Origin of the sequence: Blastomonas sp. RAC04, assembly GCF_001713435.1 — a bacterium.
Taxonomy (GTDB): domain Bacteria; phylum Pseudomonadota; class Alphaproteobacteria; order Sphingomonadales; family Sphingomonadaceae; genus Blastomonas; species Blastomonas fulva.
In genome coordinates this window covers 3,598,428-3,826,148 of record NZ_CP016460.1, presented here as the reverse complement: position 1 = coordinate 3,826,148, position 227,721 = coordinate 3,598,428, and the positions used below count along the sequence as shown (strand labels likewise).

General features: G+C 63.4%; 206 protein-coding genes, 3 tRNA genes and 2 pseudogenes (2 of these 211 running past the window's edge). 98 read left to right on the top strand and 113 right to left on the bottom strand.

Translation table 11 applies throughout. The features are described from left to right. The 3 genes from BSY18_RS18745 to BSY18_RS18735 all read right to left on the bottom strand — a co-directional run. Positions 1 to 1,054, bottom strand: the 5' portion of a protein-coding gene (locus tag BSY18_RS18745; RefSeq protein ID WP_069051513.1) for an acyl-CoA dehydrogenase family protein. 101 nt of this gene lie to the left of the window's left edge; the window shows 1,054 of its 1,155 coding nt (coding positions 1-1,054); the start codon lies at positions 1,052 to 1,054; its stop codon lies beyond the left edge, outside the window. Positions 1,055 to 1,151: 97 nt separating this feature from the next. Further along, positions 1,152 to 2,060 carry an SDR family NAD(P)-dependent oxidoreductase gene (locus BSY18_RS18740; RefSeq protein WP_083231678.1) on the bottom strand — a complete coding sequence of 303 codons (909 nt, stop codon included), beginning with the start codon at positions 2,058 to 2,060 and terminating at the stop codon, positions 1,152 to 1,154. Between the two features lie 26 nt (positions 2,061 to 2,086). Further along, on the bottom strand, positions 2,087 to 3,067 hold the full coding sequence (locus BSY18_RS18735; RefSeq protein WP_069051511.1) for an NAD(P)H-dependent flavin oxidoreductase: 981 nt from the start codon (positions 3,065 to 3,067) through the stop codon (positions 2,087 to 2,089). Positions 3,068 to 3,371: 304 nt separating this feature from the next. On the opposite strand from BSY18_RS18735, the gene BSY18_RS18730 reads away from it, so the two are divergent. Continuing rightward, a complete protein-coding gene (locus BSY18_RS18730) occupies positions 3,372 to 4,367 on the top strand; it encodes a phytanoyl-CoA dioxygenase family protein (RefSeq protein WP_171900279.1) in 996 nt (331 codons plus the stop codon). Between the two features lie 63 nt (positions 4,368 to 4,430). Further along, positions 4,431 to 5,777: an aromatic ring-hydroxylating oxygenase subunit alpha gene (locus BSY18_RS18725; protein ID WP_069051510.1), complete on the top strand. Its 1,347-nt coding sequence runs from the start codon at positions 4,431 to 4,433 to the stop codon at positions 5,775 to 5,777. A 54-nt stretch (positions 5,778 to 5,831) separates the two neighbouring features. On the opposite strand, the gene BSY18_RS18720 is transcribed toward BSY18_RS18725, so the two are convergent. From BSY18_RS18720 to mutY, 8 genes are all read right to left on the bottom strand, one after another. Then, a complete protein-coding gene (locus BSY18_RS18720; RefSeq protein ID WP_069051509.1) occupies positions 5,832 to 6,869 on the bottom strand; it encodes an aldo/keto reductase in 1,038 nt (345 codons plus the stop codon). Positions 6,870 to 6,880: 11 nt separating this feature from the next. Beyond that, entirely contained in the window at positions 6,881 to 7,675 is a 795-nt protein-coding gene (locus BSY18_RS18715) for an enoyl-CoA hydratase/isomerase family protein (protein ID WP_054133575.1), read from the bottom strand. 115 nt (positions 7,676 to 7,790) lie between these two features. Further along, the gene (locus BSY18_RS18710) at positions 7,791 to 9,077 is read right to left on the bottom strand and encodes an FAS1-like dehydratase domain-containing protein (protein WP_069051508.1); all 1,287 of its coding nucleotides are present in this window, start codon (positions 9,075 to 9,077) and stop codon (positions 7,791 to 7,793) included. Positions 9,078 to 9,342: 265 nt separating this feature from the next. Beyond that, positions 9,343 to 9,537, bottom strand: coding sequence for a hypothetical protein (locus tag BSY18_RS18705; RefSeq protein WP_069051507.1), 195 nt, complete (start codon positions 9,535 to 9,537; stop codon positions 9,343 to 9,345). Between the two features lie 290 nt (positions 9,538 to 9,827). Next, positions 9,828 to 9,901: transfer RNA gene (locus BSY18_RS18700), tRNA-Gly, on the bottom strand. Positions 9,902 to 10,006: 105 nt separating this feature from the next. Then, entirely contained in the window at positions 10,007 to 10,891 is an 885-nt protein-coding gene (gene nudC / locus BSY18_RS18695; RefSeq protein WP_069051506.1) for an NAD(+) diphosphatase, read from the bottom strand. 23 nt (positions 10,892 to 10,914) lie between these two features. Further along, positions 10,915 to 12,213, bottom strand: a complete 1,299-nt coding sequence (locus tag BSY18_RS18690; protein WP_069051505.1) for a serine hydrolase domain-containing protein — start codon at positions 12,211 to 12,213, stop codon at positions 10,915 to 10,917. Between the two features lie 45 nt (positions 12,214 to 12,258). Further along, a complete protein-coding gene (mutY, locus tag BSY18_RS18685) occupies positions 12,259 to 13,362 on the bottom strand; it encodes an A/G-specific adenine glycosylase (protein WP_069051504.1) in 1,104 nt (367 codons plus the stop codon). Positions 13,363 to 13,376: 14 nt separating this feature from the next. On the opposite strand from mutY, the gene BSY18_RS18680 reads away from it, so the two are divergent. From BSY18_RS18680 to BSY18_RS18640, 10 genes are all read left to right on the top strand, one after another. Then, entirely contained in the window at positions 13,377 to 14,066 is a 690-nt protein-coding gene (locus BSY18_RS18680; RefSeq protein ID WP_069051503.1) for a DUF721 domain-containing protein, read from the top strand. Further along, positions 14,066 to 14,782 (top strand): thioredoxin domain-containing protein, encoded by a 717-nt coding sequence (locus tag BSY18_RS18675; RefSeq protein WP_054133586.1) that lies wholly within the window; start codon positions 14,066 to 14,068, stop codon positions 14,780 to 14,782. Before BSY18_RS18680 ends, BSY18_RS18675 begins: the two co-directional genes overlap by 1 nt. 60 nt (positions 14,783 to 14,842) lie before the next feature. Further along, positions 14,843 to 15,589, top strand: coding sequence for a thioredoxin domain-containing protein (locus BSY18_RS18670; protein ID WP_069051502.1), 747 nt, complete (start codon positions 14,843 to 14,845; stop codon positions 15,587 to 15,589). A 103-nt stretch (positions 15,590 to 15,692) separates the two neighbouring features. Beyond that, positions 15,693 to 19,136 (top strand): chromosome segregation protein SMC, encoded by a 3,444-nt coding sequence (gene smc, locus BSY18_RS18665; RefSeq protein ID WP_069051501.1) that lies wholly within the window; start codon positions 15,693 to 15,695, stop codon positions 19,134 to 19,136. A 15-nt stretch (positions 19,137 to 19,151) separates the two neighbouring features. Then, positions 19,152 to 19,310 carry a hypothetical protein gene (locus BSY18_RS21485; RefSeq protein WP_156317921.1) on the top strand — a complete coding sequence of 53 codons (159 nt, stop codon included), beginning with the start codon at positions 19,152 to 19,154 and terminating at the stop codon, positions 19,308 to 19,310. Positions 19,311 to 19,460: 150 nt separating this feature from the next. Then, positions 19,461 to 19,922: a hypothetical protein gene (locus BSY18_RS18660; protein ID WP_150126334.1), complete on the top strand. Its 462-nt coding sequence runs from the start codon at positions 19,461 to 19,463 to the stop codon at positions 19,920 to 19,922. After that, positions 19,919 to 22,213 carry an adenylate/guanylate cyclase domain-containing protein gene (locus BSY18_RS18655; RefSeq protein WP_236823412.1) on the top strand — a complete coding sequence of 765 codons (2,295 nt, stop codon included), beginning with the start codon at positions 19,919 to 19,921 and terminating at the stop codon, positions 22,211 to 22,213. The genes BSY18_RS18660 and BSY18_RS18655 overlap by 4 nt, the downstream gene beginning before the upstream one ends. A gap of 68 nt (positions 22,214 to 22,281) precedes the next feature. After that, positions 22,282 to 22,635 (top strand): hypothetical protein, encoded by a 354-nt coding sequence (locus BSY18_RS18650; protein WP_069051499.1) that lies wholly within the window; start codon positions 22,282 to 22,284, stop codon positions 22,633 to 22,635. Between the two features lie 135 nt (positions 22,636 to 22,770). Further along, positions 22,771 to 23,430, top strand: a complete 660-nt coding sequence (locus BSY18_RS18645) for a hypothetical protein (RefSeq protein WP_171900278.1) — start codon at positions 22,771 to 22,773, stop codon at positions 23,428 to 23,430. A 200-nt stretch (positions 23,431 to 23,630) separates the two neighbouring features. Next, entirely contained in the window at positions 23,631 to 25,775 is a 2,145-nt protein-coding gene (locus tag BSY18_RS18640; RefSeq protein WP_236823411.1) for an AsmA family protein, read from the top strand. Positions 25,776 to 25,840: 65 nt separating this feature from the next. On the opposite strand, the gene katG is transcribed toward BSY18_RS18640, so the two are convergent. From katG to uvrB, 4 genes are all read right to left on the bottom strand, one after another. Continuing rightward, a complete protein-coding gene (katG, locus tag BSY18_RS18635) occupies positions 25,841 to 28,084 on the bottom strand; it encodes a catalase/peroxidase HPI (RefSeq protein ID WP_069051497.1) in 2,244 nt (747 codons plus the stop codon). 151 nt (positions 28,085 to 28,235) lie between these two features. Continuing rightward, positions 28,236 to 28,556 (bottom strand): HigA family addiction module antitoxin, encoded by a 321-nt coding sequence (locus tag BSY18_RS18630; RefSeq protein ID WP_069051496.1) that lies wholly within the window; start codon positions 28,554 to 28,556, stop codon positions 28,236 to 28,238. Next, the gene (locus BSY18_RS18625) at positions 28,525 to 28,812 is read right to left on the bottom strand and encodes a type II toxin-antitoxin system RelE/ParE family toxin (RefSeq protein WP_069051495.1); all 288 of its coding nucleotides are present in this window, start codon (positions 28,810 to 28,812) and stop codon (positions 28,525 to 28,527) included. The genes BSY18_RS18630 and BSY18_RS18625 overlap by 32 nt, the downstream gene beginning before the upstream one ends. Positions 28,813 to 28,977: 165 nt before the next feature. Continuing rightward, positions 28,978 to 31,158: an excinuclease ABC subunit UvrB gene (gene uvrB, locus BSY18_RS18620; RefSeq protein ID WP_069051494.1), complete on the bottom strand. Its 2,181-nt coding sequence runs from the start codon at positions 31,156 to 31,158 to the stop codon at positions 28,978 to 28,980. A gap of 156 nt (positions 31,159 to 31,314) precedes the next feature. Between uvrB and BSY18_RS18615 the strand changes: the two genes are divergently transcribed. The 5 genes from BSY18_RS18615 to BSY18_RS18595 all read left to right on the top strand — a co-directional run bounded on the left by BSY18_RS18615 (position 31,315) and on the right by BSY18_RS18595 (position 35,434). After that, entirely contained in the window at positions 31,315 to 31,881 is a 567-nt protein-coding gene (locus BSY18_RS18615; protein ID WP_054133595.1) for a DUF3617 domain-containing protein, read from the top strand. A 101-nt stretch (positions 31,882 to 31,982) separates the two neighbouring features. Next, a complete protein-coding gene (locus BSY18_RS18610) occupies positions 31,983 to 33,089 on the top strand; it encodes a serine hydrolase domain-containing protein (protein ID WP_069051493.1) in 1,107 nt (368 codons plus the stop codon). Positions 33,090 to 33,140: 51 nt separating this feature from the next. Beyond that, positions 33,141 to 33,536, top strand: a complete 396-nt coding sequence (locus BSY18_RS18605) for a VOC family protein (RefSeq protein WP_069051492.1) — start codon at positions 33,141 to 33,143, stop codon at positions 33,534 to 33,536. Between the two features lie 205 nt (positions 33,537 to 33,741). Next, on the top strand, positions 33,742 to 35,097 hold the full coding sequence (locus tag BSY18_RS18600) for an amidohydrolase (RefSeq protein WP_069051491.1): 1,356 nt from the start codon (positions 33,742 to 33,744) through the stop codon (positions 35,095 to 35,097). A gap of 10 nt (positions 35,098 to 35,107) precedes the next feature. Further along, positions 35,108 to 35,434, top strand: a complete 327-nt coding sequence (locus BSY18_RS18595; protein WP_171900277.1) for an HNH endonuclease — start codon at positions 35,108 to 35,110, stop codon at positions 35,432 to 35,434. 52 nt (positions 35,435 to 35,486) lie between these two features. Here the strand turns inward: BSY18_RS18595 and BSY18_RS21590 are convergent, their stop codons facing one another. The 19 genes from BSY18_RS21590 to BSY18_RS18505 form a co-directional block, all read right to left on the bottom strand. Beyond that, positions 35,487 to 35,612 carry a hypothetical protein gene (locus tag BSY18_RS21590; RefSeq protein ID WP_255352527.1) on the bottom strand — a complete coding sequence of 42 codons (126 nt, stop codon included), beginning with the start codon at positions 35,610 to 35,612 and terminating at the stop codon, positions 35,487 to 35,489. Then, the gene (locus BSY18_RS18590) at positions 35,613 to 36,344 is read right to left on the bottom strand and encodes a hypothetical protein (RefSeq protein ID WP_069051490.1); all 732 of its coding nucleotides are present in this window, start codon (positions 36,342 to 36,344) and stop codon (positions 35,613 to 35,615) included. It abuts the gene before it with no gap. Positions 36,345 to 36,461: 117 nt separating this feature from the next. Further along, entirely contained in the window at positions 36,462 to 37,577 is a 1,116-nt protein-coding gene (pufC, locus tag BSY18_RS18585) for a photosynthetic reaction center cytochrome PufC (RefSeq protein WP_054133600.1), read from the bottom strand. A gap of 5 nt (positions 37,578 to 37,582) precedes the next feature. Continuing rightward, entirely contained in the window at positions 37,583 to 38,635 is a 1,053-nt protein-coding gene (gene pufM / locus BSY18_RS18580; RefSeq protein ID WP_054133601.1) for a photosynthetic reaction center subunit M, read from the bottom strand. 15 nt (positions 38,636 to 38,650) lie between these two features. Continuing rightward, entirely contained in the window at positions 38,651 to 39,475 is an 825-nt protein-coding gene (gene pufL / locus BSY18_RS18575; RefSeq protein ID WP_054133602.1) for a photosynthetic reaction center subunit L, read from the bottom strand. Between the two features lie 179 nt (positions 39,476 to 39,654). Beyond that, entirely contained in the window at positions 39,655 to 39,840 is a 186-nt protein-coding gene (pufA, locus tag BSY18_RS18570) for a light-harvesting antenna LH1, alpha subunit (protein ID WP_054133603.1), read from the bottom strand. A 15-nt stretch (positions 39,841 to 39,855) separates the two neighbouring features. Next, positions 39,856 to 40,068, bottom strand: coding sequence for a light-harvesting antenna LH1, beta subunit (gene pufB, locus BSY18_RS18565; protein ID WP_023839307.1), 213 nt, complete (start codon positions 40,066 to 40,068; stop codon positions 39,856 to 39,858). A gap of 128 nt (positions 40,069 to 40,196) precedes the next feature. Beyond that, on the bottom strand, positions 40,197 to 41,651 hold the full coding sequence (bchZ, locus tag BSY18_RS18560) for a chlorophyllide a reductase subunit Z (RefSeq protein ID WP_054133604.1): 1,455 nt from the start codon (positions 41,649 to 41,651) through the stop codon (positions 40,197 to 40,199). Then, positions 41,648 to 43,180, bottom strand: a complete 1,533-nt coding sequence (gene bchY / locus BSY18_RS18555; protein ID WP_069051489.1) for a chlorophyllide a reductase subunit Y — start codon at positions 43,178 to 43,180, stop codon at positions 41,648 to 41,650. The genes bchZ and bchY overlap by 4 nt, the downstream gene beginning before the upstream one ends. Continuing rightward, positions 43,177 to 44,175, bottom strand: a complete 999-nt coding sequence (locus tag BSY18_RS18550) for a chlorophyllide a reductase iron protein subunit X (RefSeq protein WP_054133606.1) — start codon at positions 44,173 to 44,175, stop codon at positions 43,177 to 43,179. The genes bchY and BSY18_RS18550 overlap by 4 nt, the downstream gene beginning before the upstream one ends. Beyond that, the gene (gene bchC, locus BSY18_RS18545) at positions 44,172 to 45,107 is read right to left on the bottom strand and encodes a chlorophyll synthesis pathway protein BchC (RefSeq protein WP_054133607.1); all 936 of its coding nucleotides are present in this window, start codon (positions 45,105 to 45,107) and stop codon (positions 44,172 to 44,174) included. Before bchC ends, BSY18_RS18550 begins: the two co-directional genes overlap by 4 nt. A gap of 167 nt (positions 45,108 to 45,274) precedes the next feature. Continuing rightward, on the bottom strand, positions 45,275 to 46,384 hold the full coding sequence (locus BSY18_RS18540; protein WP_069051488.1) for a methyltransferase: 1,110 nt from the start codon (positions 46,382 to 46,384) through the stop codon (positions 45,275 to 45,277). Positions 46,385 to 46,389: 5 nt separating this feature from the next. Beyond that, positions 46,390 to 47,289 carry an alpha/beta fold hydrolase BchO gene (bchO, locus tag BSY18_RS18535; RefSeq protein WP_069051487.1) on the bottom strand — a complete coding sequence of 300 codons (900 nt, stop codon included), beginning with the start codon at positions 47,287 to 47,289 and terminating at the stop codon, positions 46,390 to 46,392. Further along, entirely contained in the window at positions 47,286 to 49,064 is a 1,779-nt protein-coding gene (locus tag BSY18_RS18530; RefSeq protein ID WP_069051486.1) for a magnesium chelatase subunit D, read from the bottom strand. The genes bchO and BSY18_RS18530 overlap by 4 nt, the downstream gene beginning before the upstream one ends. After that, a complete protein-coding gene (gene bchI, locus BSY18_RS18525; RefSeq protein ID WP_069051485.1) occupies positions 49,061 to 50,068 on the bottom strand; it encodes a magnesium chelatase ATPase subunit I in 1,008 nt (335 codons plus the stop codon). Before bchI ends, BSY18_RS18530 begins: the two co-directional genes overlap by 4 nt. 61 nt (positions 50,069 to 50,129) lie before the next feature. Next, a complete protein-coding gene (locus BSY18_RS18520) occupies positions 50,130 to 51,416 on the bottom strand; it encodes an acyl-CoA dehydrogenase family protein (protein ID WP_069051484.1) in 1,287 nt (428 codons plus the stop codon). A 43-nt stretch (positions 51,417 to 51,459) separates the two neighbouring features. Beyond that, a complete protein-coding gene (gene creD, locus BSY18_RS18515; RefSeq protein ID WP_069051483.1) occupies positions 51,460 to 52,818 on the bottom strand; it encodes a cell envelope integrity protein CreD in 1,359 nt (452 codons plus the stop codon). Positions 52,819 to 53,187: 369 nt separating this feature from the next. After that, positions 53,188 to 54,501 (bottom strand): M20/M25/M40 family metallo-hydrolase, encoded by a 1,314-nt coding sequence (locus BSY18_RS18510; protein ID WP_069051482.1) that lies wholly within the window; start codon positions 54,499 to 54,501, stop codon positions 53,188 to 53,190. Between the two features lie 12 nt (positions 54,502 to 54,513). Further along, on the bottom strand, positions 54,514 to 55,089 hold the full coding sequence (locus BSY18_RS18505) for a PH domain-containing protein (RefSeq protein WP_069051481.1): 576 nt from the start codon (positions 55,087 to 55,089) through the stop codon (positions 54,514 to 54,516). A 228-nt stretch (positions 55,090 to 55,317) separates the two neighbouring features. Between BSY18_RS18505 and BSY18_RS18500 the strand changes: the two genes are divergently transcribed. Both BSY18_RS18500 and BSY18_RS18495 read left to right on the top strand, forming a co-directional pair. Next, the gene (locus BSY18_RS18500) at positions 55,318 to 57,384 is read left to right on the top strand and encodes a TonB-dependent receptor plug domain-containing protein (RefSeq protein ID WP_150126331.1); all 2,067 of its coding nucleotides are present in this window, start codon (positions 55,318 to 55,320) and stop codon (positions 57,382 to 57,384) included. Between the two features lie 137 nt (positions 57,385 to 57,521). Continuing rightward, positions 57,522 to 58,301, top strand: a complete 780-nt coding sequence (locus tag BSY18_RS18495) for an outer membrane protein assembly factor BamD (RefSeq protein ID WP_069051479.1) — start codon at positions 57,522 to 57,524, stop codon at positions 58,299 to 58,301. Positions 58,302 to 58,361: 60 nt separating this feature from the next. Here the strand turns inward: BSY18_RS18495 and argF are convergent, their stop codons facing one another. Further along, positions 58,362 to 59,288, bottom strand: coding sequence for an ornithine carbamoyltransferase (argF, locus tag BSY18_RS18490; RefSeq protein WP_069051478.1), 927 nt, complete (start codon positions 59,286 to 59,288; stop codon positions 58,362 to 58,364). Between the two features lie 177 nt (positions 59,289 to 59,465). Then, on the bottom strand, positions 59,466 to 60,665 hold the full coding sequence (locus BSY18_RS18485) for an aspartate aminotransferase family protein (RefSeq protein WP_054133619.1): 1,200 nt from the start codon (positions 60,663 to 60,665) through the stop codon (positions 59,466 to 59,468). A 223-nt stretch (positions 60,666 to 60,888) separates the two neighbouring features. Between BSY18_RS18485 and BSY18_RS18480 the strand changes: the two genes are divergently transcribed. After that, a tRNA-Arg gene (locus BSY18_RS18480) sits at positions 60,889 to 60,965 on the top strand. Between the two features lie 62 nt (positions 60,966 to 61,027). Here the strand turns inward: BSY18_RS18480 and BSY18_RS18475 are convergent. Continuing rightward, positions 61,028 to 62,479 (bottom strand): spinster family MFS transporter, encoded by a 1,452-nt coding sequence (locus BSY18_RS18475; protein ID WP_083231565.1) that lies wholly within the window; start codon positions 62,477 to 62,479, stop codon positions 61,028 to 61,030. Positions 62,480 to 62,605: 126 nt separating this feature from the next. Here BSY18_RS18475 and BSY18_RS18470 point away from each other — a divergent pair, with 126 nt between their 5' ends. From BSY18_RS18470 to BSY18_RS18430, 9 genes are all read left to right on the top strand, one after another. Next, the gene (locus BSY18_RS18470; protein ID WP_069052030.1) at positions 62,606 to 63,823 is read left to right on the top strand and encodes a CaiB/BaiF CoA transferase family protein; all 1,218 of its coding nucleotides are present in this window, start codon (positions 62,606 to 62,608) and stop codon (positions 63,821 to 63,823) included. 116 nt (positions 63,824 to 63,939) lie between these two features. After that, on the top strand, positions 63,940 to 66,612 hold the full coding sequence (locus tag BSY18_RS18465) for a TonB-dependent receptor plug domain-containing protein (RefSeq protein ID WP_083231563.1): 2,673 nt from the start codon (positions 63,940 to 63,942) through the stop codon (positions 66,610 to 66,612). Continuing rightward, the gene (locus BSY18_RS18460; RefSeq protein ID WP_069051475.1) at positions 66,612 to 67,550 is read left to right on the top strand and encodes an alpha/beta fold hydrolase; all 939 of its coding nucleotides are present in this window, start codon (positions 66,612 to 66,614) and stop codon (positions 67,548 to 67,550) included. Before BSY18_RS18465 ends, BSY18_RS18460 begins: the two co-directional genes overlap by 1 nt. Beyond that, positions 67,547 to 68,560 (top strand): NADPH:quinone oxidoreductase family protein, encoded by a 1,014-nt coding sequence (locus tag BSY18_RS18455; protein ID WP_069051474.1) that lies wholly within the window; start codon positions 67,547 to 67,549, stop codon positions 68,558 to 68,560. Before BSY18_RS18460 ends, BSY18_RS18455 begins: the two co-directional genes overlap by 4 nt. Further along, positions 68,553 to 69,698, top strand: coding sequence for a 2-hydroxyacyl-CoA dehydratase subunit D (locus tag BSY18_RS18450; protein ID WP_069051473.1), 1,146 nt, complete (start codon positions 68,553 to 68,555; stop codon positions 69,696 to 69,698). Before BSY18_RS18455 ends, BSY18_RS18450 begins: the two co-directional genes overlap by 8 nt. Next, on the top strand, positions 69,695 to 70,975 hold the full coding sequence (locus BSY18_RS18445; RefSeq protein WP_083231561.1) for a 2-hydroxyacyl-CoA dehydratase family protein: 1,281 nt from the start codon (positions 69,695 to 69,697) through the stop codon (positions 70,973 to 70,975). Before BSY18_RS18450 ends, BSY18_RS18445 begins: the two co-directional genes overlap by 4 nt. Continuing rightward, entirely contained in the window at positions 70,972 to 71,478 is a 507-nt protein-coding gene (locus BSY18_RS18440; RefSeq protein WP_054133636.1) for a MarR family winged helix-turn-helix transcriptional regulator, read from the top strand. The genes BSY18_RS18445 and BSY18_RS18440 overlap by 4 nt, the downstream gene beginning before the upstream one ends. A 9-nt stretch (positions 71,479 to 71,487) precedes the next feature. Next, the gene (locus tag BSY18_RS18435; RefSeq protein WP_069051472.1) at positions 71,488 to 72,453 is read left to right on the top strand and encodes a ketopantoate reductase family protein; all 966 of its coding nucleotides are present in this window, start codon (positions 71,488 to 71,490) and stop codon (positions 72,451 to 72,453) included. Continuing rightward, complete coding sequence (locus tag BSY18_RS18430) at positions 72,453 to 73,676, top strand: cytochrome P450 (protein WP_069051471.1); 1,224 nt, start codon at positions 72,453 to 72,455, stop codon at positions 73,674 to 73,676. The genes BSY18_RS18435 and BSY18_RS18430 overlap by 1 nt, the downstream gene beginning before the upstream one ends. Before the next feature lie 210 nt (positions 73,677 to 73,886). Here BSY18_RS18430 and BSY18_RS18425 read toward each other — a convergent pair whose 3' ends face one another. From BSY18_RS18425 to BSY18_RS18415, 3 genes are read right to left on the bottom strand one after another with little or no spacing between them, the layout of a single operon-like run. Beyond that, complete coding sequence (locus BSY18_RS18425) at positions 73,887 to 74,474, bottom strand: hypothetical protein (RefSeq protein WP_083231559.1); 588 nt, start codon at positions 74,472 to 74,474, stop codon at positions 73,887 to 73,889. Next, positions 74,471 to 75,862 carry a sensor histidine kinase gene (locus BSY18_RS18420; RefSeq protein WP_069051470.1) on the bottom strand — a complete coding sequence of 464 codons (1,392 nt, stop codon included), beginning with the start codon at positions 75,860 to 75,862 and terminating at the stop codon, positions 74,471 to 74,473. The genes BSY18_RS18425 and BSY18_RS18420 overlap by 4 nt, the downstream gene beginning before the upstream one ends. Beyond that, on the bottom strand, positions 75,859 to 76,539 hold the full coding sequence (locus tag BSY18_RS18415; protein ID WP_069051469.1) for a response regulator transcription factor: 681 nt from the start codon (positions 76,537 to 76,539) through the stop codon (positions 75,859 to 75,861). The genes BSY18_RS18420 and BSY18_RS18415 overlap by 4 nt, the downstream gene beginning before the upstream one ends. Positions 76,540 to 76,935: 396 nt before the next feature. Here BSY18_RS18415 and BSY18_RS18410 point away from each other — a divergent pair, with 396 nt between their 5' ends. Next, positions 76,936 to 77,826, top strand: coding sequence for an SH3 domain-containing protein (locus BSY18_RS18410; RefSeq protein WP_069051468.1), 891 nt, complete (start codon positions 76,936 to 76,938; stop codon positions 77,824 to 77,826). Between the two features lie 125 nt (positions 77,827 to 77,951). On the opposite strand, the gene pobA is transcribed toward BSY18_RS18410, so the two are convergent. Genes pobA through BSY18_RS18375 form a run of 7 tightly spaced genes read right to left on the bottom strand, consistent with a single transcriptional unit; the run spans position 77,952 to position 84,459 of the window. Continuing rightward, positions 77,952 to 79,130 (bottom strand): 4-hydroxybenzoate 3-monooxygenase, encoded by a 1,179-nt coding sequence (pobA, locus tag BSY18_RS18405; RefSeq protein ID WP_069051467.1) that lies wholly within the window; start codon positions 79,128 to 79,130, stop codon positions 77,952 to 77,954. Further along, entirely contained in the window at positions 79,127 to 80,068 is a 942-nt protein-coding gene (locus tag BSY18_RS18400; RefSeq protein WP_069051466.1) for a Gfo/Idh/MocA family oxidoreductase, read from the bottom strand. The genes pobA and BSY18_RS18400 overlap by 4 nt, the downstream gene beginning before the upstream one ends. Continuing rightward, positions 80,065 to 80,907 carry a class III extradiol dioxygenase subunit beta gene (locus BSY18_RS18395; RefSeq protein ID WP_069051465.1) on the bottom strand — a complete coding sequence of 281 codons (843 nt, stop codon included), beginning with the start codon at positions 80,905 to 80,907 and terminating at the stop codon, positions 80,065 to 80,067. Before BSY18_RS18395 ends, BSY18_RS18400 begins: the two co-directional genes overlap by 4 nt. Next, positions 80,907 to 81,317, bottom strand: a complete 411-nt coding sequence (ligA, locus tag BSY18_RS18390; RefSeq protein ID WP_069051464.1) for a protocatechuate 4,5-dioxygenase subunit alpha — start codon at positions 81,315 to 81,317, stop codon at positions 80,907 to 80,909. Before ligA ends, BSY18_RS18395 begins: the two co-directional genes overlap by 1 nt. Beyond that, on the bottom strand, positions 81,314 to 82,339 hold the full coding sequence (locus tag BSY18_RS18385) for an amidohydrolase family protein (protein WP_069051463.1): 1,026 nt from the start codon (positions 82,337 to 82,339) through the stop codon (positions 81,314 to 81,316). The genes ligA and BSY18_RS18385 overlap by 4 nt, the downstream gene beginning before the upstream one ends. Continuing rightward, entirely contained in the window at positions 82,336 to 83,199 is an 864-nt protein-coding gene (locus BSY18_RS18380; RefSeq protein ID WP_069051462.1) for an NAD(P)-dependent oxidoreductase, read from the bottom strand. Before BSY18_RS18380 ends, BSY18_RS18385 begins: the two co-directional genes overlap by 4 nt. A 54-nt stretch (positions 83,200 to 83,253) precedes the next feature. Then, positions 83,254 to 84,459 carry a LysR family transcriptional regulator gene (locus BSY18_RS18375; RefSeq protein WP_069051461.1) on the bottom strand — a complete coding sequence of 402 codons (1,206 nt, stop codon included), beginning with the start codon at positions 84,457 to 84,459 and terminating at the stop codon, positions 83,254 to 83,256. A gap of 99 nt (positions 84,460 to 84,558) precedes the next feature. On the opposite strand from BSY18_RS18375, the gene BSY18_RS18370 reads away from it, so the two are divergent. The 3 genes from BSY18_RS18370 to BSY18_RS18360 all read left to right on the top strand — a co-directional run bounded on the left by BSY18_RS18370 (position 84,559) and on the right by BSY18_RS18360 (position 87,454). Further along, positions 84,559 to 85,230: a 4-carboxy-4-hydroxy-2-oxoadipate aldolase/oxaloacetate decarboxylase gene (locus BSY18_RS18370; RefSeq protein WP_069051460.1), complete on the top strand. Its 672-nt coding sequence runs from the start codon at positions 84,559 to 84,561 to the stop codon at positions 85,228 to 85,230. Between the two features lie 162 nt (positions 85,231 to 85,392). Further along, the gene (locus BSY18_RS18365; protein ID WP_069051459.1) at positions 85,393 to 86,427 is read left to right on the top strand and encodes a 4-oxalomesaconate tautomerase; all 1,035 of its coding nucleotides are present in this window, start codon (positions 85,393 to 85,395) and stop codon (positions 86,425 to 86,427) included. Positions 86,428 to 86,566: 139 nt separating this feature from the next. Beyond that, positions 86,567 to 87,454, top strand: coding sequence for an amidohydrolase family protein (locus BSY18_RS18360; protein ID WP_069051458.1), 888 nt, complete (start codon positions 86,567 to 86,569; stop codon positions 87,452 to 87,454). 7 nt (positions 87,455 to 87,461) lie between these two features. Here the strand turns inward: BSY18_RS18360 and BSY18_RS18355 are convergent, their stop codons facing one another. Together BSY18_RS18355 and BSY18_RS18350 are read right to left on the bottom strand one after the other, a co-directional pair. Continuing rightward, positions 87,462 to 88,424, bottom strand: coding sequence for an MBL fold metallo-hydrolase (locus tag BSY18_RS18355; RefSeq protein ID WP_069051457.1), 963 nt, complete (start codon positions 88,422 to 88,424; stop codon positions 87,462 to 87,464). Next, positions 88,424 to 90,739, bottom strand: a complete 2,316-nt coding sequence (locus tag BSY18_RS18350) for a TonB-dependent receptor (protein ID WP_236823410.1) — start codon at positions 90,737 to 90,739, stop codon at positions 88,424 to 88,426. The genes BSY18_RS18355 and BSY18_RS18350 overlap by 1 nt, the downstream gene beginning before the upstream one ends. Positions 90,740 to 90,873: 134 nt before the next feature. Here BSY18_RS18350 and BSY18_RS18345 point away from each other — a divergent pair, with 134 nt between their 5' ends. From BSY18_RS18345 to BSY18_RS18285, 13 genes are all read left to right on the top strand, one after another. Next, positions 90,874 to 91,779, top strand: coding sequence for a LysR family transcriptional regulator (locus BSY18_RS18345; RefSeq protein WP_054133773.1), 906 nt, complete (start codon positions 90,874 to 90,876; stop codon positions 91,777 to 91,779). A gap of 136 nt (positions 91,780 to 91,915) precedes the next feature. After that, entirely contained in the window at positions 91,916 to 93,034 is a 1,119-nt protein-coding gene (locus BSY18_RS18340) for an FAD-dependent oxidoreductase (RefSeq protein ID WP_069051456.1), read from the top strand. A gap of 40 nt (positions 93,035 to 93,074) precedes the next feature. After that, positions 93,075 to 93,977 (top strand): VOC family protein, encoded by a 903-nt coding sequence (locus tag BSY18_RS18335; protein ID WP_054133771.1) that lies wholly within the window; start codon positions 93,075 to 93,077, stop codon positions 93,975 to 93,977. Between the two features lie 3 nt (positions 93,978 to 93,980). Further along, positions 93,981 to 95,150 carry an alpha/beta hydrolase family protein gene (locus tag BSY18_RS18330; RefSeq protein ID WP_069051455.1) on the top strand — a complete coding sequence of 390 codons (1,170 nt, stop codon included), beginning with the start codon at positions 93,981 to 93,983 and terminating at the stop codon, positions 95,148 to 95,150. Next, positions 95,147 to 95,467: a DUF2218 domain-containing protein gene (locus BSY18_RS18325; protein ID WP_069051454.1), complete on the top strand. Its 321-nt coding sequence runs from the start codon at positions 95,147 to 95,149 to the stop codon at positions 95,465 to 95,467. The genes BSY18_RS18330 and BSY18_RS18325 overlap by 4 nt, the downstream gene beginning before the upstream one ends. Next, positions 95,464 to 95,913 carry a hypothetical protein gene (locus tag BSY18_RS18320; RefSeq protein WP_069051453.1) on the top strand — a complete coding sequence of 150 codons (450 nt, stop codon included), beginning with the start codon at positions 95,464 to 95,466 and terminating at the stop codon, positions 95,911 to 95,913. Before BSY18_RS18325 ends, BSY18_RS18320 begins: the two co-directional genes overlap by 4 nt. 4 nt (positions 95,914 to 95,917) lie before the next feature. Then, positions 95,918 to 96,697: a cyclase family protein gene (locus tag BSY18_RS18315; RefSeq protein ID WP_054133767.1), complete on the top strand. Its 780-nt coding sequence runs from the start codon at positions 95,918 to 95,920 to the stop codon at positions 96,695 to 96,697. A gap of 2 nt (positions 96,698 to 96,699) precedes the next feature. Then, the gene (locus BSY18_RS18310) at positions 96,700 to 97,467 is read left to right on the top strand and encodes an SDR family NAD(P)-dependent oxidoreductase (RefSeq protein ID WP_069051452.1); all 768 of its coding nucleotides are present in this window, start codon (positions 96,700 to 96,702) and stop codon (positions 97,465 to 97,467) included. After that, on the top strand, positions 97,457 to 98,389 hold the full coding sequence (locus tag BSY18_RS18305) for an NAD-dependent epimerase/dehydratase family protein (RefSeq protein ID WP_069051451.1): 933 nt from the start codon (positions 97,457 to 97,459) through the stop codon (positions 98,387 to 98,389). Before BSY18_RS18310 ends, BSY18_RS18305 begins: the two co-directional genes overlap by 11 nt. 19 nt (positions 98,390 to 98,408) lie before the next feature. Continuing rightward, the gene (locus BSY18_RS18300) at positions 98,409 to 99,374 is read left to right on the top strand and encodes a fumarylacetoacetate hydrolase family protein (RefSeq protein ID WP_069051450.1); all 966 of its coding nucleotides are present in this window, start codon (positions 98,409 to 98,411) and stop codon (positions 99,372 to 99,374) included. Then, a complete protein-coding gene (locus BSY18_RS18295; protein ID WP_069051449.1) occupies positions 99,371 to 99,868 on the top strand; it encodes a cupin domain-containing protein in 498 nt (165 codons plus the stop codon). The genes BSY18_RS18300 and BSY18_RS18295 overlap by 4 nt, the downstream gene beginning before the upstream one ends. Continuing rightward, positions 99,855 to 100,601: an alpha/beta fold hydrolase gene (locus tag BSY18_RS18290; RefSeq protein ID WP_069051448.1), complete on the top strand. Its 747-nt coding sequence runs from the start codon at positions 99,855 to 99,857 to the stop codon at positions 100,599 to 100,601. The genes BSY18_RS18295 and BSY18_RS18290 overlap by 14 nt, the downstream gene beginning before the upstream one ends. Next, positions 100,598 to 100,969: a nuclear transport factor 2 family protein gene (locus BSY18_RS18285; protein ID WP_069051447.1), complete on the top strand. Its 372-nt coding sequence runs from the start codon at positions 100,598 to 100,600 to the stop codon at positions 100,967 to 100,969. The genes BSY18_RS18290 and BSY18_RS18285 overlap by 4 nt, the downstream gene beginning before the upstream one ends. 7 nt (positions 100,970 to 100,976) lie before the next feature. Here BSY18_RS18285 and BSY18_RS18280 read toward each other — a convergent pair whose 3' ends face one another. After that, a complete protein-coding gene (locus BSY18_RS18280) occupies positions 100,977 to 102,086 on the bottom strand; it encodes an aromatic ring-hydroxylating oxygenase subunit alpha (RefSeq protein WP_069051446.1) in 1,110 nt (369 codons plus the stop codon). A gap of 128 nt (positions 102,087 to 102,214) precedes the next feature. Between BSY18_RS18280 and BSY18_RS18275 the strand changes: the two genes are divergently transcribed. After that, positions 102,215 to 102,904, top strand: coding sequence for a GntR family transcriptional regulator (locus BSY18_RS18275; protein WP_054133759.1), 690 nt, complete (start codon positions 102,215 to 102,217; stop codon positions 102,902 to 102,904). Between the two features lie 29 nt (positions 102,905 to 102,933). On the opposite strand, the gene BSY18_RS18270 is transcribed toward BSY18_RS18275, so the two are convergent. The 10 genes from BSY18_RS18270 to BSY18_RS18225 are packed head-to-tail and all read right to left on the bottom strand — an operon-like array spanning position 102,934 to position 117,887. Beyond that, positions 102,934 to 104,433, bottom strand: coding sequence for an aldehyde dehydrogenase family protein (locus BSY18_RS18270; RefSeq protein ID WP_069051445.1), 1,500 nt, complete (start codon positions 104,431 to 104,433; stop codon positions 102,934 to 102,936). 14 nt (positions 104,434 to 104,447) lie between these two features. Next, complete coding sequence (locus BSY18_RS18265; protein ID WP_069051444.1) at positions 104,448 to 104,849, bottom strand: nuclear transport factor 2 family protein; 402 nt, start codon at positions 104,847 to 104,849, stop codon at positions 104,448 to 104,450. Further along, positions 104,846 to 106,504 carry a GMC family oxidoreductase gene (locus tag BSY18_RS18260; protein ID WP_069051443.1) on the bottom strand — a complete coding sequence of 553 codons (1,659 nt, stop codon included), beginning with the start codon at positions 106,502 to 106,504 and terminating at the stop codon, positions 104,846 to 104,848. The genes BSY18_RS18265 and BSY18_RS18260 overlap by 4 nt, the downstream gene beginning before the upstream one ends. Beyond that, complete coding sequence (locus BSY18_RS18255; RefSeq protein WP_069051442.1) at positions 106,501 to 108,132, bottom strand: GMC family oxidoreductase; 1,632 nt, start codon at positions 108,130 to 108,132, stop codon at positions 106,501 to 106,503. The genes BSY18_RS18260 and BSY18_RS18255 overlap by 4 nt, the downstream gene beginning before the upstream one ends. Continuing rightward, positions 108,129 to 109,187 carry an amidohydrolase family protein gene (locus tag BSY18_RS18250; RefSeq protein WP_069051441.1) on the bottom strand — a complete coding sequence of 353 codons (1,059 nt, stop codon included), beginning with the start codon at positions 109,185 to 109,187 and terminating at the stop codon, positions 108,129 to 108,131. The genes BSY18_RS18255 and BSY18_RS18250 overlap by 4 nt, the downstream gene beginning before the upstream one ends. A gap of 13 nt (positions 109,188 to 109,200) precedes the next feature. Continuing rightward, positions 109,201 to 110,646: an NAD-dependent succinate-semialdehyde dehydrogenase gene (locus tag BSY18_RS18245; RefSeq protein ID WP_069051440.1), complete on the bottom strand. Its 1,446-nt coding sequence runs from the start codon at positions 110,644 to 110,646 to the stop codon at positions 109,201 to 109,203. Positions 110,647 to 110,677: 31 nt separating this feature from the next. Next, complete coding sequence (locus BSY18_RS18240) at positions 110,678 to 112,144, bottom strand: carotenoid oxygenase family protein (protein WP_236823409.1); 1,467 nt, start codon at positions 112,142 to 112,144, stop codon at positions 110,678 to 110,680. Then, entirely contained in the window at positions 112,141 to 113,571 is a 1,431-nt protein-coding gene (locus BSY18_RS21480; RefSeq protein WP_236823408.1) for a spinster family MFS transporter, read from the bottom strand. The genes BSY18_RS18240 and BSY18_RS21480 overlap by 4 nt, the downstream gene beginning before the upstream one ends. Then, on the bottom strand, positions 113,568 to 114,983 hold the full coding sequence (locus BSY18_RS18230) for a spinster family MFS transporter (protein WP_083231556.1): 1,416 nt from the start codon (positions 114,981 to 114,983) through the stop codon (positions 113,568 to 113,570). Before BSY18_RS18230 ends, BSY18_RS21480 begins: the two co-directional genes overlap by 4 nt. 54 nt (positions 114,984 to 115,037) lie before the next feature. Further along, on the bottom strand, positions 115,038 to 117,887 hold the full coding sequence (locus BSY18_RS18225) for a TonB-dependent receptor domain-containing protein (RefSeq protein WP_069051439.1): 2,850 nt from the start codon (positions 117,885 to 117,887) through the stop codon (positions 115,038 to 115,040). Positions 117,888 to 118,295: 408 nt separating this feature from the next. On the opposite strand from BSY18_RS18225, the gene BSY18_RS18220 reads away from it, so the two are divergent. The 3 genes from BSY18_RS18220 to BSY18_RS18210 all read left to right on the top strand — a co-directional run bounded on the left by BSY18_RS18220 (position 118,296) and on the right by BSY18_RS18210 (position 120,455). Continuing rightward, a complete protein-coding gene (locus BSY18_RS18220) occupies positions 118,296 to 118,808 on the top strand; it encodes a MarR family winged helix-turn-helix transcriptional regulator (RefSeq protein ID WP_069051438.1) in 513 nt (170 codons plus the stop codon). Between the two features lie 74 nt (positions 118,809 to 118,882). Continuing rightward, complete coding sequence (locus BSY18_RS18215; protein WP_069051437.1) at positions 118,883 to 119,437, top strand: nuclear transport factor 2 family protein; 555 nt, start codon at positions 118,883 to 118,885, stop codon at positions 119,435 to 119,437. 148 nt (positions 119,438 to 119,585) lie between these two features. Beyond that, positions 119,586 to 120,455: an alpha/beta hydrolase gene (locus BSY18_RS18210; protein ID WP_171900276.1), complete on the top strand. Its 870-nt coding sequence runs from the start codon at positions 119,586 to 119,588 to the stop codon at positions 120,453 to 120,455. Here BSY18_RS18210 and BSY18_RS18205 read toward each other — a convergent pair. Beyond that, positions 120,440 to 120,937, bottom strand: coding sequence for a DUF3237 domain-containing protein (locus BSY18_RS18205; protein ID WP_171900275.1), 498 nt, complete (start codon positions 120,935 to 120,937; stop codon positions 120,440 to 120,442). The genes BSY18_RS18210 and BSY18_RS18205 overlap by 16 nt on opposite strands. A 107-nt stretch (positions 120,938 to 121,044) precedes the next feature. Here BSY18_RS18205 and BSY18_RS18200 point away from each other — a divergent pair, with 107 nt between their 5' ends. From BSY18_RS18200 to BSY18_RS18190, 3 genes are read left to right on the top strand one after another with little or no spacing between them, the layout of a single operon-like run. After that, positions 121,045 to 122,730, top strand: a complete 1,686-nt coding sequence (locus BSY18_RS18200; protein WP_069051434.1) for a CocE/NonD family hydrolase — start codon at positions 121,045 to 121,047, stop codon at positions 122,728 to 122,730. Further along, positions 122,727 to 123,539 carry a nuclear transport factor 2 family protein gene (locus BSY18_RS18195; RefSeq protein WP_069051433.1) on the top strand — a complete coding sequence of 271 codons (813 nt, stop codon included), beginning with the start codon at positions 122,727 to 122,729 and terminating at the stop codon, positions 123,537 to 123,539. The genes BSY18_RS18200 and BSY18_RS18195 overlap by 4 nt, the downstream gene beginning before the upstream one ends. A 10-nt stretch (positions 123,540 to 123,549) precedes the next feature. Beyond that, complete coding sequence (locus BSY18_RS18190; protein ID WP_069051432.1) at positions 123,550 to 124,035, top strand: DUF3237 family protein; 486 nt, start codon at positions 123,550 to 123,552, stop codon at positions 124,033 to 124,035. Here BSY18_RS18190 and BSY18_RS18185 read toward each other — a convergent pair. Further along, positions 124,022 to 125,668, bottom strand: a complete 1,647-nt coding sequence (locus BSY18_RS18185) for an FAD-dependent oxidoreductase (protein WP_069051431.1) — start codon at positions 125,666 to 125,668, stop codon at positions 124,022 to 124,024. The two genes, BSY18_RS18190 and BSY18_RS18185, sit on opposite strands and share 14 nt — an antisense overlap. 52 nt (positions 125,669 to 125,720) lie before the next feature. Then, on the bottom strand, positions 125,721 to 126,206 hold the full coding sequence (locus tag BSY18_RS18180; RefSeq protein WP_069051430.1) for a MarR family winged helix-turn-helix transcriptional regulator: 486 nt from the start codon (positions 126,204 to 126,206) through the stop codon (positions 125,721 to 125,723). A gap of 242 nt (positions 126,207 to 126,448) precedes the next feature. On the opposite strand from BSY18_RS18180, the gene BSY18_RS18175 reads away from it, so the two are divergent. Next, the gene (locus BSY18_RS18175) at positions 126,449 to 127,897 is read left to right on the top strand and encodes a carotenoid oxygenase family protein (RefSeq protein WP_069051429.1); all 1,449 of its coding nucleotides are present in this window, start codon (positions 126,449 to 126,451) and stop codon (positions 127,895 to 127,897) included. A 57-nt stretch (positions 127,898 to 127,954) separates the two neighbouring features. On the opposite strand, the gene BSY18_RS18170 is transcribed toward BSY18_RS18175, so the two are convergent. Then, positions 127,955 to 129,298: an MFS transporter gene (locus BSY18_RS18170; RefSeq protein WP_069051428.1), complete on the bottom strand. Its 1,344-nt coding sequence runs from the start codon at positions 129,296 to 129,298 to the stop codon at positions 127,955 to 127,957. A 161-nt stretch (positions 129,299 to 129,459) separates the two neighbouring features. On the opposite strand from BSY18_RS18170, the gene BSY18_RS18165 reads away from it, so the two are divergent. Next, positions 129,460 to 131,079 (top strand): FAD-dependent oxidoreductase, encoded by a 1,620-nt coding sequence (locus BSY18_RS18165; RefSeq protein ID WP_069051427.1) that lies wholly within the window; start codon positions 129,460 to 129,462, stop codon positions 131,077 to 131,079. Here the strand turns inward: BSY18_RS18165 and BSY18_RS18160 are convergent. The 3 genes from BSY18_RS18160 to mdlC are packed head-to-tail and all read right to left on the bottom strand — an operon-like array spanning position 131,076 to position 134,501. Next, on the bottom strand, positions 131,076 to 131,576 hold the full coding sequence (locus BSY18_RS18160; RefSeq protein WP_236823407.1) for an aromatic-ring-hydroxylating dioxygenase subunit beta: 501 nt from the start codon (positions 131,574 to 131,576) through the stop codon (positions 131,076 to 131,078). The genes BSY18_RS18165 and BSY18_RS18160 overlap by 4 nt on opposite strands. Beyond that, positions 131,573 to 132,919 (bottom strand): aromatic ring-hydroxylating oxygenase subunit alpha, encoded by a 1,347-nt coding sequence (locus BSY18_RS18155; RefSeq protein WP_069051426.1) that lies wholly within the window; start codon positions 132,917 to 132,919, stop codon positions 131,573 to 131,575. Before BSY18_RS18155 ends, BSY18_RS18160 begins: the two co-directional genes overlap by 4 nt. Positions 132,920 to 132,944: 25 nt before the next feature. Beyond that, a complete protein-coding gene (gene mdlC / locus BSY18_RS18150; protein WP_069051425.1) occupies positions 132,945 to 134,501 on the bottom strand; it encodes a benzoylformate decarboxylase in 1,557 nt (518 codons plus the stop codon). Between the two features lie 90 nt (positions 134,502 to 134,591). On the opposite strand from mdlC, the gene BSY18_RS18145 reads away from it, so the two are divergent. Beyond that, the gene (locus BSY18_RS18145; protein WP_069051424.1) at positions 134,592 to 135,497 is read left to right on the top strand and encodes a LysR family transcriptional regulator; all 906 of its coding nucleotides are present in this window, start codon (positions 134,592 to 134,594) and stop codon (positions 135,495 to 135,497) included. A 68-nt stretch (positions 135,498 to 135,565) separates the two neighbouring features. Next, the gene (locus tag BSY18_RS18140) at positions 135,566 to 136,486 is read left to right on the top strand and encodes a ketopantoate reductase family protein (RefSeq protein ID WP_069051423.1); all 921 of its coding nucleotides are present in this window, start codon (positions 135,566 to 135,568) and stop codon (positions 136,484 to 136,486) included. Positions 136,487 to 136,550: 64 nt separating this feature from the next. Here BSY18_RS18140 and BSY18_RS18135 read toward each other — a convergent pair whose 3' ends face one another. Next, complete coding sequence (locus tag BSY18_RS18135) at positions 136,551 to 137,006, bottom strand: MarR family winged helix-turn-helix transcriptional regulator (protein WP_069051422.1); 456 nt, start codon at positions 137,004 to 137,006, stop codon at positions 136,551 to 136,553. 122 nt (positions 137,007 to 137,128) lie between these two features. Between BSY18_RS18135 and BSY18_RS18130 the strand changes: the two genes are divergently transcribed. From BSY18_RS18130 to BSY18_RS18115, 4 genes are all read left to right on the top strand, one after another. Continuing rightward, positions 137,129 to 138,538, top strand: coding sequence for an aldehyde dehydrogenase (locus BSY18_RS18130; protein WP_069051421.1), 1,410 nt, complete (start codon positions 137,129 to 137,131; stop codon positions 138,536 to 138,538). 66 nt (positions 138,539 to 138,604) lie between these two features. Continuing rightward, positions 138,605 to 139,465 (top strand): p-hydroxycinnamoyl CoA hydratase/lyase, encoded by an 861-nt coding sequence (locus tag BSY18_RS18125; protein ID WP_069051420.1) that lies wholly within the window; start codon positions 138,605 to 138,607, stop codon positions 139,463 to 139,465. A 33-nt stretch (positions 139,466 to 139,498) separates the two neighbouring features. After that, the gene (locus tag BSY18_RS18120) at positions 139,499 to 141,649 is read left to right on the top strand and encodes an acetate--CoA ligase family protein (protein ID WP_069051419.1); all 2,151 of its coding nucleotides are present in this window, start codon (positions 139,499 to 139,501) and stop codon (positions 141,647 to 141,649) included. Between the two features lie 40 nt (positions 141,650 to 141,689). Then, a complete protein-coding gene (locus BSY18_RS18115; RefSeq protein ID WP_069051418.1) occupies positions 141,690 to 142,994 on the top strand; it encodes an MFS transporter in 1,305 nt (434 codons plus the stop codon). 218 nt (positions 142,995 to 143,212) lie between these two features. Here the strand turns inward: BSY18_RS18115 and BSY18_RS18110 are convergent, their stop codons facing one another. Further along, positions 143,213 to 144,115: an SDR family oxidoreductase gene (locus BSY18_RS18110; RefSeq protein WP_069051417.1), complete on the bottom strand. Its 903-nt coding sequence runs from the start codon at positions 144,113 to 144,115 to the stop codon at positions 143,213 to 143,215. Between the two features lie 93 nt (positions 144,116 to 144,208). Between BSY18_RS18110 and BSY18_RS18105 the strand changes: the two genes are divergently transcribed. Next, positions 144,209 to 145,072 (top strand): helix-turn-helix transcriptional regulator, encoded by an 864-nt coding sequence (locus BSY18_RS18105; protein ID WP_069051416.1) that lies wholly within the window; start codon positions 144,209 to 144,211, stop codon positions 145,070 to 145,072. A gap of 80 nt (positions 145,073 to 145,152) precedes the next feature. On the opposite strand, the gene BSY18_RS18100 is transcribed toward BSY18_RS18105, so the two are convergent. Then, the gene (locus tag BSY18_RS18100) at positions 145,153 to 146,055 is read right to left on the bottom strand and encodes a LysR family transcriptional regulator (RefSeq protein ID WP_054133727.1); all 903 of its coding nucleotides are present in this window, start codon (positions 146,053 to 146,055) and stop codon (positions 145,153 to 145,155) included. 100 nt (positions 146,056 to 146,155) lie between these two features. Between BSY18_RS18100 and BSY18_RS18095 the strand changes: the two genes are divergently transcribed. Next, positions 146,156 to 147,271, top strand: a complete 1,116-nt coding sequence (locus BSY18_RS18095) for an aldo/keto reductase (RefSeq protein ID WP_069051415.1) — start codon at positions 146,156 to 146,158, stop codon at positions 147,269 to 147,271. Between the two features lie 152 nt (positions 147,272 to 147,423). On the opposite strand, the gene BSY18_RS18090 is transcribed toward BSY18_RS18095, so the two are convergent. Beyond that, on the bottom strand, positions 147,424 to 148,149 hold the full coding sequence (locus tag BSY18_RS18090; RefSeq protein ID WP_069051414.1) for an SDR family oxidoreductase: 726 nt from the start codon (positions 148,147 to 148,149) through the stop codon (positions 147,424 to 147,426). Between the two features lie 137 nt (positions 148,150 to 148,286). On the opposite strand from BSY18_RS18090, the gene BSY18_RS18085 reads away from it, so the two are divergent. Then, positions 148,287 to 149,162 (top strand): AraC family transcriptional regulator, encoded by an 876-nt coding sequence (locus tag BSY18_RS18085; protein ID WP_335617673.1) that lies wholly within the window; start codon positions 148,287 to 148,289, stop codon positions 149,160 to 149,162. Between the two features lie 7 nt (positions 149,163 to 149,169). Here the strand turns inward: BSY18_RS18085 and BSY18_RS18080 are convergent, their stop codons facing one another. Together BSY18_RS18080 and BSY18_RS18075 are read right to left on the bottom strand one after the other, a co-directional pair. Next, complete coding sequence (locus BSY18_RS18080) at positions 149,170 to 150,147, bottom strand: alpha/beta hydrolase family protein (RefSeq protein ID WP_069051412.1); 978 nt, start codon at positions 150,145 to 150,147, stop codon at positions 149,170 to 149,172. Positions 150,148 to 150,294: 147 nt separating this feature from the next. Further along, positions 150,295 to 150,936, bottom strand: a complete 642-nt coding sequence (locus tag BSY18_RS18075) for an NAD(P)H-dependent oxidoreductase (RefSeq protein ID WP_069051411.1) — start codon at positions 150,934 to 150,936, stop codon at positions 150,295 to 150,297. A gap of 142 nt (positions 150,937 to 151,078) precedes the next feature. Here BSY18_RS18075 and BSY18_RS18070 point away from each other — a divergent pair, with 142 nt between their 5' ends. Beyond that, entirely contained in the window at positions 151,079 to 151,945 is an 867-nt protein-coding gene (locus tag BSY18_RS18070) for a LysR family transcriptional regulator (protein ID WP_216094709.1), read from the top strand. Between the two features lie 170 nt (positions 151,946 to 152,115). Continuing rightward, positions 152,116 to 152,424: a hypothetical protein gene (locus BSY18_RS18065; RefSeq protein ID WP_069051409.1), complete on the top strand. Its 309-nt coding sequence runs from the start codon at positions 152,116 to 152,118 to the stop codon at positions 152,422 to 152,424. 283 nt (positions 152,425 to 152,707) lie between these two features. Here the strand turns inward: BSY18_RS18065 and BSY18_RS18060 are convergent, their stop codons facing one another. Both BSY18_RS18060 and BSY18_RS18055 read right to left on the bottom strand, forming a co-directional pair. Next, positions 152,708 to 154,063 (bottom strand): sensor histidine kinase, encoded by a 1,356-nt coding sequence (locus tag BSY18_RS18060; protein ID WP_069051408.1) that lies wholly within the window; start codon positions 154,061 to 154,063, stop codon positions 152,708 to 152,710. Further along, a complete protein-coding gene (locus BSY18_RS18055; protein WP_216094708.1) occupies positions 154,060 to 154,725 on the bottom strand; it encodes a response regulator transcription factor in 666 nt (221 codons plus the stop codon). The genes BSY18_RS18060 and BSY18_RS18055 overlap by 4 nt, the downstream gene beginning before the upstream one ends. Positions 154,726 to 155,101: 376 nt before the next feature. Here BSY18_RS18055 and BSY18_RS18050 point away from each other — a divergent pair, with 376 nt between their 5' ends. The 4 genes from BSY18_RS18050 to BSY18_RS18035 all read left to right on the top strand — a co-directional run bounded on the left by BSY18_RS18050 (position 155,102) and on the right by BSY18_RS18035 (position 158,508). Further along, positions 155,102 to 155,311, top strand: a complete 210-nt coding sequence (locus tag BSY18_RS18050) for a ParD-like family protein (protein ID WP_054133787.1) — start codon at positions 155,102 to 155,104, stop codon at positions 155,309 to 155,311. 1 nt (position 155,312) lies between these two features. Next, on the top strand, positions 155,313 to 156,080 hold the full coding sequence (map, locus tag BSY18_RS18045) for a type I methionyl aminopeptidase (RefSeq protein WP_069051407.1): 768 nt from the start codon (positions 155,313 to 155,315) through the stop codon (positions 156,078 to 156,080). Positions 156,081 to 156,419: 339 nt separating this feature from the next. Next, positions 156,420 to 157,415: a CPBP family intramembrane glutamic endopeptidase gene (locus tag BSY18_RS18040; protein WP_216094707.1), complete on the top strand. Its 996-nt coding sequence runs from the start codon at positions 156,420 to 156,422 to the stop codon at positions 157,413 to 157,415. Between the two features lie 85 nt (positions 157,416 to 157,500). Beyond that, entirely contained in the window at positions 157,501 to 158,508 is a 1,008-nt protein-coding gene (locus tag BSY18_RS18035) for an alpha/beta hydrolase (protein ID WP_236823406.1), read from the top strand. Positions 158,509 to 158,767: 259 nt separating this feature from the next. Here the strand turns inward: BSY18_RS18035 and BSY18_RS18030 are convergent, their stop codons facing one another. Then, a complete protein-coding gene (locus BSY18_RS18030; protein ID WP_197275723.1) occupies positions 158,768 to 159,220 on the bottom strand; it encodes a RidA family protein in 453 nt (150 codons plus the stop codon). A 184-nt stretch (positions 159,221 to 159,404) separates the two neighbouring features. Here BSY18_RS18030 and BSY18_RS18025 point away from each other — a divergent pair, with 184 nt between their 5' ends. After that, positions 159,405 to 160,307, top strand: a complete 903-nt coding sequence (locus tag BSY18_RS18025) for a LysR family transcriptional regulator (RefSeq protein WP_117352102.1) — start codon at positions 159,405 to 159,407, stop codon at positions 160,305 to 160,307. Between the two features lie 42 nt (positions 160,308 to 160,349). On the opposite strand, the gene BSY18_RS18020 is transcribed toward BSY18_RS18025, so the two are convergent. Next, positions 160,350 to 160,553: a hypothetical protein gene (locus BSY18_RS18020; protein ID WP_069051406.1), complete on the bottom strand. Its 204-nt coding sequence runs from the start codon at positions 160,551 to 160,553 to the stop codon at positions 160,350 to 160,352. Between the two features lie 335 nt (positions 160,554 to 160,888). On the opposite strand from BSY18_RS18020, the gene BSY18_RS18015 reads away from it, so the two are divergent. Continuing rightward, a complete protein-coding gene (locus BSY18_RS18015) occupies positions 160,889 to 161,299 on the top strand; it encodes a hypothetical protein (RefSeq protein WP_069051405.1) in 411 nt (136 codons plus the stop codon). Between the two features lie 33 nt (positions 161,300 to 161,332). On the opposite strand, the gene BSY18_RS18010 is transcribed toward BSY18_RS18015, so the two are convergent. Beyond that, positions 161,333 to 162,160 carry an NmrA family NAD(P)-binding protein gene (locus BSY18_RS18010; protein ID WP_069052017.1) on the bottom strand — a complete coding sequence of 276 codons (828 nt, stop codon included), beginning with the start codon at positions 162,158 to 162,160 and terminating at the stop codon, positions 161,333 to 161,335. After that, positions 162,153 to 162,608: a nuclear transport factor 2 family protein gene (locus tag BSY18_RS18005; RefSeq protein WP_231683730.1), complete on the bottom strand. Its 456-nt coding sequence runs from the start codon at positions 162,606 to 162,608 to the stop codon at positions 162,153 to 162,155. Before BSY18_RS18005 ends, BSY18_RS18010 begins: the two co-directional genes overlap by 8 nt. Positions 162,609 to 162,665: 57 nt before the next feature. Here BSY18_RS18005 and BSY18_RS18000 point away from each other — a divergent pair, with 57 nt between their 5' ends. Next, positions 162,666 to 163,286: a TetR/AcrR family transcriptional regulator gene (locus BSY18_RS18000; protein ID WP_069051404.1), complete on the top strand. Its 621-nt coding sequence runs from the start codon at positions 162,666 to 162,668 to the stop codon at positions 163,284 to 163,286. 93 nt (positions 163,287 to 163,379) lie between these two features. Here BSY18_RS18000 and BSY18_RS17995 read toward each other — a convergent pair whose 3' ends face one another. Both BSY18_RS17995 and BSY18_RS17990 read right to left on the bottom strand, forming a co-directional pair. Next, positions 163,380 to 166,997 (bottom strand): ABC transporter permease/M1 family aminopeptidase, encoded by a 3,618-nt coding sequence (locus BSY18_RS17995; RefSeq protein WP_069051403.1) that lies wholly within the window; start codon positions 166,995 to 166,997, stop codon positions 163,380 to 163,382. 11 nt (positions 166,998 to 167,008) lie between these two features. After that, positions 167,009 to 167,860, bottom strand: coding sequence for an ABC transporter ATP-binding protein (locus tag BSY18_RS17990; protein WP_236823405.1), 852 nt, complete (start codon positions 167,858 to 167,860; stop codon positions 167,009 to 167,011). A 79-nt stretch (positions 167,861 to 167,939) separates the two neighbouring features. On the opposite strand from BSY18_RS17990, the gene BSY18_RS21090 reads away from it, so the two are divergent. Both BSY18_RS21090 and BSY18_RS17985 read left to right on the top strand, forming a co-directional pair. Further along, positions 167,940 to 168,176, top strand: a complete 237-nt coding sequence (locus BSY18_RS21090; RefSeq protein WP_150126329.1) for a hypothetical protein — start codon at positions 167,940 to 167,942, stop codon at positions 168,174 to 168,176. A 221-nt stretch (positions 168,177 to 168,397) separates the two neighbouring features. Beyond that, complete coding sequence (locus BSY18_RS17985; protein WP_069051402.1) at positions 168,398 to 169,933, top strand: M20/M25/M40 family metallo-hydrolase; 1,536 nt, start codon at positions 168,398 to 168,400, stop codon at positions 169,931 to 169,933. Positions 169,934 to 170,026: 93 nt separating this feature from the next. On the opposite strand, the gene BSY18_RS17980 is transcribed toward BSY18_RS17985, so the two are convergent. From BSY18_RS17980 to BSY18_RS17965, 4 genes are all read right to left on the bottom strand, one after another. Beyond that, the gene (locus BSY18_RS17980) at positions 170,027 to 171,025 is read right to left on the bottom strand and encodes a dipeptidase (RefSeq protein ID WP_069051401.1); all 999 of its coding nucleotides are present in this window, start codon (positions 171,023 to 171,025) and stop codon (positions 170,027 to 170,029) included. 178 nt (positions 171,026 to 171,203) lie between these two features. Beyond that, a complete protein-coding gene (locus BSY18_RS17975; RefSeq protein ID WP_083231552.1) occupies positions 171,204 to 173,534 on the bottom strand; it encodes a TonB-dependent receptor in 2,331 nt (776 codons plus the stop codon). A 467-nt stretch (positions 173,535 to 174,001) separates the two neighbouring features. After that, positions 174,002 to 175,438, bottom strand: a complete 1,437-nt coding sequence (locus BSY18_RS17970; protein ID WP_171900274.1) for an amidohydrolase family protein — start codon at positions 175,436 to 175,438, stop codon at positions 174,002 to 174,004. 101 nt (positions 175,439 to 175,539) lie between these two features. After that, a complete protein-coding gene (locus BSY18_RS17965; protein WP_236823404.1) occupies positions 175,540 to 177,456 on the bottom strand; it encodes a DUF885 domain-containing protein in 1,917 nt (638 codons plus the stop codon). A 584-nt stretch (positions 177,457 to 178,040) separates the two neighbouring features. Between BSY18_RS17965 and BSY18_RS17960 the strand changes: the two genes are divergently transcribed. From BSY18_RS17960 to ald, 3 genes are all read left to right on the top strand, one after another. Further along, on the top strand, positions 178,041 to 178,823 hold the full coding sequence (locus BSY18_RS17960) for a phytanoyl-CoA dioxygenase family protein (RefSeq protein ID WP_054133710.1): 783 nt from the start codon (positions 178,041 to 178,043) through the stop codon (positions 178,821 to 178,823). An 83-nt stretch (positions 178,824 to 178,906) separates the two neighbouring features. Continuing rightward, positions 178,907 to 180,229 (top strand): serine hydroxymethyltransferase, encoded by a 1,323-nt coding sequence (glyA, locus tag BSY18_RS17955; protein WP_069051398.1) that lies wholly within the window; start codon positions 178,907 to 178,909, stop codon positions 180,227 to 180,229. Between the two features lie 162 nt (positions 180,230 to 180,391). Beyond that, positions 180,392 to 181,516: an alanine dehydrogenase gene (gene ald / locus BSY18_RS17950; RefSeq protein ID WP_069051397.1), complete on the top strand. Its 1,125-nt coding sequence runs from the start codon at positions 180,392 to 180,394 to the stop codon at positions 181,514 to 181,516. 82 nt (positions 181,517 to 181,598) lie between these two features. Here the strand turns inward: ald and BSY18_RS17945 are convergent, their stop codons facing one another. The 6 genes and pseudogenes from BSY18_RS17945 to BSY18_RS17920 form a co-directional block, all read right to left on the bottom strand. Next, entirely contained in the window at positions 181,599 to 182,558 is a 960-nt protein-coding gene (locus BSY18_RS17945; protein ID WP_054133707.1) for a LysR substrate-binding domain-containing protein, read from the bottom strand. A 376-nt stretch (positions 182,559 to 182,934) separates the two neighbouring features. Further along, positions 182,935 to 184,140 carry a dipeptidase gene (locus BSY18_RS17940; RefSeq protein WP_150126327.1) on the bottom strand — a complete coding sequence of 402 codons (1,206 nt, stop codon included), beginning with the start codon at positions 184,138 to 184,140 and terminating at the stop codon, positions 182,935 to 182,937. A 465-nt stretch (positions 184,141 to 184,605) separates the two neighbouring features. Then, positions 184,606 to 185,070: a GlcG/HbpS family heme-binding protein gene (locus BSY18_RS17935; protein WP_171900273.1), complete on the bottom strand. Its 465-nt coding sequence runs from the start codon at positions 185,068 to 185,070 to the stop codon at positions 184,606 to 184,608. 90 nt (positions 185,071 to 185,160) lie between these two features. Continuing rightward, positions 185,161 to 185,916 (bottom strand): annotated as a pseudogene (locus BSY18_RS17930) (SDR family NAD(P)-dependent oxidoreductase). 118 nt (positions 185,917 to 186,034) lie between these two features. Beyond that, the gene (gene alr, locus BSY18_RS17925) at positions 186,035 to 187,150 is read right to left on the bottom strand and encodes an alanine racemase (protein ID WP_069051395.1); all 1,116 of its coding nucleotides are present in this window, start codon (positions 187,148 to 187,150) and stop codon (positions 186,035 to 186,037) included. A gap of 98 nt (positions 187,151 to 187,248) precedes the next feature. Then, positions 187,249 to 189,390, bottom strand: coding sequence for a PQQ-dependent dehydrogenase, methanol/ethanol family (locus BSY18_RS17920; RefSeq protein ID WP_069051394.1), 2,142 nt, complete (start codon positions 189,388 to 189,390; stop codon positions 187,249 to 187,251). Here BSY18_RS17920 and BSY18_RS21475 point away from each other — a divergent pair. After that, positions 189,296 to 190,240, top strand: a complete 945-nt coding sequence (locus BSY18_RS21475; protein WP_236823402.1) for a DUF4269 domain-containing protein — start codon at positions 189,296 to 189,298, stop codon at positions 190,238 to 190,240. The genes BSY18_RS17920 and BSY18_RS21475 overlap by 95 nt on opposite strands. Positions 190,241 to 190,636: 396 nt before the next feature. Here the strand turns inward: BSY18_RS21475 and BSY18_RS17910 are convergent. Then, positions 190,637 to 190,711, bottom strand: a tRNA-Gly gene (locus BSY18_RS17910). A gap of 239 nt (positions 190,712 to 190,950) precedes the next feature. Here BSY18_RS17910 and BSY18_RS17905 point away from each other — a divergent pair. Beyond that, positions 190,951 to 191,859 carry a tetratricopeptide repeat protein gene (locus tag BSY18_RS17905; protein WP_069051392.1) on the top strand — a complete coding sequence of 303 codons (909 nt, stop codon included), beginning with the start codon at positions 190,951 to 190,953 and terminating at the stop codon, positions 191,857 to 191,859. Further along, positions 191,856 to 192,491 (top strand): LON peptidase substrate-binding domain-containing protein, encoded by a 636-nt coding sequence (locus BSY18_RS17900; RefSeq protein WP_236823401.1) that lies wholly within the window; start codon positions 191,856 to 191,858, stop codon positions 192,489 to 192,491. Before BSY18_RS17905 ends, BSY18_RS17900 begins: the two co-directional genes overlap by 4 nt. Before the next feature lie 144 nt (positions 192,492 to 192,635). On the opposite strand, the gene rpoN is transcribed toward BSY18_RS17900, so the two are convergent. The 6 genes from rpoN to BSY18_RS17870 all read right to left on the bottom strand — a co-directional run bounded on the left by rpoN (position 192,636) and on the right by BSY18_RS17870 (position 198,056). After that, positions 192,636 to 194,180 (bottom strand): RNA polymerase factor sigma-54, encoded by a 1,545-nt coding sequence (gene rpoN, locus BSY18_RS17895; protein ID WP_069051391.1) that lies wholly within the window; start codon positions 194,178 to 194,180, stop codon positions 192,636 to 192,638. Positions 194,181 to 194,214: 34 nt separating this feature from the next. Next, a complete protein-coding gene (lptB, locus tag BSY18_RS17890; RefSeq protein ID WP_054133699.1) occupies positions 194,215 to 194,997 on the bottom strand; it encodes an LPS export ABC transporter ATP-binding protein in 783 nt (260 codons plus the stop codon). A 309-nt stretch (positions 194,998 to 195,306) separates the two neighbouring features. Then, positions 195,307 to 195,852 (bottom strand): LptA/OstA family protein, encoded by a 546-nt coding sequence (locus BSY18_RS17885; protein WP_054135445.1) that lies wholly within the window; start codon positions 195,850 to 195,852, stop codon positions 195,307 to 195,309. A 65-nt stretch (positions 195,853 to 195,917) separates the two neighbouring features. Next, the gene (lptC, locus tag BSY18_RS17880) at positions 195,918 to 196,559 is read right to left on the bottom strand and encodes an LPS export ABC transporter periplasmic protein LptC (RefSeq protein WP_054135444.1); all 642 of its coding nucleotides are present in this window, start codon (positions 196,557 to 196,559) and stop codon (positions 195,918 to 195,920) included. Between the two features lie 67 nt (positions 196,560 to 196,626). Further along, positions 196,627 to 197,244, bottom strand: coding sequence for a ribonuclease D (locus tag BSY18_RS17875; RefSeq protein ID WP_054135443.1), 618 nt, complete (start codon positions 197,242 to 197,244; stop codon positions 196,627 to 196,629). Next, entirely contained in the window at positions 197,241 to 198,056 is an 816-nt protein-coding gene (locus tag BSY18_RS17870; RefSeq protein ID WP_054135449.1) for a TerC family protein, read from the bottom strand. The genes BSY18_RS17875 and BSY18_RS17870 overlap by 4 nt, the downstream gene beginning before the upstream one ends. A 482-nt stretch (positions 198,057 to 198,538) precedes the next feature. Here BSY18_RS17870 and BSY18_RS21585 point away from each other — a divergent pair, with 482 nt between their 5' ends. After that, positions 198,539 to 199,303 (top strand): cold-shock protein, encoded by a 765-nt coding sequence (locus BSY18_RS21585; RefSeq protein ID WP_069051390.1) that lies wholly within the window; start codon positions 198,539 to 198,541, stop codon positions 199,301 to 199,303. A 125-nt stretch (positions 199,304 to 199,428) separates the two neighbouring features. Here the strand turns inward: BSY18_RS21585 and BSY18_RS17860 are convergent, their stop codons facing one another. Next, entirely contained in the window at positions 199,429 to 199,926 is a 498-nt protein-coding gene (locus BSY18_RS17860) for a PadR family transcriptional regulator (RefSeq protein ID WP_054135441.1), read from the bottom strand. Between the two features lie 103 nt (positions 199,927 to 200,029). On the opposite strand from BSY18_RS17860, the gene BSY18_RS17855 reads away from it, so the two are divergent. The 3 genes from BSY18_RS17855 to BSY18_RS17845 all read left to right on the top strand — a co-directional run bounded on the left by BSY18_RS17855 (position 200,030) and on the right by BSY18_RS17845 (position 203,226). After that, positions 200,030 to 201,157, top strand: a complete 1,128-nt coding sequence (locus BSY18_RS17855; protein WP_069051389.1) for a S41 family peptidase — start codon at positions 200,030 to 200,032, stop codon at positions 201,155 to 201,157. Positions 201,158 to 201,289: 132 nt separating this feature from the next. Next, the gene (locus BSY18_RS17850; protein ID WP_150126326.1) at positions 201,290 to 202,474 is read left to right on the top strand and encodes an acyl-CoA dehydrogenase family protein; all 1,185 of its coding nucleotides are present in this window, start codon (positions 201,290 to 201,292) and stop codon (positions 202,472 to 202,474) included. Beyond that, complete coding sequence (locus BSY18_RS17845) at positions 202,471 to 203,226, top strand: SDR family NAD(P)-dependent oxidoreductase (protein WP_069051388.1); 756 nt, start codon at positions 202,471 to 202,473, stop codon at positions 203,224 to 203,226. Before BSY18_RS17850 ends, BSY18_RS17845 begins: the two co-directional genes overlap by 4 nt. Before the next feature lie 10 nt (positions 203,227 to 203,236). On the opposite strand, the gene BSY18_RS17840 is transcribed toward BSY18_RS17845, so the two are convergent. Continuing rightward, positions 203,237 to 203,620, bottom strand: coding sequence for a VOC family protein (locus BSY18_RS17840; RefSeq protein WP_069051387.1), 384 nt, complete (start codon positions 203,618 to 203,620; stop codon positions 203,237 to 203,239). 121 nt (positions 203,621 to 203,741) lie between these two features. On the opposite strand from BSY18_RS17840, the gene ung reads away from it, so the two are divergent. Then, positions 203,742 to 204,449 (top strand): uracil-DNA glycosylase, encoded by a 708-nt coding sequence (gene ung / locus BSY18_RS17835; RefSeq protein ID WP_069051386.1) that lies wholly within the window; start codon positions 203,742 to 203,744, stop codon positions 204,447 to 204,449. Positions 204,450 to 204,460: 11 nt separating this feature from the next. Here the strand turns inward: ung and BSY18_RS17830 are convergent, their stop codons facing one another. Continuing rightward, entirely contained in the window at positions 204,461 to 205,816 is a 1,356-nt protein-coding gene (locus tag BSY18_RS17830) for an MFS transporter (protein ID WP_069051385.1), read from the bottom strand. 180 nt (positions 205,817 to 205,996) lie between these two features. Between BSY18_RS17830 and BSY18_RS17825 the strand changes: the two genes are divergently transcribed. The 3 genes from BSY18_RS17825 to BSY18_RS17815 are packed head-to-tail and all read left to right on the top strand — an operon-like array spanning position 205,997 to position 210,487. Beyond that, on the top strand, positions 205,997 to 208,477 hold the full coding sequence (locus BSY18_RS17825; RefSeq protein ID WP_069051384.1) for a TonB-dependent receptor: 2,481 nt from the start codon (positions 205,997 to 205,999) through the stop codon (positions 208,475 to 208,477). An 8-nt stretch (positions 208,478 to 208,485) separates the two neighbouring features. After that, positions 208,486 to 209,622 (top strand): glycoside hydrolase family 68 protein, encoded by a 1,137-nt coding sequence (locus tag BSY18_RS17820; protein ID WP_069051383.1) that lies wholly within the window; start codon positions 208,486 to 208,488, stop codon positions 209,620 to 209,622. Further along, positions 209,612 to 210,487, top strand: a complete 876-nt coding sequence (locus BSY18_RS17815; protein ID WP_069051382.1) for an ROK family protein — start codon at positions 209,612 to 209,614, stop codon at positions 210,485 to 210,487. Before BSY18_RS17820 ends, BSY18_RS17815 begins: the two co-directional genes overlap by 11 nt. A 6-nt stretch (positions 210,488 to 210,493) precedes the next feature. Here BSY18_RS17815 and yghU read toward each other — a convergent pair whose 3' ends face one another. From yghU to BSY18_RS17775, 8 genes are all read right to left on the bottom strand, one after another. Continuing rightward, positions 210,494 to 211,381 (bottom strand): glutathione-dependent disulfide-bond oxidoreductase, encoded by an 888-nt coding sequence (gene yghU, locus BSY18_RS17810; RefSeq protein WP_069051381.1) that lies wholly within the window; start codon positions 211,379 to 211,381, stop codon positions 210,494 to 210,496. Positions 211,382 to 211,535: 154 nt separating this feature from the next. Then, positions 211,536 to 211,757 (bottom strand): hypothetical protein, encoded by a 222-nt coding sequence (locus tag BSY18_RS17805; RefSeq protein WP_054135431.1) that lies wholly within the window; start codon positions 211,755 to 211,757, stop codon positions 211,536 to 211,538. Positions 211,758 to 212,062: 305 nt separating this feature from the next. Further along, on the bottom strand, positions 212,063 to 212,515 hold the full coding sequence (locus tag BSY18_RS17800) for an SRPBCC domain-containing protein (RefSeq protein ID WP_069051380.1): 453 nt from the start codon (positions 212,513 to 212,515) through the stop codon (positions 212,063 to 212,065). Positions 212,516 to 212,540: 25 nt separating this feature from the next. Next, positions 212,541 to 213,194, bottom strand: a complete 654-nt coding sequence (locus BSY18_RS17795; RefSeq protein WP_216094738.1) for a glutathione S-transferase family protein — start codon at positions 213,192 to 213,194, stop codon at positions 212,541 to 212,543. Between the two features lie 2 nt (positions 213,195 to 213,196). After that, a complete protein-coding gene (locus BSY18_RS17790) occupies positions 213,197 to 213,988 on the bottom strand; it encodes a VOC family protein (RefSeq protein ID WP_069051378.1) in 792 nt (263 codons plus the stop codon). 12 nt (positions 213,989 to 214,000) lie between these two features. Then, complete coding sequence (locus BSY18_RS17785; RefSeq protein ID WP_069051377.1) at positions 214,001 to 214,384, bottom strand: DUF1428 domain-containing protein; 384 nt, start codon at positions 214,382 to 214,384, stop codon at positions 214,001 to 214,003. After that, positions 214,381 to 215,070: a glutathione S-transferase family protein gene (locus BSY18_RS17780; protein WP_069051376.1), complete on the bottom strand. Its 690-nt coding sequence runs from the start codon at positions 215,068 to 215,070 to the stop codon at positions 214,381 to 214,383. The genes BSY18_RS17785 and BSY18_RS17780 overlap by 4 nt, the downstream gene beginning before the upstream one ends. A gap of 2 nt (positions 215,071 to 215,072) precedes the next feature. After that, a complete protein-coding gene (locus BSY18_RS17775; protein ID WP_069051375.1) occupies positions 215,073 to 215,558 on the bottom strand; it encodes a VOC family protein in 486 nt (161 codons plus the stop codon). A 123-nt stretch (positions 215,559 to 215,681) separates the two neighbouring features. On the opposite strand from BSY18_RS17775, the gene BSY18_RS17770 reads away from it, so the two are divergent. Both BSY18_RS17770 and BSY18_RS17765 read left to right on the top strand, forming a co-directional pair. Then, positions 215,682 to 216,350: a winged helix-turn-helix transcriptional regulator gene (locus tag BSY18_RS17770; RefSeq protein WP_236823399.1), complete on the top strand. Its 669-nt coding sequence runs from the start codon at positions 215,682 to 215,684 to the stop codon at positions 216,348 to 216,350. Between the two features lie 75 nt (positions 216,351 to 216,425). Next, positions 216,426 to 217,445 (top strand): annotated as a pseudogene (locus BSY18_RS17765) (YifB family Mg chelatase-like AAA ATPase); the annotation flags it as partial. Positions 217,446 to 217,730: 285 nt separating this feature from the next. On the opposite strand, the gene BSY18_RS17760 reads toward BSY18_RS17765, so the two are convergent. Then, entirely contained in the window at positions 217,731 to 218,621 is an 891-nt protein-coding gene (locus tag BSY18_RS17760; protein WP_083231547.1) for a hypothetical protein, read from the bottom strand. A gap of 389 nt (positions 218,622 to 219,010) precedes the next feature. Here BSY18_RS17760 and BSY18_RS17755 point away from each other — a divergent pair, with 389 nt between their 5' ends. After that, the gene (locus BSY18_RS17755; RefSeq protein WP_069051373.1) at positions 219,011 to 220,042 is read left to right on the top strand and encodes a PIN domain-containing protein; all 1,032 of its coding nucleotides are present in this window, start codon (positions 219,011 to 219,013) and stop codon (positions 220,040 to 220,042) included. Between the two features lie 152 nt (positions 220,043 to 220,194). Here the strand turns inward: BSY18_RS17755 and BSY18_RS17750 are convergent, their stop codons facing one another. After that, entirely contained in the window at positions 220,195 to 221,670 is a 1,476-nt protein-coding gene (locus BSY18_RS17750) for a hypothetical protein (RefSeq protein WP_171900272.1), read from the bottom strand. Here BSY18_RS17750 and BSY18_RS17745 point away from each other — a divergent pair. The 3 genes from BSY18_RS17745 to BSY18_RS17735 all read left to right on the top strand — a co-directional run bounded on the left by BSY18_RS17745 (position 221,642) and on the right by BSY18_RS17735 (position 224,597). Beyond that, positions 221,642 to 223,147 (top strand): hypothetical protein, encoded by a 1,506-nt coding sequence (locus BSY18_RS17745; RefSeq protein ID WP_150126324.1) that lies wholly within the window; start codon positions 221,642 to 221,644, stop codon positions 223,145 to 223,147. The two genes, BSY18_RS17750 and BSY18_RS17745, sit on opposite strands and share 29 nt — an antisense overlap. Positions 223,148 to 223,152: 5 nt before the next feature. Next, positions 223,153 to 223,872, top strand: coding sequence for a hypothetical protein (locus BSY18_RS17740; protein WP_150126323.1), 720 nt, complete (start codon positions 223,153 to 223,155; stop codon positions 223,870 to 223,872). Between the two features lie 404 nt (positions 223,873 to 224,276). Further along, entirely contained in the window at positions 224,277 to 224,597 is a 321-nt protein-coding gene (locus BSY18_RS17735; RefSeq protein ID WP_069051369.1) for a hypothetical protein, read from the top strand. Between the two features lie 110 nt (positions 224,598 to 224,707). On the opposite strand, the gene BSY18_RS17730 is transcribed toward BSY18_RS17735, so the two are convergent. Next, entirely contained in the window at positions 224,708 to 225,244 is a 537-nt protein-coding gene (locus BSY18_RS17730) for a recombinase family protein (RefSeq protein WP_069051368.1), read from the bottom strand. Between the two features lie 627 nt (positions 225,245 to 225,871). Further along, positions 225,872 to 226,138, bottom strand: a complete 267-nt coding sequence (locus BSY18_RS21670; RefSeq protein WP_442856563.1) for a DUF6626 family protein — start codon at positions 226,136 to 226,138, stop codon at positions 225,872 to 225,874. A 122-nt stretch (positions 226,139 to 226,260) separates the two neighbouring features. Here BSY18_RS21670 and BSY18_RS21085 point away from each other — a divergent pair, with 122 nt between their 5' ends. The 3 genes from BSY18_RS21085 to BSY18_RS17720 all read left to right on the top strand — a co-directional run. Then, the gene (locus BSY18_RS21085) at positions 226,261 to 226,731 is read left to right on the top strand and encodes a hypothetical protein (RefSeq protein WP_150126322.1); all 471 of its coding nucleotides are present in this window, start codon (positions 226,261 to 226,263) and stop codon (positions 226,729 to 226,731) included. 335 nt (positions 226,732 to 227,066) lie between these two features. Continuing rightward, positions 227,067 to 227,525 (top strand): hypothetical protein, encoded by a 459-nt coding sequence (locus tag BSY18_RS17725; protein ID WP_069051367.1) that lies wholly within the window; start codon positions 227,067 to 227,069, stop codon positions 227,523 to 227,525. A 1-nt stretch (position 227,526) separates the two neighbouring features. After that, a protein-coding gene (locus tag BSY18_RS17720) for a DUF3768 domain-containing protein (protein WP_069051366.1) crosses the window boundary here: on the top strand, positions 227,527 to 227,721 show its 5' portion. 141 nt of this gene lie beyond the right edge of the window; only the first 195 of its 336 coding nucleotides appear in the window; its start codon is at positions 227,527 to 227,529; its stop codon lies beyond the right edge, outside the window.

Here is a 227,721-nt window from a genome sequence, read left to right as displayed (position 1 = left end):
AATAGCGCTCGGCCTCATATTCGGCGAGATAGCCGGCCCCGCCATAGATCTGCACCACGCGGTCGACCACGCGCCCGCACATTTCGGTGGCAAACACCTTGGCCGCGGCGGCCTTGCGCAGCACGTTCTCGCCTGCGTCGGCCCTGCGGGCTGCATCCTCGAGCATGCATTGCGCGGCGTAGATCTCGATCTCGCTTTCCGCGAGCATCTGCTGGATCAGCTGGAAATTGGCGATCGGCTCGCCAAACGCCTTGCGTTCATTGGCATAGCGCAGCGCGCTGTCGAGCGCGCGCCGGGCATAGCCTGCGGCGGCTGCGCCGACCGAGAGCCGTCCGTTGTCGAGGCTGCGCATGGCAATCGCAAAGCCCTTGCCTTCCTCCTCGCCAAGCAGCGCGTCTGCAGGCAGCTTTACGTCCTGCAGGATGATATCGGCAATATGGCTTCCCGCCTGGCCCATTTTCTTGTCGGACTTGCCGACCGAGACCCCTGGCGTATCCATCGGCACGATAAAGGCGGAGACATGCGCGTTCTTGGGCAAGGCCTCCTTGCTGGTCCGCGCCATCACCAGCGCGACTTTGGCAAACGGGGCGTTGGTGATGTAGCGCTTGGCGCCGTTCAGCACCCAGCCGTTGCCGGATCGGGTCGCCGTCGTCTGCATGGCGGCCGAGTCCGATCCCGAGCCGGGCTCTGTCAAACCAAAGGATGCGATTTCGCCCGCTGCCAGCCGGGGCAGCCACTCTGTCTTCTGCGCATCGGTACCGCCATTCTTGAACGCCGAGCAGATCATGCCGATGTTGATCGAGGTGATCGACCGATAGCAGGGCATGGCATAGCTCAGCTCCCGGATCGTCCGGATATACTGCTCGATGTTCATATCCGCCCCGCCGTATTCCTCCGGCATGGTCAGGCCGAACAGCCCCATGTCGCGCATTTCATCGATGATCGCCACCGGGATAAGATCGGTTTCGAGAATCTCCTTCTCCGCCGGGATCAGCCGTTCGCGCACATAGCGCTGCAACTGATCGATAAACTGTTCGAAGACATCGGTATCCATGGTCGCTGTTCCTGGCATGCTGGCAAATGGAGGCAAAACTGTCGCGGATCGCGCAAACGGGCGAAGACAAGGTTAATCGCCCCAGTCGACATGCTGCTCAAATCGGATCGTAGGGAAACACATGCGCCGAGACCTCGTCGGCCCGGGCAAAGCTTGGCTGGAACGCCGGGATCAGTTCGTCTGCAATTGTCTCGGGCGTCCAGCCTTCTGCCTTGGTCATCGAGCGCACCGGACGCGGCTTGCTGAACAGCACGATCTCGTTCTTGCGCACCGAGAAAATCTGGTTGGTTACTTGGGCCGAGGCATCGGACGCCAGATACACCACCAGCGGCGCGATCTTGTCTGCGCTCATCGACTTGAACTTTTCGACCCGCGCCTTCTGCTCGGGCGTTTCGGCGGGGATCGACGCGATCATCCGGCTCCACGCGAACGGCGCGATGCAGTTGGAGCGGACGCCGGCGCGCGCCATGTCGAGCGCGATCGACTGCGACAGGCCCACGATGCCCAGCTTGGCGGCGGAGTAGTTGGCCTGGCCGATGTTTCCCACCAGACCGCTGGTCGAGGTGAAATGGATGAAGCTGCCTGATTGCTGGTCGCGAAAATAGGGCGTGGCGGCCTTGGAGACGTTGAAGCTGCCGTTGAGATGCACGTCGATGACCGCGCGCCAGTCCTCGTGGCTCATCTTGTGCCAGATGGTGTCGCGCAGGATACCCGCATTGTTGACGACGGCATCGATCCGCCCGAACTGGCGGACGGCATCCTCGATGATCGTCGTGGCCCCTGCCGGGTCGGCAACGCTGGCAAGGTTCGCGTAGGCCCGTCCGCCGGCTGCGATGATGTCATCCACGGTCTGCTGCGCGGGGGCAGCATCGCCCCCTTCCCCGCCACCGCTGACGCCGGGATCATTGACCACGACCGCAGCGCCGTGTGCCGCGCACAGCAGCGCAATCTCGCGCCCGACACCGCGTCCGCCGCCGGTCACCGCAACGACCTTTCCCTCGAGCATCGCCATATTCACATCCTTTCAGCAATTCAGTCGGTGAGCATGGCCTGGAAACGCTGCCGCATGATCGCTTCGGCATCCGCGACAATCCGCGTGATCAGCTCGGCACAGGTCGGAATATCGTGGATCAACCCCTGCACCATGCCTGCCGACCAGATGCCGTGGTCGGTATCGCCGCTCGCCAGTCCTTCACGACCGCGAACACCCTTGACCAGATCGGCAACCGCCTCGAACGGCTTGCCCTCGCGCTCGGCGGCGACGACCTGCTGCGAAACCTCGTTGCGCGCGACGCGCGCGGTGTTGCGATAGGTGCGGAAGATCAGATCGGTGCCACGCTCGTCGGTGGTAACCATCGCATCCTTGAAGCTCTGATGGATCGGCGCCTCGACCGTCGCGGTAAACCGCGTGCCCATGTTGATGCCCTCTGCCCCCAAAGCCAGCGCTGCCGCCAGCCCGCGTCCGTCGCCAAAGCCGCCGCTCGCCAGCAGCGGGATTTTCACCTTGTCGGCTGCCACCGGGATCAGGATCAATCCGGGAATGTCGTCTTCCCCGGGGTGCCCTGCACATTCGAAGCCGTCGATCGAGATGATATCGACCCCGGCGCGCTCTGCCGACAAGGCGTGACGCACGGCAGTGCATTTGTGGAGGATGCGAATGCCATGCGGCTGCATCATTTCCCACAGTTCGCGCACCGCAGGCGTGCCGGCTGTCTCGACAATCTTGACGCCGCTGTCGATGATGGCCTGCGCATAGGCGCGGTAATCGGGCGGGTTGATCGTCGGGAAAACGGTCAGGTTCACCCCGAAAGGCTTGTCGGTCATGCCGCGACAGCGTTCGATTTCCTCGGCCAGCGCCTGCGGCGTCGGCTGGGTGAGCCCGGTCAGGATGCCAAGCCCGCTGGCGTTGGACACCGCGCTCGCCATCTCGGCTATACCCACCCATTGCATCCCGCCCTGCACGATGGGATGCTCGATTCCGAGCATGTCGGTCACTCTCGTTTTCAGCGGCAAGGCTCTCTCCATGTCTTCATTGATCGATTGACCGCCACCGTGGTGCGACCAACCATTTTTTGATCCAGTGGCCATCCCCTCTGGACTCATTAGCCGGGGGAATTATATAACTAGGTAACAGCATTCAACCCCAGTTTTGGAATTTGTCCAATGGCTGGGTACAAAAGGAAACCGACGCTCCGTCGCGAAACGCAAGCGGGTAACAGCATGGCCGAGCGCAACCCAAGGGACAAGTTGCGTAACGATACCATGGGCCCGAAAGCGCAACACGGCTTGGCGGACAGGAAGATGGAGGATGAGTGATATGGCCAGCCAGGCAGTGCAGCACGCCGCAGAAGCATTCCCGCAGACGCAGGAACTCAAGACGCACAACCATCTGATCGATGACAAGGCGGCGCTCGATGCTGCCTGGGAGCAGGACGGATACTGGTTTTTCCGCGATGTCCTCGACAAGGCGGCGGTAGCGCGGCTGCGCCAGTCGTGGATTGATGAGCTGGAGCGCAACCGCGTGATCGACCCGGTCGGCAGCTCAGCGACCGACAAGAGCGTCGCCTACAACGGTGGCAGCCTCGAGACCTTTCCGTTTCGCATGGAGCCGATCGCGGCCAAGCGGCCCTGGGTGCAGTTTGTTGCCGAACAACCGATCAATGCCTTCTTCACACGGCTGTTCAAGGATGACCCGTTCTGGGTGCCCGTCGTCGAATACCGGGCAACACCGCCGCAGCAGGACCGGACCAAATCGCGAATCGATGCGATCCACCAGGACGGCCCGTTCAGCCCTGGCATTCCGTTTCGCATCTGCTGGATTCCGCTGGCCGAGATTGACGCCGATATCGGCGGCCTGATGCTGGCCGAGGGCATGGCGGCAGACCGGGTGAGCTATCACCCCAAGGTCGAAGGCGGATCCAACGGCGCGATCCCGCTTGATGCAATCCCTGCCGACCGCTGGCGCCGCACCACCTATCAGGCAGGCGATGTGCTGCTGATGAACCTGTGGACCCCGCACACGGGCCTGGCCAACCGGTCCGACCGGTTCCGCCTGTCGATGGATCATCGCGTCATGGCCAAGGGCGACAAATGCCCGCTGGTCGGCATTATCGAGGACATCAGCGAGAGCCACGTCGTCATCCGCAACGCGCAAGGCGAGCATCGGCTGACGATCGATCCGGAGACCTATGTCCGCAATACCGTGGGGCAGAAGCTCAACGGCACCGCGATCACCGATTTCCACACCATCGGCCGCGAAGTGATCATAGCCTATGACGGCGACCGCGCGTCGGTGGTCCGCCCGCCGCATTGATCGCTCACCCGGCCAAGACGTGAAGCGTTCGTTGCAGGACGCAAACAATATCAGGAGAGCCCGATGAACATTCACTCGCCCCAGGGCATGAAGAGCTGGACTGGCAAAGAAGCCATCATTCCGGCGAGCAACTATATCGATCCCGAATTTGCCCGGCGTGAGGCGGACGGTCTTTGGAAGAGGGTCTGGCAGATGGCCTGCCGCGAGGAGGAAATCCCCAAGGTCGGCGATTTCTATACCTATGAGATCGTCGATCAGTCGATCATCGTCATTCGCACCGGCGAAGACGAAATCAAGGCGTTCCACAACGTCTGCCCCCATCGCGGGCGGACATTGACCGAAGGCTGCGGCCATGCCGCGCGGCTGTTCTGCCGCTATCACGGCTGGAACTGGAAGATCGACGGCACCGACCCGCGCGTGGTGGACCGTCACGAATGGGCCGCAGAAGACCTGACCGACGACGACCTCAGCCTGATGCCGGTCAAGGTCGGGCGCTGGAGCGGCTGGGTCTATATCAACATGGCCCCTGACAGCTGCACGCTCGATGAGCATCTCGCCCCCGCCAAGGCGTTTCTCGATCCGTTCGACATCGGCGGCATGAACTATCACTGGCGCAAATCGACGATCCTGGACTGCAACTGGAAGGTCGCGCTGGAGGCGTTCAACGAGGGCTATCACGTCCAGACGACACACAGCCAGATGCTGCGCTATATGGATGACTGGACGCAAAGCTACGCGCACGGCCGCCACGCGCATTTCGGCTATTGGGAAGCCATGCCGATGGGGTCGCGTTCAGCGCGACTGACCGGCGGCCAGCCAACCGAGGACATCCGCCCCGGCATCCGCGACTATATGGAAGACATGGCCGCGACGCTCAACGCAGGATCATCGGTGCAGACCGTCCATGCCGCGCGCCGGGTGGAGCAGGAAGTGCCGCCGGGTACGCCGCACCTGGAAGTGCTGATGAAATTCGGCCAGTTCATCTATGAGCATGCGCTCTCGCTCGGCCTGAAATGGCCCGACATCACCCCGCAGCAGATGCAAGAGGCCGGGATCGACTGGCACCTCTTCCCCAACCAGATCATGCTGATGGGAGCCACCGGCCTGCTCGGCTATCGCGCGCGGCCCTATGGCAATGACCCCGACAAGTGCATTTTCGATGTCTATTCGCTCCAGCGCTATCCTGAAGGGCAAGCCCCCAAGGTGGAGCACGAATGGAGCCAGGACCATAAGGACAAGGATTTCTGGGGCCTGATCCTGACCCAGGATTTTGCCAATGTCGCCGAAATCCAGAAAGGCATGAAGTCGATCGGCTTCAAGGGTGCCCGGCCCAACCCCAAGCAGGAGGTGGCAGTGCTCAACTTCCACCGGTCGCTGGAGGACTTCCTGGATGAAGGTTACGCGGCTTGAGCCAATGAATGCGTGCTGTGCGGGGGCGAGCGTCGCAGACGCTTGCCCCGTCGCTCATTCGTACCTACGAAAAGGCGATTTGAAGCGTTCCCTGCCGTATCGATACTGCATCGCCACAGGGTAATGCAGCGATACCTGGCTGGCCCGGTCAAGGCTTTCGATCTCCGCTTCGGTCAGCGTCCAGCCTGTCGCGGCCAGATTATCGAGCAACTGCTCGTCGGTGCGCGCACCCAGCAACACCGAGGTAACGCCGCTGCGTGCCCTCAGCCAGTTGAGTGCGACCTGGCTGTGCGTCGCACCATTGCCGCGTTCCTCAACTATTGCATCGACTGCGGCCAGCACATTGCGGCACCGCTGATTGTCATAGGCTGTCAGCGCGCCCATCAACTCCAGCCGGGTGTTGCCGCTCGCCTGGCCGCGGAACTTGCCAGAGAGAAAACCCTGCGCCAGCGGGCTCCAGATGATTGCGCCAACGCCCATGTCGATACCGCAGGGCAGCAATTCCTCTTCCGCCGTCCGGGCGACCAGCGAATATTCGATCTGCTGGCCGATATAAGCGTTTAGCCGGTCGCGTTCGGAAATGCCCAGCGCCCTGGCCAGTTGCCAGGCGGCAAAGTTCGAACACCCGATGTAGCGGACCTTGCCCGAGCGCACGAGGTCATCAAGCGCGCGCAGCGTCTCGTCCTGCGGCGTCAGACCGTCAAAGCTGTGGACCTGATACAGATCGATCCAGTCGGTGCCTAGGCGGCGCAGCGATGCGTCACACGCATCGATCAGGTGACGGCGCGACAGGCCGATGTCATGCACGCCCTTGCCCATACGGTTGAAGGCCTTGGTCGCCACGCAGACCCATTTGCGTTTCTTGCCCAGCGCCTCACCCAGGATTTCCTCAGACCGGCCGGCTCCATAGACATCGGCGGTGTCGAAGAAATTGATGCCATGATCGATGCACAGATCAACCTGGCGCGCAGCATCTGCACCCCTGGTCGATCCGGTCGCGCCAAAGCGGCCCTCACCATCGGAAAAGGTCATGCAGCCAAAGCCAAACACCGAAAGTTCGAGCCCGCTTTTGCCGAGAAACCGCTTTTCCATACCATTGGCTCCTATTGTTTGCGCTTGGCGCCCGCCACCGCGGCCTTGGTTGCGGCCAGTTGCCGCTTGAAATCGTCGCTGCCCAGCAGCAGCGCCTGATTGGCGAGGTTGGCCTGCCACTCCGCCTCCATCGAGGTTTCCAGCCCGCGCTGCAGCCCCTGCTTGATGCTGGTATAAGCCATCGCTGGAATCTGGCCGAGCTCTCGGGCAAACGCCATGCCACGTTCGGCGAGCAGATCGGCGGCAATCACCTCGCCAACCATGCCGATGCGCAGTGCCTCATCGGCAAGCACCGGCCGCCCGAGCAGGCAGATGTCCATCGCCCTGCCAAGACCGACCAGCCGGGGCAGCAGGAACAATCCTCCCAGCGGCGGCATGATGCCAAGCTTCACCCAGCTTTCCTGAAAGCGGGCGGTATCTGCCGCGATGCGGAAATCACAGGCCAGCGCCAGTTCGCACCCCACGGTCACTGCCGCGCCCTGCACGAGCGCCAGCGTCGGCTTGGGGCAGCGATAGATCGCGCGCGCAGCGCCCTGAAAGCGCGAATACACGGTGTCGCGGATGTGCTGCGCCGACATGCCCGTCAGCCGGTCGAGAAAACCGAAATCCGCTCCGACCGAAAAATGGCGTCCCTCGGCCATCAGCACGATGGCGCGGACATCCGCATCATCGCCGAGCGCGGCAAAGGCGTCGCGGATTTCCTCGAGCATTTCAGGCGACGAGGCATTGCCGATATCGGCGCGCGCGACGATCACCTGTGCAAGGCCGGTGTCATGCATTTCAATACGAATATGATCGAGTGCCATGCCGATTATCCACCTGATCCCATAAGCGAAAAGGGGGAGGATGCCGGCGTAAACGCCAATATCCTCCCCGCATCGAAGTGTTCGTCAGGCTGCGGTGCTCATTGCAGCCCTAGGATCAATCGCCGCCAAGTTCGCGGTGTCGAGCCATCATCTTGACAGCCTTTTCAGCCAGCGCCTCGGGCACCGGCGGATACAGCGGCAACGGACGCGCCTTGCTGGGCAAGGCAATCGTCGCGGTCGACTTGATGGTTTCCTCGCCACGCTGGTTGGTGAAGCGGACCACGACGTCGACCAGTTCGTTGCCATATTCGGTGCGCTTGCCGACGACTTCGCCGGTGACGAACTGCACATCGCCCATGTAGTTGAACTTGCGGATCTCATCGTGCACCTTGGTGATGATCGCGTCGTCACCGGCCCAGTCGTTGAGATAGCTCCACAGATAGTTTTCGCGCATTACCCCATAATCATAGGCCATCGGGTTGCCGATCGCCTGCGCCCACACCGGATCCCAGTGCAGCCGCTGCGCCACGTCGGGTACGCCATATTCGTTCTTCACATAGAACGGCGCAATGCGCTTGCGGTTCTTGTGCGCGCGGCGGCCGACGGTGGGGGCATAGGGCACGAAGCCGTAGCCGCCCGCGTGGAAGCACACCACGTCGGTCACGGTCAGCGGACCCTTGGCCTGACGACCCAGCGGCGAGCCGATCGCCACCTCTTCCGCCCAGCGCTTGGCCGGTCCCTGGACCTGCTCGGCGGCATAGACTTCTTCGATCGCCGCGAACTCTTCGTCGGTCCACACCTTGGGTTCAATGGCGGAGTATTTGCCCTTTTTCGCCGCGGTCTTGCGTTCGGTCAGCACGCTGAGCACGCGATAGACCGACACGACATCGCCGCGCTGGTTCATGTTGACGTGGCGGCGCACGTTGATCACCGACCGGCCCGCGAATTCGGACTGCTTGACCTCGCAGCTTTCCTCGCCCGAGAAGGTGTAGATGGTGTCGCCGGGATACGCCGCGCGGTAGAATTCCCAGTCGGCGCCCGACACGAACACGTGAATTCCGCGAAACAGGCTCTTCTTGAGAGCGCGGATTTCGTCAGGCGTGGGGTCGCCGAGCAACGGCTTGCCGACCTGGCCGATCATCATGCCCGGAGCGATGGCATCGCCCCAGCGGGTGCGCCTGGCGTAATTGGGATCGGTGAACAGCGGGTTGTCGTCGCCGCAGCCGTACGACCAGTTGCGGATCGAATCATGGCTCAGCGTTTGCACGTACTGCGCCATCTTGCCGGGCTCTTCGAAGCCGATCAGCTGCTTCTGCCGTTCGATATCTTCGTCTCTGATTTCGTAGGATACGGCTTTTTGCCATTCCTCACTCTGCTTGATGTCGTCAGCCTTCGTGGCCATGCGATCTCTCCTGTCCTAATCGTCTAACTAGGTGATATCTATAACCCGGTTGATATGCAAGGCTTGGAAGTCATCCAACATAGCATCAGCCTCCAATTTGCGACGCCACCACACCTGTCGATCCCCGGCAGATAGAGTTGGCGCCCCCGGAATTCCGTGGCTGGGCAGGCTTATTTGCATGAAACCATTCGGTTCGCTGGCGCGCCGACGATCCGCCGCGAGACCACGCATCCTATCCAACTCCTTCCAGAGAGCCGGAAATTGCTCAAATCTGGAGGAAGATGGCGGGCAGACCAGCAAGCCTGACCTTCTCCAGCCATTCGGCAGCCACCAAGTTGGCGGAGTCGGACGCCGCAATGCGGTCGGCGATTTTGTGCAGCCTGGCCTGGTCGCCCGGATCGATGCCGTCTGCGATCAGGCGTCGGGCCTCAAGGAGGCCTGCCTCGCGTCTGCCCGGCAATATGACGGTAGTTCATCCGCCAGTATTCCGTCCCGGTCAGACAGTTTGCAATCGATGGCTTGGGCTTCGCGTGCGCGAGTGTTGCAATTGCAAGCCCCGGTTATCTGGCACTTCCGGTCATTGCGATGGACCTTTCGCCGGCAAGTTATGCCGCAGGTCCATCAAAAACCCCACCAGATGGACAATGTGCAGGGCAACATTACGCTCGAACCGCTGGGAAGGCATATCACAAAAAAAGCGCTGAAAAACGGCAGCTTACGCTACGTTTTCGGACCTCGTGCGAGAGGCCCTGGAGCGGGTAGAGGGAATCGAACCCTCATAGCCAGCTTGGAAGGCTGGAGCTTTACCACTAAGCTATACCCGCGCGCATGGGTCGCGTGTGCGATGCGAGGGCGCTCATGCCACTTGCTACCGGGAGCGTCAATATCTGGTTTGACTGCAAAACGACAGTCGGAGCCAGAGCCGGTGTCTACTGCGCGTCCAGCCAGTGCTTGAGCAGGTCATGCGCGATGGCGAATGGGGGCGGCGCGATGAAGGGGGCGGTCTCGTCGCCTGCCATCGCGGCGCGGACCTCGGCGGCGCTGAACCAGCCCGCCTCCTCGATCTCGGTGGTGTCGAGCGTGAGTTCGTCGCTCAGCGCCTCGCTGGTGCAGGCGATCATCAGCGAGGACGGGAACGGCCAGGGCTGGCTGGCGACATAGCGCACGTTGCGCACGCGGATTCCCGCTTCTTCGAACAGCTCACGTGCGACCGCTTCCTCGATGCCCTCGCCCGGCTCGACAAAGCCTGCCAGCGCGGAAAAGCGGCGCGCGGGAAAGCGCGGCTGGCGGCCGAGCAGGACCTTGCCCTGATATTCGGACAGCATGATCGTGACCGGATCGACACGCGGAAAATGCTCCGCGCCGCAGCCCGAACAGGTCCGCGACCAGCCGCCCTTGGACATCGTGCTGGCGGCCCCGCACAGCGAGCAGAAGCGGTGGCGTGCGTGCCAGTCGACCAGGGTGCGCGCGCCGCCGTACAACGCGAGCTCGTCGGCGGGCAGGCTGGCGAGCATCTGCCAGACGCGCGGGTTGTAGTGCAGGCTCGAGCCGGGCTCGCTGCGCTTCAATTCGGCGAAATGCGCCTTGTCGTCCATCAGCCCCAGGAAGATCAGCTCGCTGTCGGGCGCGGCATCGGCAAGGCTGTGCCAGACCAGCCGCCCCTCGACGCTGACCTCGGGCTCGAGCCCATTGAGCGAGAGCAGCTTCGCCTTCCAGTTCATGTAGCCGGCGAGCCGGTCGGGATCGACGCGGACCTGATCGGCACGGTCGATCCGCCCCCCGGTCAGCGCCGGAGCAATCAGCGACAAGGACATAGCGCTTCCCCCGTTGCGGCCGATCAGCCCATGGCCTGCAGCTGGTCGTAGATCATCTTGGGGAATTCGCGCTGGAACGGATAGCTTTCGGCCGGCATGTACTGGGTAAAGCCCGATGCGCGGATGCCGCGGACATGGTCAACAAACGCCACCGTTCCGGCTGCACCGCCCCAGCCATAGGTCCCTGCAGGGCCCTTGGCATTGCCCAGGCCCACGCGTCCGCCCGCGCCGAAGCCCTGGTCTTCCACCCAGGTGCCCTTGGTGACCGCGGTGTTGGGAAGCAGGTTGGACATGCCGAGCAATGCGGTCTGCTCGGACATGATCCGCGTGCCGCCCAGCTGGCCCTTGCCGACCAGCATGCCGAGGAACCGGTCGTAATCGCGCGCGCTGCTGACCAGTCCGGCGCCGCCGAACGGGAAGGCTGGCGGCGTGGTAAAGATGCTGTCCTGCGCCGGATCGATCGGGATCAGCGCGCCTGCAAACGGCGCGTAATTGGTGCTCAGCCGCGGAACTTCGCTCTGCGGAACGGTCCAGTAGCTGCTGGTCATGCCCAGCGGATCGAACATAGCCTTTTGCAGGAAGGCGCCCAGTTCCATGCCGCTGGCGACCTGGATGACATAGCCTAGAAGGTCGAGCCCGATCGAATAGCTCCAGATCGTGCCCGGCTCGGCGACCAGCGGCAGCGAGGCGACACGGCGCGCGAACTCGTCAATCGGCGGGGTCGGCGCGGGCATCGGGAAACCGGGAATCGGGGTCTTGCTGACCGCGGCGGGATTGATGCCGAGCTTGTTGTATTCTTCGAGCAGCGGGCCCTTGGTGACGATGTTGTAGCCCAGGCCAGCGGTGTGCGTCATCAGGTGGCGCGGGGTGATCATCGTCTTGGCGGGCACTGCATCCAGGCTCTTGGCGGGATCGGTCAGCACCTTCATGTTCGCAAATTCGGGGATGAAGTCCGCGATCGGCTGGTCGAGCTTGAGCTTGCCCTGGTCAACCAGGATCATCGCGGCCATGCCCGCGATCGGCTTGGTCATCGAATAGACGCGCCACAGCGAATTGGCATCGACCGGGGTGGGGATGTCCAGAGCCAGATTGCCCGCGCCGATCAATGCGGCTTCCTGCGCGCCGAAGCCCAGCGACACCAGCATGCCGGCGACCTTCTTGGACGCGACATAGTCTTCCACCTGCGCGCGGATCAGCGCGAAATCGCCGGTCGCCATCGCCCGGGCATAGCCCGGCATCGCCGCGAACAGGCCAAGCAGTCCGGCGAATCCCAGCACATGGCGGCGGCTCAAGTTCGGCATCTGGTTCAATACCTTCGACATAGTCTGCTCCTGTTCGTCTTTGCCCCGCCTTTGGCGGACGCGGCTTTATCGATGCTGAATGGCGATATGCGCGGCCTTGGCGAACAGCGTCGGCAACCCCGCCTCCTCAATCCGCTCGACGGGCCACCAGCACGCACCATTCAGGTTTTCAAAGGCAACCTTATCGATTTGGGGCCCGCGATAAAGCGCCAATGACAGGTCGAGCGAAAAATGTGTGAAGACGTGCGCGACCGCGGCATCGAGCTGCGTCCACTGGCCCGCAAGCGGCGGCGCGCGATTGCCGTTACGGCTTGCAGACCAGCCGTCGTCGGGCAGCGCGCGCATGCCGCCGAGCATCCCCTTGTCGGCGCGCTGGACCAGCAGGACATGGCCCTGCTGCTCGATCCACCAGGCGGTGCCGGTGCGCGCGGGCTTTGCCTTTTTGGGCGGCTTGACCGGCAATGATTCGGCAATCCCCTGCGCCCGCGCCTCGCACCAGCCGGCGACCGGGCACAGCAGGCACGAGGGGTTGCGCGGGGTGCAGATCGTGGCGCCCAGGTCCATCATGGCCTGCGCAAAATCCCCGGGCCGCGCGGCGGGCAGCATCTGCTCGACTTTTGCACGGATTGTGGATTTTGCGGCGGGCAACGGGGTGTGGATCGCAAACAGCCGCGCGGTGACCCGCTCGACATTGGCGTCGACCACCGCCGATGGCCGGTCGAAGGCGATCGCCGCGACGGCAGCGGCGGTATAGTCGCCGATGCCGGGAAGCGCGCGCAATCCCGGTTCGGTGTCGGGAAAACGCCCGCCATAATCAGCCGCCACCGCGCGCGCGCAGGCGATCAGGTTGCGCGCACGGGCATAATAGCCCAGCCCCGCCCAGGCCGCGAGCACGTCTTCGGCCGGAGCCGCCGCCAGCGCCTCGACCGTTGGCCAGCGTCCGATGAAGGCGTTGAAATAGCTGGTGACCGCAGCGACCGTGGTCTGCTGCAGCATCACCTCGGACAGCCAGACACGATACGGATCGGGCCGCACCCCGGCTGCGCGCTGCTGCGGCGAAATGCGCCAGGCGAGCGTACGGGCGTGCGCATCGTAATGATCGAGCAAGGCAGCCGCGATTCGCGGAGCCTCGCGCTCATCCACAATTTTCTCGCGACACTCGACGGGCATGGCCCGGCTATGCCATGGTCGGCTGCGATATGGAACGCGATAAGCCCCAAACTGCAAAGCCTCCTGCCAAGCCGTCTGCATCGGCGCGCAAGAAGGCAGCGACGGCGCCTGCCCGCCCGGCGCGCGCGCGCGGCGGCGAGGCGCGCGGCATTGCCGACCTGATCCCGGCGATCGGCGAGACCAGCTTTCGCCGCTTCGGTTTCGTGCAGAGCTCGCTGGTCAGCCGCTGGGCCGAGATTGCAGGGCCGCGTTATGCCGCGATGGCCAGCCCCGAATCGATTGCCTTTCCGCGCGGCCAGAAGGCGCAGGGCACGCTCAACCTGGTGGTCACCAGTGCGACCGCGATCTTCATGCAGCATGCCGAGCCCGAGATCATTGCGCGGGTGAACCGCTTCTTCGGCTATGAGGCGGTGGCGCGGGTGCGATACCGCCATGGCGCGCTCAGCCGCCCGCTGCGGCCCGAGCCGCGCCCCGCAGCGCCGCCGTCGCTCAAGCCGATGGCTATCGCGCCGGCCGATGGCCTCAAGCCGATCGGCGACCCGGAACTGCAGACCGTTCTCGAATCGCTCGCACGCTCGATGGCCGACAAGGAGGCACGCGAGGCTGCGGCTGAGGCCGCGCGTGCAGCCCCGGTTAAGCTGAAAAGCGACAATCTCAAACCCGTGCGCCTGTTTGCGCCGCCACCATCTGACGAGGTCCATTGATGAAAGCGCCCCTGCGCCCCCTGATCGCCCTGACCGCATTTGCCCTGACCGCCGCTTCGGCCGCGCTGCTGCCCGTGGCAGGGACCGCGCAAAGCGCCGCCACCGCCTGGACCGACAAGGTCAGCCAGTCGGATGTCGGCGGCCATGTCCGCGGCAACACCGCCGCGCCGCAGAAGATCATCGAATACATGAGCTATACCTGCCCGCATTGCGCGGCATTCGAGCAGGAATCGAACCCTGCGCTGGCCGACGGGTTCATCGCTACCGGCAAGACCAGCCTTGAAGTGCGCAACTTCATCCGAGACCCTGTCGACCTGACAGTCGCGCTGCTGGCGCGCTGCGGCGAGCCGCGCAGCTTCTTCCGGCGGCACAAGGGCCTGCTCGCCAGCCAGAAGACCTGGCTGGGCAAGGCGGGCAGCATGGGCCGCGAGGGCCAGGCGGCATGGTATCAAGGCGATACCAACGCGCGGCTGCAGCGGATCGCCAGCGATCTTGGCCTGTACGACGAGCTGCGCCGCCACGCGCCGCTCGCCACCGATGCGCAGATCAATGCGTGCCTGGCCAACAAGACCGAACAGAACAAGGTGCTGGCGATGACCAAGTTCGCCACCGACACGGTCAAGGTGCAGGGCACCCCCAGCTTCACGCTGGGCGGCAAGCTGCTGGCCAATGTGTACGACTGGAAAAGTCTGGAACCGCTGCTGGCCAGCCGCTAAAGCGCCATCACACGAGGTTATCCGACATGCGCGGATCTGAATGACAAGGACCAAGCCCTTATGAAGCGTATTGCCAGCCTGATTGCCCTGCCCCTGATGCTGTCGCTCGCCGCGTGCGGTGGCGAGGCGGACACCACCGCCGAAGGTGCCGCCAGCAAGGAGCCGATCGCGGCGATCCCCGCACCCGCCGGCAAGAACTGGTCCGAGACCGTCACCAAGACGGCGGACGGCTATTTCGTGCTGGGCAACCCCGAAGCTCCGATCAAGCTGGTCGAATATGCCTCGCTCACCTGCAGCCATTGCGCCGATTTCGCCGAAACCGCCTTCGCCACCATCCGCGACAAATATGTCGCCAGCGGCCGGGTGAGCTTCGAACTGCGCAACTTCGTGCGCGAACCGCTCGATCTCACCGCATCGATGCTGACCCGCTGCGGCCCGCAGGAAAGCTATTTCGCGCTGACCGAGCAGGTGCTGGCCAACCAGGCCGACATCTTCACCAAGGCGCAGGCGATGGGCCAGCAACGCTTCGACCAGGTGCTCGCGCTCCCCGACAACCAGCGTTATGTCGCGCTGGCCGAGGGCACGGGGCTCACCGACTTCTTCGCGCAGCGCGGCATCTCGCGCGATCAGTCGAACCAGTGCCTGACCGATATCGACGCAGCGCGCGCGCTGGCCGACGCCACAGGCAAGGCAACCCGCGAGGACAAGATCCAGGGCACGCCGACCTTCTTCCTCAACGGACGCCAGGTGGAGTTCACCGGCTGGCCGGCGCTGGAAACCGAAATCCAGGCGATGGGAGCACGTTAAGCTGAACCAGGGGGGGCTGATCGAGACAGGTGACGACCGGGCGGAAACGCCCGGCGCGCCGATCAGCGCCCCCGCCTTCAATACCCCTGCCTTCACCGCGCCGATGCGGTTCAAGCGATTGAAGCTCAGCGGGTTCAAGAGCTTCGTCGAACCTGCCGAACTGCGCATCGAACCCGGGCTCACCGGCATCGTCGGCCCCAATGGTTGCGGCAAATCCAATCTGCTCGAGGCGATCCGCTGGGTGATGGGCGAAAGCTCGGCCAAGTCGATGCGCGGCGGCGGGATGGAAGACGTGATCTTCGCCGGCACCGCGACCCGCCCCTCCCGCAATTTCGCCGAAGTCTCGCTGCTTACCGAGGTCAGCCAGCCGGTGTTGGCGGCGGTCTCGGTCGAGGATGGCGAGCTGGAAGTCGTCCGGCGGATCGAGCGCGGCGCAGGCAGCGCCTATCGCGCCAATGGCCGCGATGTGCGCGCCAAGGATGTCGCCCTCCTCTTCGCCGATGCCGCAACCGGCGCGCACAGCCCGGCTTTGGTCAGCCAGGGGCGGATCGCCGCGGTCATCTCCGCGCGGCCTTCCGAACGCCGCCAGATGCTTGAGGAAGCCGCCGGAATCGCAGGCCTTCACGTCCGCCGCAAGGATGCCGAGCAGAAACTGCGTGCAACCGAGGCGAACCTCGAGCGGCTGCTGCAGGTGCTGGGCGATATGGAAGCGCGCGCGGCGACGCTGACCAAGCAGGCGCGCGCCGCCGAGCGCTATCGCGCGCTCAGCCGCGAGATCGCGCTCGCCGAAGCGCGCGCGCTGTTCGCCCGCTGGCGTGCCGCAGCAGACGCGGCGAAGCAGGCGCGCGACGAGGCAGGGGCTGCAGAAGCACGGGTGGTCGCAGCGCAGACCGCTCAGGATGAAGCACAGACCCGCCAGCGCACGACGATCGAAGCGGTGGCAACCGCGCGGATGGCGCTGCAGACCGCGCGCGAGGCGAGCCAGTCGCTCGCGCATCGGGTCGCCAGCCTGACCGCCGAGCGCGACGCCGCAGCGCAGCGCCTGGCCGATCTCGACCGCCAGCAGGCGCGGATCGCCGAGGACAGTGCGCGCGAAGACCGATTGACGCACGATGCCACCGCGGCGCTGGAGCGGCTCGAGGCGCAAAACACGCGGGTGCAGTCCGATCTTGCCGCCGAAGACGCGCGCGGCCCGGCGCTGACCCAGGCGCAGGATGGCGCCGAGCGCGCGGTCCGCGAGGCGGAAGTCGCGCTGGCCGAAGCACGCGCCGAGCTTGCCCGCGCCGATGCCGATATCAAGGTCGCCGATGCCGCGCTTGCCACCGCACGCACGCGCGAGGTCCGCGCGCGCGACGAGCTCGAGCGGACCCGCGCCCAGCTGGGTGGTCTGGGCGATGCCGCCGCGCTGGCACGGTTGCGCGACGAGGCGCTGGCCGACTGCGCCCGCACCTCGGCCGATCGCGAGGCGGCATCCAGAATGCTGGCCGAGGCGCAATCCGGGCGCGATGCGCTGGTGGCAGCGCGCGATGCCGCGCAGTCCGATCTTGCCACGCTGCGCGCCGAGACCAACGCAATGGCGCGCGAGATCGAGGCGCTGACGCGCGATCTGGCCAGGCGCTCCGGCAAAGGCGATCGCGCGCTCGATCAGGTTCAGGCGGACAAAGGCTTTGAGAAAGCACTGGCGGCAGCGCTAGGAGAGGATTTGGGTGCGGTGATCGGCGCGGCGCAGGGTGACGGCCATTTCTGGACCGGAAGCGCCAGCGAGCCCGTTACAATCACGGCGTCGGAGGCTACCGTCCGGCTGGCTGATCATGTCCGCGCGCCCGATGCGCTGCGCGCCCGGCTGGCGATGATCCTGGTCGCCGACACCGATGACGGCCAGGCGCTCGCCCCCGGGATGCGGCTGGTCACCCGTGATGGCCGGATGCGGCGCTGGGACGGTTTCATGTCTTCGGGCGATGGCGCGGGCGCGGCGGAAAGGCTCGAACGCCGCACCCGGCTGACCGAGCTCGAAGCCGCCCGGCCCGCGCTTGCGGCGCGGCTGGACGCTGCCGACGCCATGCTTGGCGAGAGCCAGCAGCGGCTGGCCGAGGTGCAGGCGCGGATCGCTGCGGGGACCGCCGCGCTCAATGCCGCCGAAGTCGCAGAACGCCAGGCGCTGCGTGACCGCGACCAGGCCGAACACGCGCTGACCCGTGATGGCGAGCGCCGCGACGATCTGGCCGAGCGCATCGAGCGGCTGGCGCAGGATACCGCCGCTGCAGAGGCGGAGCGCGCAGCAGCACAGGCAGCACGCGCGTCGCTTCCCGATGGCGGGGCCCAGCGCGAGCAGGTCACCCTGCTTGCCGAACGCACCCAGGCCGCGCAGAACGCGCTGCGCTCGGCGCATGCCGCGCTCGCCGCGCAAGGACAGGCGCTGGCTGCGCTGCGCGAACGCCGCGCGACGGTCCGCGCGGAGATCAAGGGCTGGCAGGGCCGCTCGGGCGAGGCGGCGCAACGATTGCGCGACATGCAGCTGCGTGCCGCGGAACTGGCAGGCGAACGCGAGGCGATCGCCGACAAGCCCGCAGCGCTGACCGCGCAGATCGCCGCGCTCGAGCAATCGGTGAAGGACGCGCGCTCAGCCCAGGCGCAGGCCGAAAGCGATGCAGCCAAGGCAGAAGCGACGCTGGTGCAAGCCGAGCGGATCGCCGCGGCGGCCTCAGAAACCCTGGCACTTGCCCGCGAGGAGCGCGCAGGGGCCAGCGCGCGCGCCGAGCATCAGGACCAGCGGCGGATCGAGCTTGCCCAGGGCTGCGGCGAGCGCTTCCAGTGCCCGCCCCCGGTGCTGCCCGAGCGCTTCGGCTTCGACCCCGAGGGCATCGCCGGAGCCGATAGCGAAGCCGCCGAGCACGAGCGGCTGACCCAGGCGCGCGAACGGCTGGGCGCGGTCAACCTGATCGCCGCCGACGAACTCGCCACGCTGGAAACCGAAATGGCGACGATCCGCGCGGAGCATGACGAGCTGGTCGAGGCGATCGGGCGGCTGCGCGGATCGATCGGCGCGCTCAACCGCGAAGGGCGCCAGCGCCTGCTGGCGGCATTCGCCGCCGTGGACGGCCATTTCCGCGATCTGTTTGCGCGGCTGTTCAACGGCGGCAAGGCGCATCTCGAAATGATCGACAGCGATGATCCGCTCGAGGCGGGGCTAGAGATCATGGCGCAGCCGCCCGGCAAGCGCCTGTCCTCGCTCACATTGCTCTCGGGCGGCGAACAGGCGCTGACCGCGGTTGCGCTGATCTTCGGCCTGTTCCTTACCAACCCCGCACCAATCTGCGTGCTCGACGAGGTCGACGCGCCGCTCGACGACGCCAATATCGATCGCTTCTGCGACCTGCTCGACCACATGGCCCGAGTCACCGACACCCGCTACCTCATCGTCACCCACAACGCCGTCACGATGAGCCGCATGCACCGCCTGTTCGGGGTGACAATGGTCGAGCAGGGGGTCAGCCGCCTCGTGTCAGTAGATCTTGGCGGCGCGGTTGATCTGCTCGCGGCGGAGTAGCTTGACGCAAGGGGTTTGATTGAAATCCCAGACGATCGTTTTGTCTATGGCGAAGATCGTATCGTATCCTTCGGTGAACTGGATGGTCGCGCTGTCGCTATCGTCTGGACGGGGCCCGGCTGGCAGAGCCGGATCAATGCCGAACTGCGCAAGGCGTTGAAACTCGACGGCTGAACATCGACCCGGTGTTCGGCTGGACAAAATTTCAGCCACGTGTCCGCTGTCACAGCCTATTGTCCCAAATATGGCAAATGGTCTGTTAACCGCGCTTGACTTGCGCCGTTACCGATAGGACCACAGGCAGCGGGGACGATCGACTGCGACATGACACTTGCCCAAACTGCACCTGACACGCTTTCCGACATGCGCGCGGCCAACCTGCATCTGCAGGCGACGATCGATGGCCTGCGCCAGTCGCTCGAGGCGGCAGCGGTCGAGGCCGACCGGCGCGTCACCCGCGTCCAGTCCGAAGAGGCCGCGCGGATCGCGGACCTGACCGTCACGATCCAGCAGATGCGCGATCAGATGGAGATGCAGCAACAGGCGCATGACCGCGCGCTGCAGGCAGACCGCGCGGGTGCGCAGGCCGAAATCGCCCAGCTCAGGGGCAGCATCGATGCCCTTCGGCTGACGCTGGACGGCGAACGCGCCGTATTCGATCAGGCGCGGATGACGATGGAAGCCGAACATGCCCGCGAGCGACTGGCCCTGCAGCAGCAGGTCCAGGCGCTGCGCGAAAGATTGGACGAACACGTGGTCGCACACATGGGACAGACCGCCGCATGACACCCCCCATAGCCGACACCCTTGCCCGCCCGATGACCGAAGACCAGCGCGCCGCGGCCTTGCGCCGCACCGAGGTGCTGCTCGAGGTCACCCGCAAATGCGCGACGATGACGCAGATCGATGGCGTGCTCGCCATGCTCGTCGAACTCACCTCGCGCGAGCTCAATTGCGATCGCGGCACATTGTTCCTCAACGATCCCAAGACCGGCGAGCTCTATTCGCGTTTTGCGCAAGGAAGCCAGAGCCAGGAAATCCGCATCCTCAACACATCGGGCATCGCGGGCGAGGTCTTCCAGACCGGGCAATCGCTGATGGTCAAGGACGCCTATGCCGATCCGCGCTTCAACAGCACGGTCGACCAGCGCACCGGCTACAGGACGCGCAACATCGTGTGCGTTCCCGTCCGCACTCCGCTGGGCCAGATCATCGGGGTGATGCAGAACATCAACAAGCACGAGGGCGACTTCACCGCCGAGGACGTCTCGCTGCTCGAGGAGATGACCAGCCAGGCGACGGTGTTCCTGCAGAGCCTGCAATCGATCGAGGAGATCGAGCAGGTCCGCGCCAAGGAGCTCGCGTTTCTCTCGATGATTTCCGAGATCAGCTCGGAAGTCGATCTCACCCGGCTGCTGCAGCGCGTGGTCGCCGAAACGGTGCGGATGTTCGAGGCTGAACGTGCGACTATCTTCATCCACGACAAGGCCACCGATACCTTGTTCTCGATGTTTTCAGCCGGCGGCAAGGTCAACGAGATCCGTTTCCCGTCGAGCGCGGGGATCGCAGGTACGGTGTTCACCAGCGGGCAGAGCCTCAACATCCCGCACGCTTATGCCGATCTGCGCTTCAACCCCAGCTTCGATCGGCAGACCGGCTTCTTCACCCGCTGCATCCTGTGCGTGCCGATCATCAACAAGCAGGGCGAGGTCATCGGGGTCACTCAGGTGCTCAACAAGAAGACCGGCGCGTTCACCGACAAGGACGAGCAGCAGCTCAAGACCTTCACCGGGCAGATCGCGATCGCGCTCGAGAACTCCAAGCTGTTCGACGACGTCCAGCGAATGAAGCTCTACAACGAGTCGGTGCTGCAAAGCATGTCCAACGGGGTGATCACGCTCGATCCGCTGGGCAAGGTGATCACCTGCAACCAGGCGATCGAGCGGATCTGGGCGTGCAAGGCGGCAGAGGTCCAGGGCCAGCTGCTGTCCGATCTGCTCGGCGAGACCGGTGGCTGGATCATCGAGCGGATCGAGAAGGTGAAGGAGGAGCGCATCAGCGACATCTTCCCCGATGCCGATGTCGCGCTGTCGGGCGTGCACAAGTCGGTCAACCTCACGATCATGCCCCTGGTGTCCGAAAGCGACGACAGCAAGCTGGGATCAATGCTGATGGTCGAAGACATCAGCAGCGAAAAGCGCATGAAATCGACGATGTCGCGCTACATGGACCCGGTGATCGCCGCGCAGATGATGGATGGCGATGCGCTCGACCTATTGGGCGGGGTCAGTGCCGAAGCGACGATCATGTTCACCGATGTCCGCGGCTTCACCACCATCACCGAGGAATATGGCGCGCAAGGGACGGTGTCGTTCCTCAACGAATATTTCAGCCTGATGGTCGACTGCATCACCGCGCAGGGCGGCATGCTCGACAAGTTCATCGGGGATGCGATCATGGCCTGCTTCGGCCTGCCGATGCCGCACGACGATGATCCCGATCGCGCCGCGCGCGCAGCCATAAATATGATCCGCACCTTGTGGGAATGGAACGCGCAGCGCCGCGACAAGGGGTTGAAGACCGTCGACATGGGCGTGGGCATCCACACCGACAACATCGTTTCGGGCAATATCGGCAGCCCCAAGCGCATGGACTACACCGTGATCGGCGATGGCGTGAACCTCGCCAGCCGGCTGGAAAGCGCGTGCAAGGCCTATTCCGCGCGCATCCTGGCGAGCGAGACCTCCGTTGCCAAGTTCAACGGCACCTACCGGATGCGCGATATCGATCTGGTGGTGGTCAAGGGCAAGACTGCACCGGTGCGCGTCTTCGAACTGCTCGACTATCACGACGCGCAGTCGTTTCCCGCGATGCGCGATGTGCTCGGCCATTTCGAGGACGGCATGATCGCCTATCGCGCCGCCCGCTGGGACGAGGCGATCGCCCGCTTCGAGAAATGCCTGTCGCTGAACCCGGGCGACGGCCTGTCGCGCACCTATGTCGACCGCTGCCGCGCGATGCAGGCCAACCCGCCGACACAGGCGTGGGACGGCGTCTGGGTGATGAAGGACAAATAATCACAATGCGTATTGACATCCCTGATCTTTGACAGCGTTACTGCTGCCGAAGCAACGGGGGCGTTTGCATGTCGATCACAGATGATGACCTTGAACAGAAGTTCGTGCGCTTTGCCGAACCCAAACAGATACTGTTTCTGAGTGCAGACCTAGTCGGATCAACCGCCCTAAAGCAGAAGAAACGCAAACAGCGAAAGAGAAATGTCCATCATCCTGACACGCAGGAGTGGGCAACGACACTGCAGTTCTTTTTCACCAGTCTCGGACATTGCTTCGACAAGAAATGGAGCGAACGCAAGGCACATCTGCTGAGCCTCAAGGATGCGACGCTGGTTGAAAAAAGGCTGGGCACCAAGCCTATACTTTGGAAAACGATCGGCGACGAACTGGTTTACCGCAAATACGTGGCCAATCGTCATTAGGCAAAAGAGTGCATCGACATCTGGATCAATGCGATCCAGGAGCTCTACAAGAGGTTCGAAAAGGATCTCAAGAATCCCGAGATTTCGATCAAATCGACCGCCTGGGTCGGTGAATTTCCGATACAGAACAAGGTTTTGGTTGGCGTCCAGTTTTCAGGATTTTCGGGCCAGGATGGCAATAACCCTGGGCCCGAGCATAATGCCAAGTTGGAAAAAGCAACAAGCGCGGAAGCCGCCACCCGTTCGCAAAAAGCAGATCAGCTTGGAACCTCTCCAGCCCAGTTGCTGGACATCCTGGACGGCTTTGAGAGCAACCCGGTCAAAAATGGCGTCGAGATCGATTTCATCGGCCCTGCGATCGATATCGGGTTTCGACTGACCAAAAAGGCAACACCCAGAAAATTCGTTCTGAGCATTGATGCGGTGTTCCTCTACGTCCTGTCGGAACTGTCCGGCGACGGCGGTTCGCTATCCAATGTCAAGATCAACTATGACGGCTCAGAAATTCTGCAAGGAGTTCTGGGCGGCCTGCCCTACCCGATCTTCTGGATCGACATGAGCAAAAGCGATTCATCCGAAGTCATCGCCGACCAGTTCCTGTTCAGCAAGAACCCGATCGACAAGAACAGCATCTATAAATACTGCATGAAATTCTACGAAGAGAAGCTGAACTATGTCGATCGACCCTATATCATGACCGACGACGGTGTCAGCAAGACGCTGATCAACAAGTTGCCCAAATGGTATGATATTGAACGCACGCGGCTGAAGAAGGACTTTTTCGGGCCTCGCTGACGTCCTGCCGCTACCGGAATTCGCGCAGCCCGCCGAAACACTGCGCGCATGACGGCTAAAGGGCAAATCGGAGCTGCGGGCAACGATATGGCCGTTCGTGTGTTGGCTCCAGACAGCTTTTTTCCGCCGTCCGCAGCTGCGCTCCTTTCCAGCCGAGGAAAAAAGGGCAGAGGCTCGGGCCATTCGTGCTAGGCGCAATAATGAACCCGACATCGCACGACGCATCCGATCCCGCTTCTGTCACCCCCGCGCCTGTTCCCACTCCGTCGGAGCTGACCCCGCCTGATAGCGCCGAACGCCGCAAGCGCCGTCTGCGTATCGCGCGCAATATCGCGGTCGGTGTGCTGGGCACGCTGTTTGCCATCTGGCTGATCCTTTTCATCACCAAGGGGCGCTTTCTCAAGGGCCCGGTCGAAGGCATCGCCTCATCGCTGACCGAACGCGAGGTGGCGGTGAAGGGAGACTTCCAGCTCTACTTCGCGCCTTTCAGGATCAAGTTTTTCGCCGAAGGACTGACGGTTTCGAACCCGGAATGGGCGACGCGCCCCTATCTGTTCACCGCGCGAAGGATAGACACCCGGATCGCGCCGCTGCCGCTGCTGCTCGGCAACTGGCGGTTGTACTGGCTTGACCTGACCGAGGGCGCGGTCGATCTCGAATGGAACGCCCGGCGCACCGCCAACACCTGGACATTCGACAGCAGCGGCGATGCCAAGCCGCTGGAGTTGCCGACGATCGACCGGGCTTCGCTGCGCGATACCAAGGTGCGATACCGCGACCCCGTGCTCCAGCTGCTGACCGATCTCGACTTCGCCTCGGTGGTGTCGAACGATGCCAGAATCGGCCAGGCGGTGCGGTTCACCGGCGACGGCACGTTGCGCTCGACCCCCTTCACGCTCAAGGGCGCGCTGCTGACCCCTGATGCCACGGTACAGCGCGGCCAGAACAAGCTTGAGCTGCAGGCGCGCGCTGCCAACAACATCATCGATATCTCGGGCACCCTGCCCAGTCTCGCCGATATCGAGGGCGTACCGCTGGCCACCAGGGCGCGGGGCCGCAATGCCGCCGAGCTGTTGGGGATCATCGGCGTCGTCATCCCGCGCACCCGGACCTACAAACTCAATGCCACGCTGGTGAAGAGCGACCGCGAATATCGCTTCACCGGCCTGAAGGGCACGTTCGGCGACAGCGACATCGCGGGCAAATTCACCGTCAACATGGCGGGCGAACGGGTGCATGTCGATGCGACGCTGGCGACAAAGACACTCGACATCATCGATGTCTCACCCTTTATCGGCTACAATCCCGATGTCGTGGCGGCGCGCGGCGTCCAGGCGGCGGCTGCGGAAAGCGGTGCGGCCCCTGCCCGTCTGTTGCCCAATGCCAGCCTTCGCGCCGAAGGGCTGCGCGTGTTCGACGCCGATGTGCGTTACACCGCTGCCCGGTTGCGGTCGGACAGCATTCCGATCAGCGACATCTCGGTCACCGTCGATCTCGATGATGGCATGCTCAAGCTGTCGCCTCTGGTGCTGACCATGGCGCGGGGCAAGCTTGAGTCCGATATCGCCATCGATTGGCGCCGCCGCCCGGCGCGCACGCAATATGACATCCGTCTGGCCTCGACCCCGATGGCGCAGCTGCTCAGCGGGTTCGGCGTCGCCGAGGCGGGCACCACCGGCACGGTCAAGGGCCGCATCCAGCTGACCGGCGATGGCGACGCGCTGCACGATTCGCTCGGCAGCGCATCGGGCCGGATGGCGTTCGTCATCCCCAAGGGCACCTTCTGGACGCGCAACGTCCAGCTGGCAGAGCTAGATTTCGGCACCTTCGTCCAGAAGATGTTCGAGGACAAGCTGAAGGACCCGGTGCAGATCAATTGCGGGCTGGTCGCGTTTACCGTGCGCAAGGGCGCGGCGGCGGCGGACCCGATCCTGATCGACACCACTAAGAACGTGATCACCGGGCGCGGCGGCTTCAGCTTCGCCACCGAGCAGATGGACATGGCCTTCCGCGCCGATGGCAAGAAGTTCAGCCTCGTGTCGGGCCAGTCGCCGGTGCAGATCGGCGGCTATTTCTCGTCCGCCAAGCTCAACGTCATCAGCCCCGAACTGCTGGGCCGCGCAGGCTTGGGCCTGGGGCTGGCGGTGCTCGCCGCGCCGCCTGCTGCGCTGCTGGCGTTCGTCGATGTCGGCGATGCCAAGTCTGCCGCCTGCGGTCCGGTGCTGCAGGGCGCAAGGGCCGCCGGCCAGCGCACCACCAAGGGCAAGCCGCGAGACGATGTCGGCAACGGCAAGAAGGCGACCAGCGGCAAGAAGGACGACAAGAAGTTCCTCGGCATCTTCTGACCGGACATGAAAACGGCGGCGCAGGGTTGCCCCTGCGCCGCCGCTTCGTGTCAGGTCATCAAGCCTTACATCAGGCCGAGGTTCATCACCTTGGTCCAGGCTGCGACGAAGTCCTGGGCAAACTTCTGCTCGCCGTCGCTTGCAGCATAGACTTCCGCCACCGCGCGCAGCTCGGAGTTCGATCCGAACACCAGGTCGACCGGGGTTGCGGTCCACTTGACCTGGCCCGACTTGATATCGCGGCCTTCATACAGCCCCGGATTGCCCGCCGACTTCGACCACTTGCTGCCCATGTCGAGCAGGTTGACGAAGAATGCGTTGTTGAGCTGCCCCGGCGTGGTGGTGAACACGCCATGCTTGGACCCGCCGGTATTGGCATCCAGCGCGCGCAGTCCGCCGACCAGCACCGTCATTTCGGGCACCGTCAGGCTGAGCAGGTTGGCCCGGTCGATCAGCATGTCCACCGGCGCCATCTCGCTGGCCGCGCTGTAATAGTTGCGGAAGCCATCGGCAGTGGGCTCGAGCGATGCGAACGAGCTGACATCGGTCTGCGCCTGGGTGGCATCGCCGCGACCCGGGGTGAACGGCACGGTCAGGCTGTGCCCGGCCTTGGCTGCGGCCTGTTCGATCGCCGCATTGCCGCCCAGCACGATCAGATCGGCGAGCGAGATCATCTTGCCGCCCTTCTGCGCCTTGTTAAACGATGCCTGCACCGCCTCCAGCTTGCTCACCACGCGGGTGATCTCGGCCGGATTGTTGACCGCCCAGTCCTTTTGCGGGGCCAGACGCACGCGGCCGCCATTGGTGCCACCGCGCATGTCGGTGTCGCGGTAGCTTGCGGCTGCCGCCCATGCCGTGCGGATCAGCTCGGGCCCGGTCAGGCCACTGGCGAGAACCTGCGACTTGAGCGATGCGACATCGTTTGCATCGACCAGCGGATGCGTCACCGCGGGCACAGGATCCTGCCAGATCAGGTCGACCTTGGGTGCGTCTGCGCCCAGATAGCGGGTGCGCGGGCCCATGTCGCGATGGGTCAGCTTGAACCAGGCGCGGGCAAAGGCATCGGCGAACGCGTCCGGATCCTTGTGGAAGCGTTCGGACACCTTGCGATAGCCCGGATCCATCTTCATCGACAGGTCGGTGGTGAACATGATCGGCGCGTGGCGCTTGGTCTTGTCATGCGCATCGGGGACCAGATTGGCCGCGTTCTTGTCGCTGGGGATCCACTGGATCGCACCTGCCGGGCTGCGGGTCTGCACCCAGTCGAACGCGTAGAGATTGTCGAAATACTGGCTGGTCCAGGCAATCGGATTGACCGACCAGGCGCCTTCCAGGCCGCTGGTGATGGTGTCCGCGCCCTTGCCTGTGCCGCACTTGTTGACCCAGCCGATGCCCTGCTGTTCGGTCGCGGAACCTGCCGGATCGGCGCCCATGCAATCGTCGGGCTTGTGCGCGCCATGCGCCTTGCCGAAGGTATGGCCGCCCGCGATCAGCGCCACGGTTTCCTCGTCGTTCATCGCCATGCGGCCGAAAGTCTCGCGGATGTCACGTGCCGCTGCCAGCGGATCGGGGTTGCCGTTCGGACCCTCGGGGTTGACGTAGATCAGGCCCATCTGGACCGCCGCGAGCGGCTTTTCCAGCTGGCGGTCGCCATGATAGCGATCGGCGGCGAGGAACTTCTTCTCGCGGCCCCAATAGACCTTGTCGGCCTCCCAGTCGTCGGTGCGGCCACCGGCGAAGCCGAAGGTCTTGAAGCCCATGGATTCGAGCGCGACGTTGCCGGTGAGCACCATGAGGTCGGCCCAGCTCAGCTTGCGGCCGTACTTCTGCTTGATCGGCCACAGCAGACGGCGCGCACGATCGAGGTTCACGTTGTCGGGCCAGCTGTTGAGCGGCTCGAACCGCTGCTGGCCACCGCCCGCACCGCCGCGGCCATCGGTGACGCGATAGGTGCCCGCGCTGTGCCAGGCCATGCGGATGAAGAACGGACCGTAATGGCCGTAATCGGCCGGCCACCAATCCTGCGAGGTGGTCATCAGCGCCTCGATGTCCTTCTTCACCGCAGCGATGTCCAGCGTCTGGAATTCCTTGGCGTAGTCGAAATCGTCGCCCATCGGGTTCGACTCCGCAGCATGCTGGCGCAGCGGCGACAGGTCGAGCCGCTCGGGCCACCAATCCTGGTTGGACATCGCAGCCGAGCGCGCGGGTCCATCGGTGACGGTGGGGGCGTTCTCGGCACTCGCCAGCGCTGCAGGCGCGGACAGGCTGAACGCCAGCAAGGCGAACACGGAAACAGATGTGCGATTCATGGGTTGTGGCTCCTGGCAAACCGGCGAATTCGCCGTTCACCAGAGGTTAAGCCCAACCCGCCTGATTTAGAAAACCGATTTTCCTGATATATGTTAGTGAGAAACTAGATCAGGAGGGGCGCTGCAGGCGGTAGCGAGTCCTGTGAAGTGTTCAGGCGGCCCGCTGTATGATCCGGTCGAGTTCTGCGCCTTCGCTACGAAGGACCTCCTCGATATCCCAATGGTTTTGGAGCCTCAGGAAAAATCCGTCTGACATTCCAAAATACCGGGCGAGGCGCAGATCGATACGCGCATCCACATCCTTCCGGCAATCCATGATGGCGATGATCTCGTCCACATCGATGCCGGAACCTGCCGCGACGTCTTCTACCGGAATTTCGGTGCCGATCAGAAAATCTTCACGCAGGATGTCGCCGACATGGACGTTGTCCAGCCGCTCATCATCCAGTGTGATAGTCCTCGATCCGGACATCGTGGGCACCTCCGTCGGACCAGTTGAACGTCAGCCGCCACTGGTCGTTGATACGCACACTATATCGCAACGGTTGATAACCTTTCAACTGCTCAAACCGGTTGCCGCGCGGCACCCTCAGCTCTTGAAGTTGCTCGATGGAATCGAGTTGCAACAGCTTGCGCAAGGCCGTGGCCTGGATATCCGGCGGCAGTTTGCGACTTGGCTTGCGTTGCCAGATCTTTTCGGTTTCTCGGTCGCCAAACGAACGGATCATGCTGGCTTCCCTGCGAAGCCAAGATCATATCCAGTAGCAAGAAGTGGACGGTGCAGTTTGGCTGGCGAGCACATGAAGACCTCGTCGGATTGAACCCAACAGGACTAATAAACAAAATTCCAGCATCCCGGGGGAAAACTTATCCTCAAGAATCGAGGGATTTCGTCAGAACTTCCGCTGCGTCTTCCCGTAGCGCATCTTGCGCGTGCCAGGCTTACCCTCAGTCGCCCGACCCTTCGGCGCAGCCACGCGCTGTTCGACCGGTAGCCCCAGCTCCTCCGCCTCCAGCTTGCGGATCTCGTCGCGCAACCTTCCGGCTTCCTCGAACTCGAGATCGGCAGCGGCGGCGCGCATCTTCTTCTCCAGCTCCTCGATATAGCCACGCAGGTTGTGGCCCACCATGTGCGGGCGGTCCGCATCGCCGGTATCGATCAGCACACTGTCCTTGCTGGCGACATGCGCGATGATGTCGCCGATGTTGCGCTTGATCGTCGTGGGGGTGATGCCGTGCTCTTCGTTGTACGCCACCTGCTTCTCGCGGCGGCGGTCGGTCTCGTTGAGCGCGCGTTCCATGCTGCCCGTAATCCGGTCGGCATAGAGGATCACGCGGCCCTCGACGTTGCGCGCGGCGCGGCCGATGGTCTGGATCAGCGAGGTTTCGCTGCGCAAGAACCCTTCCTTGTCTGCATCCAGGATCGCGACCAGCCCGCATTCGGGGATGTCCAATCCCTCGCGCAGCAGGTTGATGCCGATCAGCACGTCGTAAACCCCAAGCCTGAGGTCACGGATCAGCTCGATACGCTCCAGGGTCTCGACGTCCGAGTGCATGTAGCGGACCTTGATTCCCGCCTCGTGCATGTATTCGGTCAGGTCCTCGGCCATCCGCTTGGTCAGCGTGGTGACCAAGGTGCGATAGCCTTGCGCCGCGACCTTCTTGCACTCGTTGATCAGGTCATCGACCTGCTCCTCGACCGGCTTGATCTCCACCGGCGGATCGATGAGCCCGGTGGGACGGATGACCTGTTCGGTGAACACGCCGCCGGTCTGCTCCATCTCCCAGTTGCCCGGCGTCGCCGAGACGCTGACCGTCTGCGGGCGCATCGCGTCCCACTCGTTGAACCGCAACGGGCGGTTGTCGATGCAGCTGGGCAGGCGAAAGCCGTATTCGGCGAGCGTCAGCTTGCGGCGGTGATCCCCGCGCGCCATCGCGCCGATCTGCGGCACCGTCTGGTGACTTTCGTCGAGGAACAGCAGCGCGTTCTCCGGCAGATATTCGAACAAAGTCGGCGGCGGCTCGCCCGGCAGGCGACCGGTGAGGAAGCGCGAATAGTTCTCGATCCCGGCGCAGCTGCCGGTCGCGGCGATCATCTCGAGGTCGAAATTGGTGCGCTGCTCCAGCCTTTGCGCCTCAAGCAGGCGTCCCTCGATCTCGAGCTCCTTCAATCGTTCGGTCAGCTCGAAGCGGATGGCCGCTGCCGCCTGCTGCATCGTCGGGCCGGGGGTGACATAGTGCGAGTTGGCGTAGACCCGAACGCGCTCGAGCTTGTCGCCGGGCTTGCCGGTGAGCGGGTCGAACTCGCTGATCGATTCCACCTCGTCGCCGAAGAACGAGATGCGCCAGGCGACGTCCTCATAGTGCGACGGGAACAGCTCGAGCGTATCGCCGCGCACGCGGAAGTTGCCGCGGGTGAAGCTCGCATCGTTGCGCTTGTACTGCAATGCGACCAGCTTGCGGATCAGCTCGCGCTGGTCGACGCTTGTCCCTGCCTTGATGTCGAAGATCATCGCCGAATAGGTCTCGACCGAGCCGATACCGTAGATGCACGACACCGATGCGACGATGATCACGTCGTCGCGCTCGAGCAGCGATCGGGTGGCCGAATGGCGCATCCGGTCGATTGCCTCGTTTACCGAGCTTTCCTTCTCGATGTACGTGTCCGAGCGCGGCACATAGGCCTCGGGCTGGTAGTAATCATAATAGCTGACGAAATACTCGACCGCGTTTTCGGGGAAGAAGCTCTTGAACTCGCCATAAAGCTGCGCGGCGAGGATCTTGTTGGGCGCCAGGATCAGCGCGGGGCGCTGCGTCGCCTCGATGATCTTGGCCATGGTGAAGGTCTTGCCCGAACCGGTGACGCCGAGCAGCACCTGATCTTGATCGTGCGCCCTGATGCCCTCGACCAGTTCCTTGATCGCGGTCGGCTGGTCGCCCGAGGGCGTGTATTCGCTGACCAGCTTGAACGCGCGCCCGCCCTCGGCCTTTTCGGGGCGCTGCGGCTTGTGCGGCACGAACGTGCCATCGGTTTGCGGCTCTTCAAGACCACGTCGGATTACCAGTTCTGCCATGCACCGGGATATGCGCAGGCGAAGGGCGCGGCGCAAGGGCTGGCACCCGACAAATCGGGGCGATATGCCGGGACAATTGCAATCGCCAAACGGCATCTCTAGGGTTCGGCGCAGGAGATGCGGTCGCGCGTTCACCAACCGGTTTTTGGAGATGAGATGATGAAGGTGTTGCAGACTGTATCGATCCTGGCGCTCCCGCTGGTGGCGCTGGCCGCCTGCAGCGGCGGCGGCGCGGACAAGGATGGCGACGGCAAGATCAGCAAGGAAGAGGTCGTTGCCGAAGCCGAAGCGATCAAGTTCAGCGCTGGCGAATGGGAAAACAAGGTCGAGATCGTCGATGTGAAGTTCGACGAGAGCAAGCTCCCTCCCGAGGCCAAGGGCATGACCGGCGCGATCGTCAAGCAGATGGTCGGCCAGGTGCAGACCACCAAGAACTGCCTGACCAAGGAAGAGGCCGAAAAGCCGGGCGCCGATTTCCTCGCCGGGGCCGAGAACGACGAGTGCACCTACAAAAAGTTCGACCTTTCCGGCGGCAAGATCGATGCCGACATCGCCTGCAAGGGCAAGGAAGCGGGCCAGCAGGGCGACATCAAGCTGACCGGCACCTACACCGCCACCAGCTATGACATGCAGATGGCGATGGTGATGGCATCGCCGCAGAGCGGTTCGATGACGATCAAGGCGAAGAACAGCGCCAAGCGCATCGGCGAGTGCAAGGGCTGATTTGCCTGTCCATGCCTGTTGTGCCGTCATCCCCGCGAAAGCGGGGCTCCCGCTTTTCTGATTGGACATCACGCATAAGCGGGATTGCCGCCTTCGCGGAAATGACGGTGTTGGTAGCGCTGATGCTGGGGGCCTTCGCCGCCCCCGCCACCGCGCAGACCGACGACAATGTCCGCATCGAGCTGACCTTCACCGCCGACCAGCTCGGTCGGTCGAAGGTCTCGGGCCTTGCCCACCGGCCCTCGATGCGCGAGGCGACGCTCGACGATCCGGTGCGGATCGCGTCGATCTCAAAGCTCGCGGTGGGCGTTGCGGTGATGCGGCTGGTCGACAAGCAGGCGCTCGATCTCGATCGCGACGTCTCGCTGTATCTCGGCTGGCGACTGGTCCACCCGCAGCACCCCGGAACCAAGATCACGCTTCGGCTGCTGCTGTCGCACCAATCGGGGCTGACCGATGACGCGGGCTATTTCATCCCGCTCGATGCGAAACTTGCCGACCTGCTGGCCCAGCCCGAGGCCTGGGATGCGAGCCACGCCCCCGGCAGTTTTTTCCGCTATGCCAATGTCAATTATCCCGTGGTCGCCGCGGTGATGGAAGCGGCGACGGGGCGCCGGTTCGACCGGATCATGACCGAAGAGGTATTCGATCCGCTCGCAATCCCGGCCTGCTACAACTGGTCGGGCTGCAAGACCGACGCGCGCAAGGACGCGATCACGCTCTACCGCCCCGATGGAAGCATCGCGCGCGATGACTGGATCACCCAGCCCGAGCAATGCGCGTCGATGACGACCCGCGATGGCCGATGCGATCTCGACGCCTATCTGCCCGGACAGAACGGATCGGCCTTTGGCCCGCAGGGCGGTCTGCGCATTTCCGCAGGCGGTCTGGCGCGGCTGGGTCAGATGCTGCTGGGTGGCGGCGACGGGCTGCTCACCCCGCAATCCTTTGCCGAGCTGATCCGCGCGCAATGGCGCTTCGACGGCAGCAACGGCGATGACGACAAGGGCTATTTCACCGCCTTTGGACTGGGGGTCCAGCGCATCGAGCAGGCCGATGGGCGGGTGTGGATCGGTCATCCGGGGGAGGCCTATGGCCTGCGCGCCGGACTGTGGGTCGACCGCGCCGGCGGGCAAGGCGTGGTGCGGATCAGCACCGGCCATGCCGAAGATTACCCCGTAGGTCATTGTCTTGTCGCATGCCCGTGATAGGTTGCAAAGCGCAACCCGAATCGACGGGCAGCATGCAGGAGATAAGCGATGATCGGTTATGTGACGGTTGGCACCAATGATCTCGACAAGGCACGCGCATTCTATGCAGGCCTGGTCGGTGCGCTGGGTGGCAGCGAGCTGATGCGGATGGAGGAAAACGGCTTCACGCTGTTCGGCACGCAATGGGGCGTCCCCGGCATCGCGGTGACCCGGCCCTATAACGGCGAGCCAGCCAGCGTAGGCAACGGCACGATGATCGCGCTGGCCTTGGATGCCCGCGCCAAGGTCGACATGCTCCATGCCAAGGCGCTGGAACTGGGCGGCAGCTGCGAGGGCGAACCGGGCCTGCGCGGACCCGAAGGCGACCAGGCTTTCTATGGCGCCTATTTCCGTGACCTCGATGGCAACAAGCTGTGCGCATTCAAGGTGGGTCCGGCGGACTGATTTGCCCCTCTGCTCTCCGGCGCAATTGGCCGGTTTGCTTTGCGCAACTTTTATCGTCACCCCCGCGAGCGCGGGGGTCCCGCTTCTGCGCGACCGCAAATGAAAGCGGGATTCCCGCGCTCGCGGGAATGACGATAGATTAAGCGATTCTAAGCGCTATAGTCGCTTGGACGGCGCGTGAACGCCTGGGGAAAAGGGGAAATCGATGAATAAGGCAACCGCTTGGGGCTTGGTCGGCAGTGCCATGGCACTCGTTCTTGGAGCACCGGCGCAGGCGCAAGATGCGCTCGGCAAGGCGGTTGCCAGCGATTACGACACCAAGCTGGAAAAGCTGTTCCTCGATTTCCACGCCAACCCCGAGCTATCGTTCAAGGAAACCCGCACCGCAAAGATCATGGCGGCGGAACTGCGCGCGGCAGGTGCGGTGGTGACCGAGGGCGTGGGCACCACCGGTGTCGTCGGCATCATGAAGAACGGCAATGGTCCGGTGATCATGGTGCGCGCCGACATGGACGGCCTGCCGCTCGCCGAGGACAGCGGCCTCGCTTATGCGTCCAAGGTGAAGCAGATCGATATCGACGGCACCGAAAAGCCGGTGATGCACGCCTGCGGGCACGACACCCACATCACATCGATGGTCGGCACCGCGCGGCGGCTGGCGGCGATGAAGGACCAGTGGAAGGGCACCGTGGTGTTCGTCGTCCAGCCCGCCGAGGAACGCATCGGCGGTGCGGCCAAGATGATGGAAGACGGCCTTTACACCCGCTTTCCCAAGCCCGATTACGCGCTCGCCTTCCATGTTTCAGCCGGCACCCCCACCGGCAAGATCGAGATCCAGCCGGGGCTTGCCGCCTCCTCATCCGACTCGGTCGACATCACAGTCTTCGGCGTCGGCACCCACGGCGCCTATCCGCACATGGGCAAGGATCCGATCCTGATCGGTGCGGAGATCGTCGTTGCGCTGCAGACGCTGATCTCGCGCGAGATCTCGCCGCTTGAAGCGGGCGTGGTGACGGTCGGATCGTTCCATTCGGGGTTCAAGCACAACATCATCTCCGACAAGGCCGAACTTCAACTCACCGTGCGGTCGAACGACAACAAGGTGCGCAAGACCCTGCTTGATGGCATCAAGCGGATCGCCGAGAATGTCGGACGGCTGAACGGCCTGCCCGAGGACAAACTGCCCAAGGTGCGCGTGGGCTTTGAATCGACCCCGGTGACGGTGAACGACAAGCCGCTGACCGAGCGGATCACCAAGACCTTCGCGCGGCGCTTCGGGACCGGGGCGCTGCTGACCAGCGAGCCGCAGACCGGCATGGGCGCGGAAGACTTCGCCTATTTCGTCGCGCCCAATACCGATGTGCCAGGGCTGTACTTCAACGTCGGCGGCACCCCGCAGGCGGATATCGACGCGGCCAAGGCGGGCGGGCCGCCGGTTCCTGCGCACCACTCGCCGTTCTTCAAGGTCGCCCCGCGCGAATCGATCACACTGGCGACAGAGGCGATGGTGACCGCGGTGGTCGACCTGCTCGGCCCCGGCAACGGCCCGACCGCGGATTGATGCACGTCTGATGGCCAAACGCCGTGCCTGGGAAGAGGAAGAGGACGACGAGGCGGCAGCGCCTGCGCCCGTCCCGTGCTGGCTGTGCGGCCGCGATCTGGGCGAGGTGGTGGAATATCACCACCCTGTGCCCAAGAGCCGTGGCGGCAAGGGCCGCGAGCCGGTCCACCCGATCTGCCACCGCACCATCCACGCGCATTTCACCAACAGCGAGCTTGCCCGCACCAATGGCGACCCGCAGGCCTTGCGCGATCACCCGGAGGTCGCGAAATTCCTGACCTGGGTGGCGGGAAAGCCCGCGGACTTCAACGCGCCGACCAAGAAGAAGGACCGGTGATACTCCACTCCCGCTCAGGCTGAGCGGATGTGGGAAGATACCCCTGGCCCCATCAATCCTTGGGCGGCTTGCCCGCATCGCGCACCTGCCAGTATTGCCATGCGCACAGGCCCAGCACGACCGCCCCGGTGAAGGCCATCTCGATGATGCCGATATTGTTGCCGATCCATTCGCCCATTCACGCCTCCTGCTTGTGCGCCCGGCCCGGCTGACCGCGCCGCGCCGGGCGTGCGCCCAGCGTGAAGCGGATGATCAGGCCGATGCCGATGATGCTGGGCACTGCCCAGATCAGCGGGTTGAAGACATGATCGGGCACCAACCGGATCAGCCCGACCGAGAGAAACGCGGTATAGGCGGAAATCCCCATGCCGAGCAAAGCGCGGAAATGTTCGGGCACATGCGCGCGCGGCGGGGGTGAGGCACGCCAGACATAGAATTGCTGAGTCGCCACCGCCGCCAGCCCGACCGTTGCCACCGCCGCCATCAACGGCTGGCCGATGCTGAGCCCGAAATAGCCGCACCACAGCGCCGAGGCGATCACCGCGCCGAACATTGCCTGATAGCGCAACCCGCGCAATGCGGCTCGGTTGGCGCGGTGGCGCACAACCGCCAGGCCATAGATGGCAAAACCGATGGTGAGCGTACCCAGATACAGCATCATCCAGCCGAACAGCCCGGCAAACAGCACCCGGTTGGTGATCATCGGCAGCCGCTGTTCGGGCCCGTAGAGCGAGAGCAGCGCCATCAGGACCGCCAGCGTGCCTGCGGCGAGGAATGCGTATGTCCCGATCCGCCCCCATTTGCGGTGCGCAGGGCCACCCTTGCGCGCGGCGATCGGCACCCAGAACGCAATCAGCCCGGTTGCTCCGGCGATGACGTGGAGAACAACCAGGGCTTCAAACAGGTGCATGCATGGGGCCTAAAAAAATCCTCCCCGAGCTTGTCTCGGGGAGGGGGAGCGCCGACCGCAGGTCGCTGCGCGGGTGGTCCCCCTCCCCCAGCAAGCTGGGAGAGGAATTGTATCAGCTCAGTTCCCGGCTGCCGCTGCTGCGGCAGGAGCCGCTGCTGCTGCGGCTGCGCCGGTGGCAGGAGCCGCGCCCGGAACCGCCGGAGCAACAACCGGTCCGACCGTACGCAGCGCCGGATAGTCCTTGGCCATCTGGGCACCGCCCAGAGGCTTGCGCTGCATCTGGTGGCAAGTTGCGCAGTTGGTCTTGTAGGGATCACCCTGAGGGCCAAGCCGGTTGGCCGGGAAAACGCTGGCCAGCGGATGGATGTATTCCTCGTTGGTGTTCTTCACCATCTGCAGGCCATACCAGGCCAGGGCGCGCTGCGGGCTGCTCTGTTCCCAGCGCGCAAACGAGCGGCTGTTGTGGCAATAGGTGCAGTTGACGCCCAGCGACTGCGACAGATGCATCATGATGGCATAATTGCCTTCTGCATCCTTGACGCTCTGCCGGTTGGCGGTGGTCGGATGGATGGTCTTGGAGATCACCCGCGCCGGTCCCGAATTGCCGCGCATGTACTTGGCATAGGTGCCCACCGGCAGCGAGGCATAGGCCACCGACGGGTCGGGGGTGTTCTGGCCGCGCTTGTTACCCATCAGACGTCCGTCGGACGGCCTGGGATCGGTCCACACATATTTCGGAACGGCATTGCCGCGGTGGCAGGTGTAGCAGGTGACGCCGGTCTGCTTGACGTGATCCGAATAGTTCTGGTTGATGTTCTGCGTCATCTGGATCATCCGGCGCGCGACAACCTTGGTGTACTTGCTGTCGTCAGCCAGATTTTCGGCATTGTGGCAGTAATTGCACCCGGCTTCCTCGGCCGGCGCATCGGCCGGAACGATCCACTGGGTGATCGCCGCCATGGTGTAGTCGAACTCTTCCTGGCTGACATTCGCCAGCACCTTGACGTTCTGATACACCTCGCCCGCCTTGGGCCCCGAGGGGGCGGGCAAAGCATAAGGCGGCGGCGGCACATCGCCGGGCGCGACCACATTTTGCGGATCGACGATCTGGACGATGCCGGTGCCGCGATACCCGGTCTGCTGCGATTGCTTGGGACCGAGTTCGCATCCCGCCAGGGCGAGGCCGGCAATAGCCAGCGCCCCCATGGCGGTCAGTTTGGAAAGACTAAGCATGGCCGTCAGCTCCCTTGCGTCTGGCTGGGGGCCGCGGGCAGCGCGCCCGGATCCTCAACCATCTGGTTTGGATCGATCACAGCCTCGCTCGGCGCAATAAGCGTCGTGCTGGGATCGACGACACCGGTATCGGGATAGGCGGGAGCGAAGTTGTGCTCCTGAGCCCAGAGATACCAGTTATCGACAACCGTGCCGGTCAGCAGGATGCCGATACCGCCGGTAAGTGTGGTCAGCACCGCAAACCACCAGGCCCAACGATGGATCGATTCCATGGTGGCATTGAAGCCCATGGTCCAGCGCCAGAACAGTCCGGCGCGTTCGCTGGCTGTACCGCGGTCGTAGATCTGTTCGATCTCCCGCTCGCCACCATAGCGACCCACAGCCAGAATTGTGGCGCCGTGCATCGCGAAAAGCAAGGTGGAGCCGTACAAAAAGGCGATCGAGAGCGCATGGAAGGGGTTGTAGAACAGGTTGCCGTAGCGGATCGAGAAGGCTGCGGTCCAGTCGAGGTGCGGGAAGATGCCAAAGGGTACGGCTTCCGACCAGCTGCCCAGCAGTGCCGGGCGAATGAAGCCGAGCACGAGGTACAGCCAGATCGCACTGGCGAAAGCCCAGGCGATGTGCGTGCCCATGCCCAGCGCCTTGGCGCGGCGATAGGTGCGCAGCCACCACAGCAGGATCGATGCGGTCAGCAGGAAGCCGGTGATGATCCACCAGCCGCCTTCGGCCAGCGGCACCATCGGCGAGAAGCCCCATTCAGGACCGGGCGGTTCCAGCGCGAGCCAGAACAGCTCCTTGAGGAACCGGTTGGGATTCCAGCTCACCGAGGCCAGCATGTTGAGGCCGATGATCAGGAATGCCAGCGAACCCATCAGCAGCGAGGCGAGGCCAAGCTTGCCCAGATACAGGGGACCAAGCTGGGCCTGGCCGAACTTGCCCATCCAGTAGCTGAAACCGGTTGCGTTGATGCGCGGTTCGCTGTCGTCCTTGTGCGGCATCCCGATTTCGGGGTGCCCGCGCAGCTGAACCTGGGTGAAGATATTTTGGTAGCGTGCCATGGTGAATTACCCCTCTCACATCCAGATCGGCAGGTTGAGCCACCAGCTCCACCATTCCGGCCAGCCGCGGGTCCAGAACGGGCCGGATATGATGATGCACACGGCGCTCCAGAAACCGGCATTCAGCGCCAGCAGCAGGCCCACGCGGTGGATACCGAGCGTGCCGACCGAATAGCCGATCAGGTCGCGGAAGAAGGTGTCTTCATATTCGGGCGATTTCACCTCTTCACCCTTGGCCGGGTTGGTGGCCGAAAGGACCAGCGCACCATGCATCGACAGCGCGAGGGTGGTGGTGAAGAAGAACGACACGGCGAGCATGTGTGCCGGGTTGTAGTGGAAGTGCAGGTATTGGTATCCGACGTTCGACACCCAGTCGAGATGGCTGAAGATGCCATAAGGGAAGCCATGTCCCCAGGCGCCCAGCAGCATCGGGCGGAACACCACCAGCGTGACATAGGCGAAGATCGCGACCGCAAAGGCGAAGGGCACATGATAGCCCATGCCCAGCTTGCGGCAGATTTCGACCTCTCGCAGCGCCCAACTGACAAAGGCGCCGATCGCGCAGACCGTGATGATCTGCCAGAGGCCGCCTTCCTTCAGTGGCGCCAGGCCCAACCCGTATTTCAGGTCAGGCGGAGCGATGCTGATCAACCAGGGGTTCCAGGTCCCACCCTGCGATGCGCCGTAAAAGATCAGCGCGGTACCGAGCGAGGCGAAGAACAAAGTCGTGATCCCGAAGAAGCCGACATAAAATGGCCCGACCCAGAAATCGAACAGATCTCCGCCGACCAATGTTCCGCCTCTGACGCGATATTTTCTCTCGAAGCTCAAGAGCGCCATTGCCAGACTCCTTCGTTAGCCGCTGCGGCAAGGGCGCAGCGAGCCTGATAGTTTCTTCCCCGATTTCCTCGAGGCCCCGTTTGTTTAATCACCAGTGCAAGGGGCGGACCGGTTGGAACCAGCCCGGCCGGCCCGCCCATATCGCCTGGCAAGGCGACACACTGGCATTTACCCTGATGTCAGGGCGTAATTGCCGATGCCGCAGCCACTGCTGCAGGAGCAGCGGTCGGGTTCGGAGCTTCCAGCCAGTTGTAGCGATTGGTGCTCAACAGGATGAAATGGATGAGAAGTGCGAGGACGAACAGGAAGACCGCAAGCGCAGTCAGGATCCTGTTGCCATCGAATGATTGCCACATTCTATGCATGATCAGGTTTCCTTCTTAGCTGAGCTGAACGTCGGTCACCGGGTCGAGGCTCGATGTCGCTTCATAGCCGGGCGTACCCGGGAACCATGGGCGCCATTGCCAAACCAGTACGTGCGCGATGATCGCGACGATGGTGAAGAAAGCGAAACTGGCGACGAAGAGCTTGTGGAACTCCTTCGCCTCGCTTTCAGTGAGGTAGGTCGTTGGACCCATCCCTTCATCTGCCATGAGATATTCTCCTTAGCTTCCAGATTTGGAAGGACGCCAGCAGGCGCCTTCCAGGCGATTATCCGTGCGGGCGAACCCGACGCGGATGTTGGAGGCCCCGTCCCAAGGCCGATGACTGGACCAGCCGCTCACGCGAGCTGCCCCATATTCTGTGCGACGGCTTCCTCCACCAGCCGCACCTCGGTTACTGTATTCTCGTTCGCGCGCCGTGCGGCCCTTTCGGCCGCATCGCGCAGGGTCTTGGCCGCAGAGATGCGCACAAGAACCGGCTGCGCGTCGACCAATTGGTCGAGCCGCGCCTTGGCTTCATCCGTCCAGTCGAGTTCCCGCTCGATCCTGGCAGGCGTTGCCGCAACTGCATCCATCTGGGTCGACAGGGGCAGGATGTGGAACAGCGCGTCGAACAGCGCATTGCACACTTCCTGAACCAGCCAGGTCGCCCCGGAATAGCCCATCACCGGCGTTCCCGTATGGCGGCGGATCACCGCGCCGGGGAAGCTCGCCGGGATGTACATGCCGCGTGCCCCGCACTCGGCCATGTACATCCGCTCGTTATAGCTGCCGAACATCACCAGCGGCGGGTTGGTGCGGATCGCCTCGCGCACCGCCTCGTTGTCGGGCTTGACCCCGGCGGTACGGCTGAAGGCGAAATTGCACGGCAGCCCCATGTCGTGCTCGAGGAAATTGCGGATGCCGCGCGCGTAGGTTTCGTTGGCGTGGATGCCGAAACTCGCGGTCCCGAAGAAATCCTGCGTGACCGAACGCCACAGATCCCAGAGCGGCTTGATCGTCGTGTGCTTCTCGCGGTCGATGAACGGTTCGGGGTTGAGCCCCGTGAGCTCGCCCAGCTTGCGCAGGAACAAAGTGGTCGATTCGAGGCCAATCGGGGCCTGAAGATAGGGTCGTTCGAGCGTTTCGCACAGGTTGCGGCCGAACTCCCGGTACATGCAGATGTTGACCTCTGCGTCCGCAAGCTTCTTCACATCGGCCAGATGGCTGCCCAATGGGAAGACCATGTTGAGCTCGCAGCCGATGCCTTCGACCAGCCGCTGGATCTCGGCCAGATCGCTGGGCATGTTGAACGTGCCGTAGATCGGGCCCAGGATGTTGACCTTGGGCTTTACCCCTTCCTTGCGGGGGGCGAGCGGCTTGACCTTCTTGGGGCCGAATTCGGTCCACAACCAGGTCAGCGCGCGATCGGCGGCCTGCCACTGGTCCTCGTCGATGGTGCGCGGCAGGAACCTGCGGATGTTGGTGCCGTTGGGCGTCACGCCGCCGCCGATCATCTCGGCGATCGAGCCGGTGACAACCACCGCGGGAAGATCGGGATCGAGCGTCTGCCAGGCGCGGCGCATGGCGCCTTCGGTACCGGTCTTGCCAAGCTCTTCCTCGCCCAGGCCGGTGACGACGATGGGCAGTTCATGCGGCGGGAGCGCATCGGTATAATGCAGCACCGAGGTGACGGGCAGGTTCTCGCAGCCCACCGGGCCGTCGATGATAACCTGCAGGCCCTTGATCGCGGTGAACGCGTAGACCGCGCCCCAATAGCCGCCGGCCCGATCGTGATCGATAATGAGCGTCATGTGCCCACCGCCTCTTCGGACTTGTTGAGGCCGACCATGCGGGCAGCGTACTTCTTCTTGAACTCGGGGCGGTCGACCGGGGTGTCGCGCCAGATGCCGGCATTCTCTTCCATGCCGACGCCGTCGAAGAAGCTCTGCATCCGGTTGAACCGGTCCTGGTTGGCGAGCGCGGCGTTGATCACCAGCGCCAGCGAGCCTGCGCCTGCCGGGCCCATGAGCGGGCGCGCCGAGATGAGGTTGGTGAAGTACAGAGCCGGGATCGCCTCGCTCTTGGCGTGCTGGACCACGGGCGTGGTGCCGATCGCAAGATTGGGGCGGAATTCCTCGACCGCCGCGATGTCCTGCTCCAGGCTCGCGCGGTACTGGATGCGCACACCGCGCTCTTCGAGCCAGGCGCGATCGGGCTCCGACCAGCGCGTCTTGGGGCAGGCCGTGCCGACATAAGGGACATCCGCGCCGCTTTCGATCAGCAGACGCGCGACCAGCAGTTCGGAGCCTTCATAGCCCGAAACGGTGATGCGGCCCTTGATCGGGTTGGCATCGAGCGCCGCGCGGATCGCGGGCAGGAACTTGTCCTTGGCGGCATCGACCGCAGACTGCGCGATCCCGCAGGCGGCGCCGATCGCATCGAGCCAGGCGGCGGTGCCATCGACACCCACCGGGGCAGAACCGATCACCGGGCGTCCGGCGCTTTCGAATTCGCGGATGCTGGCGGTGTAGAACGGATGGATCGCAGCGACCGCGGCGCAATCAAGCGCGCTGTAGAGCTCGCGCCATTCGCGGGTGGGAACGACAGGCCCTGCAGCCAGGCCCAGAGGCTCGAGCAGCTGGCCGATGCCGACCGGATCGGCGGGGAACATCTCGCCCAGCAGCGTCACCGTCGGGCGATCCGGGCGATGGCTGGGAGCGGCGACCGGGCCCTGCGAGGCTTCCTTGCGCGCGTAAGCGAGCATCGCGCCGGCCAGAACGTCCTTGGCCTCGGCATGGGTGGGTATGCCGAACCCGGGAACATCGATGCCGATGATCCGCACGCCGTTGATCGCCTTGGGCAGGCCCTGCAGCGGCACGCCCGAAGCGGTCGGAACGCACAGATTGGTGACGACGATGGTGTCGTACAAAGCCGGATCGGCCATCAGATGCACCGCGTCGCGGATGTCTTCGTACAGCTTGCCGGTGACGAGCGTTTCCGAGCTGAACGGCACATAGCCGACCGAACGGCGCGCGCCGTAGAAATGCGAGGTGAAGGTCAGGCCATAGACGCAGCACGCCGATCCCGAGAGGATCGTCGCGGTGCGACGCATGCGCAAGCCCACCCGGAGCGATCCGAATGCAGGGCACATGCTCTGCGGCTGATCGTGCGGGCCCTTGGGATAATCGGCAGCGTAACGCGCGAGGATTTCGCCCTTGCCAGCCTCTTCGGCGGCCGCGCGCATGGTGTCCTTTGACGAGCACCCTCCCTCTACCGGAGCGGCCACAAGGTCGATCCGGTCAGGTGTGCGCGAGGCGGAAGAGGCGGGGGTGTCGGTCATACGCTGTCGTAAACCACTTCGAGCGAAGGCTTCTGTTCATAGGTGCCGCCGCGCATGTCGGCCTGGGTAGCGGGGACCAGTTCGACGTTGCCGCCGGTGTCTTCGGGCTTGAACAGGCCGAGCAGGCCGTCCTGGGTCAGCGGCCGCGGCGAGGCGGGCTGCGCTTCGGCGACGTTGATCGCCAGTTCCTCGAACAGCGACGCCCATTCGGTGTCGGGCCGCCCGATGATCTGATAATTGGCCGACTTGCGGCGGATGTCCTCGTTCGCAGGGATCGAAGCGAGGATCGGGATGCCGACTTCGGCGGCGAAAGCCTGCGCCTCGCCGGTGCCGTCGTCCTTGTTGATCAGGATGCCGGCGACGCCGACATTGCCACCCATCTTGCCGAAATAATCCACCGCCTTGCAGACGTTGTTGGCGACATAGAGCGACTGCAGGTCGTTCGAGGCGACGACTATGACCTTCTGGCACATGTCGCGCGCGATCGGCAGGCCGAAGCCGCCGCAGACCACGTCGCCCAGGAAATCGAGCAGCACGAAATCAAAGCCCCAATCATGGAAGCCCAGCTTCTCGAGCAGTTCGAAACCATGAATGATGCCGCGCCCTCCGCAGCCGCGTCCCACTTCGGGACCGCCCAGCTCCATCGCGAACACGCCGTCGCGCTGGAAGCAGACGTCCTCAATCTTGACCTCTTCACCGGCGAGCTTCTTGGCGCTGCTGGTTTCGATGATCGTCGGGCATGCCTTGCCGCCGAACAGCAGGCTGGTTGTGTCGGACTTGGGATCGCAACCGATCAGCAGCACGCGCTTGCCCTGCTGCGCCATCATGTAGCTGAGGTTGGAGAGCGCGAAGCTCTTGCCCGAGCCGCCCTTGCCGTAGATCGCGATGATCTGCGTTTCCTTGGTTACCGGGCCGGTATGGACCGGATCGGGCTCGTGCGACGCTTCATCGCGCAGCGCGGTTACATCGGGACCAGAGTTTTCCAGCATCGTCATGCGCAAGCGCTCCAATCGAGTATCATTTTAAGGCAGGCGGGGTCGGTAAAGGCGGTCGGATAGGCGCTGGGCGCATCGGCGACCGGTTGAACATGGCTGACCAGCCCGGTGAGGCTGAGCGCCCCGCTCGAGACCATCGCGCGGATCGCGACCAGATCGTCAGGGCCCCATTCGGCAGCGACTCGGATGCGCGCTTCGCGCATGAATGCGGGCGGGAAGGTGAAGCTGAGCGGCGCCTGGTAGAAGCCGGCGAGCGTGACCTCGCCACCCTTGCCAAGGCGAGAGATCAGCGTGTCGAGCAGCGAACTGTCGCCGCTGACATCGCAGATGCTGCGATAATCGCGACGCTCGTCGCTATCGGGATGGATTACGCCATAGCCATGATCCCCCGCGCTGCGCGAGGGGTCGATTTCCCACACGGTGGGCGCGGGCGCGCCGCTGGCGATGGTGAGGCGCGCCAGCAGGCGGCCCAGAATTCCGTGTCCGACGATCAGGTCGGGAGGCTCGCCGCCCGCCATTGCGTGGAGCGCGGTGGCGGCCAGCGCGAACAGCACGCCGTCCGATCCCCAGCTCTCGTCGATGGGAAGCGCGCGGGCCGAAGGCACCACGAGTCGCCGGGCCGATCCGCCGAACAGACCGCGCGCATCGGCAAAGCAATTGGCGCCAGGAACGAACACCCATTCGCCGATCCGACCCCTGCACTCGGCGCCGGAGTCGACGATGCGGCCGACCGACTCATAGCCGGGGACCAAAGGATAGCCCATTCCGGGGAAGCTCGGCATCTTGCCGGTAAACAGCAGTTTTTCGGTTCCGGTGCTGATCCCGCTCCACACGATCTCGACCACGACATCGCCGGATTCAGGCGCGTTCAACGCCAGGGGACGCAAGGCAAGGCGGTGCGGCGCTTCGAAAATGACGGCCATTGCCTGCATTGTGCGCTCCCCTTGTTTTGAGCCTTGCAGGGTCAGTTAGGAGACCCCTCAACAAGGTGTCATCTTAACTTAACTCCCCATAGTGTCAATGTAGGTTTACACATTCAGGTGCATTTGTTTTTGGACACTCTGACACACGGCGATGGCATGAGGGGGTATGGGGCAGTTCAGGCGGTAGCGGCAATCACGCGGGTGACGATGGGCAGCCCGGTGGGTCGTTCCCGCCACGATGCAAAGCCTGCGCGGGTCAGCATGGCGCCGATTTCCTGCGGAGTACGGGCCCTGCCCGAGCCCATGGCGAGCAGATAGAAGCCGAAATAGGCGTCCGCCATCGCCTCTGCGCCGCTGGTTCCCGCCATCGGTTCGGCGATCAGCAACGTGTCTCCGGGCTTGAGCGAGGCGCGGACCTTGATCAGCAGCGCCTGGGCCAGCTCGTCATCATGATCGTGCAGGATTCGGATCAATGTGATCAGGTCATAGCCCGTGGGAATCGCGTCGTTGCGGAAATCGCCGGGGTGCGGGTTAACCTTGATCCCCTGTTCGCCCAGCTGCCGCGCGCCGATCGCAGTGACCGCGGGCAGATCGAACAGCCCGAAGTCGAGCCTTGGCGCGACCTTGGCCACCGCCGCGATGAACGCCCCTGCCCCGCCGCCGACATCGAGCATGCGTCTGTGCCGGTCGAATCGCCAGGCATGCACAACCTGATCGGCGACCATCGGCTGCGATGCCGCCATCAGCTGCGAATAGGGGGACACCGCTGCCTGGTCCTCACCCTCGCTGCCATCGCCCAGCGCATAAGGCCAATAGCCTGCGAGCGCGCCGGGCACGGTGCGCTCGCCGCGCAGCAGCGACAACGGATCGGCAAGGTCGGCGTAGAGCAGGTGGTGATGACGGATCATCGCGATCGCACCGGGATTGCCGACCAAAGCGACGCCCTGTTCGCCCAGCATCCACAGATCGTCGCCGACGCGCTCGATCAGCCCCAGCGCCGCCGCCGCACGCAGCAGCCGGCGCGTCGCATCGGGCCCGAGTCGCGCCAGCGTGCCCAGCTCAGCCGAAGCCGCAGCCCCCTGCTGCAGCCGCGCGACGATGCCACTTTCGACACACGCGAACAGGGTCTGCGAATAGGTGAACCCGGCGATGATATCGAACAGCCTGCGCGCCCGCACCCGCGACACCGGGCGGGTCAGCGGGAACCGCGATGCCCAGGACTGGAATGCCGGGCTCGAGATGATGCCATTGCGCCAGCCGACCCAGCGTTGCTTCCATCCAACCATAAGAATCAAGCTGCCACGGCCGGGGTTCGGGCCGCGAATTCGCCGATCAGCGCTGCGATCTGCTCGGGAGCTTCCTCATGCGCCAGATGGCCCAGGTCCGCCAGCGTGACGACCTCGGCATGCGGCATCATCCGGCCCGCGCGCTCGATCGAATCGAGCGGGATCGCGCTGTCGCGTGCGCCATGAACCAGAAGCGAGCGCGCCGCGACGCTGGGCAGTTCCTTCGCCAGGCTTTCCAGATCCCAGTTCGCCATCATACCGATCGCGCCCGCGCAATGGTCGGATGTCCGGAAGAGGCGGTGATACAGCTCCACCCCGCGCGCATCGATCCGCGACCCGGTGGATTTCTTCAGGAATCGCGCCACTTCGGTCTCGCTGCTGGCGATCTGGGCAAAGATCATCGCGGTGAACGGATTGACGAACAAAGCGCGCGCCATCGCCGGGAACAGCCGCGCGGCAAGGCCCGGGAAGGGCAGCAGCGCAGGATTGAGGCCGATGATCGGGGCATCGATACCCAGATCGATCGCCAGCCGCACGCCGATCGCTGCGCCAGCCGAATGACCGACGATCACATCGGGCGCGCCCAGCGCCAGCTTGCCGAGCAGTTCGGCCAGCACCCTGGCCATCCCCGGCAGGCTCTGCCCCCCGGCAATCCGGCCGCGGGTAAATCCGTGCCCGGGCATGTCGGGCGCGATCACGGTAAAGTGCTGCGCCAGCAGCGGCAGCACGTCGCGCCAGCTGTGAGTCGCAGCGCCGGTGCCGTGGATGAGCAGCAGCACAGGTGCGGCGCGGCCGTCGGGCCCTGCGACCTGGACATGCCAGTCGAGCATGCCAGCGCGCACGAAGCGACTGTGCTCGCGGTTGGGCCAGTCGTGCCCGTCAACCTCCCAGCGTACCGAACTCATGATGCTTTCCCGAATTGCAGCGCGGATACGGCGCGCTCGACACCGCGCGCATCGGCACGCGGCAGCGCCAGATAGCGCGCGCGCATCGCCGCTGCAATCGCTGCGGCCTCAGGTTGCGGCCGGGCGGAGATATCGATCACCACGGCTTGCGTCCCCGATTGGGCAAAACGCCGCGCCGCCGCGAGCGCATCCTCGCCCGCCTGCGCGCGGCCTGGCTGGCCGTTCCTGTCGATATTGCCCTTGCCGTCGGTCAGCACCGCGACGAACGGCGTGCGCCCGCGCGCGGCCTGGGTTTCGGCGAGCTCGGCGGCGGCCGACAGCCCTAGCGCAAGCGGCGTGCCGCCCCCGCCGGGCAATTCGCCCAGCACCTTCTTGGCGCGGGTCAGCGACCGCGTCGGCGGCAGCAGCAGTTCGGCCGAGGTCCCGCGAAACGCGATCAGCGCCACCTGCGCGCGTTTCACATAGCTCTGCGCCAGCATCAGCTCGACCGCACCCTTGGCTTCGGCCAGCCGCGCCAGTGCCGACGAGCCCGACGCATCGACCGCAAAAATCGTCAGCGCTTCGGCGCGCTCCTCGAACCTGCGGATGCGCAGATCCCCCTTGCGGATGCGCAGCCGCTTGGGCGCGTCCATGCCCTCCTGCTGGCGGCGGATCTCCTGCCAGGGGACCGCGGTGCGCAAGGTATCGATCAGCGCCAGCCGTGCGCCGCCGCGCGGCAGGCCGGGACGCGCGCCCAGAGGCCGTCCGCGCATCTGCGAGGCCTGCTTGCGCCCTGCCCCGCCCGCGCCGGTCGCACGCCGCGCGCTGCGCCCCTCGCCGATGCGCGCCAGCACATCCTTGGGGATCGAGGCAAGCACGGCAGCGAGGATCAGGTCATCGAGCTGATCGGGATCATGCTGTTCGTCTTCGCCATCGTTGTCGCCTGGCGGCGGCTCTTCCTCGCCTTCAGGGGGCGGAGGCGGAGGCGGTTCTTCGGCCTGCTGCGGGATGCGCGTGGCTCGGGGTCCGAGGACGGTGCGGGCAACGAACTGGATGTCGTCGTCGGTGATGGAGTCGCGCTCATCGATCTGTGCGGAAAGCGACAGCGCGGCCTGCGCGAACAGCATGGTGCGCGCGGAGTCGATGCCGAGTGCGAGGGTGATATTGGCGAGGGTCTGGCGGTGCTCTTGTCCGACAAGCCTTCCCCCCTCCGTTTGTGCCGAGCCCCTCGGCTGGCCTGCTGGCCGGCCGCTCGGGATAAGCTTCCCGGTCTGACCGGGAGGTCGAAGGACGTGCGCGCTACCGGTTGCGCGAGGTCCCTCGACTTCGCTCGGGAACACGGCAGATGAGGGTTTGGGTTCTTGGGACGAAAAATCGCACCAGAACGCCACCCGCTCGGTGAGCGATACAGGCGGAACTTCCTCCTCGCCGCCATCGTCGATCAGTACCAGAGCGAAGCCTGCGCCAGCATCCATCGCCTGGGCGATGCGCCCGGCGACCATGCCGCTCATCCGCTCGGCCATCGGGACGACCAGCAGCCCGCCTGCAACCTCCTCGAGCAAGCCTGCCTGTTCGATCCGGCGTCCGGCAGACAGGCTCGAGGCGACATCGATGCCGCCGCACAGCCGCTCCTCGTCGATATGCACCGGCAGGCGGCGCACCGGGCGATCGGCGAATTCTTCGGCCAGAAAGGCCAGCACCGCGTCGCGTTCTGCCGAGGGACCGCGCAACCACATCCCGCCCAGCCGGGCAGGCGCGGCGGCCAGCAGGTCCGCCGCCAGCAGCGCATCGCTCATCCGAAAAGCTCGGTCAGCGCGCGATCGATGCGCACGGTCGATCCGGTTTCGTCGAGCACGTCGCGGCGCAGACGGTGGCGCAGCGCCATGGGAGCGACGGCGCGCAGATGCTTGCGCTCGGCGGACTTGGCGCCTTCGAGCGCCGCAAAAGCGCGCGCCGCGCGCATCAGGGTGAGTTCGCCGCGCAGGCCATCCGCGGCCACCGCCATGCACAGGGTAGCGGCATCGGTTAGCGTCGATTCGGGCATCGCGACATTGGGCAGCGCCTTCTTGCCCCGGGCCAGCCGCTTGACGATCTTGGCGTCCGCCTCGGCCCAGTCCGCCGCAAACGCCGCGCCGTCGCGCTCCAGCGCATCGCAGCGGCGCATGATCTCGATGCGCTGCTCAAGATCCTGCGGCGTCTTGACCTCGACCGAGAGCCCGAAGCGGTCGAGCAATTGCGGGCGCAGTTCGCCTTCCTCGGGGTTGCCGCTGCCGATCAGCACGAAGCGCGCGGGATGTCGCACCGAAAGCCCTTCGCGCTCGACCAGATTCTCGCCCGAGGCCGCGACATCGAGCAACAGGTCAACGAGGTGATCCTCGAGCAGGTTGATCTCGTCGATATACAGATAGCCGCGATGCGCGCGGGCGAGCAGCCCGGGCTCGAACGCCTTTTCGCCGCGTCCCAGCGCGCGTTCCAGATCGAGCGCGCCCAGCACCCGGTCCTCGGTTGCGCCCAGCGGCAGATCGACGAACGGCACCGGCACCTTTGCGGTCTTGACGCCCTTCTTCTCGGCGCATTTGTCGGGGCAGCGATGAGCCTCTTCAGGCGCGCAATTGTAGCGGCACCCGGCGATCGCCAGCATCGGCGGCAGCAGCGCCGACAGCGCACGCGCGGCGGTGGACTTGCCCGTGCCGCGGTCACCGAACACCATCACCCCCCCAATGCGCGGATCGACCGCGCTGATCAGCAGGGCACGTTTCATTTCGTCCTGGCCGACGATGGCGGAAAAGGGAAAAGGCATAAGGCTAGGTCTAACAGATTGATCCGCCGCGACAAGCGGGGTGTCAGGAAAAGTTGACAGTTCAGTCGAACGAGCCCTTCCGCGGGCCGAGATAGCCGAACAGATACGCCCCCACCTTGCGCATCTGGATTTCTTCCGACCCCTCGGTGATCCGATATCGGCGGTGGTGGCGGTAGATGTGTTCGAACGGGGTGTGGCGCGAATAGCCGATGCCGCCGTGCACCTGCATCGCCCGGTCGGCTGCCTCGCAGCACAAACGGTTCGCCCAGTAATTGCACATGCTGACCTTGTCCGAGATCTCGCGCTCAATGGCCTTGTGCGGCAGCCGGTCCATGTCCCAGGCGGTCTTGTAGATCAGCCAGCGCAGCATCTCGGCCTGCGTCGCGAGTTCCACCAAAGGAAACTGGATGCCCTGGTTCTCCGACAGCGCCTTGCCGAAGGGCTTGCGCTTCCGGGCGTATTTAACGCTCTCCTCGATGCAGAACACCGCCGCGCCCAGCGACGAGGCCGCCTGGCGGATGCGGTTCTGGTGGACGAAGCTTTGCGCCAGCGCGAGCCCGCGCCCTTCCTCGCCGAGCATCGCGGTTTCGGGCACCCAGACGTTGGTGAACGACAGCCGCGGGTGATCGGTGGGCATGTTGAAGGTCCAAAGATACTCCTCGATCTTCAGCCCCGGCGTCTCGGTGGGCACCAGCAGGCAGGTGATCCCCTTGGCGTCGCCATCCGCGCCGCTGGTGCGCACGAACAAGGCGCAGTGCGTGGCGACATGCATCCCGGTGATCCACATCTTCTCGCCATCGATCCGCCAGCCGGCAACGCCATCGCGGGTCTCGCGCACCGCGCGGGTTTCCATATGCGTCGCGTCCGATCCATGGTCGGGCTCGGTCAGGCCGAAGGCCGTGATCCGGGTGCGCTCGAACCCGCCCAGGATGAACTCCTGCTTCTGGTCCTCGGTGCCGAACTCCTCGAACATCGCGACGAACGGGAAGTTGCCGACGATCGAATGCTCGTTCTGCAGATCATTGTGCAGCCCCAAACCTTTGGCCGCGAAATGCTCGCGAATCACCGCCATCCACAGGTTGGAGCCATCCTTGCCACCATATTTTTTCGGTGCCGAGAAACGCCAGTGCCCGGCCGCGTCGGCGCGGCGCTGCGCCTCGCGCAGCAGCTCTTCCCAGTCGTGCGAAGGCAGGCCGCCCGCATCGAAATCGGTCCGCGCCCATTCGCGGCGATGGTCGAAAAAGCGGATGTTGTCGTCCGCCTGCTCGAGCGGTTTGATCTCGGCCTCGATGAACGTGTCAAGCTCGGCCAGATAGGCGGTCAGCTCCGCCGGCAGCGCAAAATCCATGGGTGCATCCTCGGTTTATCGTTTGGATGCACTATGGACGGCTTTACGCGTCCGGCAAGTCCCGTGCTGCCTCATCGCGCTTGCCCAGCCCCGACCAGTCGACCTTGCGCGTCACGTACATCACCGCCGCCAGCGCCGCGAACAGCAGCAGCGACCCGATGATCAGCGAATACGCCTCGAGGTTGAGCAGCACATAGAGCAAGGCATACAGCCCGAGCAGCAGCCCGGCGATGAAGCCTGCGCGTTTCACACTGCCCAGCACTGCAGCGCTGTAAGCGCTGATCAGGGCGATGATCGCGCCCGACGCCAACAGATAGGCGAGCGTGAAGCCGATGATCTCGGCAAAGGCGAGTAGCAGCACGAAGAACAGGATCAGGCCTGCGCCGGTGAGCAGATACTCCGCCGCCGCGACCCGCGCGCCCGCGATGATGTCGAACATCAGGAAGGCGAGGAAGGTGAAGCCGATGAACAGGAAGCCGTATTTCACCGCGCGGTCGACCTGGCTGTAGAGGTTGACCGGCTCGATCAGGTCGATCTGCGCCGACTGCGCTCCCTGGCCAACTTGCTCGCCCGGCTGCGGCAGCTGGACGATGGCGCGGCCGAGCGCGAGGTTGCTGATCGTGTAGCGCGCAGTAAAGCCCTTGTCGGTGACCGAGCGGCTGTTGGGCAGGAACTGGCCGCCGAAGCTGGGGTGCGGCCATTGCGAGGCGATGGTCCAGTCGGTCGATTCGGCGTCCGGGATCAGGGTCAGCTGGCCGTTGCCGCGCACCCCGAAGCGATAGGCAACGTCGAGCGGTGCGGCGCTGCCAGCGGACCAGTCGGCAAAGGCGAAAAATCCAGACCCGTTGGTCGCGCCCAGTCCCTTGCCGGGGCGCAGCGGCAGCGCGGTGCCGCCGACGCTGATGCCGTTGTCCGCGAGCAGACCGCGCGCATCCGATATGCCGACGCGGATTTCGGCGCGGTCGAGCAACAGCTCTTCGGGCTTTACCCCGAAGCGGGCCAGGTCGGCAGGCAGCGCAAAGCGCGCGGTTCCCTTGACCCGCGCTTCATAGACCACGGTTTCGTAGATCGACTTGACCCGCCGTTCAGGGCTGACATCGACCTTGGCGGTGTTTTTCACCGGGGCGAGAAACAGCTCGCGGTCGATCGTCACCGCGCGCGTCGTCGCCTTGCCGTTTTCGGTGACGGTTTCGACCGATTGCTGGCGATAGGGGATGACCATCACCGGCCCCGCGAGCATCTGCGGCCCGCCCCAGCCCTCGGCGACGCTGGCGCGCGCGGTTTCCGACTGGCTCTGCCGGTCCCAGACGAGCGCATAGACCATGAACAGCGGAATCGCGAGCAGCGCGCCGATCAGCACGGTCATGCCCAGCTTGAATCCCGGGCTGCGGTCCTTGGCCATGCGGCACTCCTAACGGTTCATCGATGAAAATGCACGGTTCAGCTATAGAACGAAAGCTTAATCGGGTGTGAACTGGGTCACAGCGAATCGCCGAGGTTAATATTAACCCTGTCTCGGAAGCCGGATGCCCTACCCGTTCGTTGCCCGCTAGCAATCGGGGCGTCCGGTTTCCACTATTCCCCTAAACGCCACCACCGTCATTCCCGCGCACGCGGGAATCCCGCTTTTTCGCCACGGTCGCGCATAAGCAGGACCCCCGCCTTCGCGGGGGTGACGAAGAAAGATGAGCGGAAAGAACCGGCACAGCGACACACAGGACGCCCTGGGGCCCGGATCAGGTCCGGGGTGACGAGTTACCAACCAACCCCCTCACCTCTTCTCCATCGACAACCGCGTCATCAGGATCGCCGCGCGCTTCGCCTGGCGCTTGATGCTCGGCAGGTCGACCGTTTCGCCCGGGGCATGCGCGCCGTCGCCTGTTGGACCCATGCCGACAAGCCCGTCGACATAGCGCGCGACGAACGAGATATCGCCTGCGCCGCGCTTCAGGGGATCGAGTTCGGCCATCTGCTCGAGGCCAAGGTCGGTGTTGATGACGTTCAGCCGCCGCAGCAGGCCGCGGTTGCCTTCGGTCGGGGCCATCGGGGGATAGCCCTGTTCGAAGACGATCTCGGCGCTCGTGCCGGGCAGGTGCTGGGCGACGATGGCCTGCATCTTGGCCTTGACGCGTTCGGACTGCTCGTCGCTCAGCGTACGGAAATCGCCGCGCGCCACCGCGAGCGCGGGGATGATGTTGGTCTTGCCCGCCGCCTGCGCGCGGACGAGGTCAGCGTCGAGCTGCGCCACCGATCCGCCCGCGATCAGGCCGACGTTGAAGGTAAGCTTGTCCTCGGGCAGCTCGTCGTGGAACTGGTCGATGATCCGCGCGAGTTCGTAGATCGCGCCATGCCCCGCGCTGGCCGAGAATATTCCCGAGCTGTGCCCTTCCTTGCCGGTGGCGTTGACCTGCCAGCTGTACGACGAGCGCCGTGCGATCGCGCCCATGTCCTTGCCGTTCTCGCGGCTCAGGCCCTCGAAATCGAGCGCGACGTCGGCCCATTGGCCCCATTTGATCAGGTCCGCACGCGCGATTTCGATCGGATCGCCGGCATCCTCCTCGTCACCGGTCAGCACGATGGTGATTGTCGCCGCCGACAATGTCCCCGCCGCCTGCATCGCCTCAAGCGCAGCAAACATCGTCACCACACCGCCCTTGTTGTCCTCGATCCCCGGCCCTTCGAGCGTGTTGGCATCGATCCGCCGGACATTCTGGAACGGCGAATCGGGTTCGAACACCGTGTCGAGATGGCCGATCAGCAGCATCTTGGTGCTGCCGGGGCGTCCTGGGCGCGTCGCGATCAGATGGCCCGAACGCTTGGCCGCGCTTTGGTCCACCCATTCGACCTTGAAGCCCAGCCTCTCGAGCTCGGGCGTCACCATCTCGCCGACCTTCTTCACCCCGGCGATGTTGCGGCTGCCGCTGTTCTGCCGCGTGATCGCCTCGAGAACGCCGATCCAGCGGTCGTGGCCCTTGTCCACCGCCTCGACCATCCTGGCTTCCTGCGAGCTGAGCTTGGCGAAAGCGGGGGTGGCAAAGGCCAGCATGGCGGTGGCCGCAGCAAGGCCGAACGTCTTCAATGTCATGGTGTTTCCCTGTCAGCCGATATCAAGTTCGCGCACGCCGCGCTTCTGGCGGATCGCCTCCACCCGGTCGCGCAGTTCGGCGCGGATGGCGCGCGCGTCGCGCACATTGGTCACCTCGATCGAAGTGCGCGGATGCGGCGTGGCCGAGGCCAGCCGCCCGCTCGAATCGGATGATGAAATCTGGATGGTGCCGTTGTCGAACATCTGCTGGATGACCGAGAAGGAAACCTTGACGTCCTTGATCCGGTACAGCTCGATCTCTTCCTCGCTGCGCATCAGGATGCCGCGCCGCATGAACAGCCTCTGGTCGTCGATCCAGAACAGGCTGGTGCGGTTCTCGATATGCGTCCAGGCGATATAGACGCCCAGCACCACGCCAAGCACCGCAAGCGTCTGCCACCAATATCCCGCATAAGATCCGCCCGCCATCACCGCGACTGCGAGCGCCAGGATCATCCAGCCGGTGCCCGACTGGAACAGGAACGCGAAGGTGGACGAGCGAAACTCGATCCGCGGCAGCCCCTCCATCCGGCGCACGCCCGAGCGCGCCTCGATCGGGCGATGTTCGATGATGTCATGCGGGTCCATATCGCATCCCTTCCCCCCCCTGGCCCAAGGCCGATGCCATGGTCTTAACCGCCATCTGTGTGGCGGTAAACGGGATTGCGCGCGATCAGGGCCCAGTTGCATTTGGTCGAAGTGCGAACGTCGCCGGTCGAAGCCGATGCCGCAAAGCGCAGGCTTGGTCACACAGGACGACTACGGGTGTAGTTGAAAGCGCATGTCAGTGTGTTCCGCCCGCTTGGGGGAATGTCCGTGACACATCGTCTGCTTGCAACCGTCGCTCTGGCTGCCTTGCTGTGCACGCCGGGCATGGGCCTGGCGCAGGACGCGCCCGATGCCCCGGTGCCGGCTTCCGGTGCAGGCGCAACGACGCCGCTGCGCAGCTTCGATCCGGGCTATTTCGACCGGTTCGCTCCGCGCACCGCGCTCGACATGGTTCGCCAGATCCCCGGCTTTTCGATCGCCGAAGGTGAAGACCGCCGCGGCCTTGGCCAGGGCGGCAGCAACGTGCTGATCAATGGCGAGCGCTTTTCAGGCAAGAGCAACGATGTCGTCTCCGAGCTCGGCCGGATCGGGGCAAGCAACGTCATCCGCATCGAGCTGATCGATGGCGCGACGCTGAACCTGCCCGGGCTCACCGGCCAGGTGGTCAACATCGTCAGCAAGGTGGATTCGCTGACCGGCCAGTTCCGCTGGAGCCCGCGCGTGCGCTTCCGCCGCACCGACCCGCAGTTTCTCGATGGCGAGGTGTCGATCAGCGGCAAGGCGGGCAAGATCGCCTATACGCTCAGCCTTTCCAACGACAGCTTCCGCAACGGCAATGCGGGCATCGAGCGGGTGCTGGACGCGAATGGCGCGGTGACCGACCGCCGCTATGAGGAGCTCTATGTCGATGGCGACCGGCCGCGCATCGCTGCGGGTGTGAAATATCAGGGCGATGGCGGCCAGGTCGGCAACCTCAACCTCTCCTATGAACGCGGCTGGACCGAAATCCGCGAGGATTCCGATGGCGAGGTGGTGCGCGACCGCGACTATCTGGAGACCGAGAAGGAGTATAATTACGAGATCGGCGGCGATTTCCTGTTTCCCTTGTGGGGCGGCAACCTGAAGCTCATCGGCCTGCGGCGGTTCGAGCACAGCCCGTTCTTCACCCGCATCTTCCTCGATTTCGAGGACCGCCGCCCGCGCGAGGGCAACAGCCTGGCCACTGTGATCGACGAGACCGAGACCATCGCGCGCGCCGAATATGGCTGGAAGGCGGGCAAGGCCGACTGGCAGCTCAGCGTGGAAGGCGCGATCAACAAGCTCGACACCCGCGCCCAGCTCAACCTGCTCGACACCACAGGCACCTTCCAGCCGGTGCCGCTCCCCGGATCGGACGCGGTGGTCGAGGAAAAGCGTGCCGAGATCGGGCTGAGCTACGGCCGCCCGCTGTCTTCGACGCTGACGCTGCAGACTTCGCTCGGCGGTGAATATTCGCAGATCGTGCAAAGCGGCGCGGGCGGGCTGACGCGCAGCTTCATCCGCCCCAAGGGTTTCGTCTCACTCGCCTGGAAGGCCACCCCCAGGCTCGACCTGTCCCTGCGCCTGCAGCGCGATGTAGGCCAGCTCAACTTCTTCGACTTCGTGGCCTCGGCCGATCTGGGCGCCGAGAACCAGAACAGCGGCAATCCCGAATTGGTCCCGCAGCAAAGCTGGAACATCGACTTCCAGGCGACGCAGAACCTGGGCGCGCTGGGATCGATCAACGCCAAGGCGTTCGTCAACTTCGTCGAGGACATCGTCGATCAGGTGCCGATCGGTGCCACCGGCGAGGCGCCCGGCAACATCGCAAGCGCGACGATCTGGGGCGTGTCGCTCGACAGCACCTTCAAGATGGACGTCATCGGCTGGACCGGGGTGCGGTTCGACATCGACTATACCTACCGCAAGAGCAGCCTGCCCGATCCGCTCACCGGGATCCGCCGCCGCATCTCGGGCGATACCATCCACGAGTTCAGCGCCGAGCTGCGCTATGACATCCCCGGCGGCGACTGGGCCATGGGCGCGAACTACAGCGATTTCAGCCAGGCCGACGAGGTGCGGCTGAGCCAGCTCGCCGAATTCCCGATCCGCGGCGGGGACTTGGGCTTCTATATCGAGAACAAGAATGTCCGCGGGCTGACGGTGCGGGCGGGCATGTCCAACCTGATCGGCACCAACGAGGCGTTCCGCCGCACCTTCTATGTCGGCCGGCGCGATGGTCCGGTGGCGTTCGTCGAGGATCGCGAGCGCTTCTTCGGCCCGGTGGTGTCGCTCGGCGTCAACGGCAGCTTCTGACCGCAAGCCGACCAGGCACCCGGTTCATCGGTGATACAGGGTGCGAAACCTAGCGATCGGAACGACACGGCGAATCCTCGCCAACCCGCTTGATTTGCGCTTGGCGCACGGGTGCTTAGCCGATAAGGGTTGCGGCCATGAACAAGGCGATCAAACTGGCTCTGGCAAGCGCGGGCGCGCTGGCTCTTCTTTCTGGCTGCGCCGGAGGCAAGAACAAGGTCAACACCAACTACATCGCACGCGATGTCAGCACGCTGTACATGGCGGCGAAGGACCGGCTCGACCGCGGACAGAACAAGATTGCCGCCGAGCTGTTCGACGAGGTCGAGCGCCAGCATCCCTATTCGCCCTGGGCGCGTCGCGCGCAGCTGATGAGCGCGTTCAGCTATTATCTCGCCAAGGATCACAACAAGTCGATCCAGTCGGCCCAGCGCTTTCTTGCCATCCATCCCGGCAACAAGGACGCGTCCTATGCCTATTATCTGATCTCGCTCAATTATTACGAGCAGATCAGCGACGTCACCCGCGACCAGAAGATCACCCAGCAGGCGCTGGCATCGCTGGGCGAAGTGATGCGGCGCTACCCCAACACCCGCTATGCCTCGGACGCGCGGCTCAAGGTCGATCTGGTCAACGATCACCTTGCGGGCAAGGAAATGGAAATCGGCCGCTATTACCAGCGCAGCTCCAACTGGCTGGCCGCGACGTTGCGCTTTCGCGAGGTCGTCGACAAGTACCAGACCACCAGCCACACCGCAGAAGCCCTGTATCGCCTGACCGAATGCTATCTGGCGCTGGGCATTCCGCAGGAAGCCAAGCGTTCGGCGGCGGTTCTGGGCGCCAACTATCCGGGTTCGGAATGGTATGAAAAGGCGTTCAAGCTGTCAGAAAAGCACAGTGACCTGATCACCAGCTGATCCGCACGGCATTCCATCAAAAAAGCCCCGGCAGCGCGATGCTCCGGGGCTTTTTTGTTTTCAGATCTGGCCGAACACCCAGCGCAGCACCGATTTCTGCGCGTGCAGCCGATTCTCTGCCTCGTCCCACACCACCGATTGCGGGCCATCGATCACGCTGGTGGTGACCTCTTCCTCACGGTGCGCAGGCAGGCAGTGGAGGAACAGCGCATCGGGCTTGGCCAGCGCCATCAGCGCCGGGTTGACCTGAAACGGCATCATCGCCTTGAGCTTCGCCTCGGCATGCTGCTGTCCCATCGAGATCCAGGTATCGGTAACGATCACGTCCGCACCCGCTGCGGCCTCGGCGGCATCGCGATGCAGCGTGACGGTGCCGCCCGCCGCCTGCGCGCGCGCGATGAAGCCCTGGTCGGGATCATAGCCTTGCGGGCAACCGATCCGCACGGTGAACTTCATCAGCCCGGCCGCCTCGATGATCGAATGCAGCACGTTGTTGCCATCGCCCAGCCACGCGACCACCAGCCCCGGCAGCGCCTTGCGGTGCTCGATGATGGTGAGCAGGTCGGCGACGATCTGACACGGGTGCGACAGGTCGGTCAGGCCGTTGATCACCGGCACGGTTGCGAAATGCGCCATGGCATCGGCCTTGGCGTGATCGTCGGTGCGGATCATGATGCAATCGCACATCCGCGACAGCACGCGCGCGGTATCCGCAACGCTCTCGCCGCGGCCCAATTGGGTGCTGCCCGCATCGAGGATCAGGCTGGTGCCGCCCAGCTGGCGGATTGCCATATCGAACGAGACGCGGGTGCGGGTCGAGTTTTTCTCGAACACCATCGCGAGCGTGTGCCCTTCGAGCGGCGCATCGGGGTCCGCCTTGCCGCGCGGCCAGCCATGGCGGACCGCCTTGCGATCCAGCGCATCGTTGAGCATCGCGGCAATGGCATCGTGTCCGGCATCGGACAGGTTCAGGAAATGACGGGTCATTGTGGTCCTTCCCCCCTCTCCCTTGACGGGAGAGGGTTGCGAAGACTTGGACCTGAAAGGTCCTAGTCGCAGCTGGGAGAGGGTGAGTGCAAACGCCCCTCCCTCTCCAAGTTCGCCCAGGCACCTGCGGCGCCAAGGCTTCCTATCCTCCCCCGCCAGGGGGGGAGGAGCGTTACGTCAAGCCGCCACCGGCATCGCAAAGTCGCGCGCGCCTGCCGAAAGGCGCTCGATGAACTCGTCGACATGGGCCTGCTCGATGATCAGCGGCGGCAGGATGCGCACCACATTCTCGCCCGCAGCCACCGTCAGCAGCCCGTGATGATCGCGCAGATGCGCCACAAACGCACGGTTTTCGGCCTTGTCCTTGAGCTTCAGCCCCAGCATCAGCCCCATGCCGCGCACCGAATCGAAGATCGCATCGTGGTTGGGGATCAGCTGCTCGAGCGCGCCGCGCAGGCGGTCGCTCATGGTGCGGACATGGGCCAGGAACTCGGGGTTGTCGACCACGTCGAGCACCGCCTCGCCCGCCGCCATCGCCAGCGGATTGCCGCCATAGGTCGATCCGTGCGTGCCGGCGACCATGCCGCGTGCCGCCTTTTCGGTGGCAAGGCACGCGCCCATCGGAAAGCCGCCGCCGATGCCCTTGGCGGTCGCCATGATGTCGGGCTCGATGCCGTACTGCTCATAGGCATAGAATGTGCCCGTGCGCGCGACGCCGCACTGCACTTCGTCGAGCACCAGCATGAGATCGTGCTCGTCGCACAGATCGCGCAGGCCCTTCATGAACTCAGGGGAAGCCGGGCGGACACCGCCCTCGCCCTGCACCGGCTCGACCAGGAAGCCCGCGACATCGGGACCGATCGCCGCCTTCGCCCCTTCCAGATCGTCGAAATCGACATAGCGGAAGCCGGGCAGCAGCGGCGCGAAGCCCTTGTGCATCTTTTCCTGGTTCGACGCGCTGATCGTCGCCATCGTGCGCCCGTGAAAGGCGTTGTTGAAGGTGATCAGCACCGTGCGGTTGGCATCGCCGCCTTCGGACTGGTGATAGGCGCGCGCGGTCTTGATCGCGCACTCGACCGCCTCGGCGCCCGAATTGGTGAAGAACACCGTGTCGGCAAAGGTCGAATCGACCAGCCGCTGCGCCAGATGCTCACCCTGCGGGCTGCCGTACAGGTTGGAGACGTGAATCAGCGTCTCGGCCTGTTTCTGGATCGCCTGGGTGAGGTGCGGATGGCCGTGGCCGAGCAGGTTGACCGCGATGCCGCTGGCGAAATCCAGATATCGCTCGCCACGCTCTCCGATCAGATAACAGCCTTCGCCGCGCACCGGGCGCACGGCGCACCGGGGGTATACGGGCATAAGCGGCGTGATCGTCATGGCGGCCTCGTCCTTCTCGCAAGGGCCCCGTTTGCATGGTTCGCAAGCCAGGCAAGGCGCAGGGGGCCGCTGCACCAAACGTAAAAAGGCGACCCCGTCCAAAGGGCCGCCAGCTTGCAGGCCGCAGCTATAGCGCCGCAGGGGCCACCGGGTCAATGATCGCCGCACAAAGGGGCTGGCGGCATTCCTTATGGCTTGCTAAGGGCATGCGCCTTGGCCAGACGCACCCGTAGCTCAGCTGGATAGAGCGCTGCCCTCCGAAGGCAGAGGCCACTGGTTCGAATCCAGTCGGGTGCACCATTTCTCCACATCCGTCGCGCTGAAGACGCCATGCACCCGCCGAGGGGCTGGCCGCCGGCGTTTCAGCCTGCGGCGATTTTCTGCAAGGGTTCGCGGATGGTGCGTGCCGCCATCAGGAAACACGGTGCCGCCGCAGCATAAGCCAGGCACGCAGCAAGCAGCCCTGCGCGCATGCCGGCAGCGGACGCCTGCGCGCAGGCAAGGCCCATCTCCGCCGACGCTGCGGGGAGAGGCTTTCCACCCGGGCAGACCACGCCATAATCCCCCAGCGATTGCGCGAACGATGATGCCGCGACGCTGTCGCTGACCAGGCCGACGATCATCGGACCCATTCCGGTCCCCAAAGCGATGACGCCGATCAGGATGACCGCGGTTGCCGTGCTGCGCATGTGTGGCGGCGACATGTTCTGGACTGCGGCGTAGACCGGGCCATTCTTCATGTCCCCCATGATGTTGGCCAGCAGCAGAAAGCCCAGCGCGACCTGCCAGGACGGGCTGGTGAACACCACGGCAAACATCAGACCCGCACCGGTCGCGGCGACAGCGCACATGAAAGGGTACGACCGGCCGTATTCGCCAGCATAGCGATCCGCCAGCCATCCCCCCATGAAGGTGCCGATCAACCCGGCTGCGCCAAGCCCCGCCGCCATCATCGCCCCTACCTGCGCGAGGGTAAGATCATACTGCCGAAGGAAATAGGACGCAGTGAAGACGTTGGTCGCGCCGACCGCCTGTCCGAGGAACGTCGCGCCGAACCACAGCCAGACGAACGAGCGGTTGGCCGTGAGCAGCTTGATATCGTCAAGAAACTTGCCCGACCCCTGCGTCTTGCGCGTGACCAGCGTGTTGGTCATGTCGTGGCGCGGATCACGCAGCGTCAGCCGAAGCAGCACCGCCACAAGGATGCCGGGGAGCCCGACGACGACGAATGCGGTCCGCCAGCCATATTGCATCGCAACCACCCCGCCGATGAGCGGCGCCATCAGCTGCGCGATCGGAATGCTGGTCGTCAGGACCGACAGTGCCATCCCGCGCTGACGCGGTGGAAAATGATCCGACACCAGCGAATGACTGACCGGCGTACACGCGCCTTCGCCGGCCCCGACCCCGATGCGCGCAAGGGCCAGCTGCGCAAAGCTGCTGGCTGCGCCGCACAGCGCGGTCATTCCCGACCAGACCGTGATCGCGATCGACAGCACCGTGACCCGGTTCAGCTTGTCGGCGATGCGCGCCGCCGGGATGCCCGAAATCGAATAGAGCAGTGCGAAGGCAGGACCGCTGATCAGCCCCAGCTGCCAATCGGCGAGCAGCAGATCCTGTTTGATCGGCTCCTGCAGGATGGCGAGCACCCCGCGATCGAGATAGTTCGAGATGTTGACCAGCACCAGCAGGAACAGCACCCAGATCTGCAAGGGTGTCCAGAACCGCCTGGCCGGGGGTTTGGCGCCATGGTCAGGCGGAGGGCTTTCCATCCCTGCCGATGGCATGGACTGCGCGTCTTGTGGGTCGCTCATGCGACTGCCTCTCCCCCCGGCATTGTGCCGGTATCCGCTTGGGCTGACCGACCACCGGAAAAAAGTCAAGTGACAAGAGTATTTGGCTATATTAATAATCGAGAATTCAGATGAATGGAGAGCTATATGGAATCTGTCAGTGAGCGCCCGATTGCCAGGCCGCTTGAAGGTGTGCGGGTGCTCGATCTCAGCCACGCTCTCTCCGGACCGACCTGCACCAGCCTGCTGGCGCTGCTGGGGGCGGATGTCATCAAGGTCGAACGCCCCGAAATCGGCGACGATTTTCGGCATTACACCGAGCATGCCGGGCTGCCGGGAATGAGCATTCCGTTTGCTGCGGCAAACGCCGGCAAGCGTTCGATCACGCTGGACCTGAAGCAGCCCGCCGCGATCAAGGTGGTGCGCAAGCTGGCCCAGCGCAGCGATATGCTCGTCGAGAACTTCCGTCCCGGTGTCGCCACCAAGCTTGGCCTCGACTGGCCGTCGCTGCGCACCATCAATCCAGGGCTGGTCTATGCCTCGATCAGCGGGTTCGGCCAGACCGGGACGCTGCGTGACTGGACCGCTTATGATCATATCGTCCAGGCCATGTCGGGGATCATGTGGATGAACGGCAACCCGGACGAGGAACCGATGAAGGTGGGCTTCCCGATCATCGACACTTTCAGCGGGTACATGGCGGTCATCGGCCTGCTGTCCGCGCTGCATCGCCGCGACCAGACGGGCGAAGGCGACTATGTCGACGTCGCGATGCTCGACAGTGCATTCAACCTGATGGGCGCCGCCATCCCGGTCTATTTCTACTCGGGCGAGGTGCGCGGGCGAACGGGCAACCGCGGCTATCGGCTGGTGGCGACGTCGGAGACGTACAAGACGGCCGACGGGTACATCTCGATCGGCGCCAATCACCATCACCAGATCGAAGCGCTGTGCCAGGTGCTGCATTGCGAGTGGCTGCTTGAGGACGAGCGGTTTGCGACCCACCGCGCGCGCGTTGACAATCACGATGCGCTGCGGGCGGCACTCAGCGACATTTTCCGCGAGCATAACGGAGAGGAGGTGGAGCCCCGGCTCGCCGCGCGGCATGTTCCGGTCGCCTTCGTCCGCAATCTCGGCCAGGTGCTGAGCCACCCGCATTTCAAGGAGCGCGACATCTTTCTCGAGGCGGAATTGCCCGGGTCGCCAGAGCCGGTGAAGATGGTCGGGCCCGGCTTCCAGCTCAGCAGCGGCAAGTTCTCATCGGGCGCGGTCCCGTCCCTGGGCGAACATACCGATGCCATTCTCGCAGAGCTGGATCTCGATCCGGAAACGCTCGCCCAACTGAAAGAGCATGCGACCGCATAGCCCTGAAACGACAAAATGATTGTAATTTCCGATGATCTAAGGAATGCTACGATTCGATCGACTATGAGAACATAGAAGACAGCGCAGACGCAGATCTGCGATGAGGGGGAGAGACCATGAAACTAGGCATCACCGTTTCCGCCATCGCCTTGTCAGCGGGGATGCCCGCAATCGCCCAGACAGCCGATTTGTCTAGCCCGGCCGAAGCCCCTGGCCTCGAGGCTGAAGAAGGCGCGCGAGGCAAGGAGATCGTGGTGACCGGGAGCCGCATCCGGGGCACGGGCCCGGTGGGCTCCAACGTGGTCTCGGTCAGCGCCGCGGAGATCGAAGCCCAGCCGACCGCAACGATCACCGAATTCCTGCGCAAGGTTCCGCAGATCCAGGGCTTTGGGGTCGATTCCTCGAGCGCCGTGGTCAGCGGCGGACAGGGCGGCACCAACACCACCCGCGGCAGCGCCATCAACCTTCGCGGCGTCGGGCCTTCGGCAACGCTGACCCTCGTCGATGGCCAGCGGCTGAGCTTCTCGGGCGTCTCGTCCAACTATGTCGACGCCAACGCCATTCCCGCAGCGGCCGTCGACCGGATCGAAATCGTCCCCGACGGTGCCTCGGCAGTCTATGGCTCGGACGCGGTCGCAGGTGTCGTCAACTTCATCCTGCGCAAGGAATTCGAGGGCATTCAGGTGCGTGGCCGCTATGGCGTGGCGGACGACTACTGGCTGGCGCAGGCCAGTTTCATGGCGGGCACCAACTGGGGCTCGGGCGGGGTCGTCTTCGCCTATGAATATACCCGCAACGATGCGCTTGGCGGCGATGAGCGCGACTTCGTGCGGTTCGATCTTACCGGCCGGGGTGGCCGCGATTATCGCAACGGCCAGTGTTCGCCCGGCAATATTGTTGTGGCCGGCCGGACCTACGCCATTCCGCAGGCCGGGGTCACCCCTGCCACCGCCGGGCAGCTCGTCGCGGGCACGCGCAATCTGTGCGAAAACCTCAGCATTGCCGACATCCTGCCCGAGGAAGAGCGGCACAAGTTCTACGGCTATGCCTATCAGGAAATCGGGGACCGTCTGCGCGTCCATGTCCAGGGCATCTACTCGCTGCGCGACTACACCGCCCAGGCGATCCAGCAGGGATCGACATCGAACATCGTCAATCTGGCGGTGCCGAACACCAACCCGTTCTTCGTGCGCCCGGTCGGCACGACCGCGACGACGGTGACGGTGGAGTATGATTTCACTCCGCTGATCGGTCCGATCCAGCAGACCGGCTTTACCGACACGCTGTTCCTGACGGCAGGGCTGGCGTGGAACATCGACGACAACTGGAAGGTCTCGCTCGATGGCGTGTTCAGCGAGGATCGCAGCGCCCAGAACACGCGGCGCATCAACACCACGGTGCTGACCGACAGGTTGCGCAGCACCAATCCGGCGCTGGCGTTCAATCCCTTTGGCGGGGCCAACAGCGCGGACAATATCGCCGCGATCTATTCGGGCGTGTTCAATCCGTTCGCGATCAGCCGCACCCGTGGCGGTTCGCTCCAGGCCGATGGCAGCCTGTTCAGCATTGCTGGCGGCGATGTCCGGCTGGCGGTGGGGGCAGAATTCCTGCGCTACACCTCCGATGCCGGCAACGCCCAGGGCGCGCTCGCAGCTCCCACGGTCACGATCAACCCCAAGCTGGAACGCAACCAGAAATCGGCCTTTGCAGAGCTTTACATCCCGATCTTCAGCTCCGCCAACGCGACCGGCATGTTCGAGCGGCTCGATCTGTCAGCGGCTGTCCGGTACGATGATTACAGCGACGTCGGCAGCACCACCAATCCCAAGTTCGGGCTCAACTGGTCGCCTGCGCGCGGTGTGCTGTTCAAGGCCAGCTATGGCACATCGTTCCGCGCACCTGGCCTGCAGGATCTGCCGCTGCTGCGCACCGGGGCCGGGCTGACGACCGCCACCTGGACCGATCCGCTCTCCCCCACCGGCACCAGCGTCGGTTTGCAGCTCAACGCAGGCAACCCCAACCTCAGCCCGGAAAGCGCGGAAACCTGGTCGATCTCGGCCGAACTCAACCCCGGCCTTGTCCCGGGTCTGCGGCTGGCAGCGACCTATTTCAACCTGCTCTACAAGGACCTGATCGGGTTTCCGCCACGAACGACCAGCAGCCTGCTCGACCCGAATTATGCCTTCGCGGTGACACGCAACCCCACCGCCGCGCAGATCACCGCGCTGACCTCGCAGGGGCTGACCTTGCAAGGCGTCGTGCCACCGGTCATCGCGTTTCTGTATGATGGCTCGGCCCAGAACCTGGGTTCGATCCATACCGACGGTTTCGATTTCGATGCCAGCTATGCATTCGATGCTGCAGGCGGTGAACTGACACTGGGCTTCAACGGCACCTACACCTTGGGCTACGACTTTGCGGTGACCCAGATCGCCCGGCCTCTGGACCGGGCTGGCGACATCAGCTTCCCTGTGGTGTTCCGCGCCCGCGCCTATGCCGGTTTTCGTTCGGGTGGGTTCACCGTCAACGCGCTGGTCAACCACGTCAGCGGCTATACCAACACGCTGGTGGCACCCGAACAGAATGTCGGCAGCTGGAACCCCGTCGATATCGACATCAGCTATGAGTTCAAGGACAGCGGCATGCTGAATGGGCTGGCGCTCGGGCTGTCGGTGACCAACCTCTTCGATCAGGACCCGCCGTTCGTCAACATTCCCGGCGGCTGGGATCCGGGCCAGGCAAGCGCGCTCGGTCGGCTGGTGGCGTTCACGTTGACCAAGAAATTCTGATGAGTGAAGTCGAGGGTGAACCGCCGCTCGCACGGTTCGGCGGTTCACCGCCGCCGCAGGCACCCTGGCTGGCTGAGGCGCTGGCCACGGCGCCGGATCGCAGCGAATTTTTGTGCGACGGTGCAGCCATCGAACTGCTGACATGGGGTGAAAGAGGACGGCCGGGGCTGCTGTTTCTGCATGGCAATGGCGGCCACGCCGACTGGTGGAGCTTCATTGCCCCCTATTTTGCCAAAGATCGGCGATGCGCGGCAATATCGTGGTCGGGCATGGGTGGATCGGACTGGCGCGACCAGTATTCGATCGAAGCCTATGCCCGCGAGCTGGTCGGTGCGATCGATGCTGCAGGACTGGCCGATGCCGGGCCACCGGTTGTTATCGGGCACAGCTTTGGCGGCATTCCCCTGATGTATGCAGCGGTCCATCACACTGACCGGCTGCGCGGCGGAATCATGGTCGACAGCTTCGTCCCGCCACCCGAGCGCAAGAAGCCCGGCTGGGCGGTTTCCGGCAGGAACCCGCCGCGCTATGCCAGCGAGGCCGAGATCCTCATGCGCTATCGTTTCGCCCCGCATCAGGACAGCGCGCATCCCGATATCGTCGATTATCTTGCGCGCCATTCGGTGCGCGAGGTCGCAGCCGATACGCCCCCTGGCAGGCAATGGACCTGGCGGTTCGATCCGCGCATGTGGGCGACACTCGATCGCAGCGCCGCCGATCCGCTGGTCGAGCAGGCCAATCTGCCGATCGGGCTGATCTATGGCGAGAGCTCGGCGCTGGTGACGGCTGATCATGTTGCGCAGCTGGCGTCGCGGCTGCCCGATTGCCGGTTTGCTGCGGCCATTCCGCATGCCCGTCACCACATCATGGTGGATGAACCGATCGCGCTGATAGCCGCACTGCGGGTCGGCATCGCTGCTTTGGAGCAAAAACCATGAAGGCCTGGACGAGCGCATCTCCAGGAGGCCCGGAGACATTGGTGCTGGCCGACCTTCCGATCCCCGAAGCTGCGCCTGGCGAGGTCGTGGTTGAGGTGGCTGCCTGCGGCATCAATTTTCCGGATTCGCTGATCATAAACGATCTGTACCAGACGCGTCCGCCAAGGCCGTTCGTCCCGGGAGGCGAGATCGCAGGCACCATCACGGCGCTGGGTTCCGGTGTCACAGGCCTGGCAGCAGGCGACCGGGTAATTGCGCGCACGGCCTGGGGCGGGCTGGGGCAATACATCGCGGTGCCTGCCGAGAAATGCGCGTTGATGCCTGCTGATATGGGATTTTCCGAGGGATCCGCGTTCCTCTTCACGTATGCGACATCCTATCACGCGCTGGTCCAGCGCGGGCGGATCGCACGCGGAGACCGCATGCTCGTTCTGGGCGCGGCGGGTGGCACGGGGGCTGCGGCCATCGAGCTGGCCAAGGCCTTTGGCGCTCATGTCTGCGCGGCGGTGTCGAGCAAGGAAAAGGCAGAGTTTGCCCGCGAATGCGGCGCAGATGAAACGGTGATCTACCCCGCCGGACCGCTGGACAAGGATGCAGCCCGCGCGCTGGGCGCGCAGTTCAAGAACGCGGGCGGCGAACGCGGCTTCGATCTGGTCTATGATCCGGTCGGTGGCGATTATGCCGAACCGGCGCTGCGGGCATTGGGCTGGAAGGGCCGGTATCTGGTGGTCGGCTTCACCGCGGGCATTCCCCGGCTTCCATTCAACCTCCCGCTGCTCAAGGGCTGCGAGATCGTTGGCGTGTTCAATGGTGGGCTGAATGCCAATGAACCGCACGTCGCGGCAGACAATGTTCGTGAGCTGATCGCACTTTTTGAACAGGGCAAGGTGCGCCCCCGGGTCTCGCGCGTCTATGATTTTGCCGATGCACCCCACGCAATCGCGGCGATCGCCGGACGCGGGGCGCTGGGCAAGCTTGTCGTCCAGGTGGGAGATTTCGCGCATGGCTGAAACCCCGCTTGATCGCCTGCGGACCGCTTATGCCGACCCGCATGCCATCGCTCAGGCGCGCAAGGCGGCAGGCGCAAGGCTGATCGGTTCTTTCCTCAATTCGGTTCCGGTCGAGCTGATCCTGGCGGCGGGGCTCGATCCGATCCGGCTGCGGGGGATGCCTGCCGACACGCCGCATCGCGCCGGCGCCTATATGGAGGAGTATTTCGATGGAGAGGTGCGCGCCATCTTCGAGGCGCTGCTGGCGGACCGCTATGCGCTGCTCGACCTGCTGGTGGTCCCCCGCACGTCGGAGGTCTACCTTCAGCTCTACTATCTGATCCGCGAAATTCCCCGCTGGGAGCCTCAGGCCCGCTTGCCCGAGACCAGCCTGTTCGATCTGCTGCAGACACCGGGCTATACAACGGCGCGCTACAATCTGGGGCGGATGAAGGCTCTGGCCGAGCAGCTGGCCGCGATCGGCGGACGGGCGATCGACGACACTGCGCTGTCGGCGGCCATCGTCGACGCCAACCGGCTGAGGACGGCGCTGGCCGAGGCGTCGGTGCTGTGGCGCGGGCCATCGCCGCGGTTGAGCGGGAGCGATGCCCTGTGCGTGATCGGTGCTGCCGGCGTGCTGGATCCTGCCGATGCGATCGCGCAGATCAACGCGCTGGTTGCCGAACCGCCGCCGGAACTGGCGCGCAACGGACCCCGGCTGCTGATCAAGGGCAGCCCGCAGCACGACACCCGGTTCACATCGCTGGTCGAATCCTGCGGCGCTGAGGTCGTGGCGCATGACCATCTGGGAGGTGACCGCACCTTCGAGACGTTGGTCAGCGAAGAGGGCAACCCATGGGAGGCGCTGGTGCATCATTATCAGCGCGAGATCCCCGGTCCGCGTGCCTATCCGCAGGCCCGCGAGGATGCCCGGTTCATCGCGCTGGCAGAATCTGCGGCAGTAGATGGCGTCATCATCTTTCACGACGAGTGGGACGACACTTTGGGCTGGGAATATCCCGACCAGAAAAGGCTGCTCGATGCGCGCGGGCTGCCGGTGCTGTTCCTCAAGCGCCAGCCCTATTTCGATCCGCCGGAAAACGAGCAGCGCCGGGCGGTCACTGCCTTTATCGAAAGCATCAGGGAAGGCGCGGCATGAGCGAACCTCAGGAAAAGATGGCCGCCACCCTGGCCGCGCAGGCGCACCAGAAGGAGACGCAGGCGCGCTTTCGCACCGAGGTGATCGAGGGCGGCGGTGATTACGTCATCGCCGATGCCGTCACCCCGCACGAGATCTTCCACACGCTCGACATCCCGGTGATTTCGCTGGCCTGGTATTCGGCGGTGATCGCCGCCAAGCGGCTGTCTCCTTATTACTTCGAACTGATGGACCAGTTGGGCTATCATGACGGTCTGCCGCGCTATGGCAGCCTGCCGTTCATGACCACGCTGGATGGCGACCCGGAGCGCGCGCCTTATGGCGGGTTGCCCAAGCCGATGCTGATCCTGGAGAGGTTGCGCGGCGATTTCGGCCAGAAGATCGGCGAACAATGGTCGCGTGCCTTTGGCGGAGCGCCGCTGGTGGCGCTCGATTCCTCGTCAGTGAGCGAACTGCGGCCCTCCTGGTACACCCGGTCCCAGCACGATTGGGAAGAGCTGTACGAGACACCCAGGCTAGACTTCCAGGTCGAGCAGCTGCGCGGGCTGATTGCCGTCAGCGAAACGCTCTCGCATCGCAACCTCGATATGGCGGAGTTTCGCGCGGTGATGCACCGGGTCAATCGCGCGGGCGAGCTGGTCGACAAGGCCAAGCAGATCATCGCGCGCACCCGGCCCGCCCCTGTCGCGTTGCCCGAGCAACTCACCAACATCATGGCCGCAACCTGGTCGCGTGGCAGCCAATGGGCGATCGATCACCTTCAGGCCTATTGCGAAGAACTGGAAATGCGCGCCGAAAAGGGCGTGGCGGCATGTCCGAACGAGCGGGTGCGGCTGTTGTGGGTGAACAATGGCCTGTGGTTCAACACCGCATTCTACCGCGCGTTCGAGGAGAAATACGGCGCGGTGTTCGTGTGGTCGATGTATTCGAATTTCTTTTCGGACGGGTATCGCAAGTATTTTGGCGAAGATGATGATCCGCTAAGAGCACTTGCGGCGCGGCACATTTCGATGAATGAGCAGCTGCACCTGCCCGGATGGATGTCCGAATGGATCATCCAGCAGGCGCGCGACTATCAGTGCGACGCGGCGGTGATGCTGGTTCCTGTGGGGGACCGCATGGCCTCGTTTGGCACCAAGTTGTGCGCCCTGGCGCTGGAGCAGGCCGGCATTCCGGTGCTGACGCTGACCGCGAGCATGGTGGATGCGCGGTTGTGGGACAATGATGCAATGATCGCCAGGGTCGAAGCATTTCTGGAAGATAGAGTGATGACATGAAGCGCGATGATCCAACCCGGCTGTATGCAGAACCCGCCCCGCCAGGCGCGTCGGTGCGTGGTGTGGCCGACAAGTTCTCGATGGGCGTGCTCGACGAGCTGCTCAACTTCCGGCTGCGCCGGATCCGCAACTGCCTGACCGAAAAGTACCGCAACGAAACGCTGAAGATGGGCCAGCGCGCCGGCGCGTTCAGCATCCTGGCGGTGATCGCGGCGAACCCGGGCATTTCGCAGATCGATCTCGCGCGCTTTGCAGGATACGACCAGACCGCCTTGGTCGGCATCATCGACGACATGGAGGCGCGCGGCTGGACGACGCGCACCCGCGACCCCGCCGATCGCCGCCGCCATCAGGTCCACATAACCGATGCCGGACGCGAGGCGCTGGACGAGCTGTTTGCGGCTGCAGTGGAAAACGAACGCGAGGCGCGCGAGGCGCTGTCTCCCGAAGAGCTCGACGTTTTCCGGGTGTGGCTCGACCGCATTTACCGCAAGCTGCTTTAGGCGGGCGCGGTGCGGATCTGCGTCTTCGGGGCAGGAGCCGTTGGCGGCAATCTGGCGGTTCGGCTGGCGCTGGCCGGAAACGAGGTTTCGCTCGTCGCACGCGGCGCTGCACTGGCCGCGATCAATTCCGACGGGCTGCAGGTACTGGCAGGCGACGACGTCCTCGAAGCGCGGCTCAGCGCGAGCGATGACCCGGCGAGCCTCGGCGCACAAGACGCCGTGATCGTGGCCGCCAAGGCCCATCAGCTGCCCGCGTTCGCTGCAACCGCGGCCCCCCTGCTGCATCGCGATACGTTGGTGGTGTTCGCCCAGAACGGCATTCCCTGGTGGTATCCGGCGGCAGGATTGCAGCCGCTGCTCGATCCCGATGGGGCTGTGGAACACGTGGTCGGCCGGGAACGGAGCACAGGCGCGGTGATCTATTCGGCCAACGCAAAGCTGGCCCCGAACATCATCCGCAACACCTCGCCCCAGCGCAACCGGCTGACGATCGGCGCCGTGGATCCAGGCTCGCAGGCCCGCGTTGCGCAGCTCAGACGGGTGCTGCGCGCCGCTGGCATCGAGTCGCCCGACACCGACGACCTGCGGGCCGCAATCTGGCAGAAACTGATCGGCAATGCGTCGGTCTCGGTGCTTTCGTTCCTGGATGAACGCACCTCACGCGAGGTGTTCGACGATGCCTGGCTCGGCCCGGCGGGTGCGGCCATCGCCGAAGAGCTGGCGGCAGTCGCGCGCGCCGAAGGCCTGGCAGTCGACGCCGCCAGGGCCGCCCCCGCGCCCGGGCACTTCAGCTCGATGCTGCAGGATTCGCGCGCCGGGCGACCGATCGAGGCAGCAGCCTTGCTGACCGCACCGCAGATGATTGCACGGCAGCACGGCATCGCGACACCATGCTTCGATCTGCTGTGCGGGCTGGCATATGGCAAGGCCGCCCGCCTGCAGGCACGGGCTCGGGCAACGGCGGACCTTGGCTGATGGAGGTCAGGCGCGGCAATCCGCCCAGGGCGCTGCGAACCCAGGCGCCGGATGTCTCGACAGCCCCGGGTGCCTCCGGTCTTGCGCCCGAGGTGCACTTCGCGCAGCTGCGCGCGCAGTGTCCGGTCGCGTTGCAGGCAGGAAGCGGCACCAATGGCGCAGGGCGGGCCGCATGGGTGCTAACGCGGTACGACGACATCGTCGCCGCTGCCAACGATCCCAAAACCTTCGGGCAATCGCAGCGCTTTGCGGGTGAACGCAGACCGCCGCTGGAATCGAACCCGCCCGAACACCGCATCTGGCGGCGGATGCTCCAGCCCTATTTCCTGCCCAAGGCGATCAACCAGATGGAGCCCTTCACTCGCGCGCTGGCGCGAGACCTGCTCGCGCCGATCCTGGCCACCGGCAGCGGCGATGCGGCACACGGCGTTGCGCGGCCCTTGCCGCCTCAGATCCTGTTGCGCTGGCTTGGCCAGCCTTCGGAGGATTGGGAGACGATCAAGCTCGCATGCGAACACGCCTATTTCCAGGGATCGCCCGATCCCGCCGAGCGCGCAGCCTTCGAGGAGGCAGAGGCGCTGCTCTGGCGTTATGCGCGCGACACCGTCGCTTCGCGGATCGAGCGGGGCACGCACGAGGCAGATGACGATCCGGTATCGGCGATGCTCGCCGCCATGCCGACCGAGCCCGCGGTCACCCGCCCGCTGATCGACGGCGTGGTGCGGCTCCTGCTGGCGGCGGGTCATGATTCGACGACCAGCGCGCTTGGCATGTGCATCGGCTTCGTCGCAGGAGACGGGGATCTGCAACAGAGCCTGCGCAGCGATCCCACCCGAATTCCCGCAGCGATCGAAGAGATGTTGCGGCTGCGCACCCCGGTGCTGCAGATGCCGCGCACGGTCATGGCGGACACAGTGGTCGGCGGGAGGGAGCTGGCAGCGGGCGACAGCGTGCTGCTGGCTTTTGCATCGGGCAATCGCGACGCGTCAGCCTTCGAAAATGCGGAATGCTTCGACATGGGCCGTCGCTCAGGCCAGCATATCGCCTTCGGCGTCGGCATTCACCGCTGCATCGGCAATATCCTGGCACGCCAGGAAATCCGCGTGGTGCTGGAAGAGCTTCTGGCGGCAACGCACAGCTTCAGGCCCGATGGGGAAATCGAGCACGAGTTCTGGCACCCTTATGGTCTGCGCCGGCTGCCGCTCAGCCTTGTTCCACGCTAGGGGTTGCGGGGATTGAGCTTGAGGTGATGGCGGCGGCTTATCCAGGCCCTGCATGGCTGAAGCCGGAGCGCCCCTGGGCGACTTGTGCAACGCCTGAATGCCCAAAGCCTATTCGCGAATGACAGCAGACATCTCGCCGGGCGGGCAACAGCGAGGCATCACGCTGGATCAACCGCCAATCATTTGGCCAGAAACCGGTGCGGCCACCTGCTATTCCACCACCAGATAGAACCGCGCCTTGCGCTTGGCCGGGTTGATGACGTGGATCAGGTGGCGCTGCGTGAACACCGGGACCCATTCGCAGATCGGCCGCGAGGCGGTGTGCTGGCAGACGGACTGCGACGTCCCGTCGACCACCTGCAGCCGCAGCTCCACTGCATCGGGCGATGACAGCGCGATCGAGGCCTTCTGGCCCGAGAGGAAGGTCTGTTCGATGCGGACGTCACCGCCCGCGCCGAGCATGCCGTGGCGATAGCCGGGGCCGAGCGCGCGTCCGCGCAGCGGCGGGGCCTGATCGGGTAGCCGCGCCTCCCATTGGGCGGTCGTCGCGGCGGTGGCATCATCCAGCGGCCGAGCGCCCATGCCCCGGATCATCGCGAGCGGCCTGGCAAGCGCGGTGTCGTTGCCGGCCTGGACGGCGGCGTCCGCGCTGGCCAGCGCATCGGCCAGCCGCGCGGCGCCCGATTGCGGTGCTGCCGCCGGGGGGCCGGCAAGCTTAGTGTTCGATGCGCCCGGGGCACAGGACGCCAGCGCAGACGCCAGCACACCTGCCATCAGGGGAATGCGCACGCGGATCATGCCGCCTCCTTGCTGAGCTGGAAACAGGCGCCTTGGGGACTGTCCATTAGTCCCAGCGTGAGGCCGTGCCGCTCGGCAATCGCGCGCGCCAGCGCCAGGCCCAGCCCGCTTCCCGGCTGGCGCTGGTCGACATTTCCGCTGCGATAAAAGGCCTCGAAAATCCGCGCACGATCGGCCTCGGGAATCCCGGGGCCGTCGTCCGCGATCGTCAGTACGGGGCCGGCAGCAAGCGACACCGTCACGCTGCCGCCTGCGGGCACATATTTGAAGGCATTGTCCAGCAGATTGGTCACCAGTCGCCCCAGATGCGCCTCTTCGCCCTCGATAAACACGTCCGGCGCGATATCCCACGCAAAGCGGTGTCCCGATTCCTCCGAGCTGTCGGCATAAAGCTCGCAGATGCCGCGCAGCATGGCGGACAGATCGATGCGCTTCAACCCGGTCCGGTCGCCGCGCCGCGCCTTGCTTGCGGCGATATCCAGCAAGGATTCGAGCGTGCCGACCAGATGGCGGATGTCGCCGCGCGCCGCGACCAGCGCCTGCGCCGTCGCCGGATCGGGCTGCCCCTCGAGCAGCTTGGCAAGCCGCCGGTCAAGATGCATCACCGGGGTGCGGATTTCATGCGCGACCTGATCGGAGGTATCGCGATAGGCCTCCATCAGATCACGCATGCGGGCGAGCGAGGCGGCGCTGTGGCCGGCAAGCTCGTCGATCTCGTCGCCCCTGTTGTGATTGGCCGCCTTGCCATCGACCAGAGCGCCCTCAGCCGCCGCGCCATCGGCTAGACTGCGGAGCGGCTTGCCATCGAGGCTGCGAAACGCTCGGTTGATCGCTTCGACACGGTGCTTGAGATTGCCCCCGGCGCTGCGCCCGAACAGCCCGATGACCAGCGCAAACACCAGACCCCCGCCCAGGAATACCAACGCGATGCGGCCCAGCAGCGGCTGGCCATCGCCCGCCTCCTGCGCGACCACCAGCTTCAGGTCGGGGCCAAGCTGGGTCGCGCGGGCATAGACATGGGTGGCGTTGCCGATGCGGATGAAGCCGCTTTCCGACACGCGCGCATCGAGCGCGGGCCAGGCGGCGATGTCGCCTGCAATCCGCGCGCCCTTTGCATCGGCCAGCAGATAGTGCGGCAGGCTGCCATCGGCGGGGCGGATCATCAGCCGGTCGCCGATGCGCCGCGCCAGCTCGTCGCGCCCGCCGCTGGCATGGATATCCACAAGCCCCGCCAGATCGACATCGACCGCCTCGCGCGCGGATGCCTCGAGCGTCGCGCGGATGGTCTGGTCGGTCACCAGCCACAGTCCTGCGACCAATACCCCCGAAAGGGCGATGGCCATCACCACGATGCGGGTGAAGATGGAACGGCGGGCAGCGCGAGTCATCGGCCGTCGAGCAGCCTGTAGCCCGAACCCCAGATCGTCTCCAGCGCAGGGGTGGCAAAGCCGTCCTCGAGCTTGCGCCGCAGCCGCCCGATATTGACATCGACCACATTGGTCTGCGGGTCGAACGCCATGTTCCACACATCGCGCAGCAGCATCTCGCGGGTGACGATCTCGCCGGCATTGTCCATGAAATAGCGGAACAGTTCGAATTCGCGCGGGCTGAGCGCGAGGTGCCGGTTCTGGCGAAAGGCAGTGCGCGCCTTCACATGGCATTCGAACGCACCGAACAGGATCACCGCGCTGTGCTCCTGCCCCGACGCCCGCCGGTGCAGCGCGCGGATCCGCGCCATGAGCTCCATCGCCTCGAACGGCTTGGCCAGATAATCATCCGCGCCCGCTTCCAGCCCTTCGGAGCGGTCGCTGGTGCGGCCCAAAGCCGAGAGCATCAGCACCGGCGTGCCCACGCCGCTTTCGCGCAGCCGCCGCAGGATGGTGAGACCGTCGAGATCCCCCAGCATCCTGTCGAGAATGATGACATCGAACTTTTCCAGACCGGCGCGCAGCAGACCGCCCGCACCGCTGTCTTCCCACACCAGCTGATCGCCGTTTTCGCGGGCCAGCTGGCGCACCTCGGCGGCGGCGCGCTGATCGTCCTCAACATACAGGATCTTCATCATGTGCGTTACACCTGTCCTGCCCCAGCCCTGCCCAGTCGTGCCCGCGGGCAACCGGCGATCCGGGTTTATGGCCCATGGACCGCGCATCGGGCAACCACGGCCTTGATCCGATCGTCCGGGCTTGAGCGCTTCCTTCTAGCAAGCCTGGCACAATAAGCTTGTTACAAATCCCGTTAGGGCGCGCGCGAACCGTGCTGGGCCGGTTGGCCGACTCCCCGCGACCGCGCCTGGTTGAACGGCCGAGCCTTTCGGATTTGCAGGCGAAAGTGTGAAATTTTCGGATAGGTCGGGTCTCTAACGGATTTTGTCATCTTTCGCTCAATGCTTGTAACGCGCAAGAATCGCAGCCACCGCCTAACCTGCCTTCATCAAGCAACGCTCTGCAGGAGGCACCTCATGAAAGCCCGCACACAGTTCGCATCGGCATTGTCTGCCGCCGCTTTCGCAGCCCTGGCAGTTACACCGGCGCATGCGGGCAAGCCGCCCGCCGAGGTCGAGGTCACCAAGTGCGCGACGCCCCATGGCTCGATCGCGATCACCGATGGCGACACCCAGGGCTGGGCCAAGATGGGCCTGTCCAGCCCGCGCGGCATGCTGGGCGCGATCGTGCAGCAATCGGGCTGCTTCACGCTGCACACCGGCGCCGAGGGCAAGCCTGCAGACTATCTGATGTCCGCCGTGGCAGGGTCGCAAGAAGAGATCGACCGCACGATGGACGCCGCCAAGGGCGCGCTGACCACCGGGCTGGTGCATTCGGGCGCAGCCGGTGCGATCCTCTCCAGAGTGCCGTTCGGCGGTGCGATGTTCGGGATGCTGGGCGGTCTGGGCGGCAAGAAGAAGACGGTTACCGCCGGGCTTCGTCTCGTCAATCCGGCCAACGGACAGACGCTGCTGTCGGGCAGCGGCCAGAGCCAGAAATCGACCATCAGCGTGCTCAGCAGCACCGACTGGGTCGCGGCCAGCCAGGGGCAGCTCGGTCAGTATGGATCGTCGGCGGATGGCAAGATGCTGACCAGCGCGTTTATCGAGGCGTACAATACGCTGGCATCGCAGGCAGGCGCATTGGCACCCGTGCAACCTGCCGCGCCAGCCGCAGCCGAGACGGCGAAATATATCGTCGCGGTGGACACAAAGATGCGCGCCACCGCAGCGGCGGAAGCACCCGAGGTCCGCGCGCTCAGGGCAGAGACCGCGCTGATCCCGACCGGTCAGAAGGAAGGGCTTTTCGTCGAGGTGACAGACACCTACGGCACCAAGGGATGGGTTTCGGTGGAGGACCTGCGTTAGATTGCGACCCGAGCGCAAGCTTTCCACCGTCAGGAGGGCGCCATCCGCAAGGTTGGCGCCCTTTCCTGTTTGCAGCAGGTCAGTGCGAGGCGACTGCGTCCCGGCTCAGGACCGGTGCAGCCTAGCTAAAGCGGCAACCCGACATAATTCTCGGCGATTGCGGTCTGCATCGCGGGCGAGTTGGCGAGATAATCGAGCTCGGCGATCTGCATGCGGCGCTCGAAGGCGCCCTGCTCGGGAAAGCTGTGCATCAGCTTGGTGAGCGACCAGCTGAAGCGCTCCGATTTCCAGATCCGCGCCAGGGCGCGGCGCTCGTAGCCGAGCAGCCCGGCTTCATCGCGCTGGCGATAATGGCCGATCAGCGCGTCGGACAGATAGATGACATCGGATGCGGCAAGGTTCAGGCCCTTGGCGCCGGTCGGCGGCACGATATGTGCCGCGTCACCGGCCAGAAACAGCCGTCCATGGCGCATCGTCTCGAAGACATAGGAACGCAAAGGAGCGATCGACATCTCCAGCGCCGGGCCGCGCGTGACGCCGTGCCGCGAAATGCCGTTGAAGCGGCCTTCGAGCTCGTCCCACAGCCGGTCCTCCGACCAATTGTCGATGCTCTCGCCCTGCGGCACCTGGATGTAATAGCGGCTGCGCGTCGGCGATCGCATCGATGCGAGCGCGAAGCCGCGCGGGCCATTGGCGTAGATCAGTTCGTCATGACAGGGCGGCACATCGGCGAGGATACCCAGCCAGCCGAACGGATATTCATGGGTGTACTCGCGCACCACGTCTGCAGGAATGGCGCGGCGTGAAGGGCCGTGGAAGCCGTCGCATCCGGCGATGAAATCGCATGCGAGCGTGTGCGCGACGCCATCTGCATCATAGGTCACGCTGGGATGATCGCTGTCGACATCGTGCAGCGCCAGATCGGCCGCCTCGAACACGATGTTCAGCCCGCGCTCGGGGGCTGCGTTGATCAGGTCACGGGTGAGCTCGGTCTGGCCATAGACCACCACGTTGCGCCCGGTCAGCGCCTTGATGTCGATCCGCACCAGCATGTCGCCATCGGCGAGGTTGAAGCCGTCCTCGACCAGCCCTTCGGCATCCATCCGCGCCCCCAGCCCCAGCCGGTGCATAATGTCGGTGGTCACCGTCTCGAGCACCCCTGCGCGAATGCGGCTTTCGACATGCGCGCGGGTCTGGCGTTCCAGCACCACGCAGTCGATGCCCTCGGCCTTGAGCAGATGGCCCAGCATCAGCCCGGCGGGACCGGAGCCGATGATCGCGACCTGGGTCCGCTGGGCCGTCATGCGCCGAGCTGCCGTTCGAGATCGCCGAGCACCCGGTAGCAATCGAGCACCTGAGCCACCGAGCTGTTGGGCTCGCGTCCTTCGCGGATCGCGGCGATGAACTCTCGGTCCTGCAGTTCGATGCCGTTCATCGATACCGCGACCTTGGAGACATCGATCGGCTCTTCCTTGCCATTCACCAGATCGTCGTAGCGTGCGATATAGGTCGCGGTGTCGCCGATATAGCGGAAGAAGGTGCCCAGCGGGCCTTCATTGTTGAAGCTCAGCGACAGCGTGCAGATCGCGCCGCTCTCGCTCTTGAGCTGGATCGACATGTCCATCGCGATGCCGAGCTCGGGATGGATCGGCCCCTGCAGCGCGTGCGCATCCACGATCCGTCCGGCCTGATAGGCGAACAGGTCGACGGTGTGCGCGGCATGGTGCCACAATAGATGGTCGGTCCAGCTGCGCGGCTCGCCCTTGGCGTTGATGTTGCGGCGGCGGAAGAAATAGGTCTGCACGTCCATCTGCTGGATGTTGAGCTTGCCGCTCGTGATCTCGTTGTGAACGTATTGGTGGCTGGGGTTGAAGCGACGGGTGTGGCCGACCATGCAGACAAGGCCGGTCTCCCGCTGCTTGTCGACCACCGCCTGCGCATCGGCCCAGCTGTCCGCCAGCGGGATTTCGACCTGCACATGCTTGCCCGCGTTCATGCAGGCGATGGCCTGTGCAGCATGCATCTGCGTCGGCGTGCACAGGATGACGGCATCGACGTCATCGCGCGCCAGCGCTTCATCCAGTTCGGTCGTGGCATGCACCGCGCCGTATTTTTCGGCGACGGCTTGCGCCTGCTCCAGCCTGCGGCTGACGATCGAGACGATCTCCACCCCGTCTATCAGCTTCAATCCGTCGAGATGCTTTTCACCAAAGGCACCTGCGCCTGCGAGGGCAATTCTCATGTCTGTGGCTCCAATACCAGATGGCCGATGGCGGTGTTGCTGCACGGGATGTGGTAATGGCGGTGCAGCGTCTTCACGCTCTTGCCGAGTGCGCCGCGCATGATCAGCCACATCACCATCTCGATGCCCTCGCTGCCGGTCTCGCGCAGATATTCGATGTGCGGAATGTGCCGCGCCGCATCGTCATCCGACTCGAGCATGTCGAGGAAGCGGTTGTCCCATTCGCGGTTGAGCAGGCCTGCGCGCGGTCCCTGCAGCTGATGGCTCATCCCGCCGGTTCCCCAGATCTGCACGTTGAGATCCTCCGGGAAGCTGGCGACTGCGCGCGCGATCGCCTCGCCCAGCGCCCAGCAGCGGTTGCCCGACGGCGGCGGATAGGTGACGACATTGACCGCCAGCGGGATCACCGTGGTCGGCCAAGCCTCGCACTTGCCGAACATCATGCTCAGCGGCACGGTCAGGCCATGGTCGACGTCCATCTCGTTGATGATCGTCATGTCGAATTCGTCTAGGATCAGGCTTTGGGCGATATGCCAGGCGAGGTCCGGATTGCCGATGACATCGGGAACCGGACGCGGTCCCCAGCCCTCGTCCGCCGGCTTGTAGCGCTCGCCGCACCCGATCGCGAAGGTCGGGATGATCTTCATGTCGAACGCGGAGGCATGATCGTTGTAGATCAGGATAACGACATCGGGCTGCTGCGCCTTCTCCCACTCCCGCGTCCAGTCATAGCCTGCGAAGATCGGACCGAAATAGTCGTCGCGCTCCTTGCCCTGGTCGTGCGCCACGCCCAGCAAAGGAACATGGCTGCTGGCCACGCCTGCGGTAATCCGGGCCATCAGCGCTTCTCCCTGATCGACCGCAGGCCTTCGGGCGAGCGGCCGCCATCTATCATCATCTGGCGGTATTCGGGCCAGCTCATGTCGGTCATCGTGCTCACCGCCTCGGCAAAGGCGATGCCGTCGGTGGAGAACAGCTTGGAGAGGAAGTAGATGTTGCCTCCCAGATCGATCATCGCGTTGTAATCGCGCGCCATCACCGCTCGCTTGGCCTCTTCCGGTATCGCCCATTCGTCGAGATAGGCGCGCTCGTCGGCCTTGAACCGCGCGCGTTTCTCGGCATCCATCAGGCTCATCGCGAACTGGTTGAGGTGATATCCCTGCCGTGCGCGCGCCGCGGTGAACACGCGGGTGCCCGGAATGTCCTCGAGCTCGGCGAGATAGGCGTGGATGTCGGTAGGGTGGCTCACAGGCCGCGCTCCTTCAATTGCGCATCCAGCCTGGGAAAGACGCGGCGGGCATTGCCCTCGAAGATCATGTGCCGCTCGGCCTCGCCGATATCGAGCGCATCGACATAGCGCTTGGTGTCGTCGAAATAATGCCCGGTGGTGGGGTCGATGCCGCGCACCGCGCCCACCATCTCGCTGCCGAACAGGATGTTCTTGTTGTCGATGACATCGGCAAGCAGATCGATCCCCGGCTGATGATAGACGCAGGTGTCGAAGAAGATGTTGTTCATCAGATGCGTGTCGAGCGCGGGCTTTTTCAGCATGTCGGCAAGGCCGCGATAGCGCCCCCAGTGATAGGGCACTGCGCCGCCGCCATGCGGGATAATGAAGCGCAGCGTGGGGAAATCGGCGAACAGGTCGCCTTCCAGCAGCTGCATGAACGCGATCGTGTCCGCCGCGATATAATAGCCGCCGGTGGCGTGCATCGCCGGGTTGCAGCTGCCCGAGACGTGGATCATCGCGGGCACATCGAGCTCGACCATCTTCTCGTAGAACGGGTACCAGAAGCGGTCAGTGAGCGGCGGGTGCTCGAAACGGCCACCGCCCGGATCAGGGTTGAGGTTGCAGCCGATAAAGCCGAGCTCGGTGACGCAGCGTTCGAGCTCTTCGATGGAGCCCTGCATATCCGCCTTGGGGCTTTGCGGCAGCATGCACACGCCTGCGAACACGCCCGGGAACAGGCCGACGACGCGCGCTATCAGATCGTTGCAGCGCCGCGCCCATTCGCGCGCCACGCCCTCGTCGCCGACATGCGGTGCCATCGCGGAGGCGCGGGGGCTGAAGATCGTGAGATCCGCACCGCGTTCCTTGATCAGCCGCAGCTGGTTGGCCTCAATCGTCTCGCGGATGTCGTCGTCCGAAATTTCGGGATAGGGCGGGCAGATCGCCCCCGCCTTGAACGCGGCCTTCTGCTCCTCGCGCCAGGCGTCGTGCGCCTTGGGGAGGACCGTGTAATGGCCGTGGCAGTCGATGATCATGGTCATGCGGGGGCTTTCTGTCCGGCAGCGGTGATGGCATGCAGTTTTGCGCCCAGGCCTTCGGGCGGCGTGATCGCGAGCGCGCCCAGGTCCCGCTGGCGCGCAATGGTGCCGCGGGTCATCACAGGGTCGACGCCAAGGTCTTCCAGCGTCACCGCGACCTCTTCCATCTCGGCGGCGCGGCGCAGGCCGTGCGCCATCATTCGGTCGAGATTGTAATCGAAACGCTCGCCCCAGGATTGCGCTTTCCAGCTCGCGTCGAGCGAGGCGATCACTGCATCGGTCACCCCCGCGCGGTCTGCGGCCAGCGCGCATTCGGCGCTCAGCGCCTCCAACCCCTTGACCATCACCGATCGGATCATCTTGATCGCCGACGCATCCCCGATGGCCGCCCCGGCGACGGCGGTGTTGGCAAAGCCAAGCAGCGTCAGGGCCTCAAGCGCAGCCTGAGCATGCGGGCCAGATACCGATAGCGGCACATTTTTGCCCGCGGGCAGCACCGGCGCCATCACCGCGACATCGATATAGCGTCCACCGGAAGCCTCGATCGCCTCGGCCGCGCGGCGCTTGGTGCCCGGCGCAACGCTGTTCATGTCGAGCCACAGCGCCCCCGCACCAAGCAGCGGGGCACAATCGAGCGCCGCAGCCAGCGCCTGGTCTGCAGTCACCAATGACAGCACCACCTGCGCACCCGACAGGGCGCTCGCGGCATCGTCCATGCCATCGACACCGGCAGCGTCATAGGCAGCGACCATCGCGCCGCGTTCGCGCTCGTGCAGCGTCTTGTGGTCGAACGCCCGCGCGCCCGCCGTGGCAAAGGCGCGGCCCGCTTCTCCAAAGCCGATAAAGGTGGTCGCTGGCATCATGGCGTGGCCCTAGGGCAGCGAGCCTTGCTCTCACCAATCCAATTGCTGGGTCCCCTATTGGTTTTCGTGAAGTCTTGTCTCGACGGAGGCCTGATGCAGCAGATCGACCAGCCGCTGCTGCGCGCGCGTGGGCCGCCAGCCGCGGCGGGTGCTGATGCCGATCGTGCGAACGCTGCCGGGCAGGTCGAGATCGATCCGCACCAGCATCGCGGTGTCGAGTTCGACCGCGATCTGGTCGGGGGACAGCAGGGTCAACAGATCGCTCTGCATCACCAGCCCGCGGATGACCATCACCGACCCGCATTCCACCGGAACCGGGGGAGGATCGCCTGCAAACAGCGCTTGCCAGTGCGCGCGCAGCGGCGTTCCCTGCGGGCCCACGACCCAGGACTGACCGCGCAGCTGATCCAGCGTCACCCGGCGTCCGGCCAGCGGATGGTCCTTGCGCGCGAAGATCGCCAGCCGGTCGGTGAACAGCGTAACCTGATCGATCTGCGGCGGCGGGTTCTCGCGCAACGCACCGACCATCACGTCGATGATCCCGTCGAGCAGCGGATCGATCAGTTCGCGCCACGATCCTTCGACGACGTCGATCACCGTGCCGGGGCTTTCGCGCAGGAAATGCGCGATGGCACGCGGGACCACCAAAGCGCGGCTGAGCGGCATCGCACCGATTGCGATCCGCCCGCCGACCTCGGGATCGCCGCGTGCCTCGTCCATTCCCGCCGCCAGCTCGCCCGCCGCCAACCGGACCCCGCGCGCCAGCGATCGCCCGGCAGGCGTCAGCACCATGCCGCGCCCGCGTCGCTCGGCCAGCGCTGTCCCGCACACCTGCTCGAGCTCGCGCACCGCGCGGTGGATACCGGGTTGCGACAGACCGCTCGCGGCGGCGGCACCGGCAAAGCCCTGCGCGTCGGAAAAATGCAGAAAGGCTTCGAGCTGGGTCGCGGTCATCAGCTGTTCGGGACGGGAAAAGCCGCGCGCGCCGGTGCGCCCTGGCCGCCGGGTCGCGGATGCCAGATGGGCAAACGCCCGTTCTGCCCGTTCGGCCAGCGCAAGGCCCGCGGCGGTAGGGGTGACGCCGCCCGAATGACGGTCGAACAACAGCACGCCGATCTGCTTTTCAAGCTTGCCAAGGCCCTGTGTCAGCGCAGGTTGCGACAGGCCTGCGGCCTCTGCCGCGCGGTTGAGACTGCGCAGCGCCACCACGTTGCCGAGTGCGCGCAGATGGCGCAGGTTGAGATCGAACGGCTTGAGCATGAACACCAGACATAGCAAAAACCTATTGGCTGTCCACAAGTTGGATTGGCGTTCGGCGGGATCATGGGAGCACGGGGAAGCTCCAAGGGAGTGTTGCGCATGAATGTGGTGGTGCAGAATATTGAGCGGACCGCGCTCGACATCGTCGATGGCCTCGGGGCTGCGGGTGTCGCAACCGTGCACGAGGCGCAGGGCCGCATCGGCCTGCTAGCGCACCATATGCGCCCGATCTATGCCGGTGCCCGCATCGCGGGCAATGCGGTGACGATCTCTGCGGCTCCCGGCGACAACTGGATGATCCATGTCGCGATCGAGCAGCTGCAGCCCGGCGATGTCCTTGTGCTGGCGCCGACCAGCCCGTGCGTCGACGGTTATTTCGGCGACCTGCTGGCGACCAGCGCGATGGCGCGCGGATGCCGGGGGCTGGTGATCGATGCCGGGGTGCGCGATGTGCGCGACCTCACCCAGATGGGCTTTCCGGTCTGGTCCAAGGCGGTGTTTGCACAAGGGACGGTCAAGAACACGCTGGGCAGCGTCAACGTGCCGATCGTCTGCGCGGGCGCGGCGATCCAGCCGGGTGACGTGATCGTCGCCGATGACGATGGCGTGTGCGTCGTCAAGCGGGCGGACGCAGCGGCGGTGCTGGCCAAGGCGCAGGCGCGCGAGGCCGCCGAGGAAGCCAAGCGCCAGCGGCTGGCGGCTGGCGAACTCGGCCTCGACATCTACGACATGCGCCCGCGGCTCGCCGAGATGGGGCTGAAGTATGTCTGAGGGCAAAGTTACCCTCTCCCATTGGGAGAGGGAAGGGGCCCGCGAGGCGCAGCCGAGTGGGAAGGGTGAGGGCGACGCCCTCCCGGCCACCCTCACCCTTCCGGCGCTGCGCGCCTCCCTCCCTCTCCCGATGGGAGAGGGAATGTGAAGGCCATCCGCTGCATGTGGATGCGCGGCGGCACCTCGAAGGGCGGGTTCTTCCTGAAGGACGACCTGCCCGCCGATCCGGCTGCGCGCGACGCGTTTCTGCTGCGCGCGATGGGCTCGCCCGATCCGCGCCAGATCGACGGCATGGGCGGCGCCGATCCGCTGACCAGTAAGGTCGCTGTCATCAGCAAGTCAGAGCGGCCCGGGGTCGACGTCGATTACCTGTTCCTGCAGGTGTTCGTCGATCAGGCGATCGTCACCGATGCGCAGAACTGCGGCAACATCCTTGCCGGGGTCGGCCCGTTCGCGATCGAGCGCGGGCTGGTTGCAGCGCGGGACGGGGTGACGCGGGTCGCGGTCTATATGGAGAATACCGGCCAGATCGCAGTCGCCAGCGTCCAGACGCCCGGCGGGCGAGTGACTTACGATGGCGATGCGACGATCACCGGGGTGCCCGGGAGCGCGGCGCCGATCCCGCTCGCGTTCCGCGACACCGCAGGCTCGTCGTGCGGCGCGCTGCTGCCCACCGGTCATGCGGCGGACGAAATCGACGGGGTGCGCGTCACCCTGATCGACAACGGCATGCCCTGTGTGGTGATGGCCGCAGCCGATGTCGGCATCACCGGCTATGAAGACCGCGACACGCTCGACGGCCATGCCGCGATGAAGGCGCAGGTCGAGGCGATCCGCCTCAAGGCCGGGCCAATGATGAACCTGGGCGATGTCAGCGCCAAGTCGGTGCCCAAGATGATGCTCGTCGCAGCCCCGCGCGAGGGCGGCGCGATCAGCGTGCGCTCGCTGATCCCGCATCGGGTGCATGCCTCGATCGGCGTGCTCGGCGCGGTCAGCGTCGCCACTGCCTGCCTGATCGAAGGATCGCCCGCTGCAGACCTGGCGCAGATTGGCGAAGGGCAGATCAAGACGTTGGGCGTCGAGCACCCCAGCGGCGTCACCGAATGCGTGGTGACGGTCGGCGAGAACGGTCAGCCGGTCGAAGCCGGGATGCTGCGCACCGCGCGCAAGCTGATGGATGGCGAGGTTTTCGGGTGAATTTCCGCTTGTCACCCTCACCCTTCCGGCGCTTCGCGCCTCCCTCCCTCTCCCACCGGGAGAGGGAAGGGGCCCGCACCGCGCAGCGGTGTGGGAAGGGTGAGGGTGACCGAGCCTCAATGAAAACAGGATATATCCGATGAGCACCACCGACGCCCAGGGCCGCGTCCGCAGCTGGACACTCGCCCCCTCGAAGCCGCGCTTCACCCCGCCGCCGGGTGCGGTCGATGCGCATTGTCATGTCTTCGGGCCGATGGCGCAGTTTCCGTTCAGCCCCAAGGCCAAGTACCTGCCGCAGGATGCCGGTCCTGACGCGCTGTTCGCGTTGCGCGACCGGCTGGGCTTTGCGCGCAATGTCATCGTCCAGGCGAGTTGCCACGGCACCGACAACCGCGCGACGCTGGGCGCCATCGCGCTCTCCAACGGCATGGCGCGCGGCGTCGCCGTGGTTGATCCGGCGATTTCGGATGCCGAGCTCGATGCGCTGCACGCAGGCGGTATTCGCGGGGTGCGCTTCAACTTCCTCAAGCGGCTGGTCGACGATGCGCCCAAGGACAGGTTCCTCGACGTCGCACGCCGGATCGAGCGGCTGGGTTGGCACGTCGTGGTGTATTTCGAGGCGGACATCCTGGACGAGATGCTGCCGTTCCTTGCCGCGATCCCGGTGCCGATCGTCATCGACCATATGGGTCGCCCCGATGTGCGCCAAGGGCCAGATGGCGCGGACATGACCGCGTTCCGCAAGCTGCTCGATAGCCGCGACGACATCTGGACCAAGGTCACCTGCGCCGACCGGCTCGATCCTTCAGGCCCGCCTTATGCCGATTTCGTGCGCGCGGTGCGCCCGCTGGTGGAGGACTATCCCGACCGCGTGCTGTGGGGCACCGACTGGCCGCATCCGAACATGGAAAGCGTGCTGCCCGACGATGGCGCGCTGGTCGATACCATCCCGCAGATCGCCGCGACGGCAGAGCTGCAGCACAAGCTGCTGGTCGCCAATCCGATGCGGCTTTACTGGGCCGATTGAGCGCGGATCAGAACCTGTCGAGATCGTTTGCCAGCGTGACCGGCCCGGAATAGCTCTTCGCGATCTGCGTGACATAGCCCTTTGTCCGTGCCGGATCGGGGGTGCCGGCCGCAAAGTGCGTGATCACCAGCGCCTTCACCCCTGCCCTGCCGGCAAGCTGCCCGACAGCCTCGGGGGTGAGGTGATGGGTCGACAGGTGCTGCTCGAGATCACGCTTGGCCTCTGGCGGCATGTTGGGGGAATTGCGCGCGACATTGGCCATCGTGCCAGCCATGTCGATCATCTCGCTGACCAGAAGATCCGCGCCTTTGGCAAGCTTTTCCAATGCAGCACTGGGCCCGGTATCGCCGGTGTAGACGATCGACCGGCCCGGCAGGTCGAAACGGAAGCTGAGCGACTTGTAGTTGCGATCCTCGACGCTTCCGGGCGCGAAATCATAATGCGTGTTCTGCGCTGCGGTGACGGTCATGCCGTTCAGCGTGGTCTTTTCACCATCGGCCAGTTCGATGACGGTGACCGTATCGGCAGGCGGCGTCCAGGGCTTGCCCGGAATGCCATATCCGGCCCGCGCGGCAGGCTGCATCGATGCGACCATCCCTGCGACCAGTTCGCGCGTTCCCGCCGGACCATAGACCGTCAGCGGTTCGCGCACATTGGTCTGATTGCGCAGCCCCAGCACCGCTGAAAGCCCGCCGGTGTGGTCGACATGGAGGTGGCTGAGAAACACCGCGCGCACCCGCGGCAGCATGATGCCGGCCCGGCTGAGCTGCTGCACCGTACCATCGCCTGCATCGACCAGATACACCTGGCCTGCATGCAGCAGCGCGTTGGCGGGCTGCGACCGGTCCGGCGAGGGAACAGGGCCACCCATGGTGCCCAGCGTGATGAACGCATCCGCTGCGGGCGCAGCGGGCTGCGCCAGCGCCGGCGTGAAGACCGCCAGCGCCAGCGTCAGCCAGGCCGCGCGCATCAGAAGTTGAATCCGACGCGCACGCCATAGGTCCGCGGCGGGCGCAGCGTCGCCACCGGGAAGTCGAGGATCGGCCGCGTTCCCGCACGCGCCAGCACCTCTTCATCGGTGATGTTGTTGATGAACCCGGTGACATTCCATCCGCCCGCGCTTTCCAGCGTCAGATAGGCATCGGCCATGGCGAAGCTTCCCTGGCGTTCCTCGGGCCGGAAGTTCGAGTTGAGGAACCGGCTGCTTTCGATGTTGCCGCGCGCACCGAAGACCAGGTTGAGATCGCCGGTCAGCTCGAACGTGCGTTCATATCCTAGGTTGACCGCCCATTTGGGCGAATTGACCGTGGGGTTGCCCGAGCAATCGATGTCGAAGAAGCGCGCACCGTTGACCCCCGGATTGGCGAGCCGGCTGCCCAGCGTGGTGCATCCCGTCGTCACCGGCGCGCCGGTGGGCGAGAAGTTGGCGGTCTGCAGTCTGTCGTACTTGCCGTTGAGATACTGGACGTTGAGATTGAACAGATCGTTGCGGCTCGGGGCGAAGCGGGCCTCGAACTCGACGCCGTAGATGCGCGACTTGCCCGCGTTGACCGTGGTCGAGCCCTGCGCGAAGATGCCGCCTGCCGTCCGCACGCCGCCGACGAAGGTGATCTGCTGGTCCTTGTAGTCCCAGTAGAACGCTTCGATGTTCAGCTGCAGCTTGTTGTCGAAGAAGCGGTTCTTGGCGCCCAGCGTAAAGGCGGTCAGCTCTTCGGGTGCGAAGGTGTTGTTGGGCGGCTGGGCGACAAAGAACCCGCCCGATTTGAAGCCGGTGGCGACATTGGCATAGACCAAAGAGGCAGGACCAGCGTCCCATTCCAGCCCGGCCTTCCAGGTGAATTTCTCGAACGACAGGTCACCGGTGAACGGCGCGCTGAGCGGCGGCGCCACGGGGCCGGGCAGACCGCCCGCCGCAACGGACGTGAACTGCTCCTTGTCTTCCTTCGTGTAGCGCCCGCCCGCCACCAGCCGCAGCGTATCGGTGATATCGAAGGTCAGCTGGCCAAAGGCGGCGATGCTCTCGGTGCTCAGCCGCGGGGTGAAGCGGGTGCTCGAGATATTGCCCTGGCGGAAGAAGTTCTCGGTGACCTGGTTCTCGCCGAAGTAGAAGACGCCCAGCACATAGCGCAGCCGCTGATCCTCGTTGGACGCAAGCCGCACTTCGAGCGAGCTTTGCTCCGCGACATCCTTGATCGTGCCGGCAAAGCCCGGAAGATAGGTGAGCACGTTGACGTCCGAGCGGCGATAGGCCGGAATGACGGTCAGCGTGCCGAAGCCCATATCGCCGACGACCGTGGCGCTGACGCCGAAGAACTGGTTGTCGAGGAAGCCATCGGTGCCGGCCAGCGCGACGCAGCCGCTGTTGACGAAATTGCCGGGCCCTCCGCAGAACGGCGGCGCGAAGATCCCTCTTGCCAGACTGCGCACCGCAGCCTGCGCGCGCGGATCGGAGATGCTGACCCGGTCTTCGAGCGGAGGCACGGTGTAGCGCGCTTCGGGCAGCAGCACCGCGCCGGCACCCTTGCCGCGCTGGTTGTAATAGTCCGCGACCAGGGTCATCGACCAGCGGTCCGAGGGCTCGATCAGCAGCGATGCGCGGAACGCCTCGCCCTTGTCGTCGTCATAGCCGTCCGAGATATAACCGTCGCGATCGACGATCTGCCCGGCCAGTCGCAACGCCACCGTGTCACCGATCGGAATGTTGAGCGCCAGCGAGGCCTTCTTGCTGTCGTAGTTGCCGTATTCGAACAACCCCTCGCCGCTGAACGAGCCAAGCACCGGCTTTTTGGGGATGACGTTGATCGCGCCGCCGGTGGCGTTGCGGCCATAGAGCGTGCCCTGCGGCCCCTTGACCACCTCGACCCGCTCCAGATCGTAGAACACGCCTGCAGGTGCCGTCGGGCGGCCGACATAGATGCCGTTGAAGTTGAACGCGACGGCGTTTTCGGCGAACGAGTTCTGCGAATTGGTGCCGACGCCGCGCAGGAAGAAGCTGGTCGTGCCGCCGGTGGGCTGGACGACCAGCGAGGGAACCAGCCGGCCAAGGCCCGCGGTTTCGGTGATGCCCGACTTGGTGAGATCGTCTCCGGTCACCGCGGAAACGGCAACCGCGGCGCGCTGAAGGCTTTCCTCGCGGCGCTGCGCGGTCACGACGATCTCGCCAAGACCGGTGTTTTCCTGGTTTTCGGTGGTCTGGGCGGTATCGGCCTGGTCCTGCGCCCATGCGGCACCCGGGACGATCAGCCCGGCCAATACGGTGGTCGCCAGCAGAAAAGCTCTCATCATTCATCTCCCCAAAAAGGCGCGACTGCCTGCACGGGCACCCGCTGTATTGGCGGACCTTTTAAGGCAGGGGCTAGCCATAGGTTAAATCTTTTGTTTTAATGGTAATCCAATCACGCCATCGATAGGTTAATTTCATGCGGTTCAAGGGTCTCGATCTCAATCTGCTGGTGGCGTTCAGCTGCCTTATGGAGACTCGCAGCGTTTCGCGCGCGGCCGAGCAGGTGCATCTCAGCCAGCCGGCAATGAGTGCGGCGCTGAGCCGATTGCGCGAATATTTCGGCGATGACCTGCTGGTGCTGCAGGGCAAAAGGATGTTTCCGACCGCCTATGCCGAGTCGCTGCTGCCGATGGTGCAGGAGACGCTGCGGCAGGTCGATGCGCTGATCACGACCTCGACCGCGTTCGATCCGGCCACCTCGCAGCGCACCTTCAGGCTGATCGCATCCGACTATATCACCGCCGCCATCATCGCCCCCTTGTCGCGCCGGCTGGCGGATATCGCGCCGAGCATCCGGCTCGAATCGGTGCTCCCCTCGGACGGCAGCTCGGATCTGCTCGCGCAGGGCGCGTTCGATCTGCTGATCACGCCCGAAGATTTCATCAACCCCGGCCAGCCGGCAGAACTGTTCTTCGAGGAACGCCATGTTGTCGTCGGCTGGGATCGCAACCCGCTGTTCGCCGACGTGCTCACCGAAGAGGCGCTGATGCAGGCCAGCCATGTCGGGGTGCACATGGGCAATCAGCGCACCAGCGCGTTCGGTGACAGCATGATGGAGCAGCTCGGCCGGTTCCGCCGGATGGATGTGATGGCATCGTCGTTCACCGTCGTGCCGTGGCTGGTAATCGAGACGGGTCGGCTGGCGCTGATGCACGAACGCCTCGCGCGGCGAATGGCGCGGATGTTCCCGCTGGCGATTGCGCCGATCCCCTTCCCCTTTCCGATGATGCGCGAGATGCTCCAGTTCAACCGCGCCCGCGCCAGCGATGAAGGGCTCAAATGGCTGCGCAACCAGCTCCGGCACGACAGCGCGCTGCCGTGATTGCACTGCGAAGCATCGACAGTGCTGATAGACATCAATCCAAACAATAAAATTTACAGATTTACGCCGAACCCTCTATTTCAGCACCATGATGCGCCCACCGGCTGAACGGGGGTGTCGGAGAGGTAGCGGACGCGTGAAAGACTTGAGAATTCTGATCGTTGGCGGCGGAATCGGCGGGCTGACATCGGCCATTGCGCTGCGTCGCAAGGGCCATACCGTCGATGTGATCGAGCGCGACCCTGACTGGTCGGTCTATGGGGTAGGCATCATCCAGCAGGGCAATGTCGTCCGCGCGATGACCGAGCTTGGCCTGATCGACGACTACATCAGCGCCGGGTTCGGCTTCGACCGGGTGCAGGTGTACATCCCCACTGGCCAGTGCGTCGCCGATATCCCCACGCCGCGGCTGGTCGATGGCTATCCCGGCAATGTCGGCATCGGCCGCCGCGCGCTGCACAAGGTGCTGGGCGACCGGACCATCGGCGCGGGCGCGACCGTCCGGCTGGGCCTGACCGTCGCCAGCCTGGACGATGACGGCGCGGGTGTTTCGGTCACCTTCAGCGACGACAGCACGGGCCGCTACGATATCGTGATCGGTGCCGATGGCCTGTATTCGCAGACCCGCCAGACGATCTTCCCCGACGCGCCAAGGCCCGAATTCACCGGCCAATCAGTGTGGCGCTACAATTTCCGGCGGACGCCCGATGTCATCGGGCTGCAGGCTTATGAAGGGCAGACCGGGATCGGGCTGGTGCCGCTCTCCGATGAGCTGATGTACATGTATGTGACCACGCCCGAGCCGGGCAACCCCTGGTACGCCACCGAAGAGCTGGCAGCAGCGATGCGCGCCAAGATCGCCGGGGTCCCCTCTCCCGCCATCGCCGCACTGGTCGACCAGATCACCGACAACCACGAGGTGGTCTACAAGCCGCTCGAATGGTTGCTGCTCGAAGGTGCGTGGCACAAGGGCCGCGTCGCGCTGCTCGGCGATGCGGTCCACGCCACCACCCCGCATCTGGGGCAGGGCGCCGGCATGGCGATCGAGGACGGGCTGGTGCTCGCTGAAGAGCTCGAGGCCGCCGACGATATCGAGACCGCGCTTGCCGCCTATCGTGACCGCCGCTTCGAGCGCTGCCGCTATATCGTCGAGTCGTCTAAGGCGATCTGCTTTGGCCAGATCGGCAAGGGCCCGCTGGTGGATAACGCCACCGCGACCCGGGAAATGTTCATGAAGGTTGCCGAGCCCATTTGAGGTCGGCGTTTCCCCCATCTTTCAAGGAGTTAAATTCATCATGGCCAGAGTAAGCGAGATTCGCCACGTCGGCTACGCCGTCACCGATCTGGCAGCAGAGGCTGCATTCTATCGCGACACCTGGGGTCTCAAGGACGCCGGCGAAAAGGACGGCATGCTGCACTTCGCCGCCGAAGGAAACGACGAGTTGTACGTCGTTCGCCTGCGCCAGGCCGATGTGCAGAAGATCGACATCATCACGCTGGCTGCCGACTGCCGCACCGATGTCGATGCGCTGCACGACAAGGTCGCGGCCTATGGCTGCCAGGTGGTGTTTGCGCCCAGGGAGCTCGACACGCTGGGCGGCGGCTATGGCTTCCGCTTCTTCAGCAAGGACGGCCTGCCGTTCGAAATCTCCAGCGATGTCGCGCGCGGCACCTCGCGCGAGCTGGTCCGCTGGGAAGGCATCCCGCAGAAGATCAGCCATATCGTGCTGCATTCGCCCGATCATCAGGAGATGGTGCGGTTCTTCACCGACGTGCTGGGCTTCAAGGTCAGCGACTGGCTGGGCGACTTCATGTGCTTCCTGCGCTGCAACCAGTGGCACCACCGTATCGCGCTGCTCCCCGGGCCGCCGTGCCTCAACCATGTCGCCTATGACATGCTTGGCGTCGATGACATGATGCGCGGCATCCACCGGCTCAAGCAGCAGGGCACCGACATCCGCTGGGGGCCCGGCCGCCACACCGCGGGCAACAACACTTTCAGCTACTTCACCACGCCGGGCGGCTTTGCGGTCGAATACACCGCCGATCTCGAAGAGGTCGACGATGCCACCTGGGTGGCCACGGTGCACGCGCCAGCTCCTTTGGTCATGGACCAGTGGGGCATCGGCACCGGCGGTCCGCAGACCATGCCACACCCTGCCCCCGACAAGGGCCTGTTCCAGCCGGCGGGAGTATAAGCCATGGCGTTGTTTGAGTATTTTCCCAACTACATCTGGAACCTCTCGGTCGCGATCGCGATCGAAAGCGGCGGGCAGATCGGCGAGATCATCGACATGTGCCAGCCCATCCGCGATGCCGCGGCCAATGGCGCCGATGCCGGCACGCCGCAGTTCATGCGCGCCTGGGTGGAGACCGGCGACAAGCTGATCGGCCTGGCGGGCGAAGACGAGGAACGCGGCCGCGCGTTCTCCGCTGCCGCCAAGCTCGAGCGCGCGGCGCTGTATCTGCTGGTCGCCGAACGGATGCAGGGCCAGGGCAGCCCCGACCGCGCTGCGACCTATGCCAAGGCGCTCGACACCTTCAAGCGCGCGATGACCCTGGGCGATCACGCCGTCGAGCGGGTCGAAATCCCCTATGAAGGCAGCACCTTCCCCGCTTTGTATTGCCGCGCGCCGGGCGATGGCCCCAAGCCGGTGGTCGTCTATTGCAACGGCCTCGATAGCTCGAAGGAGTTGCTCTACTGGTCCAAGCTGCCGCATGCACTGGCTGCCCGCGGCATCTCGAGCCTGTGCGTCGATCAGCCGGGCACCGGCGAGGCGCTGCGCCTCAACAACCTTCCCGCCACGCCGCACTCGGAAAAATGGGCCTCGCCTGCGGTCGACTGGCTTGAAAAGCAGCCCGATGTCGACCCGGCGCGCATCGGCATGACCGGTATCTCGCTGGGCGGCCATTTCGCCCCGCGCGCAGTGGCGTTCGAGCCACGCTTTGCGAGCGGAGTCGTCTGGGGCGCCAACCACAATTGGGCCGAGGTCCAGCAGAAGCGCCTGCGCCGCGAGGGCGAGAACCCCGTGCCGCACTATTGGGCGCATGTGATGTGGGTGTTCGGCGCGACCGACATGGATGATTTCCACGCCAAGTCGAAGGACATGACGCTCAATGGCGTGATGGACCGCATCAAGGTGCCGTTCCTCGTCACGCACGGCGAGAAAGACCGCCAGATCGGGCTGGAATACGCGCACCAGAGCTTCGAGCAGCTGACCAACTGCCCCAAGCGCGAACTCAAGATCTTCACCGCGCGTGAAGGCGGGGTCGAGCATGTCGGCGCGGACAACATGTCGTTCGGGCGCGATTACATCGCCGACTGGTTCGCCGAGACGCTGGGCGGTCGCACATCGGCGGCCAGGCCATGAGCTTCGTCGCCACCGCGCGCATCCCCACGGCCAGCGCCAGTAAGTACCTGCAGCAGGTCTGCAAGCATTGGGAACACACCCTGCCCGTCAGCTTCGACAAGGATCACGGACAGATCACCTTTGCCAAGGATGCGCGCGGTGCCGACTGGCCTGCCGATGCGGTGGTGACCCTGGATGCCGAGGCCGATACTTTGGTCTGCACGATCACCGCCAGCGCCGAGGGCCAGCGCGACGGGCTGAAGGGCGCGCTCGAGCGGCATATCGACCGCTTCGCTTTCCGCGAAGTACCGCTGGCGTACAACTGGACCGACGCATGAACGAAGCGCGCGGCTATGTGCGCAGGCAGACGTTGATCTCGATTGTGATCACGATGGCGATCAGCGCCGGGTTCTTCTTGGCTGTCTTCGGCCGGACCGACCCCATAGCGGTTTGGGCACCCGACAATCTCGCGCTCGACTTCCTGCCGCAAGCGGGCGCAGCGTCGTTCATGGCCGCGCTGATGCCCGCGCTGCAGACGCGCGCCGCGATGATAAAGGGCAAGCTTCCTGGCACGCCGCCCACTATTGGATCGATCGTCGTGCGCGCGATCATGCTCGCGCTGCTGGCGCTGGGGCTGGCGGGCATGGCCATCGGCGCGTTGCAACTCAACGGTATCGCGACGTTCGCCTGGGGGACCGCATTTGCTATCAAGGTTGCATTCGGCGCGCTTCTGGGATTGATCATCACACCCCTGGCCCTGCGCTCCGTACTGACAAGAGGATAAGACCATGGCCCGTCACTTCATCGACCTGTCGATCTATCTGGAAAACGACGTGATCACCGATCCGCCGTTCATGCGGCCCAAGATCACCTATCAGCAGCATGCCGATACGGTCACCGAGCTCGGCCATTTCTTCCCTGGAGTCACCGCCGAGCAGTTGCCCGATGGCGCGGGCTTTGCCGCTGCCGAATGGGTGACGCTGACCACGCACAACGGCACGCATCTGGATGCGCCCTGGCATTTTCACCCGACGATGGATGGCGGCCAGCGCGCGATCACGATCGACGAGGTACCGCTAGAATGGTGCTTCAACCCCGGCGTGAAGCTCGACTTCCGCCATTTCGAGAACGGCTATGTCGTCACCGCCGCCGATGTCGAAGCCGAGCTCGCGCGGATCGGCCATGAATTGCAGCCGTTCGATATCGTGCTGGTCAACACCGCTGCGGGCGGCGCGGTGGGCAAGCCCGACTTCGTCGATACCGGTTGCGGCATGGGCTATGAGGCGACGATGTACCTGCTCGAGCGCGGCATCCGCGTCACCGGCACCGATGCCTGGAGCTGGGACGCCCCGTTCAGTTACACCGCCCAGAAGGTCGCCGAGAGCGGCGACACGTCGCTGATCTGGGAAGGCCACAAGGCCGGGCGCGACATCGGTTACTGCCATCTCGAAAAGCTGCACAACCTCGAAAGCCTGCCCGCGCACGGGTTCACCGTCAGCTGCTTCCCGCACAAAATCCGCGGCGCATCGGCTGGCTGGACGCGGGCTGTGGCGATCATCGAAGACTGACCATGGCTTTCGATCCCCTCTGTCTGTCGGGCCGGACGGCCATCGTCACCGGATCGACGCAGGGGATCGGGCTGGGTATCGCGCGGGCGCTGGCGCAGGCCGGCGCGCGGGTCGTGATATCGAGCGAAGATCCGCAGGCGGTGGTAGCCGCCGCATCATCGCTCGCGCAAGCGTGCCATGATGTCCATGGGATTGCCTGTGACGTCACCGATGCCGCCGCGCTCGCGACGCTTGTCGAGGGCACGGTCGACAGGTTTGGCGGTCTTGATATCCTGGTCTGCAACGCCGGGATCACCGGCGAGGCAGGTAGCTGGGACCTCGGGGATTTCGATCGTGTGATGGCGGTGAACCTGCGATCGCTCGTCGCGCTGACGGCGCTGGCGCTGCCGCATATCGCGGCAAGCGGCGATGGCAGTGTTATCCTGATGTCGAGCCTGGCGGCGCTGCGCGGCAACGGCGCGATCAACGCCTATGCCCTCGCCAAGGCAGGCGTCGCGCAGCTCGCGCGCAATCTGGCGGTGCAGTGGGGCCCCAAAAGCGTGCGGGTCAACGCGCTTGCCCCCGGGCTGATCGCCACGCCCCTGTCCGAGCCGCTGATGGCCGACGAGAGCTTCATGGCGCGGCGGTTGCAGATGACGCCGCTGCGCCGGGTGGGATCGGTCGAGGATGTCGCTGCAGCGTGCGTCTTCCTCGCCTCGCCCGCCAGCGGCTTCATCACCGGCCAGCAGATCGCCATTGATGGCGGAACGTCGATCACCGATGGCAGCTGACCCGTCCTCCCAAGTGCTCGTCACCGGCGCGGGCGGCTTTGTCGGCCAGGCGCTGGTGCGCGCGCTGGCGCAGCACTGCCGCGTGACCGCGACGGACCGCAGCGGGCTGGAATTTGCAGATCTTGCCGGGGTCACGGGTGTGCCCGGTGACCTGGATGACCCAGCACTGCTGGCCGCGCTGACCGCAGCGCCGTTCGATGCCATCGTGCACCTGGCGACCGTGCCGGGCGGCGCCGCCGAAGCCGATCCCGCACTTGCCGCGCGCGTCAACGTCGCAGCATCGATGGCGCTGATCGATGCCGCCGCCGCGCACGGCAACCGCCCTCGCGTCCTGTTTGCCAGCAGCATCGCGGTGTTCGGCGACCCCCTTCCCGCTTATGTCGATGATGCCACGGCTGCGCGCCCGATGCTGCGCTATGGCGCGCACAAGGCGATGATCGAGGAGTGGATCGCAACGATGACGCGGCGCGGTGCGATCCGCGGGCTCTCGCTGCGGCTCCCCGGAATCGTTGCTCGGCCCTTGGGGCCATCGGGGATGAAATCGGCGTTCCTGAGCAACCTGTTCCACGCGCTCAAGGCGGGTGAGCCGATCAGCCTGCCGGTCTCCGCCGGGGCAAGCTGCTGGCTGCTGTCGCGACGCGGGCTGATCGCGCAGCTGTGCCAGGCGCTGGATCTGCCCGCCCACCCTGCCGATGCCCGTCTCAACCTTCCTGCACAGCGCGTGATCCTGCGCGATCTCGTCGCCGAGGTTGCACGCCAGACGGGGCGCGACCCTGCCCTGGTGGACTATGCGCCCGATCCCGCGATCGAGGCGGCGTTCGGACGCCAGCCCCCGCTCGCCACGCCCCGCGCCGATGCGCTGGGGCTTCGCCACGATGGCAGCCTTGGCGCTTTGGTGGCGCAGGCGCTGGCCGATCTCTGATCCCTTGAAAGGACCCCGCATGAAACTCGCAACCCAGGACAATGGCACCCCCGACGGCGCTTTGGTCGTCGTCAGCGCCGATGGCACCCGCTTCCTCGGCGCATCGGATGTCGCTGGCACGCTGCAGGCTGCCCTCGATGGCTGGGCCACCGCCGAACCTGCGCTGCGGGCGCTGGCAGACCGGCTGGCCGATGGCGAAGGCGAAAGTGCTTCGGACCTCGCTCTTGCCGCGCCCCTGCCCCGCGCGTGGCAATGGCTCGATGGTTCGGCCTTCCGCAGCCATGGCGAGCTGATGGAGACCTTGTTCGGCACCGAGCCGCCGCCTGCGGGCCGCCCCTTGATGTATCAGGGGCTGTCGCACCAGTTCCTTTCCGCCACCGCCGACGTACCGCTGCCGCGCGAGGAAGACGGCATCGATTTCGAGGGCGAGTTCGGCATCATCACCGACTTCGTGCCGATGGGCGTGACACCTGAGCAGGCCTTGGCGCACATCAAGCTGGTCGTGCAGATCAACGACTGGTCATTGCGCGCACTGGCGCCGATCGAGATGAAGACCGGCTTCGGCTGGGTTCAGGCCAAGCCCGCCTGCTCGGTCGCGCCGTTCGCGGTGACTCCCGATGTGCTGGGCGATGCCTGGCGCGAGGGCCGCGTCCACCTGCCGCTCAGCGTCGACTGGAACGGTAAGCGTTTTGGCGATGCTCTGGGCGGGGTGATGGAGTTCGGCTTCCACGATCTGGTCGCGCATGCCGCGAGCACGCGTTCGCTGTGCGCAGGCACGATCATCGGATCGGGCACCGTTTCGAACAGCAATTTCCGCGAGATTGGATCGTCGTGCATCGCCGAGCGGCGCGGGATCGAGATGCTCGACGAAGGCAAGCCGCGCACCGAATTCATGCGCTTTGGCGATACCGTGCGGATGGAAGCGCGCCTGCCCGATGGCGCGGTGCTGTTCGGCGCCATCGACCAGAAGGTGATCAGGGGATGAGCGCGCCCGCTTCTCCCCCCGTCCGCCGCATCGTCACCGGCCATGATGCCGCAGGCAAGGCCGTCGTCCGCAGCGACGACCTGCTGCCGGTCGAACCGATTCCCTCGGGCGACGCCGCCTTCAGCCTGGTGTGGACCACCGCGAGCGTACCTGCGGACAACAACGACGAGACCGATGGTCGCCTGCGCGATGCCGGGCTGACGCTGCACCAGGGCTCGGTGATCCGCATCGTCGACATGCTGCCCGGCGGCACATCGCCGATGCACCGGTCGAGCAGCATCGATTACGGCATCGTGCTCGCAGGGACGGTCGAGCTCGAGCTCGATGACGGCGCGGTTACCAGCGCCTCTGCTGGCGATATCGTCATCCAGCGCGGCACCATCCATTTGTGGCGCAACCCTTCGACAGATACCGTATGCCGGATCGCCTTCGTGCTGATCGAGGCCGCGCCGGTGGTGGTCAACGGAGCAGCGCTGCCCGATGTCGAACCCTGACACGACCGGAACGCCAGCCCGCGAGACCGTGATCCTCGTACCCGGGCTGCTGTGCGATGCTGCGATTTGGGAGCACCAGATTGCGGCGCTGTCGGCAGATTACGACGTTCGCATTCCCGACCTGACCGGGCAGGATTCGATTGCCGCCATGGCAGCGCACGTGCTTGCCGATGCCCCGCCGCGCTTTGCGATCGCGGGGCATTCGATGGGCGCGCGCGTGGCGTTGGAGGTTTGGCAGCAGGCGCCCGAGCGGGTGGAGCGGCTCGCCTTGCTCGATACCGCCGTGCACCCGGCGGGGCCAGACGAACTGCCAAAGCGCCAGGCGATGCTCGACATCAGCGCCAACCACGGCATGACGGCGCTCGCCGATGCCTGGCTGCCACCGATGGTGAAGGACGGTCTGCTCGATGCCGATCTCGCGGTGCGCGCGGCGCTGTATGCGATGGTCGAACGCATGTCGCCCGCGATACACCGCGCGCAGATCACGGCACTGCTCGGCCGACCCGATGCGCGCCCGCTGCTGCCGTTGATCGGCCGCCCGGTGCTGATCGGGGTCGGCGCGCTCGACCGCTGGAGCCCGCCTGCGCAGCACGAGGAGATCGCCGCTGCCATTCCCCATGCGCGCTATGTCGTGTTTGAAGGCAGCGGCCACATGGCGCCGATGGAGGCAGCCCAAGCGGTCAGCGACGCGCTTTGGCAATGGATGCACGAACCTGAAGGACAAGCGGCATGATGGAAATCGAATGGGCGGTCGAACGGCAGATCCGGCGCTTTGCCATGCTCAACGATGCGCACGACGCCGATGGGCTGGCGGCGATGTTCACGGCTGAGGGCAGCTTTGCCCGCCCCAGCGAGCCCGACGCGCCGGTAGCTGGCCGGGAGGCAATCTGCGCCTTCTTCCGCGACCGGCCCAGGCGGGTGACCAGGCATGTCATGGCCAACACGACTATCGACATCCTGTCGGATCGCGAAGTGCGCGCGCACAGCTATGTCGTGCTGTACATGGCGGACAAGACGCTGATCGGAGATTTCCACGACCGCATGGAGCTGCACGACGGCGTGTGGCTGTTTGCCGAGCGGTGCGGCTCGCTGGCGTTCTGACCCCTGATCAGACCGCAGCAACCGAGCGCTGATCGGCGGGTGCCTGCCCGGCCTGGCCGGCGGCGATCGCCTGATCGATCAGCATCCGTGAACGCACGCCGCCGGCATCGATGTTCAGCAGCAGCAGCCTGCGCTCCGGATGGAGCTCGAGATTGCGCTGCTGGCGCTCGAGCATTTCCAGGTCCTCGGCGAAGATCTTGGTCTGGCCTTCGCGGATGGTGTTGGTGAGCGCCGCATCCTGAACGGCAAACCGTCGAGCAAGACCCCAGAAGTACCAGTGGGATGTCGTGGTTTCGGGCGTCATGAAATCGACCACCATCGCAGACGCCTTGTGCGCATTGTCGGCCTCATGACCGCCATGCCCCGCCAGCGCGACGCCGACCTCGATCAGCACGCTGCTGGGCAGCGAAAAGCGGCAGATCTGCCAGCGGTCGACCAGCTGCTGGTCGGGCAGCCCCGCCCCGCGCAACGCCATCTGCCAGAACGGCGGCGCCATGATGCCATCCATGAAGCGGCTGGTGACGATCTCGTCGCCTTCGATCCGGGTCTTGACCGGCGCCTCGTCGATTTCCTTCTGCCCGATGCTGCTGGCATGGACATAGTTTTCGTGCGTGAGGTCCATCAGATTGTCGATCATCAGCCGATAATCGCACGCGACGTGATACAGCCCGCCGCCAAAGGCCCAATCGTCGTTCTGCGCCCATGGCAGATGCCGCAGCTTCGCAGGATCGGCGGCTTCAGCGTCGCCGGGCCACACCCAGATGAAGCCGTAGCGCTCGACGACGGGATAGGTGCGGATCGGGGGAAAGCCCTTGACCCGCTGGCCGGGCATGCCGACCGTCCGCCCATTGCAGCCCATCGCCAGCCCGTGATAGCCGCACACAAGCGCGCCGTCCTGGATGAAACCGAGCGACAGCGGTGCACCGCGATGCGGGCAGAAATCCTCGAGCGCGGCAACGTTGCCCTCGCCATTGCGGAAAAAGACCATGTGTTCGCCGCAGATCTGGCGCCCCAGCGGCTTGCCCTCGATCTCGTCGGGCGTGCAGGCGACATACCAGGCATTGACCGGCCATGTCGGCGCGCTTCCGGTCGATGAAGCCGATGCTGCATTGGTCATGTTGCTCTCCCCACATCCTTGGTCGCGGTGCTTTCCGACGCGCTATTGGATCCAATAAGCATGATGGCTGATCGCCGTCAAGCGCGATTGGGGCTTGCCGGGCGACCTCGAGACTTTAAGAAACCCGCATGGAAAAGCGGATGAAGCCGGGACAGCGCGTGATCGTCGCGCTGCGCAATATGATCGCGTCTGGCGAGCTCGCCGATGGCGAGCGCATTGCGGAAATTCCGACCGCGGAGCGGCTTGGTGTGTCCCGCATGCCAGTGCGCACGGCGCTGCGAACGCTCGAGCAGGAAGGGCTGGTGACTCGGATCGGTGCCCGCGGCTATGCCGCGCGAGGCCCGACGATGGGGCAGGTGACCGATGCCATCGAGGTGCGCGGGGTGCTTGAGGGGCTTGCGGCGCGGATCGTCGCCTCCACCCCCGCCCCGCCTGCCCTCGCGCGAAAGCTGGAGCTTTGCCTGGCCCAAGGCGAGACGCTGTTCGCCAAGGGGCATCTCGAAGAGGCCGATCTCGAGCGGTTCTACGCCTATAATTGTGCGTTCCACGATCTGCTGGTGGCTGCCAGCGACAATGCCGCGATCGCCTATGCGCTGTCGCGCAACAATCACCTGCCGTTCGGATCGGCTGCCGCGCTCGCGCTCGACTGGGAAGATCTGCCCGCGACCTATGACCAGCTGTCCGCCGCGCATCGCGAGCATGTGGCGGTGTGCAACGCCATCCTGGCGGGCAAGGCGGAAGAGGCCGAGCAGTTGATGCGCCAGCACGCCCGCGCCCCGCTCGCCAACGGCCGCCTCGCGCTCGCCCCGATCCTCTAGCTCCGCGACATTGCGTGAACGTCTGAAAGCTACAGCGCGACCGTCACCGATTTGAGCTCGGTGAAGGCTTCGACCCCGGCCCGACCGTTTTCCCGACCCCAGCCGGATTGCTTGAAGCCCCCCAGCGGCAGTGCGGGGTCCACGCCGCCGCCGCCATTAATCCGCACTGTCCCTGCCTTGAGACGATTTGCCAGCCTCAGCCCATTCGACATGTCGCGCGTCCAGATCGACGACGACAGACCATAGCTGCCTTCATTGGCGGCTGCCGCGATGGTGTCGATGTCATCCTCGCCAAAACGCATCACGCACAGCACCGGCCCGAAGATCTCCTCGTCGACCACCTTCATGCCAGCCATGGTGCCGGTCAGCACCGTGGGCTGGACGAAATAGCCCGGACCCTCCACGCGCTGCCCGCCGCATGCAACAGTCGCGCCCTCGTCTGCGCCGCTTGCAATATAGCCCATCACCCTGTCGCACTGTACCTGGCTGACCAGCGGCCCCATCTCGGTGCCAAGAGCCTGGCCGTTGCCGACCCGCAGACTTCCGGCGCGCGCCACGATGCCTTCGACGACGCGGTCGTACACGCTGTCGTGCACGAACAGCCGTGAGCCTGCAGCGCAGATCTGCCCGGCGTTGCCGAATATGCCCATGGCAGCGGCGGGGATCGCCTTGTCGAGATCGGCATCGGCAAAGATCACCACCGGCGATTTTCCGCCCAGCTCCAGTGTCACCCGTTTGAGATTGCCGGTCGCGGCTCGGACGATGGCCTTGCCGACGCTGGTCGATCCGGTGAAGGTGATCTTGTCGACCAGCGGATGATCGACCAGCGCTGCGCCTGCGGTCTGGCCATAGCCGTTGACGACGTTGACTACGCCCGCAGGGAACCCCGCCTCGGCGATCAGCTCGGCGAGGATCACCGCGCTCAGCGGCGTCTGTTCGGCAGGCTTTAGCACCACGGTGCATCCCGCCGCCAGCGCAGGCGCGATCTTGGCCACCGCCATCACGAACGGGAAATTCCACGGCACGATGGCACCGACGACACCCACCGGCTCGCGCCGTGAGAACGCGTGCCATTCTCCGGGAGCGGACGGCGTTACCGTTTCTCCGGTGATCTTGGTCGCCCAGCCGGCATTGTAACGCAATTGCTCCGATGCGCCCATCACGCCGCCGAACTTGGCCATCATGAACGGCATGCCGTTGTCGAGGCTTTCGGTCAGCGCAATCCTTTCGCCATGCGCCTCGATCAGATCAGCCAGCCGGGTCATCAGCCTTGCCCGCATGGCCGGGGTGGTCGCAGGCCATGCCCCGCCGTCGAAAGCCCGCCGCGCCGCCTGCACCGCCCGATCGATATCGTCGGCATCGCCGCAGGCAGCGGTGGCAAAGACATCGCCGGTTGCCGGATCGATCACGTCGATCGTCGCTCCCGCAGCAGCAGGGCCAAACACCCCGTCAATGAACAGCGGGCGCGCACCGGATGCGAGCTCTGCCCGCAATGCAGTCAGAGCTTCGGGCGAAAAGGGGGCGTTCATTCAAGCATTCTCCGTCAGAATGTGGCAGGGCCGGTTCGCGCGTCGCCTACCCGGCGCGCCAGTATCTCGCTGAAGCGACCGTCCTTGATGGTGTAGAAGATGACGCTGGTGATGAAGATCGACTGGCCCGTGACCAGCGGCCCGGCGATGAAGCCGGGATCGTCGACCAAGCCCTTGAACTCGGTGTCCAATTCCACCGCGATGCCGGTGTCGTCGAGCACGATGCGCCTCAGATCGAGCTTTTCGTCGCAGCGCATCGCAACATCGCGATAGAAGGACAGGATTTCATCCCGGCTGCGCAGCACGCGCTTGCCCGACAGGGACAGCGTGACATCGTCGCGGTAGAAGCGACCGAAACCTTCGAAATCCTTGGCGTTGAACGCGGCGATATAGATTTGGAAGTCTTCTCTCGTCATGCCGCTCTCCTTGCGCTGGTACCCGGCACGCGCGGGTCTTCCGGAGCCAGTGCGGGCAGGCCCAGGATCATGTCACAGGCCTTTTCGGCGATCATGATCGTCGGGGCGTTGGTGTTGCCGCCCGGAACGGTGGGCATCACCGATGCATCGACAACACGCAGCCCGGCGATGCCGTGCACCCGCAGCTGTGGATCGACCACGGCCATCGCGCCGTGGCCCATGGTGCAGGTCCCCACCGGATGCTGGGTGACCTGCGCGGTCTGGCGGATGTGCCGGACAAGCTCTTCGTCGCTCTGCAGGTCCTGTCCCGGCAAAAGCTCCTCTCCGGTGAGCGCCGCCTGCGGCTGGGTACGATAGATATGCCGCGCCAGCCGGATGCCGTCGATCGCGGTGCGCAGATCGGCAGGATCGGAGAAATTGTTGAGCAGCACGGCGGGAGGGTCGGCCGGATTGGCCGAGCGCAGCGTAAGCTGCCCGCGACTGAACGGATGCAGCAGGATGACATCTGCGGTGATCGCATCACGCTGGCGGGCACGCACGCCGGGAAACCAGATCTGCGCGTCCATCCGCACGGGGTTGCTCCACAGCTGGATGTCGGGGCGGTCCAGTTCCGGCCGGGTGCGCAGCACGATGTTGCAGCTGTTGACCTGGCTGGCAAACGGCCCCTTGCCGGTGAGCGCCCAACGCGCCACGCCCAACGCCACCTTGTCGAACCGCAGTTCGCTCAGAAAGCTGACGGGTCGCTGGAGCGCAAAATGCACCGGAACGCGCGGATGTTCCGACAGGTTCTTCCCGACGCCGGGCAGATCATGGACAACCGCGATGTCGTGCCGGACAAGTTCGTCGGCTGGGCCGATGCCTGAGAGCATCAGCAGCTGCGGAGAATTGTACGATCCCCCGCACAGAATGACCTCGCGCTCTGCCTGGATTTCGTGCGTCCGGCCCTCGGCGCGATAGACGATGCCGGTGGCGCGGCCCGCTTTCAGCACGACGCGCTCGGTAAGCGCCCCGGTGACGACGGTCAGGTTCGGCCGACCCAGTGCAGGCTCCAGATAGGCGCGTGCGGTGCTGGAGCGCCTGCCCTTCGGGTCGATGGTCAGTTCGCCGCGCGCGAACCCCTCTTCCTGCTCGGCCTGCAGATCGGGCGATACGGGAAATCCCGCAGCAGCGGCGGTTGCCATCAGCGGATCGTGCAACAGGCGTTTGGTATCGACGGGGGCCACGTGCAGCGGACCGCGATCGCCATGCCACGGCCCCGCCCCGCGCCAGCTGGTTTCCATCCGCTTGAAATAGGGGAGGACCTCGGCAAAGCTCCAGCCTTCGCAGCCCATCTGCCGCCACTGGTCATAGTCGCTGGAATGGCCGCGCATGTAGAACATGCCGTTGATCGAAGACGACCCCCCCAGCACCCGGCCGCGCGGGATCGGAATGCGGCGTCCGTCCAGATGCGGCTCTGGCTCGGACATATAGGGCCAGGTATAGCGCGGATCGCGCAGCGCGCGCATGAAGCCCAGCGGCATCGTCAGCAGGAACTTCTTGTGGGTGCCGCCTACCTCGACCAGCAGAACCCGGTTGGCAGGATCCGCGCTCAGCCGATTGGCGAGCACGCAGCCTGCGCTGCCGGCACCGACGATGACATAGTCGAAGACGTTCATGCCGCGATCGCCGCTGCCTGGCCGTGGCGGATCATGTCGGCGGCCTTCTCCGCGATCATGATCGCGGGCGCATTGGTGTTGCCCCCTGGGATGGTCGGCATCACCGAACAGTCGACGACGCGCAGCCCTTCCACCCCGCGCACGCGCAGCTCGGGATCGACCACGGCCATGGCGCCTGTGCCCATCGCGCAGCTGCTGGTGGGGTGCATCGCGGTGCCGATACGCTGGCGGACAAAGGCGTCGATCTCGGCATCCGACTGGACATCGGGGCCGGGCACGACCTCATGGTCGATAAGGTCGCTCGCCGGATTGTCCGCCAGAAAGTCGCGCGTGAACCGGACGAACCTGCGGAAGCTGGCACGGTCGCCATCGGTGGCGAGCAGGTTGAGATGAATCGCGGGCTTGTCACGCGGATCGGCGCTCTTGAGGGCGACACGGCCACGGCTTTCCGGGTGCAATAGCACCGCCGAAAGCGACAGAAAGTCGCCCTTGCGCGCGCGCCAGCCGGGGAACCACAGCCGCGAGTCCATCGCCAGCGGGTTGATCAGCAGCTGCAGGTCGGGCCGGTCGAGCCCTTCGCGGGTGCGCAGGAACCCCTGCGCCCCCACCGGAAGCCCGCCTGCAGGGCCGGTCCCGAACAGCTGCCAGCGCAGCAGCGAAAGCGCAAACCGGTCCAGCCGCAGTTCGCGATCGAATGAAAAAGCTCCGCTTGCCTTGTGGACCATGCCGATCGACGCGTGATCCTGCAGGTTGGCGCCGACGCCCGGCAGATCGCAGACGACGTCGATGCCGTGTTCGCGCAAGGCATCGCCGGGGCCTATCCCCGACAGCATCAGCAGGTGCGGCGAGTTGAAGGCGCCTGCAGACACGATGACCTCGCCTGCAGCGTTTACCGTTTGCAGCTGCCCGTCGCGTTCATAGACAACGCCGGTCGCCCTGCCCTTGTCGATGACGATGCGATGGGTCAGCGCATGGGTGATGACGGTAAGGTTGGCACGCGCCATCGCGGGGCGCAGCATCCGCGCGGCGGGGCTCGCCCTGCGACCACGGTGGACGGTGAAATCGGGCGCGCTCCAGCCTTCGCGATCTTCGCCATGGAAATCGCCGAGCTGCTTCCACCCCCGCTTTTGCGCCGTCGCCATGAGCGCGGGATAGACGACCGAATCGCTGGCGTGACGCGCGACGGTGATCGGCCCATCGCCCCCATGGTGCTCCGACGGACCTCGCCAGTTGCTCTCCGACTTGCGGAAATAGGGCAGCACCTCGTCATGGCTCCAGCCGCGTGCGCCCATCTGCGCCCATTGGTCGTAATCGCCCGGATGTCCGCGCGAATACATCATGCCGTTGATCGAGGAGCAGCCGCCGATCAGCTTGCCGCGCGGTGCGGGGATGCGCCGATCGTCGCAATGCGGCTCGGGCTCGGACAGATAGCCCCAGCCGATGCCCGGCGTTTTCATCGCCTCGAACCACGCCAGCGGCATCGACACGATCGCGCGCTTTTCGCTGCCGCCTGCCTCGATCAGCAGGACTCGGCAGCCCGGGTCTTCCGACAGACGCGCGGCGAGCACGCAGCCCGAAGAGCCCGCGCCCACCACGATATAGTCATACTCTGCCGCTGGCTGGTTCATGCCAGTTTGAACAGCTTTTCGGCATTGGTCTGGAAGAACTTGCGCTTGGTCTCGATCGGCATGTCCATCGCGTCGAGATAGCTCACTTCCTCCACCGGGCACTGATAGGGATAGTCCATCGCATACAGCACCCGGTCTTCACCGATGACCTGCTGCGCGAACTTGATCGCCGGTTCCCACGCCATCCCCGAGTTGGTGAAATGGAAATTCTCGCGCAGATAGTTCGAGACCTTGCCCTTCTTCAGCGGCTTCATGCACTCGTAGCGGCCAGCGCGCACGCCCGCCTGGTGCATGAAATCGAGCCGGTAGAGCCAGTATGGCAAAGCCTCGCCCATATGGCCGAGGATGATCTGGAGTTTGGGGAACCTGTCGAGCACCCCGCTGGTGATCACCCGCAGCGCATGCATCCCGGTTTCCACGCCAAAGCCGAAGAGCGCGCCATCCAGCCCGGATTCGAGCATCGGGCCGATCATGTTGGCAGGCGGTGTGTTGGGATGGATATAGATCGGCACGTCGAGCGCCTCTGCCGCCTCGAGCACTGCAGAAAATTTGGGATTGTCCAGATATTCGCCGAGGATGTGGCTGTTGATCACGACGGCGGTGAAACCGAGTTTGGTCACGCAGCGCTCGATCTCCCTGGCCGCAACATCGGGCACCTGCACCGCGCAGGCCGCCATCCCGCTGAACCGGTCGGGATATTTGCGGCAGGCATCAGCAAGCCGGTCGTTTGCGGTCTGCGCCACCATCACCGCGCGATCGGGGTCGCGCAGCGCGTTGGTGGCCGGCGCGGTGAGCGCCAGCACTTGCCGGTCAATGCCCCGGATGTCCATGTCCGCGATCCGCTGTTCGCCCAGATCGACCAAGGCATTGGCGATGAACTGCGGCCGTTCTGCCGGATGATCGAGATAGAAGCCGATCAGGCTCTGGAACCCTGGGTCGACATCGGGCGCGGCGAGCTCGTCGCGGAACGCCGCGATCAGCTCGGGCGTCGAAAAGGCCTCTTCCGTCGCGATGCGCAGATAGCCCTGCGCGCCGCCGGTCTGGGGTGCGTTCATGGTCGTTTTCCTCTCAGACCTGATGGATCGATTTGGTGACGTAACAGGCGGCAAGCCCCTCGGGGCCGTCCTCCGAGCCGTGGCCGCTTTCCTTGATTCCCTGGAACGGTGAATCGGCGGCGGCGAGCGAGGTCGTGTTGATGCCGATCATCCCGGCCTCGATCGCTGATCCCAGCAGGTTCGCCTGGCGCCCGTTTTCCGTGAAGGCAAAGGCTGCCAGCCCGAAGGGCAACCGGTTCGCCTGCTCAATCGCTTCATCGAAGGTGCGGAACGGGCTGGTCACCACCACGGGTCCGAACGGCTCTTCGTTCATGATCCTGGCCGACAGCGGGACGTTCGACAGCACCGTGGGCTGAAAGAAGAAGCCATCGCGGTCGATGCGCTCGCCGCCGGTGCCGATCACTCCGCCATGGCTGACGGCATCGGCCACCAGATCGGCGATGGCAGCGGGACGGCGCGGATTGGCCATCGGCCCCATCTGGCTGTCCGGCAGCAGCCCGTCGCCGACCTGCACTGCAGCCATGCGCTGGGTATATGCGGCGACAAACCGGTCGTGGATGCCTTCCTGGATATAGAAACGGGTCGGCGACACGCATACCTGGCCCGCGTTTCGCACCTTGCCGGTGGCAAGCAGATCGACCGCCTTGTCCAGATCACAATCGTCGAAGATCAGCACCGGGGCATGACCGCCCAGTTCCATCGTGGTGCGCTTCATTGTGTCAGCGGCCAGCTTCATCAAATGCTTGCCGACCGCAGTGGACCCGGTAAAGCTGACCTTGCGGATGACCTGGCTGGCGAGCAGATGGCGCGACACCTCATCGGGGACGCCGAACACCAGTTGGCACACATCGGCAGGGCACCCCGCGTCAATCAGCGCCTGCACCACCGCCATGGCAGAGGCCGGGGCTTCCTCGGCCGGTTTGAGGATGACCGAACAGCCTGCGGCAATCGGCGCGCCCAGCTTGCGGCCGGGATTGTGGATCGGGAAGTTCCACGGAGCAAAGGCCGCCACCGGTCCCACAGGCTCGCGCGTCACGATCGAACGGGTTCCCGCCGGCCGCACCAGCACGCGCCCGTAATTGCGTTTGGCCTCTTCGGCATAGAAATCGAACAGCCCCGCGCACGCCATCGTCTCGATCCGCGTCTCCAGCAGGGTCTTGCCCTCCTCGCGCGTGGCGTTGGCGGCGATGATGTCGATCCGGTCGCGCAGCAACTGGGCGGCACCGCGCAGCACCCTCGCGCGCTCCTCGACCGGCGTCGAACGCCACAGCCGGAAGCCACGCTCGGCCGCCTCGAGCGCACGGTCGAGATCAGAGGCATCGGCCAGCGGAAGATCGCCCAGCGCATCGCCGGTTGCCGGGTTGATCACCGTCTGGGTGCGGCGACCGGCGGCGGTCAGCCACTCGCCATCGATGTACATGCCCAGCTGGGGATAGCCGGTGTTTTCATAGTCAGCCATGAGGGACCTTTCTAGGATTCCTGGATTGTGATCAGGCAGCGGCGCGCAGCGCTGCGGCGTCTGCCCAGTTGCCGTGCAGGCCCTGACGGATGCGGAAGGGCAGCGCGATCGTTGCAATCGGGCCGGAGGCGATCTGGAGCGCATCGAACAGCAGCAGCCGCGAACCCATTTCTGCCAGCCGGTTCTCGATGACGATCAGATAGCCGTCGCCCTCTGCTGTCGATCCGGGGCGCGGGATGAAGGCGGGCTCCTGAAACGACGATGTCGCGCCGACCCAATAGCTCTGCGTCTCGCCCGTCTCCAGATCGATCAGGCCGAGCGTGTTCATCATCATGCCCGATGCGCTGCGCCCGCCGGGCAGATCGACCGACTTGGTCATGTCCTGCACCAGCTGCCAGCCATAGCGATTCTTCAGCCCGGCAAACCGATCGTCGATGCGGGGAAACTCGCCGATGAAATCGGCCAGCGGGGTCATGGTGATCTCGTCCGAGTTGGCGCGCATATCCACCGTCCAGCGGGTCATCTGCGCGGCAGCCTCGTGCGGTTCGAACGGACGGCCTTCGGTGTCGGGGAAGAAGGGAAACATGTTGCCCTTGGCCATCGGCACATCGAAATGCACCAGGCCGCCTTCGTTGTGCGCATTCATGACATGGCTGGCAAAGCAGGTCGGGGCGCTGAACCAGCGGATATCCTCTGCCCGGCCGCCGCGCGGAAGCACGCCCAGATGCACCGGCCGTCCGCGGTCGAAACCGAAATGGGGAAGTCCCGCCTCGAGCCGCTCCCACGATCCGACGATCGGGACAACGTGAAACACCACGTAATCCTCAGTGATGCCGAAGTCGTGCATCATGCAGTAATACGGAATCTCGAACCACACTTCGTCGGTGATCTCGCCGTCCGGGCTGATCGTGTAGAAAACCATGTCGCGCGTGCAGAGCCCCTTGGCGGCATAGCCGAATGCGAGCATCTCGCCGGTTCTGGGATCGATCTTGGGGTGTGCGGTAAAGGTCTGGCTGGTCATCTTGCCGCCGAAATCGAATTTCGAGTCGATCGTCTCCAGCGTGTGCGGATCCATCACCACCGGCGGGCTGTCTTCCTTCAGCGCATACAGCCGCCCGGCATGGACCAGCACATTCGTGTTGGCGGTGCCGCGCACTTCGCCAGCGACGCTGGGGTGATCGGTCAGCGGGTTGCGATACGCACCGAACAGCGCCCCGCCCGCTTCGCGTTCCGCCACGAACTTGTCGGTGCGGGCCCAGCGCTGCTGCAGCGAGACATTGCCCTTGCTGAAGCGGAACTGCGTGACCATGCCATCGCCGTTGAACCAGATATCGTCGCCCGAAAGCGGCGGGAACTGCGGGTCGGGTGCGACGCGGTAGAACGCGCCATCGAGATCGGCGGGCACTTCGCCATCGATCACGGTCAGGTCGTGCACCGTCGCTTCCACCCCAGAAGGCGCGAAGAAGCCGGTGAAGCTGGGGGTTTCAGGGAATTTCAAGGTGATACCTCCTGCGAAAGAGCGGGTGTTTGAACGGGTTGCGGCACGGCGGGCATAAGATCGCGGGCCATTGTGCGTGTTGCCATGAAGGCGTGGAATGCAGCCCAGAAGAAGAACAGCGCGCATGCGACCAGCGCATAGCGAAGCCCCTCTTCCGACGCGGCATTGCAGGCGCTGACGACCGAAGACGAGGCATCGACCGGCGCGAGCCCGGAAGGGCAGCTTGCCGCATAGCCCACTCCAAAGGCGCGCGCGGCGAACAGGTCGCTGGCCCAGCCCATGAATGTTGGCCCAAGGCCGCCGCCGACCATGTGCATGGCAAACAGCAGTACCGCCGCCGCCGATGCGCGCATGCGCGGCTCCATCATGTTCTGCGTCGCACCGATCGAGGGGCCGAGAAAGGCAAATCCGATGCACGATGACGCGAGGATCAGGCCATAGCCAGCGGCGAAGTCGGTCTGCACGAGCCCAAGGATGTAGAATGGCGCGCCTGCCACCAGCACCAAAGCCGGTCCCCATCCGTACCAGCGCACATCGCGCCTCGCGAGGCGCGCAATCAGCAACCCCAGTCCGGTGGTGCCGATCGCTGCGGAAATTCCGGTGACCAGCCCAAAGTAGAAGCCCGCCTGCGAATAGGACAGCCCGTGCGACCGGACCAGAAACGTCGGGATGAACAGGTTGAGCCCAAGATTGCAGAAGATGCACAAGGCCGCCGCTGCGGTGAGGTGCAGAAAGGCGGGCTTGGCGCCGATCGCGCGCAGCACGGCACCGAACGTTGGCGGCGTCCCGATACGCGAGGCTACAGGATCGAACATGCCCCGCGCAGGCTCCTTGAGCGTGAAGAACACGAGCGCGGCGAGCAGCAGGCCAGGCAGTCCCGCCATCACGAAGGCGCTGCGCCAGCTGATGAACTCGGACGCCCAGCCACCCAGAAACGCACCGACCATCGAACCCAGCGGCACACCCAAGCCCAGGATGGCAATCGCGCCTGCGCGCATCCGCGGAGGATACTGGTCAGAAATCAGCGAATAGCATGGTGGCGAGCACCCCGCCTCCCCCAGGCCCACGCCGATGCGCAGCAGCAACAGCTGCGTAAAATTGGCGGCGAGCCCGCACAAGGCCGTCATGGCCGACCAGACCGCGGTGGCGATGGAGACGATCACGATCCGGTTTCGCCGGTCGGCCAATCTTGCCACCGGAATGCCGAACGCGGTGTAGAGAAACGCGAAGGCGATCCCGCCGAGCAGACCGAACTGCAGATCGCTGATTCTCAGATCGGCCTTGATCGCGGGGCCGAGCACCGCGATGATCAGCCGGTCGAGCGAAGACGAGGCATAAACCGCGACCAGCAGCGTCATCATCCACGCCCGATAGCCCGGCGCGTGCATCGGCTGGTCCAGCACCTCGCGGGTTGCGCTCTCGCTCATGCCGCCACCGCATCCCTGGCGATGGCGCGCGCCGCGATCCAGTAGTGTACTGCGGCCCAGGCATACAGGCTCAGGCTGGTGAGCAGCGAGGCACGCACGCCCCATGCCGATGCTGCGGCGCAGCCTGCGGCCGTTGCGTCAGCGGCGCATCGTGCGGTCAGCCCCGCGCCATCCATCGCATGGCCGGTGTACAGATCGCTCACCAGGCCGATGATCGGCGGTCCGAAGCCGACGCCGATCAGCGTCGAGACGAAGAAGAACACGAACGCTGCGGTGGTGCGCATGTTGGCCGCCACCATGTTCTGGAACGCCACCAGCGTCGGTACCGAATGGAAGAACAGGAAGATGCCGGCAATCGTCAGGCAGACCAGGCTGACGCGCGGATCGGGTGCGATATAGCCGAACAGATACAGCGGCAGGCTCAGCGCCAGCCCCCAGAACGGCAGCAACGCATACCAGCGTTCGCCGCGCCGCGCGATGAAATCGATGCCGAAGCCGCCCAGGCTCATGCCCGCGGTGGCGGCAATTCCGGAAAGAAACGCAAGATATCCACCCGCCTCGGCCAGCGTCAGGCTGTGCACCCGCATGAAGAACGGCGTCGTGAAGGCACCGCCAGCGTAGAGCCCCATCGATGCCAGCGCGAGCCCGATCAGCATATGCAGAAACGCAGGCCGGGTGAGCAGGAGCCGGAACACCGCCATCATCGGCGGCGGCTTGGCAGCCTCTGCCCGCTGTGCGGCAGGATCGCTCATTCCGCGCGGCGGATCGGTCAGCAACAGCCGGAACAGCAACGCCACCACCAGCCCCGGCACGCCAACCGCCATCAGCGCCGTGCGCCAGCCATATTCCGCGGCGATCGAGGCGGCGGCGACCGATCCGATCACCGAGCCCACCGGCGCCCCAAGCCGCATGATGGTAAGCGCAAAGCCCCGGCGATGCGGGGGAAAGTGATCCCCGATCAGCGATGCGCTGGGCGCCTGCACACCGGCCTCGCCGATGCCGACACCGACACGCGCGGCGAACAGTTGCCAGAAGCTGGTGGCAAAACCGCACAGCGCGCTCATGATCGAGAAGATGCCGATCGAGACCGAAATGATCGTCACGCGATCCTTGCGTTCGGCGAGCCGCGCGATCGGCAGGCCGAGCGAGGAATACAGGATCGCAAAGCTGAGACCGCCCAGCAGCCCCAGCTGGAAATCACTCAGCCCGAACTCCTGCTTGATCGGCTCGGCCAGCGTCTGGACGATGACACGGTCGATATAGGCAAATGCTGCCGTCAACAGGATGAGGGTCAGCAGAACTGCGCGGTACACAGGGCCATAGACACGTTCTGCGGGGAGACTGGTCGCACTTTCGCTCGCTGGCATCGTCTTGCTTGCTGGGTCGATGACCGCCACAGATTGCTTATCCATTCATTTGGCCACCTGCCCGGGGAGCGACAGCCGCTTCCCGGGCCTTGAGTGGCATCAGTAGGCGAAACGGACGCCGAACTTGAACGATCGCCCGATCACATCATACAGCACCGGATTGGTCACCCCGAAGCTGGAGGGGAGGTCGTTGGGCGGGTCCTGATTGAACAGGTTGTTGATCACACCGAAGAGCTGCACCTTGGTGTTGCCGCGCTCGAACAGGTCGTACTGAACGTTGAAGTTCAGACGCCATTCCTCGTCGACCGAATTGTCGCTGATGCTGTTGGCCAAAGTGGGGCTATAGCCCTGCTGGTGCGGCCCGATCTGGGTCGCGTTGTAGACACCCGACGAAATGTAGCGGATCTGCATGGCGGCGCTGATCGGCTTGGCCGAAAGACCAAGCGTCAGGCTGCCGGTGAAGGTGGGCAGACCCGACGGTTGCGAAACCGGGCCGCCGTTCATGCCCGCACGGTTCACCGATGTACCGGTGCCATCGATGGTGATCAGGTCGAGCACATAGGTACCCAGAGCCCGCACCGAGATCCCGACACCTGACAGTTCGGTGGTATAGCTGAACTCGGCATCGACACCGCGGGTCTTGAGCGAATTGAGGTTGAGGTTGACGTTGCGCACGCTGCTCAGGAGCCCGCCGGCATCGCGCGTGATCAGGTTGCACAGCTCGGTCGCACCCGCCTGGCAGCGGTTGACGATGATCTGTCCGCCCAGCGTCGAGACCGCCCCGTCGAGCGAGATGTCGTAATAATCGACTGACAGGCTGACATTGCGCGCGGGGCTGATGACCGCGCCGATGGTGAAGGTGTCGGCCACTTCGGGCACCAGATTGGGATTGCCGCCGAGCTGCACCGAGGTCAGGAAACTGCCCGAGTTGCGCGGATCGGTGAGAAACTGGAAACTGGTGCTGATCGGGGCGTTGAGCTCGAAGAAATTGGGCGCCCGGATATCGCGAGACCGGGTAGCCCGGATCCGCAGGCCTTCGGCTGGTTCCCACACCCCGCCGACCTTCCAGGAGGTGACCGAACCGCTGGTGGAGTAATCGGTGATGCGCACCGCTCCGTTGAGCGAAAGCGAATAGAAGAACGGGACATCGGCCAGCAGCGGTGCAGCCGCTTCGAGATAGGCTTCCTTGACCTTGATCGCTGGACCGGTGATCGCCTGGCCCGGGCTGGTGATGAAGCGCAGCGCGGTGGAGATCGGATCTGCCGTACCTTCGGCATCTTCGACGCGGTATTCAGCGCCGGCAGCGACAGAGAATGATCCACCCGGCAGTTCGAACAGGTCCCCCTGGACGTTGAGTGCGGCCACGTGCTGGGTCAGGCTGGTGCGCTGCGAAGCGGTGCCATAGGCATAGGCCACCGCTGCTTGGCTGAACCGGTTCTCGCCGAACAGATTAAGCGGGCGGCACCCTGCGACCAGAGGATTGGTCGGCTGGGTGAGGGTCGAGCGGCAGACGATGTTGCCGTTGGCGACGCCGGTCTGAAACAGGCCCTGATCGACTGCATCCACCGCACGGGCAAAATTGTCGGTGATCTGGGTATTGGTGGTGTCCTGCGAATAATTGGTGCGGCCATATTGATAATAGGCGTCCCATTTGAACGTGCTGCCGAAGCTGCCCGACAGGCCGACAACGCCGCGATAGGTTTCACGCTGAACATCTGCCACCGGCGGCCCGATATCGTTCGACACGCGACCGAACGAAAAGCTTGTCTGGTTGGCCGTCACCAGCCTGGCGCGCAGATCTGCGGGCAGGAAAGCATTGTCCCGCTGGATCGTGATGTTGCCGGTGTTGCGCGACGCTGCGCCCAGCGTTGCGGAGTTGACCTGGCCATAGGACCCTTCGGCAAAAATCTGGAGATTGTCGCTGATGTCGAATTTGACGTGTCCGAAGCCGACGATCCGCTCGACCGGGGCCACCAGCGGGAAGTTGTTGTAGAAGCCGTTGACCGGATCGGCGCTGCCACCCGACTGGAAGATGCCGCCATTGGCAAAGGTCGGTCCGGTTCCGAAGAACGTGCCGTAGTCGTGCGCAAAGCTGCTGCCATCTGGGCGGAAAGTCGTTCCGCGCAGCACGCCGCTGGTGATCAGGCCGCCGAAGTTGGACGTCGACGTGCGGGTGTTAGGCAGCAGCACCTGCCGCGCCAGGCCGTTGGTCTGGGGGGTAGGGTTGGAGATCGTGTTGTAGCTGACTGAGCACCAGTCGCGGGTGTAGCAGTCGCCCACGCCCTTGTTGTCGGAATATTCGACGCCCAGCACGACATGGCCGCGCCCATCAGCGAACTGCGTGCCGCCCGCCAGCGTCGCGAAGAACTCCTCATTGTCGTTCTGCTGCGAAATTCCGTACTGCACGCTGCCGCGCAGCCCTTGCAGCTGGGTATCGATCAGGATGTTGACGACACCTGCAACCGCGTCGGACCCGTATGCAGCCGATGCACCGCCGGTCACCACTTCGGTCCGGTTGATCAGGACGGTCGGGATAAGCGAAAGATCGACGGCACCGGCAGGCGAGAAGCCGCCGCCTGCGACGGTACCGGCGACAACGCGCCGGCCATCGATCAGCACAAGCGTGCGACTGGCGCCCAGACCGCGAAGATCGGCAAGGTTGGCACCGGCATTGCTTGAGAAGATGCCCACCGTGGCGGGGGTCGATTGCGGACGAAAGGCCGGGATGGTGTTGAGCAGGTCGGCAATGTTCGATGACCCCTGCTGCTGCAGGTCCTGCTGCCCGATGACGGTGACGGGCGTAGGAGCGGTGAAGCCGGTGGCCGCAATGCGCGAGCCGGTGACGATGATCTCGGTTGCAGGAGCCTCCTCAGGCTGCGACTCGACCGGCTGTGCATCCTGTGCATGTGCACTCGGTGCCCAAAGCAGCGCCGCACTCACTGCCGCCATGCTCGCTGTGCCAAAGGGGCGACGTTTCGGCCGTGTCATCATCCTGTATCTCCCTAGTCGCGGCGCGCCTTTCGCGGCACGTCCTTCTCGTTGATCTATCAACAATCAAATTGATAAGTCAACGATAATGCGGGTCGCGTCCCAATAATTTTTGCGCGTGATGCGGAGCGCCGGGCTCCCGCGAAGACCCCTCTTCGCTCCCCGACAGGCCAGGGTTGCAGGCCGGTTTCGTACTGCCAGCGCTTCGGTGCTGAATGCCCTCGCCACAAATGGCGGGGTGACAGCGACGATTGGTGCGCTATGATAAGTCAAAGGTCGCCGGGAAAAGGCGGACGGATCACAAGCGGAAGATTGATGAGCAGACACGACCCAGGCTTAGAAGCTGATAATGGCAAAGCCAAAGCGATTGTGGAAGGCACAGCGTCGGCTGTCAGTTCCATCGAGGACCTCTCGGGCTGGAAGCTCAACAACCTCGATTACCCGACTTTCCGCATCACCCTGCTCGCCAAGATCATGGATCGGCTGACGATTCGTCAATTTACCGACAAGGGTGATCTCACTTATGCCGAGTGGCGCGTGCTCTCGCGCCTTGGCACCTTGCCCGAAGGCGGCACGGTGGGTCATGTTGCCGAACTGGCCTGGGTCGATCGTGCCGAAGTCAGCCGGGCGGCGGCGGCGCTCGAGCTGCGTGGACTCACGTCTCGCCGCGAAAATGTTCAGGACCGCCGCAAGCCGATCCTGTTTCTGACCCCGGTCGGACGCAAGCTCTACTTCACCAATCTGGCAGAGCGCAGTGCCTTTCACGAAGCGCTGCTGGTCGACCTCACCGATGCCGAACGCGCGCTGCTGGACACGCTGCTGTTGCGCGTGGGCCAGCGCCTGCTCGACATTTTCCGGGACTCAACCCGCGCGCCCGATTGACATTGCGCAACTTTCCTTGAACAATCAAAGAAAAGCAGGCGAGCAGGCTGCAGTTGATTGGCAAGGAGAGCGTTATGTCGGAATGCGCATGGCCCAATGGCGTGCCGGCCATCATGCCGGCGGAAGATCGCGCCGAAATCACCGAGCTTTTCGCGCGCTATGCCTGGGGCATCGATCTTGCCGACGAGGAGCAGGTGCTGGACACATTTGCTGAAGATGGCGAATTCGATCATCTCTGGCAGGGAAAGGCCTCGGGCCATGAGGCGATAAGGGAACACTTGCACGGGCTGTGGTTCGACCGGCAGCATTGGTGGTTCGGCAGGCAGCACCTGTTCAACCATTTCATCATGGAGCCGCATCCCGAAGGCGCGCGGGTGCGCTGCTTTTTCCAGATCGTTCAGTGGAATGCCGATTATGGCACCAACTTCATCTTCGGCATCGGAACGCGAGATGACCGCCTCGTCAAGCGCGACGGCCGCTGGAAGTTCTTCCGGCTGTTCGTGAATGCGTGGACCAAGGCCGATCAGGTGCCCTGGAAAGCTGAACGGACGATGACGCCACGACCGATCAACAATGCCCCTGCGGCTGATTGCAGACCGTTCAGCGTCCAGTCGAAAGACCCGTGGTGAGACTCGCGGCGGCCAATCCGCGCGCCGGCACACTGCATCCCCTTGCCGATCGACTCCCTGAAGCAAGGTCGCCTTCCCTTCGACCGGCTGGTGGTTTGGAATGTGCCGCAGGCCCCGCCATCAAGCCGATCCTGCCGATGGAGGCTGCATGAGCGACGTTCTTGAGCGTATCCGCGCGCTGGGCAGCGCCTTCAGCCTCGAACAGATACAGGGGTCGGCGGCGATATTTGCGCCTTTGCTGCCTGCATGCGACGAAACCATCGTCGAGCGCGATGTCGCCTACGGGCCTGACCCGCGTCACCGGCTTGACCTGTTCGGCGCGCGCAAGCCCGGTATCGCGCGACCGATCGTCGCGTTCGTGCACGGCGGCGGCTTTATCGGTGGCGACAAGGGCGCGGCAGGAGCACCGTTCTACAACAATGTCGGTGCATGGGCCGCGCGGCACGGATGGGTCGGCTGCACGATCACCTATCGGCTGGCACCCGCACATCCATGGCCTGCGGGACGCGATGACGTGGCGTCGGCGATCGGCTGGCTGCGCGCCCATGCAGCCGACATCGGCGGCGATGCCGATCGTATCGTGCTTATCGGGCAGTCGGCTGGCGCGGCCCATGTCGCGGCTTTTGCAGCGACCGACGCCGCTACGGGCGCATTGGCAGGCGCTGCGATGCTGTCGGGGATCTACGATGTCGCAAACGCCGACCGCAATCCCTATCAATCGGCTTATTATGGCGACGATCCCACGCAGTTCGCCGCGCAGTCGAGCATCGAGGGGCTGGCAGCCACGCCGCTGCCCTGCCTGTACACCGTCGCGGAGTTCGATCCGCCCGATTTCCAGCGGCAGGCCGCCGCAATGATCTCGCGGCGCGTGGCTGCGACCGGTGCCTGGCCCGAGTTTCATCGGCTCGCCGGGCAGAATCACATCACCCCGGTTCAGCAGATCGGGTCATCGGCCGATGCCGTCGGCCCGATCCTGGCCGGCTTTATCGACCAGGTGACGCGTCAATCGATCGTATAATAGCGGAACAGCGAATGGTCGGGCTCGTCCGCATCGATCAGCTTGGGGCGGCGTTGGCCGACGCCGACGATCACCGTGCGGTTGAGCCAGTCATGCGGCCCTTCGGGCGCCCTGAAATAGGGCGTGCAGCGAAAATAGCGCGCGATGGCGGGCTCTTCATCGGGCGATTGGCCGTGCGCGCGCAGCGGCCCATGAACATAGCCCAGATTGCGGATGTAGATCAGCGCGCCGTCGTCGGTCTTGATCATGTAATGCGCGTTGAGTTCAACCACGCCGTCGGCGCGGACGACGGGCCAGTCGGCGCCGCTGTAATCGACCAGCATGCCGTTGAGCCGCGGACCGGTCACGGTGCTGCCTTCGCCGATCGACGTGTAGCCCTGCTGCGCGCCACCATAAATCGGCCCCAGCGACCAGCGCTTGTCGAAATTGATGCGGATATCGAAGGCGTGGCTGTGGCGCAGCGCGAGCGCGGATTCGTCCATCAGGCTCTCCTTTTGTTGTTTGCCGGCACCCAGCATAAACTTGGGCTTGCGCAATTGATAAGACGCATTATCATGATTAATCAACAAATAAATGACGAGGCGAGGGCATGACCGAAACGTTCGAGCTGGCGATGCTTCCGGGCACGGATCCTGCGACCAATCCCTACAAGCCGCCCCTCCCCCCGCTCGGCGTGCACAGCGAAGTCATCGACGGGATGCTGTTCGAACGCAACGTGCCGGTCAAGATGCGCGACGGCATCACCATCTATGTCGATCTGTTTCGGCCCGACGGAGCGGCAGGCGAACAGAATCTCCCGGTGCTGCTCGCCTGGAGCCCCTATGGCAAGCACGGCAAGGCGGACAATCTGTGGCCACCTGCGGGAATCGAGAACGGCTGGATCAGCCGCCACACCGCGTTCGAGGCCCCCGACCCCGTCTACTGGACCAGAGCAGGTTATGCCGTGTGCTATCCCGATCCGCGCGGCAGCTGGCTGTCGGAAGGCGAATTGCGCCACAACGGCCAGGGTGAAGGCGAAGATGTTTATGACCTGATCGAATGGCTGGGCACGCAGGACTGGTCGAACGGCAAGGTCGGCATGACGGGCGTGTCCTATCTGGCCTGTATCCAGTATCTGGTCGGCCCGATGAAGCCCCCGCACCTCGCCGCGCTCAACCCGTGGGAGGGCTTTTCGGACTGGTATCGCGAGTTCTGCTATCACGGCGGAATGCGCGAGACCTGTTTTGTCGAACGCGCAGCGCGCAATCTGAACTGGTCGACGACGCGCACCGAAAACACCGCCGAGAACGCCCGGCTCCACCCGCTTCACGATGCCTATTGGCGCAGCAAGGAGGTGGACCTTTCGGCCATCGACTTGCCCGTTTTTGTGGTCGCCAGCTGGTCCGATCACGGGCTGCACACGCGCGGGACGCTGGAAGCGTACAAGGCCATATCCAGCGAGCAGAAGTGGCTGCTGGTCCACGGCCAGAAGAAATGGCGGCATTATTATACGCCCGAAAACGTCGTGCTGCAGCGGCAGTTCTTCGATCATTTCCTGAAAAGTGAACCCGATACGATGGCCGGCTGGCCCAAGGTGCGTATCCAGGTGCGCACCCAAGGCAGCGAGGGGCAATGGCGAGACGAGACCGAGTACCCGTTGGCGCGCACCGATTATCGCCCGCTCTATCTAAGTGCCGCCGACGGGGCGCTGGTCGATAACCTGCCCGCAGCCGTATCCCGGGTGGAATATGAATCGAACGATCCCGATGCCGCCGCGACATTCGTTCACACCTTCGCCGCCGCCACCGAACTCACCGGCCATTTCAAGCTGCGGTTGTGGGTGCAGTCCGACGAAGCCGACGACATGGATCTGTTCATCGCACTCGACAAGCTCGACGCCAGCGGTGCGCGCGTTCCCTTCACATTCTATGCGCTGTATGACGATGGCCCGCTGGCGCTGGGCTGGCTGCGGGCATCGCACCGCGCCCTGGACGATGCACGGTCCACCCCCTGGCAGCCTGTCCATCGCCATGATGCCGAAAACCCGCTGCCGCGCGGCGAACCTGTACCGCTCGAGATCGAGATCTGGCCGACATCGGTGCGTTTCGATGCGGGCGAGTCGCTGCAGCTTTCCGTGAAGGGCAGCGATTTCTTCACCGAGGACCGCTACAATCTCGCCTTTGCGCGGCATGAGGATTTGCGCAACCATGGAACCCACAAGCTGCTGTCCGGCGGGCATCATGACAGCCATCTGCTGGTGCCCCACATCGCGATCGGTGAGGGGACCCCGGCATGAGCGGCTTCGACTACGCCGAATATATTGAGGCGTTCAATCGCGGCGACGACGCTGCGCTGATCGATCGCTATTTCGTCGAGGATTTCAAGTTCATCGGCACAACCCGCGCGTACAACAGCCGGGCGGAGTTTCTCGACTTCCTGCGCTGGGCGCATGACGGGGTGCGCGAGATCATCCGGCCGATCACCGTTCTGGAATCCGATAACAGCATCTTTGCCGAGATCGACATGGATTTTGTCGCCACCGCGCCGCGACCCGATTTTCCCTTCGGCCCGCTGATGCCCGGCGACATCAAGACGGTGAAGTTCTTCGTGCTGTACGCACTGCGCGATGGCATGGTCACCCAGCTCAAATCGATGACCTGGCCCGCCGAATATCACGTCAGCAAGGCCCCGATGCTGGGCAGCCACGCCGGGCAGCGCGCGGCGTTTCACGCTTATGCTACCGCGTTCAGCGCCGGCGACGGCGCGCGCTTTGGCAGCTATTACACAGACGATGTCGTGCTCGACCTGCCGTCTGCACCGCTGCTGGAGGGCCGCGCCGCGATTGTCGGCTTTTACACAGCGATGTTCGAACGGGTCCGCGAAACGCTGACCATCAACCATCTGGTTGTCGACGATGGCGGGATTGCCGCCGACATCATCAGCACCTTCACCGCGCACGCCGACGCGCCGGACTTCCAGGTCATGCCGCTGCAGGCCGGACAGGCGGTCTCGGTGCGAGTGTTGGTTCATTACACACTTACCGCCGGACGCATCAGCCACATCAAGGTCGCCCGCGCCGGGCAGCCCGAGCTTCACCCTGCTTGAGAGGATCTCCATGACGCAAGCCCCCCACCCTTTCGCCCCACAGATGGAATATGCCTTTTCCATCGCCATCACGTTGACCAAGGCGCACTGGCTGCGTCCGACCACGATGGGTGCCACCCGCGCAGCGGTCTATGCCGCAGAAGGCACCGTCGAAGGCCCCAACATCAAGGGCAAGGTCGTGCCCATGAGCGGCGGCGACTGGCCGCTGCAGCGCCCCGACGGCGTCATCGATTTCGATGCGCGCTATCTGCTCGAAACCGATGACGGCACCCTGATCTACATGCAGAACCGCGGCTTCCGCTGGGCGTTCACCCCCGAAGTCGCCGAGCGCATGGCGCGCAACGAACCTGCCGACCCGTCGGAATATTACATGCGCGTCAGCCCCAAGTTCGACGTCCCCGAAGGTCCGTACGACTGGATGGCCAAGCACGTGTTCGTCGGCGTCGCAGAGAAGATCCCCGGCGCCAACCGCATCCATTATTTCAAGGTTCTCTAGCCGCGCCGCGCAGACGATCGACCAGGCCGGACGGATCATCGATGGCATTGCCGCGCCATGCGACATGTCCGTCTGGCCGAGCGATCAACAGGTTGTGCGTATACTCGGCGGGCACACGGTCAAGCGTTCGGTCGAAATGCAGCACCGTAAGGGGCAGTCCGCACCGCGCGGCGGCCTCGATAATGGGCGCCGTGTCCATGGATCGATCGAACACCAGCAGGCTGTAACCCGCTCCCAAAAGGTCATAGAGCGGGCGACCGTCGGCAACGACAAAATGCGGAACCCGGCACCCCGGCACGGTCGACGGCACGTAATCGTGCATGGTGTAGGCCGGCTGCGCGTCACCGTCATAAGCGATGATCGGCGAGGCATCGTAAAAATAGCCGTAGTTCAGCCCGGCACAGGCGAATTGCTGGACATTGAGCCGATAAGCCGCCTCCCCCACCTGCGCGCGCGCAGCTTCGCCTTCAGGCGTATCGTCCTCGATCTCGGGCGGCAGCGTGGTACGCTCGCGGATCGCGCGTGCGGCGTGGCTCATGGCAAAGCGCGACACCTGCTCGGTGATCGGCTTGCGCTCGGCGACATAGGCATCGAGAATGTCGGGGCTGGCCCATCCCTGGATCACCCCGGCCAGCTGCCATGACAGGTCCATCGCATCGGCAATGCCGGCGTTCATGCCATAGCCTGCATACGGCACCCACAGATGCGCCGCATCGCCCGCGATGAAAATGCGGTCCTTGCGGAAGACATCGGCGACCAGCCTGCGGCCGATCCAGTCCTCATGCGCCACGATCTCGAGCGGAAAGTCGCAATCCACGCCGAGGATCGCGCGTATCCCGGCGTCGCGGTCGATCGAATCGAAGTCGGCCTCGTCGGGCAGCAGATAGTTGTGCACCAGCCAGCGACGGATGCCGTCGATCGCCAGCACGGTCCCTGCGCGTTCGGGATTGTAGTTGTAGCTCATCCACGCCGGGCCGCTGCCGAGTGCTCCAAGCAGCGCTGGGGAATCGATCAATGTCGACTGCACCCGCTGGATCACCGCATCGCCTTCGAGCTGGCCGCCGATCAATTTGCGGACAGTCGAGGTGCCGCCATCGCAACCGGCCATGTAGCGGGCCTGCACCGTGATCGTCCTGCCATCATCGAGGCTCTCGATGGTCGCGCTAACGCCATCTCGGTCCTGCGTTGCCGATACAAAGCGGCAGTGCGACAGGATCGTGATGCGGGGATCGGCAGCGGCGCGCGCGAACAGGATCGGCTCGAAATGGATCTGGTTGACCCGGTGCGGCGGCTCGGGCGTGGGCCAGTCGGTGTCCGGTCCGCCCGTTGCCGTATATCGGTCTTGCCGGCTGGGAATGCGGATACGGGCCATCTCCTTGCCCGTCATCCGGGTACGAAAGACGATGTCGTTGGGAAAATCATCGGGCAGGCCGACCGCGCGCACCGCCCTCGAGAGCCCCAGCCTGCGAAATATCTCCATCGTGCGCGATGCGATATGGTTGCATTTGACGCTGGGCAGCTGACCGGCGGGCCGCGCTTCTACCAGCGTCACCGTCACCCCGCGCGCCGCCAGGTCTATGGCCAGCAGCATGCCGACGGGACCGCCACCGATAACGAGAACGTCGCATGCCATAACCGAGTCTCCCTCAAACAAGTAAGACGTCTTACTTATTTGCAAGGGGAGGTCAAGCGTCGGTGATGGGCGTACGGATGCTGGTGTTGAAAGCGTCCACGAAATGTCCGAGCAGCCGCACGAACGCGGCCGCGTCGTCTTCGCTGAAAACGTCCAGCGCGCGGGCTTGCGACCGGCGCGAAGCCGTTTCTGCCTGCGCCCGGATCGCCTCGCCGGCGGGCGTAATCGTCAGCATCCTGCGGCGGCGATCGCCCGGATCTGTCTTGCGCTCGATGAACCCCCGCTCTTCGAGATTGGTGACCACCAGCCCGGTCGTCGAACGATCCAGGCCCAGGAGGCGCGCGAGACTGGCCTGGTCGATCGATATGCCGCCCTGCAATGCGATCAGCATGCCGAACTGGGTCGAGGTGATCGCCAGATCGTCGGTTTCCTCGGCAAACAGCGCGCTGGTGATCTGATGCGCGCGGCGGATCAAAAAGCCGGGGCGCCCGTAAAGGTCGGCGAGACTGCCGTTGTCCAATCGATCGTCAGGTTTCATGACGCAATCGCTATCACGTCGTGCTGCGATTGGCGAGCCGGGTGCAAGGGCGCCAGGCGCAACCGCTGCCTGTCAGACGCCGCCATTCTGCCCACCCGCGCGGCGGCCCAAGATTGACTTTGGCGGCCGTATGTTGAACAATCAATGAAATTGGGGAGTGGAATTTGATGTCTGCAATCGATGTTCGCGATCCCCGTTCAGCCGCCCCGCGATGAGGGCAGCAGCCACCAAGGAGAGAAACGATGGAAGTCCGCTTCCCTGATTTACCGCTCTACACCGGCTGGGGAAAGCCGTTGCGGACCGAATCCACCGTCGACGGGCTGGAGCTGATCGAAGGGACCGTGCCTGCCGAGCTGGACGGGACATGGTATCGCGCCGGTCCCGATCGCCAATATGCCCCGATGCTGGGCGATGACATCTTCATCGACGGTGAAGGCATGGCGCACATGATCCGGATCCGCGACGGCAGCGTGTCTTATCGCAGCCGCTGGGTGCGCAACGCCCGGTTCAACGCCCAGGCCGCAGCCGGCCGGTCGCTGTTCGGCAAATATCGCAACCGTTTCACCGACGATCCATCGGTCGAGGGGATCAGCGGCGGTACCGCCAATACCAATGTCATTTTTCACAACGGCCGATTGCTGGTGCTGAAGGAGGACGATCTGCCGTTCGAGGTCGACCCCGATACGCTCGACCCGATCGGCATTTACGCTTTCGATGGCAAGGTCCGCGCCACCTCGCTCAGCGCGCATCCCAAATGGTTTCCCGATGACGGCCGCCTGCTCACCTACAGCTATCAGGCCAAGGGCGACGGCAGCAACGACGTCGTGTTCTATGACATGGATGACCACGGCAACATTCACGACGAGATCTGGTTCGAGATGCCATGGGCGTCGATCTGCCATGATTTCGCGGTGACGCCCCATTACGCGATCTTTCCCTTCATGCCGCTGGTGACCACGCTGGACAATATCAAGCGCGGCACCACCTTCTACGAATGGCATCCCGACAAGCAGGTCGTCGTGGCATTGGTGAAGCGCGGCGGAAAGGCAGAGGATATCCGCTGGTTCCGTGGCCCCGCCGGATCGTTGTCGCACATGATGAATGCCTTCGAGGATGGCGACAAGGTTCACCTCGACGCCTGCTATTATGACGGTAACTGCTTCCCGTTCTTCCCCACGCCCGAAGGCAAGCATGTGGAGGGCTGCCCGCCGATCTTGTCACGCCTGACGTTCGACCTCAGCCGCAACGATGATGGCTTCGACCGGCGTCCGCTGATCAACACGCCCGGCGAAATGCCTCGCGCCGATGATCGCTATCAGGGCCAGGCGTGCGGCAAAGGCTATTTGATCGTCGGACGTCAGCCGGACGGATCGAGCGGCATCGGGTGCGTCGATCTGGCGACCGGCGAACTCACCCGCTGGGCGCCCGGAGCGCTCGCCTCGGTGCACGAGCCGCAATTTGTGCCCCGCTACAAGGGGTCTGCCGAAGGGGACGGCTGGCTGCTCGTCATCGTCAACCGACTGGATGCCGGCCACAGTGAGCTTGCGATCCTTGATGCGCAGGACATCACGCGCGGCCCGGTGGCGCGGCTGCATCTGCCGGTGCGGGTGCGCTCCACGTTCCACGGCACCTGGGTCGATGGCGAAAAACTGCGCGCGCACGCGCCTGGCGAGATGGCCGAAACAGTCTGACCTGACCGGCTGCGGCAGGCGGGACGAACCGCCTGCCGCATGGTTGCGCCGCTCGGTTCAGGCGACGGCAGGTTCGCCTGCAGCAGGTTCCTCGCGCATCGGACGAAGGTTCGCCACCAGCAGCGCGACGATCACGGGCGAGATCGCAATGATCGCAAGCGTGAACTGCAGCGAAAACGCCGATGCCAGGGCAAAACCGCCCAGCAGCGGGGCTATGATGCCTCCGATGCGGCCCGCTCCGCCCGCCCAGCCAATTCCGGTGGACCGGATGGCGGTGGGGTAGACCCGCGTCATCAGCATGTTGAGGCCAGCCTGCCCGCCCGACTGGCAGAAGCTCCAGCCCAGGAGAAGCGGGACGAAATACGGCGATTCGAACGGCACCGTGCCGATCAGCGTCAGCGATACTGCAATACCCAGATAATAGGCCGGGATCAGCCGGTTGGGCGGGAACCGGTCCATCAGGAACCCGATGGTTACCGTTCCCACCATGCCGCCGAGAAATCCGATCATCGAGACGATGGCAAAGCGTTGGATGCTGATGCCGGCCATCTCCTGGAAGAATGTCGGCAGCCAGGCGGCAAGCAGCGCAATGTTGCCCATGCTGAGCAGGCAGGCCAGCCAGACCAGGGTCGTCGTGCGCGCGCGCCCATCGCGAAACACATCGACGACGCGCGTCTTGCGGCCCTTGCCGGGCCGATCGGGTGTGACGAAACGCTCCTCGCCGGTCAGTTGGAGATCGGGCTCGATCAACGCGATGGTGCGCGCAATCCCCGGATCGCTGGCGTTGCGTTCCACCCGGAAGGTCAGCGATTCAGGCAGGAACAGCCCAAGCAGCGGAACCAGAGCCAGCGGCAGCAGCCCGCCGATCCAGAACGCGGCCTGCCAACCATAGTCGGGAATGAGCAGCGCGGCTGCGGCCCCTGCCGCGCTGCCGGCGCTATAGCCCGCGATCGAAAGCGCGATGAAAGTCGATCGCCGCCGTTCCGGCGTGAATTCGGCAACGAGAGCCACGGCCCCGGGCAGGACAGCCGCCAGAAACAGTCCGGCCAGTCCGCGCAGGACGGCGAGGGCAACGATCGACGTCGCAAAGGTCGTCGCGACCGACAATATCCCGAAGATCGCGCAACACAGCATCAGCGACCGCTTGCGGCCGAACTTGTCAAACAGCGGGCTGACCAGAAACGCGCCGACCGCAAGCCCGATCTGTTGAAACAGGAACACCAGAGTCATGGCGGCAGGCGTAACCCCGAAGTCCGCAGCGATGGCCGGGGCGATCTTGCCCACGACGAAGATATCGAACCCGTCGATGAACATCACCACGGTCAGCATGGCCAGCACTCTGAAATGCACGGGCTTCAATTGCTGGCGGTCGATAAACTGTTGAACGTCAAAGGACTGCATGACCTTGCTCTCCCATCCGCGACTCTCTTGCCAGGCCGCTTGCAGCACCGTCGTAACCACAGATTGGGTCGTTGACAAATCATCATATAACCCGGCCGATGCTGCGCTTGACGGGTCCGGAAAAAATGATACGACGTCTTATCATATCTGGAGGGTGAGGCGTGGGCGATACCTATGACGTCGTGATTGTGGGCGGCGGACCGGTGGGCCTCGGCCTCGCGGTGCAACTGGGCCAGGCCGGGATTTCGGTCCTGCTCGTCGAGCGCCACGCCACCCCGGTGCGGGTGCCCAAGGGGCAGAATCTCACGCAGCGCACCATGGAGCACTTTCAGGCGTGGGACGCCGAAGCTGCCCTGCGCAATGCGCGCACAATCCCCCCGGAATACGGCATCGGCGGGCTCACGGCTTATGGCACCCTGCTGGGGGAATATCGTTACGATTGGCTCGCCCGCGAACGGGTGCGTGAGTATTACCGGACGGACAACGAGAGGCTGCCACAATACTGCACCGAGCAGGTCCTGCGCGATCGGGTCACCGCCCTGCCCTCTGTCGTCACCGCGCTGGGCTGTACGGCGCAGGCCGTTTCGCAAGACGAGGGCGGCGTCACAATCCGTTACCGGGATACCGCCGGGACCGAACATGCGGCGACAGCGCAGTATCTGGTCGGCTGCGACGGAAGCAGGTCGCTGATCCGTCACGAGGCCCAAATCACCGAGACGCGGTCCGACCACGACCGGACCATGGCGCTGATCGTCTTTCGCTCCGATGGCCTCAACCAGTTGCTCGAGCGGTTTCCCGGCAAATCCTTCTATAATGTCCTCACACCCGAGCTTGAGGGCTACTGGATGTTCCTTGGCCGGGTCGATCTTGACGGCAACTGGTTCTTCCACGCCCCGGTGCCAGACAGCGCGCGAACCGAGGCCTTCGATTTTGCAGGCTATCTTCACCGCGCGGTGGGGGCCGAGTTCGACGTGGCGATCGAATATACCGGCTTTTGGGATCTGCGCTTTGCGCAGGCCGACGCCTATCGGGCCGGCCGGATCTTCCTGGCCGGCGATGCGGCGCACAGCCATCCGCCTTATGGCGGCTATGGCATCAACACCGGCCTGGAAGATGCGCGCAATCTGGGCTGGAAGCTGGCCGCAGTTCTGCACGGCTGGGGCGGCGCGCATCTGCTCGACAGCTACCATGCCGAACGCCATCCGGTCTTCGAATCCACCGCGCGAGACTTCATCGAAAAGTCGATCCGCGAAGACAGCCGGTTTCTTGCCCGGTATTCGCCCGCCAAGGACCAAGACGCCTTCGAGACGGAGTGGCGCAACCGAGGTACGGATGCAAAGGCCGAAGTGGAAAGCTTTGCGCCGCATTATGCTGGTTCGCCGATCGTGTTCGGACCGGACGGCGCGGTTTGCAGCGCGGTCGGTGCGCACAGCTTTGCCGCGCGGCCCGGCCATCATCTCGCGCCAAGGGCCATGTCGAACGGCAACGCAGGGCCGGATATCGCCAGAGCCGGATTGACCCTGCTGGCGCTCGACGCCGAGGCGGACGACGTGGCGGCCTTCGAGACCGCAGCAAACGCCTGCCGTGTTCCGTTGGCGGTGCTGCATGACACGTTCGACAATGGACGAGAGGCCTATGGCGCGCGGCTGGTCTTGCTGCGCCCCGACGGTTTCGTTGCCTGGGCGGGCGATCGGCTGGACACGTCCGCCAGCGCCATCATCGCACGCGTCACGGGTCAGGATGGTCTCGAAACCACGGCTGCCTGTGCGATCCGCTGCTAAATCGAGTAGAAATCGACGACGGTGGGGATGACGTCGTTGAGCAGCAGGATTTTCTTGGCCGCGATGCGCCAGGCTCCATCGACACGCTGCAGGGCATGCTGATAGCGCCCAAAGAACACATGGCTGCGATCGCTGCGGCGGTCGTAGAGGTGGACGGTAAAGCACGACGAGATGATGGCTTCGCTGCTGTCGGCGCGCTCGACCAGCACGTTGGTGATGGCGTGCACGACGCGCGAAGGTGGCGTGGAAGCCACGGACACTCCCGATCGGGCCCGCCAGACCCGGTCCTCGAGATTGCGGCGCCCGCGATAGTAGATCAGCGACAGTTCGCTTTCCGGGTCTTGCGTCGGGGTTGTCTCATCGCGCCACGCCGGCACCCAGAACACCGAGTCGGGCAGATACAGTTCGAGCCATTCTTCCCAGCGACTCTCATCGAGCAGCAAAGCCTCGGTGTAGAGAAATTCTTCCGCGTCGTTGCGGGACAGGGGGCCGGTCACGACGCTGATCCCTCCAGCATGCGGCGAGCCCATTCGCGATAATAGCTGTGGTACAGCGTCTCGTCGCACAGCTGGGCATCCGCCAGCACGCTGAACTGGGGTTCCATGCTCAAAGGCTGGGAGAACAAATTGCCTCCCGGCCTGCTCGCCGTCATGCCGCGCGCATAGCCCTGCAACCATGGCTCGACGCGGCTGGCAAAGCCGCGCTGGCAGTTCTCGTAGCTCACGGTATCATCGGGCGTGGCCATGCCGCTGGGGTTGAAGAAATCCTCGTACTGGCGGATGCGCTGGCGGCGTGCCTCGGCCGTCTCGCCCTTGGGAGCGATACACCAGGTGCGCATTTCGGTCCTGCCGACCCCGACCGGTCGGATCACGCGCAGCTGGCTCGAGGCGTTCTCCGCAATCTGCAGATTGGGAAAGATCGTCAGGTTGCGCATGTTGAACATCCAGTCGCGCTTGGCCTCACCGTGCCGCTCTGCCAGCACCGTCGCCCGGCCATAAAGCGGCAGAGCGTCCGATATCTCAAACCGGCCCCAGTTGAGGACATGGCCGTACTGAAAGCTGTAGCTCCCACCCTGGATACCTTCGGCGTCGCCCGTCCAGTATTCGCTGCTTTCCCAGACCGAGCGCACCACGCTGGCATCGTTCTGTTCTTTACGCTGTTCGAGCACGCGGATGTAGGACGGATGTGCTGAGGTGAAATGATAGGCATCGGAGCAGTTTTCCAGCTGCAGCTTCCAGTTCGCATCGTAGGTGAACGTCACCTCGCCGGGGACCAGCTCGACCCCCTCCTCGCTTTGATCGGCGATCAGATCGAGCAGGATTGCGGCCTCGCCCAGATGTTCGGTGAGCGATGGCACCGCGGCGTTCAGGCTGCCAAACAGAAATCCGCGATACTCCCCGAAAACAGGGAGCGCGGGAAGATCATGGCTCGATGCGTCGAAGCTGTCGGCATAGCAACCGGCCTTTCGCCACTTGATCGCCTTGTTCTGGCCGGCACTGTCGAACGACCAGCTGTGATAGGGGCAGACGTGCAAACGGGCATTGCCGTGCAACCTCTGGGCAACGCGCGACCCCTTATGGGGGCAGCTGTTGACCAGCCCGTGGAGCTTTCCATCGCCATCGCGGCTGACAAGAACCGGAACGCGCCCGATCGTGGTGGTAAAATAATCATACGGCCCAGGGGCTTGCGCCGCCAGCCCGAGAAACACCCAGCCGCCTTCGAAGATGTGGCGCATCTCGAGATCGAAAACATCGGGGTCATCGAAAATCGCACGGCTGACGCGGAACACCCCATCATCCGGACGGTCATCGATGAGTTCGGCGAGCCGACCTTTCAACATTCTGCGATCCTTTGGCATGTGCGCATCAGGACACCACGACTTCGACAAGCGTCGAGCCACGGGCACTGAAGGATGCGGCCAGCGCAGCATCAAGTCCATTGGCATCTATGACCCTGACTGCGCTCAACCCCTGGCCTTCGGCCAGCGCGCAGAAATCGATGTCGGGCAATTGCGTCCCGACGGTCTTGTCGAGGCCGAAGATCCTGCCGAAACTGGCCAGCGCCGCATAGCCGCCGTTGTTGATGATGATGAAGCTGATCGACAAGCCCAGTTGCACCGCCGACCAGAGCCCTTGAATCGCGTACATGCTCGATCCATCGCCCAGGATGGCGATCACCTTTTCGGATGGGCGTGCCAGCGCGACCCCGACCGCGGCAGGAAGACCATGGCCAAGGCCGCCACTGGCGCAGGTATAGAACGTGTCACGCTCGAGCATCGGCAGATGGTCGTGCATCGGTCCGCGGCTTGACGGTGCCTCTTCCACGACAATGGCGCCGCGTGGGCGGAGCCTGGCAATCTGCTGCATCACGAACGAATCCGAAAACTCCATGCCTTGCAGCACGGGCGCCGGTTGCCGCAACGGCGGAGCGGCACGCTCCATCGGCAGCGGTCCGGCAAGCAGGCTAAGGATCGCAAGCCGGGTGTTGGCGACAACAGCCATGCCATCGGGCGCCCAGGCGGCCTGGGCAGGGTTGTCGACGATCTGGATGACACGCGAGCCTTCGGGCACATGCGGCCCAAAGCCTTCGACATGATAGAGCGACAGCGGTCCCCCCAGAACCAGGATGAGATCATGTCCCTGGAGGCGGGCGACGATCTTTTCGCGGCCAGCATCGAGAAAGCCTGCAAACAGCCGGTGGTCTTCGGGGAAGCTGTTGCGCGCCGACATCGGTGCCACCCAGACCGGCGCGTTGTGCCGTTCGGCCAGCGCGATCACCTCGTCCCAGGCCTGTTCGCGTGCGACGCCAGCGCCGACCACGATCACCGGTCGATCGGCAATCGCCAGCGCGTCGGCGGCATCCGTGAGTGCGGCCGGATCGCCGGGATTGATGGCGGAAACCCTGCGCGCCCTGATCGGTTCACAGGGCCTGTCCCAGTCATCGACCGGGATCGAAACGAACGTCGGCCCGCACGGCGGCTCCATCGCGACGTAATACGCGCGCGCGATAGCGGCCGGCACATCCTGCGCGCACGCAGGCTCGCACGCCCATTTGACAAAGGGTCGCGGAAATTCGGTTGCGCGCTCGGCAAACAGGAACGGTTCGCACGACAGGATCGATCGCGCCTGTTGTCCGGCGGTGATCACCAACGGTGTCTGGTTCTTGAATGCGGTGAACAGATTGCCCAGCGCATGGCCGGTTCCGGCAGACGAATGGAGATTGACCAGCGCGGCGTTGCGCGTGGCTTGCGCATAGCCATCCGCCATGGCCACCACGATCGATTCCTGAAGCCCCAGAACATAGCGGAAATCGTCGGGAAAATCGCGAAACAGCGGCAACTCGGTCGATCCGGGGTTGCCGAAGATGGTTTGCATGTCCAGCGCGCGCAGCAGCGCTATCGTGGCCTCTCTCACGGTTGTCATGGCGCGGTGCTCTCTCCTGTTGCAGCAGCATTGAGCGAACACGGACATTTCAACCATTGCAAATTATCAGCAATGTCATACGTTTTTTGCATGACTTTCGATCAACGCAAGCTCGCAGCCTTTGTGGCTGTGGTCGACACCGGCAGCGTCGGGCGCGCCGCGATAGTCAACAACATGACGCAACCGACCCTGAGCAGGCTGATCCGAGAGATGGAACAGCGGCTGGGGGTCGACCTGTTCGAGCGGCACAGCAAGGGCATGACGCTGACCGCATCGGGAGAGGTGTTTGCCCCTTACGCCCGCATGCTGCTGTTCGAGATGCAGCAGGCGAGCGAGGCGCTCGACGCGGTGCAAGGAATCCAGCGGGGCACGGTCCGTCTGGGGGCGGTCGCCGCAGCCACGCGCAGCCTGGTACCCAAGGCATCAGCCCGCCTGCTCAAGGCCGCTTCCGCGCTGCGCATTGCGCTTCTGGAAGCGCCTCAGGGCACGCTGACCGAGGCTTTGCTTGCGCGGAAAATCGATTTGATGATTGCCCCTCAATTGCCCGATCATCCCGACATGGTGCGGATCAGCCAGTGCCAGTTCGATGATGTCTTCACCGTCTTCTGCTCGACACAGCATCCGCTGGCGCGCGCCAGCGATGTCGATCTGGAAAGGGTGCTGAAGGAGAACTGGGTGATGCCCCCTGCCGGATCGACGCCGCGATCTTTGTTCGATGCGCTGGTCCGCACAAGCGGACAAGCGCTTCCGACCGTTGCGATCGAAGCCACATCGGTGGGCGCGCAGGTCGCCTGTGTCGTGCACGGCAGGGTGCTGGGCTGGCTGCCGCATCCGCTGATCGAGAGCGAGGTCGGCAACGGGACGATCAAGCTGCTGACCATCCCCGAACTGTCGCTGCACCGCAGCTTCTACGTCTATCGGCGGTCGCGTGGCCTGCTGCCAGACGCGGCGCGGCGCTTTCTCGAAATGCTGCCACAGGTCGCGGAGACGGCCTGAATGGGCCCGTTTGCAGCGCTGCGTCATCGCGAGTAGCGCTTCAACCTCGCGGAACAGGGGAGAGCGCCATGCAGAATATCGTGATCGTCGGAGCAGGTGCCATGGGCTGCTATTTCGCCGCGCGCCTCGGGGAGGCGGGGTTGTCCGTGACTTTGGTCGACATCGACCCGGTGCGGCTGGAGCTGCTGGCCCGCGAAGGCATCAAGGTGAGCGACGATCGGGGAGAGCGGGTTGTCGCCACCCGTGCCATGCGCGCGCAGGATGTCGCGCCCGGGGTGGCCCTCGTCATGCTGTTCACCAAGGGTATGCATAGCGCGGCAGCCGCGCAATCGGTCGCGCATCTTGCAGATGGCAAAAGCTTTGCGCTGACATTGCAGAACGGCATCGGCAATGCGGAAATCCTCGCAGAGGTCTTCACGCCCGAGCGGGTGATGATGGGGGTCACCGACATTCCCGCCGATCTCGAAGGCCCCAACTGCGTGGCTTCGCATGGCCTGGGGCATGTCCGGCTGGGCAGCATGGCGGCCAGGATGCATCCCGTCGCCGAGCAGGTGGCGCAGCTGCTAACCCTGAGCGGGATGAACGCCGAAGCCGACGCCCGGGTCGAGGTGGCGATCTGGGAGAAGGTGGCGTTCAACGCCGCGCTCAATGCACTTGCCACGGTCAGCGGCGCAACGGTGGGCGGCATGGACCATCCCGCGGGTCGCCGCATCATCACAGCGGTGGTCTCAGAGGTCGTCGCAACCGCCGCTGCCCGGGGAGTGCCGATCGATACCACGCGGATCTGGGGCAAGATCGACTTTGCGCTGGCCAATCATCGTGGCCACAAGGCATCGATGTTGCAGGACATGCTGGCCGGCCGCGCAACGGAGATCGAGTCGATCAACGGTGCCGTTGTGCTCGCCGCCGCCCAGGCGGGCATCGCGACGCCGGTGACGTCGACGCTCGCAGATATCATCCGGCTGATGGAGGCGCAGAGGCCGCGGTGATCCCCGGCCGGCGGGGCAACTGCGATAAGCCCGAGAAGAGCACTACCGGATCGAACAGCCTGGTCTAGGTCTCGCTGCCAGCCAGCGTCCTGAGCGCAGCGATCATGTCTGGCAGCAGTGCGACATCCAGTCCTTCCCGAAACCGGGCCTCGTGCGCATCGATGATCGTCTGCGCGGCGCAGACCTTGTCGACCCCCAATTCCGTCAGAGCCAGCGACTGCGATCGGCCATCCACCCGTGATTTCTGGATGAACCCCCGTTTCAGCAGCCCGCCCATCAACGGCGCCATGTTGGCACGCGCGATCCCCAGCACCCGCCCGATGTCGCTTTGGGTCAGACCCGGATTGGCGCGGATGAGGATCAGGATCGTCGCCTCGGTCGGGCGCAGATCCGCCGGCGCGAGCGACGAACCCAGATCGGCCATCATCGCTGTTGATGCGCGGCGCAGCCAGTAGCCCAGCAGATCCTCCAGCGGATCGGGGACCCGAGAAACATCCTTGTCCGGGGAGCCTGCATCCATCACGAAAGTCCAAAACCGCTATTGTGCATAACAATCAACATAGCTATGCTTTATAGCAATAACGGTGAGTGAGAGGAACTTGAATGATGCACACCATTTCCCTTTCAATCGGTGGTCAACCGATGACGACAGCCGCGACGTTCACCCGCCATAACCCGGTTACCGGCGCTGCCGCAACGGCTGCGGCGGCCGCGACTTCGCAGGACGCCTGTGCCGCAGTCGATGCCGCCGCTGCCGCCTTCCCCGCATGGTCCGCGCTCGGCCCCAACGCCCGCCGCGCAAAGCTCGCCAAGGCGGCCGATGCACTCGACGCCAAGGCCGATGCATTCATCGACGCGATGATGAACGAGGTCGGCGCAACCGAAGGCTGGGCGCGGTTCAACCTGATGCTGGCCAGCAGCATGGTGCGCGAGGCGGCCGCGATCACCACCCAGATCAGCGGCGAGGTCATCCCTTCCGACAAGCCCGGCTGCATCGCGATGGCCGTGCGCGAGCCCGCCGGTGTTGTGCTGGGCATCGCGCCGTGGAATGCGCCGATCATCCTGGGCGTGCGCGCGATCGCGGTGCCGCTCGCCTGCGGCAACACCGTGGTGCTCAAGGCGTCCGAACAGTGTCCGCGCACCCATGCGCTGATCGTTGAGGCGTTTGTCGAAGCCGGCTTCGGCGATGGCATCGTCAATCTGGTTACCAATGCGCCCGAAGATGCAGGCGATGTCGTCGGCGCGATGATCGATCACCCTGCGGTGCGGCGGATCAACTTCACCGGATCGACCGCCGTGGGCCGAATCATCGCCAGGCGCGCGGCCGAGCACCTCAAGCCGGTGCTGCTCGAACTGGGCGGCAAGGCGCCGCTGATCGTGCTAGACGACGCCGACCTCGACGAGGCGGTCAAGGCGGCAGCGTTCGGCGCGTTCATGAACCAGGGCCAGATCTGCATGTCGACAGAGCGGATTATCGTCGTCGATGCGGTGGCCGATGCCTTTGCCGAAAAATTCCGCGCCAAGGTTGCGACGCTGGCGGTGGGCGATCCGCGCGAAGGCAAGACCCCGCTGGGCGCTGTCGTCGATACCAAGACGGTCGCGCACGTCCAGGCGCTGGTCGATGAGGCGGTCGCGCAGGGCGCACGCCAGATCAACGGCGGCTCATCCGATGGCGTTCTGATGCCCGCGCATGTCATCGACGCGGTCACGCCGGACATGCGGCTGTTCCGCGAGGAAAGCTTCGGCCCCGTCGTCGCCATCGTCCGCGCAGCCGACGAGGCGCATGCGGTCGAGCTTGCCAACGACACCGAATACGGGCTGTCCGCCTCGGTCTTCACCCGCGATATCGCGCGCGGGCTTCGCGTTGCGCGGCTGATCAAGTCCGGCATCTGCCACGTCAATGGCCCCACAGTGCACGACGAGGCGCAGATGCCCTTCGGCGGCACCAAGGCCTCTGGCTATGGCAAGTTCGGCGGCCAGGCCGGCATCGACAGCTTCACCGACCTGCGCTGGATCACCATCGAGACCCAGCCCGGCCACTTTCCCATCTGAACCCTTTTCCATCACGACATGTCCGTCATGACATGTCCATCACGACAATCTCGGAAAGCGCCTGACATGACCAACACCTTGAATATCGACGGAATCGACCCGGTTGAACTCGCCACGGTGACCTTTTCGGTCGAAAACGGCATCGCATGGGTGAACTTCAACCGCCCCGACAAGCGCAACTGCATGTCGCCGCGCCTCAACCGTCAGATGATGCGCGTGCTCGATGCACTGGAGTTCCGCGAGGATGTTGGCGTGCTGGTGCTGACCGGCGAAGGCACCGCCTGGTCGGCGGGCATGGATCTCAAGGAGTATTTTCGCGAGACCGAGGCTGACGGCCTGCGCGGCACCCGCGGCGCCCAGCGCGAGAGCTATGGCTGGTGGCGCCGCCTGCGCTGGTACCAGAAGCCGACGATCGCGATGGTCAACGGCTGGTGCTTTGGCGGCGGCTATGGCCCGCTGTTCGCCTGTGACCTGGCGTTTGCCGCGGACGACGCGCAGTTCGGGCTGTCGGAGATCAACTGGGGCATCCTGCCCGGCGGCGGCGCAGCCAAGGTCGCCACCGAGCTCACCAGCTTCCGCAACGCGATGTACCACGCGATGATGGGCGAGAATGTCGATGGAAAGACCGCAGCACAATGGGGCTTCGTCAACGAATCGCTGCCGCTCGACCAGCTCAGGGCGCGCGTGACCGAGGTCGCCAACGTGCTGCTCAAGAAGAACCCGATCGCACTCAAGGCCACCAAGGACGCCATCCGCCGGGTGCGCGAGATGAGCTATGACAATGCCGAGGATTATCTGATCCGCGCGCAGGAGGCCGCCAACAGCTATGACAATGATGGCCGCAAGGAAGGCATCAAGCAGTTCATCGACGACAAGACCTACAAGCCGGGTCTGGGCGCCTACGACCGCTCGAAAACCTCTGCCTGATCAGCCCCAGACCAAAGCCGGAAACGCCCTGCCATGTCAGCCGACACCCTCGCTCCGCCTGTCCCGGCCACCCGCGCCGCATCGCTTGATCGCCTGCTGCGCCCCCGCTCGGTGGCGATCGTCGGTGCTTCCGAAAAGCCCGGTGCCTTGGGCAACTCTGTGCTGTCCAATCTGGTCCGCAACGGGTTTTCAGGCGATATCCACCTGATCAACCCCAAGCGGGCCGAGATCGAGGGACGGCCATGCCTTCCCTCGGTCGAGGCGTTGCCCGATGGGGTCGATTGCGCCGTGCTCGCCATTCCGCGCGCGGCTGTGCTGGACACGGTGCGCGCGCTGGCGGGGCGCGGGGTCGGTTCGGCGATCATCTTCTCCGCAGGCTTTGCCGAGGGCGGCGAAGAGGGGTTGGCCGAGCAGCGCGCCATCGGGCAGGTCGCTGCGGCTAGCGGGATGGTGATCGAAGGGCCCAATTGCCTTGGGATGACCAACTTCATCGACCGCGTTCCGCTGACCTTCGTCGAAACCGACGCCAAGGCGCTGGGCGCGCGCGTCGGCATCGGTGTCGTCTCGCAAAGCGGGGCGATGGCCTGCGTATTGTGCACCACATTGGCCAACCGGGACCTGGGCCTGTCGTTCTCGATCTCGACCGGCAACGAGGCCGCGAGCGGCGTCGAGGATTATGTCGAATATCTGCTGGACGATTCCGCCACCAAGGTCATCGCGATGATCGTCGAGCAGTTCCGCCATCCGCAGCGCTTCATGGCAGCGGCGCGGCGGGCGCGGGCGCTGGGCAAGACGATCGTGCTGCTCCACCCCGGCAAGAGCAGCGCCGCACGCGAGTCCGCTGCCACCCATACCGGCGCGATGGCGGGCGATTATCAACTGATGCGGGTGAAGGTTGAACGCGCAGGTGCGATCTTCGCCGAAACGCTCGAAGAGCTGGGCGATATCGCCGAGATCGCGCTGCGCTGTCCGATCATCCCGGCAGCCGGGGTTGCGGTGCTCGGCGAATCGGGCGCGTTCAAGGCGCTGACGCTCGATCTGTGCGAGGGGCTCGGGCTCGATCTGCCGAAGATCGACGACGACAACGCGCCCGCCCTGCGTGCGGCGCTGCCCCCGTTTGTCGGTGTGAGCAATCCGCTCGATCTGACCGCACAGGGGCTGGTCGAACCGGACCTGTATTACCGCACCCTCGCCGCATTGTTCGACGACGATCGCTTCGGCAGCGTGCTAGCCGGGATCATCCAGACCGACCCGGTGACGATGGCGATCAAGCTGCCGCCCATCCTGCGGGCGGTGCGCGAACTTTCGCCCGCCAAGCCGGTGATCTTTGCCGGGCTCGATGAAGGCGCTCCGATCGGCACCGATTATATCGATCAGCTTCGCGCGCTCGGGATCCCCTATTTCCCATCGACCGAACGCGCATTGCGGGCGCTGCGGCGGTTGAACGCCTTTGCCCTTCGCGATTTCGCGATCGGCGATGTCAGCCCCCTTCCCGCTCCCGGTCTGCCAAGCGGCAATGCCATCGTGCCCGAATACCGCGCCAAGCAGGTTCTCGGCGCGCTCGGCCTGCCGTTCCCGCGCGGCGCGTTCTGCACCTCGCCCGACGAAGCGGTGGCCGCAGCAGCCAGCATCGGGTTTCCGGTGGTGATCAAGGCGCAGTCGGCTGAGCTCAGCCACAAGAGCGATGCCGGTGGCGTGATCCTGAACCTGGCCGATGCGGACGCTGTGCGGGCAGGATGGGACCGGCTCCACGCCAATGTCGCCGCTTACGATCCGGGCATGGCGCTGGATGGTGTTCTGGTCGAGGGGATGGGCGAGCGCGGCACCGAGCTGATTATCGGCGCCAGGAACGATCCCGATTGGGGGCCGGTCATTCTGGTCGGCTTTGGCGGGGTGACCGCCGAGATCCTGCAGGATGTGCGGCTGCTGCCGCCAGACCTGACGCACGAGGCGATCCTGCGCGAGCTGGATCTGCTCAAGAGCGCGGCAATCCTGCGCGGGTTTCGCGGATCGCCTGCGCTCGATGTCGATGCGGTCGCCCGGTTGGTTGCCACCCTTGGGCGCATCCTTTTGAGCGAGCCCGGCATCGCCGAGATCGACCTCAACCCCGTCATCATCTATCCCTGCGGCAAAGGCGTGATCGCGCTCGATGCATTGATGGTGACGGCCGCGCAGCACGAGTGACGACCGCAACGACGAGAATGGCACCGGAGGGGGCGAGAGAATGACCGCAGACGTGAGGGCCACTCTCGACAGGGCACCGATGGGCAGGCTGCAGATCGCGGCCATCGTGCTGTGCGTTCTGCTCAACGCGCTCGACGGCTTCGACGTGCTGGCGATCAGCTTTGCCTCGCCCGGAATTGCCGCCGAATGGGGCATCGACCGCGCCGCGCTCGGCCTTGTGCTGTCGATGGAACTGATCGGCATGGCCGCAGGATCGATCGTTCTGGGGTCGGTCGCAGACCGGATCGGACGCAGGCCGACAACGCTGATATGCCTGGTCATCATGGCGCTGGGCATGGCGGCGGCGACATTTGCCGGGACGGTCGAGGAGTTGTCTGCCTACCGGCTGTTCACCGGCCTTGGCATCGGCGGCATGCTGGCGTGCACCAACGCGATGGTCGCTGAATTCGCCAACGCCCGCGCGCGCAGCCTCGCGGTCGCGATCATGGCGGCGGGCTATCCGATGGGCGCTATCCTGGGCGGATCGTTCGCATCGCAGCTGCTGGTCGATGGCGACTGGCGCGACGTCTTCACCTTCGGCGCGGTGATCACCGCCGTGTTCCTGCCTGTCACCTTCCTGCTGCTCCCTGAATCGATCGGGTTTCTGGTGCACAAGCGACCAGCGGGCGCGCTGGCGCGGGTCAATGCGATCCTGTCGCGGATGGGCCACGACCAAGTTGATGCCTTGCCCGACCCGGACCCTGCGGCGCCCAAGGCGGGCTACCGCCAGATGTTCGCTCCCGGTCTCGCGAAAACCACGGTTTTCCTGACCCTGGCCTATTTCTGCCACATCATGACCTTCTACTTCATCCTCAAATGGGTGCCCAAGATCGTCGTCGACATGGGATACGCCGCATCGGCTGCGGGCGGGGTCCTGGTCTGGGCGAATGTCGGCGGATTGATCGGCGCATTGCTGCTGAGCGCTTTGAGCTGGCGGTTCCCTATCCGCAATCTGGTGATCGGCGCGATGCTGCTGTCGTTCGTGACGGTCACCATCTTCGGCCAGGGCCAGAGCGACATCGCCATGCTGGCAGCGGTCGCGGCAGCGGCAGGTTTCTGCACCAACGCCGGTGTGGTCGGGCTGTACGCGCTGATCGCCCAGGCCTTCCCCACCCCGGTGCGCGCCAGCGGCACCGGGTTCGTCATCGGCTTCGGCCGAGGCGGCGCCGCCGTCGGACCGATCCTCGCCGGGTTCCTGTTCAGCATCGACCTGGGCCTGGCCTCGGTTGGGCTGGCGATGGCGTGCGGATCGCTGCTCGCTGCCGCGATGCTGCTGTGGCTGCCGAAGCCGGCGCCTGTGCGATGATCGTTCGCGCGCCCTCCAAACGGGTTTCGCAGGATGAGTTGGCAGGCTGGGCAGCAAGGTGCCGGCCACTGACCGCGCGGTGGTGGGGCCCGATCCGATCGTTCAAGGCCGATCACGCCTCCATCGGGACCCGCGCGCCCCTCGCAGACGCTTGGCAAACTGCACCATGAGCGGTTCTCTTGCACGTGACGGCACCGACACAACCCTCACTCTGGCGTTCATCCTGTAGTCTCCCCGTCAAAGTAGCCTGGGGATGACAGATCGGTGAGCAAGCCGACTTGGTCCGGCTGCCAGCCGAGCACTGCGCGCGTCCGCTCGCTCGAAGCTGGCGTGTCCATTGCAGCGAACGGAGCGAACCAGCCGAAATGGTCTGCCGCTTCGTCCGCTGAAATCGACCGGATCGGCAGGCCAAGCCCGGCGGCGACCTTTTCGGCAATGGCGCGAAACGGAATGCTCGCCTCGGCCACAGCGTGGTAGGCGCGCTCGGTCGCACAATGTTCCAGCGCGAGCCGGTAGACACGCGCGGCATCGCTTCGGTGAACCCCCGTCCACCGATTGTTGCCCTCACCAATATATGCAGACACGCCTTTCTGGCGGGCGATGTCGGCCAGCATCGGCACGAAGCCCCGGTCACCGGGTCCGTGCACAGACGGTGGCAGACGCACGAGGGAAGCGCGCACACCGCGCGCAGCCAGGGCCGCGATCGCAGCTTCGGACTGGCGGGGATAGCCGGGATCAACAGGCGGCGTGTCCGATTCAACCGCTGTGCGGCCGGGCGCAAGGAAGGCTACTCCAGCTGTTGCGAGCAGCGGGCGGCTGCTGCCTGACAGGGCTTCGCCGAGTGCGGCAATCGCATGGCGATCCACGGCGCTGCTTTCGGCAAAGCGCGTGAAGTCGTGGCCGAACGCCGTGTGGATCACTGCATCCGAAGCCGATGCCGCTTCCGTCAGGCCGCTCAAGTCCTCGAGACTTCCCAAACGGACCTCGACGCCTGCCGCTTCCAACGCCTTGGCTGACTTGTCTGACCTGGCGAGGCCGACCACCTGATGACCCACCCCCAGAAGTTCAGCGACAATAGCCGACCCGACAAACCCCGTGGCTCCGGTTACGAAAACCCGCATATTTCTTGCTCCCCTGATTGCTAAGCAAGCGCTAAAGGTCGAAAATCTTTCCGGGTAAAGATGAGACTTTATCATGGTATAAGGAATACCAGCATGGCAATCGAAAGGACCGACGAAGGCTCCTTGGGTGCGTATCTCAAAGCGCGGCGGAGACGGTTGAATCCCGCAGCGCTTGGCTTTTCAGCCTCACGGCGGCGCACACCAGGGCTTCGGCGCGAAGAGGTCGCGCAGCGGGCCAATATCAGTGCCACCTGGTATACCTGGCTCGAACAGGGACGCGGCGGTGCACCGTCTGCTAACGTCCTGGATCGCGTTGCGTCTGCGCTCTTGCTTACCGAGGCGGAGCGCGAGCATGTTTTCTTGATGGCGCTGGGACGCTTGCCCGACGTGCGCTACAAGCCGGCTGAGGGTGTCACCCCGCGGCTGCAGCGCGTGCTCGATGCGATGGAGACGACGCCAGCAATCCTGCGCACCATGACATGGGATGTGGTCGCCTGGAACGCCGCAGCTGCTGCAGTGCTTACGGACTATGCGGCACTTCCGCCAGACCGGCGCAACATTCTCCGCCTGATCTTCCTAGATGCCGAAGCACGCGCTGCGCAGGTCGAGTGGGACGATGTTGCCCGCTTTGTCGTTGCAGTTTTCCGCGCCGAGGTGGCACGCGCCGGCGCAACCGAACTGGCCGCGCCGCTGGTGGCGGAACTGAGCCGGTCAAGTCCCGAGTTCGCCATGATGTGGGAGACCCATGACGTGCGTTCGCATGGTGATGGGGTGAAGATGTTGCGTCACCCAATTCTCGGGCTCGTTCCCCTGGAGTATTCGGCGTTTGCCGTGGACGGGCGCCCTGATCTGTCGATGATTACCTATCACCCGACCTGCCCAGAGGATGCGGCTGCCATCTCGGCCTTGGTCAGGACAAGGACAACGTCGTCTGAACCCGGCCCATGGGACGAATGAGCCTAAGATGCAGTCAGCTTTTCGCGCGATGGTGATCGCCAGCCTACCTCACGAAAACGCTTGCGCAGCCCGGGCGGCGTTCATCCATCCGCAGGATCGGCGCGCATGGCATCCACGAACACCCGGAATGCCGCAGTGGCTTGTCGGCGGCTCGGATAGTACAGGTGGTTTGGCGGCAACGTCGGTGCCCAACCTGACAGAACTTCAACCAGCGTCCCGGCCGCTAACTGAAGGGCGGCATGCGGCAGCGGCAGGCAGGCTATACCGAGCCCTGAGACCGCAGCGTCGCGCAGGACATCGATATCATTGGTGGTGAAGTCACCGCGGATCGTCCGCTCGAAAGACCGGCCATCGCGTTCAAAACCCCAGCGGTGGACTACCCCGGAAGATGTATAGCGGTAGCAGAGGCACCGATGGTCATCGAGATCAGAAGGAGACGTCGGTGCGGCTTGCCCGTCGAGATAAGCAGGGGAAGCAACATAAACCAGCGGCACGGGATCGCCCAGGCGCACCGAGATCATATCTCCTTGCAGCGCCTGTGCGTGCCGAACTCCGCAGTCGAAGCGCTCGGCCACGATATCGACGAAGCCATCGTCCACCACTAGTTCGACTGCAATGTCTGGGAAGTTTCGCGCGAAGTCCGTCAGCCGAGGCAGTATGGCGTAGACCGCAGCAACCCGGTGGGCACTCACCCGGATACGGCCCGCCGGGGTATCGCGCGCATTATCGAGATCGTCGAGCGCGCGTGTGACCGACGCGATCGCGGGTCTCAGGCTGGCCAGAAGCGCCTCGCCCGCTAAAGTGGGCGCCAGCGACCGAGTGGTGCGATCAAGAAGGCGGACTCCCAGCTTCGTCTCAAGCGATCGCATTGCATGGCTCAACGCCGACGCTGACAGCCCCAAGCGCTCTGCAGCTCGCGCAAAGCTCCCGGCATCGACGATCTCGGCAAATATCGCCAGGCCTGACCAACGATCGCGATCCATTACTGAAAATCCTTCAGCGACCCATGCGCCGATTGCTATCTAATCATGCCGGGACTTTACGTCCATCTACTGCGGACGCCAATGCAAGGATCTCCAACCCATGAATCTCGACACCTACCGACCGCTGGGCCATTCTGGCCTGCTTGTCAGTCCGCTGGCGCTTGGCACCATGACGTTTGGCACGCCACGCTGGGGCTTGGACGAAGCAGGCAGCCGCGCTGTGATGGACAGCTATACCGAACTCGGCGGAAACTTCATCGACACCGCCGATGTCTATGCCGGTGGTCGATCCGAAGAGATGGTCGGCGCATTCATTGCTGAGCGCTCGATCCGAAATCGGACAGTGATATCGACCAAATCCGGCTTCGCGACAGGCCGCGGGTATCATGCGGGGGGCAATGGTGCGCGCCATATACTGGCTTCGGTAGATGCCTCGCTGCGACGCCTGGGGACCGACTTCATCGATCTTTACTGGGTCCACATCTGGGACGGGCTGACCCCGGCTGACGAATTGCTGCGGACGATGACCGCGCTCGTGGCATCCGGAAAGATTCGCTATTGGGGGATCTCCAACAGCCCGGCCTGGTATGTCGCCCAGGTCGCGACCCTGGCCAAGATGCTCGGGTCTGCCGGACCGATCGGACTGCAATATTTCTATTCGCTGGTCGAGCGCGGGGCGGAGAGCGAGCACCTTCCGCTCGCGCGTGCTGCAGGCATGGGTCTGGTGCCATGGAGTCCGCTGGCCTATGGACTGCTGACCGGCAAATACGATCGCGAGGTTGTCGAAGCATCGCCGAAACGGGAGGGCGGCGTGCCCAACACACGCGCCGCAGAAGACACCGCACGATTGGAATCCGACAAGCGCCTCGATGGCGACAATCCCTTTGGCGACACGCTGTTTACCGAGCGAAACTGGAAAATTGTCGACGTGGTGCGTGACGTCGCTGCAAAGATGGACCAGACGCCTGCGCGCGTCGCACTAGCCTGGGTGGTCGGCACGCCGGGGGTCGCATCGACCTTGATGGGCGTAAGCCGTCCTGGGCAGGTAACCGACAACGTCCTGGCTCTTGCGCTCGATCTTCCAGCGGCGCACCGCGCGGCGCTCGATGCTGTCAGCGGAGGCGATCAAGCTTTCCTCTACACCCTGTTCACGCCAGAAACGCGCAACCAGATCGTTTTCGGCGGCGCCGATATCCAAAGAGACTGGTTGGGATGAACACAGGTGTCGCCAGCGCGCTGTGCGTGAGCAGCACCGGGACATGGCGAGAGCGGGCGGCGCGTGGAAGGTCATGCAACCCGCTCTCAGGGCGCTCGCGTGCTATATTGGGAGAGGGTTCTCAGGGAACTGTGAACCCTCTCCGATACACGTCACATTCCCGCTGCCGTCGGGCGTACGATGATTTCGTTGATGTCGACGCCCGTCGGTTGTTCGAGGGCAAACCGCACCACGCGAGCGATAGCATCTGGGGTCAGCGACTTCTTGCGCCATTCCGACAGATCGGCGGCCAGCGCCGGATCGCTGATATCATGGCCCAGTTCGGTGGCGACCACGCCGGGCGAGATCAGGGTGGCACGGATGTCGTCATGCTCGAGCCGCAGGCCTTCGGTGATTGCCCGCACGGCGTGCTTGGTGCCGCAATAGACTGCTGCTGTGGGTAGAACCATGTGTGCCCCGATCGAGGCGACATTGACGACATGTCCGTCGCGTTGCGCCGTGAAGCGCGGCAGCACGGACGCGATGCCATTGAGCACGCCATTGATGTTGACGTCGATCATGCGCTTCCATTCGTCACGCTTGACCGATGCCAGAGGCGACAGCGGCATCACGCCGGCGTTGTTCACCAGCGCATCGACACGGCCGAACCGCTCCTCGGCTGCATCGACAAAACCATCAAAGCTGGTGGCATCGGTGACGTCGAGGGCGCACCACCCGATTCGGTCACCGAGTTCCCGTGACAGCGCAGCAAGCCGATCGGTACGCCGCGCGCCAAGAAACAGATTGGCGCCGGCTTGTGCAAGTTCGCGGGCCGTGGCTTCGCCAATTCCGCTTGATGCGCCTGTGATGAGGATGGTCCTGTTGTGTAGCTGAGCCATGTTTCGTTCCTTTTGTCCGGTGCGATCAAGGTGCCAGAACGGATCTCCCGGCGTTAGCCCGATCATCCGGATTGCTTGCACGATTTTCCAAACCTTACGTAGTTTTGCTTGCGCGCTGATTCGCTATCGGCAACAAGATGCCCATGTCAGACACTCCGGACCTCGCTCGGATCATTGCCCGAAACACGCCGCAGGAGGGGGTGTTCCAGACACTTGTGCCGGGGCTATCGCTGATCCGGGCGGATGATCCGGGAATGCCCATGCCGACAGTCTACGAGCCGTCGCTTTGCATTATCGCCCAAGGCGCCAAGACCGTGTCGCTCGGCGCGCAGACGCTGCACTACGATGACGCGCATTGCCTCGTGGCTGGCGTGGATCTTGCGCTGATCGGCCAGGTCACCGCTGCCTCACCCGATCATCCGTACCTTTGCTGCAAGATCGATATCGACCAGACTGTGCTGGCCGATCTGATCACGGCCGATGGCAACGCGTTGCCGCCGGGCAATCCACCGCCGCTGGCGGTGCACCCTATCGGGCCTGAACTGCTCGATGCCTCGACCCGCTTGCTGCGCCTGCTTGACCGGCCTCATTCGATCCCGGTTCTCGCGCCGCTGGTGCAACGGGAAATCCTCTACCATCTCCTCATTGGACCTCAGGGTGCCATGCTTCGCCATGCCGCCTCGGGCGACTGCCATCTGGGACAGGTGAGCCGCGCTATCGGCTGGATCCGTCACCATTCGCACGAGCAGCTTCGCATCCGTGACGTTGCCGGTGCGGCGCGGATGAGCATCTCCTCGCTGCACCATCACTTCAAGAGAATCACCGGTCTGACACCACTTCAGTTTCAAAAGCAGTTGAGATTGCAGGCAGCGCGCCAGATGATGATAGCCGAGGGAATAAATGCTGGTTCTGCCGGATTTGCGGTGGGCTATGACAGCCCATCGCAGTTCAGCCGAGAGTACCGCCGGCTTTTCGGTGCTCCGCCGCGTGCCGATATCAGCGGGCTCAACTGAGCACGTCTCAGCCAGAGACTGCCTCCCGTGCCTTTCGATCGAGACGGCCCAGCGCGCCCGCTGGCCCCGCAAAGGCGGCACTGGCATCGTTCCAGGCTTGGTCGCCTTCGATCAGGGCCGAACGCAGATACGCCCAGACCATTCGGCAGGTGAGCTCGAGCCGGTCGGGATCTTCATCATCGGTCTCCTTCGCATCATAACCGGCGATACCGCCGAGGCCATGCCTGCCGCCGGCAATCGTCAGCAGCGCATCGGCACCCGGACCCAGATGGTAGGGGTCGGCGTGCCAGTCGGCACCGCGGACGGTCAAGTGAGGGCTGACGTCCATATCACCGAAGACGACAAGGGTGCGGGTGGCCAGATGAGCAAAGTCGGGAGAAAAAGCCGGGCCATAACTCTTGCCGTTTTCGCTGAGATTGTCGCCGCCGGCGCCGGGCGATGCAAGCAGCACTCCGGCTTTGATCCGTAGCTCGCGCAGATCGATCTCGGCTCCTTCAATCGTGACCCGCATGCCAAGCAGCAAAGCAACCGTATGGCCACCAAGCGAATGGCCAACGGCGCCGATCCGTTCGTGATCCAGCCGCCCTTTCAAAAAGGGCAACGCCGTTTCAATGGCGCCCAGTCCATCCAGAATGGCGGTCATTTCCTCGGTACGCTCGCGCCAGAACAAAGGGGCGCCGGACATGTCGCGAGGCAGTCCGCCAACCTTGCTGTTGGCATGGGTGGGCTGGATCACCACGAAGCCGCGCTCGGCAAGAAAGTTCGCAATCGGCCCATAGCCGTCTTTCGAAGGGATATAGAGCGAGGGGCCGTGACCATGTGACAGAAGCACGATCGGCAACGCGTCGCCCTGGACAGGTGCCGTGACGCGAAGCTGCAACGGTTGCGGGCGCCCGGGCATCGCTAACGATACCGGGCTGAAGGAAGCGGCCAGGGTCGCCTCCGGCGTCGGAATGAGCCGGGCAAGGCCGATCAGATTGTTCATTGCATTTTTTCCTTTTGCCGGAGCGTGCTCCAGGTTTTTTCGGGCCGGCCCGGGGACTGGCCGACCGTTCCGCCAGCGCCCGGTGACATCGGGATGTGTTCAGGCGTGGCGAAGCAGGCTTATGAATGCGGAGGCTTGCTCACCAGTTCAGGCCCGGCTCGCTCTGGCCGCGTGTCCATTCTCATGGCAATCAGAGCTGGATCCGTATGGCCAGGCGCCGAACGCCGCTTTGGCCAGGCGTGACAGGGCGCGGCCGTAGGCGCGGCCGGCTTCGGCAAGGTCATCGGCGGGTAATCCATCTGCATCAAACACGAGAAAGGGATCTCGCCAGTCCATTGCAAAGCGGTTCGCAGAGGCTTGCAAGGGCGCCAGAAGCTCGGCGACGGTGAAGCGGTTGCGCCCTTCCGGCCGGTATGTGGACTCCTCGGCCCCCATTGTCGCAGCGACCATGAGAGGTTTGCCGGCAAGACCGGCGCCTTCAGTGTCCCCGTAGATGTACGCCATCCGGGTGAGGACGATGTCCTGCCACTGTTTCATCAATGCGGGGGTCGAGTACCATTGCATCGGAAACTGAAGTACGATGCGGTCGGCGCGCAGGAGCCTGGCTGCTTCTCGCTCACTGTCGCGCTCCATCTCGATCCCTGCCGGGTACAGGGCGGCCATGTCGGCAATTTCGACATGACGCAGGCCAGCTGCCGCTCGTGCCAGCGCTGCGTTGGCCGTTGATCGCTCGATATTCGGATGAAAGAGCAGGATCTGTGTGACTGTCTGCTCATCGTCTTCATGCATTGCTCGAAACTCGCCTTGCGTCTGTTGCTCTGCAGGAAGGCAACCTCACAACAAGTGCGGCATATGGCCAACCGCAATCGATCCTTCCAATCGATATTGATTCTATCCTATTATCGAGGGCATGAATTTACGGTCGGTAGATATGAACCTGCTCGTGCTCCTCGATGTCCTGCTGGAGGAGCACCACGTCGGGCGCGCGGCCGAGCGCGTTGGTCTGTCGCAGCCGGCAATGTCTGCAGCGCTCCAGCGATGCCGCCACCTTTTTCGCGACCAGCTTCTGGAGCGAAGCCGTGGAACGATGCGCCCCACACCAAAAGCCGACAGTCTGCGGCAGCCGCTGAAGGAACTGCTCGCGGCAGCGACAACGATCATCGCACCTCCTGTAGTGCCGATTGACGAGCTCAAGGCCACACTCAGACTGACGATGGCCGATCTCTCCGCATTGCTTGTCCTTGAGCCCCTGCTCGCCGATCTCGCCCTGTCCGCCCCCGGCATAGACATCGTCCTGCAGCCGTGGACGGGGGCGGCGCACGCCAGACGTGCACTGAAGGACGGCTCAACCGACATTGCCGTCTCGGTGTTCGAGACCGGCGACGACGATCTCTTCTGCGCGCCTGTGACGGAAGAGGCCTATGTGGTCGCCATGCGCGATGATCATCCTGCGGCGCACGGTTTCACGCTCGAGAAGTGGATGTCGTTTCCCCACATCGTCGTCTCGGGCCGGGGCGATGCGCGCACATCACTCGACAGCCAACTTGCCGCGCGTGGGCTCAGGCGGCGCATTGGCGTGGTGGTTCCGACCTTTGGCATGGTGATACCGCTCCTGCGGTGCACGCCGATGATCGCCATGGCGCCGGAAAAACTGGTGAGCCGCACACCCGGTCTCTCCGTCTTCAGGCCACCTGTTGCTGTCCCGAATATCAGCCTTTCACTGGCATGGCACCGGCGCCGCGAGAGCGATCCCGCGCTGCGCCATGTGGCCGATCGGCTCGCTGCCCATCTCTATTGATCGACCCGATCTGTGCCCGGGATCGACCACCCGCCCCGCTTTCCCCCATGTCGTCGCATAACCTGCAGTACGCAATGTTCACGCAATCTGCGCCTCTCAGTTGAGCCCGAACCGCATCTCGCGACTGTCGTCCGACCGCCGCGACAAGGATGCGTCAATTGAAAGGATCAATGATGCCCCCCTATCTGTACGAGAATATCCTGCGACCTGCCCGTAGCCTGGGCCTGGCTGCCTTGCTGGGCGCCTCTCTGGCTGCCTGCAACGCCAATGGCGGTGATCTGAGGAGTGCCGCGAGAGCCAACCTTGCCAGCGAGACGGCTCTCAACGCCCAGATCATTTCCGACCGGGCGCGGGCCCAGCGCTGCGACCGCGACCCGAGCCGACGGGAGTGCCCCCGCTTTGATCGGGAGCAGGCGGAGCGCGACCGTGCCTGGCGCTGCGACCGTGACCCGAGCCACCGCGAATGTCGTCGCCGCTAAGAGCAGACATCTCGGCTGTTGTGCAAGCCAGGGCCAGTGAATTCGCTCATCGCGCACACCGGTGCGAGGCCGGAGGGGGCGGTTTGCCCCGTTCCCTCCGGTTCACTCCGCCGGTGCGCGCAACGTTTGACCGGTACTAAAGACGTCTCGCAGGCCATTTATTTCGCGGCGGAGCGAGGCGGATTGGATCCTGGTCCAAATGGTCTACAACAGGCTGCACCGCGCGGGCTCCACAATTTCCTGACTTCAGCCGCGCCACTAGGCATTTCCAAAGAGGCAAGGCCTAAGCCCTGCCTTTGGCCTCGGGCGTATCTTGCCCTGAGTGTCTGCCACGCAGTTCAACCCTCACGATCGCGCCGCCTCCTGGCGCATCGAGGATGTCCACCCGGCCGTCATGGCGAGCGATCACCTCTTTCACGAGACTGAGACCCAGCCCGCTGCCGGCAGCAGAGGGCCGCAGCCGGTAGAACGGTTCGAAGATGCGTTCGCGCTCGTCCGGCGGGATCCCGGGGCCGTCATCCTCGACTTCGAACCCGACGTCCCGCACACGAACGATGATATGCTGTCCGCCATGCTGCGCCGCGTTCTGTACGAGGTTCATCACCACACGCTCAATTGCCGCAGGATCCCCCAGCACCGGTTGGTTTGCGGCGACCTCCACCGCGACCGTCTTACCGCTGGCGATCATGAGCGGAGCGAGGTCCGCAACCGTGTTGCGTATGAGGGCTGCGATATCGATACGATCGCAGCGCTCGTCATTCTCCATGCGCTGAAGGTCCAGCAACTGCTCCGCCAGAGTCGCGAGGCGCTGGATATCGCCCGCGAGCGAACGCGTCTCGGAGTTCTCGGAGCTTTCCACCTTGCTGCGCAACACTGCGACCGGCGTGCGCAGTTCATGCGCTGCCAGGCCCAAAAAGCGCCGTTGGCGCTCATGATCCTCGTCAAGCCGTCGCAAGGCCGCGTTGAATGCACTCACCAATGGCGCAACTTCACGAGGGACCTCATCTTCGCTCAGAGAACGCCCGCGCGCATGCGCATCAATCGCCTCCGCCTCGCGAGCGATGCGATGAACCCCTGCAAGTGACCGCCGCACTATCCATGGCGTCACCAGAAGCGAGGTCAGCGCCAGCACCACGAAAATCGGCAGGACAATGACGTTTGAAGCGAGGATCACTGTCAGGTTCAGATCCGAAAGGGCACCGTGCCCAAGGATCGTGAGCACTCCGATATCGGTCGTCTGCCTTCTGACAACGGCAGCAAGTTTGTAGGGCGGGTTTCGATCGCGCAACTGAGCGAAGGACAGATCGCTCAGTCGTCCAATGAGGGAATCATAATGCCGCGGAACGGGTCCGAAGCTGACACTGCGACCGGTATCGTCCTCCGCCAGGAACCATAACTGTGGCGTCTCGGCGCGCAGTTGGGCCAGTTCAGGGGTCATTTCGACCGTAAGCTGCCCGTTCTCATCGCGCTCGATCGCGCGGGCTATGACCGGGATGATCTGCTCGTCCGTGTAGGGGCCGCCGCTGTCGAAGCGGATCGCTATCGCAATGATGATGGCAAAAGAGATAGTGAGGATCGCAAAGTTGACGGCGAGGGGGTAAATGATCAGTGGGCGCCTGAGAGATGAAGGCCGTGTCATGCTGCCTCCCGAAGCAAATAGCCGACACCTCTGATCGCGTGGATTTCGACTTCCGCTCCCGATTTCGTCAATTTCTTCCGCAGTCGCGAGATATGCGAGTCCAACGTGTTGGACTGGACCTCGTCATCAAACCCGAACACGGCCTGCTCGAGCGTTTCGCGCAGCACTGTCCTGCCGCGCCGTTTCATCAGTGCGGCAAGGACGCGCAGTTCGCGGCGAGGAAGGTCGAGGCGCCCCCCTTTTACCTCGACCTCCTCGTTCGCGAGATCGAAGACCACGGACCCCGCCCGGATCTCGGCACCCTCCAACTCTGCCGGGCGCCGGCGAACAGCCCGGATGCGCGCAAGCATCTCGTCCATCGCGAACGGCTTGACCAGATAGTCGTCCGCTCCCTCGTCAAGCCCGGCCACACGGTCAGCAATCTCGCCGCACGCGCTCAAAACGATGATGCGGATACCGGGATTGCGGGCCCGCAAGGCAGGGACGAGCGACAATCCCTCACCATCCGGCAGTTTTCTGTCCAGCAATGCCAGATCAAATCCGGCCATCTGACTGGCCTCTTTGGCGGTCGACAACCGATCGACATGATCGACGACAAATCGCTCCTTTCTGAGGACCGCACATACCGATTCGGCAAGTCGCGGCTCGTCCTCGATCAGCAAGATTCTCACAGCGTTTCCCATTGCATCAACGAGCGGCAAATGCGCTCAACGAATTGCGTTCAACCATCGGTTCGGGTCATGCACTCGAGCGGACCTTGCCGCGCGCAGACCTGTGTTGGCTCTGATCAGCGGAGTGGTCTCGCCGCCATACGCGGCCATCTGGCGATCCCGATCTGGCCAGAGCCTGAATGACGGGTGAGCACGCTTTATCCGGTGCAGGAAAATGGCTCGCCAGCGTCCCGGCAAGCACTCGGAACGAGCCTCCCGGCACCAGAGAGTGTTCCGGTGCCGAAACAAGCGGTCGCGATCGGCTCCAGACTCGGTTGACCAGAGAGCATACAGATCGTATATGATTCGTATATAAATGGAGACAAGCGTGGGTATAGTAAAAATCGATGACGCACTGCACGAAGAGGTGCGACGGGCCAGCGCCGTGATGTGCCGGTCGATCAACGCGCAAGCCGAATTCTGGATGAAGATCGGCAGGCTCGCCGAAGCCAACCCAGCACTTTCCTTCAATGATATCATCAGTCGTGAGCTGGCGAGCGTTCAGGTGTCCGAATTAGACGAGCGCGCGGCGGCCTGACATGGTCAAGACACCTGACGAACTTGCGCTGATGCGTATTTCAGGGCGCTTGCTGGCGTCAGTGTTCGAGATGCTCGACGGTCTCGATCTGACGGGCATGTCCACACTCGAAGTCAATGATCTGGTCGAGCGATATATCACTGTCGACCTCGCCTCCCGCCCGGCCAGCAAGGGCCAGTACGGTTTTGCTTTCGTGCTGAACTGCTCGCTCAACGATGTCGTCTGTCATGGCGTGCCCGATGCGAATGAGATCATTCGTGACGGCGACATCATCAACCTGGACATCACGCTGGAAAAGAACGGCTATATTGCCGATTCAAGCAAGACTTGGGTCGTCGGAAATGCCTCGGGGGCTGCCAGACGACTCGTCCGCATAGCCAATGAGGCCATGTGGGCGGGCATCCGTCAGGTGCGCCCCGGCGCCAGCCTCGGCGACATTGGCTTCGCTATCGAAAGACATGCGAAGCGAAACAGATGTTCGGTTGTCAGGGATTATTGCGGGCACGGAATTGGCCGCGAGATGCACGAGGAACCGCAGGTGCTCAATTTCGGCCGCCCCGACAGCGGGCTCAGGCTGCGCGAAGGCATGGTGTTCACAATAGAGCCCATGATCAATGCCGGGCGGCGGCAGGTGGTCACCGACAGCGATGGCTGGACTGTCAGAACAAGTGACGGTCGCCTGTCTGCCCAGTTCGAACACACCGTGGCAGTAACGGCGGACGGGGTCGAGGTGCTCACGCTGAGGGAAGGTGAAGCCGCGCTGATGTGAGCAACACACCGCACGGCAGATTGGTGGTGACTGCCCTCTGCCCGCAAACAGGCCCTGTCGCACCGCGGCGCCGTACAGGTGGCGATACCGTGGTCGCAAGGCGATCTGACAATGTCCGAAACGCCGTGATGGCTTTTCCCGAGGCGCCATGTTCACGCAACATTGAGGACGCACGAACAGCCATTGAGAAATGACCCAGGCGTCTTCCGGTTTGCCGATCAGGCCAGTCGCCTCGACGGGCGTACACTGGTCGCGAGCGCACGCAAACTTTTCGGCAGACTGCCGGTCGTTGTTTTGATGACCCTGGCCGAGGGTCGGAAAGCGACGCTGCGGTAGCGCATGGCGTCGCTTGGTAGCTGCGTCGGATGCATGAAAGGGAACGAGAAAATGTCCGGACGAGGTGAGAGCTGGCTAACGCGACCCGATAAGGCCGTCGAAGCGAGCGGCGTGCCTGAGGGCGTTGAGTACCATCGTATCTACGCAGGTGAAGGACGACGCCTTATCCGCGGAGTTGCCGCGATCGTCCTGCTCCTGGCAGGCCTGATCATCTTTGCGCAGGCGTGCCTCGCAATGGCTGCTGCAATCGACACTCACATCCTAGGACGCACAGGCTTTACCCCTGTGCAGTTCGCTGCCGGCGCGATCTCGCTCGCCCTTCTCATTCCGTACAGCATGCTGCTCCAGCGCTGGCTCTATGGAGTCCCCGCGCGCTCATTGCACTCGGTGGCAGGGTGCTTCCGGTTCGGCGTTTTTGGTCGCGCGTTGCTCGTCTTTGGTCCTCTTGTTCTCGTCGCCATGTCTGTCGGGCCAATGGTTCCTGACGACAGGATCCCGTGGAGCAAAGGCGACCTCGTCGCATTCTTCGTCATCGGCATGACGCTGATCCCACTCGCCGCCGCTGGCGAAGAATACGGGGTGCGCGGCCTGATGTTTCGCGTTATCGGTAGCTGGACACGACGCTCCCTGCCCGGTGCAATCCTCGGCATCGCCCTTACGACCGTTCTTTTCTCCCTCTTTCACGGCACGCTCGACCCTTACATCCTGGGCTCCTACCTTGTGTTGTTCGGAGCGATGGCGACCATTACGTGGAGGACGGGAGGCCTTGAGGTGGCCGTCGTGCTGCACGCTGTCTACAACGTCAGCGCCCTCGTCCTGGCAACAACGCTCCACCTCGACGTTGGAGGCGATCTCGGCAGCCGCGGCGAGATTGTCGGCACGCCCGCCAACCTGGTGCCAAGCGCAGCGCTCGCGATCATTACCGCAGGTATCTGGTGGACGACACGCAAGTCGGGCCCCGCGTGCACGCCAGAGATTTCGAGTGAACAATCTGAATAATCGGGTTTTGCAGTTGTCTGACGCCCCCAAAGATTACCGGTTGCGGTGACTGACGATCGGACCGTCCCGCAAACATTTGGAGCATATGATGTCAAAAAGCCGAAATGCCGCCGAACAGCCAGGTGTGAAGGTCGGGGAGCGCATTATCCCCGTGCCCGCTTCCATCAGTCCCGAAGCGCAAGAGCGGCTGCGCGCCGCTGTCGGACCGGATGGCACTCCGCTTAACGCTCTGTATGCCATGCCGAGCGCAAATGATCCCGAAGCCTGGCGCCGCATGAAACATGCTGCTGACTCCCATTATGCCGCTGCGATCAGGGATCGCGGCCAATCAGGAGCGGTCGAGGTCGAAACAACCCAGATCGGGTGTGCGACGGTGCATATCGCGACACCGTCCGAGGAAGCCTTCGACAATTGCGTCTACCTTGACCTGCATGGCGGTGCCTTTGTGTTCGGCAGCGGAGAAGCCTGCCGCGAGAGCGCACGCAGCCAGGCAATCGCGCACGGGATGTGCTGCTACGGTATCGACTATCGCACACCGCCCGACCATCCTTTCCCGGCGGCCCTTGATGATTGTCTCGCAGTCTATGAAAGCGCAGTCGCGCGGTATGGCGCGCAAAAGGTCGTGATCGGCGGCCGATCCGCAGGTGGAAACCTGGCGCTGGCGACGGTTCTGCGTGCGCATGACGAGGGCAAGGCGATGCCTGCAGGGCTGGTGCTGCTTTCGCCGGAGATCGATCTGACGGAATCCGGCGACAGCTTCAACGTGAACAGCACCGTGGACGTCGTTCTGCCAAACCCTCTGATGCCGGCAAACCTGCTGTATGCGCATGGCGCGGATTTAGCCCACCCTTACCTTTCCCCGCTCTTTGCCGAGTTTTTTGATGGCTTCCCGACGACGTTCATCCAGAGCGGGACCCGCGACCTGTTTCTGTCGAACGCCGTGCGGTTGCACAGATCCTTGCGGCGCTCGGGCATATCCGCTGACCTGCATGTGTTCGAGGCTATGCCGCATGGCGGCTTTGGCGGGACGCCGGAGGATGCCGAACTGCTGGACGAGGTGGTGCGCTTTGTCCGACATTCCCTGCGTCGATAGAGCTCTTGCTGCAAGTCCTGCATTCCGCGGCGGCATTGCGCCTGTTCAACGAAAGGCCGGTGGACACATCGCTGGCAAGCCGGAGGCAAGCCTTACAACCGGCTGCCGATACGCTGGCAGCGCCGCGCTAGGCCGCCTGGCAATCGATGGATGCCCTTGACCCGGCGCCTTGCAGCAAGTTGGCAATGGCACCCCATAGCGCCCTCATTCAAAGGCTGCCGGAGCAGTCGCATACATCGCTCGGCTTGGGCCGACCCGTTCAACTTTGATCAGGAACACGGGCAACCATCTCGATCTCGATCCTGAGTTCGGGTGAGAACAGGGCGTTTACACCGATGCCGGTCATTGCCGGCATCGTATCGCCGAGAAAGGCAACAAGCGGCTCAAACACCTCTGCAGCCTTATCCGGTGTCCAGTCGACAATATAGGCGCGCAGGCTGACGATGTCGGAAGGCGATGCCCCAATGCTCTCAAGGCACAGCCTGAGGTTCCGGCAAACGATATCGGTCTGTTCTCTGAGCGAAGCAGGCACGTGATCAGTGCCTTTTTGTGCGGCGATCTGGCCCGAGAAGATGGCCAGCCGTCCGGTCTCGATCAGTGTCCCTTGCGAATGATGGTTTCCAGTGGCGTCCCAAAGCGCCGGCGGATTGAGGCGTACTAGAGGTCTGGTCATGTCGATTTGCTCCTCGTCAGGCCACATGGCCCATGCCATGTCACCCGCCCCGATTAGCCGCTCGCGCCGTGAACGGATGTCCGCTCAACTGTGACCGATCGGCACGGATCACCGCTGCTTTTTAAGTTCCACATCAGTAGACACATGGCAGCAGCAGCGGCAGGATCACGAGAGGTGAAGGATGGATTGTAATGACCGATATCAGTAGCGCGGAACGCGGATTGTGACCGCACGCAGCCTCAACGAGATCGTCATCTTCATGGCGGTGGCTGATGCGGGAAGCTTCGCCCGTGGCGGCCGGACGATGGGCCTCACCGGGTCGGCCGCCAGCAAGGCTGTCGCCCGTCTCGAGGCCCGGCTCGGTGTCAGACTGCTGCATCGTAACTCCCGCGCTGTAAGCCTCACATCAGAAGGCGAGCGATTCCGCGAGAGCGGAAGGGCCATCCTCGAAGCCATGGACGAGGCTGAAGCGAGCATCGCCGTTCCGGACGGAAAGCCGCGGGGACTGCTGCGCCTGAGTGTTCCGGACGCCTTTGGCCGGCGCGTGATCATGCCGCTGGTAAGCGAGTATCTTGAACGCTGGCCCGATGTCCGCATCGATATCGATTTCTCCGACCGTCCCGTCGATCTCGTGGAAGAAGGCTTCGATCTTGCCATTCGGATAGGAGGAGAAAGCGCGCCGGACGGTATCGTTTCGCGGGTCGTTGCCGAATATCCGGTGTGGATCTGTGCCGCCCCATCCTATCTCGAGCGCCGGGGCCATCCTCCACACGTGGAAGCGCTGAGCGGGCATGATTGCATCCTGTTTCGTTCCCGCACACGAACGCAGGAATGGTTTGACCATCCGGGCGGCGAACACGCCGACAAGGTGCTGGCCCACGGGCGGTTGCGCATGAACAGCGCAGAAGCAATCCGCATGGCTGCCCTTTCGGGCCTCGGGATCGCGCTGCTTCCGGCCTTCCTTGTCGATGACGATCTTTCAGCCGGGCACCTTGTCCGGCTTTTCCCTGAGCTCGGCGTCCAAACCGTGCGCATCCTTTGTCTCTATCCCAGCAGACGCCTCGTCGACCCGCGGGTCCGCACCTTCATCGACAATGTGAGTGCGGCCCTGACGCGTGTAACCTGAATCGCGGCATGCCGTGGTGCGGGAGAAACGAGCGGGCTCATGTCAGTCCCTCAATTCGCGCTTGAAGAAATAATGAAAGACATAATGGGCGGGTGAGACGACCATGACAAGTTCCCAACCATCCGCACCGAATTCGTTCAGCTGATCGGCATTCAGGGTTTCGGTGACAAGTTTGTATTCCCATTGCACGGCGTAATCTCCACGTGTTGCGTTGACGGGATATGGTCTGCTGTCCGGGATGCGCATGGCTGCAAAACCCCAGCCGTGCCGGTTTTGCGCCGAACCGCGATCCGCGTCTGGCCGTACGCCAGAAACGATATGCCATGCTCTGGTGGCTCCGATTTCAGGCCCTTGCTAGGCACGCCCTCGCCTCTGGACCGACCGAGCGATATTTCCATTACGAGCGCGCGAACGGTGAGAGGCCGCTGGTTCGGGGCGAGCGAGGAGAATGGCTTCCGATTGTCGTCAATCGCGAGAGATATGCCGCGGAACACAGCGCGAGACGACTGAAGGCCCTGGCTAGCCTCGGTCATTGTGCAGCAGCCCGGAACGGGGCACTTCGCCAATCACAGGATGGAAAAATGAAGAGATCACCGAAATCACGGCTCGGCGAGACCCTATCTGGATGCCTGGTCGCCGTCCTCATCGGGCTCGGCACCGTTGCCCTGACGAATGCCGATGCAATCGTTGCGAGCGGGGACGGAACATGGGGGATAACCCGGTCGGTTCTGGCGGTTCATGTCGTTCTGGTGGCCTTGCCCTTCATTGCCATTTCGATATTGCCCAACGCAGGCAGGGCTGCATGGCTGACAGCCGGCATCCTCACCGCAATCGTGTGGAGTCTGCCAAGTCTGGACCAGCTTGTGCGGAAGGGTGAAGGCGGGGCCAATATAGGGCTTGGAATCTTCATGCTGATTTCGCCCCTCTTCATACTGGGGGGCGCGCTGGCGGCCCGGGCTGCAGCAAGACGGCGCGGGCGGGCGAGCGGATAGCAGACGCCGCGGCCGCGCCTGTCCCAGGTTTTTTCAGTCCAAAGCGCTTTGACCCTTCAGAAAGCTTGCAAGACTATTCGCTGGCCGCCCCGTTATCCGCTCCACCTCCAGAGTGATCCGGTCCTCGGACCCTTGCGCGATTGCCTCGTCCATGCCGGCAAGCGTGAGGGCATAGGATCGGGGGATACCAGATCCGGCGTACCGGTCCGCCAACGCGTCCACCGTCAGACGGCAATGACGGACAGGTCTGCCGATTCTTGCGCTGATCGCATCTGCCGCTTCGGCGTAGGTTAGGGCTTCCGGACCTGTCAACACATGCTCGCTGGAAGGAAGCGCGGAACTGGTCAGGGCCTCTACTGCAACGGCAGCGATATCGGCGGCATCGATGAACGGCACGCGTCCGTCCCCCGTCGCGGAGTACACGCACCCCTCATGAAGGATCGAATGCAAATGCTGGGTCGTGAAGTTCTGCATGAACCAGCTTGGGCGCAGGACCGTCCAGAGCGGCGCATGGGCGTCCAGCCAGGCATGAACCTCACCCATCATCGGCCCACCTGCCTCGAGCGAAGAAGCGCTCAGCAGCACCAGTCGTCCCGGGACCTGCAATACCGCCCGCTTGAGGAAGGGATGCATAGCGGACAGCTGTTCCGTCTGATCGGTCGGCGCAACGAGGTAGACCGCGCCAACGCCCTCGAGCGCAGGACCGTATGTCGTCGCGTCACCCCAATCGAACCGGACCTGGTTCGCTGACGATGGGTCGCGCGTGGCGACGCGCGCTTCGATCCCGCGCAGCGCAAGCTGGCTGGCCACCTGCTGACCTGTCTTCCCCGTGCCGCCGGTTACGAGAACCCGCTCATTCATGGCCGGCGCCTCCCCCCACAAGGGCATCGACGAACGCCGCGCCCTTTGTTGCACGGAGCACGGCGATCGGGTTCCAGTAATCGCGATAGAGAACAATGCGCCCGTTCTCGGTGCGGATCACTGAGATATAGCGCTGATCATAGGGCGCGCCTGTCGCCACCCCGCGACCGAAGCCCTCGAACTCGATGATGACCACGGCGGGATCGGTCGTGGGATGCACGGTCGGTTCGCCCATCCTGTCGAACGCGATGAGGCCGCCCAGCCCTTCAAGGTGGCGGGCGACGGCCTCTCGGCCATCGAGCCGATCAGGCAGGTCGGGCAGCGCATAGGGAAACTCCATCACGGCGTGTTCGTCCATCATGTCCGGGAACGACCTGGCGTCCCGGTCGATCCGGTCCCCGAGCGCCTTGCGAAGCATGGCCGAAAAGCTTTCAATATCTTCACTCATGATCTATCTCCAGTTGGTCGGAACGATTGCGTTCCGACCATATTTAGGGATCTGTGGATGGAACGCAACCGTTCCGACGATGTCGGAACCCGAATCCGCACTCTGAGCGGCGCAGCAGTCATGCGTGCTGACGTCACGGACGCGCTGACCCGCGCCTTTTTCCAGGAATGGGCCCGCGCTGGCTATTCAGGGCTAAGCCTCGAGCGTGTCGCCCGCTCGGCTGGCGTCGGCAAGGCCGCACTCTATCGGCGCTGGCCCGAAAAATCGGTGATGGCAGGCGACCTTCTGTCGCGTGTCGGGTTGACGATCACCGATGTTGGCGATCAGGGGTCTCTCGAAGCCGATCTGAAGGCGTTGCTCTTCGCGCTTCGCCGGGTGCTCCGACACCCAAAGATGCGGCGGATCATTACGGACCTCCATGCCGAGATCGAGCGAACTCCAGCGCTCGAAACGGCCATACGGCCATTCCAGCGCGCACGACGCGAACGAATTAACGGATTGCTCGATCGAGCCATCGAGAGAGGCGAGCTCTCGCCATCCGTAGACCGCGAAACCGCGGCGGACCTTATCGCAGCTCCGCTATACTGGCGTTTGTCGGTCGTGGGTGGGCGATCTGACAAGGATCACATTGCACGCCTTGCCCGAATGCTCGCCTCTGCCCTGCGCGCAGACGATTGACGTGCCTCGACCAGCAGGGCTCCGCGCATGTCGGCATTGAGCTTCAACGGCCGTGGAACCCTTGGATGCGGATGTCGTTCCGCCGAAGTGAGGCTATCGACCTCTTTCCGTCACCGCCACCACATTGTCGCTGACGTTGCGGTCGACAAACGTGAGGTACGGATCGATACCGGCATAGGCTGGCTTGCTCGTCGTGATCATGCGGATTGTCTGTTCGCCCGAGCGGATCGGCAGCCGCTGCAATGATATCACCTTCTCGCGGGTGAATCCCCGATCGTCGGGATTGGCGCGGAATACGCCGATATCGAGTTGCTCGTTGAACGTTGCTTCACGCTCATTGCCCTTGCCATCGGCATAGGACTTTCCTGCTGCCACCGTGATGAGAGTTTCATAGCGGCCGTCCGGCATCTTTCGGACCGTCGCCTGGCTGACCCTGAGGTCATAGAGGGTGATACGGTAGAACAGGTCCCGGACAAGTTCGCGCTCGGCAGGCGTGCGGGCAATCGCAAGCAACCCATCCACCAGGTCGCTCGAACTGGCAAAAGGCGCAGGTTTGGACCGATACCGCTTTATCAGACTGCGCAACACCCCATTGACCCGGTCCTCGCCCAGACGATCCTGCAGAAGATACATGACCAGCGAGCCCTTATTGTAGTGAATGTATCCCTGCCTGTAGACTTTGGCGAGCGGCTGTTCCTCGGCTGCTTCCAGCCGGCGGCCCTGCAGATAGATATCCTGCTCGTATTTGAGGAACTGGCGGATCTGATCGGCCCCCAAGTTCTTCTTCATCACCATCAGCGCCGAATACTGCGCCAATGTCTCGGTAAGAACCTCGGCTCCCTGCATGTCCGCGGGCATCACCTGGTGGAACCAGTACTGGTGCGCCAGTTCGTGCGCGGTGAGGTAGGCGAGGAAATCGAGCCGGTGTGGATCGCGGAAATCCATGATGAAGCCGACTTTTTCGGAGTAGCCCACCGTCCCGGGTGCAGAGTTCGCGCCACCACCGTAATCGGGCCGTTCGATGATGCGCGCGTAGCCATATTGGTAGGGACCGAAATTATCGCGATAGTAATTGAGCGAGTCGACCATCGCGTTCAGCATCCGGTCAATGTTCATCGCATGTTCGGGGTGATAATAAACGCTGGCACGGACGCCGCGACCGGCATCGACAGATTTCTGCGCGTAGCGACCGGCCTGGATCGTGATGAAGTTCAGCGATGGGATGGGAGATACGAACCTCGCTGTCCGACGGCCGTTGGCGACAGTCTCGGATACCCGCGCCCCTGTCACCACCAGTGTCTGGTCTGCATCCGTTGTGACCGTAATGTCCGTGTTCACGCGATCGACGCTCGCGAAGTTCCTGTTGCGGGCCGCTGGATCGCCGAGCCTGGGCGCTGTCTTTCCGGCTGGCAGGCCGTATTTGCGCCGCTGCTTGTTGCCTTGCAGGAAATTGGCACCGCTCATCCCGAGCGCCGGTGCGAAGGCGAAATTGGTCAGATACGCCCCGTTGGCCGCAGGCTGCGCATCGAATTCATACGCCTGAAGGTTTGAAGGCAGCGCATACAGCCCGCGCTTCTCCTGCACGGTCCTGAAGGTCAGCGTCCCCTGGTCGCCCGGCTGCAAAGGCTTGGCAAATCGGTAGATGCGGTGGAGATTTTCCTTGTCGTCGCTCACCAGCGTTGCGCCGGGCACGTGTATCGCCTCGACACGCAAGGTCGGGGCGGGGATGCGAACGTGGAGCAGTTCGATCGGTCTGGTTGTCGCGTTGCTGAAACGATAGCGTCCGTCAAACTGTGCCCATCGCCGGGAAGGCCTCAATTCCACATCGAGCCTGACATCCGTGAGCGTCGGCTCCGGTCGCCCCAGATAGCGCGCATACGCCTTCTCATACCGCGCCGTGCGCATGTCTTCGGCATCGCCGCCTGCCCAATAATGGTTGGCGATGTTCATGTTGTAATAGAGATAGCTGCCCATCCCCGCGGTTATCGCCAGCGCGAGGGCCATGATTGCGAGGGGCATGCCGCGCAATCTCGCGGGCAGCGTGCGCCACTGCCCGGCAAGCGTCACGGCGGTACCACGACGCCACATCAGATGACCGATGATGACGAGAATTGCGGCAAAGGCGGTCCAATAGAACCGCAGCGCCCAGGCGGTGGCGCCGCCGTAGTCATCGCCATTCATGTCCGATAGCGGGTTTGAGGCTTCGGCGTAATTGAGCAGCGGGTGGCTGAGGCCCAGACCGGCGAAAACGATCGTCGATACGAGGTACAGCAGCATGATGCCCCAGCCGACGAACTTGTTCGGGCTGACAGCCTGGGCCACGATCGACAGAACAGACAGATGGATGACATAAAAGATGTTGGGCGCGGCGAACCACGCCAACCACTGGCCAAGTTCGATATCGGCGACCCCGCGCACCAGCTGAAACGCTATCGATTGGACGAGCACCACCCCGACGCTGAGCGCGATCAGGACACCTGCCACCCCGCAAAGCTTGGAGACCAGAAAAACCCAATTGGGGACCGCTGTCGCGTCGATGATCTCGTTGATCCGGCGCTCGCGTTCACGCCATACGACTTCCCCTGCAAAATAGATCGCCATCAGAACCGTGATCAGGGCCGAAGCACCCCGAACCGTTTCGACCAGCACAAACGTCCGCGGCCAGGGAGGCACATCGTAGAAGCGGCCGGCAAGCGTCAGCGTGAGCAGCAGGTTGATTGATCCGACCAGTGCAAGCACCCAGAAGGCCGGGCTTTTGAAGACGAGCTTCATTTCCAGCAGGGTGCGCGTGCGCAGCTGATGCCATACTCCGCGCTCGGGCATGCTGTCCGGAAGCTGCCGGACGACCAGGGGACTGACGGCGGCCAGATTCGCCTCGCGCGCCGCCTGACGCCGGGCGCCGCGCGGCGACGTGCCGCGTTCGGCGAAGCGGAAGTGCCAGACGGCGATGATGACCAGCGCAATCGACAAGGCCATCCACACCAGGCGGTGGCTGAGCAGCATCCAGGTCAGTTCCAGTGACTGCGTGTTCGCCTGGATCGGGGTCAGGTAGCGGACGCCCAAGCCATATGCGATCGTGCCGAATGGCTCAAAATAGGCCGCAAGCGACACATCGGGCCATTTCCGCAGCATGGCCGTGAGTGCAAAATAGGCAAACATGCACACGATCACCGCGAGATAGCTGTAGGTGACCGAACGGGTCCAGATCGCGACCGCAAAGAAGATCGCCGAGGTGATCAGCAGGTTGGGCAGAGCAATGACGAGGAAGGCAAACGCATAATCCTGCAGCCGGTTGGGGCCGATCAGCTCCGGATCGACCCATGGCATCCAAGTGCCAATCCAGATCGCTGCCGGCACCGCCAGAAACGCCACCGCAGCGCCGAGAAACGCGCCGCTGAACCGACCCAGCATATAGGAAAGCTTGTTGACTTTGGTTGAGCGGATGATCCCGCCAAAGCCGGTCTCGTCGTCGCGCACGACCACGTTGGCGACAAAGGCGGTGGTCACGAACATGAAGAACAGCGACATTGTCAGCATGATCTGGGCGATCGCGGTCGGCGCATTGGTGAAGATATTGCCGCCGCTGCCGAGGCGGATCGATTCAACCGTCGTTGCGCCGAAGGTCAGCAGGAAGAACAGGACGGTGGCAACCCAGAACACCGGGTTGCGGAACTGGTAACGCAGCTCGAAGCGCGCGATCGTACCGAACATCAACGTGCCCCTCAAACGGCTGGTTGCGCGGAGGCGCGGCGGATTTGCGTCAAGGTCGACAGGTAAACGTCTTCCAGCCCGCCCTCGACAGGCACAAAGCCGTTGCCGGGGTCCGTTTCAGACAGAATGTGGATGATGGTTCGGCCTGCAAACAGCCGGGTCGAGATGACCTCATAGCCAAGCTTGACGTCGTCGAGCCTGTCGCGCTCGATCGTCTTGGCCCAGATGGTGCCGCGGCTGCGCGCGATCAGATCACCGGGCGCGCCCTGAAGCTGGATGCGCCCCGCCGCAAGCACCGCCATGCGCGGGCACAGATCGGCGACATCCTCGACAATGTGAGTGGACAGGATGATCACGACGTTCTCGCCGATTTCCACCAGCAGATTATAGAAGCGGTTGCGCTCTTCCGGATCGAGACCAGCGGTCGGCTCGTCGACAATGATCAGCTCGGGGTTGCCGATCAACGCCTGCGCGATCCCGAAGCGCTGGCGCATTCCGCCTGAAAATCCCGCGATCGCCTTAGTGCGGACACCCCATAAGTTGGTCTGGACCAGCAAGGATTCCACCGTCGCGCGCCGGTCAGCGGCAGAGATGACGCCCTTGAGCGATGCCATGTGATCGAGCATGTCGTAAGCGGAAACGCGGGGATACACCCCGAAATCCTGCGGCAGATAGCCCAAAGTCGCCCTGAGACGGCCTGGCTCGGCCAGCACGTCGATATCGCCGAACCTGATCGCGCCGGCGGTCGGTGTCTGCAGCGTCGCGATGGTCCGCATCAGCGAGGATTTTCCAGCACCATTTGGCCCCAGTAGCCCGAACATTCCCTTGCCGATCGAGATTGTGACCCCATCGAGTGCACGCATTCCGTTTGGATAAACATGCTCAACGCCATTCAAATGCAGCAATATTGCCTCCTGGAAATTCTCTTTGCTGCCCATCGTCATGGATGACGCCGCAATATGCCCGCAGCACATCGCGAAGAAGCTGCGTTTCGCCCGCACACAATTCACAGGACCAGACTTTGCCAGCGAACCTGGCGCCTTCCTCAGCGCCAGAGAGGTCGCTCCGCCGGTCAACCACGGCCCCGGGCTAGGTTGGGCTGAGCGCGTCGAACCAGCGTTTCTGTTTTGCCATCGCGACAGAGTTTCGGAGAAAGCCAGCGACGGCGCAAATCACTAATCTTATCGCTCAAGGGTAGTTATTCTCATGCTGGAACGGTGGGCTGGCTGAATTCGGTCAGCGGCATGATCGACCTGTGCCGTCGAAATCTCTGCTGTCGATGTCATCGCGCGGCCAGGCCTATAGAAAAGCTCAGGCTTAGCCTGAGACATTCAGGTTTGTATTGGCCGCCCGATCATCCGAAACCAGGTGCCCATTGCCGTGTTTCCAAGGGGCTTCCTATGACCTTCGATGACTTCACCTGCCTCAACCGTCGCGACCTGATCCAAACCGGCGCGCTGCTGGGCGCCGGCATTGCCCTGGCTCAACCGCTACCCCTTCTGGCGCAATCGGGCGCATTATCGGATGTGCGCGCTGCGGCGCTGGCAGGCAAGGATACGGCCATCAAGCGCATCCGCGACTGGATAGCACTGCCATCGATCGCTGCCGAAAACCTGAACATGCCCGAGGGCGCGGCCTATTTCGCCGGACTGGCGAGGGATGCAGGATTCACCGATGTCGAGATCATCTCGACAGACGGGCATCCGGGCGTGTTTGGCAAGATCGACGTGGGGGCGCCACGCACCTTGGGTCTCTATTTCATGTATGACGTCAAGCAATTCACTCCCGCCGAATGGTCCTCTCCCCCGCTTGAGGGCAGGCTTGTCGAGCGAAAGGGGCTTGGCACCACGATGGTCGGCAGGGGGTCGGCCAATCACAAGGGCCCCGAGGCGACGTTTCTCTCCGCTCTGCATGCCATCCGGGCGGCTGGGCGCACCTTGCCGGTCAACCTCGTCCTCATTTGCGAAGGCGAGGAGGAAATCGGCTCCCCCAATTTCCGCCAGCTCGTCACAACGCCCCATGTGCTCGCCGCGCTGCGGTCGTGCGACGGGGTTTTTATGCCCACCACCATGCAGGGGCTGGAGGGAAATGCCGCAGTCGAACTGGGCGCGAAGGGTATCATCGAGCTGGAGTTGATCGCCAGTGGCAACAAATGGGGCCGAGGACCGAAGAACGACATTCACTCCAGCCTGAAGGCCATAGTCGATTCTCCGGTATGGCGACTGGTGCAGGCCCTGCAGACACTGGTTACGCCTGACGGCAATACCCCTGCTATCGAAGGCTGGTTCGAGAATGTCCGCCCGCTAACCGAGCGCGAGAAATCCTTGATCACACAAGCGATATCGCCCGTGACCGAAGGGCAGATGAAAGATGCCTTTGGTATCACCCATTGGATCGACGACCTCCCCTTCCCGGATGCGCTTATCCGGCTGGCCCAGGCGCCGACCGTCAATATCGAAGGGCTGGTCGCGGGCCACACCGGTCCCGGCGGCATGACCATCCTGCCCAACCGCGCGGTTGCCAAGCTCGATTTCCGGCTGGTGCCCAATCAGACGCGCGCCGAGGCCGTTCAGAAGCTGCGCGCGCATCTCGACAAGCAAGGCTTTGCCGATGTCGAGATGAAGGTGAGTGGCGGTTACGATCCCACCGAAACCGACGAGAACAGCCGCCTCATCCGCACTGCGATGGCAACGTACAGGAAGCTGGGCATCAGACCGGATCTCACCGTGAGGCTTGCGGGGAGCTGGCCTGGCGGGACATTCACCCAGCCACCCGTATCCGTTCCGGTGGGGCGGTTCGGGCTGGGTACTGGCGGCTATGCCCATGCGCCCAATGAATATCTCTTGATCGAGTCCACCAACCCCAAGGTGGCAGGCCTCGTCGACTCGGTCATGGCCTATGCCGAGTTCCTCTACACTCTGGCAGCGATCGACTAGCACAAGCGGAGTCTGCGCCCGGGGCAGTGTTCACGCGGGTTGCTGCCGTGGTGGACACCAGCCCCGGGTGTGCCGGCTTTGCATCGCCGAGACCTAGGCAGGTCGCCAGACGTCGCGGGCCACGCGCATGAAGTTGCCGCCCAGAATCCCGCCAATGGCGGCTTCGGGGTACCCCAGTTTCACGAGAGCTTCGACGATGTCCGACAGCCGCTCGGGCTCGATCATCTTCATACCGGCCTGATAGCTGAAGCCTTCGGGAAAAGTGGAGGCCATGCTGACGAGATAATCATCCAGTTCAGCGGCATCGAAGACATAGTCCAGCCCCAGCCCAACATGCTCGGCACCGATCAACTGAACCGCATAATCGACGTGGCGCACGAAGGTTTCGGTCGAATTGTCGTTCTCGCCTAGGAAAATACCGATGCCGTTGATCCCGACCACGCCTTTGGTCGCAGCGCAGGCCCGCATGGCTTCATCACGGATGTTGCGGGGGTGGTCGTGCAGCGCCCGCGGGTTGGAGTGCGAGAAGATGACCGGTCGCGACGCGTAATGCATCACGTCCATCGTCGTACGATGGCCAGTGTGCGAACAGCAGGCCACCATGCCGACACGGGCCATCTCGTCCAATACGATACGCCCGAACGCGGTCAACCCGCGGTCCTCTTCCTCATGGCAGCCGCTGCCGACCCGGTTGGCGCGGTTGTAGGCCATAAGCATCCATCGGACGCCAAGATCATAATACAGGCTGATCAGGCTGGGCTGATCGGCCACACCGTTGGCGCCTTCCATGTTGAACGCGATCGCCAGCTTACCCTCGCGCCGGGCCCGTTCGATATCGTCCACCGTCGCGATCAGCACATAGCTTTCGGGATGTTGCTTGAGCCAGTGACGAAAATTGGCGATCATCCGGATGTGGTCTTCGATACCATGGTCGCCAAAGCCGATATTGACGATGGCGACATCGACCCCCGCCTGCCGATAGCGGGCAAGTTGCGGAAGGAAATCGGTATCGAACGGCCGCAAAGGCAAGCAACCGTGATTGTCCCAGACCAGCCAGTCCTTCAGATTGACCGGGGGCTGCGTGACCATCATGCAACGCTCGTTCTGTGGCCGCGACCAAGACGGGCTTGTGCCATCTTCAATCCTTCTGGCAGATATTGCTTCCCACGGCGGCGACCATTCCGACCAGCCTGACCGTTCGATTGCGAGACAATCACTGAGTGTCGCTGATCGTCCAGGCCGTGCGGAACCGCATCGCGCCAGGATCGGCTCAAAACCGGTAGCTCGCGGTGACCCCGAATGTCCGCGGCCGATAGACCTGCCGCAGCAGCCGCTGGCCGGGACCTATCCCCAGCCTCGACAATTCGTCGCGTGAATTCAGGACATTATTGATGAACAGCGAGATATCCGTATTGCCGGCACGCCCCCCCAGTCTCGCGGCCACAAAGTTTCGGGTGAATACGCGCGCATACAGCGGATCGAAACCGAGATTGCCCGATGGGTTGTCCAGGCCGCTGCGATAATCCCATTGCACACGGCCATAGCCCGTCAACCCGCTGGCCCCCAGGCTGGTCTCGTAATTGCCCGCGAGCGAAACGATCCAGGGTGGCGCGAAACGATCCCCCTTGGTGACGATGTTAGCCGCCGGGCTCGCCACCGACCCGTCAGGATTGAGGATAGCGGGACGGATGAGGGTCTCCTGCACGGTCGCCCGGGTGTAGCTGAAGTTCACATCGAGCGAGAGACCGGTGACAGGCGTGATCGTGAACTGCGCCTCCACGCCCCGGGCGCGCGATTTGCCGAGGTTGTCGATAAACGGCGAAGCACAATTGACCACGGTCCGGCTTCGCTGAACATCGGTCCAGTCGATCTGGAACGCGTTCGCCGCAAAGGTCAGCCAGCGACCAGCGCGCCCCTTCGCACCGACTTCATAGCTCCACGTGCTGTCCGAACGGTACTGCCTTGGTACATCTTCATAACCCAGATTTCTGAGCTGGGCGGTGCATGCGGGGTCGGGTAGCGTTGGAACGACGTTGGAGCCGCCCGGACGAAACCCTTTGCCTGCGCTGGCATAGATCATCAGATCGTCGGTGGCCTGATACTCGATCCCGAACTTGGGCGTAATCGGGCTTTCTGCCGTGCTTCCGCTGGTGACCACATCGGTGGGCACATTGTTGCCCGTTACACCGCGAAAATCGAATTCGATGTACGAATAGCGCGCACCGGCGCTGACACTGAGCTTGTCGGTCAGCTTGTAGTCGACCTGCCCGAAAACGGCAAACTGGCGGTCCAGCGCTCTGTCATTGCCAAAATTGACGTTGCCGTTGATGGAGGGGATGTAGAAAATATCGGGCCTGGCAGCCCTGTTGAATTCGACCGCGCTCTGACGCGCGTTCTGGTAGAACAGGCCGAACGAATAGCTGATCGGGCTCGCGCTGGGGTTGGACACCAGGCGCAGCTCCTGGGTCAACGTCCGCTGCCTTATGGTGACGTCGACCGACAGACGTTCATCAATGATGCCCGGCAAGCCGAATCCCGCGGCGGGTAGACCGAGTATATCGAGCAGAAGACCGGTGCCATCGTCGCTGTTCACGACCTTGCGATCGAGGTATGAGGTATTGCTGATCAGCCTTGCCGGCCCAAGATCGGCTTCCGCCTTGACCGCATAAAGGACGGCGCGGTCCCGGCCAAAGGAGGGAATGCTTTCGCCGCTGGTGAATGCCGGAAATGGTGGCAGATCGACATTGGGTCGCCATTCCCAGAATTGGTCGCTCTCGTTCCGGTTGGCTTTCTGGTAGAAGACAGATGGCGTGATCGTCAGATCTTCGGTCGGCTTGAGCAACAACGCGAAGTTGCCGACATAGGTATCGCGCGAGTTGGCGTTTTGCTTGGGTGTGCCCCCATTCTGGATGTAAGGGACGCGATCGATATAGCCGCCGTCGCGGCGATAATAGCCACTTGCCCGAAATCCGATCTTGTTCTCGACAAGGGGCCCGCCAACGGCAGCCCCCGCCTCGTAACTCAGCGCGCCGCCTTCGGTCGTCGCCAGCTCGGCGCGCCCATAGCCGGAATATTCGCTGACGCTCGGCTTTGCAGTGATGAAGCGGATGGCACCGCCCATGGCGCCAGCGCCGAACAAGGTGCCCTGGGGGCCACGCAGCACTTCGATGCGCTCAAGGTCGAACATGGCGGGGTAGAAGTTGGATGTCGTGCTCAATGAGCGAACCTGGACAGGCGTGTCGTCGATATAGACGCCGTTCATCGTCGCGCCGATCACGGAGGTGAGCCCGCGGATCACAAGATAGCTGGCGCCGAATGCCCCCTGGTTGAGCGAAAGCCCCGGAGTCATGCGCGCGAGGTCCTCAATGTTGCGCACGCCCCTCACATCGAGATCTTCCTGGGAGTAGGCACTGACGCTGACCGGCGTGCGCAAGATCGTAGTGTCGCGGCGCGTCGCCGTCACGACGATCTCGCTTGGATTGCGCGTTCTCGCGTCGCCCTGCTCCGGCACTTGGTCATTGGCGAGTGCCGCGGTCGAACACATAAATGCGCCCATCGATATGGTAGCCAAAAGCCTGTTACTTGCTTTGGTCTTTATCATGGTCCCAATCCCCTTAATTTTTATTTATTCATTCAGCTTCTTAGGCTCTGTCAAATTATTATATACGCGCCGTTGCTGTCAGTGCCCTGCTTAAACAACAGAACATCCTGCCCCGATGCAATCGGTGAGCGAGATTTTGCTACATCATTCGAAATTTAGCCTGACCTTTATTATTATAAAGTCAGTAATTCTGGCTCTTTGCGCCAGATAATCTACGCCGCCTGTACAGGCCCGCCGCAAGACACATTTCGCGCGATGATCGCGGTGAAACTCCCCAGCGCCAAACGGCGTCCGTTGCTCGCAGCATCTTCATACTTGATCGTGTCGGGGCTCCGATCCGGTTCGTCCAGGCAATGGATCGTCAAGCGATCGGCGTTGTATCGACGGACCCAGAGCGAGCGAGCGGTCAGTCCCAGGCGCACGGCAAACGCAGACGGGGTGTCTTGCGCTTTGGTCCGCAGATCCGCTTACCTGGCACCAGGGAGAGGGACCTCTTCATGGGCCGGAACATAGATGCGGCCGTCCTGCAACATGAGGCGACCGTTGACAAAGGCCGTGGTCACCTTTCGCAAAGCTGCGAAATCCTCGTCGGGATTGCCATCGATGACGATGATATCCGCGAGCATTCCAGCTCTGATCGTCCCAATCCGGTCTCCCATGTGCATGATCTCGGCACTTGTCCTGGTCGCCGCAACCAGCGCCTCTGGCTTGCTAAATCCTAGATCGACGAAGCTCTCCAGCTCGTTGATATAGGCGCCGGGCAGATGAGCCGGAGCATCCAGGATCAGGTCCAGTCCGATCCCCATCTTGACGCCGCCGCGGTGCATTTTCTTGGCCATCTCCATGATGGTGGTCTCATTCAACTCGAACCGGCGCGAAGGCGTGCCATAATAGCCGCCCGATCTGCGCGAAATCAGGCGATAGGGGATCAGCGTCGGCACCGAAGCGATCCCGCGCCTCGCCATCAGCGCGACCGCAGCGTCGCTGCGCGGCAAAGGATGCTCGATCGAATCAACGCCGGCCTTGATCGCCATGTCGATATACTGGGTCTCGGCATCGACCGTCACGGGCAGGCCCAGCGAATGAGCCTCGTCTACTGCGGCCGTAACTTCTTCCTGGGTATACTCGCTTGCGAGCTTGATGAGGTCGGCGCCCTTGGCGAACTGGATGCGCACCGCCTCGCGCCATTGGTCAGGGCCGGTTGCAATCCGCGCCATAGAGTTCGGGTTGCCGTTGGTCACCTCGGGCGATCCCGGCGAAAACGCATGTATCGCACCATGCCCACCGGTCTGGGTGATCAGTTGCCCGGCGGCAAAGATGCGGGGGCCGGCGATCGAACCCTCCGCCTGGCGGCGCTTGAGCACGAACGGCACATCGCCATGCGAGCCCACGTCGCGCACGCTGGTTATGCCGGCCTGGAGATAGATCGCCATGCGCTGCACGGCCCGCATGGCGGATTCCGCGCTGCTGAGATTCGCTGCCGAAAAAACGCTGCTGGCGCTCGCAGTATCCAGAAAGGTGAGATGGGTATGCAAGTCGATCAGGCCCGGCATCACTGTCTTGCCGGCAACATCGAAGACAACGGCGCCTTCGGGCCAGTTACGATCACTGGGGTTGAGGACCGCAGTGATGGTCTTGCCCTCCACCACGATGGTCGCCGGTCGCGCAGGTGCCCCGGTGCCGTCAAACAACCGCCCGCCAACGAGCACGAACGACCCCTTGGGCGCGTTGAAATCAGCCGGAACCGGGATGCGCAGGCCATCGTCCGAGGTGGGCACCGATTTCGGAAGCCACTGGTCGCGTTTGTAGATGGGTCTGGCTTCGGGCCCATTGTCTTGCGCCACGGCAGGCGCAGTCGCCATCAGAGCGACGAGCGCCAATCGAGAAACCCATGCGATCATCATCTTGGCCCCTTTCTTCAGGAATATCTGTCGCAAATGGTCAGGGCCGCGGGTTGCCGCCATCAAGGCTTGCAGGGCCTCTGGCCTGACGTAGCGCTTCTGGATCAACGCGACTGTTGCGCCGCAATCCAATCGTCGATCCGGCGCTCAAGGATATCGAGCGGCATCTGCCCTGCCCCCAGCACCGTGTCGTGAAAGCCCTTGATATCGAATTTCTTGCCCAGCGCGGCTTCTGCCTTCCTGCGCAGCTCCAGCATCTTGATCATGCCGATCTTGTAACCCGTCGCTTGGCCGGGCATCACGATGTAACGCTGCACTTCGGACCGGATCTGGCCCTCGGCAGCTGGCGAGTTCTCGCTGAAATACGCGACCGCTTGTTGCTCGGTCCACCCCTTGGAGTGCAGCCCGGTGTCGACCACCAGCCGAATGGCGCGCCAGATTTCCGTCGTCAGACGCCCGAAGTCGGAATAGGGATCCTTATATCCGCCCATCTCCTTGGCCAGATATTCCGAATAGAGCCCCCACCCTTCCTGAAGCGCGTTGTAATAGAGCATCGTCCGGAACTTGGGGACATTGGTCAGTTCTTGCGCGATCGAAAACTGCATGTGATGCCCGGGATTTCCTTCATGATAGGCGATCACCTCCAGTTGCGGGATCGGCATCGCTTTCATGTCGATAAGGTGAGCATAATACACCCCCGGTCGCGACCCATCGGGCGAAGCCAACTGGTAATGTTGCGCTGCGCCAGCGGTCTCGCGGAATGGCTCGACCCGTTTGACCACGACTTCGGCCTTGGGCAGAATTCCAAAATACTGCGGTAACTTGGCTGTCATGTAGCTGAGATGCTTCGTTGCGGCATCGATATAGGCTTGCCGCCCCTCATCTGTGTTGGGATAGTAGAATTGATCATCGTCGCGGACGAAGGCGAAGAATTCCTGCAGTGATCCCTTGAAACCGACCTGCTCCTTGATGGCCTCCATCTCATTCTTGATCCGCGCCACCTCGGAGATGCCGATCTCGTGGATCTGGTCTGCGTTCAGATCCGTCGTGGTCGAAATCACGAGCTGGGCTTCGTAATATTCCTTGCCACCGGGGTTCTTGCCCACACCTGTTGCAATGGTATCCGCGTTCGACCGGTCAGCCTCCAGCCATGCTATGATCTCGCGATACGAAGGTGCCAGTTCCTTGATCAGCGCTTCGCGCACCGCCGCGGAATAGCGCTCGGCCCCTTTGCGATCCAGCTTCCCATTTTTTACCAGCGCATCGATTTTGGCCTGGGCATCGGTCAATAGAGCGCTGCTGCCCTCCCCGCCGAACGGCGCTCCGGAAATCAGGTCTCGACACTGGTCGAGCACCAGATCGTAGGAAAATCGGGGAGGGCGTGAGCCCGCTGCGGCGTTCAGCTTTGCGCGCTCGAGACTTTGCTTGAGACCCCGTGAAATCCCGCCAATACGCGCGACATACGCATCCATGTCCGACAGCTCATCAACCCTGTGGATTGCTATCAGGAACTGGGGGAGCCACGCATGCGGGCTGTTCATCTGATTGAACACATATTCATTTCTGCGGAATTTATAAGCGAGCGCCGCGTGCTCGTACTGATTGATCCATAGATCATACGAGACCTGTGCGTCTTTGGTTAGCTTGGCCCGGTCGAATTTCGCCTTCATCTCTTCGACGGACTTGCGGCGCCACTCGACGGGCGCGAGCATTCCGGCCTCCGAAAGATCGTCGATCTTGTCATAGGCCGTCTTCTCGCCCCGATAGGAATACCACATCGGACTGAAGGCCATCTGCTCCTCGAACTTCGCATCGAACCATTGATTGAGCCGCGCCGTCTCGCTTTCGGCCTGCGCCGAGGGCGCTTCGGTCTGAGCAGTTTCAGCATGAGCAGGCAGAACCGCCGCTCCGCACAGCAGAAGTGCCCCCATTGAGGCCATGCGCCGCAGCGTTGCAACGGACCGGGTGCGTCTCCCGGACAATCCAGCCGCAGCAACATCCCAAGGCATCGAACTCGTCATCCTCATTCCTTTGCACAGTCCGTTCGCGGGCAGGCTCCATTGACGCATTCCGGCCAAAGCCCGGCAAGCCGCCGCCCCTTATGGTAACCTTCCGAAACATCCTGCAGCCTGAGGCGGCACGAGCTGGCCTGCCGTTCAAGGGGACATTTCGTGGGTCAATCAAAGTCGAAGCCCCGGCAACCCGCAAACCATTAAACTTGGCTCAAAGCCTCAGAAAATCTCTCGCTGGGTCAGTTGCCGCAGGTTCAACCTGTTGAAGGCGCCGCCAGCGGCGCTCCAGTCCGTCCTTCAGCCCAGCCATTGTGCGCATGGCATCATGCGCATGCTATTGGGCTATCGGCATGTGCCAACCGTCCTGTTCGGCGAGCCAAAGCCCGGCGCTGCCTTTCCCTCCGATATGGTCAACGCAGCGGCCTCAGTTCCTGCCGCGATCGAAGCATCATAAAGTCTAATCCTAGGGACCAGTATTACTGGCTTGATGACATGCGCCGATACGCCGAAGTGCGATGAGAATTAACCGCAGGCTGGATTACCCTCTGGCGCACCGGTCAGTGAAACAGAACGTGCCTATAAAGGAGCAGGACATGTATCTTTCGCAGGAGCAACTTGAGGAGTTCAACAATAACGGATTTCTCGTGATCCCCAATCTGTTCTCGGCCGAAGAGGTTGCCGAGATTCGCAGTGCGATGGACCGGGTATTCGATGAAGATCATCCGGGGAACATCCGGGAGAAGAAAAGCGGTGTGGTGCGGACTGCAATGGGCCTGCATCTGCGCGATGAAACCTTCGCGCGGCTTGTCCGGCACCCCCGCCTGGTCTCGCCGGCACAGCAGATTGCCGGAAAGGACCTGTACGTTCAGCAGGTCAAAATCAACGTGAAGGCCGCGTTCGACGGCGAGCTCTGGCAGTGGCACCAGGATTTTTCGACCCATCATGAAGATGATGGCTGTCCGGAACCTCTCGCCTTGAACCTGCACATCTTTCTGGATGACGTGACCGAATTCAACGGCCCGCTCTATTTTTTCAAGGGGTCGCAGAAATTCGGCAGCGTCGCCACCCGGCACGACACGGTCTCCACGAGCTACCCGCTGTGGGTCGTCGAGGAAGACAAGGTCCGGGAAATCTCCAAATCCTGCTCGCTGGTTTCGGCCACGGGCGAAGCGGGAACAGCTCTGATCTTCGGCGACTGCCTCGTCCACGGTTCGCCCGCCAATATCTCGCCGTCCAACCGCAGCATCTTCTCGCTGATCCTCAACCCGCTGAGCAATGCCTACACCAAGACCAGCCGGGAAGACTTCCGTCATCACCGCGACCTGTCCGCTGTCGAGCCGCTTGCGGACGACTGTCTGCTCGCACCGACTGATTGAGGCGCCACCCCCTCCCACAGCATGCGTCGGTCAACGCCGCCTGACGGTGTCAGAGTGGACAATTCGCACGAAAGAGAGAAGATATGGCTATGTTGGTGAGACGGTCCTGGGTCGGGGCCGCCAGCGAAGACTTGGTGCAGAAGGTCGCGTCCAAGGTGTTTGAAAGCACGGCGGACACGATCGATGGACGGCTGTTCGAACTGATCGCCGAAAACAGGCAGATCCATGATGTCGGCTGCATAAACCTCAATCCCGCAACGAACGTCATGAACCCCCGGGCGGAGCAGGTCCTGTCCAGCGGTCTTGGGAGTCGCCCGTCGCTCGGCTATCCGGGTGCCAAATACGAAATGGGCCTTGAGGCCATCGAGCAGATAGAGATTATCGCAGCCGAACTGGCGGCCGAGGTGTTCGGCGCACGCTATGCCGAATTCCGGCTCGCTTCCGGCGCGATGGCGAACCTCTACGCGTTCATGGCCACGTGCAGACCGGGCGACAAGATCATTGTGCCGCCCGATACCATCGGCGGCCATGTCACCCACCACATCGCAGGAGCAGCCGGCCTCTATGGGCTTCAGGTTCATTCCGCGCCGATCGATGCAGATGCCTATACGGTCGATGTCGATGGCCTTGCGAGTCTCGCCCGGGAAATCCGGCCCAAGCTCATCACCATCGGTGGCAGCCTGAATCTGTGGAAGCACCCCGTACGTGAAATTCGGGCGATTGCAGACGAGGTCGGGGCTTATGTGCTGTTCGACGCAGCGCATTTGTGCGGGATCATCGCAGGTGGCGAATGGCAGCAGCCGCTCGAGGAGGGCGCCCATTTGATGGGCTGCAGCACTTACAAGAGCCTGGGGGGCCCGCCATCCGGTCTGCTGATGACCAACGATGCCGAGCTGGCCGCTCGGATTGATCGGATCGCGTATCCTGGCCTGACGGCCAATTTTGATGTGGCGAAGACTGCCTCGCTGGCCCTGTCGCTGCTCGACTGGAAAGAGTTCGGTCCGGGCTATGCCAGGCAGATGCGGGCGACCGCGCGGAAACTCGCCAAGGAACTCTACGCCAAGGGCATTCCGGTGTTTGGGGCCGCGCGCAACTTTACGGACTCGCACCAGCTGGCGGTGTGCGCCGAACGTTTCGGGGGCGGCCATAAGGCAGCCCAGCGCCTGCGTCTGGCGAATGTGCTTGCGTCCGGAATCGGTTTGCCGATCGCGCCCGTTGCAGGCGATTTCAACGGCTTGCGGTTCGGAACACCCGAAATCGTCCGTTGGGGCATGACGGAAGCCGACATGCCCGAACTCGCGGATATCGTGACGGAGGCTCTCACCTGCAGCGACCCGTCCTCGGTGGCCGAGCGGACAAGCCTGTTCAGGCAACGGTTCCAGACCTTGCATTTCATGCGTCATTGAAAGGCGCGATCGTCCGCGCTGCCCCATGTCTGCGTCGCGTCGTGGCCAGGCAGCGCGCGTTTTCAAACCCGGATGATCACGACGCGAGAACCGCACGAGCCAGGCTCGGTGCGCCCATGACAGTCGGCGCCATCTGCGGATGCACACAAGGAAGGAAGCAACATGCTGGTTGGCGTACCCCGTGAGATCAAGGCGAATGAGTATCGCGTAGGACTGACGCCCGGGTCCGCTCGCGAGTATGTCGCCAACGGTCATCAGCTGGTGGTGGAGACCGGTGCCGGTGCCGGCATCGGGGCTGGAGACGATGCCTACGCGGCAGTGGGCGCGACGATCGTCGCCAGCGCAGGCGAAGTGTTCCAGAGGGCTCAGATGATCGTCAAGGTCAAGGAGCCGCAGCCGTCTGAGTGGGTTCAGCTGCGCGCAGGCCAGATTCTCTTCACCTATCTGCATCTTGCTCCCGATCCCGCACAGGCCAAGAGTTTGCTCGATTCGGGCTGCACGGCAATCGCCTATGAGACAGTCACGGATCGCTCCGGTGCCCTGCCCTTGCTGGCACCCATGAGTGAGGTCGCTGGCCGCCTCTCGATCGAGGCTGCAGGCTCAGCGCTTCGGCGGCATTCCGGCGGCCGCGGCCTGCTGCTCGGCGGCGTGCCGGGCGTCAAGGCGGCCCGCGTGCTGATCATTGGCGGTGGCGTCGTGGGAACCCATGCAGCGCGCATGGCAGTCGGGCTGGGCGCAGAGGTTACGATCATCGATCGCTCGGTTGCACGGCTGCGCCAGCTGGACGAACTCTTCAGCGGGCGGGTCCGGACACGGATGTCGACGATTGGCAACATAGAGGAAGAACTTGCCGAGGCAGATGCCACGGTCGGTGCTGTGCTGGTGCCGGGGGCCAGTGCGCCCAGACTGGTCAGCCGCGCAAGTCTCAGCAAAATGAAGCCAGGGGCCGTGCTGATAGACGTCGCCATAGATCAGGGCGGGTGCTTTGAAACCTCAAGGCCGACGACGCATGAAAATCCAACCTACGAAGTCGATGGCATCATTCATTACTGTGTTGCCAACATGCCCGGTGCCGTCCCGATGACCTCGAGCGAAGCGCTGAACAATGCGACACTGCCTTTCGGACTCGCACTGGCCGCCAGGGGTCTCGAAGCGCTCAGCCACGATCCTCATTTGCTCGAGGGCCTGAACATTCACGCAGGGCAGGTCACCAACCTTGCCGTAGCACGGGCGCTGAACCGGCCTTATGTGCCAGCGCTGCAATCGCTCGGGCAGATCGCGGTCTGAAAGGCTTCACGAACCCGCCGGGACCAGCCCATTACGGCGGTACTGCCGGGATTGCGATCCGGCGGCTGCACGGCCAGGACTGTCAGTTCCCGGCTTCGGCGACATCAGCAGCCCCATCACTCTCCAGACCTGCAACGCCCGGCGATGGCTGGGCCTCCCCAGCTCTGGCCTGCTCCACTACCCAGGTGACGAAGGTTTCGGCCGCCTCGGACAACGGCGCGCCTGATTTCGTCAGCAGATAGAACTGATTGTTGGAAGGAACACGCAGTTGGGAAAGCTGTTGCAGCTTGCCCTCTTCCAGCAGCCCGCCAATCAGTGCGGTGTGGCCGATCATGAAACCGCTTCCCTGAACGGCCGCATCGACCGTCATGGAATACAGGGAGAAGGTCTGCGTGCTCAGCTTTTCCGGTCGGATCTGGCTGGTCCGATTGAGCCAATCGGTAAAATCATGCTCCCAATAAATATCCAGCATCAGGGGCGCTCCAATCGGGAGGCCAAGATGGTCGGCATCGGTTGCCATCATCAGCTTCGGGCTGGCTACGGGAACAAGCTCGTCGAACAGCAACGCGCGATACTCGCAACCGGGAAAGGGAGGCTGGCCATAGCGAATGGCGATATCGAAATTGGACGTGCGCATATCGATCACGGTCGCATCGGCCCAAATCTCGACGTTCATGTTCGCATGGAGCGAATAAAAGTTCTCCATCCTCGGGCCGAGCCAGAGCTGGGCCAGCGCTGGAAGGATCGACATGCGGATCGTCTTGGGGCCTCCGGTCGAAGCGATTTCTCGGGTGGCGGACACCAGAAGGTCGAGCGCCGGAGAGATACGCTGGGCATAACGTCTTCCCGCCTCTGTCAGCTTTACTCCTTGCGGATAACGCTGAAACAGCTCGACCCGCAGAAAGGCCTCGAGCGCCTTGATCCGCTGGCTGACCGCGCCAGGCGTTACGCTCAGCCTCGCCGCTGCCAGGACGAAGCTCTCGGTTGCCGCCGTTTCGGCGAACACGCGCAGCCAGTCCAGATTGGGTGTTTCCCTGAGCATTAGACCTTGTCCCTCGGCCAACATTTGGCTGAATTGCAACAGCCTGCGCGTCTCGGCATCCCCCGAGATGCGAATTGATTTTATAGGGAAATATCGGTTGGCAGCAAGGTCATTAGCCTGTCGGGATATCGAGATCGCGCTGCTCTTTGTGCCCCGCGCCAATCTAGAAATACCAGGCGCAAGAAACCGCTGATGGATCGGCCGAGAGCTGCTGCTGCGTGACGTCGGCAAGCTGCATGGCAGGCCGGGCGCCATCGTGCGTGGCCAAGATGCTACCGTCGGTTCCCCTCGCTCCGCGTGGGAAGTTGATCAGCCTTGGTGGCGGTCCGACCTCAGGCATTTGTCGCAAGCGGCAGGACCAGCCAGCGCACTTGCCTCAGCCGATGACGTCGCCAATCACCCGCATCCAGTTGCCGCCGAGAATCTTGACGATATCTGTGTCCTTATATCCCCGCTTCATCAGCCCCGCAGTTGCATATTTCCATTTGTGGGCATCGTTCATTCCCTCGGTCCCGAAGGGATAGCGGAAACGATAGCTCGCCTTGAAATGTGGTTCGCCATACGCCTTGAGGAACTCGTCCTTGAGCTTGGGGTCGGTCGGCCAGCCGCGCACCAGCGTGTCGGTGCCAAAGCCGACATGATCCACGCCGACAAGCCTTACGACGTGGTCGACATGATTCAGCCAGTCCTCCATCGTCACTGGGAAATCGCGCTTCACCATGGTGTTGACCGTTGTCAGGCCCATGACCCCGCCCTTCTTGGCAAGCGCCTTGATAATCTCATCGGACTTGTTGCGCGGATGCTCATTCAGTGCGGCGCAGTTTGCGTGCGAGATGATTGGCGTGCGCTTGGAAAAGGTGATCGTATCCATCGTGGTCTGAGGTCCAGAGTGCGATGAATCCACGAGGATGCCGACTTCGTTCATCCGTTGCACGGCGGCGATACCGAAATCGCTAAGTCCGGCATTTGTTCGTTCGGTCGCGCCGTCGCCGAGAAGGTTACGCTCGTTGTATGTGACCTGCATCGCGCGGATGCCGAGGCTGTGGAACATGTCGATATTGTCCAGCTCGCCTTCGATCGGGCAGTTCTGGAAATTGAGCATGACTGCTGTCTTCCCTTCCTGCTTTGCGCGCAAAATGTCTGCCGCAGATCTCGCCGGTGCTAGCAGGGTGCTGTTATCCTTGATGAACTTGTTGCACTCGACGCAATCCTCGACTGCGCTGTCGAGCTCGAAGCCATTGCTCATATAGCTACCGCGAGGCTTTTCAGGTCGGCGTACACCCAGGGTAGTGCTCATGACTGTCAGGCCCGCCTGCTTGATCTGCTCGAGCCCGCTGGCGTCCCGATACTCGTCGCACAGCATGTCGATGACGACCGATTCCCTGTAAAGCGCTTCCGCGTCCTTGATGAGCGCCGGGACGTCACCCGCTTTTCCCAACGCGGGAAGCGCCCAGGCCAAGACTGCGGTTGCGCTGGTCCCCTGAATGATCTCTCTTCTGTTGAGCATAACCTCGTCCTTCTCCTTACAGAAAACCAAGCCCAGCGCACCGCAGATAGCGCGTCGGTGTTCGCTTGCGGTCACCGGCAGGATGGTGGCGTTCCTGTTGCGATCGGCGAATGTCGGGTCCGGATCGGACCCGACATCAAGTGGTTGGCGCCATGTGATGGAGCAGAAGGTCCGTCACCCCCACCAACCGCCAAGCCTTGCATCGAGCGGAGTTTGCTCACGGGCATACCGACGTCGCCAGGACTGACCGCAAACCCCCTGTCGTTGGCGCAGGAGAGGACATTTCCCCTCTGCTGAGGGTTGTGTCGGAAATGTGCCCGTCTGCGCAAACCACTAATTTTGGGGCTCGACGCCAGATAATCTAACGCTGGGTTCTTAGCTGCCTAATGGGGCTGTCACCTTCGCCCCGCCTGATCGAAGAGGAATGTGGGCCGGGTATCGGACCAGGCGTTTCCAAGCCAGCAACCGATCATATCCTGGCGCCCGCGTCCATGCGCCAGCGGACCTTGCCGCGCGGAACACTGCTTGCCAGATCCGGCCTTATCCTTGTGGGCCGAGGCTTTCCGTTGCGATGCTTTCATCGTCCTTCGGCGATCCGCCGCTGACCCCGATTCCGCCCACAATCCTGTCGGCCCGCATGATGGGCACACCGCCACCGATCATCGCAGATCCTGGCACGGACAGCAAAGAGGGCTTGCCCTGGTTCACGGCATCCTCCAGCAACGACGTCTGCACGCCGGCAGCGGCAGCAGTCGCTGCCTTGGCTTCGGCCAGCGCCATGTTCATGAACGAGGCATCGTCCATGCGTTGAGCCAAAATGACCCGGCCCTCGCGGTTCACGATCACGATCGCCACATTCATCTGCTTTTCGGTTGCAGCCTGCAGCGCGCGGGTTGCGATGGATTGTGCATCGGCAAGGCGCAACATGGCCTGGTCGGACGGCTCGGCAGGCGCAGCGGCTGCTGGCACAATACCCAGTCCAGCTGCTGCTCCGGCGACCAGCAATGTTCGTATCATGACACGTTTCCCTTCACGGTTTCTTCAACCAGCGATGCGCCCCCGACGACGTCGGGAACTCAGCGCTGCGACGCCCGATCAGCCCGCTTCGGTCCGCGCAACCTGAAACCCGGCGAACGACTGGCTCACGGGCATAAGCTCAAGGCGATTGATGTTCAGATGCGGCGGCAACTGTGCGACCCACAACAGGGTGTTGGCTATATCCTGGCCCGTCATGGGGTTTGCACCCTGGTACAAGGCGCTGGACGAGGCATCATTCCCCCCGGTGCGGACGAGCGTGAATTCCGTCTCCACCATACCCGGTTCGATCGACGTGACCCGAACGCCCTTGCCATGCAGGTCGGAGCGAAGCGCCAGCGAGAACTGCGTGACAAAGGCCTTGGTGCCACAATAAACATTGCCGCCGCCATAGGGTTAGCTTCCGGCAACCGACGACAGGTTGATGATAGCGCCGCGCCGCCCGATCAGGCCGGGCAGCAGTTTGTGCGTCAGCGATACGAGAGCCGTAACATTGGTATCGATCATCGTCTTCCACTGGTCGACATCCGATTGATCGGCGCCATTGGTGCCGAGCGCCAGACCGGCGTTGTTGATCAGCAGATCGATTTCGCTGAACGCGGGTGGCAATGCCGCCAGTGCCGCATCGCGCCCGGCTTCATCTCGCACATCGAATACGCAGCCATGCATCTGCGCACCGATCTCCTGACGCAAAGCGTGCAACCGATCGGATCGGCGGCCTGTGCCGATAACGTTCCAGCCGGCCCGCGCGAACGTCCTGAGCGCTGCTTCACCGATGCCGGATGTCGCGCCTGTAATGAATGCTGTTCTCGCCATTTTTTCCCGTCACCCAGATCCGGGCAGTCAGAACGACTGCCTTGAAAGTCACCCAAAGGTCTGGTCGATTTCGTGCCGCGAGACAATCACACGCGAGCCAGGCCATGCAGAGAAAACGTCATGCACCACCGGAGTATATCCGGGGGACGCTGAGCGACATGCGCGCCATCAGCTCGATCATCGGCATGCCATAGAATTGAACCGCCTGTGCTGCGGTGATCCGGTCGCCGCCCTGGACGCCGACCAGCACGACCTCATCACCCGGGACGACATCGGGAATTTCCGTCACGTCGAGAATGGTGTGCTCTGTCGCGCGCCCTGCAATGATGCGGGCGCGCTGCCCGCGCACCAGCACGGTGCCCCCGTCCGGCTGCGCAGGCAGGCCATCCTTGAAACCGAAGGCAATCACCGCTGTTTTCAGCCTGCCCGGATCAGCCGTGTGCCGGGCATCATCGACCTCGAAGTCCGCAGGCAGTGTCTTGACCTGCAAGACGCGCGACTTGATGGACCGGATCACGGGGTCGAAAGTCAGACCGTCAAGCCAGGGCTGCTCCATCATCCCGTAGAGCGCACGCCCGGGATTGACCGCTGTCCAGGTGAGCTCGGGATAGCCCAGCAGAACGCGGCTGCTTGCGGCCATTGTCTCGAGGTCCTGAAAGCCGGCCGCACGCGCAGCTGAGATGGCCTGCTTCAATCGTCGGACCTGCCTATCGATCGCCAGCCTGTCTTCGGCCCTGACCAGATGCGTGTACAGGCCAATGACCTCAAGGTGACGTGCTTGCTTCAACCGTTCAAACACGGCGGGCCATTCTTCCGGGACAAATCCAAGGCGGCCATAGCCACAATCCACTTCCACATGGACTTGAACCGAACGCTGCAGCTGCTCGAATGCCTCAAGCCCGTGTCGGTCGTGGATAGTGACGATCAAGCCGAGGTCAGCAATCGCCTCGGCCTGATCGGGTGTCGTCGCGCCGTACAGCAGGATCGGAGCATTTATGCCGGCATCGCGGATACGCTCTGCATCCTCAGGGTCAGAGACCGCGAAAGCGTCAACACCCGCGTTACGCATAGTCGCTGCGCATTCGCCAGCGCCGCATCCATAAGCGTTGTTCTTGCAGACCGCATAGAACCTGACATCGGGCCCGATCAGGCTTCTGATCTTGCGCACATTGCTTGCAAGTGCATCGAGATCAATTTCGGCCCAGGCTGGCCGCTTCGACAAAGGCAAGGGCATGGCAATGTGTCCTGTTGGCTCGATGTTCAAATCAGGCGGGGTGACCGGCTTCAGGCGAAAACCAAGCTGCTCATCGACGCCGCGCGGTCCGCAGTGCCCTATTGCGGTTTTGCGCGTGCCATATCCTTGGCAGTTGCCCCCTTGCCGGGTGCTGTCTTCGCTTCCTTCTGAAGTTCGAGCGCCAGATCGCCGACATAAGCCCGGATTGCTTCGACCTGCGCCTGCGACATCAGCTTTGAAAAGCCGATCATACCGGTGTCGGTCAGCACGCCATCGTAAACGACGGCCTTCCACGTTTCCGCATCGGACAGCGCGTTGGAGCGACGCAGATCAGGCGCCGCGACCCCCTCATGGCACCGCGCGCACTTATCGCCATACAGCCGCCCGCCCAAGGCGACAGTGGCCGGGGAGAATGTCTGCCCGGGCGGATTGGCTGGCGGAAGATCGAGATCGACCCGGGGCAGCACGGCCTTTCCGCCCAGCTTGAACACCAGCATCCGGCCGTTAAGCCTCGGAATCCGGGGACGATTGACATCCGGCAGGCCCATGGCACCACCGCCCTTTCCGACCAACACCGCAATATATTGAACGCCATCGATGCTGTAGCTGGCTGGCGCTGCGAGGATGCCCGATGGCTGCTTGAACGACCACAGCCTTTTACCGTCCCTTGCTCCAAATGCGCTGAACGTGCCATGCGCATCGCCGGCAAACACCAGATCGCCTGCCGTCGCGATCGTGCCGCCGTTGATCATCTCGGGTTGTGGTACCCGCCAGACTTCGCGCTGTCTGAGCGGATCCCAGGCAATCAATGCGCCGGTGCCCCAAGGTGCAGCAGGATCGAGGCTGATCGCTGCCCCTTGGTTCAGTTCAGCGCCGGGACGGAACTTGAACGCAGGGTCCTGGTCATATCGCATGCTCCAGCGGACGGTGGGAATGTACACCAGCCCGGTGCGGGGGCTGTAGGACATGGGCTGCCAGTTGTGGCCGCCGACCGAAGCCGGGGACATGACTTTCGCGCCATTCTGGTAATAGGCATTCTCGCTCATGACCGGACGCCCAGTTGCCAAATCGATATGGTCGGCCCAGGTCTGCGGGACGAATGCCTTGGCAGAGAGCAGCTTGCCGGTCTTTCGATCGAGAACATAGAAGAAGCCGTTTTTCGGCGCCTGCATCAGCACCCTGCGCGGTTTTCCGCCGATCGAAAGCGTGGCCAGCATCATCGGCTGGGTCGCGGTGAAGTCCCAGCTTTCACCAGGTATCTGCTGATAATGCCATTTGTACTTGCCCGTGTCGGCATCGACCGCGACGATCGAGGACAGGAACAGGTTATCACCCTTGCCGTCCGAGCGGACCTGCCGGTTCCACGGTGCACCGTTGCCCACGCCGATATAGACCTGGTCGAATTCGGGATCATAAACGATCGAGTCCCAGGCGGTGCCGCCTCCCCCCATCGTGTACCACTTGCCCGCCCAGGTTCTGGTCGCCATTGGCATCACCGAATCTGATGCAGCACCGTCGGGCTCTTTCGACGGATCGCCTGGCACAGTGTAGAAACGCCATAACTGCGCACCGGTTTCGGTATCATAAGCAGTGACATACCCGCGGACGCCGAATTCGGCACCGCCATTGCCAATGATGACCTTGTCCTTGAATACCCTGGGGGCGCCGGTAATCGCGTAGGGATGGGAGCGGTCGAAGGTCTGTACGGACCAAAGCTGATCGCCGGTCCTCGCATCGATCGCGATCAGCCGCCCATCGATCGTACCGACAAAAACCTTCCCCCTCCAGACAGCCACGCCGCGATTCACCACATCGCAGCAGGTGCTGTAGGCTGCATCACCGGGAACCTGCGGATCGAACTGCCACAGCTGCTTGCCCGTACGTGCATCGATAGCATAGACCTTCGACCAAGCCGTTGACGTGTACATGACGCCGTCAATGACCAAAGGGGTCGCTTCCTGTCCTCGATTGGTATCGACTTCAAACGACCATGCGAGACCCAATCGTGAAACATTCTGTGCGTTGATCTGGTCGAGCGCACTGTAATGCTGCTCATCGAACCCGCCGCCACCTGCGAGCCAATTGTTCGGCTCGGATGAAGCATTGAGAAGTCTCGCCTGATCAACGGCACCTGGGGCTTCGGATTTGGGCGATGAACACGCCTGCAAGCTCAACAGCAAGGACGCGGCGCCAATGAAGGCTGCCTGCGTGTATTTCCGGATTTCCGACAGAGAATGCATCCAGTTGCCCCAACGCTTGAAGTCGATGCCTGAGCAAGCCGCCCCGCCCGGGGGCGCTTCGGGTAATGATAAAGCTCAGCCTGTTTTAGACGCGGGCCGCTTGCTGTCCGCAAACCAAAAATCTTGTTTCAGAGCCGCAGGAATTCTCTGGCTGGCCTGGTCCGTCACAGTCCCTGCTGGCCTCGAACTGCGCGCCTGGCATGCAGCATCGGTTGGCCGCCCGAAACCGGCCGATGGATGTTCCATCGGTTGCTCCCTCGCGGACGTACTTCATCCGGCGCAGACCTTTACGGAACACGCGGGCTCGTCGTATCAGCGCTCGATGATCCGACCGCACTATTTGGAGGCTCTGGACCGATTGGGGGTTTTGCCTGAGCTGGCTGCCTTCGATCCGCATGTCGTGGGAACGCCGCCATTGGGCTTGGACCTTCCAGCGAGCGATATAGATATTGTCTGCTTCGCCCCCGATCCGGATGGCTTCACGCGCGCGGTGTGGAACGCTTTTGGCACGCACGCCGAGTTCCGCATGTGGCAGAGGATCGCGCATGATCGGCCCGTCGTCGCCAGTTTTGCCGGCGCTGGCTGGACGATCGAACTGTTTGGTCAGGCGTCTCCGGTATCCGAGCAATATGGATGGCGGCATTTCGTTGTGGAGCAGAGGTTGCTTGCGCTTGGCACAGGCGTTTTTCGCGACGCGGTCATGGCGCAGCGAAGCAATGGAATGAAGACCGAGCCTGCATTTGCGGCCTTGCTTGGCCTTGTCGGCGATCCCTATCAGGCGCTGCTCAGCCTTGAGGCCTGCTCGGACACCGATCTTACCGCGCTGCTGGTAGATAAAGGTTTCAAATAACGCCGGTTCTTCAAGGCAAATTCCTTGCGCCACCGACCTCAAGCAGGAGGCATTTTCCGCCTGCTCGCATCTCATGACAACGAACAGCGAACGTGCTTCGTTGATGCCTATAAGTGGTGAAACCGGAAGCGCGCCTGAAGGCCGACACCCTTGCCCGCCCCATGCAGCCATATCCCCATCGGCAATGGTGAGCGAAACGCGGCGACAGCCAGCGCGGCATTTGACGGGTGCATTGCAGCCTAGCGGTGATTGTATTGATACCCACTCGCGAACTATCGCCGCTGGCTTGGCAAGCATTGGATACGAATGGATACGCGAGTGCCACCTTGGTGCGCTCGTATCCCACCTCAGGCCTGATCGCCTGAGGCCAAACCGTCGAAAATTTAGGAAGAAAACTGGAGCGGGCGAAGGGATTCGAACCCTCGACCCCAACCTTGGCAAGGTTGTGCTCTACCCCTGAGCTACGCCCGCTCGGCGGCTGGTTCGACGTGCGATCCAGCAGGTGAGGCGCGCAGTTAGCATCGGGTTTTGGGTCCGGCAAGCCCCAAATTTGCATTTGGCGACGATTCATTGTTTCACCCTTGGCAGAAGCGGCTTGCGCACCATCTTGGTGTTTCGGATAAGGTGCCAGGACAAAGCGGGGCACAACCCGCGACGGGGCGGTGAACCGCCCGGCACGCGCAACAGCAGGAGCAGTTCACTTGGCAAGCATGGGTTTGACGACCGAAGAGCACAAGGCCGTCGAGGCATTCCGCACCAGCGTGGTCGAACCATCGATGACCAAGCTGGTCATCCTCGATTTCTGGGCGGAATGGTGCGGGCCGTGCAAGGCGCTGACCCCGGTGCTGGAGAAGGTCGCGGCCGATTATGCCGACAAGGGCGTGATGCTGGTCAAGGTCAATGTCGATGAGGAACGCTTCATCGCTTCGCAGTTCCAGATTCAGTCGATCCCAACCGTCTATGCGATGTTCCAGGGCCAGCCGGTCGCCAACCTCACCAACGCGCGCACCGAGGCGCAGCTTGGCGGCATCCTTGACCAGCTGCTCGAGAAGCTGCCCGTCCAGGCGGGTGATGGCGACGATGCCGGAGCGCCCGATATCACGCCGCTGATCGCGATGGCCGAAGACGTGCTGGCCGAGGGCGACACCGAGCAGGCCATGGGCATGTTCGCGCAGATCCTGGACATGGTGCCGGACAGCGTTGCGGCCATTTCCGGCCTGCTGCGCGCAATGGTCGCCGCCGACAAGGTGGAGGAGGCACAGGCGCTGCTCGCCGATCTGCCCCCCGAAATCACCGCCGACCCCGCGCTCGATCGCGCCAAGGCCGCCATCGCGCTGGTCGCCGACAAGGCCGATGACAGCGAGATCGAAGGGCTGCGTGCAGCCGCCAATGCCACGCCGGACGATCACGCCGCGCGCTTCGATCTGGCCGTCGCGCTGTTTGCCGGCGGCGAACGCGACGAGGCGGCGGAGCATCTGTTGGCCATCGTGAAGGCCGACAAGGAATGGAACGAGGGCGCGGCCCGCGCGCGGCTGCTGCAGATCTTCGAGGCGGTCGGGCTCGAGGATCCCTGGGTATCAGCGACGCGGCGCAAGCTTTCCGCCGCGTTGTTCGGATGACCGACAAGCCCGTCATGGTCGCCCAGCGCATCTCCATCTTTCCGCTCACCGGGGTGATCCTGTTTCCCGGCCTGCAGGTGCCGCTGCACATCTTCGAGCCGCGCTATCGCGCCTTGGTGAGCGATGCGATGGCGCGTGACCGGCAGATCGGGATGATCCAGCCGCGCGGCCCCGGCGATCCGCCCGCGCTGTTCGACATGGGCTGTGTGGGCCGCATCGTCGATGTCGAAGCGCTCGATGATGGCCGCTACAATCTTGTGCTCGAGGGCTTTGCCCGGTTCCGCGTGCTGCGCGAACTGGACGTGACAACGCCGTTCCGCCAGATCGAGGCGGAGCTGATCAACGAGAACGAGGACGACCAGGCGCTCTCCAGCATCGAGCGCGCGAGCCTGGAACGCGAATCGCAGCGGTTCGCCAATGCGCAGGGCTATAGCGTCGACTGGGATTCGGTGGCGCGGCTCGACGACCGCTCGCTGGTCAACGGCATCGCGCAGATCGCCCCGTTCGATGCAGCCGCCAAACAGGCGCTGCTCGAAGCCGAAGGCCTCACTACCCGCGCCGATCTGCTGGTCCAGCTGATGCAGTTCTTCGGCCGCCGCGACAGCGACGATCCAAGGGTTACGCTGCAGTAGGTTCTTTCTGCCCTACCGCTTGCGGGAGGGGTGGCTGAGCCGCAGGCGAAGACGGCGTGGGCCTGCGCCAACGTCGTGCTTTCAGGCCCACCCTGGTCCGGCAGGCCGGACCTGACCCTCCCACAAGCGGGACGGGAGACCAGCTCACCGTGCGCCTTGCAGCTTCTTCTGGCGGCGGCGCTGGACCGAAGAGCCCAGCCCCAATGCCTCGCGGTACTTCGCCACCGTCCGCCGCGCGATGTCGAACCCGCGTTCCTTCAGCAAATCGACCAGCTGGTCGTCGGAGAGGATGTTCTTGGCGTCCTCCTCGTCGATCAGCGTCTTGATGTGGCTCTTCACCGCCGAGGCCGACACCGCATCGCCGCCATCGGTCGCCTGAATCGCGCTGGTGAAGAAGTATTTGAGTTCGAACAGACCGCGTGCGCAGCTCAGATATTTGTGACTGGTCACCCGGCTGACGGTCGATTCGTGCATCTCGATCGCATCGGCGACGCTGCGCAGGGTGAGCGGGCGCAATTGCGTGACGCCGTTGCGGAAGAAGCCTTCCTGCTGCTTGACGATCTCGCTCGCCACCTTGATGATCGTGCGCTGGCGTTGGTCGAGAGCCTTGAGCAGCCAGTTGGCCTCGGCAAGGCATTCGCTGAGCCAAGCCTTGGATTTGGCATCGTGCCGCCCGCCAGACAGCGAGACATGATAGCTGCGGTTGACCAGCAGCCGCGGCAGCGTCGCGCTGTTGATCTCGATCATCCATTTGCCCTCGCGCTCGAGCACGAACAGATCGGGCACCACCGCCTCGACGCTCGCCCCGCCAAAGCGGCTGCCCGGCTTGGGATCATATTGACGCAGCTCGGCGATCATGTCGGCAAGGTCCTCGTCGTCGACCCGGCACAGCCGCTTCAACTGCGGCAGCGCGCCGCGTGCAAGCAGCTCGAGATTGTCGATCAGCCGCGCCATGCACGGGTCGTAGCGGTCGGCTTCCTTTGCCTGCAGCGCGAGGCACTCGGCCAGATCGCGCGCGCCGACGCCGGTAGGCTCGAGCGTGTGGATCGCCGCCAGCGCGGCCTCGACCTCGCCCAGAGGCACGCCCAATTGGTGCGACACTTGCAGCAGGTCGCCGCGCAGATAGCCGTTTTCGTCGATCAGCTCGATCAGGTGGCGGCCGATGAACAATGTGACGCCGGACATCGCCATCCCCGCCTGGGCGTGCAGATGCTCGCGCAGCGTGAGATCGTATTCGAGCGAATCTTCCCAGCCGTCGCTGTCGGCACCGCCGCCGGTGGAAATATCGTTGAGCGAAAGCGCCCCGTCGAGCCCGCCGCTGGCCTCACCCGCCACCCGGTCGGGGCCGTCGCTGGCGCAGTCGTGATGAAACACCTCGCCGCCCAGGTCGATATCGAGCGGACGATCGATCTCGCCCATGCCTGCGCCGATCAGCTCGTCGCTGCCCGCCGGATCGCCATCGGCAGGAGCAGCGGGCGCGTCGAACGTAGCATCGACGCCGCTCGAGGCGACATCGCCGCCGGTGTCCTCGCCGCCCAGCTCGAGCAGCGGGTTGCGCTCGAGTTCCTCGCCGATGAACGCTTCGATCTCGATATTCGACAGCGCCAGCAGCCGGATCGCCTGCTGCAACTGCGGCGTCATCACCAGCGACTGGCTCTGCCTCAGGTCAAGGCGCGGGCCGAGCGCCATCAGGTCAGTCCTTCGTCACCTGCGACGGGTGCGATCACAGCGCAAAGCCCTCGCCCAGATACAGCCTGCGGACGTTTTCATCGGCCACCAGCGCCTCTGGCGTGCCGGCGAACAGCACCTTGCCATCATAGATGATGCAGGCACGATCGACGATGTCGAGCGTCTCGCGGACGTTGTGATCGGTGATCAGCACTCCGATGCCGCGCGATTTGAGCTCGATGATGAGGTCACGGATGTCGGCGATCGAAAGCGGATCGATGCCTGCGAACGGTTCATCGAGCAGGATGATGGAGGGGCTGGCGGCGAGCGCGCGGGCGATCTCGCAGCGACGGCGTTCGCCACCCGACAGCGCCATCGCGGGGGATTCACGCAGCCTGGTCAGCCCGAATTCCTCAAGCAATGTCTCCAGCCGCGCCGCGCGCGCCTCGACTTCGGGCTCGACCAGTTCGAGCACCGCCTTGATATTCTGCTCGACCGTCATGCCACGAAAGATCGAGGTTTCCTGCGGCAGATAGCCAAGGCCCAGGATCGCGCGGCGGTACATCGGCAGCGGGGTGATATCGACCCCATCAAGCATGATGCGACCCGAATTGGGCTTCACCAGCCCCATGATCGAATAGAAGCAGGTCGTCTTGCCCGCGCCATTGGGGCCGAGCAGGCCCAGCACCTCGCCCTTGGCGACCTGCAGCGACACATCGGAGAGCACGACCTTCTTGTCATAGCTCTTGGCGATCGACACGACGTTAAGGCCATCGGTGGACACGGCAGGGTCCGCCGCGGTGCCGCTGAGCAGGCCAAGGGGGGCTACATCGTTCATTGCAACATTCCTGCAAACATAAACCGCAGCTTGGGGCGCCGCTTTGTCTTTGTTCTCCCATAGCATGGAACAATGCGATGAAAACCGGCGATATTCACGTGTTGGCAGGATTTATGCATGGGCTGGCGTGGGGAGCCTTCAAATCCTCCCCGAGCTTGGCTCGGGGAGGGGGACCGCTGACCGAAGGTCAGTGGTGGAGGGGAAGCGGGATGGCACGGCATCTATAGGCTGGGCTCGAACTGGCCGCCCCTCCACCACCCGCTGCGCGGGCGGTCCCCCTCCCCCAGCAAGCTGTGGGAGGATTTACGATCAATCCCGTTTGGGCACCGAGAACGTGCCCGAGACGCGGCCGCCTGCAGAGCCCGTCTGGCCCGGAGCGCCGCCGGCCGAGCGGCCGTCAACAGTCGAGCGGCCGGTGGTCAGGTCGATTACCATCCGCCCGCCGTTGAGCGTGTTGCCGCCCTGGCGGAGCGCGACATTGCCGATCAGCGTGATGATCCGTTTGTTGAAATCATAGATGCCGACATTGCCGCTGGCGCGTTCTTCGCCCTTGGTGACAACCACGCCGCCATTGGCGTCGATCCGCTCGATCTCGATGCTGCCCGCGTTGCGATAGGCCACGGTCATCCGCGCCGCCTGCAGGCGAAGACCTGCCTGGGTGATATCGACATTGCCCGACAGCAGCACGCGATTGGCGCGGTCCTGCAGTTCGATGCGATCGGCAGCATAATCGACCGGCGCGTTGCTGTTGTGGTTCATCAGCGACTGCGCAGTGACGCTGCCGGGCACCAGCGCCAGCGCGGCGAGGCAAAACGCACCGGCAGCCGCACCTGGCAACCGGCGACGGGCCAGCATCGAAACCCTGGCTGAAAACCGCTTGGTCAATCCTGTATCTCCGCTCGTCACTCGATTTTGGTTCGTCACCGGGGCAATCCGCCCTGAGTCATCCGCAGCCGTGCGCGGCCTTCGAGCGTGACCGTGCGATTGGCAAGATCGGCCTTTAGCCGGTCGGCGCGGAAAGTGCCAGCGGGCAAGCGACCCGTCACCTCGCCGCGGCTGACCATGCTGCGCTTGGGCAGATCGATGTCCACATCGCGGGTGACCATGCGATAGCCATTGGCGGAGCTGAACTGCACCGGGCCGATGATCGACACCTGTTCGCTGTCCATGTTGTAGGTCCCCTGCCCGGCCTCGAGCACGCCCGGGCCTTCGGTCAGCAGGATGCGCGCGGCCAGATCGCTCATCTCCACCACCGGATTGCGCGAGGTCTTCTGCACCGCGGAGCCCGCCTGCAGCGAAAAGGGCCGTCCTTCGCTGTCCTGCCCGCGATACAGCGCCTGCGTCACCCGCATGCGTTCGCGCGCGATATCGACCTGGTTCTTGTCGAGCAGGAAGCTGACCTCTGTGTTGCGCAGCAGCGGCGCAAGCGCCAGGAACGCCACCAGCACGCCGATCGCCGAGGGCAGGATGATGCCCAGCAACCGCACCATCCGGTCATGGCTGCTGCCGGGGGTCGCAAACAGCTGGCGGCGGCTGCGCATGATATCAGCGCGTTCGGTCATGTCGCCTTAGGGGCCTTTCGGTGTCGCGCCGGTTACGCGGTCGGAGGGGGTGTTGCCCCGCGATATATTAAGCGTGCGCGAAAATATCAATTTCCGGCCAGCCCGCCAGATCGAGCTGCGCGCGCGCGGGCAGGAAATCGAAACAGGCCTGCGCGATCTCGCGGCGTCCCTCGCGCACCAGCCGTGCGTCCATCGCGGTGTGCAGCGCATGCAGGAAGCGCACGTCGCTGGCCGCATAATCGCGCTGCGCATCGTTGATCTCGGGCGCGCCCCAGTCGCTCGACTGCTGCACCTTGCTGAGCTCCTTGCCCAGCACCTCGCGCACCAGTTCCTTCAGGCCATGCCGGTCAGTATAGGTACGGATCAGCCGCGATGCGATTTTGGTGCAGAACACCGGCGCTGCCATCACGCCCAGATAATGCTGGATCGCCGCCAGATCGAACCGGGCAAAATGATAGAGCTTGAGCCGCTCGGGATCGGCGAGCACGGCGCGAAGATTTGGCGCGGCATAATCGCTGCCGGGCATGAAGCGCACCAGATGCTCGTCGCCTCTGCCATCGGAGATCTGCACCAGGCACAAACGGTCGCGCGGCGTCACCAGGCCCATGGTTTCGGTATCCACCGCCACAGGGCCGGGGGCCAGCACATCGGCAGGCAGATCGCTTTCATGGAAATATACGGTCATGCACTCTCGCCGTTGGTAGCTGCCGGCGAAATGCCGCGTCGTTTCTCGCGCCCGTTGCGGGCCCAGATGTTGAGGGATTCGACCATCGCAGAAAAAGCCATGGCGGCATAGATATATCCCTTGGGCACATGGACGCCGAAGCCATCGGCGATCAGCACAGAGCCGATCATCAGCAGGAAGCCCAGCGCCAGCATCACCACCGTGGGGTTGCGATTGATGAAATTGGCCAGCGGATCGGCAGCGACCAGCATGACGAGAACGGTGATGATCACCGCGGCCATCATGATCGGAACATGGTCGGTCATGCCGACTGCGGTCAGGATCGAATCGATCGAGAACACCATGTCGAGCGCGATGATCTGGACGATGGCCGCGCCAAAGCCGAGCGCGGCCTTGCCCTTTTTGTCCAGCGCCTCGCCCGAAGGGTCGTCATCGACGCTGTGGTGGATTTCCTTGGTCGCCTTCCACACCAGGAAGAGACCGCCTGCGATCAGGATCAGGTCGCGCCACGAGAACTGTGTCTCGAAGGTCGGTTCGCCATATTCGCCCAGCGGGCCCGAAATGCCGAGGTCGAACACCGGCGTGGTCAGCGACACGATGAACGCGATCATCGACAGCAGCGCGAGCCGCATGATCAGCGCAAGGCCGATGCCGATCCGCCGCGCAAGCTGCCGCTGATGCTCGGGCAGCTTGTTCGAGAGGATCGAGATGAAGATCAGGTTGTCGATGCCAAGCACGACCTCCAGGATCACAAGGGTGACAAGTGCAGCCCATGCTGCGGGGTCGCTCAACAGCGGAATGATGCTATCCATCGGCCCCAATTGCCGCAGCGCCAGAGGCATGGCAAGGCCCGGAAACGCTGGCGCGCGCGAATTTTGCTGCCGTTCGTCGCACCGCCTGTGCGGTCGCTGGTCGCCACTGCCTGCCGGACCGCCGCAATTGCGCGGCAACGCCTTGGCCAGCCCCATTTATTATTCGCCATGCCGCCGGATTTGCGTTAAGAGAATCACCTTGGAAGTACGCGATTGCCGCGCATGTTTTGCCGTGTGTCACGCAACATCTGTGTGCTATCCACAGGTTTTTGATCGGTTGATGTCAGTTCGATTGTCGAAAGGTCGCTGGCGGATGCTGATGAAGGTTAAGGTAAGCTAAGGTTTTTGGTGCGTATTTGTGGCGGATTGATCCATGCTGAAAGGGTCCGCACGAAGAGTTCCATCAGTTGAGCGACAGGGTTCACGTCCGCCTTGTTCTTGAGCACATGATCCAGGACGACATTGAAAGTGAATAATTCGGCATGAGTTTTGACAGGGGTCGGCGCGGCAGGGGCCGGGACAAACGCGACAGATTTGGCGAGGATGATTTCGACGCATTTTCGCCTCCGCCTGCATATGGTGATCGTGACCGCTTCGGCGGCGGCGGTGGCGGCGGCGGATATGGCGCTCCTGCAGGTGGTGGCGGCTTCGGTGCCCCGCGCGGTCCGGGCGGCGGTGCCGGCGGCGGCGCTCCGCGCAGCGGCGGCTTTGGCGGCATGCCCACCCAGGTGGTGGGCGAAGCCAAGGGCAAGGTCAAATTCTTCAACGCGCAAAAGGGCTTCGGCTTCATCCAGCGTGACGATGGCGGCGAAGACGTGTTCGTCCACATCAGCGCGGTGGAACGTGCGGGTCTTTCCAACCTCGCCGAAGGCCAGGGCCTGGAATTCACGCTTGTTGATCGCGGCGGCAAGGTGTCTGCCAGCGACCTCAAGGTCGATGGCGAACTAATCCCCGTATCCGATAGCGGCGGCGGCGGTGACCGCGGCGAGCGTGCACCGCGCGGCGAAGCGCCCCGCCGGGAACTCACTGGCGAGCGTGCGACCGGAACCGTCAAGTTCTTCAACTCCATGAAGGGCTTCGGCTTCATCACCCGCGACGACGGCCAGCCCGATGCGTTCGTTCACATCAGCGCGGTCGAACGCGCCGGCATGAATGGCCTCAACCAGGGAGACCGCCTCGAGTTCGACCTTGAAGTCGACCGTCGCGGCAAGCACTCCGCCGTCAATCTGGTCGCGCACCACGATTGATCGGGCGCTCGGCCTGCAAGGGCCGGGATGCGAGACATGGAACCCCGCCTGCGCTTATCGCGCGGCGGGGTTTTTTGTTTTTTCTGCCAGTGGCAGGCACCAACAGCGGGCGGGAAATCGCAGGGCTATCTGACGACGAAGTCCAGCATCGCGAGCCACATTGCCCTGGCCTTCAGCCATGACTGGTGAATCTGGACCATCACCGGCTCGCCTTCGAAGGCAGGCCGTTGCGCGAATTCCGCGGACAGTATCCTGACCTGGTCCAGAAACTCGCGGCGCTGTTCTGGTGATACGAGATGCAGATGGCCCAGGCGGGTGCGCAGCGGATCGAACCCCATGCCGGCGGCACTTTGCGCATCGAGCAGCCATTCTTCCAGCGCAACACGCCCCGCCGGAGTGATCTGGTAATCGAGCCGCTGGCGCTTGCCCGCCGCTGCCGCGCTCGGCTCGAGCAGACCGCGCGCCGCCAGCCGCTTGATCAGCGGATAGACCGCGCCGGCCGACCCCGACCAGTATTCCGAAGGCGAGCGGGCGAAGACCTGCGCGATTGCATATGAGGTGGCAGACCCACGGCTGGCGATTTCCGCCAGCGCTGCGCCTTCCAGGTTGGTCAAAATTCCCATCCGCATTCTCCTGCACCTTCTTGACCACACAGGCCGGTTATGTCAACATATTACGAATCGTAATATACGGAGCACCAGAATGCGATCTTTGCTTGCCGTCGTCATGACTGTCGCTGCCTGCGCGCACGGCCTCGCCGCCCAGCCCGCAGGGGCACCCTCGCAGGCCGCCGTCGCCGATGTCGATCAACGCGCGCTGGCGCGGGATCTGGCAAAGCGGCTGGAATCGGATTTCGTCTATCCCGAACAGGCCGCCCGCTATGCCGAAACGCTCCGCGCCAATGCGGATCGCGGGGCCTATGATGCGCTTGCAGGTGCAGAGCTTGCCAAGCGCTTGTCCGATGACCTGCAGAGCGTAGCCGAAGACGGCCATTTGCGCGTGATGTTCGAGGGAATAGGCGGTGGCCCGCAGATTGTGATCAGGCGCGCGCCCGATGCTGCAGGTTCTGCGCCAACCGGCCAGACCACCGGCCAGACCACCGGCCAACCGGTGATGATGCGCATGCCGCGACCGCCGGCGATCGAACACGCCGGCTGGATCGCACCCGGTATCGCGTTCGTCCGTTTCAACGGCTTCCCCGGCGGCGACGAGGCGACCGAGGCGGCACGGGCTTTCATGGCAACACATGCCGACGCCAAGGCCATCATCTTCGATCTGCGGATGCACCGCGGCGGCGGGCTGGACGAGATGGATGCCGTCTTCCCATGGCTCTTTGCAAAGCCGACGCACCTCGTGACGATGGCGACCCGCAAGTCCGTCGATGAGGCCGGTGGCTCACCGATTGCGGGCGTCGCATCGTTGCGCACTGTTTCGGGCGACCCTGCATTCGTCACGCGCGAACATTGGGTGGTTCCAGGCCCCGACCAGCGGCTGGCCCAGACACCGGTGTTTGTTCTGACATCGGGGTTCAGCGCTTCGGCCGCAGAGCATTTCGTGCTCGCGCTCAAGCAGACCAAGCGGGCCACGATCATAGGCCAGGCCACCGCCGGGGCGAACCACTTCGGCGGTGACCAGGATCTGGGCGGCGGTTTCACCGCGTTCATTCCGGTAGGCCGCACCTATGATCCCGAAACCGGAAAGGACTGGGAAGGCGCCGGCATTGCGCCTGATATCGAAACCGCCCCGGAAGACGCGCTGACCAAGGCACTCACGCTTTCGGGGGTCGCCGCCAACGAGGCGGCGCAGCTCTCCGCCAGAGTGGCCCCGCAGATGCCGATGATCAGGCGGCGATGAAAGCGGGCCGACCGGCTGGCATTCCGGTCGATACACGCTGCCCACGCGCGCCGATGGCAATTTAACCAGTTGATTAAACCGTCGGCTTCATTACCCGGTTCAGGCACACGCATGCAACCGGGAGCCACATCCATGTCCCATCTGTCCGCCGCCGAAGTCGATGCCATTGCCGCGAAGGTCGAGCGGTTCGTCCGCGAAGTGATCGCGCCGTATGAACACGATCCCAGGTGCGGGGCGCATGGTCCGTCGGAGGAGCTGGTGCTCGAAATGCGTGGCCTCGCGCGCGACGCTGGGGTGATGACGCCGCACATCCTGCCCGATGGGCGTCACCTCACCCAGGCGCAGACCGCGATCGTGCTGCAGAAATCGGGGCTCTCGCCATTGGGCCCGGTCGCCTGCAACACCGCCGCGCCCGACGAGGGCAACATGTACCTGCTCGGCAAGATGGCGAGCGACGAGCAGAAGGCGCGGTTCCTGAACCAGCTGGTCTCGGGCGAATCGCGCTCGGCATTCTTCATGACCGAACCAGCGGACGAAGGCGGCGCAGGCTCCGACCCGTCGATGATGCAGACCACCGCAAAGCTCGACGGCAACCACTGGGTGATCAACGGGCGCAAGGCGTTCATCACCGGAGCCGAAGGCGCCAAGGTCGGCATCGTCATGGCGAAGTCCGAGGACGGCGCGTGCATGTTCCTGGTCGACCTGCCCGATCCGGCGATCCGCATCGAACGCGTGCTCGACACCATCGACAATTCGATGCCCGGCGGCCATGCCGTGATCGCGATCGACAATCTGCGCGTCCCCGCCGACCAGATGCTGGGCAACAGCGGCGAGGGGTTCAAATATGCGCAGGTGCGCCTCTCCCCCGCCCGCCTCTCGCACTGCATGCGCTGGTATGGGGCCTGTGCGCGCGCGCATGAAATCGCCAGCGATTATGCCTGCCGCCGCCACGCCTTCGGCAAGCCGCTGGTCGATCACGAGGGCGTCGGCTTCATGCTGGCCGAGAACCTCATAGATCTCAAACAGGCCGAACTGATGATCGCCTGGTGCGCGGGCGTGCTCGATACCGGCGAGCTCGGTACCGTCGAAAGCTCGATGACCAAGGTCGCAGTGTCCGAAGCGCTGATGCGCGTGGCCGATCGCTGCGTGCAGGTGATGGGCGGCAAGGGCGTCAGCGGCGATACCATCGTCGAGCAGGTTTTCCGCGAGATCCGCGCCTTCCGCATCTATGACGGCCCGACCGAAGTGCACAAATGGTCGCTCGCCAAGAAGATCAAGCGCGACCACAAGCACGCCAATGAGGGAGCCACCGCATGACCCTGACCGCAGATCTCTCCTGCCAGCGCATCCTGGTCACCGGCGCATCGAGCGAGGGCTTCGGCGCACATTTCGCCCGCGTGCTCGCCCGGTGCGGCGCGCATGTCGTCGTTGCCGCGCGCAGGCTCGAGGCGCTCGAGGCTTTGGTTGCCGAGATCACCGAAGCTGGCGGCAGCGCGAGCGCGGTGCGGATGGATGTCGCCGATCTTGGCTCGGTGCGCGAAGGGATCGCAGCGGCAGGCGCGATCACCACCTGCATCAACAACGCGGGCGTCGCGGTGACCAAGCGCGCGCTTGACCAGACCGAGGCCGATTACGACTTCGTGATGGACACCAACCTGAAAGGCGCGTGGAACGTCGCCACGGAAGCCGCGAAGGTGATGCGCGATTCAGGCGGCGGCAACATCATCAACACCGCATCGATCACCGGCTTCCAGACCGCAGCGGGCACAGGACCCTATGCGATGTCCAAGGCGGGCGTGCTACACATGACGCGGCAGCTGGCGATGGAGCTCGCGCGCTTCAACATCCGCGTCAACGCCATCGCGCCGGGCTATTTCCTCACCGACATCAACCGCGACCAGCTGGCTGGCGACGCGGGTGAACCCCTGCGCAAGCGCATCGCGATGCGGCGTTACGGCGAGCTGCCGGATCTCGATGGCCCGCTGCTGCTTCTGGTGTCTGACGCCAGCCGGTTCATGACCGGCAGCATCCTCACCGTCGATGGCGGGCATCTGGTGGGATCGCTTTAGCGCTGCCGCCTTAGCATTGGGTGAGGCTCAGCACATTGCCGTCTGGGTCGTTGAACCAGGCGACCTTGGCGACGCCGTCGGGCGCGGTCCAGATGCCCAGCGCATCCTGGCCGAAGCCCTCGTAGATCGTCGGGGTCACACCGCGCTCGATCAGCGCCTGCATGGTCGCAGCGATGTCATCCACCATCCACCCCAAAGCGGGATGGGGTGCGGGCTGATAATCCTGCAACTCGGTAATACGCAGCACCGCGCCCGGCAGATCGAACACCGCGGCAAAGCCATCGTCCGCCACGAATGGCAGGCCAAGGACATCACGATAGAAAGGCTCGCTCGCCGCGCGGCTGGCGGTGTTGATGAAGGTGACGGGCTTGGCACTGGACAGCGGCATGGTCATGACCCCCTCATATGGTGTGGTGACGCGACTCGTATTGCTTTGGCCAAGGTTATCATCGCACCGGGTCAAAATCCATGCAGCGGCTTGACCGGGCGTGGCCGGGGCGGGCATCAGGCACCCCATGACCACCCCTGCCCCCGTAGTTCCGCAGATCCATCCCGCCTGGCGCGACGCGCTGGCCGACGAATTTGCCGCGCCCTATATGGCCGAGCTGAAAGCCTTCCTGCTCGAGCGCAAGGCGGCAGGCGCCAGGATCTTTCCGCCAGGCAGCCAGTGGTTTCGCGCGCTCGACCTGACCCCGCCTGACAGCGTTCGCGTGGTCATTCTGGGGCAGGATCCGTATCACGGCCCTGGACAGGCGCATGGGCTATGCTTCAGCGTCCAGCCAGGGGTGCGGCCGCCGCCTTCTTTGATCAACATCTACAAGGAGCTGGAGCGTGACCTTGCGATCATGCCCCCCGCGCACGGGTTTCTGGAGCCCTGGGCGCGCCAGGGCGTGCTGTTGCTCAACGCGGTGCTGACGGTGGAAATGGGCGAGGCAGGCTCGCATCAGGGACGCGGCTGGGAGCGCTTCACCGATGCGGTGATCGCGCGCGTCAATGCGCAGCAGCAGCCTGTGGTGTTCCTGCTGTGGGGCAGCCACGCGCAGAAAAAGGCTGGGAATGTCGATGCGCGGCATCTGGTGCTGAAAGCCCCGCACCCCTCGCCTCTATCTGCGCATCGCGGCTTTCTGGGCTGCGGTCATTTCGGCAAGGCCAACGCGTTTCTGGAAGCAGCCGGGCGCAACCCGATCGACTGGCAGCTACCGCACCAGCCCGTGCCCAGCTAAAGCGCTCGCGATCAGGCCGCGGTGCGCACCCGAAGCGTCGCGACCGCGCCGCACAGCATCAGCACGCCCGCCAGCAGGATGGCGTTGCGCGGATCGGACCCCAGCAGCGGCGCATAGATCAGCGGCATGGTCATCGTCTCGATCAGCATCGGCACCACGATGAACATGTTGAAGATGCCCATGTACACGCCGGTCCGCTCGGGCGGGATGCAATCGGCCAGCATCACATAGGTGTTGCCCATCATCCCGGCCCAGCCCAGGCCGATGCCGATCATCGGCACGAACATCGCGGCGCGGCTGTCGAGCATCGGCAGCGACATCATCGCGATTCCCGACGCGACGAGGCACGCTGCGTGCACCGGCTTGGCGCCCAGCCGCCGGACGACAGGGATCAGCGCCAGCGCGCCGATAAAGGCGACGGCGTTATAGGCCACGCCCATCTGCTGCGCGGTGAGCGAGGCGGAGATGAAATCCGCATTCGCGCCGGCCGTTCCGCGCTCGTCCCCCGGAAACAGCGTGCGCGACACTGAGAGCGAGATGAACTGCCAGTAGACGAACATCGCATACCATTGGCACAGCATCGCCCAGGCCAGCTGGCGCATCGGCCGGGGCATGGCGATGAAGGCATCGCGGATCTCTGCCAGGGCGGCGCCCGCCCCCAAAGGCTTGGCGGCCATCTCGGCGAGCTCCGCCTCGGTCAGCTTGAGTTCGGGCACGCGCACTACTGACCAGACGATGGTGGAAATCGACAGGATCGCGCCGAACACGAAGGCGATCCGGACGATCACCGGAATGCCGTTGATGTCGACGAGGTTCTGGCTGATGCCGAACCCGACCAGCAGGCTGGGGGTGGCATAGGACAGGCACTGGGCGAGGCCCGTAAACGCGCTCTGGATCAGAAAGCCCGCGGGCCGCTGCCCCGGTTCGAGCCGGTCGGCGATATAGGCGCGATAAGGCTCCATGGTGATATTGTTGCCCGCATCGAGCAGCCACAGCAGGCTCGCGGCCATCCACAATGCGCTCGAATAGGGCATCAGGAACAGGCACAGCGAACAGATCACCGCACCGATCAGAAAATACGGCGTACGCCGCCCCAGCCTGGAATTGGTGCGATCGGACAGCGCGCCGACGATCGGCTGGATCAGCAGCCCGGTCATCGGTCCTGCCAGCCACAGCAGCGGCATGGTCGCCTCGTCAGCGCCCAGAAAGGTGTAGATCGGCGTCATGTTGGCCTGTTGCAGGCCGAAGCTGAACTGCAGCCCGAAAAAGCCGAGGTTCATCTCGACGATCCGCGGCAGCGACAGCCGAGGCGCCCGGAAGGGTGCAGCGTCATGGCTGGCGGATGGTGCTTGCACGGCGCTGGTCATGACGTGGTCCTCGATCCTGGGGGCGTCTTTGCCTTGCGCCTTGGGCGTTATGCTAATAGGCGCGCTGGCACTTTGGCAAGCTTTTTTGCAATCGTTTGCAACTAACTGTTGCAAACGATTGCAGGTGTGCATAGCATAGGTAGCTGCAGCCGGAGTACCGGCCAGTTCAGGAGAGGTATCATGTCGATTTTGAAAGCCCTGCGCGTTCGCAGCGCCTATGCGGCACTGGCCGTTGCCACCGCCACTGCAATCACCCCCACAGCCTTTGCTCAGGACGCTTCGTCAGCCGATGATGCCGATTCGGGTGACGTGATCGTCGTCACTGCGGTGGCGCGCGGCGCCAATGTGCTCGACAGCTCGATCTCGGTGAGCTCGCTCAGCGCCGAGCAGATCGCCACGACTGCACCGCGCAGCGCGGCGGAAATCTTCCGCAACATCCCGGGCATCCGCTCGGAAGCATCGGGCGGCGAAGGCAATGCCAACATCGCGGTGCGCGGTCTGCCGATCGCATCGGGCGGCGCCAAGTTCCTGCAACTGCAGGAAGACGGCCTGCCGATCCTCGAATTTGGCGACATCACCTTCGGCAACTCGGACATCTTCCTGCGCGCCGATCTCAACATCGCGCGTGTCGAGGCGATCCGCGGCGGCAGCGCCTCGACCTTCGCCTCCAACTCGCCCGGCGGCGTGATCAACATGATCTCCAAAACCGGCAAGGACCAGAATGGCGGCACCATCCAGGCGACGCTGGGCCTCGACTATGACGAGAAGCGCTTCGATTTCGATTATGGCGGCAGCCTCGGCCAGGACCTGTATTTCCACATGGGCGGCTTTGTGCGCCAGGGCGAAGGCCCGCGCGACATCGGCTATGACGGCAACCGCGGCGGCCAGATCAAGGCCAACATCACCAAGGAGTTCACCGGCGGCTATGTCCGCGTCTATGCCAAGTATCTGGACGACCGCGCGGTCGGCTATCTGCCCAATCCGGTGCGGGTGACAGGCACCAACGGCAACCCCAATTATTCCAACGTCCCCGGCTTCGACATCAGCTCGGACAGCCTGCACTCGCGCTTCTTCCAGTCGGCGCTGACGCTCGACGGCAACAACCAGCCGCGCCGGTACGACATCACCAACGGCCAGCGCCCCCTGGTCAAGGCATTCGGCTTTGAAGGCGAGTTCGAGATTGCCGATGGCTGGAAGGTCACCAACCGCTTCCGCTTCTCCGATGTCTCGGGCGGCTTCACCTCGCCCTTCCCCGGATCGTTCGATACCGCCGCCAACACCGCGGCTGCCCTTGGCGGCGCGGGCGCGCGGCTGGTGTTCGCCAACGGAACGCAGGCAGGCCAGAACGTCCCCGGCGGCTCGCTGGTCGCCAGCGTGGTGCTGTTCAACACCCGGCTCAACAGCCTCGACAACATCACCAACGATCTGCGCGTGACCGGTGATTTCGATCTGGGCGGCGGCACCGCCACGCTGACCGCGGGCTTCTACAAGTCGCGCCAGGACATCAACACCGACTGGCTGTGGACCTCGCATCTGCTCGAGGTGCGCGGTGGCGGCGATGCGGCGCTGATCGACGTGGTCAACGCCGCTGGCACCCGGCTGTCCGACCGCGGCACGGTGGCCTATGGCGCGAGCTTCTTCGGCGGATGCTGCCGGCGCAGCTATGATCTGCAATATGATACCAACGCGCCGTTCGCATCGCTCTCGCTCGAGTTCGACCGGCTGACGCTCGATGGCAGCATCCGCTATGACTTTGGCGATGCTTCGGGCCGCACCTTCGGCGCGGACCTGGGCGGTGGCCGCGTCGGCACGACCGCGTTCGATTTCAACCGCAATGGCGTGATCAGCGCAGCCGAGGCGCAGACATCGACCATCCCGCTCGGCGCGCCCGCGCTGGTCGATTACAGCTATGACTATTTCAGCTATTCATTCGGCGCGAACTATCGCTTCTCCGACGATCTGGCGGCGTTCGCGCGCTACAGCAAGGGCGGCCGTGCCAACGCCGACCGTCTGCTGTTCAACAACGACAACGTCAACTTCGTCACCGGCGATATCCGCAACGAAGGGATCGCGGTCGACTTCGTCAAGCAGGCCGAAGCCGGGATCAAGTACCGTGCGGGCGGGCTCGCGGTCTATGCCACGGCTTTCTACGCCGAAACCGAGGAAACCAACTTCGAGGCAACCACCCGCCAGACCTTCGACCGCGTGTTCAGGGCCAAGGGTCTCGAGGTCGAGGCATCGTACCGCACCGGTGGCTTCACGATGAGCGCCAGCGGCACCTATACCGATGCCGAGATCAACCGCGACCGCATCAACCCCGCCAACGAAGGCAACACCCCGCGTCGCCAGGCCGATTTCATCTATCAGCTGAGCGGCCAGTACGAACAGGATATGTTCTCGCTCGGCGCCAATCTGGTGGGCACCACCGACAGCTTTGCACAGGACAACAACCTGCTGGTGCTGCCGGGCTTCACGCAGGTGAACGCGTTCGTCGCGGTGCGCCCGATCGAGCGCGTGCAGCTGTCGATCAACGCCAACAACCTGTTCGACACGCGCGGCTTCACTGAGGCCGAGGAAGGTGCGATCCCGGCCAACGGCTTCGTCCGCGCGCGTTCGATCAACGGCCGCACCATCTCCGCCACGCTGCGTTACGACTTCTGACTCAACGCATGACGACCGCCTGGACCGCCGCGCATGTCACCGCCATCGCCGATCAGCCCCTGCCCGCGCCAGGGTTGATCGGCGAGGCCGAGGCGGCGCGGATCCTGCCCGACCTGCTGCTGTGGGACATGTGGCCGCTGCAGCAGGCAGACGGGTCGATGGCGCAGGTCAACGGCGGCACTGTGTGGATGGTGCTGGCTGCACCCGACCGGAGCGATCCGGCGCTGCGCCATTTCGAGGCGAAAATCCGGCTGCTCCACCTGGACTCAGCGGGCTGGCATGATCTGGGCGACCTGCTGCCGCCGGGGCTTGGCGATCACGAGCGCGAATGGTCGGGCTCTGCCGTGCTCGAGGGCGACCGGGTCACGCTGTACTTCACCGCAGCAGGGCTGGCGAAACGCCCCGGCGGCTATCAGCAGCGGCTTGTCGAAACGACCGGCACGCTGCAAAGTGATGGCCGCATCACCGGATGGACCCCGGTACGCGAGATCTTCGCCGCCGATGGCGCGATGTATCTGGTCGCCGACCGGCACGACGGCGCCCCCGGCACGGTCAAGGCCTTCCGCGACCCTGCCTTCTTCATCGATCCGGCCGATGGTGCGCGCTACATCGTGTTCACCGCGACGCTTGCGAGATCGAGCGCCGCATATAACGGTGCGATCGGGCTGGCACGGCAGGATGCCGATGGCGGCTGGCAGCTTCTGCCCCCGATCATGCACGCCGACACGCTGAACAACGAGCTTGAACGCGCCCAGATCGTCGCGCATCAGGGGCTGTATTATGTCTTCTGGTCCACCCAGCGCAGCGTGTTCGCTCCCGATGGCCCCAGCGGCCCCACCGGCTTTTACGGCATGGTGGCAGAGCAGCTTTGCGGCCCCTGGCGCCCGCTCAACGGCACCGGGCTGGTGATCGCGAACCCCGATGCCGAGCCCATGCAGGCGTTCAGCTGGTTCGCCAGCGCCGAACTGCTGGTGTGCAGCTTTGTCGATCACTGGGGCCTGAAGGGCCGCAACCCGGCAGAAAACGCCTTTGTCGCCGCCGAGACCTTTGGCGCGACGCCTGCGCCTATGGTGCGCATCGCGCTCGGCGGCGACACCAGCCGGATCGTCGAAAGCTTTGCCATGGACCAGTTGCATGCCCGCTGACCGGCCGCTGCTGGGCGCGATCGAGGCCGGCGGCACCAAGTTCGTGCTCGGCGTAGGCCATGGGCCCGATGCTGTGATCGACCAGCTGCAGATCGCGACACGCGATCCTGAGACCACGCTTGCCGAAACCAACGCCTTTTTCGAACGGCATGCAGGCCTGGCCGCGATCGGCATCGGCTCGTTCGGGCCGCTGGAGCGCGATTGCCGCTCGCCGCAATGGGGCCATATCCTCGCCACGCCGAAGCCGGGCTGGAGCGGGTTCGACCTTGCCGGAACCGTGGCGCGCGCCACTGGCGTTCCGATCGCATTCGATACCGATGTCAACGCCGCCGCGCTGGCCGAAGCACGGCTGGGCGCAGCGCGCGATACCGGGGTGAGCGTCTATGTCACCGTCGGCACCGGAATCGGCGGCGGTGTGATCGCCGATGGGCAGATCGTCGGCGGAACGGGCCATCCCGAGCTTGGCCATATGCGCCCACGGCGCAATGCCGACGACCATGGGTTTGACGGGATATGCCCGTTTCATGGCGACTGCCTGGAAGGGCTGGCGAGCGGCCCTGCGATTCTGGCGCGCTGGGGCGAGACTCTGTCGCACCTTCCACCCGATCATACCGCGCAAGGCGTCATCGCGGGCTACCTCGCCGAGATGTGCAACACGCTGCGCGCCGCGCTCGCGCCCGATGCTATCGTGCTGGGCGGCGGAGTGATGGCAACGCCCGCGCTGTTCGAGCGCGTGGTGGCCGCTGCGCATGCCAGCGACGGCGGCTATTTTGCGCTGCCGGCAGCCGAGGTGATCCGCCGCCCTGCCCTGGCCCCGACATCGGGGCTGGCAGGCGCATTTCTGCTGGCGGCGGATCTCTTGTAAGCGAATTCAGTCGGTTTCAGCGGGAGCAAGCTTGTCCTGCGTCCGCAGTTCGAAGTCGCTGGCATCGTGCCGTTCACGCAGCTGCTCGCTCAGATCATCGCCCCATGTCCGGTTGACGATCTTGCCGCGCTTCACCGCGGGCCGCTCGCCGATCTGGTCGGCCCAGCGCAGCAGATGCGGATAGTCCTGCGCCTGCAGGAACTCGGCCGCGTTGTACACCGCGCCGCTCGCCACGCCGCCATACCAGGGCCAGATGGCGATATCCGCGATCGAATACTCGCTGCCCGCCAGATACTCGTTATCCGCCAGATGCCGGTTGAGCACGTCGAGCTGGCGCTTGGTTTCCATGGTGAAGCGATCGATGCAATATTCGATCTTGATCGGCGCATAGGCATAGAAATGGCCGAAGCCGCCGCCGAGATACGGCGCGCTGCCCATCTGCCAGAACAGCCAGTTCAGCGCCTCGGTCCGCCTGGCCGGGTCGGTGGGCAGCAACGCACCGAACTTTTCCGCAAGATACAGCAGGATCGATCCCGATTCGAACAGCCGGACGGGTTCGGGCGCGCTGTGGTCCATCAGCGCGGGGATCTTGCTGTTGGGGTTGATCGCGACGAAATCGCTGCCGAACTGGTCGCCGCTGCGGATATCGATCATCCACGCATCATATTCGGCGCCCGAATGGCCCGCTGCGAGCAGCTCCTCGAGCATCACCGTGACCTTGACGCCGTTGGGCGTCGCCATCGAATAGAGCTGCAGCGGATGCTTGCCGACCGGCAGCGTCTTGTCGTGAGTCGCGCCCGCGATCGGCCGGTTGATGTTGGCAAAGGCGCCGCCATTGTCCTTGTCCCAGGTCCACACGGCAGGCGGGGTATAGTCGGCAGGGAAATTGGTCATGGGCTGGGCTCCGCAGCTGAGAGTGAGCGAGGAAGTGAGTCCCGACCCATATCAGCCCGGATCGGCCCGCAATCAACCGGAGCGCAACAAAAAAGGGCGACCATTGCTGGCCGCCCTTTTCCGAATCAGTACCTGATCTCTTCCGAAGAAGGGCTCAGGGGCTGTTGGGCTCATCATCATCAGCGATGATGATGATGCCGCCGATCACGGCGGCAGCGGCCACGACACCAATGATGATGCCGGTGCTGCCCTCTGCGTCGCTCTCTTCGCTCGAAGCGCTGACGCGGGCTGCGGAAGTCGCAGCCTGTGCCAGAACCGGAGCGCCGACCATCGTGGTCAGAGCAAGCGCAGCCAGTGCGGTCTTTGCAAGTTTCATAAATAGTCCCTTCAGACGTGCTGCTAGCAATCGCCGTATTCCACAGGATGTTAGCAAATGCAACATGCGTTGAGCGCAATTTGGACCAATTTCATCGCTCTTTTCAGGCGCTTCCCCGCAAGCCAGGGGCACGGAATTCCGCAATTTACGGCATTTGTAACCGTATTGCAGGGCCCATATCACGGCATCAATCGCCACAGGGCAAGCGCCACGTGCGATTCGCGCAGCGCGAATCACCCGTATCGCGCAAGTGGACCGGAAGTGACCCGGTTGACGGGCATCATGGCCTCCTCTCACCGCGAGGTCTAGACCGACGCTTCCGCAAGCGCCGCAAGCTGGTGCGCGACCGCCGACCAGCCTGGCTCGAACCCCATGTCGCGGTGACGCTCCATCGCTTCCTTGGTCCAGTGCTGCGCGCTGGCGGTATAGCGGGTGCCCTCGCCTTCGGGGGCAATCGCGATGGTGCCGACCATGAAGGCCTCCTGCGGCACCCATCCTGCGCGGAAGGCATCGGTGAAAACGAATCGCACCTGCGGAACAACCTCCAGAAACACCCCTTCACTTTCATGCCGCTCGCCATCCGGGCCGTGAATGATCGTCGCCATGCGGCCGCCCGATCGCCAGTCATATTCGACGACCTCGGTTCGCCAGGGAACCGGGCACCACCACTCTTCCAGCCTCTGCGTGATGATGTCCCACACTGTTGCGGGCGGCGCGGCGATGAAACGGGTAACGCTGAGGGCGTGAGCATCGGTCATGAACGGGTTTCTCCAGCAGAAAGGCTCAGTCGCGCTCGGGCGCACCGGGCGGAAACAGCGGTCGATACGGCCGCGCTTCGTCCACCGCGCGGGCAAACGAGGGCCGCGCCAGCAGCCGCGCCCGATAGGCATGCAGCGCCTGCAGCCCGGCGGGGATCGGGTGCGACCAGTCAGCATAGAACAGGGCCGGCGCCGCGCCGCAATCGGCAAGGGTAAAGGCATCACCGGCAGCCCAGACCCGGTCCTGCATTCTGGCGTCGAGCCAGCGATATATTTCATCGAGCATCGCCCTGGCATCGGCCAGCCCGGCAGGATCGCGGGCATCGGCAGCGCGCATCGCATCGGAGACAACCTTCTGCTGCGGGGTCATGACATAATTGTCGAAGATGCGGTCCATCATCCGCACCTGCAGCGCCGCAGCCGGATCGGCGGGGATCAGCGGGGTGGTGCCGGGGTGGGCGATGCCGAGATATTCGATGATCGTGCTCGCTTCCATCACGACGCGATCGCCCTCGCGCAGCAACGGGAACTTGCCCAGCGGCCAGAGCGCAGCCAGCGCAGCACCATTGTCGGGATGGTCCGGGCCGAGCATCCGCAAGGTGAATGGCGTCGCGTTCTCGTAAAGGGCCACCAGCACCTTCTGGCAATAGGACGAGAACGGGTGCGCAAAAAGCTCGATGGTCACGCTGCGGTCGCCTGGTTGCGCTGCCCCACGAGCGAGAAGGGCGCACCTTGCGGATCGATCCCGGTGATGATGAAATCGCCGCCGGGCACTTCCGATGGGCCGAAAAGCACGTGCCCTCCTTTCGCGCTGGCGGTCGCCGCAGCAGCGTCGATATCGGCGACCCGGAAGTAACAGGACCAGCAGGCGAAAGGCATTTCGGGTGGCTTGGTCATCATCGCGCCGATGACGCTGCCGTGGCGGATGAATTCATACGACCCCATTGCGCCCATATCCATCTCGCCGTCCTTCACCCAGCCAAAGGTCTGCGTGTAGAACGCCATCGCGCCCGCCTGATCGGTGGTGGCGAGCTCGTTCCACGCGCAATGGCCGACGCGCGGCATGTCTGCGGCGAAGGCCTGGCTGGTTTCGCCCGATGTGTCCTGCATGATGTAGAACACGACGCCCTGAGGATCGGCGACCAGCGCGAAGCGCCCGGTGCCGGGAATGTCCTGCGGGCCCATGTGCAACGCGCCGCCCGCTGCCGTGATCGCGTCGATCGCCGCGTCGATGTCGTCGACCGCGATGTAACCGAGCCAGCCGGGCTGCGCTCCGCCCTGCTGCATTGCGGGCGTCAGCGCCAGAAAGCCGCCAATCTGCTCGCTGCCGGCGGAAAAGACGCGGTAGTCCATATCGGGCTGGCTCGATGGTGCGAAGGTCCACCCCAGAAGCGCGCCGTAAAAGGCGCTCGCCCCCTCGATGTCGGGGGTCATCAGCTCGTACCAGACGAACTCTCCATGCGGATTGGTCATGGCTGGGCTCCTTCAGGCGGTCATGTCGACGACGGGGACGAAACCGCCGAAGATCAGGCGCTTGCCATCGAACGGCATCGGGTTCTTGGCCGGGTCCATGCGCGGGTCGGTCTTGGCGGGATCGGTCATCATCTCGGTCATCCGCGCCATGGCAGCGTCGCGCGTCGCCTTGTCGGGCCATTCGATCCAGCTGAACAGCACGCTCTCGTCGCTCTCGGCCTTTACCGCACGGCGGAAATCGGTGGTGTGACCGTCTGGAACATCGTCACCCCAGCATTCGACCACGCGCAGTGCGCCCAGCTCGATAAACACCGCATCGCCCATGCGCGCGTGCGCGATGAACGCATCGCGGTTAGCGGTGGGGCAAGCGATCACAAAGCCATCGATATAGGTCATGGGGTCTCTCCGTGCTGTGTTGGCGATGGGGGTCCTTCGCCGAAGGCGGCCAATTGCGCTGCGAGCGCGCGGCCAAAGGCGGGGCGCGCTGTGGCGCGCGCCAGATAGGCGGCGAGCACCGGGCGATCGGTCAGCAGGTCGGTATCCTGCGCCTCGCGCAGCACCGTCACCATCGCGATATCGGCGATACTGAACTGGCCCGTCAGCCATTCTCGGTCCCCCAAAGCAGCGGCCAGCCTGTCGAGCCGACCGCCGATAAACGCCATCAGCGATGGTCGGCGCAGCTCGGCCCAAGGCTCACCTGCGGCGAACAGGGTGACAGTGCCGAGCTCGAACATCATCGGCTCGACGCTGTTGAAGGCCGCAAACAGCCAGGACAGGGTATCGGCGCGCAGCTGCGGATCGACCGGCAGCAGATCGGGGTGCCTCTCTCCCAGATGCAGCAGGATCGCACCCGATTCGAACAGCCGGATGCCTGCGTCGTCGATCACCGGCACCTGCCCCCATGGCTGGTCACGAAAATGCTCGGCGGGCCGTTTGACCGCGCTGATCAGCCGTTCGGCATAAGCGAGGCCGATCTCCTCGCACGCCCAGCGGGGGCGCAGATCGCGGACGAAACCGCGCGCGAAATCGGGCACCCAGTCGAACGCGGTGATCACCAGGCTGGCTTGCGGATCGACAGCCACGATCAGGCCTCCCGTCCTTCGGCCGCCGCTTCGATCGCGGCGATGTCGATCTTGACCATCGCCGACATCGCTGCGAACGCGCGTGCGGCCCGGCCGGGGTCAGGATCGGCCAGCAGCTGCATCATCCGCCTGGGCACGATCTGCCAGCGCACGCCCCAGCGGTCGCGGCACCAACTGCAGGCGATCTCCGCCCCGCCGTCTGCAATCATGGCTGCCCAGATGCGGTCTGTTTCAGCCTGGTCGTCGGTATAGATCTGGAACGAAATTGCGTCGGTGTGCGGGTTGCCGGGGCCACCGTTGAGCGCGACAAAGCCCTGCCCCGCCAAGGTGAACTCGACCAGCAGCACCGCTCCCTCGGCGGTCGAGGGATTGTCCGCCGGTGCATGCACGATCCGGTCGATGCGGCTGTCCGGCACCACCGCCACATAATGCCGCGCCGCAAGCTCAGACACTCCATCGAACCACAGACACGGTGCAATCTTGCTCATCGGTTCATCCTCTCGCAGCCCGCCGCTTGCTGTGCGACTCGGGCCTGTTGTTGCCGAGTGTCGCCAGCCATGTTATCAAAAGCAACTGTTTAGTTATTATTTATAACTTCGAAGGAGCATTTTTTGGCCAGACGGCTGTACGACGATGCCTGTGGAACGGCGCATGGGCTTGAATTGATTGGAGAACGCTGGGCCCTGCTGGTGATGCGCGAACTGATGCTCGGCCCGCGACGGTTCAGCGAACTGCGCGCAGACCTGCCCGGGATCAGCGCCAATGTGCTGACCCAGCGGCTCGAGGGGCTTGAAGGCAAATTGCTGGTCGCCCGCCGCCGCCTGCCGCCGCCGGCCTCCGCACAGGTCTATGAACTGACCCCATGGGGCTATGAGGCCGAGCCGCTGGTCCAGATGCTGGGCCGCTGGGCGGCGCGATCGCCCTGGCACGATCCGACGCTGCCGATCAGCGGGGTGTCGATCATGCTCTCGTTCCGCACGATGCTGGACAGTGCCCGCGTCGGCGATCTCGACCTGCGCGTCGGCTTCGTCTTCGGCGACATGGCCTATGTCGGCCACCTGACCGCGCGCGGGATCGCGATTGCGCGCGGCGAGCCCGAGGGGTGCGACATCATCTTTGCCGGAACCCCCCATGCGCTGGCCGGCGCGGTCTATGGCGGGGTGCCGCTTGAGGCGCTGGCTGAGCAGGGGCTGCTGACCGCGCAGGGCGACCCCGCATTGATCGCGCGCTTCTGCACGCTGTTTCCGCTGCCCGAGCGGGTGCAATTGCCTCCAGAATGACGCAAACTCGCGAATTGCCCTCGACTCATCGCGGCGGACGCGTCAGTCTCTGCGCGGAACAAACAGGGGGCAGGGATGGTCGCCATCGTCCAGACCGTTGCGTATCTGGGGCTCGAGGCGCGCAGCGTCGAGGCGCAGGTGCAGATTTCGCCCGGCGTGCAAAAGGGCATCGCTGTGGTCGGCCTGCCCGACAAGGCGGTGGGCGAAAGCCGCGAACGGGTGCGCGCGGCGATCGCCTCGCTGGGTCTGTCGCTTCCGCCCAAGCGCATCACCGTCAACCTCTCGCCGGCTGATCTTCCCAAGGAAGGTTCGCATTACGACCTGCCGATCGCGCTGGCGCTGCTCGCGGCGATGGGGATCATCGATGCCGAACTGGCGAGCGAATATGTCGCGGTGGGCGAACTCGCGCTCGACGGGCGGATCGCCGCCTCGCCCGGCGTGTTGCTCGCAGCCTTGCATGCGTCAGCGACCGGAAGAGGGCTGATCTGCCCGGCTGCGCAGGGGGCGGAGGCCGCCTGGGCGGGCGGCATCGATGTCATTGCCGCACCCGATCTGCTCACTTTGCTCAACCATCTGAAGGGCAATGGACGATTGAGCCCGCCCCGGCCCGGCATCGCCGAGGAGCCGGTGCGCGGCGCCGATCTCAAGCAGGTCAAGGGCCAGGAGACCGCCAAGCGTGCGCTCGAGATCGCGGCTGCCGGGGGGCACAACATGGTGATGACCGGGCCGCCGGGCGCGGGCAAGTCGCTGATAGCTTCGTGCCTTCCCGGCATCCTGCCGCCACTGACGCCGGAGGAGGCGCTCGAAGTCTCGATGGTGGCGAGCGTCGCGGGCACGCTCACCGATGGCCGGATCAGCCGCGCGCGTCCGTTCCGCGCACCCCATCACAGCGCCTCGATGGCCGCGCTCGTCGGCGGCGGATTGAAAGTGCGCCCGGGCGAGGTCAGCATGGCGCATCTGGGCGTGCTGTTCCTCGACGAGCTGCCCGAATTCCAGCGCACTGTGCTCGATTCACTGCGCCAGCCGCTCGAGACCGGCGAGGTCAGCGTTGCGCGCGCCAATGCGCATGTCACCTTCCCGGCGCGGGTCAAGCTTGCAACGCACGTATACTAAATTCAGCCAGCAACAAGTTGCAGATTTCAAGGGATAGGTCCCTTATCGCGTGAAGAAAGTGCCGGTCCGCTTCAGACCGAGACCCAGCCATTCACAGGGCCAAGATCGAACGTCTGGTTCCGCTAGGAGCCGTCATGCCGGTTTTCGGGATAGCGCGCATTATGCTTATGACTGCGGCTAAGTGCAAAGCGGACTGGCTGCTTCTGGAGGGGTTTCGAAGAAAGTTGAACATGTCTGTGGATGGTACCAGAGCCGCCCAATGGTCCGCTAGTAATCCCCATAGTCTCCAATCTCGCTCCGCAACGCTGCCTCCTGCGCTGCTCGAAGATCCTCCAGAGGCACCTGGATCGGCTTGAAATCGAGGCGATACATAGGCACCTGCCATTGATTATACAGGTATTGTAGCTGGCTCTGTTCGGCGTTTTGCGAAATCAAACCCGCCGCGTGCAGTCGTTCCAACATCTGCTGCGTCAGGCTGCGAGGAAGAGAGTAGCATTCGATCTCACCTATGAAATCGACCGCGCTCCAGACCTGAGAGACGATGTCCAGCCCCGCCCGGCTGAAGGCGCCTATGTCGCTCAGGGCCTTTGCCACATACCAGATTGAGGTACGTCGGCCCCCGAACCTCGCTGGCAGCCAGTCCGACGGCTCGCTCCACATTGGCTCGCCATCTTCATGGGTGATGATGTCGGCGTAGAGCCGGTTTTCACGAGCAAACAGTGTGGAGTTCGGCATGATAAATTCGCCGCCAAAGCCATCAATGTCATGCGAGCGTCGGCTGTTGTCGAGATATTCCTGGAGCTGCCCCACCGTCATCGGTTCCCAGCCCTGGGCCTCGGCATAGAGCAGACGCGGTAGATGGTCGTAGAACCACTTAAACATCTGTCCGACTAGCCCGCCTCGGAGCTTCGGAGGGCAACGCACGATGTCCACAAGGATCAGGATCTTCGACAACTCTTCAGTCGCCTGCCCTATGAGGATTGCTGCTGCCCTCGAATGATCGTCGAGTGCCTCAGCAGCAGCCATAAGTTCGTCAGCACTCTTTAGTAGGATCGGCAGCCCTTCAGCGATGATATCCAGTTGCCGCGCAGGCGTGAGCTGGGCGAGCACTCGGCCTCGCTTCATGCCGATGTCTTCCGATTTCAGTGCCTCAGCCATGTAGCGCCCCAGAAGGTTTTTGCGTGCCTCATTCTGCCGCTGCGCGACCTCGAGGCAGAGGCGATCTGAATGGCTGCTTTTAGGTTTCTATACAACGTGCTGGGATGACAGAAATGGGGTCGATTTCTGAATGGCAGGAATTTTCCAGGAGGAGTGCACAGCCGCCGTTCGATCGTGCAACGCCAACCGAACCGTTTGATGGATTATAGCCCAACAGCCTCGGGCCGGCGCGGCCTACATAATCTCTTGGGAAGGGATCGCTGGGAAGGCCGCGACCGATATTTTGCCCATCCTAGAAGCCTGCGTCGTAAGATTTTTTCGGCCAGCCCGAAATCCTGTTCTTCGCTCCAATTGTTGCGCCTACAATGACAGCCAGTTTGGGAGGCGTCATGCTGAGAATTCTGATCGATACATGCGTCTGGCTCGACATCGCCAAGGACTATCGTCACCTCAAAACACTGGACGTGCTCATCGACTTGATCAGCGATGGTGAGGTCGAACTAGTCGTGCCTCAACAGACGCTTGACGAATTCGAGCGGAACAAGGGGCGCATCGTCCAGGAGACCAGCCAAGGTATTAGCGCCGTCTTTAAGCGGGTCAGTGATGCCATTCGTGAACATGGTGGAGAGGAAGGCCGTGACACCTTACTCAAGCAGTTGGGCGACATGGATTATCGCATTGGCAAACAAGGCCAATATGCAAATTTCAACATCGATCGCATTGAGAAGCTGCTGACCGACGGGGCGATCGTTCAGACTTCGGACAACGTGATAATCAGGGCCGCGCAGCGCGCAATCGATAAACTCTGCCCGTTTCACAAAAACAAGAACAGCATGGCGGATGCGGTTTTGGTGGAAATCTACCGCGATATGCTGGCTGGTAGGGACGACGAAGAGCACCTCGCCTTCGTGACCCACAACAAGCACGACTTCTCGAACATGAAAGCCAATGAGCGAGCGCCGCATCCCGATATCGCCGAGCTATTTGCGACAGAGGGCTCCACATATGCTCTCGCTCTCGGGGAGGTGCTGAACGCTTACGCTCCCGCATGGATGGAAGAACTGAAGTGGGAGTTTGAGTTTGAGGAGAACCCACGCAGTTTGAGCGAGATATTGGAGGCAGAGCACCTACTTTTCCGTCAAGTCTGGTACAACCGCCATCTCAATCTCATGTTTCGCGTCGAGTGTGGCGAGATCGAGATCGTGGACGAGTTAGGCAAGACCGAGAAGGGCCATTACCGTCAGGACCAGATCACGCGTGGCACTTTGGAGGCAGCCTTGGCTGCCGGAGAGCGAACGAGGAATGAGGTTGGCGAAGAAAACCTTGGACCTTGGGACGATTTCGAGTGGGGAATGCTCAACGGCAAGCTGAGCGCATTGCGCTGGGTAACTGGTAGCGAATGGGACTTTCTCGATACCTAGGAGCGTGTCAGACTATTTATGCAATCGTCTCCCGTGCTGCCATCGTGACCAACTTGGGTACGACAAAGAGCAGGACGCCCGGGTCATCGCCGTCGATACATCTCACGCCGTTCGATTGTTGACGGCTATCACCACAGCCATTCTCCGGACCTTTAGTGCGTTAGAGCGTGCCGACACTCCCGGATCAGGTTATCGGGCTGATCCGATGTGAAAACCATGTTGATAATGTCGCGCACGATGCGCGCGCGCGGTGGAATTTTCAGTTCATCGCTAGGGTGGAAAAATGTCTGGTGAGCGAGCTTCATACCCTGGATCAATGCTTCGATATTGTGGTTTGCAATCAGGTCGAAACTAGCCGTGTCCCAAGGGTTCTTCTTGTTCGCATCGATGCAGATGTGGCCAACTGTGATCTGCTGCGAAACGGCAGTGTCGGCGGGATGAAAGCGAGGCCGATAGCCAAATTCAGGCTCTCTCGTGCGGGGCAGGGTCAAAACACCTGAACCGAGATAATCGGCTAAACCTTGCTGATTTCCGACAAGCGATGCGTCGCCGAGGCCGGTGCCGCCCATCGACCAACCTTTTGGGTCGAGGAACGCGCCGCCATAGACTTGGTAGTTGGCAGACATCAGCGCATGGCTGGCGCTGTCGAAACTGAATTGCAGGGCCGGATGGATATGACGGCGCACGGCGCGCTGTACAACCGTGTAGAGGCAGGCCAGATCGAGTTCGGACTTGCCAAGGATATGAACCCACCGGGCATTTTCCAACAGCCCATCGTCGCGTAGATCGATCAGTCTTTGCAGAAGCAAGCTGAAATCCTCGCGATGGCCAGCAGCAAAGGACCAGCCCTCAAACGCATAATGCTTCACATGCTCATACCATGCCTTGCTCTCCGCCTCGGTTCGTCCTTGGAGGACGTTGAGGAATTCAGTTGCGCCAGGTGTGCGCTCGACAACAAATTGTTGGTTGTTAAGCGATGTCTGGACGAGTGCCGCATTGAAGTCCTCCGCCTGTCTGTTGCTGGCCGCGCCGTGATCGATAAGGGGACCGTGGCCCTCTTTGCGGAGCCGCGCAGTATGCGTGGCGATTTGGCCGCTCTTGATGCCGCCAGTCGGAAAATCCAGCACCATCGAGAAATCGGTGTTGGCCTCCATCCATCGCATCATACGCCGGACAGTTTCAGGGCCCCGATACACTATTTTGCCGGTCTGAACCTGATAGCCTCCGCTATCCCCAACGACGATTGAGCGGCTCCGGTCGCGCATGCTCACCATCGTGGGCGGATCATTTTCATGGATAGATTTGGCAGCCTGACCGGCGCTGAAAAGCGCCCATGGATAATGGAAAAGATTGCTCTGGGGATCGAGGAAATTGAGATCCTGCGCGGCGAACGGCAGCGGTCGACGGAATGCGCCATTATGGGCGAACCGGGCATAGCCGAAACTGAGCGCGGGCAGATAAATGGCGCAATTTTCGAAGCTATTTTCGTAGGATAAGGTCATTGAAGCTCGCGTGCTGCGGCGCATGGTGAGCGCGCCGGTTACTTTCTCGAAATCTTTGGGGCCTAAAGATTTCCAAACCTTTAGCCTGGAGTTCAGCATGTCATCAGCCGCCGCCGCCATCAGCAACAGTGAGACGGTCGAACATTCGAACATCGAAAAATTCAGGCAGATAAAGTTGCTGGCCCACGATTTCGAAAGGCGCGATGTCAACGCGAAAGATGCGCTTTACGCTGCCCTAGCTGCTTTATTCGATTTCGTGACGGAGCTTGAAACCGAAGCTTATCGTCGTGAATTTGTCGAGGCGCAGGCTGGGAAATGGGGCAAGGTGGCTCGCGACAATCCGTTTCAGCCGTTCGTCAAACTGGCTTTCAGCGGTGAAGGGATCAGTGAAACCTCCCGTAGCCAATACGCTGCTGTTTTGCGCTATGCAGAATTCGCACGGGACAAGACCCTGTCATTGGGTGATTGGTTGCGTGCATCTGGCGGCATTGATGGGTTGTATAAAGACGCTGCCAACTTTTTCCCAAAGCCACATAAGCACGTTCAGCAGGCAAAGCTCGACGCGGCTGTGCAGGCGGTCAAAGCTCAACGCCTGAGCGAGCAATTCGACTTAGGCAGGGGCGACGCTCCAGAAGGTTTTGTGCATGCGCTTCTGCATGTTGACAACACAGGCAAGGCTCACATCGTTCAATACACCGAACGCGATCAGGCGAAGCTTGAGGACCTGTTCCAGAAACTCGCCAAGGTAGAAGCAAAAAAGGCGGTCGAGGCAGAAAAGCCGCTATTCGCCCTTTGCCGCGCGATCCGCCTGCTCACCACTATCGTTCCTGCTGGCAAATCAAATATCGATAGGCTCATCACCCTATCGCGGAAAGCCAACGAGTATGGTGGCAGTGCTGTGATGGTTCAGGCTATTTCGACCGCATATGAGGGCGCGCTTGGCGAAATCTTGCTGGGAGATATGATCGATTGGGTGCCAATCGATGGCATATTGGCATTTGGACAATCTGAGGCTGCCCGCTTTTGTGAGGCGTTCGCAATTAGCGGTAGTTGGAAGTTTGATGGCTCCGTCTTGGTCCATGATGAAGCGACAGTGGCAGATATCGATTTGCTAGACAGCCTACCTGCCGTTCCAAAAGGCAAATTTTATTTCCAGCGTAGGGCTGACTTTAGGCAGATTGCTCCTTTCATCGTAGAGTTTGACGGCGCAGTTGGATTTCTGGGGCAGTGTCGGCGCAATGCCAAGGGCAAGGCTTATCGCGGCGTCCTTACGCTTGATTGGACGGGGCAGCATCTCCGCTACCAACCATATGCGGCAGGCGGTGCCAGTCACGATATTTTCGGATTGAGCATCGATCCAAAGTTTGGTGATGATCGTCTGTTCGGTTGTGACATGCTCGTCGGCCTGTGTGATGTTGCTGATGAAATTCAATCCGACCTCACCGGCTGGCTGGTTAGCACACCTGAAGAAGACAATTGTGCCATGTTGATCGACCATATGGCAGGAAAGGATCGGATCAACATTGTGATGCCGCTCGTGAAAACGGCAAACGGACATACCACACAGACAAATGTGGCGTTGCCCATTCCCTCGAAAGTTTGATCACCATGAAGCATTCGCCTTCAACGAACGAATTGCCCCCTGGATGGGGCACATTCCTCACCGCGCTGAAAACCTTTGTCGATGATATGAGGCCAAAGATCGACGAAATATATGACTATAAAATTTTCACGCCCGATGATTTTGAATGGGGGGGCGGCACACAGGCTCAGAAAAATGTAGCCCTGCGAAAGCACTATAACCTCAAATGGCTTGCCGCTAGCGAACGGGGGTGCCTCGCCAGCAAGGAGGCTATTGCACGCCAATACATAGTCGATTTTGGCGGTATCAGGAAAAACTCGGGCGAGAAAATTAGCCACTACGCGAACGCTCCGGATGAGGAATTGGCCGACGGGAAACTTGCCGGTGTGGCGTCATGGTCAAAGGTATTGTCGATCCGCAATCCGGCGGCTTATGCGATCTACGACGCACGGGTAGCCTTTTCGCTCAATGCGCTACAGGTGCAAAGGCTTGGGCATGTAGGTGTATGGTTTCCGCTCCTGTCCACTCAGAACGCTACGCTAAAGCGTGTTCAGCGGCCATTTGCCAACATCAAGCCTAAGTTGGAACATCGAATAAAGTCCCGGGTTGCCTATCGCTGCTACATGGAAGCGTTGATCCACGCGGTCGGCAACGGCCTTCCCGATGATGGCGAGATGATCTTGTTTGCCGTGGCGCCCAAACTTGCTCGGGATTGGGAAAGCGCCAACACACCTGCAAAAGAATAATGATCAGCAACCTTGCAGAGTTTGCCCGATGAGCATGAGGATATGGCCGATCTAAGAATGCGGTAAACACTGGTCCTGCTTACGTTAATTTGACGCACAATAAAGGTGGCTCGGTTTGTCTTAACAGGCTCGCGGTTCGGATAAGTGGACTGCCGCTGGTTGATCATGCCGCTGCGAGTAGCGGCTGGTAGAAGTATACCTGATCGGGCATACGACCATATCCGCGATGTCTTTGAGCGCGCATTCAGCCGTGTCGAAGTGGCGGTCAGACCGGATAAAAGGCCCTTGAACTGCACAATCGGCAGAGTGCTTTCCATTGCTTGCCGCTTGAACTGTTCTCTAAAAGTCAAAAATATCATTGGTCATTAATGCAATGGTAAGGCGAGGTTGCATAGGGGTTGGGCATGCGTGACGATACCCTAGCCAATGAAGTCCTGTTCAAATGCGACCGAAGCCGCAAGCGCGAGTTGCGCCAGTTTCTCGACACAAAGATGAAGGGCGATTGGCTTATTAAGATGAAGTACGAGGACAGTATCGGTTTCCGGGAAGAACCATTCTTGCGGAAAGGCCGATACGAAAAATGGTATGACCGGGAACGCCAATTGGATATTTTCGGTTATTACTCTGAAGAAGTTCATCAGACAGCCATTGCGCAATTTGAGAATGGGGCTGATGCCATACTGTTTAAGCTGACTTGGGGCGGATCGGCTTTTCTTAAAGACTAAAGAAAAAATCTGGGCGGGCGCAGTGGCTTTCTAAGGTGGAGAAATATCTGTGCTGATCCACTATGGGATCGGTAACGGGTTGGGGTATGTACTCCCTGCAGATTGAAACCTCATCCAGCTAGCCGATAGACCGACGCCCTGTTGCACCCGAGTTCACGGGCTACCTCTACGGGCTTCTTCCCTTCATCGAGCAGCCGGCGCACCGCCACGGGATCTATCGTAGCCCTACGACCCTTATAGACGCCCTTACGCTTGGCCTGTTCGATGCCCTCTCGCTGACGCTCTGAGCGCAGTTTCGTCTCGAACTGCGCCACGGCACCCAGAACGCCAAGCATGAGTTCGCCGTGGATCGTAGTCGTGTCGATGCCGCCTTGCTCGACGCACCGGAAGCCGACGCACTTCTTCATCAACTGCTCGACCATGATGTGCAGATCGACGCTGGAGCGGGCAAAGCGGTCGAGCCGCGTTACTAGCAACACATCGCCCTCCCGGCAGAACTCCAGCGCCTGCACAAGTTGTGGACGGCGCATCGTTGTGCCTGACAGCTTCTCGCTGAACACCTTCTCGCATCCCGCCGCCTTCAATGCGTCAAGCTGGACATCGAGGCTCTGGTCCTCCGTGGATACGCGGGCATAACCGACAAGCATTGCAGTCTCCTCAGGTCTTAGACCACAGTGCGATTGTGTCGTACGAAGCAAAGAGCAAGCCTTATGCGACGCTCTGCGCTTTACCCTAGGGCGTCTTGCTACGGTAAACCCATAAGTGAATTTTATCACGGTAAAGCCACATAGGAATAATGACGCGGAACATCGCGCGGCTTTACAAAAATAATAGCGCAAGCAACCTCGCATTGAGGTCAACGTAAAGCAGGAACGCACATGACCAGAATAATCGTTATCGACCCATCCCTCCGCTATATTCACGAAACTCACCTACTGAGCGGGGTAGAGGAGACTTTCTAACCTTCATCTACCAGACGCTTTCGACGCCCAGCTCTCCGGTAAAATGGTTCCAGACAGTCCGATTTAAGCGAAAGGACGGAGAAATCGAGTTGCTGTGTATGGATGAAGAGGGCTTGCTAAAGCCCAATCTCAAGGGCTTTCAATGGGGCCACCGCCAGCCCATAGTCGGCAAAGTTTTCATTGTCGGATTTAACAACGATGGCTAAATGAAAGATACCGACTTATCGATTGAGGAAGTAGGCGAAAGAATTACTTTCTTAGCGTGAGCTCACGCCCAGCAAGAAATTTGGTCCCCAAAGTTTTTGCCGGGCGTCACAGGCAGCGCCTAAACGCTGCCGTGATAACCCGTCTAGCAAGTGTTGCCGCTTGATCGGCAATGCAGCCTGCTCCGGCCTCTTCAGAAATATCGGTCAATCGCAATGCCGCTCTGACCAATGAGCGTAAGCTGGGCTGGGCATCTGAACAGCGCAAGTAGTCGTAATATCTGGCGCTGTGACCGAGATACTCGGTCGAGAATATTGCGTGGTTGGGCGCTCTTCCTGTATTGTGAAGGAATAGAAAAACTTCATCGAGTAGCATACCAACCATCTCCATTGCGTGCGGGAACGCTCGTATTTATCCTCAGATCGATTGCTTCGGATAAATAGGAAAATACGAGGCCACTAACGAGAGAGCCGGGCAAACCGGACGATGGAGACAAAATGATTTATACGACAGATATTCCGCGTGGTGAATATCGAGATGCCCTCATCCGCTGGATAGGGGAATTTCAGCCATCCCTTTTCGTGACGTTTGTGTTCAACAGCCCAATTAGCATCCAATCATCACGAGACAGATTGGAAGAATTCCACCAGCGCATTGACCGGACCATCCTTGGCCCGAAATGGCTTCAGAAGACAGAAGCCCGTAGTCAGTATATTGCATTTATCGAAAAGCCGACAGAAAACCTACACATTCATGCGGTTTTCCATCTGCCCACGGGCGGTGACAACACGTTTGTTTTGAAGGCTCCAAAGATATGGGGGGAACTCGCAGCAGCGGGCAATCTTGATATTCAGCAAATCCCTTATGTCGAAGGCTTGGCTGACTACATAACCAAGGAAATTCGACCAGACACTAGCGAGCAGATCCTTTTACCGCGTCAGCGTTGCTCCGCATTTCAAGCTGCATAGGTGATCGCTCAAACCGTTTGCGACGCTACGGTCCCTGACGTTCACTGTTTGGATTTATGGCGGGCTTGGGAGACTAAGTCCGCAGTTAAAACTTATGGATAAACGAGACAAGCCAGAGAACGAAACAGACACAACAACCAGAGCTTCACAGACATATAGAACGACATAAATTTAATTCCGACAAGGGTAAATTACCGGCTAGATCGACCTAAACCGTCCTTATGGCGGGTGAATTATTTTCTACTAATTTTCTGGTGAAAGCCGCCAATCTTCGGTCGCTCTCACGAAAAACGACGTTATCGCTCGCCTTGTCCACAACAAGCCAAGGAGATGATATGTCGATCCTCAAGTCCCTCAAGCTGACCGCTGCCACCCCCACCAAGCCCGAGACCTCGGAGCATTCCTTCCGCACAAAGCTGCTGCGTTACCTCGCTGAACAGCAGGCCTTGGCGGAGGCGGAAATCGCAGGAACGCCATTTCAGGCAACCAAGAAGGTCACGCGCACCAACGAGGCCGGTGAAAAGGTCCGCGTCGAAACCGCGCGTCAGGTCCGGAAGGGCTGGTTCACCGATGCCTCTGGCAAGATGTTCTTTCAGCTGCGCTATGGCAGCAAGCCGCTGGAACTGGCGAAAGGAATGAACGCTGTGTCCGTGCAGGACATCAAGGAGGTGCCGGTGATCATCGGGTCGATCATCGAGGCGATCCACGCAGGTGAACTTGACCCGCAGCTAACGGCGGCCATCGCGGAGCGAAAGGCGAACTTCAAACCCCACGCCAAGAAGGCAGCGGCCTGACATGTCGGAGGTCCTGAGGCGGGCAGAAATTGCCCGCCTCAATGATCGATTGCGAACGGGCGGAGAGGGTGGCTCGATATTCATGTCCGCCGGTATCGCTGCACTGCCTGTTGATCTGCGGGATGCCATCATCAGGGCAGTACGCCAGTTTTCTAATTTCAATACGGATAATGACCCCCACGGCGAGCACGATTGC

Excerpts from the sequence above, each read along its gene's own strand:
- BSY18_RS18740 (WP_083231678.1), bottom strand. The coding sequence starts at position 2,060 with ATGCTCGAGGGAAAGGTCGTTGCGGTGACCGGCGGCGGACGCGGTGTC.
- BSY18_RS18730 (WP_171900279.1), top strand. The coding sequence starts at position 3,372 with ATGGCCAGCCAGGCAGTGCAGCACGCCGCAGAAGCATTCCCGCAGACG.
- BSY18_RS18725 (WP_069051510.1), top strand. The coding sequence starts at position 4,431 with ATGAACATTCACTCGCCCCAGGGCATGAAGAGCTGGACTGGCAAAGAA.
- BSY18_RS18720 (WP_069051509.1), bottom strand. The coding sequence starts at position 6,869 with ATGGAAAAGCGGTTTCTCGGCAAAAGCGGGCTCGAACTTTCGGTGTTT.
- BSY18_RS18715 (WP_054133575.1), bottom strand. The coding sequence starts at position 7,675 with ATGGCACTCGATCATATTCGTATTGAAATGCATGACACCGGCCTTGCA.
- BSY18_RS18710 (WP_069051508.1), bottom strand. The coding sequence starts at position 9,077 with ATGGCCACGAAGGCTGACGACATCAAGCAGAGTGAGGAATGGCAAAAA.
- nudC (WP_069051506.1), bottom strand. The coding sequence starts at position 10,891 with ATGTCCTTGTCGCTGATTGCTCCGGCGCTGACCGGGGGGCGGATCGAC.
- BSY18_RS18690 (WP_069051505.1), bottom strand. The coding sequence starts at position 12,213 with ATGTCGAAGGTATTGAACCAGATGCCGAACTTGAGCCGCCGCCATGTG.
- mutY (WP_069051504.1), bottom strand. The coding sequence starts at position 13,362 with ATGCCCGTCGAGTGTCGCGAGAAAATTGTGGATGAGCGCGAGGCTCCG.
- BSY18_RS18680 (WP_069051503.1), top strand. The coding sequence starts at position 13,377 with ATGGTCGGCTGCGATATGGAACGCGATAAGCCCCAAACTGCAAAGCCT.
- BSY18_RS18675 (WP_054133586.1), top strand. The coding sequence starts at position 14,066 with ATGAAAGCGCCCCTGCGCCCCCTGATCGCCCTGACCGCATTTGCCCTG.
- BSY18_RS18670 (WP_069051502.1), top strand. The coding sequence starts at position 14,843 with ATGAAGCGTATTGCCAGCCTGATTGCCCTGCCCCTGATGCTGTCGCTC.
- smc (WP_069051501.1), top strand. The coding sequence starts at position 15,693 with ATGCGGTTCAAGCGATTGAAGCTCAGCGGGTTCAAGAGCTTCGTCGAA.
- BSY18_RS18660 (WP_150126334.1), top strand. The coding sequence starts at position 19,461 with ATGACACTTGCCCAAACTGCACCTGACACGCTTTCCGACATGCGCGCG.
- BSY18_RS18655 (WP_236823412.1), top strand. The coding sequence starts at position 19,919 with ATGACACCCCCCATAGCCGACACCCTTGCCCGCCCGATGACCGAAGAC.
- BSY18_RS18650 (WP_069051499.1), top strand. The coding sequence starts at position 22,282 with ATGTCGATCACAGATGATGACCTTGAACAGAAGTTCGTGCGCTTTGCC.
- BSY18_RS18640 (WP_236823411.1), top strand. The coding sequence starts at position 23,631 with ATGAACCCGACATCGCACGACGCATCCGATCCCGCTTCTGTCACCCCC.
- katG (WP_069051497.1), bottom strand. The coding sequence starts at position 28,084 with ATGAATCGCACATCTGTTTCCGTGTTCGCCTTGCTGGCGTTCAGCCTG.
- BSY18_RS18630 (WP_069051496.1), bottom strand. The coding sequence starts at position 28,556 with ATGTCCGGATCGAGGACTATCACACTGGATGATGAGCGGCTGGACAAC.
- BSY18_RS18625 (WP_069051495.1), bottom strand. The coding sequence starts at position 28,812 with ATGATCCGTTCGTTTGGCGACCGAGAAACCGAAAAGATCTGGCAACGC.
- uvrB (WP_069051494.1), bottom strand. The coding sequence starts at position 31,158 with ATGGCAGAACTGGTAATCCGACGTGGTCTTGAAGAGCCGCAAACCGAT.
- BSY18_RS18615 (WP_054133595.1), top strand. The coding sequence starts at position 31,315 with ATGATGAAGGTGTTGCAGACTGTATCGATCCTGGCGCTCCCGCTGGTG.
- BSY18_RS18610 (WP_069051493.1), top strand. The coding sequence starts at position 31,983 with ATGACGGTGTTGGTAGCGCTGATGCTGGGGGCCTTCGCCGCCCCCGCC.
- BSY18_RS18605 (WP_069051492.1), top strand. The coding sequence starts at position 33,141 with ATGATCGGTTATGTGACGGTTGGCACCAATGATCTCGACAAGGCACGC.
- BSY18_RS18600 (WP_069051491.1), top strand. The coding sequence starts at position 33,742 with ATGAATAAGGCAACCGCTTGGGGCTTGGTCGGCAGTGCCATGGCACTC.
- BSY18_RS18595 (WP_171900277.1), top strand. The coding sequence starts at position 35,108 with ATGGCCAAACGCCGTGCCTGGGAAGAGGAAGAGGACGACGAGGCGGCA.
- BSY18_RS21590 (WP_255352527.1), bottom strand. The coding sequence starts at position 35,612 with ATGGGCGAATGGATCGGCAACAATATCGGCATCATCGAGATGGCCTTC.
- BSY18_RS18590 (WP_069051490.1), bottom strand. The coding sequence starts at position 36,344 with ATGCACCTGTTTGAAGCCCTGGTTGTTCTCCACGTCATCGCCGGAGCA.
- pufC (WP_054133600.1), bottom strand. The coding sequence starts at position 37,577 with ATGCTTAGTCTTTCCAAACTGACCGCCATGGGGGCGCTGGCTATTGCC.
- pufM (WP_054133601.1), bottom strand. The coding sequence starts at position 38,635 with ATGGCACGCTACCAAAATATCTTCACCCAGGTTCAGCTGCGCGGGCAC.
- pufL (WP_054133602.1), bottom strand. The coding sequence starts at position 39,475 with ATGGCGCTCTTGAGCTTCGAGAGAAAATATCGCGTCAGAGGCGGAACA.
- pufA (WP_054133603.1), bottom strand. The coding sequence starts at position 39,840 with ATGCATAGAATGTGGCAATCATTCGATGGCAACAGGATCCTGACTGCG.
- pufB (WP_023839307.1), bottom strand. The coding sequence starts at position 40,068 with ATGGCAGATGAAGGGATGGGTCCAACGACCTACCTCACTGAAAGCGAG.
- bchZ (WP_054133604.1), bottom strand. The coding sequence starts at position 41,651 with ATGACGCTCATTATCGATCACGATCGGGCCGGCGGCTATTGGGGCGCG.
- bchY (WP_069051489.1), bottom strand. The coding sequence starts at position 43,180 with ATGACCGACACCCCCGCCTCTTCCGCCTCGCGCACACCTGACCGGATC.
- BSY18_RS18550 (WP_054133606.1), bottom strand. The coding sequence starts at position 44,175 with ATGACGATGCTGGAAAACTCTGGTCCCGATGTAACCGCGCTGCGCGAT.
- bchC (WP_054133607.1), bottom strand. The coding sequence starts at position 45,107 with ATGCAGGCAATGGCCGTCATTTTCGAAGCGCCGCACCGCCTTGCCTTG.
- BSY18_RS18540 (WP_069051488.1), bottom strand. The coding sequence starts at position 46,384 with ATGGTTGGATGGAAGCAACGCTGGGTCGGCTGGCGCAATGGCATCATC.
- bchO (WP_069051487.1), bottom strand. The coding sequence starts at position 47,289 with ATGAGTTCGGTACGCTGGGAGGTTGACGGGCACGACTGGCCCAACCGC.
- BSY18_RS18530 (WP_069051486.1), bottom strand. The coding sequence starts at position 49,064 with ATGAGCGATGCGCTGCTGGCGGCGGACCTGCTGGCCGCCGCGCCTGCC.
- bchI (WP_069051485.1), bottom strand. The coding sequence starts at position 50,068 with ATGCCTTTTCCCTTTTCCGCCATCGTCGGCCAGGACGAAATGAAACGT.
- BSY18_RS18520 (WP_069051484.1), bottom strand. The coding sequence starts at position 51,416 with ATGGATTTTGCGCTGCCGGCGGAGCTGACCGCCTATCTGGCCGAGCTT.
- creD (WP_069051483.1), bottom strand. The coding sequence starts at position 52,818 with ATGGCCAAGGACCGCAGCCCGGGATTCAAGCTGGGCATGACCGTGCTG.
- BSY18_RS18510 (WP_069051482.1), bottom strand. The coding sequence starts at position 54,501 with ATGACATTGAAGACGTTCGGCCTTGCTGCGGCCACCGCCATGCTGGCC.
- BSY18_RS18505 (WP_069051481.1), bottom strand. The coding sequence starts at position 55,089 with ATGGACCCGCATGACATCATCGAACATCGCCCGATCGAGGCGCGCTCG.
- BSY18_RS18495 (WP_069051479.1), top strand. The coding sequence starts at position 57,522 with ATGAACAAGGCGATCAAACTGGCTCTGGCAAGCGCGGGCGCGCTGGCT.
- argF (WP_069051478.1), bottom strand. The coding sequence starts at position 59,288 with ATGACCCGTCATTTCCTGAACCTGTCCGATGCCGGACACGATGCCATT.
- BSY18_RS18485 (WP_054133619.1), bottom strand. The coding sequence starts at position 60,665 with ATGACGATCACGCCGCTTATGCCCGTATACCCCCGGTGCGCCGTGCGC.
- BSY18_RS18475 (WP_083231565.1), bottom strand. The coding sequence starts at position 62,479 with ATGAGCGACCCACAAGACGCGCAGTCCATGCCATCGGCAGGGATGGAA.
- BSY18_RS18470 (WP_069052030.1), top strand. The coding sequence starts at position 62,606 with ATGGAATCTGTCAGTGAGCGCCCGATTGCCAGGCCGCTTGAAGGTGTG.
- BSY18_RS18465 (WP_083231563.1), top strand. The coding sequence starts at position 63,940 with ATGAAACTAGGCATCACCGTTTCCGCCATCGCCTTGTCAGCGGGGATG.
- BSY18_RS18460 (WP_069051475.1), top strand. The coding sequence starts at position 66,612 with ATGAGTGAAGTCGAGGGTGAACCGCCGCTCGCACGGTTCGGCGGTTCA.
- BSY18_RS18455 (WP_069051474.1), top strand. The coding sequence starts at position 67,547 with ATGAAGGCCTGGACGAGCGCATCTCCAGGAGGCCCGGAGACATTGGTG.
- BSY18_RS18450 (WP_069051473.1), top strand. The coding sequence starts at position 68,553 with ATGGCTGAAACCCCGCTTGATCGCCTGCGGACCGCTTATGCCGACCCG.
- BSY18_RS18445 (WP_083231561.1), top strand. The coding sequence starts at position 69,695 with ATGAGCGAACCTCAGGAAAAGATGGCCGCCACCCTGGCCGCGCAGGCG.
- BSY18_RS18440 (WP_054133636.1), top strand. The coding sequence starts at position 70,972 with ATGAAGCGCGATGATCCAACCCGGCTGTATGCAGAACCCGCCCCGCCA.
- BSY18_RS18430 (WP_069051471.1), top strand. The coding sequence starts at position 72,453 with ATGGAGGTCAGGCGCGGCAATCCGCCCAGGGCGCTGCGAACCCAGGCG.
- BSY18_RS18425 (WP_083231559.1), bottom strand. The coding sequence starts at position 74,474 with ATGATCCGCGTGCGCATTCCCCTGATGGCAGGTGTGCTGGCGTCTGCG.
- BSY18_RS18420 (WP_069051470.1), bottom strand. The coding sequence starts at position 75,862 with ATGACTCGCGCTGCCCGCCGTTCCATCTTCACCCGCATCGTGGTGATG.
- BSY18_RS18415 (WP_069051469.1), bottom strand. The coding sequence starts at position 76,539 with ATGATGAAGATCCTGTATGTTGAGGACGATCAGCGCGCCGCCGCCGAG.
- BSY18_RS18410 (WP_069051468.1), top strand. The coding sequence starts at position 76,936 with ATGAAAGCCCGCACACAGTTCGCATCGGCATTGTCTGCCGCCGCTTTC.
- pobA (WP_069051467.1), bottom strand. The coding sequence starts at position 79,130 with ATGACGGCCCAGCGGACCCAGGTCGCGATCATCGGCTCCGGTCCCGCC.
- BSY18_RS18400 (WP_069051466.1), bottom strand. The coding sequence starts at position 80,068 with ATGAGAATTGCCCTCGCAGGCGCAGGTGCCTTTGGTGAAAAGCATCTC.
- BSY18_RS18395 (WP_069051465.1), bottom strand. The coding sequence starts at position 80,907 with ATGGCCCGGATTACCGCAGGCGTGGCCAGCAGCCATGTTCCTTTGCTG.
- BSY18_RS18385 (WP_069051463.1), bottom strand. The coding sequence starts at position 82,339 with ATGACCATGATCATCGACTGCCACGGCCATTACACGGTCCTCCCCAAG.
- BSY18_RS18380 (WP_069051462.1), bottom strand. The coding sequence starts at position 83,199 with ATGATGCCAGCGACCACCTTTATCGGCTTTGGAGAAGCGGGCCGCGCC.
- BSY18_RS18375 (WP_069051461.1), bottom strand. The coding sequence starts at position 84,459 with ATGCTCAAGCCGTTCGATCTCAACCTGCGCCATCTGCGCGCACTCGGC.
- BSY18_RS18370 (WP_069051460.1), top strand. The coding sequence starts at position 84,559 with ATGAATGTGGTGGTGCAGAATATTGAGCGGACCGCGCTCGACATCGTC.
- BSY18_RS18365 (WP_069051459.1), top strand. The coding sequence starts at position 85,393 with ATGTGGATGCGCGGCGGCACCTCGAAGGGCGGGTTCTTCCTGAAGGAC.
- BSY18_RS18360 (WP_069051458.1), top strand. The coding sequence starts at position 86,567 with ATGAGCACCACCGACGCCCAGGGCCGCGTCCGCAGCTGGACACTCGCC.
- BSY18_RS18355 (WP_069051457.1), bottom strand. The coding sequence starts at position 88,424 with ATGCGCGCGGCCTGGCTGACGCTGGCGCTGGCGGTCTTCACGCCGGCG.
- BSY18_RS18350 (WP_236823410.1), bottom strand. The coding sequence starts at position 90,739 with ATGATGAGAGCTTTTCTGCTGGCGACCACCGTATTGGCCGGGCTGATC.
- BSY18_RS18345 (WP_054133773.1), top strand. The coding sequence starts at position 90,874 with ATGCGGTTCAAGGGTCTCGATCTCAATCTGCTGGTGGCGTTCAGCTGC.
- BSY18_RS18335 (WP_054133771.1), top strand. The coding sequence starts at position 93,075 with ATGGCCAGAGTAAGCGAGATTCGCCACGTCGGCTACGCCGTCACCGAT.
- BSY18_RS18330 (WP_069051455.1), top strand. The coding sequence starts at position 93,981 with ATGGCGTTGTTTGAGTATTTTCCCAACTACATCTGGAACCTCTCGGTC.
- BSY18_RS18325 (WP_069051454.1), top strand. The coding sequence starts at position 95,147 with ATGAGCTTCGTCGCCACCGCGCGCATCCCCACGGCCAGCGCCAGTAAG.
- BSY18_RS18320 (WP_069051453.1), top strand. The coding sequence starts at position 95,464 with ATGAACGAAGCGCGCGGCTATGTGCGCAGGCAGACGTTGATCTCGATT.
- BSY18_RS18315 (WP_054133767.1), top strand. The coding sequence starts at position 95,918 with ATGGCCCGTCACTTCATCGACCTGTCGATCTATCTGGAAAACGACGTG.
- BSY18_RS18310 (WP_069051452.1), top strand. The coding sequence starts at position 96,700 with ATGGCTTTCGATCCCCTCTGTCTGTCGGGCCGGACGGCCATCGTCACC.
- BSY18_RS18305 (WP_069051451.1), top strand. The coding sequence starts at position 97,457 with ATGGCAGCTGACCCGTCCTCCCAAGTGCTCGTCACCGGCGCGGGCGGC.
- BSY18_RS18300 (WP_069051450.1), top strand. The coding sequence starts at position 98,409 with ATGAAACTCGCAACCCAGGACAATGGCACCCCCGACGGCGCTTTGGTC.
- BSY18_RS18295 (WP_069051449.1), top strand. The coding sequence starts at position 99,371 with ATGAGCGCGCCCGCTTCTCCCCCCGTCCGCCGCATCGTCACCGGCCAT.
- BSY18_RS18290 (WP_069051448.1), top strand. The coding sequence starts at position 99,855 with ATGTCGAACCCTGACACGACCGGAACGCCAGCCCGCGAGACCGTGATC.
- BSY18_RS18285 (WP_069051447.1), top strand. The coding sequence starts at position 100,598 with ATGATGGAAATCGAATGGGCGGTCGAACGGCAGATCCGGCGCTTTGCC.
- BSY18_RS18280 (WP_069051446.1), bottom strand. The coding sequence starts at position 102,086 with ATGACCAATGCAGCATCGGCTTCATCGACCGGAAGCGCGCCGACATGG.
- BSY18_RS18275 (WP_054133759.1), top strand. The coding sequence starts at position 102,215 with ATGGAAAAGCGGATGAAGCCGGGACAGCGCGTGATCGTCGCGCTGCGC.
- BSY18_RS18270 (WP_069051445.1), bottom strand. The coding sequence starts at position 104,433 with ATGAACGCCCCCTTTTCGCCCGAAGCTCTGACTGCATTGCGGGCAGAG.
- BSY18_RS18265 (WP_069051444.1), bottom strand. The coding sequence starts at position 104,849 with ATGACGAGAGAAGACTTCCAAATCTATATCGCCGCGTTCAACGCCAAG.
- BSY18_RS18260 (WP_069051443.1), bottom strand. The coding sequence starts at position 106,504 with ATGAACGTCTTCGACTATGTCATCGTCGGTGCCGGCAGCGCAGGCTGC.
- BSY18_RS18255 (WP_069051442.1), bottom strand. The coding sequence starts at position 108,132 with ATGAACCAGCCAGCGGCAGAGTATGACTATATCGTGGTGGGCGCGGGC.
- BSY18_RS18250 (WP_069051441.1), bottom strand. The coding sequence starts at position 109,187 with ATGAACGCACCCCAGACCGGCGGCGCGCAGGGCTATCTGCGCATCGCG.
- BSY18_RS18245 (WP_069051440.1), bottom strand. The coding sequence starts at position 110,646 with ATGGCTGACTATGAAAACACCGGCTATCCCCAGCTGGGCATGTACATC.
- BSY18_RS21480 (WP_236823408.1), bottom strand. The coding sequence starts at position 113,571 with ATGAGCGAGAGCGCAACCCGCGAGGTGCTGGACCAGCCGATGCACGCG.
- BSY18_RS18230 (WP_083231556.1), bottom strand. The coding sequence starts at position 114,983 with ATGGATAAGCAATCTGTGGCGGTCATCGACCCAGCAAGCAAGACGATG.
- BSY18_RS18225 (WP_069051439.1), bottom strand. The coding sequence starts at position 117,887 with ATGGCGGCAGTGAGTGCGGCGCTGCTTTGGGCACCGAGTGCACATGCA.
- BSY18_RS18215 (WP_069051437.1), top strand. The coding sequence starts at position 118,883 with ATGTCGGAATGCGCATGGCCCAATGGCGTGCCGGCCATCATGCCGGCG.
- BSY18_RS18210 (WP_171900276.1), top strand. The coding sequence starts at position 119,586 with ATGAGCGACGTTCTTGAGCGTATCCGCGCGCTGGGCAGCGCCTTCAGC.
- BSY18_RS18205 (WP_171900275.1), bottom strand. The coding sequence starts at position 120,937 with ATGGACGAATCCGCGCTCGCGCTGCGCCACAGCCACGCCTTCGATATC.
- BSY18_RS18200 (WP_069051434.1), top strand. The coding sequence starts at position 121,045 with ATGACCGAAACGTTCGAGCTGGCGATGCTTCCGGGCACGGATCCTGCG.
- BSY18_RS18195 (WP_069051433.1), top strand. The coding sequence starts at position 122,727 with ATGAGCGGCTTCGACTACGCCGAATATATTGAGGCGTTCAATCGCGGC.
- BSY18_RS18190 (WP_069051432.1), top strand. The coding sequence starts at position 123,550 with ATGACGCAAGCCCCCCACCCTTTCGCCCCACAGATGGAATATGCCTTT.
- BSY18_RS18185 (WP_069051431.1), bottom strand. The coding sequence starts at position 125,668 with ATGGCATGCGACGTTCTCGTTATCGGTGGCGGTCCCGTCGGCATGCTG.
- BSY18_RS18180 (WP_069051430.1), bottom strand. The coding sequence starts at position 126,206 with ATGAAACCTGACGATCGATTGGACAACGGCAGTCTCGCCGACCTTTAC.
- BSY18_RS18175 (WP_069051429.1), top strand. The coding sequence starts at position 126,449 with ATGGAAGTCCGCTTCCCTGATTTACCGCTCTACACCGGCTGGGGAAAG.
- BSY18_RS18170 (WP_069051428.1), bottom strand. The coding sequence starts at position 129,298 with ATGCAGTCCTTTGACGTTCAACAGTTTATCGACCGCCAGCAATTGAAG.
- BSY18_RS18155 (WP_069051426.1), bottom strand. The coding sequence starts at position 132,919 with ATGTTGAAAGGTCGGCTCGCCGAACTCATCGATGACCGTCCGGATGAT.
- mdlC (WP_069051425.1), bottom strand. The coding sequence starts at position 134,501 with ATGACAACCGTGAGAGAGGCCACGATAGCGCTGCTGCGCGCGCTGGAC.
- BSY18_RS18145 (WP_069051424.1), top strand. The coding sequence starts at position 134,592 with ATGACTTTCGATCAACGCAAGCTCGCAGCCTTTGTGGCTGTGGTCGAC.
- BSY18_RS18140 (WP_069051423.1), top strand. The coding sequence starts at position 135,566 with ATGCAGAATATCGTGATCGTCGGAGCAGGTGCCATGGGCTGCTATTTC.
- BSY18_RS18135 (WP_069051422.1), bottom strand. The coding sequence starts at position 137,006 with ATGGATGCAGGCTCCCCGGACAAGGATGTTTCTCGGGTCCCCGATCCG.
- BSY18_RS18130 (WP_069051421.1), top strand. The coding sequence starts at position 137,129 with ATGACGACAGCCGCGACGTTCACCCGCCATAACCCGGTTACCGGCGCT.
- BSY18_RS18125 (WP_069051420.1), top strand. The coding sequence starts at position 138,605 with ATGACCAACACCTTGAATATCGACGGAATCGACCCGGTTGAACTCGCC.
- BSY18_RS18120 (WP_069051419.1), top strand. The coding sequence starts at position 139,499 with ATGTCAGCCGACACCCTCGCTCCGCCTGTCCCGGCCACCCGCGCCGCA.
- BSY18_RS18115 (WP_069051418.1), top strand. The coding sequence starts at position 141,690 with ATGACCGCAGACGTGAGGGCCACTCTCGACAGGGCACCGATGGGCAGG.
- BSY18_RS18110 (WP_069051417.1), bottom strand. The coding sequence starts at position 144,115 with ATGCGGGTTTTCGTAACCGGAGCCACGGGGTTTGTCGGGTCGGCTATT.
- BSY18_RS18105 (WP_069051416.1), top strand. The coding sequence starts at position 144,209 with ATGGCAATCGAAAGGACCGACGAAGGCTCCTTGGGTGCGTATCTCAAA.
- BSY18_RS18100 (WP_054133727.1), bottom strand. The coding sequence starts at position 146,055 with ATGGATCGCGATCGTTGGTCAGGCCTGGCGATATTTGCCGAGATCGTC.
- BSY18_RS18095 (WP_069051415.1), top strand. The coding sequence starts at position 146,156 with ATGAATCTCGACACCTACCGACCGCTGGGCCATTCTGGCCTGCTTGTC.
- BSY18_RS18090 (WP_069051414.1), bottom strand. The coding sequence starts at position 148,149 with ATGGCTCAGCTACACAACAGGACCATCCTCATCACAGGCGCATCAAGC.
- BSY18_RS18085 (WP_335617673.1), top strand. The coding sequence starts at position 148,287 with ATGCCCATGTCAGACACTCCGGACCTCGCTCGGATCATTGCCCGAAAC.
- BSY18_RS18080 (WP_069051412.1), bottom strand. The coding sequence starts at position 150,147 with ATGAACAATCTGATCGGCCTTGCCCGGCTCATTCCGACGCCGGAGGCG.
- BSY18_RS18075 (WP_069051411.1), bottom strand. The coding sequence starts at position 150,936 with ATGCATGAAGACGATGAGCAGACAGTCACACAGATCCTGCTCTTTCAT.
- BSY18_RS18070 (WP_216094709.1), top strand. The coding sequence starts at position 151,079 with ATGAACCTGCTCGTGCTCCTCGATGTCCTGCTGGAGGAGCACCACGTC.
- BSY18_RS18065 (WP_069051409.1), top strand. The coding sequence starts at position 152,116 with ATGATGCCCCCCTATCTGTACGAGAATATCCTGCGACCTGCCCGTAGC.
- BSY18_RS18060 (WP_069051408.1), bottom strand. The coding sequence starts at position 154,063 with ATGACACGGCCTTCATCTCTCAGGCGCCCACTGATCATTTACCCCCTC.
- map (WP_069051407.1), top strand. The coding sequence starts at position 155,313 with ATGGTCAAGACACCTGACGAACTTGCGCTGATGCGTATTTCAGGGCGC.
- BSY18_RS18040 (WP_216094707.1), top strand. The coding sequence starts at position 156,420 with ATGGCGTCGCTTGGTAGCTGCGTCGGATGCATGAAAGGGAACGAGAAA.
- BSY18_RS18035 (WP_236823406.1), top strand. The coding sequence starts at position 157,501 with ATGATGTCAAAAAGCCGAAATGCCGCCGAACAGCCAGGTGTGAAGGTC.
- BSY18_RS18030 (WP_197275723.1), bottom strand. The coding sequence starts at position 159,220 with ATGGCATGGGCCATGTGGCCTGACGAGGAGCAAATCGACATGACCAGA.
- BSY18_RS18020 (WP_069051406.1), bottom strand. The coding sequence starts at position 160,553 with ATGCGCATCCCGGACAGCAGACCATATCCCGTCAACGCAACACGTGGA.
- BSY18_RS18015 (WP_069051405.1), top strand. The coding sequence starts at position 160,889 with ATGAAGAGATCACCGAAATCACGGCTCGGCGAGACCCTATCTGGATGC.
- BSY18_RS18010 (WP_069052017.1), bottom strand. The coding sequence starts at position 162,160 with ATGAATGAGCGGGTTCTCGTAACCGGCGGCACGGGGAAGACAGGTCAG.
- BSY18_RS18005 (WP_231683730.1), bottom strand. The coding sequence starts at position 162,608 with ATGAGTGAAGATATTGAAAGCTTTTCGGCCATGCTTCGCAAGGCGCTC.
- BSY18_RS18000 (WP_069051404.1), top strand. The coding sequence starts at position 162,666 with ATGGAACGCAACCGTTCCGACGATGTCGGAACCCGAATCCGCACTCTG.
- BSY18_RS17995 (WP_069051403.1), bottom strand. The coding sequence starts at position 166,997 with ATGTTCGGTACGATCGCGCGCTTCGAGCTGCGTTACCAGTTCCGCAAC.
- BSY18_RS17990 (WP_236823405.1), bottom strand. The coding sequence starts at position 167,860 with ATGCGTGCACTCGATGGGGTCACAATCTCGATCGGCAAGGGAATGTTC.
- BSY18_RS21090 (WP_150126329.1), top strand. The coding sequence starts at position 167,940 with ATGGATGACGCCGCAATATGCCCGCAGCACATCGCGAAGAAGCTGCGT.
- BSY18_RS17985 (WP_069051402.1), top strand. The coding sequence starts at position 168,398 with ATGACCTTCGATGACTTCACCTGCCTCAACCGTCGCGACCTGATCCAA.
- BSY18_RS17980 (WP_069051401.1), bottom strand. The coding sequence starts at position 171,025 with ATGATGGTCACGCAGCCCCCGGTCAATCTGAAGGACTGGCTGGTCTGG.
- BSY18_RS17975 (WP_083231552.1), bottom strand. The coding sequence starts at position 173,534 with ATGATAAAGACCAAAGCAAGTAACAGGCTTTTGGCTACCATATCGATG.
- BSY18_RS17970 (WP_171900274.1), bottom strand. The coding sequence starts at position 175,438 with ATGATGATCGCATGGGTTTCTCGATTGGCGCTCGTCGCTCTGATGGCG.
- BSY18_RS17965 (WP_236823404.1), bottom strand. The coding sequence starts at position 177,456 with ATGACGAGTTCGATGCCTTGGGATGTTGCTGCGGCTGGATTGTCCGGG.
- BSY18_RS17960 (WP_054133710.1), top strand. The coding sequence starts at position 178,041 with ATGTATCTTTCGCAGGAGCAACTTGAGGAGTTCAACAATAACGGATTT.
- glyA (WP_069051398.1), top strand. The coding sequence starts at position 178,907 with ATGGCTATGTTGGTGAGACGGTCCTGGGTCGGGGCCGCCAGCGAAGAC.
- ald (WP_069051397.1), top strand. The coding sequence starts at position 180,392 with ATGCTGGTTGGCGTACCCCGTGAGATCAAGGCGAATGAGTATCGCGTA.
- BSY18_RS17945 (WP_054133707.1), bottom strand. The coding sequence starts at position 182,558 with ATGCTCAGGGAAACACCCAATCTGGACTGGCTGCGCGTGTTCGCCGAA.
- alr (WP_069051395.1), bottom strand. The coding sequence starts at position 187,150 with ATGCCCTTGCCTTTGTCGAAGCGGCCAGCCTGGGCCGAAATTGATCTC.
- BSY18_RS17920 (WP_069051394.1), bottom strand. The coding sequence starts at position 189,390 with ATGCATTCTCTGTCGGAAATCCGGAAATACACGCAGGCAGCCTTCATT.
- BSY18_RS17905 (WP_069051392.1), top strand. The coding sequence starts at position 190,951 with ATGGGTTTGACGACCGAAGAGCACAAGGCCGTCGAGGCATTCCGCACC.
- BSY18_RS17900 (WP_236823401.1), top strand. The coding sequence starts at position 191,856 with ATGACCGACAAGCCCGTCATGGTCGCCCAGCGCATCTCCATCTTTCCG.
- rpoN (WP_069051391.1), bottom strand. The coding sequence starts at position 194,180 with ATGGCGCTCGGCCCGCGCCTTGACCTGAGGCAGAGCCAGTCGCTGGTG.
- lptB (WP_054133699.1), bottom strand. The coding sequence starts at position 194,997 with ATGAACGATGTAGCCCCCCTTGGCCTGCTCAGCGGCACCGCGGCGGAC.
- BSY18_RS17885 (WP_054135445.1), bottom strand. The coding sequence starts at position 195,852 with ATGCTGGCCCGTCGCCGGTTGCCAGGTGCGGCTGCCGGTGCGTTTTGC.
- lptC (WP_054135444.1), bottom strand. The coding sequence starts at position 196,559 with ATGACCGAACGCGCTGATATCATGCGCAGCCGCCGCCAGCTGTTTGCG.
- BSY18_RS17875 (WP_054135443.1), bottom strand. The coding sequence starts at position 197,244 with ATGACCGTATATTTCCATGAAAGCGATCTGCCTGCCGATGTGCTGGCC.
- BSY18_RS17870 (WP_054135449.1), bottom strand. The coding sequence starts at position 198,056 with ATGGATAGCATCATTCCGCTGTTGAGCGACCCCGCAGCATGGGCTGCA.
- BSY18_RS21585 (WP_069051390.1), top strand. The coding sequence starts at position 198,539 with ATGAGTTTTGACAGGGGTCGGCGCGGCAGGGGCCGGGACAAACGCGAC.
- BSY18_RS17860 (WP_054135441.1), bottom strand. The coding sequence starts at position 199,926 with ATGGGAATTTTGACCAACCTGGAAGGCGCAGCGCTGGCGGAAATCGCC.
- BSY18_RS17855 (WP_069051389.1), top strand. The coding sequence starts at position 200,030 with ATGACTGTCGCTGCCTGCGCGCACGGCCTCGCCGCCCAGCCCGCAGGG.
- BSY18_RS17850 (WP_150126326.1), top strand. The coding sequence starts at position 201,290 with ATGTCCCATCTGTCCGCCGCCGAAGTCGATGCCATTGCCGCGAAGGTC.
- BSY18_RS17845 (WP_069051388.1), top strand. The coding sequence starts at position 202,471 with ATGACCCTGACCGCAGATCTCTCCTGCCAGCGCATCCTGGTCACCGGC.
- BSY18_RS17840 (WP_069051387.1), bottom strand. The coding sequence starts at position 203,620 with ATGACCATGCCGCTGTCCAGTGCCAAGCCCGTCACCTTCATCAACACC.
- ung (WP_069051386.1), top strand. The coding sequence starts at position 203,742 with ATGACCACCCCTGCCCCCGTAGTTCCGCAGATCCATCCCGCCTGGCGC.
- BSY18_RS17830 (WP_069051385.1), bottom strand. The coding sequence starts at position 205,816 with ATGACCAGCGCCGTGCAAGCACCATCCGCCAGCCATGACGCTGCACCC.
- BSY18_RS17825 (WP_069051384.1), top strand. The coding sequence starts at position 205,997 with ATGTCGATTTTGAAAGCCCTGCGCGTTCGCAGCGCCTATGCGGCACTG.
- BSY18_RS17820 (WP_069051383.1), top strand. The coding sequence starts at position 208,486 with ATGACGACCGCCTGGACCGCCGCGCATGTCACCGCCATCGCCGATCAG.
- BSY18_RS17815 (WP_069051382.1), top strand. The coding sequence starts at position 209,612 with ATGCCCGCTGACCGGCCGCTGCTGGGCGCGATCGAGGCCGGCGGCACC.
- yghU (WP_069051381.1), bottom strand. The coding sequence starts at position 211,381 with ATGACCAATTTCCCTGCCGACTATACCCCGCCTGCCGTGTGGACCTGG.
- BSY18_RS17805 (WP_054135431.1), bottom strand. The coding sequence starts at position 211,757 with ATGAAACTTGCAAAGACCGCACTGGCTGCGCTTGCTCTGACCACGATG.
- BSY18_RS17800 (WP_069051380.1), bottom strand. The coding sequence starts at position 212,515 with ATGACCGATGCTCACGCCCTCAGCGTTACCCGTTTCATCGCCGCGCCG.
- BSY18_RS17790 (WP_069051378.1), bottom strand. The coding sequence starts at position 213,988 with ATGACCAATCCGCATGGAGAGTTCGTCTGGTACGAGCTGATGACCCCC.
- BSY18_RS17785 (WP_069051377.1), bottom strand. The coding sequence starts at position 214,384 with ATGACCTATATCGATGGCTTTGTGATCGCTTGCCCCACCGCTAACCGC.
- BSY18_RS17775 (WP_069051375.1), bottom strand. The coding sequence starts at position 215,558 with ATGAGCAAGATTGCACCGTGTCTGTGGTTCGATGGAGTGTCTGAGCTT.
- BSY18_RS17760 (WP_083231547.1), bottom strand. The coding sequence starts at position 218,621 with ATGGCTGAGGCACTGAAATCGGAAGACATCGGCATGAAGCGAGGCCGA.
- BSY18_RS17755 (WP_069051373.1), top strand. The coding sequence starts at position 219,011 with ATGCTGAGAATTCTGATCGATACATGCGTCTGGCTCGACATCGCCAAG.
- BSY18_RS17745 (WP_150126324.1), top strand. The coding sequence starts at position 221,642 with ATGTCATCAGCCGCCGCCGCCATCAGCAACAGTGAGACGGTCGAACAT.
- BSY18_RS17740 (WP_150126323.1), top strand. The coding sequence starts at position 223,153 with ATGAAGCATTCGCCTTCAACGAACGAATTGCCCCCTGGATGGGGCACA.
- BSY18_RS17735 (WP_069051369.1), top strand. The coding sequence starts at position 224,277 with ATGCGTGACGATACCCTAGCCAATGAAGTCCTGTTCAAATGCGACCGA.
- BSY18_RS17730 (WP_069051368.1), bottom strand. The coding sequence starts at position 225,244 with ATGCTTGTCGGTTATGCCCGCGTATCCACGGAGGACCAGAGCCTCGAT.
- BSY18_RS21670 (WP_442856563.1), bottom strand. The coding sequence starts at position 226,138 with ATGCTACTCGATGAAGTTTTTCTATTCCTTCACAATACAGGAAGAGCG.
- BSY18_RS21085 (WP_150126322.1), top strand. The coding sequence starts at position 226,261 with ATGATTTATACGACAGATATTCCGCGTGGTGAATATCGAGATGCCCTC.
- BSY18_RS17725 (WP_069051367.1), top strand. The coding sequence starts at position 227,067 with ATGTCGATCCTCAAGTCCCTCAAGCTGACCGCTGCCACCCCCACCAAG.